The sequence below is a fragment of the Mesorhizobium sp. AR07 genome (genome assembly GCF_024746815.1).
Classification (GTDB): Bacteria; Pseudomonadota; Alphaproteobacteria; order Rhizobiales; family Rhizobiaceae; genus Mesorhizobium.
In genome coordinates, this window is sequence record NZ_CP080525.1 from 5131430 (window position 1) to 5359779 (window position 228350).

Annotated in this window: 200 protein-coding genes, 1 tRNA gene, 1 other RNA gene and 8 pseudogenes (2 of these 210 running past the window's edge); 95 read left to right on the forward strand and 115 right to left on the reverse strand. The window is 63.7% G+C overall.

What is annotated here, in order from left to right; genetic code table 11:
* From BPNPMPFG_RS25790 to BPNPMPFG_RS25800, 3 genes and pseudogenes are all read left to right on the forward strand, one after another.
* Window positions 1-662, forward strand: the final stretch of a protein-coding gene (locus BPNPMPFG_RS25790; protein WP_258591429.1) for a GMC oxidoreductase. Its footprint begins 781 nt before the window's first position; only the last 662 of its 1443 coding nucleotides appear in the window; the start codon falls outside the window, past its left edge; it ends in the stop codon at window positions 660-662.
* 14 nt (window positions 663-676) lie between these two features.
* Window positions 677-1125 (forward strand): annotated as a pseudogene (locus tag BPNPMPFG_RS42940) (hypothetical protein).
* Window positions 1126-1199: 74 nt separating this feature from the next.
* Window positions 1200-2279 carry a glycosyltransferase gene (locus BPNPMPFG_RS25800; RefSeq protein ID WP_258591431.1) on the forward strand — a complete coding sequence of 360 codons (1080 nt, stop codon included), beginning with the start codon at window positions 1200-1202 and terminating at the stop codon, window positions 2277-2279.
* 153 nt (window positions 2280-2432) lie between these two features.
* Here the strand turns inward: BPNPMPFG_RS25800 and BPNPMPFG_RS25805 are convergent, their stop codons facing one another.
* Together BPNPMPFG_RS25805 and BPNPMPFG_RS25810 are read right to left on the reverse strand one after the other, a co-directional pair.
* Window positions 2433-3455, reverse strand: a complete 1023-nt coding sequence (locus BPNPMPFG_RS25805) for a phosphoribosyltransferase family protein (protein WP_319945956.1) — start codon at window positions 3453-3455, stop codon at window positions 2433-2435.
* Between the two features lie 53 nt (window positions 3456-3508).
* Complete coding sequence (locus tag BPNPMPFG_RS25810) at window positions 3509-5005, reverse strand: lipopolysaccharide biosynthesis protein (protein ID WP_258591433.1); 1497 nt, start codon at window positions 5003-5005, stop codon at window positions 3509-3511.
* Window positions 5006-5167: 162 nt separating this feature from the next.
* Between BPNPMPFG_RS25810 and BPNPMPFG_RS25815 the strand changes: the two genes are divergently transcribed.
* The 6 genes and pseudogenes from BPNPMPFG_RS25815 to BPNPMPFG_RS25840 all read left to right on the forward strand — a co-directional run bounded on the left by BPNPMPFG_RS25815 (window position 5168) and on the right by BPNPMPFG_RS25840 (window position 12926).
* Window positions 5168-6340, forward strand: a complete 1173-nt coding sequence (locus BPNPMPFG_RS25815; RefSeq protein ID WP_258591434.1) for a glycosyltransferase family protein — start codon at window positions 5168-5170, stop codon at window positions 6338-6340.
* A gap of 40 nt (window positions 6341-6380) precedes the next feature.
* Window positions 6381-7376 carry a glycosyltransferase family 2 protein gene (locus BPNPMPFG_RS25820; RefSeq protein WP_258591435.1) on the forward strand — a complete coding sequence of 332 codons (996 nt, stop codon included), beginning with the start codon at window positions 6381-6383 and terminating at the stop codon, window positions 7374-7376.
* Complete coding sequence (locus tag BPNPMPFG_RS25825; RefSeq protein WP_319945957.1) at window positions 7373-8320, forward strand: glycosyltransferase family 2 protein; 948 nt, start codon at window positions 7373-7375, stop codon at window positions 8318-8320. Before BPNPMPFG_RS25820 ends, BPNPMPFG_RS25825 begins: the two co-directional genes overlap by 4 nt.
* Window positions 8310-9272, forward strand: coding sequence for a glycosyltransferase family 2 protein (locus tag BPNPMPFG_RS25830; RefSeq protein WP_258591436.1), 963 nt, complete (start codon window positions 8310-8312; stop codon window positions 9270-9272). Before BPNPMPFG_RS25825 ends, BPNPMPFG_RS25830 begins: the two co-directional genes overlap by 11 nt.
* A 74-nt stretch (window positions 9273-9346) precedes the next feature.
* Window positions 9347-10243 (forward strand): UTP--glucose-1-phosphate uridylyltransferase, encoded by an 897-nt coding sequence (locus BPNPMPFG_RS25835; protein WP_258591437.1) that lies wholly within the window; start codon window positions 9347-9349, stop codon window positions 10241-10243.
* Between the two features lie 294 nt (window positions 10244-10537).
* Window positions 10538-12926 (forward strand): annotated as a pseudogene (locus tag BPNPMPFG_RS25840) (polysaccharide biosynthesis tyrosine autokinase).
* Window positions 12927-13296: 370 nt separating this feature from the next.
* Here the strand turns inward: BPNPMPFG_RS25840 and BPNPMPFG_RS25845 are convergent.
* Window positions 13297-15204 carry a propionyl-CoA synthetase gene (locus tag BPNPMPFG_RS25845; RefSeq protein ID WP_258591438.1) on the reverse strand — a complete coding sequence of 636 codons (1908 nt, stop codon included), beginning with the start codon at window positions 15202-15204 and terminating at the stop codon, window positions 13297-13299.
* 162 nt (window positions 15205-15366) lie between these two features.
* On the opposite strand from BPNPMPFG_RS25845, the gene BPNPMPFG_RS25850 reads away from it, so the two are divergent.
* The gene (locus tag BPNPMPFG_RS25850; protein ID WP_258591439.1) at window positions 15367-16137 is read left to right on the forward strand and encodes a DUF2259 domain-containing protein; all 771 of its coding nucleotides are present in this window, start codon (window positions 15367-15369) and stop codon (window positions 16135-16137) included.
* 70 nt (window positions 16138-16207) lie between these two features.
* Entirely contained in the window at window positions 16208-16963 is a 756-nt protein-coding gene (locus BPNPMPFG_RS25855; RefSeq protein ID WP_258591440.1) for a DUF2259 domain-containing protein, read from the forward strand.
* Between the two features lie 353 nt (window positions 16964-17316).
* Here BPNPMPFG_RS25855 and dhaK read toward each other — a convergent pair whose 3' ends face one another.
* The 14 genes and pseudogenes from dhaK to BPNPMPFG_RS25925 form a co-directional block, all read right to left on the reverse strand.
* Window positions 17317-18303 (reverse strand): dihydroxyacetone kinase subunit DhaK, encoded by a 987-nt coding sequence (dhaK, locus tag BPNPMPFG_RS25860; protein WP_258591441.1) that lies wholly within the window; start codon window positions 18301-18303, stop codon window positions 17317-17319.
* A 99-nt stretch (window positions 18304-18402) separates the two neighbouring features.
* Window positions 18403-18825, reverse strand: a complete 423-nt coding sequence (locus tag BPNPMPFG_RS25865; protein ID WP_258591442.1) for a hypothetical protein — start codon at window positions 18823-18825, stop codon at window positions 18403-18405.
* Window positions 18822-20453 (reverse strand): phosphoenolpyruvate--protein phosphotransferase, encoded by a 1632-nt coding sequence (gene ptsP / locus BPNPMPFG_RS25870; RefSeq protein ID WP_258591443.1) that lies wholly within the window; start codon window positions 20451-20453, stop codon window positions 18822-18824. Before ptsP ends, BPNPMPFG_RS25865 begins: the two co-directional genes overlap by 4 nt.
* Window positions 20437-20739 (reverse strand): HPr family phosphocarrier protein, encoded by a 303-nt coding sequence (locus BPNPMPFG_RS25875; protein ID WP_258591444.1) that lies wholly within the window; start codon window positions 20737-20739, stop codon window positions 20437-20439. Before BPNPMPFG_RS25875 ends, ptsP begins: the two co-directional genes overlap by 17 nt.
* Before the next feature lie 21 nt (window positions 20740-20760).
* Window positions 20761-21150 (reverse strand): dihydroxyacetone kinase phosphoryl donor subunit DhaM, encoded by a 390-nt coding sequence (gene dhaM / locus BPNPMPFG_RS25880; RefSeq protein ID WP_258591445.1) that lies wholly within the window; start codon window positions 21148-21150, stop codon window positions 20761-20763.
* Window positions 21147-21749, reverse strand: a complete 603-nt coding sequence (gene dhaL, locus BPNPMPFG_RS25885) for a dihydroxyacetone kinase subunit DhaL (protein WP_258591446.1) — start codon at window positions 21747-21749, stop codon at window positions 21147-21149. Before dhaL ends, dhaM begins: the two co-directional genes overlap by 4 nt.
* 72 nt (window positions 21750-21821) lie before the next feature.
* Window positions 21822-23465 carry a dihydroxyacetone kinase subunit DhaK gene (locus tag BPNPMPFG_RS25890; RefSeq protein ID WP_258591447.1) on the reverse strand — a complete coding sequence of 548 codons (1644 nt, stop codon included), beginning with the start codon at window positions 23463-23465 and terminating at the stop codon, window positions 21822-21824.
* Window positions 23466-23539: 74 nt separating this feature from the next.
* Window positions 23540-24553, reverse strand: a complete 1014-nt coding sequence (locus BPNPMPFG_RS25895; RefSeq protein WP_258591448.1) for an ABC transporter ATP-binding protein — start codon at window positions 24551-24553, stop codon at window positions 23540-23542.
* A complete protein-coding gene (locus BPNPMPFG_RS25900; protein WP_258591449.1) occupies window positions 24546-25658 on the reverse strand; it encodes an ABC transporter ATP-binding protein in 1113 nt (370 codons plus the stop codon). Before BPNPMPFG_RS25900 ends, BPNPMPFG_RS25895 begins: the two co-directional genes overlap by 8 nt.
* 2 nt (window positions 25659-25660) lie before the next feature.
* On the reverse strand, window positions 25661-25867 hold the full coding sequence (locus BPNPMPFG_RS25905) for a hypothetical protein (protein ID WP_258591450.1): 207 nt from the start codon (window positions 25865-25867) through the stop codon (window positions 25661-25663).
* Window positions 25864-26814: a carbohydrate ABC transporter permease gene (locus BPNPMPFG_RS25910; protein WP_258591451.1), complete on the reverse strand. Its 951-nt coding sequence runs from the start codon at window positions 26812-26814 to the stop codon at window positions 25864-25866. Before BPNPMPFG_RS25910 ends, BPNPMPFG_RS25905 begins: the two co-directional genes overlap by 4 nt.
* A pseudogene (locus BPNPMPFG_RS25915) lies at window positions 26811-27757 on the reverse strand (carbohydrate ABC transporter permease). Before BPNPMPFG_RS25915 ends, BPNPMPFG_RS25910 begins: the two are co-directional and overlap by 4 nt.
* Window positions 27758-27864: 107 nt before the next feature.
* Window positions 27865-29193 carry an extracellular solute-binding protein gene (locus BPNPMPFG_RS25920; RefSeq protein ID WP_258591452.1) on the reverse strand — a complete coding sequence of 443 codons (1329 nt, stop codon included), beginning with the start codon at window positions 29191-29193 and terminating at the stop codon, window positions 27865-27867.
* 276 nt (window positions 29194-29469) lie between these two features.
* A pseudogene (locus BPNPMPFG_RS25925) lies at window positions 29470-30158 on the reverse strand (PIG-L deacetylase family protein).
* Between the two features lie 28 nt (window positions 30159-30186).
* On the opposite strand from BPNPMPFG_RS25925, the gene BPNPMPFG_RS25930 reads away from it, so the two are divergent.
* From BPNPMPFG_RS25930 to BPNPMPFG_RS25945, 4 genes are all read left to right on the forward strand, one after another.
* Window positions 30187-31077 carry a DMT family transporter gene (locus BPNPMPFG_RS25930; RefSeq protein ID WP_258591453.1) on the forward strand — a complete coding sequence of 297 codons (891 nt, stop codon included), beginning with the start codon at window positions 30187-30189 and terminating at the stop codon, window positions 31075-31077.
* 47 nt (window positions 31078-31124) lie between these two features.
* Window positions 31125-33635, forward strand: coding sequence for an ATP-dependent helicase HrpB (hrpB, locus tag BPNPMPFG_RS25935; RefSeq protein ID WP_258591454.1), 2511 nt, complete (start codon window positions 31125-31127; stop codon window positions 33633-33635).
* A 129-nt stretch (window positions 33636-33764) separates the two neighbouring features.
* Window positions 33765-35090, forward strand: coding sequence for an ActS/PrrB/RegB family redox-sensitive histidine kinase (locus BPNPMPFG_RS25940; RefSeq protein WP_258591455.1), 1326 nt, complete (start codon window positions 33765-33767; stop codon window positions 35088-35090).
* Between the two features lie 85 nt (window positions 35091-35175).
* The gene (locus BPNPMPFG_RS25945; RefSeq protein WP_258591456.1) at window positions 35176-35739 is read left to right on the forward strand and encodes an ActR/PrrA/RegA family redox response regulator transcription factor; all 564 of its coding nucleotides are present in this window, start codon (window positions 35176-35178) and stop codon (window positions 35737-35739) included.
* 264 nt (window positions 35740-36003) lie between these two features.
* Here the strand turns inward: BPNPMPFG_RS25945 and BPNPMPFG_RS25950 are convergent, their stop codons facing one another.
* Complete coding sequence (locus BPNPMPFG_RS25950) at window positions 36004-36948, reverse strand: IS110 family RNA-guided transposase (protein WP_258590634.1); 945 nt, start codon at window positions 36946-36948, stop codon at window positions 36004-36006.
* A 255-nt stretch (window positions 36949-37203) separates the two neighbouring features.
* Between BPNPMPFG_RS25950 and nhaA the strand changes: the two genes are divergently transcribed.
* Window positions 37204-38400 carry a Na+/H+ antiporter NhaA gene (gene nhaA, locus BPNPMPFG_RS25955; RefSeq protein ID WP_258591457.1) on the forward strand — a complete coding sequence of 399 codons (1197 nt, stop codon included), beginning with the start codon at window positions 37204-37206 and terminating at the stop codon, window positions 38398-38400.
* A 155-nt stretch (window positions 38401-38555) separates the two neighbouring features.
* Here the strand turns inward: nhaA and BPNPMPFG_RS25960 are convergent, their stop codons facing one another.
* Window positions 38556-39686: an IS481 family transposase gene (locus tag BPNPMPFG_RS25960; protein WP_413776807.1), complete on the reverse strand. Its 1131-nt coding sequence runs from the start codon at window positions 39684-39686 to the stop codon at window positions 38556-38558.
* Between the two features lie 280 nt (window positions 39687-39966).
* Window positions 39967-40467, reverse strand: coding sequence for an MmcB family DNA repair protein (locus BPNPMPFG_RS25965; RefSeq protein WP_258596931.1), 501 nt, complete (start codon window positions 40465-40467; stop codon window positions 39967-39969).
* A gap of 117 nt (window positions 40468-40584) precedes the next feature.
* On the opposite strand from BPNPMPFG_RS25965, the gene BPNPMPFG_RS25970 reads away from it, so the two are divergent.
* Complete coding sequence (locus tag BPNPMPFG_RS25970; RefSeq protein ID WP_258591459.1) at window positions 40585-41538, forward strand: IS1595 family transposase; 954 nt, start codon at window positions 40585-40587, stop codon at window positions 41536-41538.
* A gap of 76 nt (window positions 41539-41614) precedes the next feature.
* Here the strand turns inward: BPNPMPFG_RS25970 and BPNPMPFG_RS25975 are convergent, their stop codons facing one another.
* Complete coding sequence (locus BPNPMPFG_RS25975) at window positions 41615-42277, reverse strand: winged helix-turn-helix domain-containing protein (protein WP_258591460.1); 663 nt, start codon at window positions 42275-42277, stop codon at window positions 41615-41617.
* 286 nt (window positions 42278-42563) lie between these two features.
* On the opposite strand from BPNPMPFG_RS25975, the gene BPNPMPFG_RS25980 reads away from it, so the two are divergent.
* A complete protein-coding gene (locus BPNPMPFG_RS25980; protein WP_258591461.1) occupies window positions 42564-42737 on the forward strand; it encodes a hypothetical protein in 174 nt (57 codons plus the stop codon).
* Here the strand turns inward: BPNPMPFG_RS25980 and BPNPMPFG_RS25985 are convergent.
* Complete coding sequence (locus tag BPNPMPFG_RS25985; protein ID WP_258591462.1) at window positions 42734-43612, reverse strand: hypothetical protein; 879 nt, start codon at window positions 43610-43612, stop codon at window positions 42734-42736. The two genes, BPNPMPFG_RS25980 and BPNPMPFG_RS25985, sit on opposite strands and share 4 nt — an antisense overlap.
* Window positions 43613-43749: 137 nt before the next feature.
* Window positions 43750-44163, reverse strand: a pseudogene (gene cueR / locus BPNPMPFG_RS25990) (Cu(I)-responsive transcriptional regulator).
* Window positions 44164-44390: 227 nt separating this feature from the next.
* Here cueR and BPNPMPFG_RS25995 point away from each other — a divergent pair.
* On the forward strand, window positions 44391-45008 hold the full coding sequence (locus BPNPMPFG_RS25995) for a L,D-transpeptidase (RefSeq protein ID WP_258591463.1): 618 nt from the start codon (window positions 44391-44393) through the stop codon (window positions 45006-45008).
* Window positions 45009-45317: 309 nt separating this feature from the next.
* On the opposite strand, the gene BPNPMPFG_RS26000 is transcribed toward BPNPMPFG_RS25995, so the two are convergent.
* The 3 genes from BPNPMPFG_RS26000 to trpS form a co-directional block, all read right to left on the reverse strand.
* Entirely contained in the window at window positions 45318-45887 is a 570-nt protein-coding gene (locus BPNPMPFG_RS26000) for a NifU family protein (protein WP_258591464.1), read from the reverse strand.
* Between the two features lie 154 nt (window positions 45888-46041).
* The gene (locus BPNPMPFG_RS26005) at window positions 46042-46533 is read right to left on the reverse strand and encodes a universal stress protein (RefSeq protein WP_258591465.1); all 492 of its coding nucleotides are present in this window, start codon (window positions 46531-46533) and stop codon (window positions 46042-46044) included.
* A 112-nt stretch (window positions 46534-46645) separates the two neighbouring features.
* On the reverse strand, window positions 46646-47713 hold the full coding sequence (gene trpS / locus BPNPMPFG_RS26010) for a tryptophan--tRNA ligase (protein ID WP_258591466.1): 1068 nt from the start codon (window positions 47711-47713) through the stop codon (window positions 46646-46648).
* Window positions 47714-48202: 489 nt separating this feature from the next.
* Here trpS and BPNPMPFG_RS26015 point away from each other — a divergent pair, with 489 nt between their 5' ends.
* Complete coding sequence (locus BPNPMPFG_RS26015; RefSeq protein ID WP_258591467.1) at window positions 48203-48400, forward strand: hypothetical protein; 198 nt, start codon at window positions 48203-48205, stop codon at window positions 48398-48400.
* A gap of 62 nt (window positions 48401-48462) precedes the next feature.
* Here the strand turns inward: BPNPMPFG_RS26015 and murJ are convergent.
* From murJ to BPNPMPFG_RS26030, 3 genes and pseudogenes are all read right to left on the reverse strand, one after another.
* Window positions 48463-50062 (reverse strand): annotated as a pseudogene (gene murJ, locus BPNPMPFG_RS26020) (murein biosynthesis integral membrane protein MurJ).
* A 46-nt stretch (window positions 50063-50108) separates the two neighbouring features.
* A pseudogene (locus BPNPMPFG_RS26025) lies at window positions 50109-52911 on the reverse strand ([protein-PII] uridylyltransferase).
* A 32-nt stretch (window positions 52912-52943) separates the two neighbouring features.
* Entirely contained in the window at window positions 52944-53795 is an 852-nt protein-coding gene (locus BPNPMPFG_RS26030) for a glycosyltransferase family 25 protein (RefSeq protein WP_258591468.1), read from the reverse strand.
* 191 nt (window positions 53796-53986) lie between these two features.
* On the opposite strand from BPNPMPFG_RS26030, the gene BPNPMPFG_RS26035 reads away from it, so the two are divergent.
* The 4 genes from BPNPMPFG_RS26035 (at window position 53987) to BPNPMPFG_RS26050 (ending at window position 59028) form a co-directional block, all read left to right on the forward strand.
* Window positions 53987-56482 carry a heavy metal translocating P-type ATPase gene (locus BPNPMPFG_RS26035; protein ID WP_258591469.1) on the forward strand — a complete coding sequence of 832 codons (2496 nt, stop codon included), beginning with the start codon at window positions 53987-53989 and terminating at the stop codon, window positions 56480-56482.
* 43 nt (window positions 56483-56525) lie between these two features.
* The gene (gene copM, locus BPNPMPFG_RS26040) at window positions 56526-56918 is read left to right on the forward strand and encodes a CopM family metallochaperone (protein WP_258591470.1); all 393 of its coding nucleotides are present in this window, start codon (window positions 56526-56528) and stop codon (window positions 56916-56918) included.
* An 86-nt stretch (window positions 56919-57004) separates the two neighbouring features.
* Entirely contained in the window at window positions 57005-57850 is an 846-nt protein-coding gene (locus tag BPNPMPFG_RS26045) for an aldo/keto reductase (RefSeq protein WP_258591471.1), read from the forward strand.
* 464 nt (window positions 57851-58314) lie between these two features.
* Window positions 58315-59028, forward strand: a complete 714-nt coding sequence (locus tag BPNPMPFG_RS26050) for an MbcA/ParS/Xre antitoxin family protein (protein WP_258591472.1) — start codon at window positions 58315-58317, stop codon at window positions 59026-59028.
* A gap of 23 nt (window positions 59029-59051) precedes the next feature.
* On the opposite strand, the gene speB is transcribed toward BPNPMPFG_RS26050, so the two are convergent.
* Window positions 59052-60011: an agmatinase gene (speB, locus tag BPNPMPFG_RS26055; protein WP_258591473.1), complete on the reverse strand. Its 960-nt coding sequence runs from the start codon at window positions 60009-60011 to the stop codon at window positions 59052-59054.
* A 54-nt stretch (window positions 60012-60065) separates the two neighbouring features.
* Window positions 60066-61172, reverse strand: coding sequence for an extracellular solute-binding protein (locus BPNPMPFG_RS26060; protein WP_258591474.1), 1107 nt, complete (start codon window positions 61170-61172; stop codon window positions 60066-60068).
* A 117-nt stretch (window positions 61173-61289) separates the two neighbouring features.
* Here BPNPMPFG_RS26060 and BPNPMPFG_RS26065 point away from each other — a divergent pair, with 117 nt between their 5' ends.
* The gene (locus BPNPMPFG_RS26065; protein WP_258591475.1) at window positions 61290-62192 is read left to right on the forward strand and encodes a LysR substrate-binding domain-containing protein; all 903 of its coding nucleotides are present in this window, start codon (window positions 61290-61292) and stop codon (window positions 62190-62192) included.
* Window positions 62193-62474: 282 nt separating this feature from the next.
* Here the strand turns inward: BPNPMPFG_RS26065 and BPNPMPFG_RS26070 are convergent, their stop codons facing one another.
* Together BPNPMPFG_RS26070 and BPNPMPFG_RS26075 are read right to left on the reverse strand one after the other, a co-directional pair.
* Window positions 62475-63419 (reverse strand): IS110 family RNA-guided transposase, encoded by a 945-nt coding sequence (locus BPNPMPFG_RS26070; protein ID WP_258590634.1) that lies wholly within the window; start codon window positions 63417-63419, stop codon window positions 62475-62477.
* Between the two features lie 277 nt (window positions 63420-63696).
* Window positions 63697-65976 carry an NADP-dependent malic enzyme gene (locus BPNPMPFG_RS26075; protein ID WP_258591476.1) on the reverse strand — a complete coding sequence of 760 codons (2280 nt, stop codon included), beginning with the start codon at window positions 65974-65976 and terminating at the stop codon, window positions 63697-63699.
* A gap of 219 nt (window positions 65977-66195) precedes the next feature.
* On the opposite strand from BPNPMPFG_RS26075, the gene mutS reads away from it, so the two are divergent.
* Entirely contained in the window at window positions 66196-68919 is a 2724-nt protein-coding gene (mutS, locus tag BPNPMPFG_RS26080; RefSeq protein ID WP_413776887.1) for a DNA mismatch repair protein MutS, read from the forward strand.
* Window positions 68920-68978: 59 nt separating this feature from the next.
* On the opposite strand, the gene BPNPMPFG_RS26085 is transcribed toward mutS, so the two are convergent.
* Together BPNPMPFG_RS26085 and BPNPMPFG_RS26090 are read right to left on the reverse strand one after the other, a co-directional pair.
* Window positions 68979-70079, reverse strand: a complete 1101-nt coding sequence (locus tag BPNPMPFG_RS26085; RefSeq protein ID WP_258590521.1) for an ISAs1 family transposase — start codon at window positions 70077-70079, stop codon at window positions 68979-68981.
* A gap of 117 nt (window positions 70080-70196) precedes the next feature.
* Complete coding sequence (locus tag BPNPMPFG_RS26090) at window positions 70197-71189, reverse strand: adenosine kinase (protein WP_258591477.1); 993 nt, start codon at window positions 71187-71189, stop codon at window positions 70197-70199.
* 279 nt (window positions 71190-71468) lie between these two features.
* Here BPNPMPFG_RS26090 and BPNPMPFG_RS26095 point away from each other — a divergent pair, with 279 nt between their 5' ends.
* Both BPNPMPFG_RS26095 and BPNPMPFG_RS26100 read left to right on the forward strand, forming a co-directional pair.
* A complete protein-coding gene (locus BPNPMPFG_RS26095; RefSeq protein WP_258591478.1) occupies window positions 71469-72371 on the forward strand; it encodes a DMT family transporter in 903 nt (300 codons plus the stop codon).
* A gap of 380 nt (window positions 72372-72751) precedes the next feature.
* Window positions 72752-73462 carry a sulfate transporter family protein gene (locus BPNPMPFG_RS26100; RefSeq protein ID WP_258591479.1) on the forward strand — a complete coding sequence of 237 codons (711 nt, stop codon included), beginning with the start codon at window positions 72752-72754 and terminating at the stop codon, window positions 73460-73462.
* Window positions 73463-73469: 7 nt separating this feature from the next.
* Here BPNPMPFG_RS26100 and BPNPMPFG_RS26105 read toward each other — a convergent pair whose 3' ends face one another.
* The 6 genes from BPNPMPFG_RS26105 to BPNPMPFG_RS26130 form a co-directional block, all read right to left on the reverse strand.
* A complete protein-coding gene (locus tag BPNPMPFG_RS26105) occupies window positions 73470-74465 on the reverse strand; it encodes a proline racemase family protein (RefSeq protein WP_258591480.1) in 996 nt (331 codons plus the stop codon).
* 12 nt (window positions 74466-74477) lie between these two features.
* Entirely contained in the window at window positions 74478-75281 is an 804-nt protein-coding gene (locus BPNPMPFG_RS26110; protein ID WP_258591481.1) for an isocitrate lyase/PEP mutase family protein, read from the reverse strand.
* Between the two features lie 80 nt (window positions 75282-75361).
* Complete coding sequence (locus BPNPMPFG_RS26115; protein ID WP_258591482.1) at window positions 75362-76216, reverse strand: hypothetical protein; 855 nt, start codon at window positions 76214-76216, stop codon at window positions 75362-75364.
* Between the two features lie 70 nt (window positions 76217-76286).
* A complete protein-coding gene (locus BPNPMPFG_RS26120) occupies window positions 76287-76949 on the reverse strand; it encodes an HAD family hydrolase (protein ID WP_258591483.1) in 663 nt (220 codons plus the stop codon).
* Window positions 76949-77434 carry a dUTP diphosphatase gene (gene dut, locus BPNPMPFG_RS26125; protein ID WP_258591484.1) on the reverse strand — a complete coding sequence of 162 codons (486 nt, stop codon included), beginning with the start codon at window positions 77432-77434 and terminating at the stop codon, window positions 76949-76951. Before dut ends, BPNPMPFG_RS26120 begins: the two co-directional genes overlap by 1 nt.
* Window positions 77435-77869: 435 nt before the next feature.
* Entirely contained in the window at window positions 77870-78340 is a 471-nt protein-coding gene (locus BPNPMPFG_RS26130; protein WP_258591485.1) for an Lrp/AsnC family transcriptional regulator, read from the reverse strand.
* 114 nt (window positions 78341-78454) lie between these two features.
* Between BPNPMPFG_RS26130 and BPNPMPFG_RS26135 the strand changes: the two genes are divergently transcribed.
* The 3 genes from BPNPMPFG_RS26135 to BPNPMPFG_RS26145 all read left to right on the forward strand — a co-directional run bounded on the left by BPNPMPFG_RS26135 (window position 78455) and on the right by BPNPMPFG_RS26145 (window position 81226).
* Entirely contained in the window at window positions 78455-78709 is a 255-nt protein-coding gene (locus BPNPMPFG_RS26135) for a DUF6356 family protein (protein ID WP_258591486.1), read from the forward strand.
* 15 nt (window positions 78710-78724) lie between these two features.
* Window positions 78725-79522, forward strand: coding sequence for a class II glutamine amidotransferase (locus BPNPMPFG_RS26140; RefSeq protein WP_258591487.1), 798 nt, complete (start codon window positions 78725-78727; stop codon window positions 79520-79522).
* Window positions 79523-79852: 330 nt separating this feature from the next.
* Window positions 79853-81226 (forward strand): amidase, encoded by a 1374-nt coding sequence (locus BPNPMPFG_RS26145; RefSeq protein WP_258591488.1) that lies wholly within the window; start codon window positions 79853-79855, stop codon window positions 81224-81226.
* Here BPNPMPFG_RS26145 and BPNPMPFG_RS26150 read toward each other — a convergent pair.
* Window positions 81220-82293, reverse strand: a complete 1074-nt coding sequence (locus BPNPMPFG_RS26150; RefSeq protein ID WP_258591489.1) for an NAD(P)/FAD-dependent oxidoreductase — start codon at window positions 82291-82293, stop codon at window positions 81220-81222. The genes BPNPMPFG_RS26145 and BPNPMPFG_RS26150 overlap by 7 nt on opposite strands.
* A 140-nt stretch (window positions 82294-82433) precedes the next feature.
* Here BPNPMPFG_RS26150 and BPNPMPFG_RS26155 point away from each other — a divergent pair, with 140 nt between their 5' ends.
* Window positions 82434-84026 carry a peptide chain release factor 3 gene (locus BPNPMPFG_RS26155; RefSeq protein ID WP_258591490.1) on the forward strand — a complete coding sequence of 531 codons (1593 nt, stop codon included), beginning with the start codon at window positions 82434-82436 and terminating at the stop codon, window positions 84024-84026.
* Between the two features lie 263 nt (window positions 84027-84289).
* On the opposite strand, the gene BPNPMPFG_RS26160 is transcribed toward BPNPMPFG_RS26155, so the two are convergent.
* The 3 genes from BPNPMPFG_RS26160 to BPNPMPFG_RS26170 all read right to left on the reverse strand — a co-directional run bounded on the left by BPNPMPFG_RS26160 (window position 84290) and on the right by BPNPMPFG_RS26170 (window position 85741).
* Complete coding sequence (locus BPNPMPFG_RS26160; protein WP_258591491.1) at window positions 84290-84760, reverse strand: VOC family protein; 471 nt, start codon at window positions 84758-84760, stop codon at window positions 84290-84292.
* 38 nt (window positions 84761-84798) lie between these two features.
* Window positions 84799-85326: an SRPBCC family protein gene (locus tag BPNPMPFG_RS26165; protein ID WP_258591492.1), complete on the reverse strand. Its 528-nt coding sequence runs from the start codon at window positions 85324-85326 to the stop codon at window positions 84799-84801.
* Window positions 85327-85396: 70 nt separating this feature from the next.
* Window positions 85397-85741: an ArsR/SmtB family transcription factor gene (locus BPNPMPFG_RS26170; RefSeq protein WP_258591493.1), complete on the reverse strand. Its 345-nt coding sequence runs from the start codon at window positions 85739-85741 to the stop codon at window positions 85397-85399.
* 196 nt (window positions 85742-85937) lie between these two features.
* Between BPNPMPFG_RS26170 and ilvD the strand changes: the two genes are divergently transcribed.
* The 4 genes from ilvD (at window position 85938) to BPNPMPFG_RS26190 (ending at window position 91070) form a co-directional block, all read left to right on the forward strand.
* Window positions 85938-87782 carry a dihydroxy-acid dehydratase gene (gene ilvD / locus BPNPMPFG_RS26175; protein ID WP_258591494.1) on the forward strand — a complete coding sequence of 615 codons (1845 nt, stop codon included), beginning with the start codon at window positions 85938-85940 and terminating at the stop codon, window positions 87780-87782.
* 263 nt (window positions 87783-88045) lie between these two features.
* Complete coding sequence (locus BPNPMPFG_RS26180) at window positions 88046-89335, forward strand: amidohydrolase family protein (protein WP_258591495.1); 1290 nt, start codon at window positions 88046-88048, stop codon at window positions 89333-89335.
* A 19-nt stretch (window positions 89336-89354) separates the two neighbouring features.
* Window positions 89355-90005: a hypothetical protein gene (locus BPNPMPFG_RS26185; RefSeq protein ID WP_258591496.1), complete on the forward strand. Its 651-nt coding sequence runs from the start codon at window positions 89355-89357 to the stop codon at window positions 90003-90005.
* 141 nt (window positions 90006-90146) lie between these two features.
* Window positions 90147-91070, forward strand: a complete 924-nt coding sequence (locus tag BPNPMPFG_RS26190; protein ID WP_258591497.1) for a DMT family transporter — start codon at window positions 90147-90149, stop codon at window positions 91068-91070.
* Between the two features lie 17 nt (window positions 91071-91087).
* On the opposite strand, the pseudogene BPNPMPFG_RS26195 reads toward BPNPMPFG_RS26190, so the two are convergent.
* Window positions 91088-92004, reverse strand: a pseudogene (locus BPNPMPFG_RS26195) (phosphotransferase).
* Window positions 92005-92108: 104 nt separating this feature from the next.
* On the opposite strand from BPNPMPFG_RS26195, the gene BPNPMPFG_RS26200 reads away from it, so the two are divergent.
* A complete protein-coding gene (locus tag BPNPMPFG_RS26200) occupies window positions 92109-92741 on the forward strand; it encodes a class I SAM-dependent DNA methyltransferase (RefSeq protein WP_258591498.1) in 633 nt (210 codons plus the stop codon).
* A gap of 276 nt (window positions 92742-93017) precedes the next feature.
* Here the strand turns inward: BPNPMPFG_RS26200 and BPNPMPFG_RS26205 are convergent, their stop codons facing one another.
* Together BPNPMPFG_RS26205 and BPNPMPFG_RS26210 are read right to left on the reverse strand one after the other, a co-directional pair.
* A complete protein-coding gene (locus BPNPMPFG_RS26205) occupies window positions 93018-95471 on the reverse strand; it encodes a GcvT family protein (RefSeq protein ID WP_258591499.1) in 2454 nt (817 codons plus the stop codon).
* Window positions 95468-96355 carry a phosphotransferase family protein gene (locus BPNPMPFG_RS26210; RefSeq protein WP_258591500.1) on the reverse strand — a complete coding sequence of 296 codons (888 nt, stop codon included), beginning with the start codon at window positions 96353-96355 and terminating at the stop codon, window positions 95468-95470. The genes BPNPMPFG_RS26205 and BPNPMPFG_RS26210 overlap by 4 nt, the downstream gene beginning before the upstream one ends.
* A gap of 412 nt (window positions 96356-96767) precedes the next feature.
* Here BPNPMPFG_RS26210 and BPNPMPFG_RS26215 point away from each other — a divergent pair, with 412 nt between their 5' ends.
* Complete coding sequence (locus BPNPMPFG_RS26215; protein WP_258591501.1) at window positions 96768-97544, forward strand: DeoR/GlpR family DNA-binding transcription regulator; 777 nt, start codon at window positions 96768-96770, stop codon at window positions 97542-97544.
* A gap of 23 nt (window positions 97545-97567) precedes the next feature.
* Here the strand turns inward: BPNPMPFG_RS26215 and BPNPMPFG_RS26220 are convergent, their stop codons facing one another.
* The 4 genes from BPNPMPFG_RS26220 to BPNPMPFG_RS26235 form a co-directional block, all read right to left on the reverse strand.
* Window positions 97568-98467 carry an NAD(P)/FAD-dependent oxidoreductase gene (locus tag BPNPMPFG_RS26220; protein ID WP_258591502.1) on the reverse strand — a complete coding sequence of 300 codons (900 nt, stop codon included), beginning with the start codon at window positions 98465-98467 and terminating at the stop codon, window positions 97568-97570.
* Window positions 98457-98906 (reverse strand): RrF2 family transcriptional regulator, encoded by a 450-nt coding sequence (locus BPNPMPFG_RS26225; RefSeq protein ID WP_258591503.1) that lies wholly within the window; start codon window positions 98904-98906, stop codon window positions 98457-98459. Before BPNPMPFG_RS26225 ends, BPNPMPFG_RS26220 begins: the two co-directional genes overlap by 11 nt.
* Before the next feature lie 67 nt (window positions 98907-98973).
* Window positions 98974-100335 carry a sensor histidine kinase gene (locus tag BPNPMPFG_RS26230; RefSeq protein WP_258591504.1) on the reverse strand — a complete coding sequence of 454 codons (1362 nt, stop codon included), beginning with the start codon at window positions 100333-100335 and terminating at the stop codon, window positions 98974-98976.
* A 10-nt stretch (window positions 100336-100345) separates the two neighbouring features.
* Window positions 100346-101020 (reverse strand): response regulator transcription factor, encoded by a 675-nt coding sequence (locus tag BPNPMPFG_RS26235; protein ID WP_258591505.1) that lies wholly within the window; start codon window positions 101018-101020, stop codon window positions 100346-100348.
* A 296-nt stretch (window positions 101021-101316) separates the two neighbouring features.
* Here BPNPMPFG_RS26235 and BPNPMPFG_RS26240 point away from each other — a divergent pair, with 296 nt between their 5' ends.
* The 3 genes from BPNPMPFG_RS26240 to BPNPMPFG_RS26250 all read left to right on the forward strand — a co-directional run bounded on the left by BPNPMPFG_RS26240 (window position 101317) and on the right by BPNPMPFG_RS26250 (window position 103517).
* A complete protein-coding gene (locus BPNPMPFG_RS26240) occupies window positions 101317-101916 on the forward strand; it encodes a class I SAM-dependent methyltransferase (protein ID WP_258591506.1) in 600 nt (199 codons plus the stop codon).
* Window positions 101913-102530, forward strand: a complete 618-nt coding sequence (locus BPNPMPFG_RS26245) for a DedA family protein (RefSeq protein ID WP_258591507.1) — start codon at window positions 101913-101915, stop codon at window positions 102528-102530. The genes BPNPMPFG_RS26240 and BPNPMPFG_RS26245 overlap by 4 nt, the downstream gene beginning before the upstream one ends.
* An 81-nt stretch (window positions 102531-102611) precedes the next feature.
* Window positions 102612-103517, forward strand: coding sequence for a LysR family transcriptional regulator (locus BPNPMPFG_RS26250; protein ID WP_258591508.1), 906 nt, complete (start codon window positions 102612-102614; stop codon window positions 103515-103517).
* Window positions 103518-103651: 134 nt separating this feature from the next.
* Here the strand turns inward: BPNPMPFG_RS26250 and BPNPMPFG_RS26255 are convergent, their stop codons facing one another.
* Window positions 103652-104134, reverse strand: a complete 483-nt coding sequence (locus BPNPMPFG_RS26255) for a helix-turn-helix domain-containing protein (RefSeq protein ID WP_258591509.1) — start codon at window positions 104132-104134, stop codon at window positions 103652-103654.
* Window positions 104135-104210: 76 nt separating this feature from the next.
* Here BPNPMPFG_RS26255 and BPNPMPFG_RS26260 point away from each other — a divergent pair, with 76 nt between their 5' ends.
* The 7 genes from BPNPMPFG_RS26260 (at window position 104211) to BPNPMPFG_RS26290 (ending at window position 111498) form a co-directional block, all read left to right on the forward strand.
* On the forward strand, window positions 104211-105056 hold the full coding sequence (locus BPNPMPFG_RS26260; protein ID WP_258591510.1) for a class I SAM-dependent methyltransferase: 846 nt from the start codon (window positions 104211-104213) through the stop codon (window positions 105054-105056).
* 219 nt (window positions 105057-105275) lie between these two features.
* The gene (locus BPNPMPFG_RS26265) at window positions 105276-106430 is read left to right on the forward strand and encodes an ABC transporter substrate-binding protein (protein WP_258591511.1); all 1155 of its coding nucleotides are present in this window, start codon (window positions 105276-105278) and stop codon (window positions 106428-106430) included.
* A 211-nt stretch (window positions 106431-106641) separates the two neighbouring features.
* The gene (locus tag BPNPMPFG_RS26270) at window positions 106642-107640 is read left to right on the forward strand and encodes an ABC transporter ATP-binding protein (protein WP_258591512.1); all 999 of its coding nucleotides are present in this window, start codon (window positions 106642-106644) and stop codon (window positions 107638-107640) included.
* Between the two features lie 100 nt (window positions 107641-107740).
* On the forward strand, window positions 107741-108706 hold the full coding sequence (locus tag BPNPMPFG_RS26275; RefSeq protein ID WP_258591513.1) for an ABC transporter permease: 966 nt from the start codon (window positions 107741-107743) through the stop codon (window positions 108704-108706).
* Window positions 108696-109511, forward strand: a complete 816-nt coding sequence (locus BPNPMPFG_RS26280; RefSeq protein ID WP_258591514.1) for an ABC transporter permease — start codon at window positions 108696-108698, stop codon at window positions 109509-109511. The genes BPNPMPFG_RS26275 and BPNPMPFG_RS26280 overlap by 11 nt, the downstream gene beginning before the upstream one ends.
* A 29-nt stretch (window positions 109512-109540) precedes the next feature.
* Window positions 109541-110968 (forward strand): gamma-aminobutyraldehyde dehydrogenase, encoded by a 1428-nt coding sequence (locus BPNPMPFG_RS26285; RefSeq protein ID WP_258591515.1) that lies wholly within the window; start codon window positions 109541-109543, stop codon window positions 110966-110968.
* A 44-nt stretch (window positions 110969-111012) separates the two neighbouring features.
* Window positions 111013-111498, forward strand: coding sequence for an ester cyclase (locus BPNPMPFG_RS26290; RefSeq protein WP_258591516.1), 486 nt, complete (start codon window positions 111013-111015; stop codon window positions 111496-111498).
* 264 nt (window positions 111499-111762) lie between these two features.
* Here BPNPMPFG_RS26290 and BPNPMPFG_RS26295 read toward each other — a convergent pair whose 3' ends face one another.
* The 10 genes from BPNPMPFG_RS26295 to BPNPMPFG_RS26340 form a co-directional block, all read right to left on the reverse strand.
* Complete coding sequence (locus tag BPNPMPFG_RS26295; protein WP_258591517.1) at window positions 111763-112101, reverse strand: hypothetical protein; 339 nt, start codon at window positions 112099-112101, stop codon at window positions 111763-111765.
* A gap of 7 nt (window positions 112102-112108) precedes the next feature.
* Window positions 112109-112471: a nuclear transport factor 2 family protein gene (locus BPNPMPFG_RS26300; protein WP_258591518.1), complete on the reverse strand. Its 363-nt coding sequence runs from the start codon at window positions 112469-112471 to the stop codon at window positions 112109-112111.
* A gap of 85 nt (window positions 112472-112556) precedes the next feature.
* Window positions 112557-113036, reverse strand: coding sequence for a carboxymuconolactone decarboxylase family protein (locus BPNPMPFG_RS26305; RefSeq protein WP_258591519.1), 480 nt, complete (start codon window positions 113034-113036; stop codon window positions 112557-112559).
* Window positions 113037-113147: 111 nt separating this feature from the next.
* Window positions 113148-114701, reverse strand: a complete 1554-nt coding sequence (locus BPNPMPFG_RS26310; RefSeq protein WP_258591520.1) for an alpha/beta fold hydrolase — start codon at window positions 114699-114701, stop codon at window positions 113148-113150.
* Window positions 114702-114814: 113 nt separating this feature from the next.
* The gene (locus BPNPMPFG_RS26315) at window positions 114815-115162 is read right to left on the reverse strand and encodes a formate dehydrogenase subunit delta (protein WP_258591521.1); all 348 of its coding nucleotides are present in this window, start codon (window positions 115160-115162) and stop codon (window positions 114815-114817) included.
* Window positions 115152-115982 carry a formate dehydrogenase accessory sulfurtransferase FdhD gene (gene fdhD / locus BPNPMPFG_RS26320; protein WP_258591522.1) on the reverse strand — a complete coding sequence of 277 codons (831 nt, stop codon included), beginning with the start codon at window positions 115980-115982 and terminating at the stop codon, window positions 115152-115154. Before fdhD ends, BPNPMPFG_RS26315 begins: the two co-directional genes overlap by 11 nt.
* A 274-nt stretch (window positions 115983-116256) precedes the next feature.
* Complete coding sequence (gene fdhF, locus BPNPMPFG_RS26325; protein ID WP_258591523.1) at window positions 116257-119133, reverse strand: formate dehydrogenase subunit alpha; 2877 nt, start codon at window positions 119131-119133, stop codon at window positions 116257-116259.
* Between the two features lie 10 nt (window positions 119134-119143).
* Complete coding sequence (locus BPNPMPFG_RS26330) at window positions 119144-120700, reverse strand: formate dehydrogenase beta subunit (protein WP_258591524.1); 1557 nt, start codon at window positions 120698-120700, stop codon at window positions 119144-119146.
* Window positions 120697-121176, reverse strand: a complete 480-nt coding sequence (locus BPNPMPFG_RS26335; RefSeq protein ID WP_258591525.1) for a formate dehydrogenase subunit gamma — start codon at window positions 121174-121176, stop codon at window positions 120697-120699. Before BPNPMPFG_RS26335 ends, BPNPMPFG_RS26330 begins: the two co-directional genes overlap by 4 nt.
* Window positions 121177-121368: 192 nt before the next feature.
* Entirely contained in the window at window positions 121369-122268 is a 900-nt protein-coding gene (locus BPNPMPFG_RS26340) for a LysR family transcriptional regulator (protein WP_258596933.1), read from the reverse strand.
* A gap of 108 nt (window positions 122269-122376) precedes the next feature.
* Between BPNPMPFG_RS26340 and BPNPMPFG_RS26345 the strand changes: the two genes are divergently transcribed.
* A complete protein-coding gene (locus BPNPMPFG_RS26345; RefSeq protein WP_258591526.1) occupies window positions 122377-123561 on the forward strand; it encodes an Mrp/NBP35 family ATP-binding protein in 1185 nt (394 codons plus the stop codon).
* Between the two features lie 181 nt (window positions 123562-123742).
* Here BPNPMPFG_RS26345 and BPNPMPFG_RS26350 read toward each other — a convergent pair whose 3' ends face one another.
* The gene (locus BPNPMPFG_RS26350; protein ID WP_183445664.1) at window positions 123743-124195 is read right to left on the reverse strand and encodes an SRPBCC family protein; all 453 of its coding nucleotides are present in this window, start codon (window positions 124193-124195) and stop codon (window positions 123743-123745) included.
* 146 nt (window positions 124196-124341) lie between these two features.
* On the opposite strand from BPNPMPFG_RS26350, the gene BPNPMPFG_RS26355 reads away from it, so the two are divergent.
* The 4 genes from BPNPMPFG_RS26355 (at window position 124342) to BPNPMPFG_RS26370 (ending at window position 129062) form a co-directional block, all read left to right on the forward strand.
* Window positions 124342-126147 (forward strand): IlvD/Edd family dehydratase, encoded by a 1806-nt coding sequence (locus BPNPMPFG_RS26355; protein ID WP_258596935.1) that lies wholly within the window; start codon window positions 124342-124344, stop codon window positions 126145-126147.
* Between the two features lie 244 nt (window positions 126148-126391).
* Window positions 126392-127216: a chromate resistance protein ChrB domain-containing protein gene (locus BPNPMPFG_RS26360; protein ID WP_258591527.1), complete on the forward strand. Its 825-nt coding sequence runs from the start codon at window positions 126392-126394 to the stop codon at window positions 127214-127216.
* On the forward strand, window positions 127213-128598 hold the full coding sequence (gene chrA / locus BPNPMPFG_RS26365) for a chromate efflux transporter (protein ID WP_258591528.1): 1386 nt from the start codon (window positions 127213-127215) through the stop codon (window positions 128596-128598). The genes BPNPMPFG_RS26360 and chrA overlap by 4 nt, the downstream gene beginning before the upstream one ends.
* Before the next feature lie 65 nt (window positions 128599-128663).
* Window positions 128664-129062, forward strand: coding sequence for a hypothetical protein (locus BPNPMPFG_RS26370; RefSeq protein WP_258596937.1), 399 nt, complete (start codon window positions 128664-128666; stop codon window positions 129060-129062).
* On the opposite strand, the gene BPNPMPFG_RS26375 is transcribed toward BPNPMPFG_RS26370, so the two are convergent.
* The 3 genes from BPNPMPFG_RS26375 to pdxR all read right to left on the reverse strand — a co-directional run bounded on the left by BPNPMPFG_RS26375 (window position 129059) and on the right by pdxR (window position 133625).
* Entirely contained in the window at window positions 129059-130288 is a 1230-nt protein-coding gene (locus BPNPMPFG_RS26375; protein ID WP_258591529.1) for an aromatic ring-hydroxylating oxygenase subunit alpha, read from the reverse strand. The two genes, BPNPMPFG_RS26370 and BPNPMPFG_RS26375, sit on opposite strands and share 4 nt — an antisense overlap.
* Window positions 130289-130352: 64 nt before the next feature.
* Window positions 130353-131942, reverse strand: coding sequence for a trimethylamine methyltransferase family protein (locus tag BPNPMPFG_RS26380; RefSeq protein WP_258591530.1), 1590 nt, complete (start codon window positions 131940-131942; stop codon window positions 130353-130355).
* Window positions 131943-132131: 189 nt separating this feature from the next.
* Window positions 132132-133625 carry a MocR-like pyridoxine biosynthesis transcription factor PdxR gene (gene pdxR / locus BPNPMPFG_RS26385; protein ID WP_258591531.1) on the reverse strand — a complete coding sequence of 498 codons (1494 nt, stop codon included), beginning with the start codon at window positions 133623-133625 and terminating at the stop codon, window positions 132132-132134.
* Between the two features lie 349 nt (window positions 133626-133974).
* Between pdxR and pgi the strand changes: the two genes are divergently transcribed.
* The gene (gene pgi / locus BPNPMPFG_RS26390; protein WP_258591532.1) at window positions 133975-135618 is read left to right on the forward strand and encodes a glucose-6-phosphate isomerase; all 1644 of its coding nucleotides are present in this window, start codon (window positions 133975-133977) and stop codon (window positions 135616-135618) included.
* A 5-nt stretch (window positions 135619-135623) separates the two neighbouring features.
* Window positions 135624-136346 carry an HAD family hydrolase gene (locus BPNPMPFG_RS26395; RefSeq protein WP_258591533.1) on the forward strand — a complete coding sequence of 241 codons (723 nt, stop codon included), beginning with the start codon at window positions 135624-135626 and terminating at the stop codon, window positions 136344-136346.
* A gap of 81 nt (window positions 136347-136427) precedes the next feature.
* Here the strand turns inward: BPNPMPFG_RS26395 and BPNPMPFG_RS26400 are convergent, their stop codons facing one another.
* The gene (locus BPNPMPFG_RS26400) at window positions 136428-137147 is read right to left on the reverse strand and encodes a class I SAM-dependent methyltransferase (protein ID WP_258591534.1); all 720 of its coding nucleotides are present in this window, start codon (window positions 137145-137147) and stop codon (window positions 136428-136430) included.
* A complete protein-coding gene (locus BPNPMPFG_RS26405; protein ID WP_258591535.1) occupies window positions 137144-139138 on the reverse strand; it encodes a long-chain fatty acid--CoA ligase in 1995 nt (664 codons plus the stop codon). Before BPNPMPFG_RS26405 ends, BPNPMPFG_RS26400 begins: the two co-directional genes overlap by 4 nt.
* A 454-nt stretch (window positions 139139-139592) precedes the next feature.
* Between BPNPMPFG_RS26405 and BPNPMPFG_RS26410 the strand changes: the two genes are divergently transcribed.
* From BPNPMPFG_RS26410 to BPNPMPFG_RS26430, 5 genes are all read left to right on the forward strand, one after another.
* Window positions 139593-141185: an ABC transporter substrate-binding protein gene (locus BPNPMPFG_RS26410; RefSeq protein ID WP_258591536.1), complete on the forward strand. Its 1593-nt coding sequence runs from the start codon at window positions 139593-139595 to the stop codon at window positions 141183-141185.
* 51 nt (window positions 141186-141236) lie between these two features.
* Window positions 141237-142244 (forward strand): ABC transporter permease subunit, encoded by a 1008-nt coding sequence (locus BPNPMPFG_RS26415; RefSeq protein ID WP_258591537.1) that lies wholly within the window; start codon window positions 141237-141239, stop codon window positions 142242-142244.
* 70 nt (window positions 142245-142314) lie between these two features.
* On the forward strand, window positions 142315-143169 hold the full coding sequence (locus BPNPMPFG_RS26420; RefSeq protein ID WP_224618710.1) for an ABC transporter permease subunit: 855 nt from the start codon (window positions 142315-142317) through the stop codon (window positions 143167-143169).
* Window positions 143170-143171: 2 nt separating this feature from the next.
* Window positions 143172-144047 carry an ABC transporter ATP-binding protein gene (locus BPNPMPFG_RS26425; protein WP_258596939.1) on the forward strand — a complete coding sequence of 292 codons (876 nt, stop codon included), beginning with the start codon at window positions 143172-143174 and terminating at the stop codon, window positions 144045-144047.
* A complete protein-coding gene (locus tag BPNPMPFG_RS26430; RefSeq protein ID WP_258591538.1) occupies window positions 144044-144874 on the forward strand; it encodes a dipeptide ABC transporter ATP-binding protein in 831 nt (276 codons plus the stop codon). The genes BPNPMPFG_RS26425 and BPNPMPFG_RS26430 overlap by 4 nt, the downstream gene beginning before the upstream one ends.
* 19 nt (window positions 144875-144893) lie before the next feature.
* On the opposite strand, the gene BPNPMPFG_RS26435 is transcribed toward BPNPMPFG_RS26430, so the two are convergent.
* The 5 genes from BPNPMPFG_RS26435 to BPNPMPFG_RS26455 form a co-directional block, all read right to left on the reverse strand.
* A complete protein-coding gene (locus BPNPMPFG_RS26435; RefSeq protein WP_258596941.1) occupies window positions 144894-146105 on the reverse strand; it encodes a cysteine desulfurase-like protein in 1212 nt (403 codons plus the stop codon).
* 101 nt (window positions 146106-146206) lie between these two features.
* Window positions 146207-146881 carry an amino acid ABC transporter permease gene (locus BPNPMPFG_RS26440; RefSeq protein ID WP_258591539.1) on the reverse strand — a complete coding sequence of 225 codons (675 nt, stop codon included), beginning with the start codon at window positions 146879-146881 and terminating at the stop codon, window positions 146207-146209.
* Window positions 146882-147042: 161 nt separating this feature from the next.
* Complete coding sequence (locus tag BPNPMPFG_RS26445; protein ID WP_258591540.1) at window positions 147043-147840, reverse strand: ABC transporter substrate-binding protein; 798 nt, start codon at window positions 147838-147840, stop codon at window positions 147043-147045.
* Between the two features lie 90 nt (window positions 147841-147930).
* On the reverse strand, window positions 147931-149229 hold the full coding sequence (locus BPNPMPFG_RS26450; RefSeq protein ID WP_258591541.1) for a pyridoxal phosphate-dependent aminotransferase: 1299 nt from the start codon (window positions 149227-149229) through the stop codon (window positions 147931-147933).
* Window positions 149230-149315: 86 nt separating this feature from the next.
* Window positions 149316-150092, reverse strand: a complete 777-nt coding sequence (locus BPNPMPFG_RS26455; protein ID WP_258591542.1) for an HpcH/HpaI aldolase family protein — start codon at window positions 150090-150092, stop codon at window positions 149316-149318.
* Window positions 150093-150215: 123 nt separating this feature from the next.
* On the opposite strand from BPNPMPFG_RS26455, the gene BPNPMPFG_RS26460 reads away from it, so the two are divergent.
* Window positions 150216-151307: an LLM class flavin-dependent oxidoreductase gene (locus BPNPMPFG_RS26460; protein ID WP_258591543.1), complete on the forward strand. Its 1092-nt coding sequence runs from the start codon at window positions 150216-150218 to the stop codon at window positions 151305-151307.
* Window positions 151308-151329: 22 nt separating this feature from the next.
* Here BPNPMPFG_RS26460 and BPNPMPFG_RS26465 read toward each other — a convergent pair whose 3' ends face one another.
* The 13 genes from BPNPMPFG_RS26465 to BPNPMPFG_RS26525 form a co-directional block, all read right to left on the reverse strand.
* The gene (locus BPNPMPFG_RS26465) at window positions 151330-151725 is read right to left on the reverse strand and encodes a RidA family protein (protein ID WP_258591544.1); all 396 of its coding nucleotides are present in this window, start codon (window positions 151723-151725) and stop codon (window positions 151330-151332) included.
* 63 nt (window positions 151726-151788) lie between these two features.
* The gene (locus tag BPNPMPFG_RS26470) at window positions 151789-152937 is read right to left on the reverse strand and encodes an acyl-CoA dehydrogenase family protein (RefSeq protein ID WP_258591545.1); all 1149 of its coding nucleotides are present in this window, start codon (window positions 152935-152937) and stop codon (window positions 151789-151791) included.
* Between the two features lie 231 nt (window positions 152938-153168).
* Window positions 153169-153981, reverse strand: a complete 813-nt coding sequence (locus BPNPMPFG_RS26475) for an enoyl-CoA hydratase family protein (protein ID WP_258591546.1) — start codon at window positions 153979-153981, stop codon at window positions 153169-153171.
* The gene (locus tag BPNPMPFG_RS26480; RefSeq protein ID WP_258591547.1) at window positions 153978-154448 is read right to left on the reverse strand and encodes a MarR family winged helix-turn-helix transcriptional regulator; all 471 of its coding nucleotides are present in this window, start codon (window positions 154446-154448) and stop codon (window positions 153978-153980) included. Before BPNPMPFG_RS26480 ends, BPNPMPFG_RS26475 begins: the two co-directional genes overlap by 4 nt.
* Complete coding sequence (locus BPNPMPFG_RS26485; RefSeq protein ID WP_258591548.1) at window positions 154442-155200, reverse strand: SDR family NAD(P)-dependent oxidoreductase; 759 nt, start codon at window positions 155198-155200, stop codon at window positions 154442-154444. The genes BPNPMPFG_RS26480 and BPNPMPFG_RS26485 overlap by 7 nt, the downstream gene beginning before the upstream one ends.
* Before the next feature lie 199 nt (window positions 155201-155399).
* On the reverse strand, window positions 155400-157694 hold the full coding sequence (locus tag BPNPMPFG_RS26490; protein ID WP_258591549.1) for a bifunctional salicylyl-CoA 5-hydroxylase/oxidoreductase: 2295 nt from the start codon (window positions 157692-157694) through the stop codon (window positions 155400-155402).
* 140 nt (window positions 157695-157834) lie between these two features.
* Window positions 157835-158434, reverse strand: coding sequence for a VOC family protein (locus BPNPMPFG_RS26495; RefSeq protein ID WP_258591550.1), 600 nt, complete (start codon window positions 158432-158434; stop codon window positions 157835-157837).
* Between the two features lie 79 nt (window positions 158435-158513).
* Window positions 158514-159350 (reverse strand): ATP-binding cassette domain-containing protein, encoded by an 837-nt coding sequence (locus BPNPMPFG_RS26500; protein WP_258591551.1) that lies wholly within the window; start codon window positions 159348-159350, stop codon window positions 158514-158516.
* Entirely contained in the window at window positions 159343-160221 is an 879-nt protein-coding gene (locus tag BPNPMPFG_RS26505; RefSeq protein WP_258591552.1) for an ABC transporter ATP-binding protein, read from the reverse strand. Before BPNPMPFG_RS26505 ends, BPNPMPFG_RS26500 begins: the two co-directional genes overlap by 8 nt.
* Complete coding sequence (locus BPNPMPFG_RS26510) at window positions 160218-161066, reverse strand: ABC transporter permease (RefSeq protein WP_258591553.1); 849 nt, start codon at window positions 161064-161066, stop codon at window positions 160218-160220. Before BPNPMPFG_RS26510 ends, BPNPMPFG_RS26505 begins: the two co-directional genes overlap by 4 nt.
* Window positions 161059-162066 carry an ABC transporter permease gene (locus tag BPNPMPFG_RS26515; protein ID WP_258591554.1) on the reverse strand — a complete coding sequence of 336 codons (1008 nt, stop codon included), beginning with the start codon at window positions 162064-162066 and terminating at the stop codon, window positions 161059-161061. The genes BPNPMPFG_RS26510 and BPNPMPFG_RS26515 overlap by 8 nt, the downstream gene beginning before the upstream one ends.
* A 90-nt stretch (window positions 162067-162156) precedes the next feature.
* Complete coding sequence (locus tag BPNPMPFG_RS26520) at window positions 162157-163686, reverse strand: ABC transporter substrate-binding protein (protein ID WP_258591555.1); 1530 nt, start codon at window positions 163684-163686, stop codon at window positions 162157-162159.
* A gap of 110 nt (window positions 163687-163796) precedes the next feature.
* Entirely contained in the window at window positions 163797-165371 is a 1575-nt protein-coding gene (locus BPNPMPFG_RS26525) for a phytoene desaturase family protein (RefSeq protein ID WP_258591556.1), read from the reverse strand.
* 119 nt (window positions 165372-165490) lie between these two features.
* Between BPNPMPFG_RS26525 and BPNPMPFG_RS26530 the strand changes: the two genes are divergently transcribed.
* The 5 genes from BPNPMPFG_RS26530 to BPNPMPFG_RS26550 all read left to right on the forward strand — a co-directional run bounded on the left by BPNPMPFG_RS26530 (window position 165491) and on the right by BPNPMPFG_RS26550 (window position 172402).
* A complete protein-coding gene (locus BPNPMPFG_RS26530) occupies window positions 165491-166282 on the forward strand; it encodes a cyclase family protein (RefSeq protein ID WP_227349187.1) in 792 nt (263 codons plus the stop codon).
* Between the two features lie 306 nt (window positions 166283-166588).
* Window positions 166589-168160, forward strand: coding sequence for a phytoene desaturase family protein (locus tag BPNPMPFG_RS26535; RefSeq protein ID WP_258591557.1), 1572 nt, complete (start codon window positions 166589-166591; stop codon window positions 168158-168160).
* Window positions 168160-168642, forward strand: a complete 483-nt coding sequence (locus BPNPMPFG_RS26540; protein ID WP_095082552.1) for a MarR family winged helix-turn-helix transcriptional regulator — start codon at window positions 168160-168162, stop codon at window positions 168640-168642. The genes BPNPMPFG_RS26535 and BPNPMPFG_RS26540 overlap by 1 nt, the downstream gene beginning before the upstream one ends.
* Before the next feature lie 45 nt (window positions 168643-168687).
* A complete protein-coding gene (locus BPNPMPFG_RS26545) occupies window positions 168688-170841 on the forward strand; it encodes an indolepyruvate ferredoxin oxidoreductase subunit alpha (RefSeq protein ID WP_258591558.1) in 2154 nt (717 codons plus the stop codon).
* Window positions 170834-172402 carry an indolepyruvate oxidoreductase subunit beta family protein gene (locus BPNPMPFG_RS26550; RefSeq protein WP_258591559.1) on the forward strand — a complete coding sequence of 523 codons (1569 nt, stop codon included), beginning with the start codon at window positions 170834-170836 and terminating at the stop codon, window positions 172400-172402. The genes BPNPMPFG_RS26545 and BPNPMPFG_RS26550 overlap by 8 nt, the downstream gene beginning before the upstream one ends.
* Window positions 172403-172435: 33 nt before the next feature.
* On the opposite strand, the gene BPNPMPFG_RS26555 is transcribed toward BPNPMPFG_RS26550, so the two are convergent.
* From BPNPMPFG_RS26555 to BPNPMPFG_RS26595, 9 genes are all read right to left on the reverse strand, one after another.
* Window positions 172436-173674, reverse strand: a complete 1239-nt coding sequence (locus BPNPMPFG_RS26555) for a DUF1501 domain-containing protein (RefSeq protein ID WP_258591560.1) — start codon at window positions 173672-173674, stop codon at window positions 172436-172438.
* A gap of 19 nt (window positions 173675-173693) precedes the next feature.
* A complete protein-coding gene (locus BPNPMPFG_RS26560; RefSeq protein ID WP_258591561.1) occupies window positions 173694-175166 on the reverse strand; it encodes a DUF1800 domain-containing protein in 1473 nt (490 codons plus the stop codon).
* A gap of 119 nt (window positions 175167-175285) precedes the next feature.
* Window positions 175286-175570 (reverse strand): GCG_CRPN prefix-to-repeats domain-containing protein, encoded by a 285-nt coding sequence (locus BPNPMPFG_RS26565; RefSeq protein ID WP_258591562.1) that lies wholly within the window; start codon window positions 175568-175570, stop codon window positions 175286-175288.
* A 108-nt stretch (window positions 175571-175678) separates the two neighbouring features.
* A complete protein-coding gene (locus BPNPMPFG_RS26570) occupies window positions 175679-176131 on the reverse strand; it encodes a periplasmic heavy metal sensor (protein ID WP_258591563.1) in 453 nt (150 codons plus the stop codon).
* Window positions 176128-176580: a hypothetical protein gene (locus BPNPMPFG_RS26575; RefSeq protein WP_258591564.1), complete on the reverse strand. Its 453-nt coding sequence runs from the start codon at window positions 176578-176580 to the stop codon at window positions 176128-176130. Before BPNPMPFG_RS26575 ends, BPNPMPFG_RS26570 begins: the two co-directional genes overlap by 4 nt.
* 116 nt (window positions 176581-176696) lie before the next feature.
* The gene (locus tag BPNPMPFG_RS26580; RefSeq protein ID WP_258591565.1) at window positions 176697-177239 is read right to left on the reverse strand and encodes an RNA polymerase sigma factor; all 543 of its coding nucleotides are present in this window, start codon (window positions 177237-177239) and stop codon (window positions 176697-176699) included.
* A gap of 45 nt (window positions 177240-177284) precedes the next feature.
* Entirely contained in the window at window positions 177285-177713 is a 429-nt protein-coding gene (locus BPNPMPFG_RS26585) for an EF-hand domain-containing protein (RefSeq protein WP_258591566.1), read from the reverse strand.
* A 160-nt stretch (window positions 177714-177873) separates the two neighbouring features.
* Entirely contained in the window at window positions 177874-178062 is a 189-nt protein-coding gene (locus BPNPMPFG_RS26590; RefSeq protein ID WP_258591567.1) for a YodC family protein, read from the reverse strand.
* Window positions 178063-178420: 358 nt separating this feature from the next.
* Window positions 178421-178496, reverse strand: a tRNA-Thr gene (locus BPNPMPFG_RS26595).
* 332 nt (window positions 178497-178828) lie between these two features.
* On the opposite strand from BPNPMPFG_RS26595, the gene BPNPMPFG_RS26600 reads away from it, so the two are divergent.
* Entirely contained in the window at window positions 178829-179995 is a 1167-nt protein-coding gene (locus tag BPNPMPFG_RS26600) for a hypothetical protein (protein WP_258591568.1), read from the forward strand.
* Window positions 179996-180003: 8 nt separating this feature from the next.
* On the opposite strand, the gene BPNPMPFG_RS26605 is transcribed toward BPNPMPFG_RS26600, so the two are convergent.
* Window positions 180004-181605 (reverse strand): cisplatin damage response ATP-dependent DNA ligase, encoded by a 1602-nt coding sequence (locus BPNPMPFG_RS26605; protein WP_258591569.1) that lies wholly within the window; start codon window positions 181603-181605, stop codon window positions 180004-180006.
* A 232-nt stretch (window positions 181606-181837) separates the two neighbouring features.
* The gene (locus tag BPNPMPFG_RS26610; RefSeq protein WP_258591570.1) at window positions 181838-182845 is read right to left on the reverse strand and encodes a ligase-associated DNA damage response exonuclease; all 1008 of its coding nucleotides are present in this window, start codon (window positions 182843-182845) and stop codon (window positions 181838-181840) included.
* Between the two features lie 105 nt (window positions 182846-182950).
* Here BPNPMPFG_RS26610 and BPNPMPFG_RS26615 point away from each other — a divergent pair, with 105 nt between their 5' ends.
* Window positions 182951-183868, forward strand: coding sequence for a class I SAM-dependent DNA methyltransferase (locus BPNPMPFG_RS26615; protein WP_258591571.1), 918 nt, complete (start codon window positions 182951-182953; stop codon window positions 183866-183868).
* A gap of 99 nt (window positions 183869-183967) precedes the next feature.
* Entirely contained in the window at window positions 183968-184321 is a 354-nt protein-coding gene (locus BPNPMPFG_RS26620) for a hypothetical protein (protein ID WP_258591572.1), read from the forward strand.
* Between the two features lie 57 nt (window positions 184322-184378).
* On the opposite strand, the gene BPNPMPFG_RS26625 is transcribed toward BPNPMPFG_RS26620, so the two are convergent.
* From BPNPMPFG_RS26625 to BPNPMPFG_RS26670, 10 genes are all read right to left on the reverse strand, one after another.
* Window positions 184379-185320, reverse strand: coding sequence for a 2-hydroxyacid dehydrogenase (locus tag BPNPMPFG_RS26625; RefSeq protein ID WP_258591573.1), 942 nt, complete (start codon window positions 185318-185320; stop codon window positions 184379-184381).
* Window positions 185321-185358: 38 nt separating this feature from the next.
* On the reverse strand, window positions 185359-186987 hold the full coding sequence (locus BPNPMPFG_RS26630; protein WP_258591574.1) for an ABC transporter ATP-binding protein: 1629 nt from the start codon (window positions 186985-186987) through the stop codon (window positions 185359-185361).
* The gene (locus BPNPMPFG_RS26635; RefSeq protein ID WP_258591575.1) at window positions 186984-187484 is read right to left on the reverse strand and encodes a type II toxin-antitoxin system VapC family toxin; all 501 of its coding nucleotides are present in this window, start codon (window positions 187482-187484) and stop codon (window positions 186984-186986) included. The genes BPNPMPFG_RS26630 and BPNPMPFG_RS26635 overlap by 4 nt, the downstream gene beginning before the upstream one ends.
* Window positions 187484-187717 (reverse strand): hypothetical protein, encoded by a 234-nt coding sequence (locus tag BPNPMPFG_RS26640; protein WP_258591576.1) that lies wholly within the window; start codon window positions 187715-187717, stop codon window positions 187484-187486. The genes BPNPMPFG_RS26635 and BPNPMPFG_RS26640 overlap by 1 nt, the downstream gene beginning before the upstream one ends.
* A 157-nt stretch (window positions 187718-187874) precedes the next feature.
* Window positions 187875-189014: an ABC transporter permease gene (locus BPNPMPFG_RS26645; protein WP_258591577.1), complete on the reverse strand. Its 1140-nt coding sequence runs from the start codon at window positions 189012-189014 to the stop codon at window positions 187875-187877.
* Window positions 189014-190111 (reverse strand): microcin C ABC transporter permease YejB, encoded by a 1098-nt coding sequence (locus tag BPNPMPFG_RS26650; RefSeq protein WP_258591578.1) that lies wholly within the window; start codon window positions 190109-190111, stop codon window positions 189014-189016. The genes BPNPMPFG_RS26645 and BPNPMPFG_RS26650 overlap by 1 nt, the downstream gene beginning before the upstream one ends.
* Window positions 190111-190356, reverse strand: coding sequence for a hypothetical protein (locus BPNPMPFG_RS26655; RefSeq protein WP_258591579.1), 246 nt, complete (start codon window positions 190354-190356; stop codon window positions 190111-190113). Before BPNPMPFG_RS26655 ends, BPNPMPFG_RS26650 begins: the two co-directional genes overlap by 1 nt.
* The gene (locus BPNPMPFG_RS26660) at window positions 190343-192211 is read right to left on the reverse strand and encodes an extracellular solute-binding protein (RefSeq protein ID WP_258591580.1); all 1869 of its coding nucleotides are present in this window, start codon (window positions 192209-192211) and stop codon (window positions 190343-190345) included. Before BPNPMPFG_RS26660 ends, BPNPMPFG_RS26655 begins: the two co-directional genes overlap by 14 nt.
* Window positions 192211-194091 carry an extracellular solute-binding protein gene (locus tag BPNPMPFG_RS26665; RefSeq protein WP_258591581.1) on the reverse strand — a complete coding sequence of 627 codons (1881 nt, stop codon included), beginning with the start codon at window positions 194089-194091 and terminating at the stop codon, window positions 192211-192213. Before BPNPMPFG_RS26665 ends, BPNPMPFG_RS26660 begins: the two co-directional genes overlap by 1 nt.
* A gap of 172 nt (window positions 194092-194263) precedes the next feature.
* Window positions 194264-194980 (reverse strand): c-type cytochrome, encoded by a 717-nt coding sequence (locus BPNPMPFG_RS26670; protein ID WP_258591582.1) that lies wholly within the window; start codon window positions 194978-194980, stop codon window positions 194264-194266.
* A 192-nt stretch (window positions 194981-195172) separates the two neighbouring features.
* Here BPNPMPFG_RS26670 and BPNPMPFG_RS26675 point away from each other — a divergent pair, with 192 nt between their 5' ends.
* Together BPNPMPFG_RS26675 and BPNPMPFG_RS26680 are read left to right on the forward strand one after the other, a co-directional pair.
* On the forward strand, window positions 195173-195901 hold the full coding sequence (locus BPNPMPFG_RS26675; protein WP_258591583.1) for a 3-deoxy-manno-octulosonate cytidylyltransferase: 729 nt from the start codon (window positions 195173-195175) through the stop codon (window positions 195899-195901).
* A gap of 41 nt (window positions 195902-195942) precedes the next feature.
* The gene (locus tag BPNPMPFG_RS26680; RefSeq protein WP_258591584.1) at window positions 195943-196806 is read left to right on the forward strand and encodes a prephenate dehydratase; all 864 of its coding nucleotides are present in this window, start codon (window positions 195943-195945) and stop codon (window positions 196804-196806) included.
* Here the strand turns inward: BPNPMPFG_RS26680 and BPNPMPFG_RS26685 are convergent.
* The 3 genes from BPNPMPFG_RS26685 to BPNPMPFG_RS26695 are packed head-to-tail and all read right to left on the reverse strand — an operon-like array spanning window position 196803 to window position 198563.
* On the reverse strand, window positions 196803-197108 hold the full coding sequence (locus BPNPMPFG_RS26685) for a Dabb family protein (protein ID WP_258591585.1): 306 nt from the start codon (window positions 197106-197108) through the stop codon (window positions 196803-196805). The two genes, BPNPMPFG_RS26680 and BPNPMPFG_RS26685, sit on opposite strands and share 4 nt — an antisense overlap.
* A gap of 37 nt (window positions 197109-197145) precedes the next feature.
* Window positions 197146-198090, reverse strand: coding sequence for an NAD(+) diphosphatase (gene nudC, locus BPNPMPFG_RS26690; protein WP_258591586.1), 945 nt, complete (start codon window positions 198088-198090; stop codon window positions 197146-197148).
* Window positions 198091-198143: 53 nt separating this feature from the next.
* Entirely contained in the window at window positions 198144-198563 is a 420-nt protein-coding gene (locus BPNPMPFG_RS26695; protein ID WP_258591587.1) for an HIT family protein, read from the reverse strand.
* A gap of 154 nt (window positions 198564-198717) precedes the next feature.
* On the opposite strand from BPNPMPFG_RS26695, the gene ffs reads away from it, so the two are divergent.
* The 13 genes from ffs to BPNPMPFG_RS26760 all read left to right on the forward strand — a co-directional run bounded on the left by ffs (window position 198718) and on the right by BPNPMPFG_RS26760 (window position 210482).
* Window positions 198718-198814: signal recognition particle sRNA small type (gene ffs, locus BPNPMPFG_RS26700), an RNA gene on the forward strand.
* A 106-nt stretch (window positions 198815-198920) separates the two neighbouring features.
* Entirely contained in the window at window positions 198921-200723 is a 1803-nt protein-coding gene (locus tag BPNPMPFG_RS26705) for a DNA polymerase III subunit gamma/tau (protein ID WP_258591588.1), read from the forward strand.
* Window positions 200724-200898: 175 nt separating this feature from the next.
* Window positions 200899-201222 (forward strand): YbaB/EbfC family nucleoid-associated protein, encoded by a 324-nt coding sequence (locus BPNPMPFG_RS26710; RefSeq protein WP_258591589.1) that lies wholly within the window; start codon window positions 200899-200901, stop codon window positions 201220-201222.
* A 20-nt stretch (window positions 201223-201242) separates the two neighbouring features.
* The gene (locus tag BPNPMPFG_RS26715) at window positions 201243-201650 is read left to right on the forward strand and encodes a hypothetical protein (protein WP_258591590.1); all 408 of its coding nucleotides are present in this window, start codon (window positions 201243-201245) and stop codon (window positions 201648-201650) included.
* Between the two features lie 253 nt (window positions 201651-201903).
* Complete coding sequence (locus tag BPNPMPFG_RS26720; protein WP_258591591.1) at window positions 201904-202836, forward strand: cell wall hydrolase; 933 nt, start codon at window positions 201904-201906, stop codon at window positions 202834-202836.
* Between the two features lie 106 nt (window positions 202837-202942).
* Entirely contained in the window at window positions 202943-203548 is a 606-nt protein-coding gene (recR, locus tag BPNPMPFG_RS26725) for a recombination mediator RecR (protein WP_258591592.1), read from the forward strand.
* Window positions 203549-203728: 180 nt separating this feature from the next.
* Window positions 203729-205006, forward strand: a complete 1278-nt coding sequence (locus tag BPNPMPFG_RS26730) for a lytic murein transglycosylase (protein WP_258591593.1) — start codon at window positions 203729-203731, stop codon at window positions 205004-205006.
* 137 nt (window positions 205007-205143) lie between these two features.
* Window positions 205144-205272, forward strand: a complete 129-nt coding sequence (locus BPNPMPFG_RS26735) for a hypothetical protein (protein ID WP_258591594.1) — start codon at window positions 205144-205146, stop codon at window positions 205270-205272.
* Window positions 205269-206912 carry an ABC transporter substrate-binding protein gene (locus tag BPNPMPFG_RS26740; RefSeq protein ID WP_258591595.1) on the forward strand — a complete coding sequence of 548 codons (1644 nt, stop codon included), beginning with the start codon at window positions 205269-205271 and terminating at the stop codon, window positions 206910-206912. The genes BPNPMPFG_RS26735 and BPNPMPFG_RS26740 overlap by 4 nt, the downstream gene beginning before the upstream one ends.
* Window positions 206913-206930: 18 nt before the next feature.
* The gene (locus BPNPMPFG_RS26745) at window positions 206931-207992 is read left to right on the forward strand and encodes an ABC transporter permease (RefSeq protein WP_258591596.1); all 1062 of its coding nucleotides are present in this window, start codon (window positions 206931-206933) and stop codon (window positions 207990-207992) included.
* Window positions 207989-208909, forward strand: coding sequence for a nickel transporter permease (gene nikC, locus BPNPMPFG_RS26750; RefSeq protein WP_258591597.1), 921 nt, complete (start codon window positions 207989-207991; stop codon window positions 208907-208909). Before BPNPMPFG_RS26745 ends, nikC begins: the two co-directional genes overlap by 4 nt.
* Complete coding sequence (locus tag BPNPMPFG_RS26755) at window positions 208906-209739, forward strand: ABC transporter ATP-binding protein (protein WP_258591598.1); 834 nt, start codon at window positions 208906-208908, stop codon at window positions 209737-209739. The genes nikC and BPNPMPFG_RS26755 overlap by 4 nt, the downstream gene beginning before the upstream one ends.
* The gene (locus tag BPNPMPFG_RS26760; RefSeq protein WP_258591599.1) at window positions 209736-210482 is read left to right on the forward strand and encodes an ABC transporter ATP-binding protein; all 747 of its coding nucleotides are present in this window, start codon (window positions 209736-209738) and stop codon (window positions 210480-210482) included. Before BPNPMPFG_RS26755 ends, BPNPMPFG_RS26760 begins: the two co-directional genes overlap by 4 nt.
* A gap of 214 nt (window positions 210483-210696) precedes the next feature.
* Here BPNPMPFG_RS26760 and BPNPMPFG_RS26765 read toward each other — a convergent pair whose 3' ends face one another.
* From BPNPMPFG_RS26765 to BPNPMPFG_RS26775, 3 genes are read right to left on the reverse strand one after another with little or no spacing between them, the layout of a single operon-like run.
* Window positions 210697-213798 (reverse strand): efflux RND transporter permease subunit, encoded by a 3102-nt coding sequence (locus tag BPNPMPFG_RS26765; protein WP_319945959.1) that lies wholly within the window; start codon window positions 213796-213798, stop codon window positions 210697-210699.
* Window positions 213795-214868, reverse strand: a complete 1074-nt coding sequence (locus tag BPNPMPFG_RS26770) for an efflux RND transporter periplasmic adaptor subunit (protein WP_258591600.1) — start codon at window positions 214866-214868, stop codon at window positions 213795-213797. The genes BPNPMPFG_RS26765 and BPNPMPFG_RS26770 overlap by 4 nt, the downstream gene beginning before the upstream one ends.
* The gene (locus BPNPMPFG_RS26775) at window positions 214865-215911 is read right to left on the reverse strand and encodes an efflux RND transporter periplasmic adaptor subunit (protein WP_258591601.1); all 1047 of its coding nucleotides are present in this window, start codon (window positions 215909-215911) and stop codon (window positions 214865-214867) included. The genes BPNPMPFG_RS26770 and BPNPMPFG_RS26775 overlap by 4 nt, the downstream gene beginning before the upstream one ends.
* Before the next feature lie 362 nt (window positions 215912-216273).
* Here BPNPMPFG_RS26775 and BPNPMPFG_RS26780 point away from each other — a divergent pair, with 362 nt between their 5' ends.
* Together BPNPMPFG_RS26780 and BPNPMPFG_RS26785 are read left to right on the forward strand one after the other, a co-directional pair.
* On the forward strand, window positions 216274-217551 hold the full coding sequence (locus BPNPMPFG_RS26780; RefSeq protein WP_258591602.1) for a 4-aminobutyrate--2-oxoglutarate transaminase: 1278 nt from the start codon (window positions 216274-216276) through the stop codon (window positions 217549-217551).
* A gap of 107 nt (window positions 217552-217658) precedes the next feature.
* Window positions 217659-218762 (forward strand): ISAs1 family transposase, encoded by a 1104-nt coding sequence (locus BPNPMPFG_RS26785; RefSeq protein WP_258591603.1) that lies wholly within the window; start codon window positions 217659-217661, stop codon window positions 218760-218762.
* A 110-nt stretch (window positions 218763-218872) separates the two neighbouring features.
* On the opposite strand, the gene BPNPMPFG_RS26790 is transcribed toward BPNPMPFG_RS26785, so the two are convergent.
* Window positions 218873-220126 (reverse strand): NAD(P)/FAD-dependent oxidoreductase, encoded by a 1254-nt coding sequence (locus tag BPNPMPFG_RS26790; RefSeq protein ID WP_258591604.1) that lies wholly within the window; start codon window positions 220124-220126, stop codon window positions 218873-218875.
* Between the two features lie 462 nt (window positions 220127-220588).
* Between BPNPMPFG_RS26790 and BPNPMPFG_RS26795 the strand changes: the two genes are divergently transcribed.
* From BPNPMPFG_RS26795 to olsA, 9 genes are all read left to right on the forward strand, one after another.
* Complete coding sequence (locus tag BPNPMPFG_RS26795) at window positions 220589-221878, forward strand: imelysin family protein (protein ID WP_258596943.1); 1290 nt, start codon at window positions 220589-220591, stop codon at window positions 221876-221878.
* Between the two features lie 84 nt (window positions 221879-221962).
* Window positions 221963-222274: a (2Fe-2S)-binding protein gene (locus BPNPMPFG_RS26800; protein ID WP_111544703.1), complete on the forward strand. Its 312-nt coding sequence runs from the start codon at window positions 221963-221965 to the stop codon at window positions 222272-222274.
* Window positions 222240-222725, forward strand: coding sequence for a bacterioferritin (gene bfr, locus BPNPMPFG_RS26805; protein WP_111544702.1), 486 nt, complete (start codon window positions 222240-222242; stop codon window positions 222723-222725). Before BPNPMPFG_RS26800 ends, bfr begins: the two co-directional genes overlap by 35 nt.
* Window positions 222726-222737: 12 nt before the next feature.
* Window positions 222738-224339, forward strand: a complete 1602-nt coding sequence (locus BPNPMPFG_RS26810; RefSeq protein WP_258591605.1) for a di-heme oxidoreductase family protein — start codon at window positions 222738-222740, stop codon at window positions 224337-224339.
* Window positions 224339-225418, forward strand: coding sequence for an imelysin family protein (locus BPNPMPFG_RS26815; protein ID WP_258591606.1), 1080 nt, complete (start codon window positions 224339-224341; stop codon window positions 225416-225418). The genes BPNPMPFG_RS26810 and BPNPMPFG_RS26815 overlap by 1 nt, the downstream gene beginning before the upstream one ends.
* A gap of 2 nt (window positions 225419-225420) precedes the next feature.
* Window positions 225421-226527 carry a DUF1513 domain-containing protein gene (locus tag BPNPMPFG_RS26820; RefSeq protein WP_258591607.1) on the forward strand — a complete coding sequence of 369 codons (1107 nt, stop codon included), beginning with the start codon at window positions 225421-225423 and terminating at the stop codon, window positions 226525-226527.
* Between the two features lie 110 nt (window positions 226528-226637).
* Window positions 226638-227315 carry a tRNA (adenosine(37)-N6)-threonylcarbamoyltransferase complex dimerization subunit type 1 TsaB gene (gene tsaB, locus BPNPMPFG_RS26825; RefSeq protein ID WP_258591608.1) on the forward strand — a complete coding sequence of 226 codons (678 nt, stop codon included), beginning with the start codon at window positions 226638-226640 and terminating at the stop codon, window positions 227313-227315.
* Window positions 227315-227809, forward strand: a complete 495-nt coding sequence (gene rimI / locus BPNPMPFG_RS26830) for a ribosomal protein S18-alanine N-acetyltransferase (protein WP_023758130.1) — start codon at window positions 227315-227317, stop codon at window positions 227807-227809. Before tsaB ends, rimI begins: the two co-directional genes overlap by 1 nt.
* Window positions 227810-227829: 20 nt before the next feature.
* Window positions 227830-228350: the 5' portion of a lyso-ornithine lipid O-acyltransferase gene (gene olsA / locus BPNPMPFG_RS26835; protein WP_258591609.1), read on the forward strand. It continues 280 nt past the right edge of the window; the window shows 521 of its 801 coding nt (coding positions 1-521); the start codon lies at window positions 227830-227832; its stop codon lies beyond the right edge, outside the window.

A 228350-nucleotide genomic window follows, 5' to 3' on the forward strand; every position in this document is an offset into this window, starting at 1 on the left:
GCGCCAACGCCATCCAGAGCGCGGCCATCATGCTGCGATCCGGCCTTGGCGGTGAGTTCGTCGGGCGCGGCCTGCACGAATCCTACGGCTGGAATTTCGAGGTCTATCTCGACGGCGTCGACAATTTCGATGGCAGCACCATCACCACCGGCCTGAATTTCGGCCTCTATGACGGCCCGCACCGGGCGGAGCACGCGGCCGCATTGGTCTATTTCGAGAACCGCTGGCAGCACCGGATGCGTGCCGAAAAGGGGCGGCTGCGCCAGACGCTGCCGCTCGTCGTGGTCACCGAAGACCTGCTCGACCCCGAAAACTTCGTCACCCTCGACGAGGACGAGAACGCCTTCGTCAGCTTCGACGCACCGTCGGACTACGCGGTGAAGGGCATGGCTCGCGCGCTGGATAAATTGCCTGACCTTTTGGCTCCGCTGCCTGTCGAAAGGCTCTTCGATCGCGGCATCCGGCCCACCGAATCGCACGTTCAGGGCACGCTGAGGATGGGAACCGGCCCGGCCGATTCGGTAATCGACAGCGACATGATCCATCACCAGCTGAGAAACCTGGTTGTCGTTGGCACCAGCACCTATCCGAGCTGCTCCTGCGCCAACCCGAGCCTGACCGCCGCGGCCCTCTCCCTGAGGGCGGCGAACCGCATGGCGTGAGAGGAGGGCATCGGATGATCGAAATTTCCAGACGCTCGGCCCTTGCCATCGTAGCCGGTGGAGTGGTGTCGACGGGTGTCGCCTTTGCCGCCGTCCGTTCGTTTTCAGATGAGGACCTGGTGCGCGTCACACTCGAAAAATACCTCGGCAGGCTGAACATGCGCATCGAGCATCTGCAGCAGTTCGTGCTGGAATTCCGCAACCGCAACCCGTGGATATTTCCGAGTGAGAAGCTGAGCGATGCCATAACCTTGCTCGAGAAGACAAGGCTCGGCGAAGCGCGCCAACTGCTGCCGAGGCAAAAGCGGCGCGATCTCAGGCATTTCGACCGCTGGCTCGTCGCCGAGTTCCACATGCTGACCGATTACGCCTGGCGCAGTTCGCGCCAAGCGATCCGATCCGCTTCACCGGATGGCAGCCCTGCACCAATCCGTTCGCCAATCTCGAGCTGCGACAGGCGTGAGGCGAATTGCGAAGCAGGCCTCTTGGTCAGGCCGGTTTTGAAACAATGCGAGAATGAGACAAGGAGCCGGTCCCATGAAAGTCCTCTTTGCCAGTGGCAATGGCTACCCACCCGAGTTCGGCGGCGGCGTCCAGTCCAGCACCCATCACCTGGCTGAGCAGTTGATCGAGCATGGCCATGAGGCGTCGGTGCTGGCGGCTCTGTTCGGCGACGGCATGTTTGGCCTCAAGGCGCGCGCCAAGATGAAGCTGCTGCGGCAGCCGGCGGTCGTCGACTGCCATCCTGGCTATCCAGTGGTTCGCACCTGGTTCCCCTGGGAGGCGGCAGGCTTTGCCGTCGAGAAATTGCAGCCGGATGTGGCGGTGGTCCAGTGCCACAAGTCGGTTCCGATCGGCAAGGCGCTGCAAGCCGAGGGCGTGCCGCTGGTCGTCTACCTGCGCAATGTCGAGTTCCACGAACTGGACGGCGATCTGCGCGAGCTGCATTCAGCACTTTACATCGCCAATTCGGAGTTCACCGCGCGCACCTACAGAAAAGAATTCGGCATCGATGCGACGGTGATCCCGCCGACCATCAATCCGGCGCACTACAACACGCCGACGACGGGCCAGTTCGTCACGCTGATCAATCCCTATGAGGAAAAGGGTTTTGAGCTCGCGGTGCGCATCGCCGGCGCGTGCCCCGAAATCCCGTTCCTGTTCGTCGAAAGCTGGAAGCTGGAGGATGACCATCGGGCGCGGATCGAAGAGACGATTGCGCCCCTCGGCAATGTCACACTGGAAAACCGGACCAACGACATGAAGACGGTCTATGGCCGCACGAAGATCCTGCTTGCGCCCAGCAAATGGGAGGAGGCCTGGGGCCGGGTGGCGTCGGAGGCCCATTGCAGCGGCATCCCTGTTGTCGGCTCGCGGCGCGGCGGCCTGCCCGAAGCGGTAGGCCCTGGCGGCGTGGTGCTCGACTATGACGCTCCGCTTGCCGTCTGGGTGGCAACCGTCAGGCTTCTGTGGAACGACAACCAGGAATATGACCGGCTCTCGGGCCTTGCGCGCAGCTTCGCCGGGCGACCGGAACTCGATCCCGATCGCCAGTTCGTCACCTTCTTCTCGATATTGGACAGGGCTGTGCAGCAGCGCGCGCGCCAAGCGGCGTAGTCCAGGCTCGCGGCAAGCCGCGTAGCTCGGGCTAGAGCGGTTCACCGTTTCACGGAAACGGTGAACCGCTCTATCTCTTTGTTTTAACGCAATTCCGGACGGAAAACCGTTTCACACTTTTCCTGGAATTGCTCTAGCCGCGTAGCATGCGGATCAGGCCGGGCGTTTGACCCGGCTTTTCAGCGTCTCGTAACCGCGGGCGCCAAGCAGGGCGCGGGCAAGGGTCTTGGCGGCGCTCTTGCGGCCTGCCTGCGAGTTGATCTGCCGCAGCCTGGCCGGCAGGTTGCGGGCCGCCTGGCCGAGCGCCGGCAGCGACAGTGCATCGGGAAAGCTGACCATGTGCGTCTCGACGCACAGCACCGGCTTGCCGGACAGTTCGGTGATCCTAAGCGCCTGCTCGTGTTCGCTTTCGATGAACAGGATGGCATCGGATTTGCGATAGAAATCGGCCTTGAAACTGCCATGCGCGCCAAGCCGCTGCCGTTCCGCCTTGCTAGGCAGATCGAGCATGATCAGCTGGTCGTATTTGATCCCGTTCTTGTCGAGCCACGCCTCGGTCAGCGCGCGGTATTTCTCCAGCCGGCTGGTGACCAGCCAGCCGATCTTGTGGGTGGGGGCATGGAGAGGCCGCGCTTCGCTGAGGAATTTCTCATAGGCCGGGCCGTCGTCGTTTTCCGCTTCCGTCGGATCGAGACACAGCACGCCGTCGATGTCGACGCAGCATTGCGCCAGGAATTTGTGATGCATGAAGTTCCATTGGAACATGCGCGGATGCGGCACGACCTCGAAGACGAGGTCGGTTTCCTGATGCTGCGGCTGCAGGCCGAACACGGCGGCAAAGGTGAAGTCGGCCTCGATGCCCGCGGCAGCAATGCGGGCGCGTGCGTCACGCATGGCGTTGCCGCCGGCGACGCTGTCGTCGATCACCAGCACCTTGCGCATCTCGGATACCTTGCGGTCGAGTGCGGCGCGGCGCTTGGTGATGCCCGACGTGTAGATCCGCCCGGCCAGGAAACTGTCCAGATCGGTCATCGGAATGTTCGCCACCAGGCTCACCAGCGTCGCCGCGAGCACGCCGCTTCTGGGAACGCCGACCACCAGGTCGATATCGCGCGGCAGCCGGTGCAGGCCCCTGACGATGGCGTCGTTCATATCGGAGATCGATCGGTAGTGCATGGGTTCAGACCTGGTCCTGGAGTGAGTGTCCGTACCTGTCGAAAGCGCTCAAATTATTGCGCCTCGCGTGGTGCCGCGGCGGGCAGTCTTGCCGGCAGCATCTTCAAAGCTTCGCGCAGGGCTTCGCGGCCGGATGCGAATGCCAGCGCGATGGCGATGGTGATCAGGTAGGCGAGAACGGCGCCGCTGGCCAAGCCGATGACATGCTGCTGCGGTAAAAGCGGCTTGATGAACCAGATGGCGGCCAGCGCCAGATGGGCGCCAAGCACGAACGGCGTTGCCGCGCGCAGCACATGGTGGGCCTGCAGCGGACCGCTCCTGCCGACATAGAGCCACAGGAAAGGCGTTCTCAGATACTCGCTGATCGCATAGGCAATCGCCACGCCCAGCGCGCCATAGGGCAGGCCGAGCGCGAAGGCCAGCACCGACGTCACGGCTGTTATGATGCCCCAGCGCATGAAATCGCCGGAGCGGCCCTGGCTGACGAAAAGCCATCCCGCCGGATTGTTGAGCGGCTGCAGCAGCCCGGCAAAGCCGAGCGCCAGGAAGATGCCGGCGCTGGCGCGCCATTGCTCGCCAAGCACGAAGGGGATCAGCACGTCCGACATCGCGGTGGCGAAGGCGACGCCGGGAAGCGCCACCAGCAGGATCAGCGGCATGACGCGCAGATAGGCGCTGCGGTAGCGGTCCGGCTCGTCCTTGAGCCTGGAGAGCGCCGGAACCATCACCTTCGACAAGGGGTTGGTGATCTGGCTCAGCGGAAACAAAAGCAGCTTGTAGGCGCGATCATAGAGGCCGAGCTGCGCCTCGCCCCAGTATTTGCCGATCAGCACGTTGTCGAGGTTGCGGGCAAAGAAATTGGCGAAATTGAAGCCGGTGATGCCGGCGCCGAAATTGATCAATTCGCTGATTCCGGCGACCTTGCGCGGCAGGCCGGGACGCCAGCGCGAGCTTGCCCAATAGCAGAGCGTCGGCAGCACGGCGCCGGTCAGCGTGCCGGCAAAAAGCGCCCAATAGGAGCGGTCGATGAAGGTCCAGGCGATCGACACAGTGAGCCCCGCGACGGCGCTGGCGACGTCGATGATGGCCAGCCGGCCGAACTGCATGCGGCGCGTCAAAAGCGCCAGATGCTGCGCGCCGAGCCCATAAGCCATGATCTGCAGCCCGAACGCGGCCACCAGGCCGGCAACGCGCGGCTCGCCGTAGAAAGCGGCAACCAGAGGGGCGGCACCCGCAAGCACGCAGGCCAGAATCGCGCTGACGGCGACATTGATCCAGAAGAGGTAGTTCACCTCCTCATCCCGGATGCCGCTTTTCTGGATTGTCGCCTGGGTCAGGCCGAAATCCTGGAACAGCGCGATGAAGGCGAGCACCGGCGCGCACATCGCCACCACGCCGAAATCCTGCGGCGACAACAGCCGCGACAGCACGATGACGGAGATGATCTGTGTCGCGACCCGCACCGATTGCGCCATCGCCGTGACGACCGCGCCGCGCCCGACCGATTTGCGCAGGGAGCCTTCCGGCGGATCGAATGCATTGGCTTCCAAATTCAGGATTCCTGACTTTTGTGCCCGCCCCGCCACCAGGACAAACTACGGCAATAATTTTGCAGTGCAACAGAAAATGTAGATCGCCGCGCCAAAAATGTTGCGATGCAGCAAGAGCTGTACTAGGCTTTCCTTGGGTGGGCCAACAGCGGTCGAGTTTTCATGCTGCATGTCTTGTACCTTGTGCACGATGTTTCCGACCCGGCCGTGCGCCGGCGGATCATAATGCTCAGGGCAGGTGGGGCCCAGGTCACCTTGGCCGGCTTCCGGCGCACCACGAATCCGATTGCGGATATCGAGGGATTGCGGCCGATTGACCTTGGCGCGACGCGTGACGGCCGGTTCGGCCAGCGCCTGGCATCGGTCGCCAAGGCGGCGGTTTCGATCGGCTCGAAGCTTGGCGACATGCCAAGGCCCGATCTCATCATCGCGCGCAACCTGGAAATGCTGGCGCTTGCCCGCCGCGCCAGGTCGGCCTTCGGCGCCACGGTGCCGATTGTCTACGAATGCCTCGACATTCATCGCCTTGTGCTTCGCAACGATGTCCTGGGCAAGGCGATGCGCGCCACCGAACGCTTTCTGGCGAGCGACGTGAAGCTGCTGGTCACCAGTTCGCCCGCCTTCATCGCCAATTATTTCAAGCCGTTCGGCCAGGTCGCGGCGCCGATCGAGCTGGTCGAGAACAAGTATTTCGAGGCCTCGGCGATTTTGCCCAACAGCTCTGAAGCGATCGAGAGTCCGGCCGGCCCGCCATGGCGAATCGGCTGGTTCGGCGCGCTGCGCTGCCGCCGCTCGCTCGAACTGCTGGCCGATTTCTCTCGCCGCATGGAGGGACGCTTCGAAATCGTGCTGCGCGGCCGTCCGGCCCTGTCGGAATTCCCGGATTTCCATGGCTTCGTCGACTCCGAGCCGTATCTGTCGTTTTGCGGACCCTACCGCAATCCGGAAGACATGGCGGCAATCTACGGGGACGTCCATTTTTCCTGGGCGATCGATTTCTTCGAAGCGGGACAGAACTCCGAATGGCTGCTGCCCAACCGCCTCTATGAGGGGTGCCGCTTCGGCGCGGTGCCGATCTCGATGGGCAACACCGAAACCGGGCGGTTCCTCAACCAGCAGGATATCGGCGTCCTTTTGCCCGAGGCTTCGCCAGAGGCGCTCGAAGCCTCGCTTGGCAAGATGGACGGCCATCGCTTCGCCAGGCTGAAGGCGCGTGTTCTGGACCGCAACCCGAGGACATGGAGCTACGATCGCGGCGATTGCCGGGCGCTCGTCGAGCGGCTGCGCAGCTTGACGGCCATGCCCGGTTCGTTTGCGACCGAGGCGTTGGCATAGGATGGCCAGAGATGGACAGAGGCAAGATGGACAGAGGCTGATGACGCAGACCGAAAAACCATCATCCAGCCTGATCGTTATTCCGTGCCTGAACGAAGCCGCCCATATCGGTGCGCTGCTCGACCAATTGCGGCCCGCGGCCGCACGGCTTGGCGCCAGGATCATCGTCGCCGATGGCGGCAGCACCGATGGCACGCTGGCCATCGTCGAGGACATCGCAAGCAAAGACCAACGCGTTATCCTGCTTCACAACAAAAGGCGCATCCAGAGTGCGGCGATCAACCTCGCCGTTGGCACATTCGGAGAGGGCGCGGACTATCTCATCCGCATCGACGCGCATGGCGGCTATCCCGACGACTATTGTGACCGGCTGGTCGAGGAGGCATTGGCCACCGGGGCGGATTCGGTCGTCGTTTCGATGCTGACCAGCGGCAGCGGCACCGTACAGAAGGCCGCCGCGGCGGCGCAGAATTCCAAGCTCGGCACCGGCGGCTCCAAGCATCGACACCTTTCGGGGGGAGAATGGATCGATCACGGCCATCATGCGCTGATGCGGATATCGGCCTTCGGTTCTGTTGGCGGCTATGACGAGACATTCAGCCACAACGAGGATGCCGAGCTCGACTACAGGCTGAGAAAAGCCGGCTACAAGATCTGGATGAGCGGCAAGACGCAGATGGTCTACTATCCGCGCGCCTCGCTCAGCGGTCTTTATTTCCAGTATCTCGGCTACGGCCGTGGCCGCGCCAAGAATGTGCTGAAGCACCGCGTCATCCCGAAGGTCCGGCAGATGGTGCCGCTGCTGGTGTTTCCGGTCGTGCTGCTGGCTGCCTTCTCGTTCGTGCACTGGCTGGCGGCGGTGCCGTTGCTGCTCTGGGCATCGGTGTGCCTCGGCTATGGCCTGTGGACGGCCATTCGCCAGCGCAATGCGGACATCGCGCTTGCCGGCGTCTCGGCGATGGTCATGCATCTTGGCTGGTCGGTCGGCTTCTGGCTGCAGCTTCTCGGCCTCAGGTCACGACGCGGGGTGGCATGATGGCGGGCAAGAATCTCGGCATCGACATCGCCGTCTGCACGTTCCGGCGGCCGGAACTGGCCGACACGCTGCGCTCGCTCGACGCCATGGACAGGCCTGAAGGGTTCGACATCAGCATCATTGTCGCCGACAATGACGACACGCCGAGCGCCCGCGACCTCGTGGCGGTCCTGTCGCGGGAATTGACGCTGCCGATCCACTATCGCCATGCCCCGGCGCGCAACATCTCGATCGCCCGCAACGCCTGTCTCGACGCCAGCACGGCGGATTTCGTCGCCTTCATCGACGATGACGAGACGGCCACGTCGCGCTGGCTCGCCGAGCTGGTCGCGACGGCGCAAGCGAGCGGTGCCACCGCCGTGCTCGGCCCGGTTCGGGCGCGCTATCGCCCGGATGCGCCCGACTGGATGCGGCGCGGCGATTTTCATTCGACCTTGCCCGTCTGGGTGCGCGGCGAGATCCAGACCGGCTACACCTGCAATGTGCTGCTGAGGACCGGCGCCGACAGCCTGCGTGGCCGCCGCTTCAGCCTGGCGCGTGGCCAGACCGGCGGCGAGGATACCGAGTTCTTCGACCAGATGCACAGAGCCGGCGGCCGCATCGCCTTTTCGCCCGAGGCCTGGGTGGATGAAGTGGTGCCGCGCGCCAGGGCGGCATTCGACTGGCTCGGCCGCCGCCGCTTCCGCGTCGGCCAGACGCATGGGCATCTTCTGGGGCAAAACGCCGGCGGCATCGGCCTGGTCAAGCAGGTTGGCCTGGCGTCGGCAAAGGCCATCTATTGCTTCGCCGCGGCGCTCCCGGTCGTCGTCAGTCCGGTTCGCCGGAACCGCAGCGTGCTGCGCGGCATCATGCATGTCGGCGTTGTCAGCGGCCTCGTCGGCATCCGCGAGATCCGCCTCTACGGCCAGCCTTCGCCACAGGAAGGAGGCAAGCGTGCAGCCTGATGTCTCCCCCGATGTCTCATTTGTCATCGCCGCCTACAACGCCGAGGCAACGCTCGACCGGGCGATCGCCAGCGCCGTCGCGCAGAAGAACGTCAGCGTCGAAATCATCGTCGTCGACGACAAGTCGCGCGACGCGACGCTCGACGTGGCGCGGGCCTATCCGTCCGATATCGTCCGCGTCTTCGCCCTGGCCAGCAATCGCGGTCCAGGCGGCGCCAGGAATGCCGGGCTCGATGTCGCCCGTGGCAGATGGATCGCGGTTCTCGATTCCGACGACGCCGTCTTTCCAGACCGCATCGCGGCCATGATCGACCGCGCCGAAAAGGCAGGCGCCCAGATCGCCGTCGACAATCTGCAGGTCGTTCGCGAAGACGGTGTCGTCGAGGACGCGATGTTTCCGCGGCGCTATCTGGAGGACTTGGGCGAAATTTCGCTCGCCAGCTACATCGCCGGCAACGTCGTTTTCGAATCGCAATTCAATCTCGGCTATCTCAAGCCGATCTTCCAGCGCCGGTTCCTGGATGAAAACGGGCTTCGCTATGATGAAAAACTGAGCATCGGCGAGGATTACATCCTGCTCGCCAGTGCTTTGGCCAAGGGCGGCAAATGTGTGGTCGAGCCGACCACCGGCTATGCCTACCATATTCGCAGCGGCTCCATCTCCCGCGTGCTCGAGCTTCACCACGTCGAAGCGATGCGCAAGGCAGATGCCGTGTTCGCTCAAACCCATTCGATGGACGAGGCCGCGCAAGCCGCGTTTGCCCGGCGCGGCCGCAGCCTGCGCAAGGCCGCATCGTTCCTGTCCATGGTTCAGCACATCAAGGCGCGGTCCCCGCTCAAGGCGATCCGAACAGCGCTCAGCGACCCGGCGGCGGTCAGGCATATGAGCATGCCGATCGCCGTGCGGTTGCGAAGAATGGCGGCGCAGTTTGCCGTTGGGGTGGGGAGGTGAAGATGCAGGCGCATGGAGGGGTTTTTCGTGGCCTGTGAATGGACTGAAGTCGATCTCCTCAGAAGGAATTTGCGATGAAGAAAATCAGGAAGGCCGTGATACCGGTGGCGGGGCTTGGAACACGGTTCCTGCCGGCGACCAAGTCGATGCCGAAGGAAATGCTTCCCGTGGTCGACCGGCCTGTCGTGCAATATGCGGTGGACGAGGCGTTCGAGGCCGGCATCGAGCACATCGTGTTCGTGACCGGCCGCAACAAGGCGGTCATCGAGGACTATTTCGACTTGCACCCGGAATTGATCGGGACGCTGGAACAGACCGGCAAGACAACGCAGCTGCAGTCGCTGGAAAGCCTTTTGCCGGTGGCCGGTGCCACCAGCTTCATCCGCCAGCAATCGCCGCAAGGCCTCGGCCACGCCGTCTGGTGCGCGCGCGAAGTCATCGGCAACGAGCCCTTCGCCTTGCTGCTGCCGGACATGGTGTCGTTCGGCGGGCGCGGGTGTCTCGCAGAAACCGTCGACCTTTATGAGCGCACTGGCGGCAACGTCATCGCCGTCGAACGCTGCGATCCGAGCGAGACCAACAAATACGGCATCGTTGGCCGCGGCGCCGATGTCGGCAGCGGCTTCGAGGTGACGGCCATGGTCGAAAAGCCGGCGCCTGCCAACGCGCCGTCGAACTTCTACATCAACGGCCGCTACATCCTGCAGCCCGAGATCTTCGCACTGCTGGGCAATCAGCAGCGCGGCGCCGGCAACGAGATCCAGCTGACGGACGCCATGGTCCGTCTGTCGAAGGATCAACCGTTCTTCGCCCAGCCTTTCAAGGGCCGCATGTTCGACTGCGGCTCGAAGGAAGGCTTCATCCAGGCCAACATCGCCTTCGCGCTGGCGCGCGACGACATGAAGGGCCCGATCTTCGAGATGCTTCAGGAGTTCGTCCGGTCGCATGAACGCCAGGAAGAAGCCGCATAATGCCCATGTTTCGGGAGCATTTTCAGATGGCTGATGACGCGGGGCGATAGCTCCCGCGTTGTCTGGCACGAAGCTTGCGTTGTTTTGCGCAACGCCCCCGATCCTGGCGGCGCCTGCAAGCCAAGGCATGATCCCGAAAAGTGGGTACCGGTTTTCGGAAAAGATCATGCCCAAACACTGAGAAGCATGATCCCGAAAAGTGGGTACCGGTTTTCGGAAAAGATCATGCTCAAACACTGAGATAGACCCCCATCCGGAGCATCGGATAAAACAGGCTCTAGAATTGGACCGAAGATGAATTATGCCAACTTTCCTCTCGACAAGAGGATGCCATTGCCGAATTCGGACGCAGGAAACGGCGAAGACTTCATCGATATCGAGCGGCTGCTTGGCATGGCCGCACGGCAAGCCAAGGTGGTTGCTGTGTGCGCCATCATCGGTCTCTTTCTGGGCCTGCTCTATCTGCAGACCACGCCGCCGAAATATCAGTCGGTCTCAAGCGTGCTGATCGACGAAGGCTTGAACAAGATCGTCGATGACATTTCGGCGGCGTCAACAACCATGCAGACAGACTCCGCCATACTGAGCCAGATCGAAATCTTGACCTCGACGCGGCTTGCAGCCGTGGTCGTCGACAAGCTGAAGCTCGACCAGAACGATGCGTTCATGAATCCGCCCATGTCGGCTCTGGCGAAGGGCGTCGGCCTGGTCCGAGGCCTGATCCAGTACGTTCACCCCAGCCCCGCCCTGCCGGGCGTCGCTGACATCAGCAAGCTCGACCCGGCCACCCGCGATGCGCTTATCGCCACGTCTCGCAGGGACTACGCGATCCTCAAGCTGCAGAACGAGGTGCGGGCGGAGCGCGTCGGGCGAAGCTTCGTCATCGCGCTTGGCTATCAGGCGACGGATCCGGCCCTGGCAAACGCGATCACCAAAGCCTATGCCGATGCCTATCTCGCCGATCAGCTCGATGCCAGCTTCGACGCCACAGAGCGGGCAGCGGTGTGGTTGCAGGGCCGGTTGACCGAACTGCGCCAGAGTTCCCAGGCAGCCTCGCTCGCGGTCGAGAAATTCAGGGCCGAACACGGGCTGGCCGCCAACAGCGATGGCCAGCTGATGAGCGACAAGCAGCTCTCCGACCTGAACGCCCAGCTGATCGTGGCGCAGGCCGACACCGCACGCGCCAGTGCCCGCTACCAGCAGTACAAGGCGATTATCGACAGCGGCTCCGACAACGCTTTCAAGGATGCCGCCATATCGAGCGACCAGCCGAGCAGCTCGGTCATCGCGGCGCTCAAGACGCGCTACCTCACGGTCTCCAAGCGATTGCAGGACGTCGAGGCGAATTTCGGCGCCCAGCATCCGCAGGCGGTGGGCGCTTGCCAAGGAAAAGGCCGACGTATCGACGCAGATTTTCGGCGAACTGAAGCAGCTCACCGAAAGCTATCGCAACGAATATGAAGTGGCGCTGGCGCGCGAGACCGCGCTCAGAGCCAATGTTGCGGCCGCGCAAGGCAAGAGTTCCGTCGACAACCAGACGCAGGTCAAGCTGCGTGAGCTCGATCAGCAGGCGACGGCGCTGACCACGCTCTATCAGACATTCCTCGGCCGCTACGAGGAAGCCGCGCAGCAGCGATCCTTCCCTGTCGGCAAGATCCGCATCATCTCGGACGCCTCGATGCCGCTCACCGCGTCAAGCCCGCGCACGGTCATCGTGCTTGGACTTTCGCTGGTGCTTGGCATGCTGATGGGCGCCGGCTTCGGCGGCCTGAATGAATTCAACGAACGGTTCTTCAGGACCGGCGAGGAGGTCCGCGATCGTGTCGGCCTGAAATTCCTCGGCTACCTGCCGACGATCGGCGGCAAGCTCGGCAAGGAAGAAAAGCCGGGCGAGACCCAAATGGATGCCAAGACCGCCAAATCGCTGTCTTCAGCCGAAAAACGGGCGCGCATGCGGGTGAGCATCGATTCGCCGGCGTCGATGTTCTCCGAAACGTTGCGCAGCGCCAAGATCGCCTTCGACGTCGTGTTGGAAGGGCAGGGCAGCCGCGTCATCGGCATCATTTCCGTGCTTCCCGGCGAGGGCAAGTCGACGGTCGCGGCAAATCTCGCCGGATTGCTTGCCGCCAACGGCGCCAAGACGCTGCTGATTGACGGTGACCTGCGCAACCCCGGCCTCAGCCGTGGTCTTGGCATGGAGGCCGAGCAAGGCTTGATGGAAGCCGTGGTGAGTGGCCAGACCTGGCAGTCGGTCGGCAAGATAGACCGGCAGACGAAGCTGGCGATTGTCCCGGCGGTGTTGCGCGGTCACTTCTCGCACACCAGCGAACTTCTCTCCTCGGCCGGGATGCGGCGCTTCATCGAAAACGCCAAGGAGACGTTCGAATACATCGTCGTCGATCTGCCGCCGCTCGGCCCGGTGGTCGACGCCAAGGCCTTCGCGCCGCTGGTCGACGGTTTCGTGCTCGTCACCGAATGGGGGCGCACGCCGCGCGCCATGGTGCGGTCACTGCTCGACGCGGAGCCCTATGTCGCCAACAAGATCGTCGGCGCGGTGCTGAACAAGGTCGATCTGAAGAAGCTGGCCAAATACGGCTCGATCGGTGGCTCCGAGAAATTCTTCGACAAATACTCGACCTACTATCTGGAAAAGTCGGAAGTGCGGGCGAAGGCTCCGGTTTGATATCGGCCGTTGCCCAAGCCCGATCCGCCCATGAGCGGCGGCATCGATGCCGGGGCGCGGAGGGCGGGATAGCGCGGGCGGCGTGCCGGAATTGCCGGCCGCATACAGAAAATAGTGAGACGTTTGCCCGGCACGCACCCCACCCTAACCAACCGGGGCGAGCCACGGGTCTCGCCCGTCCTTCGGACCCCCACAAGGGGAGGGAACGCTGTCGCGTGCTTTTTGCTTCCTAGTTGACGCCGAAAAGCAGACAATTTGCCGAGGTCAGCGCTAAGGGAAGTCTCCCTCCCCCTTGTGGGGAGGGGTTAGGGGTGGGGTACTTCATAAAGCGAAAGCCGCGGACGGGCACGCGCCGATCTCGACGGTTTTCCTAGATCCCGATCCCGCGCTCCTTCAGGGCGGCGGTGATTTCGTCGAGGATCACCGGGTCGTCGATGGTGGCCGGCATCGTCCATTCTTCCTTGTCGGCGATCTTCTGCATGGTGCCGCGCAGGATCTTGCCGGAGCGCGTCTTGGGCAGGCGCTTGATCGTCACCACCGTCTTGAGGGCGGCGACCGGGCCGATCCGTTCGCGCACCAGGCCGACCACTTCGCTCTCGATGACACCGGCCTCGCGTGAAACGCCGGCATTCAGCACCACGAAGCCGAGCGGCACCTGGCCTTTCATCGCGTCAGTGATGCCGATGACGGCGCATTCGGCGACATCGGGGTGCGCCGAAAGCACCTCCTCCATGGCGCCTGTCGACAGCCGGTGGCCGGCGACATTGATGATGTCGTCGGTGCGGGCCATGACGTAGAGATAACCGTCCTCGTCGACCATGCCGGCATCCGCCGTCTTGTAGAAGCCGGGGAACTCATCGAGATAGGCTTGGCGGAACCGCTGGTCGGCGTTCCACAGCGTCGGCAGGCAGCCGGCCGGCAGCGGCAGCTTGACCACCACATTGCCCAGCGTACCGCGCGGCACCTCGTGGCCGGCATCGTCGAGCACGCGGATGTCGTAGCCGGGCATCGGCACGCCGGGCGAGCCGTATTTCACTGGCAACAGGCCGAGGCCGGCGGGATTGATCGTCATCGGCGAGCCGGTTTCGGTCTGCCACCAATGGTCGACCACCGGCACGTCGAGCTTCTGCTCCGCCCATTTGATGGTTTCCGGGTCGGCGCGCTCGCCGGCAAGGAACAGCGTGCGGAATTTCGACAAATCGTATTTCGGAATGAATTCGCCCTTCGGATCCTGTCCCTTGATCGCCCGAAATGCTGTCGGCGCGGTGAACAGCGCGACGACGCCGTGCTCCGAGATCACCCGCCAGTAGGTGCCGGCATCGGGCGTGCCGATCGGCTTGCCTTCGAACAGGATGCTGGTGCAGCCATGCAGCAGCGGTCCGTAGACGATGTAGGAATGACCGACCACCCAGCCGACATCCGACGCTGCCCAGAAAACTTCGCCCGGCTTGACGCCGAACTCGTTGTCCATCGTCCATTTCAGCGCGACCATGTGGCCGCCATTGTCGCGCACGATGCCCTTGGGCTGGCCGGTCGTGCCCGATGTGTAGATGATGTAGAGCGGGTCGGTGGCGAGCACCGGAACGCAGTCGACATTGGCGCCGGCCGCCCGCTCACGGGCGACGGCATCGGCATAGTCGATGTCGAAATGCTCCTTCATCTCGCAACGCAGCTGGTCGCGCTGCAGGATGAGGCAGCCGTCCGGCTTGTGGCGGGATATCTCGATCGCCTTGTCGAGCAGCGGCTTATAGGCGACGACGCGGCCAGGCTCCAGGCCGCAGGACGCGGAAATGATCAGCTTCGGCTTGGCGTCGTCGATGCGGGTGGCAAGCTCATGTGAGGCAAAGCCGCCGAAGACGACCGAATGCATGGCGCCGATGCGGGCGCAGGCCAGCATGGCGAAGGCGGCCTCCGCCACCATCGGCATGTAGATGATGACCCGGTCGCCTTTGCGAATACCGCGGTTCTTCAGCACCGAGGTCAGCGCGACCACCTCGCGCTTCAGCTCGGCATAGGTAAACTTCTTGATCGTTCCGGAGATGGCGCTGTCATGGATCAGCGCGATCTGGTCGGCGCGACCGCCGGCCACATGACGGTCGACGGCGTTGTAGCAGGTGTTGCAGGTGGCACCGGTAAACCAGCGGCCATAGACGCCGGCAGCGGCATCGAACACCTTGTCATAGGGCGAATACCAGTCGATGGCGCCGGCCGCGTCCGCCCAGAACTTTTCCGGGTCGCGTTTCCAGCCGTCATAGACCTCATGATAGCGTGAAGCCATCGGTAACCTCCCCAGGAATGTTTTTCTTCCCTCCAGATAGCGCGCTCTAACCTTGGCCGCAAATCCACGCCATAGTGCGGCCGACGTCGACCAGGCGCTTGGGGGCAAGCCGCTATGATAGTGCGATGCGGGATTGGAGCAGCGGTGCTCGCGGCTCTATCGTTGACGGTCGCGTCCGCGGCCTGGGCGGGCGATGGCGCGGCCGTCGAGCCGCTCGGCTTTTCCAGCGATGGCCGCACCTTTGCCTTCGAGCAATACGGCACCGAAAGCGTCTCCGGCATGGATTATTCGCGGACCGACGTGATCGCGGTCGCCACGAACGGATCCGTTGATGACGTGCCGCTCGTCGTCGATACGACCATGGTCGATGACAGCCTGCTGCAGGATCCCAATCAGGATCCGCTCTTGGTCGTCCGGCGGCAGGCGAGGCAGCAGGCAGCCCCCTTGCTTCAACAATTCGGCATCAATGGCAGCGGCACCCGTGTCGGCATCATCGCCGCCAGCCATTCGCGCGAAACCACGCTGGCCATCGCCGACGAGACGGACGGACGCCAGTCGCCGGTCGTCATGGCGTTGCAGCAGGCGGCGGTGGCGACGATGCCCCTGGAGCCCTCGGTGTTCGGAGCTGGAGCCCGTTTGGAGCTGCAAGAGCAGGCCGTGGCCTCGTCCGCCAGCACCTGTGCCGACTACGGCCATACAGCCAAGGTCTTCACGCTGACGCTCCTGCGCGAGGGCAAGCCGCCGCTCGTGCTTGGCCCGGTCCGTGCGGCCCAGACGGATGAGGGCTGTCCGCTCGGTTTCGGCCTGGCCGAGGCGCACGCCTTGCATTTGGCGGATGGCTCGATCGCACTTGCCGTGCTTGTGCAGCGCTTCGAATATGTCATGGAAGACCCGGACCGCCGTTTCACGGCGGTGACCGCGCTGGTGAAATGAGGGGGTGAAAAGAATGCCTCGTTTTAGGCAGGCCATCAGGCGATCTCTGCTCCCATCGATCCTGGGTGCGATGCTCGCGATCTCCGCTGGAACCGCCCAGACCGGCGATGCCGCGGCACGGCGCATCATCGGTTTTTCGCCCGACGGCAACATTTTCGCCTTCGAGCAATATGGCACGCTCGACGCCGGCGCCTCGGACTCCGGCTATTCGGAGATCGAGATCATCGACACCCGCACCGATCAGTTCGTCGGCGGCAAGCCGATCCTCGTCGTCGACGAGTCGGAAGAAGCCACGCTGACGCTGGAGCAGGCGAGGGCACAGGCCGCCGCGAAGGCGGCACCTGTTCTGGCCAAATATGCCATTGCATCGCCGGGCGAGCAGACGGCTTCCGACAAGTTCACCTTTCCCGGCGAGATGGTGGCCTACAACGATATTTCCCGCCTTGAACAGGTGTCGCAGAAATGGCTGTCGCCGCTCTATGACGAACTCGGCATCTCGACCGTCCAGCTCGACCAGATCCTGGCCGGCAGCACTGCCGACTGTTCGGCGAGTTTCGACGCCACGCAGCAAGGCGATATATCGGGCAAGGCGCTCGGCTTCCGGCTGACGCTGCAGGGGCAGGACGGCAAGCCGTTCAAGGTCCTGCATGAGGACAACACCGTGCCGGGCTCGAGGAACTGCCCGACCTCCTACAGCCTGTCGGAATCCTACAAATACACCCCGGCCGGCAAGCCCGCCGTGATTGTGGTGCTGGTGCAGCGCTTCAGCCAGGGATTTGAAGGCCGCGACCGCCGCTTCATCGCCGTGACCGGCCCGCCGCGCTGAGAGATCCAGGACCCCAAAGCCGTCTAACGGGCGGCATCCATCCGATGAGTACGGATTGCTCTAGATCGGCAAAGCCACGAGCACGAGGCCGATGCCGCCGAAGATCAAAATGGCTGTCGCCAGGGCTTTTTTGTGACGTTCGAAGCTCGTCGGAGCCCGCTCCCAATTGTAACGCATACGCTATCTCCCCAAGACCCGGGGAGTCATTACCGTACTCAGCGGAAGAAAAGCAACGGTCCGGCCGGGGCGGTTCGAGCGTTCCCGCGTCGCGAAGAAGACTATTTCTGGGGCAATTCCTGCTGGAAGCCGGCAAACAGCCGCGATCTCGATCCGCCGCGAGCCTGGCAGGAAGGCTACATGCCCCAGCGCAGTGCCGCCGTGCGGACAGGCGCATCCCACCAGCCGGCCATCTCTTCATCGAGCATGGTCAGCGTGATCGAGCAGCCGGCCATGTCGAGCGACGTGACATAGGATCCGACCAACGAACGGGTCACCGTCACGCCGTGTTTCTCGAAAATCTTCCGCGCGCTGTTGTACATCAGATAGAGTTCCATCAGCGGCGTGCCGCCGAAGCCGTTGATAAACAGCAGCGCCGAACCTTTCGCCCTGTCACCCAGATCGCCCAGGATCGCGGCACAGATTTCCTCGGCAATGGCGTCGGCGCTCTTCAACGTGTCGCGCCGGCGGCCGGGCTCGCCATGGATGCCGACGCCGAACTCCATCTCGCCATCGCCGATGTCGAAAGTCGGCTTGCCGGCAGCCGGCACGGTGCAACTGGTCAACGCCACGCCCATCGACCGCGTCGCACCGTTGACCCGTTCGCCCAGTGCCCTTAACGGCGCCAGCGCCAGGCCATGCTCGGCCGCCGCGCCGACGATCTTTTCCACCACCAGCGTGCCGGCGACGCCGCGCCGGCCCGTCGTGTAGGACGAATTCTCGACGGCGACATCGTCATTGGTAACGATTCTCATGACGCCTTCCGACATCTCGGCCGCCATGTCGAAGTTCATCACGTCGCCCTCGTAGTTCTTGACGATGAACAGGCAGCCGGCGCCGGTGTCGACGGCTTCAACCGCCGCCATCATCTGGTCCGGCGTCGGCGAGGTGAACACCTGGCCGGGGCAGGCGGCGTCCAGCATGCCGTGGCCGACAAAGCCGCCATGCAGCGGCTCGTGGCCGGAACCACCGCCGGAGATCAGCGCCACCTTGCCTGGCCGCAAGGTCTTGCGGCGGACGAATTTGTGCTCGTCGCCAAGCACCAGTATATCGGCATGGGCGGCAACGAAACCGTCGAGGCTCTCGGTCAGCACCGTGTCTACCGAGTTCAGAAATTTCTTCACGGCCGTCTCCTCCCGAAATAGGCCTGATACCAAAGCAATTCCAGGAAAAGTGTGTAGCGGTTTTCCGTCCGGAACTGCGTAGAAACAAAGCTCTGGCGATCAGCCACCCTTGCCGGTGATACTGGTGATCTTCTGGATGAAATCATTCACCGCCTTGTCGAGCGCGGCGTTCTGCTTGTCGTCGCCGAAATCGGGCACGATGAGCGAAACATGTCGCGTCTTGCGCATGCCCGCAGCGACAGACATTTTTCCCGGATGCGCCTGATGGTAGGCGGCGAGAAACTGATCGCGCTCAGCCGGGCTGAAATGGCAGACGGAAAAAATAGCCGGCAAATGTTTTGACGGAATCGGGATCGAATAGGCCGGGCTGGAGATCTGCGTGACGAAGCTGCGGTGCTTGCCGAGCGCGTCGGCAAGGCGCTGGCGCATGCCGGATGGCCGCTGGTCGATGACGTGCGACAGGATCGTCTTATAGGCGCGGATCGCCTCTTCGGAACCGGGTTCGGGTGTCTTGTCGATCATGCCGGCCCAGCCTGGATCGAAACGTCAGCGATGGCCGCCTTGGCCATGGCGAGCTGAGCCGGAGCGACGGACAGATCGCGCAGGCCGGCCTCGAGCAGCGATGGGATCGAGGCGGGATCGCCGCCGGCGTCGCCGCACAGGCTGACCGGGATATTTTCACGATGGCCAAACGCGGTCACGGCAGCGACCAGCCGCAGCACGGCCGGGTGACGGACCGAATTGAGATGGGCCACCGCGATGTTGTCGCGGGCGGCCGCCATGACATATTGGGTGAGATCGTTGGAGCCGATCGAGAAGAAGGCGACTTCTGCAAAGGCTTCCGGCATGATCGCCACCGACGGCACCTCGACCATGATGCCGAGCGGCGGCATTTTTAGCGGAATGCCGCGCGCGGCTAGCGCGGCCTGTTCCTCGGCGAACATCGCCACCGCCTGCCTGTATTCCTCCACAATGGCGATCATCGGGAACATCACTTTCAGGCTGCCGTGGGTGGCGGCGCGCAGCAGTGCCCGGATTTGTACACGAAACACGTCCGGCCGCGCCAGCGACAGCCTGATGCCGCGCAGGCCGAGGAACGGGTTGCTCTCCTCGACGGTGAAGCCCGGCACCGGCTTGTCGCCGCCGGCATCGACGGTGCGGATCGTCACCGGTTTTTCGCCGGCCCATTCCAGCACCTTGCGATAGGCGCGATACTGCGTTTCCTCATCCGGCAGGGTCTTGCCGAACAGGAATTCGGTGCGCATCAGCCCGACGCCGTCGCAGGTGGCGATGTCGATGCCGTCGACGTCGGACGGGTCGGCGATGTTGACCTGCACCCGCACCGCCGTGCCGGTCCTGGTCACCGCCGGCCGCGTCAGGAAAATCCGGGCCAGGTCGCGGCGCGCCGAGAACGATGACGACGATTGGCGAAAGGCGTCGATCTCGGCCTTCGACGGCGACAACACGATGCCGCCATGCTCGGCATCGAGCAGTGCCGTGCCGGCAAGATCGGCAGGCGAATTGCCAAGACCCACCACCCCAAGTCCCGCAACCCCAAGTCCCACAACCATGGGCACGCCGCGCGAGCGCGCCAGCATGGCGACGTGGCTCGCGGTGCTGCCGGCACGCAGTGCGATGCCGCCGCCCTTGCTCCAGTCGGTTTCGAGAAAGCGCGTCGGCGCGATGTCCTCGCCATAGAGAATGGCGCCAGTTGGTGTTTGAACCTCGCCATCCTCGGTCAGCGCGCGCAACACCTGGTCCCTGATATCGCGTATGTCGGCCGCACGTGCGCGGAAATAGTCTTGATCTGACGTTTCGTAGCCGGCGATTTCGGCATCGAGCGCCTGTCGCCATGCCGCATCGGCAGGAAGTCCAGAGGCAATTGCGGCAAAGCCCGGGTGGCTCAGCGCGTCGTCCTCCAGCATGGCGATCTGGAATTCGAGAATGTCGGCCGCATCGCCCTTGCTGGTTTCAATCAGAGTGGCAAGCCGGCTTGTCGCAATGCCGATAGCGGTCTCAAGTGCTTTTTTCTCTTCTGAAGCCGTTGCCTTGCTGACATACGCTGCAGTAATCCGCTCCAGGTCGAACACCGGCCCTTCGGCATAACCGGCCGAGGCCGAAATGCCTTGCAGCCTAAGCGGTGCGGGCATGGTCCACGCCTTCGTCGAAATCGCGCCGCACCAGTTCGACCAGCGCGTCGACGGCATCATTGGCGCCGGCGCCGCTGGCTCGGATGTGCAGCACCGTGCCTTTCGGCGCCTTGGTTGCCATCACCTTGACGATGCTCTTGGCGTCGAACCATGGCCCGTTGGCGGCAAGCGCTATTTCCACATCGGCGGCGAAGGTCTTGGCCAGCTTGGTGAATTTCACCGAAGGACGCGCATGCAGACCCACCTCGTGGGTGATCAGGACGGTCGCTTCGGCGGATGCGGACATGTCTTCAAAGTTCCCGTTCGTTCACGACGGCGACAATTCGTGCGCCGTCGCCACCACTTCCCTGAGCGAGGCGCCGCCGGACGCCTCGGTCGCCGCCATCACAGCACCCTCGACGATCGGCGCGTTGCAGACGATGATCTTCTGCGACCGCGGCTCGCCGATCATCTCCACCGCCATTTCCGAGTTGGTCTCGGCGCCGCCGAGATCGACCAGGATGGCGACGCCGGCTTCCGACCAGGCCCTGTCGATGGCGCCCATGATCGCCTCGACATTGGTGCCGAGCCCGCCATGGCCGTTTCCGCCGCACCATGCAAGCGGCACTTCGTCGCCCACCATCTGACGCACCATGTCGGCCGTGCCCTCGGCGACCAGCGGCGAATGCGAGACGATGACGATGCCGACATTGCTCATGCGCTTGCCCCGATCGTTTCCGCCACGGTCCGCACCAGCAGCGCGGTTGAACGCGCGCCGGCATCCATATGGCCGATCGAGCGGTCGCCAAGGAACGAGGCGCGGCCACGCAGCGCCTTCATCGGCACGGTGGCATCGGCGGCTGCGTCGGCGATGTCGGCGATTTCCGCCGCCGTCTTTCCCTGCAGCAGCGCATCATGCACCGGCTGCAGCACGTCGAGCATGGTTTTTTGGCCGACCTGCGACTTGCCGCGCGCCGCCACCGCTTCGGTGGCCTTGCCGAAGGCCGACGCCAGATTGGCGCGATCGGGCGCGGCGGAAATCTCCTTGCCGAGCGCCATGAACAAGGTCCCGAACAAAGGGCCGGAAGCACCGCCGACCGTCATCACCAGCTTGGTGCCGATCGCCTTCAGGGCGTCGGGCAATGACTTGGCCGAAAACGTCTCGGCCTCGCTGCGCACGGCCTCAAAACCGCGCTTCATGTTCAGCCCATGGTCGCCGTCGCCGATCGCCTGGTCGAGCGCCGTCAATTCCTCGGCGTGCGCGGCAATCATATCCGCGGCCGCCGAGATCAGTCTGGCAAGGTTCAACGCCGCCATGTCACCCAAATTCCCGGTTTCCACCCCGCCGGCAGTATCGAAAGAATGTTCATTCGACAACTGAAGCATGCGTCAGGCCGCTGCCAGCAGCGCGGCCGCGGCCGCGAAGACCTCGGCCACCGCATGAGCGCCAGGGTCGACCACGCCTTGCAGCTTGCTACCGACATAGGCGGATCGCCCGGCCTTCGCCTTCTCCATGGCGGACGTGGCCTCGGCACCGTGTCGAGCCGCTGTTGCCGCTTCCTCCAGGCCCTTGGCGTCGAGCGCTTCAAGCGCAGGTTCGAGGGCGTCGACCATGGTGCGGTCGCCGACCTTTGCGCCGCCGTAGAAGGTCATCCGTTCAAGCCCGGCAAGCAAAGCCTTGCTCAGCTTAGCGCCGCCGTCCAACGCCTGCGCCGCCGCGGTGAAGAAGATCGACAGCAGCACCCCGCTGGAGCCGCCCATGGACGCGCTCAGAATGTCGCCCAGCGCGCCGAGGGTCGCGGTCGGGTTGGCGAGCGGCAGCGTGTCAAGCCGCTCCAGCACACTGCGCGCGCCGGTCGCCACCGTCGAGCCGGTGTCGCCGTCTCCGGCCTTGGCGTCCAGCCCGTTCAAAGTGCCTTCAAGCGCGATCAGCCTTTCGCAGATCGTGACGACAAGGCGTCTGGTGCGAGCATCCTGGCTCGGCTTGCGCGCGGCGCTTTCGCCGGCTGGTCTCGCCAGCGGCACGACAGAAGGCGCTACAACAGGCTTTGCCGGCATCCAGGCGTGCGGGCCGACCGGCGCCAGCAAGGCTGTCTCGCGCGTAACGTCGAGCCGGATCAGCGACAGCGAAAAGCCGTTCATGTTGAGCGCCGTCATCAGCGGTCCGGGGCCGATCGTCAGCTTGACTGTCCTCGCGAGCGGCGAGGCCAGCACCGCATTGGCGACGAGCGACATTTCGAGCGGCGGCACCGAACCGAGATTGTTGATCAGCAAGGCATAGGCGGCCTTCGGGTCGAGCCGCACGGCAAGGCGCTCCGCCATGATCGCGACCAGCCTGTCGGCGCTTTGCACCGCAATCCGCTCGACGCCCGGCTCACCATGAATGCCAAGGCCGAGTTCGCCGTCATTTTCGCCAAACCTGTCTTCGTGCGGCTGGCCCGGGATCGAGCAGGACGACAGCGACATGCCGAGCGAAACGATATCCTTCGCTGCCGCTCGCGCGGCCGCCGCGATATCCGCCAGATCGCGGCCGGTTTCCGACAGATGCCCGGCTATCTTGTGCACGAACAGCGTGCCGGCAACACCGCGCGGCTGGGCAATGTCGGGCAGCGCGATATCGTCGGCGACGATCACCATCTCGACGCGAAATCCTTCGGCGCGGGCCTTCTCTGCCGCTAGGCCGAAATTGAGGCGGTCGCCGGTGTAGTTCTTGACGATCAGCAGGCAGCCGGCCGGGCCGGTGACGGCGCGAATGGCCGCCAGCACCGCTTCGACGCTTGGCGAGGCAAAGATCTCGCCCGAGACCGCCGCCGTCAGCATGCCCTTGCCGACGAAGCCGGCATGCGACGGCTCGTGCCCGGCGCCGCCGCCGGAGACGACGCTGACCTTCGTCTTGTCCCAGTCGGCGCGCAGGATGGCCTTGATCTCGGGATAGCCATCGAGGCGCGCGAGATCGCCAGCACCAATGGTCCGCAAGAGGCCGTCCAGTGCCTCGCTGACGATCGTTTCCCTGCGATTGAAAAAGTGCTTCATCGATTCGTCCCGTACTCGCAATCGTCAATCATAAGCCGGCGTTGAACCCTTGACTGGGAAACGCCGAAAACCGTTCACATCAGCCTTTGTCCGTCGGCGCCAAAATACAGCGGCGACCTGTAGCGGATCACCACTCTGTCGCCTTGCCCCAGATCCGTGTCGGGATCGGTCAGCGTCACCAGCTTTTTCGCCCCCACCGTCACATGCAAATGGTTCTGGTCGCCGAGATGCTCGACCCAGTCGACGACGCCGTCGGCGTGGCCATTGGTTGCCTTGTCGATCGACAGATGCTCGGTGCGCGCGCCGATCGTCTTGGTGCCGGCGGGCGCGCCGCCATCGGGCAGCAGCCCGGCTGGCAGAAGATTGATCGCCGGTTGGCCGAGTCTCGCCGCCACATGCAGGTTTGCCGGCTCGGAATAGATGGTGCGCGGTGAACCGATCTGCACCAGCACGCCGTCGGCGAGGATGCCGATGCGGTCAGCCATCGTCATCGCCTCGATCTGGTCATGCGTGACGTAGAGCATGGTGGCGCCGAGTTCGGACTGGATGCGCTTCAGTTCGAGCCGCAGATCCGCCCGCAGCTTGGCATCGAGCGACGACAGCGGCTCGTCCATCAGGTAGATCGACGGCTTGCGCACCAATGCGCGGCCGATGGCGACGCGCTGCATTTCGCCGCCGGAAAGCTTGGTCGAGCGGTTTGCGAGCTTGTGATGGATGCGCACCATCCTGGCCACCTCTTCGACCCGGCGGCGAATCTGGTCTTCCGGCATTTTCCGCGCCGGCGAGCGCAGCGGGAAGGCAAGGTTGTCGAACACCGACAGATGCGGATAGAGCGAATATTGCTGAAACACGAAGGCGGTGTCGCGCTCGGCCGGCGACAGCATCGTGGCATTGTGGCCGCCGATTTCGATCGTGCCGGCATCCGGCCGCTCCAGCCCGGCGATCAGCCGCAGCGTCGTCGTCTTGCCGGCGCCGGTCGGCCCGAGCAGCACGACGAACTCACCATCGGCGATATGCAGGTCGAGACCATTGACGGCGACATGGTCGCCAAAACTCTTGCTCACGTTCTTGATGTGCACGTCAGCCATGCTGCGCCCTCCGCTCCGAGGCCACATCGTGGATCGCGGTTCTCACCGCGCGGCCCGACCCCTTCTCGAACAGCGACAGCCGCGCGCTGCTCAGCGTCAGTCCGACATGGTCGCCAGTGGCGAGCCGGATTTCTGCCGGCACCCGCGCCTTGATGATGCCATCCGCCGTCTCCACCGCGACGATCTGCGTGGTGCCGAGATATTCGGTGCCGTAGATGGCGCCGCGCAGCTTGGAATTGTCGTCGAAGCGGATGTGTTCCGGACGGATGCCAAGCGCCATGTCGGCCGGTGCAATATCCTCGCGCACCTCCGGCACCGCCACCTTCGCGCCTTGCACGACGATCTCTTTCGCGCCCTTCGCCAGTCCGCCGCCGAAGCCCAGGAAATTCATCGGCGGCGAGCCGATGAAGTCTGCGACGAACATGGTCGCCGGGCGATCGTAGATTTCACGCGGCGTGCCGAACTGTTCGATGACGCCGTGGTTCATCACCGCGATCTTGTCGGCCATCGACATCGCCTCCATCTGGTCATGCGTGACATAGACTGTCGTGGCGTGGATGCGGTTGTGCAGTTCGCGCAATTCATGGACCATCAGATCGCGGAATTCGGTGTCGAGCGTGCCGAGCGGCTCGTCCATCAGGAAGCACTTTGGCCGCCGCACGATGGCGCGGCCGAGCGCCACCCGCTGGCGGTCGCCGCCGGCAAGGCCGGAGACGGATTTGTTGAGCAGATGGTCGATGCGCAGCAGCTTCGCCGTCTCTTCGACGCGGGTGCGGATTTCGGCCGAAGGCATGCCTTGCGCCAGCAGCGGGAAGCCGATGTTCTTGCGCACATTCATATGCGGATAAAGCGCGAACAGCTGGAACACGAAAGCGATGTCGCGCTCGCGGGCTCGCAGCATGGTGACATCCTCGCCGCCAAGCAGGATCTGGCCGCCGGTCGGCAGTTCGAGCCCGGCGATCATGCGCAAGGTGGTCGTCTTGCCGCAGCCCGACGGTCCGAGCATGACGAAGAACTCGCCATCCTCGACGACGAAGTTGGAATCCTGCACGGCGACGAAATCGCCGAAGGCCTTCCTCAGGTGCTGAACACGAATTTCGGCCATGGCTATTCCGGGAACTTCGAGACGATGATGAACATCACGGTGCCGGCGAGCATGGTGATGAAGGAGTAGGTGTAGAGCGACAGCGCGAAGGGCTGGAACAGCATCAGGAAGCCGATGGCGATCAGCGCCGTCGCGATGTTTTCCATCAGGCCGCGCCGGGCCCAGACCGGCCAGCGCGATTTGCGTTTGATAGGCTTGGTCATGCTCATTTACGCACCGCGCCGAAGGTGATGCCGCGCAGCAATTGCTTGCGGAGCAGGATGGTGAAGACCAGGATCGGCACCAGGAAGATCGTCGTTCCGGCCGCGACCGCCGGCCAATCCTGGCCGCCTTCGCCGATGATGGTCGGGATGAAGGGCGGTGCGGTCTGTGCCGTGCCGGAAGTGAGCAGCGAGGCGAACGCGTATTCGTTCCAGGCAAAGATCAGGCAGAAGATGGCGGTTGCGGCGATGCCTGTGGTCGCCTGCGGCAGCACGGTGCGCCAGAAGGCCTGCAGCCGCGTGTAGCCGTCGATCATGGCCGCTTCCTCATATTCGCGCGGGATTTCGTCGATAAAGCCCTTCAGCAGCCAGACAGCGAGCGAGACGTTGACCGCGGTGTAGAGCAGGATCATGCCGAGCGCGGTGTCGGAAAGGCCAAGCTCGCGGTACATCAGGTAGATCGGAATGGCGACGGCGATCGGCGGCATGAAGCGCGTCGACAGGATGAAGAACAGAAGGTCGTCGGCCAGCGGCACCTTGAAGCGCGAGAAGCCATAGGCCGACAGCGTGCCGAGGAACACCGCGCAGAAGGTCGAGCCAAAGGCGATGATCAGCGAATTGATGAACCGCGGCAGGAAGTTGGACGGTCCGGCGATGACCATGTTGCGCTTGCGCGCGGTCTCGTCGCAGACGCCCGTCGCCGGTCCCAGCGAGTTGATGTATTCCGGCGTCTGCCGCGTCCGTGTCGTGAACAGGTTGCAGTAGCCCTCGATGCTAGGCTGGAACAGGATCTTGGGCGGATAGGCGATCGAATCCGGCGGTGTCTTGAAGCTGGTGGCGAATATCCACAGCAGCGGCACGATCGAGATCAGCGCATAGGCAACGATGATCGTGCCCGCGATACGCTTCGAGGTGGCGGACGGTGCGACGACCGAATGGGCTGTGGTCAGGCTCATCTCTGCTTCACCTTGTTGAGCGCCTTGACGTAGATGTTGGCGAGGCCGAACACCGCGACGAACAGGATGATGGCGAAGGCCGAGGAATAGCCGGTGCGCCAGCTCTCGAAGGCTTGCCGTTTCAGCGTGATCGAGGCGACCTCCGTGGTCGAGCCCGGCCCGCCGCCGGTGAGCAGATTGACCATGTCGAACATCTTGAAGTTCTCGATGCCGCGAAACAGCACCGCCAGCATGATGAAGGGCAGCGCCATCGGCAGCGTGATCGACCAGAACTGCCGCCAGTTCGAGGCGCGGTCGACCTCGGCCGCCTCATAGATGTATTCGGGGATCGAGCGCAGGCCGGCGAGGCAGATCAGCATCACGTAAGGGGTCCACATCCAGGTGTCGACGATGACGATCGCCCACGGCGCGAGCTGTACGCTGCCCAGCATCTCGAAGGAGGAAGGCGGTACGCCCGTGAAAAAGGCGACGATGTAGTTGAAGAGGCCGGTCTGAGGTTGGTAGAGGAAGCGCAGAAATTGCCGACCACGGCGGGCGACAGCATCATCGGCACCAGAATGATGGTTGTCCAGAAGGCGTGGCCGCGGAACTTCCTGTCGATCAGCCAGGCCAGCGTGAAGCCGATCACCGTCTGCAGCAGGATGGTCCAGAAGACGAAATGCGCCGTCGTTTGCATGGCGATCCAGACGTCCTGGTCGCCGAGGATGCGCTGGTAGTTGGCAAAGCCGAGGTTCTTCACAACCTCGTTGGACCGGTTGGCGCGGTAGTTGGTGAACGACAGGTAGATCGCCCAGAACAGCGGGAAGATGTTGATGGCGAGCAGCAGAAGGATGGTCGGCGAGATGAACAGCCACGCCAGGCCCTTGTCGCTGATGCCGCGGACCTTGCGCGCCAACGGTTCCGGAGTCGCCCGGGCAACGCTGTCCGCGGTCCGATTGAGCATGGTCATTCCTGCTTCGGTCACGTGATCGTCTCGACGATGGAATTTACTTGAACTGTGTCCCGTGCCAAGGGCGGCACGGGACACTCGGCCGTGGCTCGGGAGGAGCCTTACATCTTGCCGTCGTCCTGGAAGGTCCCAGTCCAGTCTTTCACCAGGCTGTCGAGCGCTTCCTGGGCGGTGCCCTGGTCGGCCACGACGTAGTCATGGACGCGCTTCTGCATAGCCTGCAGCAGCGTGGCGTAGCTCGGCTCGGCCCAGAAGTCCTTCACCATCTGCATCGATGCGAGGAAGTCGGGAGCGAAGGGCGCGCTGTGCGGGAAGGACGGGGCTTCCACCACCGCCTTCAGCGCCGAGTAGCCACCGATCTCCCACCACTTCTGCTGAACAGCCGGCTGGGCGAACCACTTGATGTACTTCAGCGCGGCGTCCTTATGGTCCGAGTACGAGACCACCGAGATGCCCTGGCCGCCGAGTTGGGTGAAGTGACCCTGCGGGCCGGCAGGGTTGGGGAAGAACCCGATCTTGTCGCCACCGACGTTCGGGTCCTTGTACAAGCCAGGGAAGAACGCGAACCAGTTCATTTGCATGGCCACCTGACCTGACTTGAAGGCGTCAAGCCCCTCCGACATGTAGGCATCGGTCATGCCCGGCGCCGTGCAGCACTTGTAGAGATCCTTGTAGAATTCGAGGCCCTTCACAGCGCCCGCCGAATTGACAAACCCCTTCATGTCGTATGGCTTCTTCGGATTCTCGTATTGGAAGCCGTAGTCGTAGAGGACGTTCGTCACGCCCATTGTGATGCCTTCCGAGCCCCGCTCGGTGAAGATGTAGGCGCCGTAGACCTTCTTGCCGTCAATGTCGCGGCCTTGGAAAAACTTGGCGATGTCCTTGAGCTCGTCATAGGTCTTGGGCGGCGCCAGATCGCGTCCGTATTTAGCCTTGAATTCGGCTTGCAACTCGGGGCGCGAGAACCAGTCCTTGCGATAGGTCCAGCCGACCGCGTCGGCCATCGCCGGCAAAGCCCAGTAGTTCGGCGTGTTCTTCGGCCACTCCGAATAGCCCAGGACGGTCGCCGGCACGAAGTCGTCCATGCTGATCTTCTCCTTGTCGAAGAAGTCGTTCAGCTTGACATAGTGGCCGTTCTCCGCGGCGCCGCCGATCCACTGGCTGTCGCCGATGATCAGGTCGCACAGCTTGCCATGCGAGTTCAGCTCGTTGAGGAAACGGTCGGCATAGTTGGTCCACGGCACAAACTCGAATTTCATGCCGACGCCGGTCTGCTTGGTGAAGTCCTTGGACAGTTCGACAAGCGCGTTGGCCGGGTCCCATGCCGCCCAGCACAGCGTCAGGTCCTCGGCTTGCGCCACGCTGGAGAGAGCTGTCGACGCGAACATCGCCGAGGCCAGTCCCAACGTCAGTTTCAGAGTCGATTTCATGCCTTCCTCCCATTTGCGAAACGCGTCCGGATGACGGTTTCAAGAACCCTCAACCCCTCTCCTCAGGGGCCTAAACATGGCGGCGCGGCAGCGCGGCGGATGTTTAGTAATTTGTTTAGTGATGCAATTTTTACTAAACAAGGCAAGCGAATTCGTTGCTGCGCCGCAACATGCTCACGCCGATGTTTGAAAACGTTGGGAAAAGCGCGGATCGCCGGTCGGCTTGTCGAAGCCGTGCAGGCCGAGTCCGGCCGGACCTGAAGGTCGTCTCGGCTCTCAGTCGACCGTTCGGGTGCTGACCGTCACCGGCCGGATCGCCGGCGCCGGCGGCAGCAGGGCGCGGATGTCGGCGAAGGGGAACGTCGGCTCGAAGCGGAAAGCCTCGGCCAAGGAACCTTGCGCGCGTTGCACTGGCCTGAACGAAAGAGGTTCTGCGTCCGCGCGCCATCGACGAAGCGATCGGGATCCTGCGACTGATGCATGCGGATCGCCTTGGCCTTGATGTCGGCATGCGCGGACACATCGACATAATGCGTCGGCGAGAAACCGGTGCCGCCGAGCGTGTCGGCATGCAGCACCGGAACAGTGAACGAGGCCGCGATCCGCACGCCATCCGACAGTGCGCGATGGTCGCCGTGGTAGTCATTCGGTGCATGCGTGATCGCAAGGTCCGGCCCGATCTCGCCGATCAGCGCCTTCAGGGCCGCGATCAGCGCGGCGTCGGCCACCAGTGCGCCATCGGGGAAGTCGAGAAAGCGTGGCGCGGCGCCAAGCAGGGCTGCCGCCTGGATTGCCTCCTCGCGGCGCGCCCGGGCAAGCGAGCCGGGATCGCCCTTGCCGCCCTTGGCCCCATCCGTGGCGATTGCAAAAGTAAGCTCTGCGCCTTGCGCGGCATAGGCGGCCATCGTACCGAACATGAAGATCTCGATGTCGTCCGGATGCGCACCGAGCGCCAAGATTTTCAAAGCTACTCTCTCCCCGGAATGGAAAAACGTGACGAACGGAATCCTGCTCGCTTTGATCGCCTACGCAAGCTATTCGGGCAGCGATGCCGTTGTCAAAAGCCTCGGCGGTCAGTTCACGGTCTTCGAGATCGGGTTCTTCACGACGCTGTTTGCCGGCTGTTTTCTTTTCTTCACGCGGCCGGCCGACGAGCGCTGGCGTGATTTCTGGCGCACCAAAAGGCCCTGGGCGGTGCAGGCGCGTGCCTGGGCCGGCATCGCTTCCGGCGTGCTCAGCGTCTATGCGTTCACCACCATTCCGCTGGCGGAGGTCTATGCGCTGGTCTTTCTGGCGCCGCTCTGCGTCACCATCCTCTCCACGGTGATCCTCAAGGAGAAGGTTGGCCCCTGGCGATGGCTGGCGGTTGTCGCTGGCTTTGCCGGTGTCATGCTGGTGGTGCGGCCGGGGTTTCGCGAGTTGCATCTCGGCCATCTAGCCGCCTTCGCCATCGCCTTCCTCGCCGCCGCCAGCGTCATCCTGATGCGCTCGCTGGCGCAGCAGGAAAAGCGCACGACCATGTTGGGCGTGCTGGTCGGCTATGGCCTGCTTTTCAATGGCGTTGGGGCCGCCGCCACCTCATTCTCGCTGCCGGACGGCAAGCAACTGGTGTGGCTGGTGCTGGCCGGTGCCTTCACCGCTTGCGGGCAATTGCTGCAGCTTCTGGCGGTCAAGCACGCGCCCGCCAACCGGATCGCGCCGACGCATTATTCGCAGATCGTCTGGGCGGTCATCCTCGGCGCGCTGTTTTTTAGGGAATACCCGGATTGGCTGTCGCTTGTCGGCCTCGCTGTCGTCGGCGGTTCCGGCCTGCTGACCATGGTGCGCGAGGAAGCGCGGCTCGGCACCGTGCGCTGGAACCCGTTTTCCCGCACCCGGCTTTGAGCCCATGCCGGTTGCACGGCGACCGCGACCGCTGATATGCGGACGCGATGACGACAAAACCCTTGCCGGAGCTTCCCGTATCCGCCGTGCTGCCGGCGCTGAGTGAAGCGCTCGGCCGTGGCAACAGCGCCGTGCTGGTGGCGCCGCCCGGCGCCGGCAAGACGACCCTGGTGCCGCTGGCGCTGCTCGACGCGCCTTGGCTGGGTGCCGGCAAGATCGTCCTGCTCGAACCGCGCCGGCTCGCCGCCCGCGCCGCCGCCCGCCGCATGGCCGAATTGCTCGGCGAGGAGCCCGGCGCCACCGTCGGCTATGCCATGCGCATGGAGAACCGCACTTCGGCAAAGACCAGGATATTGGTCGTCACCGAAGGTGTGCTGGCGCGCATGATCCTCGACAATCCCGAACTGCCCGGCGTCTCCGCGGTGATCTTCGACGAATTCCACGAGCGTTCGCTCGACGGCGACTTCGGTCTGGCACTTGCACTCGATGTTCAGGGCGCGCTGCGGCCGGACCTGCGCGTACTGGTGATGTCGGCGACGCTCGACGGCGCGCGTGTCGCCAAACTGCTGTCGGGCGCGCCGGTGATCGAGAGCGAGGGCCGCGCCTTCCCCGTTGACATCCGCTATGACGAGCGGTCGGCCGGTATTGTCGTCGAGGACGCCATGGCCAAGGCGATCCGTTCCGCGCTTGCCGACGAAAGCGGCAGCGTGCTGGCCTTCCTACCCGGCCAGCGCGAGATCGAGCGCACCGCCGAGCGGCTGGCCGGCAAGGTCGGCGCCGACACCGACCTCGTGCCGCTTTACGGCATGCTTGACGGCAAGGCGCAGGACGCGGCGATCAAGCCGGCGCCGGCAGGCCGCCGCAAGGTGGTGCTGGCGACCTCGATCGCCGAGACCTCGATCACCATCGATGGCGTGCGCGTCGTCATCGATTCCGGCCTGTCGCGCTTGCCGCGCTACGAGCCGGCCAGCGGCCTGACGCGGCTGGAAACCGTGCGCGTCAGCAAGGCCTCGGCCGACCAGCGCGCCGGCCGTGCCGGGCGCACACAAGCTGGCGTTGCCATCCGGCTGTGGCGCGCCGAGCAGACGGCGGCACTCCCCGCCTTCACACCGCCGGAAATCCTCGAAGCCGATCTGTCCGGCCTGCTGCTCGACTGTGCCGCCTTCGGCGTCGCCGATCCGACAAGCCTCGCCTTTCTCGATCCGCCGCCAGCGCCTGCACTCAACGAGGCAAGGGCGCTGCTGCGCGCATTGGATGCCATCGACGAGGCAGGGCGCCTGACGGAGGCGGGCATGGCGATGCGCAAGCTCGCTCTGCCCGTGCGGCTGGCGCATATGGTCGCCGAGGCCGCCAGGAGCGGCCATGCCGACGCGGCGGCCATGCTGGCCGTGCTGCTGACCGAACGTGGTCTTGGCGGTGACGGCGCCGACCTGGAGCGAAGGCTGATGCGGTTTCGCTCCGAGCGGTCGCCGCGAGCGACGGCCGCGCGGCAGCTGGCTGAGCGATTGGCGAGGCAGGCTTCACCCCCACCCCGTCTCTCTCGCCTTGCTGCGCAAGGCGCGCTCGCCGACCCTCCCCACAAGGGGGAGGGTGTCAGCGCCGGCCCCTTCCTCGTCCACGCCTGGCCGGACCGCGTCGCCAAGGCGCGCGGCGAGCGCGGCCGCTTCGTGCTGGCCAACGGCTCGGGCGCCATGCTCGATGCGGCCGATCCGCTGGCGGGCGAACCCTGGCTGGTCGTCGCCGACCTGCAGGGCAAGGCGCAGAATGCGCGCATCACGGCGGCGGCGGCAATTGGCGAGGACGATGTCCGCGCAGCCCTTGCCGACAGGATCGAAACACGCAGGCAGGCGAGCTTCGACCGGGACAAGCGGGCCGTGCGCGTGCGCGAAGCCGTTCGCCTCGGCGCCATCACGCTGTCCGAACGCATGCTGCCGCCGCCAACCGGCACCGATGCCGATCGCGCCATCCTCGATGCGGTGCGCGAGCATGGGCTGTCGCTGCTGACCTGGAGCAAGGAGGCGCAAACGCTGCGCCAGCGGCTCTCCTGGCTGCATCGCGGTCTTGGCGCGCCGTGGCCCGATTTGGCGGATGCCGCACTTTTGGAGCGCCTCGACGACTGGCTGCTGCCGTTCCTGTCCGGCGCGGCATCCTTTGCCGCCATCGATCCGGGCGTTGTCCCGGCCGGCCTGGCGACGCTTGTTCCGCACGACTTGCAGCGCCGGATCGACGCGCTGGCGCCGACCCATTTCGACGCCCCGTCGGGCAGCCATGTGCCGATCCGTTATGACGGCGAATGGCCGGTGCTGGCGGTTCGTGTGCAGGAGCTGTTCGGCCTCGACCGCCATCCTTCGATCGCCAATGGCACGGTGCCGCTGACGCTCGAACTCCTGTCGCCGGCGCACCGGCCGATCCAGACGACGCGCGACCTGCCCGGCTTCTGGCGCGGCTCCTGGGCCGATGTGCGCGCCGACATGCGCGGCCGCTATCCCAAGCACGTCTGGCCGGAAAATCCGCTGCTCGCCGCCGCCACCGCCCGCGCCAAGCCGCACGGGACGTAGTTCTCGACGCAGCAGTTTTGACGAATCGCGTGCGTGACGGACTGCATGCCTTGGCGACAGGCGCAAACGCCCATCAATCCCTGTGCCGCGATACTAGCGCTTCCCGTCCCACGGCTGTAATTCTTGGCCATGATCAACGTTTTGCGTTCGCCCGATTTCCAGCAGAGCCAGCGACTGCGCCTCAACACGCTGATCCGGCTGCGCTGGCTTGCCATCGTCGGTCAGAGCCTGACGGTGCTCGTGGTCGCCTATGGCCTGAAATTCCCACTGCCGGTCAGCCTGTGCTTCGCGCTGATCGCCTGTTCGGCCTGGATGAACCTGTTCCTCGCTTTCCGGTTTCCGGCGGCCCACCGGCTCACCCCGCTCGCGGCCTTCGGCATCCTCATCTTCGACAGCCTGCAACTCGCCGGCCTGCTCTACATGACCGGCGGCCTCACCAACCCGTTCTCGCTGCTGATGACCGTGCCTGTCGTCATTTCGGCGACATCGCTGCCCTTGCGCCTGACCGCGGTCCTCGGCGGGCTGGTGATGACGGCGGCGACCCTGCTGGTCTTTGTCCATCTGCCATTGCCCTGGCATGAAGACGCGCCGCTGGCGATGCCTTTCATCTATGTCGCCGGCATTTGGATGGCGGTGCTCTCGTCGATCGCCTTCACCGCCATGTACGCCTTCCGGGTGGCCGCGGAAGCGCGGCTTCTGGCCAACGCACTTGCCGCCACCGAGCTGGTGCTGCAGCGCGAGCAGCACCTTTCGGCGCTCGACGGGCTGGCGGCGGCGGCGGCGCATGAGCTTGGCACACCGCTCGCCACCATCGCGCTTGTCGCCAAGGAGATGGAAAAGGCGCTCGGCAACGATCCGAAATACGGGGAAGACGTGAAGCTGCTTCGCTCGCAGAGCGAGCGCTGCCGTGAAATCCTCAAGCGCCTGACCAGCCTGTCGTCCGAGGGCGAGGCGCATCTCTCCCGGCTGCCGCTGACCTCGCTGGTCGAGGAGGTCACCGCCCCGCATCGCGACTTCGGCATCTCGATCAAGCTTCGGCCTGGCGAACGCATCGGGCCCGAGCCGGTCGGGCGCCGCAATCCGGGCGTCATCTACGGTCTCGGCAATCTGGTTGAGAACGCCGTCGATTTCGCCCGCAAGAGCGTCACCGTGCGCTGGAGCTGGGACGAGGCCACCATCACCTTCTCGATCATCGATGACGGGCCGGGGTTTCCCGCCGAGATCATCGACCGCATCGGCGAGCCCTATATGTCGACGCGCCAGGGCAATGAAGCCGGCGGCGGCCTGGGGCTCGGTCTGTTCATTGCCAAGACGCTGCTCGAACGTTCGGGCGCTACGCTCGATTTCCGCAATTCGAGCGGCCTGGGCGAGGGCGCCGTGGTACAGATATCATGGCCGCGCGGGGTGTTCCTCAATCCGGAAGTCACGTCGGCCAGCATGTTCGACACCGCCTGAGCGCCTTGAGGGGGCTCTAAAAATTGGACAATGAGGCTCAGGAACTATATCTGCGTAAAATTAAGGCAGCAGGAATTTTGAGACTATGACAGGCGACGAAAATATTGGCCCAATGGTTGAAGGCGAGGACACCTCGCTGCTCATCGTCGATGACGACAAGCCGTTCCTCACGCGTCTGGCCCGCGCCATGGAAACCAGGGGCTTCGTGGTCGAGACGGCCGAGAGCGTCGAGGAGGCGGTTGCCAAGGCGCGCGCCAATCCGCCCGCCTACGCCGTGGTCGACATGCGGCTCGGCGACGGCAACGGCCTCGACGTGGTCGCCGCGATCCGCGAGAAGCGCGACGATTCCCGCACCATCATCCTGACGGGCTACGGCAACATCGCCACCGCGGTGACGGCGGTGAAGCTCGGCGCCGTCGATTACCTCTCCAAGCCGGCCGACGCCGACGATGTCTTCGCCGCACTCACCCGCACCGCCGGCGAGCGCGCTGCACCCCCGGAAAACCCGATGTCGGCCGACCGTGTCCGCTGGGAGCATATCCAGCGCGTCTATGAAATGTGCGAGCGCAATGTCTCCGAGACGGCGCGCCGCCTCAACATGCATCGCCGCACCTTGCAGCGGATATTGGCCAAGCGCGCGCCGCGCTGAGATCGCTTGAGGCACGGGCAATCGCTTTCATATCAATGATGAAAGCTTCCAACGCGGGGACCACCAATTTGTCGATGACAGCGCCGCCCCTCATCGCCCTGCCGGGCACTTCTCCCCGTATAGGGACGGGGAGACGGAGGCCGTCCGCAACCTCGGCACCCTTCTTGCGACGCTGACAGTTGGCGAAACCGTCGATGACAGCGTCCCTCTCCCCGTCACTATACGGGGAGAGGATGCCGGCAGGCAGGTGAGCAACTGTGTTTGTCAGGGTCGGGCTGGGTTCCACGGTTCGTTGTTTCGGATCATGGCACTGAGGATGGTCAGTATCTTTCGCGCGACGGCGATGAGAGCGACTTTCGGCGCCTTGCCGTTTGCAATGAGGCGCTGATGGAAAGCCTTGAGCACAGGATTGGAGCGACTGGCGGTGAGTGCTGCCATGTAGACCACCCTGCGCACGTCATGACGGCCACCCCAGATGCTGCGCTTGCCTCGGAAAGTGCCGGTGTCGAAGTCGTAGGGCGCGAGGCCGGCAAGGGCTGCGATCTCTCGTCGCGAGGCCTCACCAATCTCGGGAGCCAGAGCAAGCACGGTGTGGCTGAACACTGGGCCGGCACCGCAGAAGGACTGGATCAGGCGATCCCTGGCCGCGAGCGCTGGCTGGCTGGCGACGAGTTCGGCCATCCGTTTGGCAAGCAGAGCGATATCGAGCTCGATGCGCCGCAGCCGCCGGGTGAACATGCGCTTGACCGTCGGCTCGCGTATCTGCTCGAGCTGGTTGGCGAGGCTGACCTTGTCGTCGCTGAGCTGCCTGCGGGCAACGACCAGATCGGCGAGTTGCTCGGCGATTGGGTCACAGCGCACCGGCCGGGTCGGCAGTTCGGCGGTGTAGCGCGCAATCAGCAGCGCATCGATGCGATCGTTCTTGGCCAGCCGGCCAAGGGCGCGGGCATAGTGGCGCAGCTTGTGCGGATTGACGTTCCTGGCCGGCAGGTTCGCCTTGCGCAGCGCCTTGGCCACACCGCGCTCATAGCCGCCGCTCGGCTCCATGCCGATGGCGCGCACATTGCGACCCGTCAGCCACTTGATCAGCTCGGCCCAGCCGTCCTTGTCGTTGTCGAAACGGGCTCGTTCTAGCGTCTGAAACACCGACACATCGAGCCACCACTTGGCGACGTCAATACCGACGTCCTGAACCGTCTCTTCAGCCATCTCCTCAATCCCTTCCTTGTGTGCGGGGGCTTGCCCCTTGCAACTGTTCGGGTTCACAAAGAAGGCGGTCGGGCCCCAGCTCACCTACGGTTTAGGCCACCTGAGGGGCGACGGGCTCTCGACCGCCGCCACGAACCGGAACATCCACCGGTTCGTGGCACCCTCCATTATGCATATTCCAAACACACAAGGGGCGGAGCCAGCGCTCGGAATTGGGTGATGGGGCGAATTCGAATCTGAGGCGACGGAGGCGACATGCAGGATTTGAAGCAGCGACCGGTCTCCATCTTCCGCGAATTTCTTGATAGCGAGGCGGCCGGCGGCATCATCCTGATGGCGGCGGCTGCTCTTGCCCTGATCGTCGCCAATTCGCCGCTCGCCGAAACCTATTTCTCCGTCCTGCACGCCTATCTCGGCCCGCTCAGCGTGTCGCACTGGGTCAATGACGGGCTGATGGCGGTGTTCTTCCTGCTCGTCGGCCTGGAGATCAAGCGCGAGATGCTGGACGGCCAGCTTTCGACCTGGCCGAGGCGCGCGCTGCCCGGCATCGCCGCCGCCGGCGGCATGCTGGTTCCAGCGCTCGTCTATGTCGCGATCAACCGCGATAATACGGCCGCGCTGTCAGGCTGGGCGATCCCGACCGCCACCGACATTGCTTTCGCGCTCGGCGTGCTGTCGCTGCTCGGCAGTCGTGTGCCGGCCTCGTTGAAGGTTTTCCTCACCGCGCTCGCCATCATCGACGATCTCGGCGCCGTGATCATCATCGCCATCTTCTACACCAGCGGCCTGTCGCTCGCCTATCTCGGCGCCGCCTTCGCCGTCATTGCCGTGCTCGTCGTGCTCAACCGCATGCGGGTGATGACGCTGGTGCCCTATCTGGTGCTCGGCGTCATCCTGTGGGTGCTGGTGCTGAAATCGGGCGTCCATGCGACGCTCGCCGGCGTGGCGCTGGCCTTGACCATCCCCCTCGAACGCTCCGCCGGGACCGGCCACGATCTCGACCATTCGCCGCTGCACCGGCTCGAACATGGCCTGCACGGAATAGTCCCCTTTGTCGTCATCCCGATCTTCGGCTTTGCCAATGCCGGCGTTTCGCTCGCCGGCCTGAGCTTTGGCGCGCTGATCGAACCGTTGACGCTGGGTGTCGCCGCCGGCCTCGTCGTCGGCAAGCTGGTCGGCGTGTTCGGCTCCTCGGCCCTTGCCATCCGGCTCGGCCTTGCCGACCTGCCGGCCAATGCGGGCTGGACGCACATGATCGGCATCTCGCTGCTGTGCGGCATAGGCTTCACAATGAGCCTGTTCATCGGCCTGCTCGCCTTCGCCAGCGATGTGGCGCTGCAGGACGCGGTCAAGGTCGGCATCCTCGCCGGCTCCTTCATCGCCGCCATCCTCGGCGCCGCGGTGCTGCTGATGGCGCCGGCGGCGGGCGGCGTGGAGGAGGGCGAGGAGTAGGACCGGTTGGCGTTGCCAGGTTCCTCCCTCCACTTCGTGCAGGGCAAACGCACAGGGATTCTTGCGAAGAAGGACCCCCACCCTAACCCTCCCCACTGTTTGGACCGGAGACATCGCGAACAGGTGTGCGAGGACATCGCGAACAGTTTTGCATGCTATCGAGCCATGGCATTGAGGTCGATGGTTTCTATTTTCTGGTGCCTGAACCAGGCGTCGAAGAGGCCGTCTGTTGCGGTCGGACGGAAGGCAACGGATTTTCCGGCGAAGGCTTTGCAGAGGCGCATTTTGCGGCCGAGAATAGAGACGAAGCCATGCTGCTGAACGCGGCGGATGAGATCGTCCTTGGCGTATTCGAACGGCTCGACAATTTCGCGATACTGGCGCTGCGAGGCCCGGTAGCGGTCGAGCGGCACGGCGCCGTCCAGCGCGTCGTGGGGACGCTGGGCGTTGTAGACATGGCCCCACTGGTCGAAGGCGTGCTGAGCCTTGGCGAGATCGGCGAAGGGTGGTCCCTGCAGCGCCTCGGCCTTGAGCGTTCGGTGGAAGCGCTCGTCCTTGCCGAGTGTCTGCGGGTGGCAAGGCCTGGAGTGGCTGACGGCGACGCTGGCCTCGATCAACCAGACGGTGAGCAGCGTGAAGTTGTTGCGGCCGCCATCGCCCCAGGGCGGGCCATTGTCGGTGGCGATGCGCCACGGCAGGCCATAGCGACGGAAGGCCTCGATCAGGCGCGTTTGCACGGTTTGGGTGGTCTGATCGGAGCAGGCCGACAGCACGACCGAGAAGCGCGAATGGTCGTCGAGCACGGTGAGCGGATGCAGCCGGCCGGTGCGCAGGGCGACATGGCCCTTGAAGTCCATCTGCCACAGATCGTTGGGGGCTTCGTGCTCGAAGCGGATGAAAGGCTGCGCCCCGCCGCCCTGCAATCCGAGCTCGATCCCGTTGCGGCGCAGGATGCCGGTCACCGTCGAGGGCGAAGGGGTGCCGATACCCTCGCGAGCGAGCACACGCGCGATCTTGCGCCCACCCCAGGCCGGATGCGCCGCACGCACCCAAAGGGCTGCCGCTTCGACCTCAGGGGCGCTGCGCCGTGGGCTCAAATGGGGCTGCCGCGAACGCTCCAAAAGCCCCGCATCGCCTTGCGCTCGATAGCGAGCGATCAGCTTGTGGGCCAACGTCCGGCCGATTCCGAAGCGCCGACACAACGCGCTCACATTCGCACCCGCCGCGCTCGCCAACCTGACGAATTCCAATTTCTGTTTCATCGCGCTGTTGTCCCCGAATGGCATCCCGAACCCCCTCGCGCAAAACGCGCAAAACTGTTCGCGATGTCTTCGCACACCTGTTCGCGATGTCTCCGGTCCAAACACCCACAAGGGGGAGGGAACGCTGCCGCGTGCTTTTACTTCTTCGTCGTCGTCAAAAAGGCAGGCAATTTGCCAAGGTTCAGCGCCAACGAAAGTCTCCCTCCCCCTTGTGGGGAGGGTTAGGGGTGGGGGTATATCGTAGAGCGAAAGCCTCGCTCCATCTGCGATAGCCCTGCCGGGCGAGGAATCCCAGGTCTGAAACCTACTCGCTCTCCCCCTCCAGCGCCGGCACCGACACGCCTGCAAGCTCAGCCGCCAGCAGCCGCGAAGCACCGGCCCGCGCGATCCGCAGCATCAGCGCCTTGCGCGTTGCCGCCGCCATGCGGTGCTCCGGCGCATCGCGCAGGATCTCGGCGCCGTAGCCGTCGGAGAGGATGAAGCCGCATTCCTGCGGAAAGATCTCCGACGGCACGCCGGGATGGGTGGCGAAGAAGAAGCGGTCGGAATGCAGCCGGTAGTCGGGCCATTTGCGGTCGACCCGGAAATCCTCGATCGAGGATTTGATCTCGATGATCCAGATATCACCCTGCCGGGTCAGCGCGACGAGGTCGGCGCGGCGGCCGGTGGCCAGCGACAGTTCGGGCAGCACATGCGCGCCCATCTCCATTAACAGCCGCTGCACGCCGCGCCGCACCAGCATGGCGCGTTCGGACTGGCGACCGTCGATGAGCGGGTTGATTGCGATAGGTGAGATGATCGGCATGGCGGCACGATGCCAGATTCTGTTCACGGTTTGAACCTGTTTTATGCAGGCGATTATCTGGTTGACAAACCCAAACCTGAGAGGTAGAAAGATTCCAACAACTTAGGAACGTTTGCCATGTCTGTCCTGTCCCGCCCCGAGTTCCACGACGAAGCCAAGGCTTTCGAACACGTCGAAGGCATTCTTTGGCCCCAGGGTCCGGTGTGCCCCAAGTGCGGTTCGATGGATAAGCACTACACATTGAAGGGCGTTCGCACCAAGCCTTCGAAGAAAAACCCTAATGGCGTCGAGCGCCACGGCCTGTACAAGTGCAGCGCTTGCCGTTCGCAGTTCACCGTCCGCATGGGTTCGATCTTCGAGGAAAGCCATTTGCCGCTGACCAAGTGGCTACAGGCTATCCACCTCATGTGCTCCTCAAAGAAGGGCATCAGCGCCCACCAGATGCACCGCATACTCGAATGCACCTATGAGGCCGCTTGGTTCCTGTGCCACCGCATTCGCCTTGCAATGGCGTCTGGCGAACTGTCTCCCATGGGCGGCAATGGCAAGACCGTCGAAGTAGACGAAACCTACATTGGCCGTCTGGCTGGCACCCCGGTTAAGACCGGAGGTGGCGCTCACAAGAACACTGTCGTTACGCTGGTGGAACGTGGTGGCCGCGCCCGCTCCTTCCATGTCGATACCGCCCGCATTGGAACCGTGATGCCGATCGTTCGCGCCAACATCGCCGAGGAAAGCGCGCTGATGACGGATGAGGCTGGCATGTATCGCCGCGTGGGCCAAGAATTCGCTTCCCACGATGTCGTCACGCATTCCAAGGACGAATATGTCCGCTACGAAGGCGGAAAGACCGTCCACACGAACACCGTCGAGGGCTTCTATTCGATCTTCAAGCGCGGCATGAAGGGCGTCTATCAGCATTGCGCAGAACACCATCTGCACCGCTATCTGGCAGAATTCGACTTCCGCTACAGCAACCGCATTGCGCTTGGTGTTGATGATGGCACGCGCGCTTTCATCGCCTTGAAGGGTGCCGCCGGTAAGCGCCTCACCTATCATAGACCTGCTTGACGAAAAGCGGACGCACTTCCGAAAGCCCGTTCAACTCGAATTGCCCTACTGGCGATATGCGAAGCGCAAGAAAAAGTCAGGGGTCTAGATCAAACGTCTCGATGTAACTGCGGGCCTCTTCGGGGGTCATATTCTTGATATCATCTTCGCTTGCCCCAAAACTGCGAAGCTTCTCGCGCATAGCATTCGTGATCATAAACGGGACCGAGGCCACAATGGTAGATGCCCCCACAGCAGGGGACGCCGCCTCAGAGTTCACTAGTTCCTCTGCGCCCTTAACAGGCTCGCGCGGTTCGCCGTTCCCCTTCTTAAAGCTACGGTTGGGATACCATTCCTTTAGGCCCCACGTTCCACGGTCCACCTTAACAAGGTCGCCAACATCATTGGCACGTCGCGTAAGGATCGAACCAATCGTGTTCACCGCATCTTTCGAGTTCATTGCAAGGCCCCCGCGCTTGAATGCAGCGGCAATGTCGGGATTGCGCAAGGGTTGCCGCTTGGCTGCGAGCAACTTCTTTGCGGCGTCCACAATCGACATTCCCAGGAACGCGCCGGGCGAATCAATATCCGCATTCTGACTTGCGCTTGGCGCTGGAGACGCCATTGAAGTGGCCGCCGATGACATGCCGCCCCTGATCGCTTCGATGGCGCTAATGGCTTGTTCTATTTGAGCCTTCTTGGCCCGGAGATCGTTGAGCACAACCTCGTACGGGTCAGTGGCCATTGATTCCACAGACATTTTTGTTGCTCCCGGAGCTTAGTGGTGCTATACGGGAAACCGTCGATACTGACTGCGAAGCAGCCGACAGGCGGTCTTCCAGTGGGACATCAGGGGTCGTGGACCCCCTCTCGCTAATCTGGCCGTCATCTTCTTTGCAACCTCCTCTGTCTTGGCCCCGACGGCTGGATTGAGGTCTAAGGGTGAACGGCACCACGAATGCCGTTCACCCTTATCGCATGAGTCGGCCACACATTCAAGCGGGCCGGTGTGTGAACACACACACACAATTCAAGCGGAAGGCGCGATGAAAGAATCCCAACTCGATAAATTCAGGCAAGCGGCGCGCGAACTGAAAACAGATCAGTCAGACGCCGCTTTCGAAGCCGTGGTGAACAAGATCGCCCATGCTCCGAAGCTGACCCAGGAACAGATAAAAGAGTTTCTGCGCCGCCAGCGCAACGAAAGCGGTAAGGATTAGACGCGGCTCCGGGGATACAGAAACTTCGGTTTCTCGCCCCACTTTTCAGCGAGCTTTCTCATATCCTCGCGCCATACCTCGCCGTGTGGATTAATTGCCTTGGACGTTACCGTTTCTATGGCATCCAAGGTTGCTTTCCTAACAGTGTCACCACCTCCTACGAGGAGATCGTGCGCCAAAGCTGCGTCGTTTAGTTTGCGATAGATCTTTTCTGCACCCCATGACGGCCATGGGAGCTTAGGCTCCTCATCCGCCCAAAGGCAGGCGGCTTGATACGCCTCTAGGGGATCGATCTTGTCCCATTTGGCAAAATCGGGCCAAACCGTCGCTATTGATTTCGGCCAGTTGGCTAGAGCCTCGGCCTTGTTGAATTGAATATCACGATATCCCTTGTTGTTCGCCGGATACCGAGCATGGATTTGCTCTGCATCGTCCGGGCCAAAGAACATCATTACCCATTCGGCTTCCTTCCAGAAATCTTCCGGTATCGGGACAAGCGCTCCATTGCTCCCAGTGAAGCGTCCCCATGAATGAAGCCGACCGGTTGCCAGATAATCGAGGATGTCTCTGGCGACTTCCGTTTCTGGGTCGCGGTAGGGGTTCTTCGTTATGGAAGGGTCTATGTGTAGGAATAAATCGCGGATAGGCCAGTTAGGCACGAGCCGCGATTCCGGGGCTTCAACCGCCTCAACCAAAACTGGGTTTCGATGTCGCTTATTGTCGAGGTAGAGCAACAAAAAACCGACCACAAGCGCCGGCACAATAATCCATGGCGAGGGGTTCAAAAGGAACGCGATCACAAGGCCGATCCATCCAAGCTCGTGCACATGCGCGATGAGTAAGATCGATGCGCCCGCCCCAATCGAACAGGTCAAGAACCCACCGCCAGAGACCGGCGACGAAAAACAGCGCCGCCACCAGTCTAGGCCAATGTGAAGTGGTCTTTCCCATGCGCGATTCATATCAGCGCGGCCTTGATTCGCCAATGGGTTTGTCAACCAGATAATCGCCTTTATGCAGGCGATTGTACTCGGAACAACACCGCCCCCGCCATGTCATCCAGTATTGGGCAGTCCGGCCTTTGGTTGCCGTGGCAGGCGTGGATCAGCGTCTGCAAGGTCGAGCGCATCGACTGCAGTTCGCGCACTTTCTCCTCGATCGCGCCGACATGGGCGACGGCGATTTCGCGCACGTCATGGCTGGCGCGGCTGTGATCCTGGTAGAACGCCATCAGCTGGCGGCAATCGTCGATGGAAAAGCCCAGGTTGCGCGCGCGGCGCAGAAAGGCCAGCCGGTGGATGTCGTCACCGGAATAGTCGGGTAGCCGTTGGCGATGCGCGCCGGCGCGATCAGGCCGATCTCTTCATAGTAGCGGATGGTCTTGGCGGGCAGGCCCGAACGGTTTGGCGGCGCCACCGACATTCATGATGATTTTCCTCGATTCCTCATGGGCTTGCGGCTTTGCCCATTGAATTTCCTTCACAATCTTGTGAGGCCTGTTGCCGAAATGTCATAGTGATACGCATACCAGCACGCCAACCCAGGTAGATAGGCATCGCGTGCTTGGCAAGCAAAGCAAATGCCAGCATGAATGACGGTGAGAAAGCGGCCGACTCGTGCCGCTGAAGTTGGGGCGAGGCACCGGATCATCTCATGCGCATGAAGTCGCTTGCAATCGCCGCCGCACTGGCGCTGTCCACTGCCATCGCTGGTTGCAGCAGCATCGGCATGCAGATGTTCTCCAACGACTATGGTTCGGTGACCGATGCCGGTTACCAGCTGCCGCGCATACCGATTGAAAAAGTGCCGATGAAGTACCATCGGCAAGAGGTGAACTACGACAGCGCGGAAAAGCCGGGCACCATCATCGTCGATACGCAAAACAAGTTCCTCTACTTCATCGAGGGCGACGGAAGGGCAATTCGCTATGGCATCGGCGTCGGCCGCGAGGGCTTCGAGTGGCACGGCACCGCCCATATTGCGCTGAAGCGCGAATGGCCGACCTGGACGCCGCCCTCGCAGATGATCCACCGCCAGCCGGAACTGGCCAAGTTTGCCGATGGCATGGAGCCGGGGTTGAAGAACCCGCTCGGTGCGCGCGCCATGTACCTGTTCAACAAGGGCGGTGATTCGGGCTATCGCCTGCACGGCAGCCCGGAATGGAATTCGATTGGCAAGGCGATGTCGTCAGGCTGTATCCGCCTGATGAATCAGGACATTATCGACCTCTATGACCGCGCCTCGGTCGGCGCCAAGGTCATTGTTCTTTAGACCATGATGCCGAGAAACCGGTACCGGTTTCCGGAAAGATCATGATCAGATAGAGGCACCCTTCGTACGCGGACCGTCTAGGCAACAACGGACGTCCCAAACAGAAAACCGGGCAATTTGGCCCGGTTTTTTGTTTGTGCGATTGAGTGAATCTGTCTTGCCGGCAAGGCGGCCAAAGCGGTTCATCGTTTCACGAAACGCAGAACCGCTCTATCTCTTTGTTTTGACGCAATTCCCTAGGGAAAGCGCTACGCGCTTTTCCCGGGAAAACCGTTTCACACTTTTCCTGGAATTGCTCAAACGGAACGATCAGGAGACCTGTTCGACCTGCTGCACCTCAGGCACGAAGTGGCGCAAAAGATTCTGGATGCCGTGCTTCAGTGTCGCCGTCGATGACGGGCAGCCGGCGCAGGCGCCCTTCATGTGCAGGAACACGGTGCCGTTCTCGAAGCCGCGGAAGGTGATGTCGCCGCCGTCCTGGGCGACCGCCGGGCGCACCCGCGTGTCGAGCAGTTCCTTGATGGTGATGACGAGTTCCTCGTCGGCCTTGTCGTAGAACTCACCGGTCTGGCTGGTCTCGGCGGCGGGACCGGCCTTGGCCATGACGGGCGCGCCGGACATGAAATGCTCCATGATGGCGCCCAGGATCGCCGGCTTCAGATGCTGCCAGTCGGGGCCATCCTTGGTCACGGTGATGAAATCATAGCCGAAGAACACGCCGGTGACGCCGGGAATTTCGAACAGCCGGCCGGCCAGCGGCGAGGCTTCCGCGGCGCTGTCGGCATCGCGGAAATCAGCGGTGCCTTCCACAAGCACTTCCTTGCCGGGCAAGAATTTCAGCGTTGCCGGGTTTGGCGTCGATTCGGTCTGGATGAACATGGCCGTCTCCGTGCCCATTTCGGGCAACTAGTTTGGAATAGTTCTAAATAGGCTCTATTGGCTGGACATTCAAGCGAAACGCATCGCCGGAACGGCCGGCTGGCGGAATGTTTTTGCGAGGGATTTGGCTCGGGCGCTGAATCCCGGGCGGGCCTCAGGCGAGGCTGTCGATCTCCTCGTCCGACAAATTCTGCGGCACCACGGTAACCGGGATCGGAAAGGCGGCACCCTTGCCGGCCACCGCGCCGACCAGCGGTCCTGGCCCTTCCTTGCCGGCGCCGGCGGCCAGCACCAGGATGGCGATGTCCTGGTCGTCCTCGATCAGCTTGTGGATCTCTTCCGTCGGCTTGCCCTCGCGCACCACCATCTCCGGCTCGATGCCGAGCTTCTGGCGCACCTTGTTGGCATAGCTGTCGAGCGCGGCGCGCGCCGTGGCGTTCGCTTCCTCGCGCATGATCTTCTCGACACCCAGCCAGTGCTGGAAATCGTCCGGCACGATGACATAGAGCAGCACCAGCGTGCCGCTGGTGCTCTGCGCCCGCTTCGAAGCATAGGCGACGGCGCGCTCGCATTCGGGCGTATCGTCGATGATCGTCAGGAACTTGCGGCGATGGCCGGCTTCGCGACTGAGGCGTTTGGAGACCATGTCTATCTACTCGGTGCTATTTCGGCCGCAATCTGCCACCGCCGCAGACCGGGAGCAAGCCACCGGTCCGTGCGGCAGTGTTGGTGCGGACAAACCCGGGGTGAACCCCGCGTCAGCCCTGCAGCAGCCCGATGATGTCGCGCACTGTCTTCATCGTCGCTTCGGCCAGCACGCCGGCGCGCTCGCCGCCATCCCCGAGCACGGCATCGACATAGGCGCGGTCGGCGGAAATGCGACGCGTTTCGCTGGCGATCGGCGCCAGCTTTTCCACCGCAAGGTCGGCCAGTGCCGGCTTGAACACCGAAAACTGCTGGCCGGCGAATTCCTTCAGCACATCCGCCTTCGACATCTCGGCGAGACCCGCATAGATGCCGACCAGGTTTTCCGCCTCGGGCCGGCTGGCCAATCCGTCCAGCTCGCTCGGCAATGCCTCCGGGTCGGTCTTGGCCTTGCGGATCTTCTTCGAGATGGCATCGGCATCGTCGGTCAGGTTGATGCGCGACAGGTCCGACGGGTCCGATTTCGACATCTTCTTTGAGCCGTCGCGCAGCGACATGATGCGCGCCGCCGGTCCGCCGATGACCGGCTCGGTCAGCGGGAAATAGCCGTTCACGGTCTCTTCGCCGATCTGCATCTCGACGCCGACGCCAAGGGCGGCGATGCGGTCCGAGAAGTCGTTGTTGAATTTTTGCGCGATGTCGCGGGTCAGCTCCAGGTGCTGCTTCTGGTCGTCGCCGACCGGCACGTGGGTGGCGCGGTAGACGAGGATGTCGGCGGCCATCAGGCTCGGATAGGCAAGTAGGCCAAGCGAAGCGTTCTCGCGGTCCTTGCCAGCCTTGTCCTTGAACTGCGTCATGCGGTTCATCCAGCCGATGCGCGCCACGCAATTGAAGATCCAGGCAAGCTCCGCATGCTGCATGACCCGCGACTGGTTGAAGACGATGTGCTTCTTCGGGTCGATGCCGGACGCGAGGAACGCCGCGGTGATCGACCGCGTCTGGTCGGCGAGGTCTTGGTGCACGAGCTGTGCCGTCAGCGAATGCAGGTCGACGACGCAATAGATGCAATCGGAGGTGTCCTGCAGGGCGACGAATTTCTTGATGGCGCCGAGATAGTTGCCGAGGTGCAGATTGCCGGTCGGCTGGACGCCGGAAAAGACGAGTGGCTTGAAGGCGGTCATGGTTGTTCCCTTGGCTTGTGGAGGGCCGTTTCGCGCGCGGCGAAAGTCTTTCGACGGCGCGCTTATGGACGAGTGCGGGGAGAGGATCAAGGGCTATCGGGCCTTGGAGCAGACTCCAAGGAACAGGGACAAGAAACCGGTAGTGTCTCAGTTGAAATTTGAAATATGCGAAAGCGCCTATATGCTTAGCGGAAAGCAGGGGCCGGAGACATGGCGCGAGTTTGGAAGATCGTACGCCAAGGGGCGCCCGAGCAATGGGAGGATTCCATCCCGGAGGAGTCACTGGCGGAAGGGCAATTGGTAATGCTTCTCGGACGGCTGGCTGCTAGCCATCTGCCACCCGTCGCCACGACCCCATTGCCACGAAATGCTCCACGATACACCACCTCGCTGACTGTCAAAAACGACCGCCTGGGCAACAAGTGTTTCACCGTCTACGCGAGCGGTAGCCGGGTGCATTACATAGCGACCATAGAGGAGACACCTTGAATGCCCACAGGTCCCAAAATCAAAAGCGCCCCCGCCGACGTGATCGGCATGCGGGAGGCACTGCAGCGCAGGAGTAGCCGCGAGACGCCGCTGGAGACGGCGGCACGGCTTCGGGTCGAACTCGAAATTGAACTGAGGGGGCAGGCGCGTAATCCCTTGCCGCCCTCCGTCTACGACGAATTATCTGGAGAAGACTAACGTTTGTCGAAGCAGCCGCTATCGTCGCAATGACGGGCTGGGATATCGCAATAAATTCCGGCTCACGGATCTGGTGATTGTTCCCTAGTCGGCGGCGATCCCTTGCGCCCAACGTTGCGCCGGATCATGCCGAAATCGGCGCCGCCGGTGGCGAAGGCGGTGATGAAGTAGAGCAACGCCCCGCCGGCGACGAGGGCCAGAAGCGTCGTCGCCTTGACCAGCAGCGGCGAGCCGTGCCCAAGCTTGACCGCGAACCAGTGCTCGGCAAAGTACAGCGCCGCCCCCATCACGATCGCCGACAGCACCAGCCGTGGAATGCGTTTCATCAGCGGCACGTCGCGGCCCCAATGGCCGCGCCGGATCAGCACGCCGAGCAGCATCAGCGCGTTGACCCAGCCGGCGACGGCGGAGGCGACGGCAATGCCGGGCGCGCCCATCTTCGGAAACAGCGTCAGCGCCGTGGTGACGTTCACCGCCACCGAGATGGCGGCGAACATCATCGGCGTGCGCGTGTCCTCGCGCGCGAAATAGCCCGGGGTGAACGCCTTGATCAGCACGAAGGCCGGCAGGCCGAGGCCGAAGATCGCCAGGATCGCCGCCACCGTCGGCGTCGAGCCGTTGGCGGCGAACGCGCCACGCTCATAGACCAGCCGCACGATCGGCTCCGACATCACCCAGAGTGCGGCTGCTGCCGGCAAAGTCAGGAACAGCGTGAACGTCGACCGAGCGGTTCTGCAGATTGGCCGCCTCGATCAAATTGCCCGACTTCAACGCCCGCGACAGTTCGGGCAACAGCACGATCGCGACCGCGACACCGACCACGCCGAGCGGCAGCTGGTAGATGCGGTCGGCATAGGCAAGCGAGGACACCGCGCTGTTCTGCGCCGAGGCGATCGCCGTGCCGATCAGCTGGTTGATCTGGGTGATGCCGCCGGTGATCGCCGCCGGCAGCGCCAGGATCAGCAGCCGCTTGACCGCGGGCGTCATTTTCGGACGGCGGAAGCCGATCGAGATGCCGGCATGGCGCACCGCCACCCAGACGATCGCCAGTTGCACCAGTCCGGCGGCAAGCACGCCCCAGGACAGCCCGTAGCCGACAGTCAGCGCGTCTGAGCCCTTGTACCAGGCATAGGCGAGCACGCCGATCAGAATGATGTTGAGGAACACCGGCGCCACCGCCGCCGCGAAATAGCGGCGCAGCGAATTCAGCATGCCCGCCATCATCGCCCCCAGCGACATGCAGATCAGGTAGGGGAACATGATTGTCGCCAGCGTCACCGTGGTGTCGAATTTGCCCGGCGTGCCGGCAAAACCCGGCGCCACCAGGTAGCGCACGATCAGCGGCATCGACAGTTCCATGACGATGGTCAGGGCGAGCAGCGCCGTGAACAAGACGCCGAACACCTCCTCCGAGAAGCGCTTGGCGCCGTCGGTGCCGTGGGTCTCGATCTCCTTGGCGAACAGCGGCACGAAGGCGGCGTTGAAGGCGCCCTCGGCGAACAGCCGGCGAAAGGTGTTGGGAAACTGGAAGGCGGCGTTGAAGGCGTCGGCGACCGGTCCGGTGCCGAGCGCCGCCGCCATCAGCATCTCGCGGCCGAAGCCGAGCGCGCGGCTCATCAGGGTGCCGGAAGCAACCGTTGCGAATTTCTTGACAAGGCTCATGCTTTTGGGAACTGCCTGCGGAATTGGGACAAAGTGATGGTGGCGGTCACTCGGCGGCTGCCCTGGCCTTGCCGCCGCGCTCGGGCGCGATGCCTTCAAGTGCCGCCATCAGCCGGTTGCGGATGGTAGCGATGCGGGCAGGGTTGTCGATCTTCTGGCCGGTGAGGTCGGTGACATAGAAGGTGTCGATGACCTTTTCGCCGAAGGTGGTGATGTGGGCCGATGCGATGTCGAGCGACAGGTCGGACAGCGTTCCGGTTATCTCCGACAGCAGTCCCGGCCGATCCAGGCCCTCGACCTCGATGACCGAGAAACGGTTCGACAGCGTGTTGCGGATTTCGGCGCGCGGCGGGATTTTGAACACCTTGGCGCCGCGCCGCGGCTTTGTCCGCTTCTCGATCATCTCCGGCAGCCAGCTCTTGCCCGACAGCACGTCCTCGATCAGCCGGCCGACGCGCTCTGCACGCCGGCGCTCGTCCTCGTCGCGGTCGAATTCCCTTGAAATCAGGATGGTGTCGAGCGCGCGGCCATCCGATGTGGTGAAGATCTGCGCGTCGACGATGTTGCCGCCGGCCCCGGCACAGGCGCCGGCAATGACCGAGAGCAGGCGCGGATGATCCTGCGCCAGCACGGTGATTTCGGTCACCGCCTCGAACTGGTGGGTCTTGACCATGGTGGCGAGCTTGTTGCCCGACGCGTCGGCCTCACGAATGAACTCGGCATGGCGCAGCTGATCGGCGAGATCGACGGTCAACAGGTAGTTCTCGTAATGCTGGCCGACATAGCGGTCGCGTTCCTTCTGCGGCCAGTCGGCGAGCGCCTCGGCCAGGCGCTCGCGCGCCGCGGCGGTGCGCTGCGCGCGCGACACTTCTGAAAACCCGCCGGTCAACAGCAGTTCGGTCTCGTAATAGAGCGTGCGCAGCAGCTGGCCCTTCCAGCCGTTCCAGACACCGGGTCCGACGCCCCTGATGTCGCAGACGGTCAGGATCAAAAGCAGCTTCAGCCGCTCGACCGACTGCACGATGGCGGCGAAGTCCTCGATGGTCTTGCGGTCGTTGAGATCGCGGGTCTGCGCCGTCATCGACATCACGAGATGGTTCTCGACCAGCCAGGCGACCGTTTCGGTGTCTGCCGGCGACAGCCCCATATGCGGGCAGATACGCCGTGCGATCCTGGCCCCGGCCTCGGAATGATCCTCCGGCCTGCCCTTGGCGATGTCGTGTAGCAGCACGGCGACATAGAGCGCCTCGCGGCTCTTCTTCAGCCCCGGCATCAGCGTGTGCGAGAGGGGATGGATCTTCTCGCCGTCGCCGCGCTCGATCTCGGCCAGCACGCCGATGCAGCGGATCAGGTGCTCGTCCACCGTGTAGTGGTGGTACATCGAGAACTGCATCATGGCGACGATCTTGCCGAAATCCGGGATCAGCTTGCCGAGCAGCCCGGCCTCGTTCATGCGCCGCAGGTTGAGTTCGGCGTTGCGGTCCGACGTCAGGATGTCGAGGAACAGCCGGTTGGCCTCCTCATCGCGCCGCAGCGACTTGTTGACCAGGCCGAGCGAACGGGTCAACAGCTTCAGCGCATCGGGATGGAACTCCAGCCCGTGCTTGTCGGCGAACCAGAACAGTCTCAAAAGATTGACCGGGTCGCGTTCGAACACCTGGTCGTCGGCGATGTTGATGCGGTGGTTGTCGACGATGAAATCGGAGGTGCCGGCGAGCTTGCGCTTGCGCCTGGAAAAGGTGAGGAAGATGCGGTTGAAGCCGGGCACATGCTTGGCCTGCTCTTCCTCCAGCGCCGCGCAGAAGATGCGGGTCAGGTCGCCGACATCCTTGGCGACGAGGAAGTAGTGCTTCATGAAGCGCTCGACCGCCGACAGGCCGGGGTGGCTGGTGTAGCCGAGCCGCTCGGCGATCTCGCGCTGGATGTCGAAATGCAGCCGCTCCTCGGCCTTGCCGGTGAGGAAATGCATGTGGCAGCGCACCGCCCATAGGAAATCCTCGGCCTTCTGGAACTCGCGGTACTCGCCCTCGGTAAAGACGCCCTTGTCGACCAGCTCACTCGCCGGTGCGCACCCGGTAGAAATACTTGCCGATCCAGAACAGCGTTTGCAGGTCGCGCAAGCCGCCCTTGCCGTCCTTGACGTTGGGCTCGACGAGATAGCGGCTTTCGCCGGCCTTGGCATGGCGGTCGTCGCGTTCGGCAAGCTTGGCCTGGACATATTCGGGGCCGGTCGTGCGCACCACCTCATGGTCGAAGCGCAGCATCAGCTCGTCATAGAGCTTGAGTTCGCCCCACAGGAAGCGCGCCTCGAGGATCGACGTCCGGATGGTGACGTCGGTGCGCGACAGGCGCAGGCATTCGTCGATGTTGCGAGTGGCGTGGCCGACCTTCAGCCCGAGATCCCACAGCATGTAGAGCATGTATTCGACTGTTTGTTCGCCCCACGGCGTCTGCTTGTAGGGCAGCAGGAACAACAGATCGATGTCGGACCCCGGCGCCAGCGTGCCGCGGCCATAGCCGCCGACGGCGACGACGGCCATGCGCTCCGCCGAGGACGGGTTCTTGACCCGGTAGACATGGGTGACGGCGAAATCATAAAGCGCCCGGATGAGTTCGTCCATGAGATGCGACAGCCGCGCCGCGCAGGCGCCGCCGCCGCCATCGTCCCGCAGCATGCGTTCGGCAATGGCACGCCCGTCCGCCAGCCGCCCCTTGAGAAGCTGCAGCACACCGCTGCGCGCGGCCTGTCCGGAGCCGTCCCCGGCCGTGGCCGCGGTCAGCGCGGTCATCTCGCGGCGCAAGGCTTCGCCGTCGATCAGTTCATCGAGCTTCAGGGAGATTCTTGCCATAGGGTCCGGTCGGCCTCGCCTTTCGGCGGCGTCTATAGCGCCTTTTCGCGATTGTGGGTATGGGCAGGACGGACACGTTCGCCGTGGCGATAGAACGCTATGAGCTTCGTTCTCTGCTTCAGGAGGCAGAGGTCGGCGATCCTTCCCAGCAACTTCCTGGTCTCAGCCCCGATTCTCATCGGCAGCGTCTTGGTCGTCAACGATCCGGACTGGACGCCGGCAAGCCACTGGTCCCGTCGTTCCTCAAGAAGCAGGCTCGGCAGTCCGGCGGTTCGCAGGAAGCGCTCCTGCGCGCAGAGCGCCGGAACCAGTTGATAGATGACCTTGCCGGGTGCAGGTGCGAATTTTGGATTGAAGATGACCTGATCGACGGGACCGCCGAGCTCCGCGGTGCCGTCGATGAGATCGCGCGCCGTCTGCCTCGACAGTATGTAGCCTGCAGCGCCGACGTGAGCTCCGTGCAGCCTGGACGTCGAAAAGCCATGGCCGGCCGGAGAGCGCCGCCATGCGAGCCGGGTCTTCTTGAAGAACGTCTCCAGCTTGACGATCTCGGCATCGGCCGGGATCCAACTGGCGTCGGCAAGCATCGGGCCGGCATTTTCCGAAAAGACGACGTCGTCTTCAAAAACCGCACCAAAGGCATCGTCGCCTTCGGCGATCCTTGCCCAGCAGGCTTTGTGGCTGAGGAAACAGGCGACCTCGGTGTTGGTCAGATGCAACTGCGTCAGCGGATTGAGCCGCATCGGTGTTTCCGCCAGGTCGGGCCGGCCCTGGGCATCGACCGCCGTGACCCGTTCGAAATCAATGCCGATACGGGCAAACTCCGCCGTCATATGGGCAAGCCGGTCCTGGGACCGGTCGAGGTTTATGAGCAGGCACTTCATTGATGGTATCGATGCGTTGGATTGTCGATCGGCCGGTCCATAGCACAAGACCCCATCGCGTAGTCGACTTTCTTCGACAGGGGTTCGGCGTGCGCGACGGCACAAGGAAAAAAGAAACTAAACCCTTGACCTTCCAGTTGCTGGAAGCACTACCTCAGCTTCGAAAAGAAGAAGCATCGAGGCATTTTTGAATGAAGCATTCAGACCATCATCATCACGCGCATGACGGCTGTTGCGCGGCGAAAGCCGGGGACGCAGCCGTGGTCCGGGATCCGGTCTGCGGCATGATCGTCGATCCGGCCGCCGGCAAGGCGACGGCCGAGCATGATGGCCATCGCTATCATTTCTGCAGCGAAGGCTGCCGCACGAAATTTGCCGCAGAGCCGGAAAAATTCCTGACCGCCATCGACCCGGTCTGCGGCATGACTGTCGATCGTGCGACAGCCAGGCACTTTTTTCGTCATGAAGGCCAGGGCTTCTACTTCTGCTCGGCCGGCTGCCAGGCGAAGTTCGAGGCGGAGCCGCAAAAATATCTCGACGGCAGGGCCGCACCCCGGCCGGCGCCTAAGGGCACGCAATACACCTGCCCGATGCATCCCGAAATCATTCGCGACAAGCCCGGCTCCTGCCCGAAATGCGGCATGGCGCTGGAGCCGATGGGCGTGCCATCAGGCGATGAGGGGCCAAATCCCGAGCTGGTCGATTTCACCAGGCGGTTCTCAGTCAGTGCCGCGCTGTCGGTGCCTTTGCTGATCGTCGCCATGGCGCCGATGCTCGGCCTGACTTTCGAGGCGTTTGTCTCCGAACGGACGAAGGTCTGGCTGGAGCTGGCATTGGCAAGCCCCGTCGTGCTGTGGGCGGCACTGCCTTTCTTCCATCGCGGCTGGGATTCGATTGTCAACCGCAGCCCCAACATGTGGACGCTGATTTCGCTCGGCGTCGGTGCGGCCTATCTCTACAGCCTCGTCGCCACGCTGTTTCCGGACATCTTTCCGCATCAGTTCCGCGGCCATGGCGGTGCGGTGCCGGTCTATTTCGAGGCTGCCGCTGTCATCGTCGCCCTGGTCTTCCTCGGCCAGGTGCTGGAGCTGCGCGCCCGCGAAAAGACCGGATCGGCAATCCGCGCTTTGCTTGATCTTGCGCCGAAGACCGCGCGGTTGATCGGTGCCGACGGTTCCGAAAGCGACGTGCCGCTCGACGCGGTCAAGGGCGGCGATCGCCTGCGCATCCGTCCCGGTGACGCCGTGCCGGTCGACGGCACCGTGCTGGACGGCCGCTCCTCTATCGACGAATCGATGATCACTGGCGAACCATTGCCGGTCGAAAAGGCCGAAGGCGATACCCTCACCGGCGGCACGCTCAACAAAAACGGTTCGCTGATCATGCGCGCCGAACGGGTCGGCGCCGAGACCATGCTGGCGCGCATCGTCGAGCTCGTCGCCAAGGCGCAGCGCTCGCGCGCCCCGATCCAGGGCCTGGCCGATCGCGTGTCGTTCTACTTCGTCCCGGCCGTGGTGCTGATCGCGATCGCGGCCTTTGTCGCCTGGGCGATCTTCGGCCCCGAACCCAGCCTGATCTTTGCCATCGTTTCGGCGGTGTCGGTGCTGATCATCGCTTGCCCCTGTGCGTTGGGCCTCGCCACGCCGATGTCGATCATGACCGCCACCGGGCGTGGGGCGCATGCCGGCGTGCTGATCAAGGAAGCCGCCGCGCTCGAACGCTTCGCCTCCGTCGACACGCTGATCGTCGACAAGACCGGTACCTTGACCGAAGGCCGGCCGAAACTGACCGATGTGGTTGCCGCCACGGGCTTTTCCGGGGACGAATTGCTGGCACTCGCCGCGAGCCTGGAGAAGGGTTCGGAGCATCCGCTGGCCGAGGCCATCGTCGACGGTGCCGGCACCCGCGGCGTGACCGTCACTGATGCCAGCGATTTCGAGGCGATCACCGGCAAGGGCGTTTCCGGCACCGTGTCGGGAAAGACGGTCGCGCTCGGCAATGCCGCCATGATGGCCGATCTGGGCATCGATATCGCACCCTTCTCGGCCAGCACCGAGACGCTGCAGACAGAAGGCAAGACGGCGATGTTCGTTGCTATCGGCAACAAGCTGGCCGGCATCGTCGCGGTCGCCGACCCGGTCAAGGCGACCACCGCCGAGGCGATCAGGGCGCTGCATGCCAGCGGCCTGAGGATCGTCATGGCGACCGGCGACAATGAGCGCACGGCGAGAGCCATCGCCAGGAGCCTCGGCATCGATGAGGTTCGCGCCGGCCTGTTGCCGGAACAGAAGGCGGCCCTCGTCGAGGAGCTGCGCGCCACGGGCAAAGGCGTTGCCATGGCTGGTGACGGCGTTAACGACGCGCCCGCCCTTGCCGCCGCCGATGTCGGCATCGCCATGGGCACCGGCGCCGATGTCGCGGTCGAAAGCGCCGGCATCACTTTGGTCAAGGGCGATCTCAACGGCATCGTGCGGGCGCGCAAATTGGCCCAGGCGACGATCCGCAACATCCGCCAGAACCTGTTCTTCGCTTTCCTCTACAACGTGCTCGGCGTGCCGGTCGCTGCCGGCGTGCTCTATCCGCTCACTGGTACGCTTCTGTCGCCGATGCTGGCGGCGGCTGCGATGAGCCTGTCCTCGGTGTCGGTGATCGCAAACGCATTGCGGCTGAGGGCGTTGAAACTCTGAGCAAAGCCCCCAAATACGAAACCCACTCAACAGGAGACCATGAATGACCCTGGCTAAAAAACTCATGCTTTTGCTGATGGCGGCCGGAATGCTGCTTGCCGTCTTCCTCGAAAGCGTTCCGGCGCAGAGCGAAGAGATGAAACACGACATGCGCGCCATGTCGGCGGATGCGACGAGCCCTTCGACCGAAGGCTACAAGGCGGCGATGGACAAGATGCATGCCGACATGATGGCTTCGCAATATACCGGCAATGCCGATGCCGATTTCGTCCGTGGCATGATCCCGCATCATCAGGGCGCCATCGACATGGCCAAGGTCGAACTTGCCAACGGCAAGGATCCGGAAATCCGCAAGCTGGCCGAAGCGGTCATCGCCGCGCAGGAAGCCGAGATCAAGCAGATGCAGGACTGGCTCGCCGCCCATCCGGTGAAGTAAGCCTTCTTGCGATGCGAGAATCCGGAGAGATCTCTCTGGATTTCTCGGCAAGGCTGTGATGCGATCCGGCCGAACTGGAGCCCGCCATGCCATCGACCGTCAGAACCACCACGCTGCCCTCCGGCGAAACCATTGCCGTTCTCGGTCAGGGCACGTGGAAGATGGGCGAGAATATCAGCCGCCGTGCCGATGAGGTCAAGGCTCTCAAGCTCGGCCTCGACCTTGGCATCATGCTGATCGACACCGCCGAAATGTATGCCAGCGGCGGCGCCGAGGAGGTGGTGGCCGAGGCTATTGCCGGGCGCCGCGACGAGACCTTCCTGGTTTCAAAAGTGCTGCCGTCCAACGCTTCGCGCGCCGGCGTGCAGCGCGCCTGCGAGAACAGCCTGAAGCGTCTCGCCACCGACCGCATCGATCTCTATCTGCTGCATTGGCCCGGCAGCGTGCCGCTGGCGGAAACGGTTGCTGCCTTCGAGGCCCTGAAAAAAGCCGGCAAGATCCGCCACTGGGGTGTCAGCAATTTCGACACCAACGAGATGGAAGAGCTGGTCGGCTTGCCCCAAGGCGGCAATGTCCAGACCAACCAGGTGCTCTACAATCTGGTCCGGCGTGGCCTCGAGTTCGATCTGGCGCCGTGGAGCCGGCGGCGCGGCATTCCGCTGATGGCCTATTCGCCGGTCGAGCAGGGCGCGCTGGCGCGCAATGCCAGGCTCGATGCCGTCGCGGCTCGCCACAATGCAACCGCTGCGCAGATCGCACTGGCCTGGGTGATGCATCAAGACGGCGTCATCGCCATTCCGAAGGCCAGCAGCCAGGAGCACGTCCGCCAGAATTTTGCCGCGCTCGACATCAAGCTTGCGCCGCAGGACATCGCCGATCTCGACCGCGCTTTTTCACCGCCGACGCGTAAACGCGGGCTGGAGATGATCTGAGCGATGAAGCTGCCAATCTCCCCCCTCGTGGGGGAGATGCCCGGCAGGGCAGAGGGGGGCGCGAAGGATCGCCACGGAGCGATGATTGTGTCCGCCCGCCTGCGCCGTGGCCCCAGAATTCATACCGTTCATTTCGAAGGTAAAACCTTGGGGATGCTGGCGGGACAGCGCCCCCCTCTGCCCTGCCGGGCATCTCCCCCACGAGGGGGGAGATCGGCAGATCGGCAGCTTGGCTGTCGGCGCTTCTCACCGTCGCGCGGCTGTCATACATCGCTCCTACACGCAATCGAGACGTCCCGTGACTGACATTTCGGGGCGCCCGAAGCCAGGGGTGTCAAAAAATGCAAGACAGCATGCTGTCGGGCCGCTGTATCCGTTGCCGCCGCGATTTCCGCTTTCCGCTATAGAAATTCAACAATCGGCCGCGGCTGTGGGAGGAGAGCGCGCGGCCAGAAGACGGATGCATGAACAGATTTCAGATCCAGATGACCGGCATGAAGCAGGACGACTTCGCGGAGATGGTCGCGGAGGAGGTTGAACGCGCGCTTGCCCACTATGACGAGGCCATCAACAGGCCCACCATGGTCTCGGTCGGCAAGATCGCCGGCAGCATAGCGTCCGCCGTTATCTTGCTGTCGCCGAAGCACCAGCGCGCCATCGACGCCATCCATGCCGACCTTCCCGGCCTTGCATCGAAGTTTGTGCGCGCGCTGGCGGCGGAAGCCGCGCGCCGCAGCGAAGCCGGCACAGGCGGCGCAACAGGGCTGCCCGCGGCATCGCTGGCGGATATCGATGGACCCGTTTCATCACCGCCGCGAGCCGACGACCTCGAATCGATGCTGATCGAGGACTGGGCGGGCCGCGTGGCCGGGTCGACCTATCTGGAGGAGAACCTGCGCATTGCCCGCTCGACCCTGCATCGCTGGCAGCGCCGCAATGAGGTCATTGCGCTGCGCAAGGGCGGCCGCAAGCATGTCTTCCCGCTGGCGCAATTCATCGACGGCAGGCCGGTCGCCGGCATCCGCGACGTGCTGTCCCTGATCGGCAATCCGAGGCTGGCATGGCTGTGGCTGACGCGCCCCGCGGCACAGCTCGACGGCCGCATTCCGATCGACCTGCTCCGGCAGGACCAAGTCGAGGACGTCGTCGAGGCCGCGCGGGCATTCGCGCCGGGCTGAAACCGGCGCGCGCTATGCCGGGGCTAGCGTTTCCGCTCGGCCAGCAGGCCAAGATAGTGCTGCAGAACCGCCGCTCCGGCGATCGACGTGACGTCGGCATGGTCATAGGCGGGGGCCACCTCGACGACATCGGCACCGACGATGTCGAGCGAACCCAACCGCCGCAAGATCATCAGCGCCTCGCGCGACGACAGGCCGCCGGCGACCGGCGTGCCGGTGCCAGGGGCAAAGGCCGGGTCGAGACAATCGATGTCGAAGGTCAGATAGGTCCTGGCATCGCCGACACGCGCCTTGATGCGCTCGACGACACCGGCCACGCCGAGCTCGGCGACATCCTCGCCATGCAGGATTTCGAGACCGCAGGTTTCCGGCGCGTGCGTCCTGATGCCGACCTGTATCGAGCGCTCCGGCCTGATCAGGCCTTCGGCAACCGCCCTGGCGACGAACGAGCCATGGTCGAGCCGCTTTTCCTCGTCGAGCCAGGTGTCCTGGTGCGCGTCGAACTGAACCAGCGCCAGCGGCCCATATTTCTTCGCATGCGCCCTGAGCAGCGGCCAGGTGACATAGTGGTCGCCGCCGATGGACAGCAGCGTGACGCCGGCATCGACGACCTCGCTCGCCTGCGCCTCGATCTGCCACGGCGTCTCGTCATGGCGACCGAAATCGAGGCCGCAATCGCCATAGTCGATGACGGCCAGCCGCTCGAACGGATCGGCGCGGAAAGGATATTGCGGATCGCCTTCGAGGATCGCCGAGGCGCGCCGCACGCCCTGCGGACCGAACCGGGCGCCTGGCCGGTTGGACACGGCCGCGTCGAACGGAATGCCCCACACGGCGACATCGACGCCCTCGAGATTGCGGGTCAGCCGGCGGCGCATGAAGGACAGCACGCCGCCATAGACCGGCTCATGCGAGCCGCCATAAAGGGTCTTGCCGAAAACGGCATCGTCGGTTTCGCGCGAACGCGGCAGGGATTTGAGCATGTCGATCACATCTTTTGCTGGAGAGAGGTGTTGAGTCCCGGGCTGGCCGGGGAATCAGTTCGTTCCGGTCATGAAGCTGGTCCACAGACGCGTGACCAGGCGCAGCGATTTCTGGTCGCGCGGCTGGGCGGCGAACAGGTGTTTCAAAGTCGCTTTCGAGAAATAGATGTTGGGATTGTCACGGACGACCTCGTCGACCATCGGCGTCGCCGCCTGGACGGCATTCGGATAGAGCGTGGCATTGGTGAACCGCGCGCTTGCCTGCGGCGACAGCAGAAAATTCATCAGGGCATGGGCATTTTCGGAATGCGGCGCATCGACCGGAATGGTCATGACGTCGAAGAAAATCTCCGTGCCTTCCCTGGGTACTGCATAGCGCACCTCTATGCCGTTCTTGGACTCTGCCGCCCTGGCATTGGCGCCGATCGCATCGCCGCTCCAGCCGAGCGCCAGGCAAAGGTCACCCGCAGCCAGTTCGCTCATGATCGAGCCCGACTTGAAGTGCCTGACATAGGGCTTGATGGATGCCAGCAGCGCGCCGGCCTTGTGCAGGTCACCTTCGTCGATCGAGAAAGGATCGAAGCCGAGATAGTTCAACGCCACCGACATGACGCCCTCCGGCGAATCAACCATGGCGATGCCGCAGTCCTGGAATTTGGCGGCGATCTCCGGCTTGAAGATCATGTCGAGACTGTCGACCGGAGCATCCTTCATGCGCTCCGCGATCTTGGCCGGATTGTACATGATGCCGGTGGTGCCATAGGCATAGGGAACCGCATAGGCGGCCCCCGGATCCTGCCGGGCAAGGAAGGCCATGATGTCCGGGTTAAGGTCACCGGCATTGGGAATTCTGGCCTTGTCGAGCTTTTGGATGGCGCCGGCCTTGGCGTATTGCCCGACAAGCGAGGCACCGGGCATGATGATGTCGTAGCCGGAGCCTCCGGTCAGCGCCTTGGTCGTCAGCATGTCGACGGAATCGAAGGTGTCGTAGACGATTTTGATGCCGGTCTGCTTCTCGAATTCGGCAATGGTGTCGGCCGGCACGTAATCGTACCAGAAATAGATGTTGACGGTCTTGTCCTCGGCGGCCGAGGCGCCGTCCGCGAGGGCGGAAACCGACAGGGCAAGCATCGATATTGCAAGGGCGGCGAGACGGCGCATGGCGGTTTCCCCAAGGATTGGATCGCTGGAGGATTGCCCGGCGCAGCATGGCCCGACAAACGGCATTTTATCCCCGATCGCTTGACAAAAACTCATCTCATGGCTTGTCTGAGGTCCATGAAGCTGCCTTCGTTGAATGCGATCCGGGCTTTCGAAGCGGCAGCGCGCCTGCGCAGCTTCAAGGATGCCGCCGACGAGCTGCGGCTGACGCCGTCGGCGGTGAGCCGGCACATCCGCACGCTGGAACAGGCGCTGGGCATCGAGCTGTTCGAGCGCGGCTTCCGGCAAGTGACGCTGACGCCGAAAGCCACCCACTATGCGCGCCGGCTGTCCGCCGCCTTCAGGTCAGTCGAAAATGCCACCGAGGAGATGGGCAGCCATGGCCGGCCGGACATCGCCAAGCGCGCCTCGCTGTCGATCAACGCCACCTTCATGAACCTGTGGCTGGCCGACCGCCTGCCGCGCTTTCGCGCCGAGAACCCCGACTTCGAACTCGACGTGTCGATCCACGACGACGAAAACCGGGGCGGCAACCCAAGCGCCGATCTGCGCGTGCTGTTCACCGCCGATGCCAATGCGGACTATGTGCCACTCGTCTCGCTGGTGATTTTTCCGGTATGCGCGCCGGCCCTTCTTGCCGAGCCGAACGCGCCAAGGACGCTAGCCGATCTCGCCAGGCTCCGGCTGCTGCACGAAAACACCACCGCCTGGTGGGAGGAATGGCTCGAGCAGGAAGGCCTGAAGGTCGACGCCAAATCCGGCCCGATCTTCCACGACCCGGCGCTGGCCGTGCGAGAGGCCGTCAATGGCGGCGGCGTGGCGCTGGTCGACAACATCATGGCGCAGGATCTGCTGGCCAGCGGACAGCTCGTGGCGCCGTTCCCGATTCGCCACACAATTCCGGAAAGCTACTGCCTGCAGCAGAAGCCGGGCAATCGGGGGTCGGCTGGAATCAAGCGGTTCCGGGAGTGGCTGTTGGCGGAGATCGCCGCGCACAAGCGGGTGATGGGGCTGGGTTGAGGGGCGTTTGCGGCGGACCGTCAAGCTAGGCTATGTAGTTGGGCAACAGCCTCCAGACCAGTAGCAGTTTCCAACTTGTGGTGGAGACCGCCGAAGTTGGCGCCGCCCCTCATCGCCCTGCCGGGCACGTCTCCCCGTATAGTGACGGGGAGAAGGGGCTGACCGCGGTGCCGGCATCTTTTCTGCGGCGCTGACAGCTGGCGAAACCATTGATGAGAGCGCCCCTCTCCCCGTCACTATACGGGGAGAGGATGCCGGCAGGCAGGTGAGCAACTGTGTTTGTCAGGGTCGGGCTGGGTTCCACGGTTCGTTGTTTCGGATCATGGCACTGAGGATGGTCAGTATCTTTCGCGCGACGGCGATGAGAGCGACTTTCGGCGCCTTGCCGTTTGCAATGAGGCGCTGATGGAAAGCCTTGAGCACAGGATTGGAGCGACTGGCGGTGAGTGCTGCCATGTAGACCACCCTGCGCACGTCATGACGGCCACCCCAGATGCTGCGCTTGCCTCGGAAAGTGCCGGTGTCGAAGTCGTAGGGCGCGAGGCCGGCAAGGGCTGCGATCTCTCGTCGCGAGGCCTCACCAATCTCGGGAGCCAGAGCAAGCACGGTGTGGCTGAACACTGGGCCGGCACCGCAGAAGGACTGGATCAGGCGATCCCTGGCCGCGAGCGCTGGCTGGCTGGCGACGAGTTCGGCCATCCGTTTGGCAAGCAGAGCGATATCGAGCTCGATGCGCCGCAGCCGCCGGGTGAACATGCGCTTGACCGTCGGCTCGCGTATCTGCTCGAGCTGGTTGGCGAGGCTGACCTTGTCGTCGCTGAGCTGCCTGCGGGCAACGACCAGATCGGCGAGTTGCTCGGCGATTGGGTCACAGCGCACCGGCCGGGTCGGCAGTTCGGCGGTGTAGCGCGCAATCAGCAGCGCATCGATGCGATCGTTCTTGGCCAGCCGGCCAAGGGCGCGGGCATAGTGGCGCAGCTTGTGCGGATTGACGTTCCTGGCCGGCAGGTTCGCCTTGCGCAGCGCCTTGGCCACACCGCGCTCATAGCCGCCGCTCGGCTCCATGCCGATGGCGCGCACATTGCGACCCGTCAGCCACTTGATCAGCTCGGCCCAGCCGTCCTTGTCGTTGTCGAAACGGGCTCGTTCTAGCGTCTGAAACACCGACACATCGAGCCACCACTTGGCGACGTCAATACCGACGTCCTGAACCGTCTCTTCAGCCATCTCCTCAATCCCTTCCTTGTGTGCGGGGGCTTGCCCCTTGCAACTGTTCGGGTTCACAAAGAAGGCGGTCGGGCCCCAGCTCACCTACGGTTTAGGCCACCTGAGGGGCGACGGGCTCTCGACCGCCGCCACGAACCGGAACATCCACCGGTTCGTGGCACCCTCCATTATGCATATTCCAAACACACAAGGGGCGGCGCCAGCGCTCGAAAACGAGCGCTGGCGAATTCGAAAAAAGATAAATCGCTGCCTTTTCGCCCGCTTAGCGAATCGCTCCTCAAGCCCCCGCCGTATACGCCGCGATCGCCGCCATGTTGACGATGTCTGAATCCTTGGCGTTCAGCGACACAATCTGAACCGGCTTGTTCAACCCGACCAGCAGCGGGCCGATCACCGTCGAGCCGCCGAGTTCCTGCAGCATCTTGGTCGAGATCGATGCCGAGTGGAACGCCGGCATGATCAGCACATTGGCGGGGCCGGTCAGCCGGATGAACGGATATTGCGCCATCGCCCTGGCGTTGAGGGCGACGTCGGCGGCCATTTCGCCGTCATACTCGAAATCGACGCGGCGCTTGTCGAGGATGCGCACGGCTTCCTGGACGCGTTCGGAACGCTCGCCCTGCGGATGGCCGAAGGTGGAATAGGCCAGCATGGCGAGCCTCGGCTCATAGCCCATGCGGCGGGCGAAGCCTGCCGCCTCCTCGGCGATGTCGGCGATCTGCTCGGCATTCGGCATGTCGTACACGGCGGTGTCGGCGACCAGCACGGTCCTGCCCCGCGCCAGCACGATCGAGACGCCGATGACACGGTGGCCGGGCTTGGCGTCGATGACGCGGCGGATGTCGTCGAGCGCGGTCGAGTAGTTGCGGGTGACACCGGTGACGATGCCGTCGGCATCGCCCAGCGCCACCATGCAGGCAGCAAAGTGGTTGCGGTCGTTGTTGATCAGCCGCTGGCAGTCGCGGAACAGGAAGCCTTTGCGCTGCATGCGCTCGTAGAGATAGTCGGTGTAGATGCCGTTGCGGCGCGACAGCCGCGCATTGATGATCTCGATGCCTTGCTTGTTGAGGTCGATGCCGGCGTGCTTGGCGTTCTCCTTGATGACGTCGTCGCGGCCAAGCAGGATGGCGGTGCCGAGCCGCTGGTTCACATAGGAGACGGCGGCACGCATGACCTGCTCCTCCTCGCCCTCGGCGAAGACGATGCGCTTGGGCTGGCGGCGCACGCGGTCGTAGATGCGCTGCAAGGTCGAGGCGATCGGATCGCGGCGGGCGGACAGTTCCTGCGCGTAGCGGTCGAGATCGAGGATCGGCTTGCGCGCGACGCCTGAGTCCATCGCCGCCTTGGCCACTGCAAGCGGGATAGCGGAGATCAGGCGCGGGTCGAACGGTACCGGGATGATGTAGTTGGGGCCGAATTTCGGCCGGTTGCCCTGATAGGCGGCGGCGACGTCGTCGGGCACGTCCTGGCGGGCCAGTGCAGCCAGTGCGCGGGCAGCGGCTATCTTCATGTCGTCGTTGATGGTGGTGGCGCGCACATCCAGCGCGCCACGAAAGATGTAGGGGAAGCCGAGCACGTTGTTGACCTGATTGGGGTAATCAGAACGGCCGGTTGCCATGATGGCGTCGGTGCGGATCTCGGCCACTTCCTCCGGCGTGATTTCCGGGTCGGGATTGGCCATGGCGAAGATGATCGGGTTCTTGGCCATCGACTGCACCATGGCGGTGGTCAGCGCGCCCTTGGCGGAAAGGCCGAGGAAAACGTCGGCGCCGTCGAGCGCCTCGGCGAGGCTGCGCGCTTCGGTCTTGACCGCATGACCCGACTTCCACTGGTTCATGCCTTCGGTGCGGCCCTGGAAGACGACGCCCTTGGTGTCGCATAGGATGATGTTTTCGGGGGCAAAGCCCATCGCCTTCATCAGCTCGATGCAGGCGATGCCGGCGGCACCGGCGCCGTTGCAGACCATCTTGGTGGTCTTCATGTCGCGGCCGGTGATCTCCAGCGCGTTGATCAGGCCGGCGGCCGAGATGATTGCGGTGCCGTGCTGGTCGTCATGGAAGACCGGGATGTCCATCAATTCGCGCAGCCGCTGCTCGATGATGAAGCATTCCGGTGCCTTGATGTCCTCGAGATTGATGCCGCCGAAGGAGGGCCCAAGGAAACGCACGCAGTTGATGAACTCGTCGGCGTCCTCGGTGTCGACCTCGAGGTCGATGGAATCGACATCGGCGAAACGCTTGAACAACACCGCCTTGCCTTCCATCACCGGTTTCGAGGCCAGCGCGCCGAGATTGCCGAGACCGAGAATGGCTGTGCCGTTGGAGATCACGGCGACCATGTTGCCGCGCGTCGTGTAGTCGAAGGCGCGGCTGGGGTCCTCGGCGATGGCCAGAACCGGAACCGCGACACCCGGCGAATAGGCGAGGCTCAAATCGCGCTGCGTCGCCATCGGCTTGGTGGCGACGACCTCCAGCTTGCCGGGGCGACCCATGGCATGGAATTCGAGCGCTTCCTGCGCGCTGACGGACGGACCGCTGTTCTCGGTTTTCCTGGCCATGATGTCTTGGTTTCCTCGCCGTGCAGCACATCCTTGAAGCGGGTGCTTTGTCTGGTCCCGAATTAAGACCACGCGCCGCCGCGTGTAAACCGCCAAGCGGCCGGGAATCGCGTTTCGTGTTGGCGATTGCGGGCAAGCGACCGTCCCGGTCGTCCCCCGTTTTTCGAGGCTCCGGCATTAAACCGCGCGATTACATCTGCTAGCGTGCCGCGCATGAACATGCACAGCCCGAACGAGCCTGATGCCCCCGAAGCGGTGACGCCGTCGCCGACAGCGGCCGCCGCCGTCACGCCGATGATGGAGCAGTTCATCGAGATCAAGGCGGCGAACCCGGATTCGCTGCTGTTCTACCGCATGGGCGATTTCTACGAGCTGTTCTTCGACGATGCCGAGAAGGCAAGCCGGGCGCTGGGCATCGTCCTGACCAAGCGCGGCAAGCACCAGGGGCTCGACATCCCGATGTGCGGCGTGCCGGTGCATGCGGCCGACGATTATCTGCAGAAGCTGATCGGCCAGGGTTTTCGCGTTGCCGTCTGCGAGCAGATCGAGGATCCGGCCGAGGCCAGGAAACGCGGCGGCAAATCGGTGGTGCGCCGCGACGTGGTGCGGCTGGTGACGCCGGGCACCATCACCGAGGACAAATTGCTGGCGCCGTCGGAATCGAGTTTTCTGATGGCGCTGGGGCGGGTGAAGGGCGGAGCCGACCACGCCTTCGCGTTGGCCTGGATCGACATCTCGACCGGTGCCTTCCGCGTCACTGACACCACCGCCGACCGGCTGCTGGCCGACATCTTCCGTGTCGATCCGCGCGAGCTGATCGTCGCCGAGCCGGTGTTTTACGATCCCGAACTGAAGCCGGTGTTTGACGTGCTTGGCCGCGTCGCCAACCCGCAGCCGCCCTCGCTGTTCGATTCGGCCTCGGCCACGGGGCGCATCGCCCGCTTCTTCGACGTGGCGACGCCGGACAGCTTTGGCGCGTTTTCGCGCGCCGAACTGTCGGCGATCTCGGGCGCCATCGCCTATGTCGAGAAGACACAGAAGGCCGAGCGCCCGCCGCTGTCGCGGCCGGAGCGCGAGGAGCAGGGCTCGACGCTGTTCATCGATCCGGCGACACGCGGCAATCTGGAACTGCTGCGCACGCTATCCGGCAGCCGCGAGGGCTCGCTGTTCAAGGCGATCGACCGCACGGTGACCAGCGGCGGCGCCAGGCTGCTCGCCGACCGGCTGATGGCGCCGCTGACCGACCCGGCCGCGATCGGCGCCAGGCTGGACTCGGTGTCGTTCTTCCGTTCGGAAACCCGGCTCTGCCAGGCGGTGCGGACGAGCCTGAAGAGCGTCGCCGACATGCCGCGCGCGCTGTCCCGGCTGGCGCTCAACCGCGGCGGCCCGCGCGACCTCGGCGCGCTGCGCGCCGGCTTCGAGGCGGCCGGCGCGATCGCCGAAATCTTCGCCGCGACCGCCCTGCCCCAAGAAATGATGGCAGCGCTGGGCGCCATCCAGGCGCTGCCCCAGCCGCTTGCCAGGCATCTGACGCAAGCGCTTGGCGACGAACTGCCGCTCCTCAAGCGCGATGGCGGCTTCGTTCGCGGCGGCTACCATGCCGAACTCGACGAGATGCGGGCGCTGCGCGACGAGTCGCGAAAAGTGATTGCCGGGCTGGAGCGTTCGCTGATCGACGAGACCGGCATCCGCTCGCTGAAAATCAGGCACAACAACGTGCTTGGCTATTACATCGAAGTGACCGCCAACCACCATGCTGTGATGACAGGCAGCGATGGCGCCAAGGCGCGCTTCATCCACCGCCAGACCATGGCCAACGCCATGCGCTTCACCACGACGGAACTCGCCGAACTCGAGACCAAGATCGCCAATGCCGCAGACCGGGCATTGAGCATCGAGCTTGCCGCCTTCGATGCGCTGACTGCGGAAGCGGTCGGCGAGGCGCAGGCGATACGCGCCGGTGCCGAGGCGCTTGCCGTGCTCGATGTGTCGGCGGCGCTGGCCTTGCTGTCGGAGAGCGAGGCCTGGTGCCGGCCGCTGGTGGATTCCAGCCTTGCCTTCGAGATTGCGAGCGGCCGGCATCCGGTGGTCGAGCAGGCTTTGCGGCGTTCGGGCGAAGGCCCGTTCGTCGCCAATGATTGCGACCTGTCGCCGGAGGGTGCTGCCCGGAACGGCGCGATCTGGCTTTTGACCGGCCCGAACATGGGCGGCAAGTCGACGTTCCTAAGGCAGAACGCGTTGATCGCCATCCTCGCCCAGACCGGTTCGTTCGTGCCGGCCGCATCGGCCCATATCGGCGTCGTCGACCGGCTGTTCTCGCGCGTCGGCGCCTCGGACGATCTGGCGCGCGGACGTTCGACCTTCATGGTCGAGATGGTCGAGACGGCGGCGATCCTCAACCAGGCCGGCGAACGGGCTCTGGTGATCCTCGACGAGATCGGCCGTGGCACCGCCACTTTCGATGGCCTGTCGATCGCCTGGGCGGCCGTCGAATATCTGCACGAGAAGAACCGCTGCCGGGCAATCTTCGCCACCCATTTCCACGAAATGACCTCGCTCGCCGGCAAGCTGGCGCGGCTCCACAACGTCACCATGCGGGTCAAGGAATGGGAGAACGACGTCGTCTTCCTGCACGAGGTCGGCAAGGGAGCCGCCGACCGCTCCTACGGCGTGCAGGTGGCGCGGCTGGCCGGCCTGCCGGAGGCGGTGGTCGACCGGGCCAAGGAAGTGCTGCACCAGCTCGAGGAGGGCGAAGTTTCCGGCAAGACCAACCGGCTGGTCGACGATTTGCCGCTGTTTTCCGTGGCGGTGAAGCGCGAAGCGCCCAAGCCGGCGAAAAGCGACGCGCTGGGCGAGGCGCTCGGTGCGATCAGCCCCGACGAGATGACGCCAAGGGAAGCGCTGGAAGCGCTGTATCGGTTGAAGGGTCTGGCGGAGAAGTAATTCTTTTGCAATCAGGGCGGCGGCGCCGCAACTGCCAATCTCCCCCCTTGAGGGCAGGGCTATCGCATATGAGTAAAGAGCTGGAAGAAGAAGTCTTTGTTCCATCTGGCTCTGCGCATTTTGCTTGCGATGGGTTTGTCGAGAGGATGGGCTTGCAAGATGTTTTGCGCGAGGCGTCTGATGACGGCGAGGTTTTGCGGGGCGTTGTCCTTGCGGGAGCGAGCGTCGTCCTCATGGAAGACGACGTCGAGGCTCCAATGCAACTGGTTCTCGATTGTCCAATGTGCTCTGAGCGTCTCGGCCAGTCTTTTGGGGGTAAGCACTTTGGAGAGCGCGACATAGCGCACGGAGGTACTGGATTTGCCGCCTGCCACGCTGCGAGAGGCCTCAATGCGTCCGATCGCCTTGAGGCCGGGAAAGCCCGGCAGGTCGAGCAGCCGCTTGAGCGGCAGGACCGAAGCCCTTCGCGTCTCGGTGCGGCCATGCGCGCTGTCGCTGGTCTCAAAGAACGCGATCTCGCCGGCTTGGGCGAAGCTTCGTTCGGCCGCGGCAAACAGCTTGGGACGATTGGGCTTCAGCCCCAGCGCATAATGCGCCTTCTTGCCGATCAGCGCCTTGGCGGTGTCGGGGCGGCAGTGCAGCGCATCGGCCGTCACTGTACAGCCCTTCAAATCCAAGCTCTTCAGAAGATCCAGCGTGGCTTTGACCTCGTCGCCCTCAGGCGCGCGGGCAGCGGCAATCGACAGCCTCGTCTCGGCGTCCCACACGCTCACCATCAAAGGTGGCATGAAAGCCCGCCCCTTCGCATAGCCGCGCCGCAACGCCTTGCCGTCGACGGCCACCACGCCGCGTGGCGGCGAAAGTCCGAGCGTTTGGCGCAGCGCCGCCATGAAGCTGGCAAAGCTGCGCGCAAGCTCATCGGCATCGAGAAGTCGAAACACCCGGCTGAACGTGTCGTGGCTCGGACAGCCATGCTCCAGCACCACGATCTCTTTCAGCTCTTCTTCCTGACCCTCGACGAAATCGGCAATATCCACGCAGCTTTTGGCGCCGCACAACGTCGCAGCCAAGGCCAAAAACAGAAGCTCCGCCAGATCATGACGCGCGTTGACGTCACGCGGGTCTTGTACTTCCCGCAAAATCGAAAGCAGCAATGGCATTGGGCCTCTCCTTCAAAGACAAAGCCCCTAAAGAATCAACCTTTCCACAGTCCGCAAGACCTACTTTTACTCAAATGCGATTCCCCTGCCCACGAGGGGGAGACCGGCAGCCTGTTCCTACAGCAACCCTGCCTGTTCAGCCTCGCGGCGCAGGTTCTGCCGAGGCCTGGGCCCGATCTGCTGGATCACCAATCCGGCCGCCAGTGAGCCAAGGTCGCCGCAGGTCTGCAGGTCGCGGCCTTGCGTGTAGCCATGCAGGAAACCGGCGGCATAGAGGTCGCCGGCGCCCGTCGTGTCGACCAGTTCCCTGATCGCCGTCGCCTTGATGACCACGGTCTCGCCGCCGCGCACGATGACCGATCCTTTTTCCGAGCGGGTCACGGCGGCGATCCGGCAATCCTTGCGGATCTGCGCCAGTGCCTCGTCGAACGACGATGTCTGGTAGAGCGACTTGATCTCGTGGCTGTTGGCAAAGACGATGTCGACGGTGCCCGAGCGCATCAGGTCGAGGAACTCGTCGCGGTAGCGGTCGACGCAGAACGAATCCGAGAGTGTCATCGACACTTCTCGGCCTGCCGCATGCGCCAGCTTCGCCGTCTGCCGGATCGCCTCCTTTGCGCGCGGCGGGTCCCACAGGTAACCCTCGAAATAGGTGACCTTGGCACCAGAAGCCTTGTCGGCCTCGACATCCTCCGGCCCAAGCTCGACGCAGGCGCCGAGATAAGTGTTCATCGAGCGCTCGCCGTCGGGGGTGACGAAAATCATCGAGCGCGCCGTCGGCGGCAGGCCTGACAGCGGCTTGGTGTCGAAGGCGACGCCCTGCGCATGGATGTCGTGGGCGTAGATCTCGCCCAACGCATCGTTCGAGACCTTGCCGAAGAAGGCGGCGCGCCCGCCGAAGCTGGCGACGCCGGCCGCCGTGTTGCCGGCGCTGCCGCCTGACGCCTCGATCGCCGGGCCCATGCGGCTGTAAAGCAGTTCGGCGCGCTGGGTATCGATGAGGTTCATCGCGCCCTTGATGATGCCGTTGGTCTCGAGAAAGTCCTCGTCGCACTGGGCGATGATGTCGACAATGGCATTGCCGATGCAAAGCACGTCATAATCCGGCATCAATGTCTCCGCCAAAAACCCGAGCCGGCTTCTTGCCATGCCCGGGCGGGTCTACAGCATGACTCCGAAAATTGGCAACCGATTTCCTGTCGTTGCCGGCGTGGCGGCGATGACCATCCCTTGTCGAGGAAGGCGCGGAGCCGCGGTTCCTGCAAATCAGGGTACTCCTATTGCCATCCGCAACGAGGCGCTATGACAATTCGACCGTGGCCGAAGCATTTCATCGCGGCGCCCCTTACAAGCCTGATCAGCCGATTGCGTTTCGAAGGCGCTCCAACCATGCCTGCCAAAAACGACATGACGACCGACCTGACGCTGCTCGCCGTGCTGGCGGTGCTTTGGGGCGCTTCCTATACCTTCATCAAGATCGGCGTCGAGACGATCCCGCCGGTCACGTTCATTGCCGCCCGCACCCTGATCGCGGGTGGCATCCTCTTCGCCATCATCCGCTGGCGCGGGCTCGCCATGCCGAGCGATGCGGCAAGCTGGCGCCGCTTCGCCTTCCAGGCATGCCTCAACAGCGTCGTGCCGTTCACCCTGATCGCCGCGGCCGAGCGTTCGGTCGATGCCGGCCTCGCCACTATCCTCAACGCGACCTCGCCGATCTTCACCTTCCTGTTGACCGCCCTCGTCACCCGCCACGAGCCGGTCACATTGCGCAAACTGATCGGCGTTGGCGCCGGCATTACCGGCATCTGTCTCATCATCGGCACCGAGGCGCTGGGTGGTCTCGGTCACGAACTCTGGGCGCAGTTGGCAATCGTCGCGGCGACGGTCTGCTATGCCGGTGCCGCGATTTTCGGCCGTGGCTTCAAGGGCCTCGATCCGATGCTTCCGGCCGCCGGTTCGATGCTGTGCGGCGCCGTCATCCTCGTGCCGCTCAGCCTTGTGTTCGACCAGCCATGGACGCTGGCGCCGTCGAGGGTGTCGATCCTGGCCTTGCTCGGTCTGTCGGTGTTTTCGACCGCGCTGGCCTTCGTCATCTATTTCCGCCTCATCCACACGCTGGGCTCGGTCGGCACCACCTCGCAAGCCTATCTGCGGGTGCCGATCGGCGTCGGCATCGGCGCCGTCTTCCTTGGTGAAAGCCTTGGTTCGACCGCATGGCTTGGCATGGCGTTTGTTGTCGCCGGCGTCGCGGCGATGACCATCCCGGTGCGAAAGCCGGCACTCGCCCGATAGACAGGGCAATCGCTTCGGACCGGTGACCGTTTCCAATTTATGGGGAGATCACCAATTGTGGAAGTTCGCGCCGCCCCTCATTGCCCTGCCGGGCATTTCTCCCCGTATAGTGACGGGGAGAAAGAAGCTGACCGCAACGCTGGCGCCCTTTCTTCAGCACTGACAATTGGCGAAACCGGCGATGACAGCGCCCCTCTCCCCGTCACTATACGGGGGGAGGATGCCGGCAGGCAGGTGAGGGGCAGCGCTAGCGCTTGGAAAGTTGGGGCGAGTTTCAAACCTGAAGCGATTGCTCTGGCCCAAGAGCAGTCCGCGCTTGTGGCAGGCGGGCGCGTCGCCTATCTCCGGGTCGATTTGATCGACGTGAGGTTGGAAGCATCGTGATCTCTGACGCCGCCCGCGCCGCCGCCGGCCAGTTGTTCTCGCCCGAGTTCCGTTCTGTGTTCATCAAGACGCTGGGCCTGACCTTGCTGGCGCTGGTGGCCTTGTGGTTTGGGCTGACCAGCCTTGTCGAGTGGCTGGCCCTGCCGTGGCTCCACACGCTGTTGCCTGGCATGCCGTCCTGGGCCGGCTGGCTGGGCGGCATCATTGCCGCCATCGCTCTGGCGTTCGGGATGGCGCTGCTCATCGCGCCGGTGACGGCGATCGTCGCCGGCCTGTTCCTCGACGATGTCGCCGACGTGGTCGAACGCACCGACTATCCCGGCGATCCGGCAGGACACGCCATGCCGGCGCTGCGGTCGCTGGTGCTGTCGATGCGATTCCTCGGCGTCGTCATCCTTGGCAACATCGTCGCCCTGCTGCTTCTCTTGGTGCCGGGCGTCAACATCGCCGCCTTCTTCATCGTCAACGGCTATCTGCTCGGCCGCGAGTTCTTCGAATTCGCCGCTATGCGCTTTCGCCCGGAAGAAGAGGCCAGGGCCTTGCGCAGGCACTATGCCGGCACGGTGTTCCTCGCCGGGCTGGTCATATCGGTCTTCCTCGCCGTGCCGTTGCTCAACCTGGTGACACCGCTGTTCGCCGCCGCCATGATGGTGCATCTGCATAAGGCGATATCGGCACGGGAAGCGGTACGCGTCTCGCGGAACTAAACTCTGTTCAGTGCAGCAGGAACCCGCGCCCTAGCTCATCATCGGCTTCGACGATGAATTCCGACCGCCCGGAATAGTAGGCGCGGCCGCCGACGCGGGCGATGATGGCCTCGTGTGGGCCAGCCTTCGCCGTCCTCACAACGGCGCCGGAAAAGCGCGAGCCGGCGATGCTCTCGAATGTGCGCGTCTGCCCGATGGCGATCTCGCCCTTGGCATGCATGGCGGCCAGCCGGGCGGTGACCCCGGAGCCGGTCGGCGAGCGGTCGACCTCGGCTTCGGCGAAGACACAGATGTTCTTCGTCGCGTTGCCGGCTCCATCGCCGCCATCGGTCAGGATGGTGCCGTAGAGAAAGGCAAGATCGGCATGGTCGGGATGTGACAGCGGAAAGTCAGCCTTGAGCCTGTTCGTCAGTGCCGTCGCCGCATCGACGAAATCGCGCACCCGGTCGCGGCCGAACTCAAGCCCGAACTGATGGCAGTCGGCGAGTGCGTAGAAGGCGCCGCCATAGGCGATGTCGAAGCCGATCGTGCCATGGCCCTCCAATTCGATCGTCTGGCCGCCGGCGAACAGGAATGCCGGTACGCTTTCGAACGACACCGCTCCGGCCTTGCCGTCACGCACCTCCACCGAGGCTACGACCAATCCGCACGGCGCCTCGATGTTGACGGTCGTCACCGGCTCGCGTTTCGCCACCAGCCCTTCATCGACGGCGTAGCGGCCGAGCGCGACGATGGCGTGGCCGCACATGGTCGAATAGCCCTCATTGTGCATGAACAGCACGGCGAGGTCGGCGCCGGGCAGGGCGGGTTCGACCAGCAAGGCGCCGTACATGTCGTAATGGCCGCGCGGCTCGAACATCAGGATCTTGCGCAAATGATCGAGATGGTCACGCACATAGGCGCGCTTTTCCAGGATGGTACCCTTCGGAATCCTGGGATAGCCGCCGGTGACGATCCTGAGCGGCTCGCCGCCCGTATGCATGTCGACGACGGTCAGCGTCATGCGACGGCCCCTTTAAGCTGAAGATTTGGCAAACAGCGCCTGCAATTTGCCGAACGGCATGGCGGCGCGGGTAAAGCCGAACGTGCCGTCCTGCTGGATTTCGCGCGCCGCCGTCTCCAGCATGCCATAGGCGAAATTGGTCAGCCACGGTCCGAGCGAGATGCGTTTGACGCCGGCCATGGCGAGATCGGCGACGGTGAAGCCAGGCCTCGCCATCACATTGACCGGCTTGCCGACCGCCGAGCAGATCGTGCGCACCATCTCGACGTCGCCGATGCCTGGCGCATAGAGCACGTCGGCGCCGGCCTTCTCGAACGCCTGCAGCCGCTTGATGGTGTCGTCGAGGTCGGACTTGCCCCACAGGAAATTCTCGGCCCGCGCCGTGAAGACGAAATCGCGCTTGAGCGCCCGCGCTGCCTCGACGGCCGCCGCGACGCGCTCGACAGCGTGCGCAAAATCATAGATCGGCTTGTCCGGATCGCCAGTGTGATCCTCGATCGAGCAGCCGGCAAGGCCGGCTGCTTCCGCGGCGAAAATGGTTTCGGCGGCCTGTTCGGCACTGTCGCCCTTGCCTTTCTCGAGATCGGCCGAGACCGGCAGGGTGGTCGCCGCCGTCATCTCGCGGCAATGATGGATCATCGCCTCGAAGGTCACCGCGCCGTCCGGCAGGCCGCGCGAAAAGGCAAAGCCGGCGCTGGTCGTCGCCAGCGCCTTGAAGCCGAACGATCCCAGCAGCTTCGTCGTGCCGACATCCCAGGGATTGGGCATGACGAAGGTCGAGGCATGCAGGTCGCGAAAGATCTTGCCCTTGTCCATGGTAGTTCCCCCATCCTGTGCGGTGTGCTGGAGCGGATTTTAGCCTGCCCGCCTTGCCCGGGCAAACGAATGCGATTGGTTCAGAAGCGTTTGGCGTTCTCTCCTGCCAACTTGTCCAGCGCGTCGGAATCCTTGGCGTAGCGCGACGCCTTCGTGTCCCAGCGATAGGCAACGGAAATCTCTTGCGACGAAGCCACGGGCGGCGTGTCGTCGCAGCTTTCACCGTTGGGCATCGTGGCATCGGTCACCGTCACCTTGATGGCGGCAAAGGGCTGGCCGTCGGCGATGGTCTGGAAAGACACGTCCTGCTTGCGGCTGTAGGCGCACAGGTTTTCATCGAACGTATAGATCATGTCGATCAGTTCGAATTTGTCGTCGCGGACCATGATCAGCGGCGTGATCACATAGTTCTGGCTCGAATTGAAATGCGAGCTCATGACTATGAGGACGTCATCGTTCTTGCCAACGGAAAGCTTGCCGGGCTCGCGAAAAGAGGTGCTGCGGTCGTTGGCGACATTGACCGCGTCGAGCAGTTTCGGCTTGCCGGTGATGTCGTAGAGCGCCAACACCGCGTAGCCTTCTGCGCTGTCAGGAGAGTCGCCGAGATCGAACAGCATGGTCAGCCGGTCCTTGCCGCCGGCCTTGATGGCAAGCACCGAGGCACTGGAAAAGCCTGTGGTCTCGGGTGGCGAACCGCCGCTGTCCGGCCCCTCGATGTGGCGCATCTCGATCGGCAATCCACCCCTGTAGAAGCCGTCCTTGTCCGCGGCGAGATCTGGGATCACCATCTTGGCCAGGTCGAGATAGGTGAAATCCTTGAGGCCTGGCAGCGCGCTGCCGAGGTCCGGGAAGCTGACGGCTTGCGCGCCGGCTGTAGTCCAGAGAAACGGCAGCAGGATCAAGGCGAGGAAGAAGCGAAGCAGGGTGGGTTTCATGCGTGGCCCCGAGTTGGCGGCGCCAAGCTAGCACGGACAATCGAGGCGTACAGGCGAGTTGAAGATTAGATCAGTGGATTGGCACCAGCCCGGCCAGTTCGCGCATGTCGTCGAACAGGATACCGCCGGCCTGGATCAGGCCGTCGCGGTCGGAATAGGGGTCGCCATGATAGGAAAACACCCGCATGCCGGCGGCGATGCCGGCTTGCGTGCCGGCAACGCTGTCCTCGATGACGATGCAGTCGGCGGGCGCGAAGCCCATTGTCTTCGCCGCATGCAGGAACAGGTCGGGGAACGGCTTGCCGCGCCCGACCATGGTCGAACTGAACATCGCATGTTCGAACAGCGGCAACAGCCCGGTCTGGCCAAGCGTGATGTGCATCTTCGACACCCGGGCCGAGGTGGCGACGCAATAGGCGATGCCGGCCGCACGCACGGCTTCGACAAACTCGCGGACATAGGGGATCGCCTCGACCCCGTGGGCGAACAGGTCCGGCAGGCCGGCATTCCAGCGGTCGACGAAATCGGCGCCGAGCCTGACGCTCGTCTTTTCTTCGATCTCTTTCTGCACCGACGCCATGCTGCGGCCGGAGAAATTCTTGCGGCAATATTCGAAGCTCGTCGGATATCCGGCAGCACTTAGCCATTCCGCAAGGCGTCGATTGGCGAGGTTCTCCGTATCGACCAGAATCCCGTCGCAGTCGAAGATAACGAGTTTTGGCAGTTCAGACATCAGGCGGTGCCGGTCGATCCGAACCCGCCCGAACCGCGCGCCGTGCCACCGGCCAGACTGCGTTCCTCCACGGCAGCCTGCGTCGCCGCCGCGAAAACGATCTGGGCGATGCGCATGCCGCGCGTCACGGCGAAATCCTCGTCGCCGAGATTGATCAGCAGCACCTTCACCTCGCCGCGATAGTCGCTGTCGACAGTGCCGGGCGTGTTGAGAACGGTCAGCCCGTGCTTGAAGGCGAGACCGGAGCGCGGCCGCACCTGGCCTTCCATGCCTCCGGGAATTTCCACGATCAGCCCGGTCGGCACCAAAGCGCGTTTTCCCGGTAGGATCAGCAGCGGTCGGTCATCCGGCACCGCGGCACGCAGATCCATGCCGGCCGCACCGGTGCTTTCATAGGCAGGGAGGGGAAGTCCTTCACCATGCGGCAACCTGACGAAGCCGACGGTCGGACCGATGACGGAGGGAGTTTGAAGGGCTGCGCGCATAAAATCGATCCTATCGGCGCGAACGGCGATTCGGTCAACTCGACCGCAATGCTATCAACGTCTTTCTTTCGGGCATCACTGTGACCGAGTTCCTTCGCGGAAGGTCGGCGGTCGTTGCCAGAAGGACCGCACGCCTTGGCGATTAGCGAAAAACGCCCATCACTTCGTCATCCACGGGCCGAGCAAGGAGCGTAGCGACGCAGCGCAGACCCGAGAATCCATGCCGCGACTCAGACGCTTCGCCACGGTACAAAATTCTGCTCCGCTGCACACTTCGCTAAGGTCGCGGCATGGATCCCAGGGTCTCCGCAGCCGCTTCGCGACTGCTACGCCCTAGGATGACGAAGTTGGGGAGGCTTCGGCCAATTGCGAACATCTAAGATCAGATCCTGTCTGCCAACAGGCCTCTAACCCGGCAGATCCCAGGCGCCGCGACTACCGCAGTTCCATCGGAACCACGGTCGTCTCCTTGATCTCCTCCATCACGAAGGAGGCGGAAACGTCCGACAGCGCCACCTTGGCGATAAGCCGCTGGTAGAGCCGGTCATAGGCCTTCACGTCGGCGACGCGGGCACGCAAGACATAGTCGAGGTCGCCCGACATGCGATAGACGCCGGTGATCTCGGGAAAACCGGTCACCGCCGCCCGGAATTTCTGCAGCCAGTCCGGGTCGTGGTTGGACGTTCGGATCAGGATGAACACCGAGAGGCCAAGCCCGAGCTTTTCGGCATCGACCAGCGCCACCCGGCCGGTGATGACGCCATCCTCCTCTAGCCGCTTCACCCGGCGCCAGCAGGCATTGCGCGACAAGGCCACCCGTTCCGACAGCTGGTCTACCGACAGTGTGCCGTCACGTTGCAATTCGGTCAGCAATTTTCGGTCGATTTCATCGATTTCCAGCGTCATGTGGGATGATTGTCCCATGAGATGGCCAAATACAAGGACATTTTGAGACCGATGAACCGGCGAAGCGTGTCAGGATACTCACATCAGAACGTCAAGCGCTGAAGGGGAACCAGCATGTCGTCACGGCTCGCAAGAATCTTCACCTCTCATCCGGCCAAGGTCGGCGAGACCTATTTCGGTCATATGGGTTTTGCCGCCTGGTTCTCGTCGCGGCTGCTTATGGCGGCTTGTGCCGCGCTCGTTCACGCTTTCTTGCCATTTCTGTTTGAGACTACCGCCAGCCGAATCGTTCGCGAGCTTTACGAGCGGACGCACAACAGAGGCTCGCACGTGACAAAGGAGCCGGTGGCTCTGATGGATCGTGCCTAGAGGACGACAGAAGCGATGTGCCGATGGGCGGCCTATCTCGGTGAAGCGGTCTTTCTCGAAGACATCCTCACGGCGCCCTGTCACTCGCTGATCGCCCAGAGCCATTGCGCCCAGGAAGCGAAATCGCCGACCAATGGCGACGGCTTCGGCCTTGCCTGGTATGGCGACCGTCAGGAGCCCGGCCTCTATCGCGATATCCTGCCGGCCTGGTCCGATCCCAATCTGAAGAGCCTGTGCCGGCAGATCAAATCCGGCCTGTTCCTCGCCCATGTGCGGGCCTCGACCGGCGGCGCCACCAGCCGCATGAACTGCCATCCCTTTGTCTCAGGGCGCTGGTCGTTCATGCACAACGGCCAGATCGGCGGCTTCGAAAAGATCCGCCGCGCGCTGGAGAATTCGCTGTCCGACGCCGTCTTCGACCAACGCGAAGGCACCACCGATTCCGAATTGTTTTTCCTGCTGATGATCGACGAAGGATTGGCCGACGATCCGCAAGGCGCCGTCTCGCGCGCCACCAGCCGCGTGCTCGAAGCCTCGCGCCGTGTTGGGCTGGAGCCGGCGCTGAAGCTTACCGCCGCTTTCTCGGACGGACAGGCGCTGCATGCGGTGCGCTATGCGACCGATGCCCACGCCCCGACGCTCTACACCTCCGTCTTGCGCAAGGGCGGCCGCTGCATCGTTTCCGAACCCTTCGACCGCGAGGGCGGCGACTGGCAGGCGATCCCGCCATCGAGCTTCGTCACCATGACCAGGGACGGCATCGCCATCAGTCCCTTTGCTCCGACCGCCGCGAAGCTGGCGCTGGTCGGGTAAATTCTTCGCCAATTGTTTGCGTCGCGGGACAGCGCCCCCTTCTGTCCTACCGGACATCTCCCCCACAGGTGGGGAGATTGGCCGTCATCGCGGCTTTCGCCAATCTCCAACGTTGCAGGATTGGACGAAGCACTGAAGCTGCCGATCTCCCTCCTTGTGGGGGAGATGTCCGGCAGGACAGAGGGGGGCGCCGTAGAGCGCCGAATTCAACAGTTCCAGCCTGCGCAATTACGATCAAGTGCTAGCGAGTTTCAAATGCTGAACTTGGCTTGAAGCCGCGCGGCAATCCTCCATGTCAATCGACACCCGCGGCCAGGCCGGAGCATCGTCATGGACGCCGTCTTTTCCTCAACCGTCGATCTCGCCGCCGCGATCGCCACGCGGACAATCTCCGCCGTGGAGGCACTTGATGCGCATCTGGCGCAGATCGACGAGCACAATAAGGCGGTCAACGCCGTCATCCCGCTCGACCGGGAGGGCGCCCGCGAGCGCGCCAAAAAGGCGGATGTAGCCCAGGCGCAAGGCGCCGCGCTCGGGCCGCTGCATGGCGTCCCGTTCACGCTGAAGGACATGCACGAGACATCTGGCATGAAGACCACGGTCGGCTTCCCGCCCTTCGCCGACTACATCGCCAGGCGCGACAGCCCGATCGTTATCAGGCTGAAGGCAGCCGGCGGCGTGCTGTTCGCCAAGACCAACGTCGCGACCATGCTGTCCGACTGGCAGTCGAACAATCCATTGTTCGGTCGCACCGGCAATCCGTGGGACCTCCAGCGCACCGCGGGCGGCTCCAGCGGCGGTGCGGCGGCGGCACTTAGCTCAGGGATGACGCCGTTCGATGTCGGCACCGACATGCAGGATTCGATTCGGCTGCCGGCCGCCTTCTGCGGTGTTTACGGGCTCAAACCGACGGAGCACCGCGTCTCGCTGGCTGGCGCCTTCCCCGATCCTGGCGCCGCCGCGCGCAGCGTGCGGCTGATGTCCTGCCTTGGCCCGCTGGCGCGCAGCGTGGAAGATTTGGCGTTGATCTATCAAATCATCGCCGGACCGGATGGAAACGACACCGATCTTGCGCCGGTACCGGTCGAGGGCATGCCAAAGCTCGACCTCAGGACATTGCGCATCGCCTTGGCGCCATCCTTTCCCGGGTTTCCGGTGGCCGGCGAGATCAGCGCCGCAGTCGAAGGTCTGGCAAGGCAGGTGCAATCGGCAGGGGTGATCGTTGAAGAAGCAAAACTGCCAAAACTCGATTTACACGACGATCTCGCGCAGGGCGGCGCCCTGATCGGCATGATGATGGAGGCCGCGCAACCGGAGCCGCCGCAGCAACCGACACCGGTGTCACGCTGGTTCGAAGCGCTTGCCCGCCGCGACAGATCCATTCTCGGCTGGGACCGGTTCTTCGAAGACTGGGATGCGCTGCTCTGCCCGGTCGCTATGACCACGGCCTTCCCGCATTGCGCGCCCGGCACGCCGATCCAGGTCGACGGCAAGGAACAAAGCTACTGGATGTTGCCGGCCTATGGCGCTGTCTTCAACTACAGCGGCCACCCCGCACTTTCGCTGCCATGCGGACGAGACAGCGAAGGCTTGCCGATCGGCCTGCAACTGGTCGGCAAACGCTGGTCGGAAGCGCGGCTGCTCGGCATCGCCAAGGCAATCGAACCAATGACAGGCGGCTTTCGCCGTCCGCCGGGTTATTGAGCGAAGCGCGACAGTCCATACGGTGCCAGCAGCGGGTCGCGCTCGCCGTCGAGGATTTCCCGAGCGGCGAACAGGCCGACGGCCGGCGCCAGCGTGATGCCCGAATGCATGACCGCGACATAGAGACCGTCCATGCCCTCGGCGCGGCCGATGATCGGAAAACCATCGATCGGAGTCGGACGATAGCCGACCGTGTGGAAATCGAGTTCCAGCCCGTTGGCGCCGCGCAACGCTGCCTTCATTACCGCGAACAATTCGCGCGCCGTGGCTTCAGGGTCATGGCCGGGATCGCCGCCGGCGAAATCCGAGCCGGAGATGATGCGGCCCTCGGCCGTCTGTCTCATATGCAGTTTCTCGGCGTGCACTAGCCCGTTGAGCAGCTTTTTGTAAGGCCGCGAGTGGACAATCAGACCAGGCGGCGTCTCGATCGGCAGCTTGATGCCGGCGGTGGCGGCGATGGCTGGGGCGCCAGTGCCGGCTGCGATCACCACCTCGTCGGCGACAATCGGCCGGCCGGAAATCTCCACGCCGGCGACCTTGCCGTTGGAAAGCACCAAAGCGGTGACGGCTCCGATCGTCATTCTCGCGCCACGCTGTTCGGCGTCGGTCAGCAGCGCTTTCGCGGTGGCCACAGGTTCGGCCACGCCTTCTTCAGCAACATAAACGGCAAAATCGGGAGGCTCGACGAGGTTGGGCTCGATTTGTGCCGCCCGGTCGCGGCCAACGCGTTCGATGCCATAGCCCCATGAAGCGTGTTCGGCCGCGTAGGCTTCGAGCCTGTCGGCTGGCAGGTCCCAGCACAGCCCGCCGCACCAGGCGAGCGGCAGTCCAGGCAGCTCGTTTGCGAGCCGTTTCCATTCCGCCATGGCGCGGGTGCGCAGCCGGAAATACGGCTCCGGATTGCCCCAGCTGGCATTGATCCAGGCAAACGAGTTCGGCGTCGCCACCCCGCCAACGGCGCTGTCGGCGATGACCGTCACCTGCGCGCCCACCTTGCTCAGATGCCAGGCGATGGAGGCGCCGATGATGCCGGCGCCGATGACGATCACTTCTTTGGCGGTGCTCATGCTGGACCTCTGCCGAACCGGGTCTTTTGATGCCATCGCAACGGACCTATCTCAAGTGCCAGCAGGCAATCCGGTCAAATCTGTTCGACAGGCCGGAAATGCACTGCTAGAAGCCCGCGCCACAGACAGGATTCCAAAAATTGGCTGAAGACATCGAACAAGCGGTATCCCGCCGCCGCACCTTCGCGATCATAGCGCACCCGGACGCTGGCAAGACCACGCTCACCGAAAAGCTGCTGCTGTTCGGTGGCGCCATCCAGCTTGCCGGTGAGGTCAAGGCCAAGAAGGACAAGATCCAGACCCGGTCCGACTGGATGAAGATCGAGCGCGAGCGCGGCATTTCGGTCGTCACCTCGGTGATGACCTTCGAATATGAGGACAATGTCTTCAACCTGCTCGACACGCCCGGCCACGAGGACTTCGCCGACGACACCTATCGCACGCTGTCAGCGGTCGACAGCGCCGTCATGGTCCTCGACGCCGCCAAGGGCATCGAGCCGCGCACGCTGAAACTGTTCGAGGTCTGCCGGCTGCGCGACATCCCGATCATCACCTTCGTCAACAAGATGGACCGCGAAAGCCGCGACCCGTTCGAGATTTTGGACGAGATCGAGCAGAAACTGGCGCTGGATACAGCGCCGATCACTTGGCCGATCGGCCGCGGCAAGAATTTTTCCGGCACCTATCATCTGGCGCTGAACGCGGTGCGCAGGGGCGACGACGAAAAGGAACGCACGCCGGTCAACGGCCCCGATTCCAACCGTGTCGCCGGGCTGCTGCCGGAGAACGAGCGCGAGGCCTTCATCGAGGAGCTGGAACTGGCGCGCGAAGCCTGCCGTCCGCTCGATATCGACGCTTTTCGCGAGGGCCATCTGACGCCGGTCTATTTCGGCTCGGCACTGCGCAATTATGGCGTGCGCGACCTGATCGAGGCGCTTGGTGCCTTTGGCCCGCCGCCGCGCGCACAGGAAGCCGACACCCGCAAGGTCGAGGCGACCGAGGACAAGATGACGTCCTTCGTCTTCAAGATTCAGGCCAATATGGACCCCAACCATCGCGACCGCATCGCCTTTGTCCGCGTCTGCTCCGGCAAGCTCGAGCGCGGCATGAAGGCCAAGCTGGTGCGCACCGGCAAGCCGATGAGCTTGTCGGCGCCGCAATTCTTCTTTGCCCGCACCCGCGTCACCGCCGACGAGGCCTTCGCCGGCGACGTCGTCGGCATTCCCAACCACGGCACGCTGCGCATCGGCGACACGCTGACCGAGGGCGAGGAAATCCTGTTCCGCGGCGTGCCGAATTTCGCGCCGGAAATCCTGCGCCGCGTCCGCTTGGGCGACGCGATGAAGGCCAAGAAGCTCAAGGAAGCGCTGCACCAGATGGCCGAGGAAGGCGTCGTGCAGCTGTTCTCGCCAGAGGACGGCTCGCCGGCCATCGTCGGCGTCGTCGGCGCGCTGCAGCTCGACGTGTTGAAGGAGCGGCTGAACTTCGAATACACGCTGCCGGTCGAGTTCGAGATGTCGCGCTTTTCGGTCTGCCGCTGGATATCGGCCGACGACAAGGCGGAGGTTCTGCGCTTCATCGAGGCGCATCGCGGCGACATTGCCCGCGACCTCGACAATGATCCGGTGTTCCTCGCCCAGCACGCCTTCTCGCTCAACTACGAAGCCGAGCGCTGGAAGGCGATCCGCTTCGCCACGATCAAGGACTATCAGGTCCGCGACAAGGCGGCTTGACCCTTCTTTTCCCCCGCAAGTGGAAAGCCGAGGCTTTCGCTCTACGATATACCCCCACCCCTAACCCTCCCCACAAGGGGGAGGGAGATTTTCGCTGGCGCTGACCTTGGCAAATAGCCTGCTTTCGACGCCAAAGAGGAAGTAAGGGCACGCGGCAGCGTTCCCTCCCCCTTGTGAGGAGGGTCAGGGTGGGGGTCCTTCTTCGCAAGAATCCATATGCGACTGCTCTGCCCGCAAGGAGGAGAAGGAAGATCGTGCGGTGCTCAGCCCCTGGCCGCTTCTTCGATCTTGGCGATGTCGATCTTGCTCATCTGCATCATCGCCGCCATGACACGGCCGGCCTTGGCCTGGTCCGGATCCTGAAGCAGTCTTGGCAGTTGCTCCGGCACGACCTGCCAGGAAACGCCGAACCTGTCCTTCAGCCAGCCGCAGGGTCCGGGCTCGCCGCCTTCTTCGATGAGCTTGTTCCAGAAATGATCCACCTCTTGCTGCGTCTTGCAGTCGATCGACAGCGAGATCGCCTCGGTGAACTTGTATTGCGGGCCACCATTGAGCGCCTGGAATTGTATGCCGTCGAGCTCGAACGAAGCCACCAGCACCTTGCCTTCAAGAGCGTGGCCCTTGGGCCAGCGTGTCACACTCAGCGCCTTCGAATTCTTGAAGATGGAAATGTAATGGTTCATGGCCTCTTCGGCCTGGCCATCGAACCACAGGAAGGTGGTGATCTTCTGCATGTCGTGCTCCTCGTTGTCTCTTGGGGGTGAAGGAAGGGTCAGGCGGCGCCCTTGGCGGCGTCCTGCAGGGAAGCAAGGTAGGCGTCGAGCTGGGCATAGCTTTCAGCCATGCCGCCAGTCATGCCAGTGCCGAGCGCGCCGTCGCGGGCCGCTTGCGAGGCGTAAAGCACCGTCTGCGTCAGCAGCGTCTTTCCGGTCTGTTCGGTGAAGACCACGGTCCCGACCGTCTCGCCGCCGGTCCAGTCCTCGTCGAACAATTCGGTGGCGACGATCCTGGCTGGGCGCACGATTTCGCGATAGGCGCCGCTCATGCCCATGCTGCGGCCATCGCGGTGCTGCCAGACATAGCGCGTGGCGCCGCCAACCCTGAGGTCGATTTCACAGACAGCCAGCCGCCAGCCATCGGGGCCGTGCAGCCAGCCCTTCAAAAGCTCCGGTATCGTCCAGCAGTCGAAGACCATCGGCCGCGGCGCATCGAAGAGGCGGGTGATCTGCACTTCGCGGTCACTGGGCGTGGTCACGGTCAATGTGGCGACGGTCGCGCCGGGCAAGGTTGTGGTGCTCACGATGATCCTCCTCATGTTTGCCCAAGGACGTGCGGCCGGCCGGCAATCCGACACAGGCCTGATTTTTCGGCTACTGGTCCGTACTGTCGGGAGCTTTCTCGGCCTGCATGGCGACGAGCAGCGCGTCGAGGCGCTGGAAGTTGCCTTCCCAAATGTTGCGGTAACGCTCCAGCCAGTCATTGGCCTCGGCCAGCGGTTTTGCTTCCAGCCGGCAGGGCCGTCGCTGCGCGTCGCGGCCACGGGAAATCAGTCCGGCGTTTTCCAGCACCTTGAGATGCTTGGAAATCGACGGCTGGCTCATCGCGAAGGGCTCGGCAAGCTCCATCACCGACGCTTCGCCCTGGATGAGCCGGGCAAGGATGGCGCGGCGCGTCGGATCGGCGAGTGCGGCAAAGGTGGCGTCCAGCTGGTCCATCGAATGTCCATAGCCAAAAGGGTATATACCTGATTGGCTATATACAGACGAACCGCCCTCGTCAACCGCCTTCCGGATTTGCTGGCGCATCGCAAAATTGTGGCCAGACCAGGCTTGCCCGTCTATAACGCCTGCGGTCCGAATTCAGCGCCGCCACGCTCCGCATCGAGCGCGGCCAGCCAGCCAAGGAAAATTCATGCCTGCCTATCGCTCCCGCACCACCACCCATGGCCGCAACATGGCCGGCGCCCGCGGTCTCTGGCGCGCCACCGGCATGAAGGATTCCGATTTCGGCAAGCCGATCATCGCGGTGGTCAACTCCTTCACCCAGTTCGTGCCGGGTCATGTGCATCTGAAGGATCTCGGCCAGCTGGTCGCGCGCGAGATCGAGAAGGCCGGCGGCGTTGCGAAAGAATTCAACACCATCGCCGTCGACGACGGCATCGCCATGGGCCATGACGGCATGCTCTATTCGTTGCCGTCGCGCGAGCTGATCGCCGACTCGGTCGAGTACATGGTCAACGCGCACTGCGCCGACGCCATGGTCTGCATTTCCAATTGCGACAAGATCACGCCCGGCATGCTGATGGCCAGCTTACGCCTCAACATCCCGACCGTCTTCGTTTCCGGTGGCCCGATGGAAGCCGGCAAGGTGGTGCTCGCCGGCAAGACGCAGGCGCTCGACCTGGTCGACGCCATGGTCGCGGCCGCCGACGACAAGATTTCCGACGAGGACGTCAAGGTCATCGAGCGCTCTGCCTGTCCGACCTGCGGTTCCTGCTCCGGCATGTTCACCGCCAATTCGATGAATTGTTTGACCGAAGCACTTGGCCTGTCGCTGCCCGGCAACGGCTCGACGCTGGCCACGCATGCCGACCGCAAGCGGCTGTTCGTCGAAGCCGGCCACCTGATCGTCGATCTCGCTCAGCGCTACTACGAGCAGGATGACGAGACGGCGCTGCCGCGCAACATTGCCTCGAAGGGCGCCTTCGAGAACGCCATGACGCTCGACATCGCCATGGGCGGCTCGACCAACACCGTGCTGCACATCCTGGCCGCCGCGCATGAGGGCGAGATCGACTTCGATCAGGATGACATCGACGCGCTATCGCGCAAGGTGCCGGTGCTGTGCAAGGTGGCTCCCGCCAAGTCCGATGTCCACATGGAAGACGTCCACCGCGCCGGCGGCATTTTTGCCATCCTCGGCCAGCTCGACAATGCCGGCTTGATCAATCGCGACCTGCCGACCGTGCACACGCGTACGCTGGGTGACGCGCTCGACCATTGGGATATTTCGCGCTCGACCAGTCAGAGCGTGCGCGATTTCTTCCTCGCCGCACCGGGTGGCGTGCCGACGCAGGTCGCCTTCAGCCAGGACCGCCGCTGGGACGAGCTCGACCTCGACCGCGAAAAGGGGGTCATCCGTTCAGCCCAGCATCCCTTCTCCAGGGATGGCGGCCTTGCCGTGCTGAAAGGCAATCTGGCACTCGACGGCTGCATCGTGAAGACCGCCGGCGTCGACGAATCGATCCTGAAGTTCACCGGCCCGGCCCGCGTGTTCGAAAGCCAGGACGCCAGCGTCAAGGCGATCTTGTCCAACGAGATCAAGGCCGGCGATGTCGTCGTCATCCGCTATGAGGGGCCGCGCGGCGGCCCCGGCATGCAGGAAATGCTCTACCCGACCAGCTATCTGAAGTCGAAGGGCCTCGGCAAGGCCTGCGCATTGGTCACCGACGGCCGCTTCTCCGGCGGCACGTCGGGCCTGTCGATCGGCCATGTCTCGCCGGAGGCCGCCGAAGGCGGTTTGATCGGGCTGGTGCAGGAGGGCGATACGGTCGAGATCGACATCCCGAACCGGACCATCCGCCTCGCGGTCAGCGATGCCGAACTTGCCGCGCGCCGGGCAGCCATGGAAGCAAAGGGGGTTGCTGCCTGGAAGCCCGAGGAAAAGCGCAAGCGCAAGGTGACGACTGCCCTGCGCGCCTATGCCGCGATGGCGACGAGTGCGGCCAAGGGCGCGGTCAGGTTCGTGCCGGAGTAGAGCTGAAATTCCATCTGTATGGCGCTGCCCCCTCATCGTCCTGCCGGACATTTCTCCCCGTATAGTGACGGGGAGAAAGGCGCCGTCATCAACGATTTCGCCAATTGTAGGCGTGGCAAAAAAGGCGGCGGGTCGCACATCTCCCTTCTCCCCGTCACTATACGGGGAGAAGGTGCCGGCAGGCGGATGAGGGGCAGCGCAAGCGCTTCAGGATTTTTCGCCGCCACGACAGAATGCTGATTCTTCAAGCGGGATGACGACATATGGATTTCGACCTTATCGTTCGCGGCGGCACGCTGCCTGATGGCAGGGTCGCCGACATCGGCATCATCGGCGAGACAATCGCCGCGATCGAGCCGAAGCTCGATGTCACCGCCGGCACGGCGATCGACGCCGGTGGCAATCTGGTCTCGCCGCCCTTCGTCGATCCGCATTTTCACATGGACGCGACGCTCTCCTACGGCATTCCGCGCATCAATGCGTCAGGCACGCTGCTCGAGGGCATTTCGCTGTGGGGCGAGTTGAAGCCGCTTTTGACGCATGAGGCGGTGCGCGACCGCGCACTTGCCTATTGCGACTGGGCGGTGTCGATGGGTCTGCTTGCCATCCGCACCCATGTCGATGTCTGTGACGACAGGCTGCTGGCGGTCGAAGCCCTGCTCGACGTCAAGAAAACCATTGCCCCTTATATCGACCTGCAATTGGTCGCCTTTCCGCAGGACGGGTTTTATCGCTCGCCGACGGCGCGTGAAAACACCATCCGCGCGCTCGACATGGGCGTCGACATCGTCGGCGGCATTCCGCATTTCGAGCGCACCATGGCCGACGGGACGCGCTCGGTCACCGAGCTCTGCGAGATCGCAGCCAGGCGCGGCCTGATGGTCGACCTGCATTGCGACGAGACCGACGACCCACTGTCGCGTCACATCGAGCAGCTTGCCTATGAGACGCAGCGCCTTGGCCTGCAAGGCAAGGTCGCTGGCTCGCATCTCACCTCGATGCATTCGATGGACAATTACTACGTTTCGAAGCTGCTGCCGCTGATCGCCGAGGCGGGCGTTTCGGCGATCCCCAACCCGCTGATCAACATCATGCTGCAGGGCCGCCATGACACTTTCCCGAAACGCCGGGGCATGACCCGGGTCAAGGAGATGCAGGCCCTCGGCATTCGCGTCGGCTGGGGCCAGGACTGCGTGCTCGATCCCTGGTACTCGCTAGGCACCGCCGACATGCTCGATGTCGCCTTCATGGGCCTGCACGTCGCCCAGATGTCGAGCCCGGCCGACATGGCGCGCTGCTTCGACATGGTCACCAACGTCAACGCGTCGATCATGGGGCTCGATCATCTCGGCCTGGCGGTCGGCAAGCGCGCCAGCCTGGTCATCCTCGATGCCGGCAATCCGATCGAGGCCTTGCGCCTGCGCGCCGAACGCCTGTGCGTCATCGCCAGGGGCAAGGTGGTGGCGGAGCGAATGAGGCAGGAAACGCGGCTGTCCATCGATGGCCGGCCCGCCTCCGTCAACCGTCGGCACGTTGCGCCGCAAGCCCAATGACTGCCTTCGAGGTATTGCCGTGAGCGACGAGAAGAATGTGAGGGAACCAAACCCGGCGCTCATGTCGGCGGTAACCACCGAGCACTTCGTGATGCAGGCGGCCATCGGCACGACAATCAGCGAAGCCGGCTCGCGCGCCACCATCTATGTCATGGCGCTTTCCAGCTCTCTGGTGGCGATGGGATTTGCCGCCAATTCGACGCTGGCCTTCCTGCCGTTCGTGGCGACGGTTCTGCCGGTCATTTTCCTGCTTGGAGTCCTTACCACGCTGAGAATGGTCGACATTGCCGTGGAGAACATGCAGGCTCATATCGCAATCGCCCGGATCCGTTCCTTCTATCGGACGCTTGGCCCGCAAGCAGAGGCCTATTTCGCTGCCGAACGCGGACGCTGGCCAGAGGGCAAATCAGAGCCTGCGCTGAGGATCGGTGCGCTTTCAGGTTATCTGACGACCGCAGCCATGATGATCGCTACCGTAAACGCCATGGTTGCCGGCGCCGGCATTATCCTGATGAGTCGATGGATGGGGATCGGAATTGTCGGCGCGCTGACAATTGGGATTACCGTTGCAATTGCCCTGTTCGCGCTGTTTTTCGTCTACCAGCAATGGCGCATTCGCGAGCTTGCGCCCTCGTACGATGGGTCACCACCGACCCGACAAGAGACATAGGCGATCGTCTGCAGTACTCGTTAGGTCCAGCGAATTTGCGGCTGTGGCCCCTGCCTTTGTGGTAAATCTCCTCGTCAACCGAATGATAGTCCTCTAACACGCCGTAACCGAGCCACCGTCCGGAAGGATTTGACACCGGCCATGGCGCAGCCTGCCATCCAGAATTCCACGATCAGGAATGTGCTTTTGGCCGGCATCCTGCTGATGCTGGCCGGCGACTTCCTGTTTGCGCTGAACGACGCCATGGGCAAGTGGCTGGTCGCCAGCTTTTCCGTCGGCCAGGTGGTGCTGATCCGCTCCATCGGCGCCTTCTTCGTGCTCGGCCCGATGATCGCCCATCAGGGGACAGTCAAGCTGTTTCGCATGGAACGCCTGGAGCTGCAGCTGCTGCGCGTGGTGATGACGACGCTCGACACGGCCTTCTTCTATGCCGCCGTGGTCTACCTGCCGCTTGCCGACGTGATGAGCTTCTACATGGCCGGGCCGATCTATGTCGCGGCACTCTCGCACCTCTTGCTTGGCGAAAAGGTTGGCTGGCGTCGCTGGATGGCGATCCTGCTCGGCTTCTGCGGCGTGCTGATCATGCTGAAACCCTCGTCGGCCTCGTTCTCGCTGTCGTCGAGCTTCGCGCTCGCCGGAAGCATTGCCTTCGCCTTCGCCATCATCCTCAACCGGCGCCTGCGCGGCACCAGCGACACCAATCTGGTGACGTGGCAGACCATCGGCACGATGGTGGTCGGAGGCGCGCTGACCATCGGCGCCTGGCAGACGCCGTCGGCGCTCGACTTCGGCGCCATGCTGCTGCTCGGCATCGTCTCCTGCGGCGCGCATCTGATGATCACCAGGGCGCTCAAGCTGGCGCCGGCCTCGACGCTGGCGCCGCTGCATTACACGCTGCTGTTGTGGGCGGTGGTGTTCGGGCTGGTGTTCTTCGGCGACGTTCCCGGCCCGCGCATCCTGATCGGCTCGGGCATCATCGTCCTCGCCGGCCTGTTCATCTTCCACCGCCAGAAAGTGGTCGACACCACGGTGCCGCCGGAAAACGTGCCGAAGGGCGTCAATTAGGGTCCAGCTTCTGGTCCCTAACCCCGGCGTATCGCGGCAAGGTGCCGTGAAAACTCATGCGTCTCCATCAGCGCCTTGCAGCGGGCAAACCGCCCGTCGGCATAGGCGCGGAAATCATCGACCGGGTTGTTGTTGGCGAGCTGGATCAGCCCCACAGCGTCCACAACAGATCGCACATCGCCTTGTGGATGACGATGCGGCCGCGCTCGGCCGGCCTGGCCTCGCCGCCGAAATAGGCACGCATCATCTCTTCGTCCTGCACGGTGTCGAACTTGCCTTCCACGCTGAGGTCGCCAAGGTCCCAGAGCGGGTCGTTCATGCCCGAATATTCCCAGTCGACGATCCACATCCTGTCGCCCGTATCGAGAAAGTTCTCGCACAGCGGATCGCAATGACAGGCGACGAGGGGCAAGGGATGGGCGGCAAGTGCCGACCGCACGCTCCCGGCCTCGCGCACCACGTCGTGATAGCCGGCGGGCAACGAGACATCCTTGGTCGACAGCACCTTGAGATAGTCGTCGATCATCGCAAAAAGTTCAAAGCGGAAGGGAAACACCGCGCCTGAAGCGTGCAGCTTGCGGAAAGCCTCGCCGGCGCGCGCAGGACTGCCCGGCCGTGTCGTGAATTTCTCCGGCGACATGGTCTCTGCGCCGGCGATGAAGCGCGTCACCATGACCCCGGTGGCGGGATCGACATGCAGCACCTCGGGACTGACTCCCGCCTTTGCCGCCTCGCGCGCCGCCACCGCCTCGTTGGCGCGGTTGATGTATTCCTCGGTGCCCCTGCCGGGGATGCGCAGGCAAAAATCGCCGGCCTTGAAGACCAGGTTGGTGAGGCCGCCGAGCCGCTCCAGTGGCCCGGTGTAGCCGGCCAGCATGGGGATGGCGGCCAACGGAATGTCGGCAAAAGTTGCACGCGCCTCGTCTGTCGCCATGGCTGCGTCCCCACGCTGTTATTTGTCGCGCCGACGGTTCCACAATTTTCGCGGTTTGGCTATCATCCGATCGTGGGTGGCGCGAGAGTGGGTGGCTAACAGCGATGGCGGACAGCAAACATCAAGGTGCGCTTGGCGCTGCCTACGCGGCGAAGCGGCCAGAGGACGTCGCCGCACTTTATGACCGTTGGTCGCAGACCTATGACGCCGACATGTCGGCCGCCGGTTACCGGCATCCGACGATCTGCCTTGCCCTGCTGGCCCGCCATTTGCCGCGCGGTGCCGCACCGCTGCTCGATGCGGGAGCCGGCACCGGGCTGATCGGCGAATGGCTTGACATAACCGGCTATCCCCAGGTCGAGGCGCTCGACATTTCACAAGGCATGCTCGCCCAGGCGGCCCGCAAGGGCGTCTATTCCGCGCTGCATTGTCTGGCGCTTGGCGGCAAGCTGCCTTTTGCCGACGGTGCCTATGCCGGCATCGTCTCGTCCGGCGTCTTCACCTCCGGCCATGTCGGCGTCGAGGGGCTGGACGAGCTGATCCGCATCTGCCGGCCGGGCGGCATCATCGTGCTGACGGTCAAAAACACGCTGTGGGAAGCCGGCTTTGCCGCGCGCATCGCCGAACTCGAAACGCAAGGCCTCGTCTCTCGCGTCGAGGAAACGCGTCCCTACGTCTCGATGCCCGGCGAGGCCGACACCGTGCCAAGTCGGGGGCTCGCCCTGCGCGTGAACTGAGCCGAGGCGCTGGGTGGCCGATTTCAGCGTCGCGCCGCCCCTCATCTGGCTGCCGCCATCTTCTCCCCGTGAACGGGGAGAAGGACGCTGGCATCACCGGTTTCGCCGATCGTCAACGTAGCAGAAAGAGTGCCGAGGCCGCGGTCAGCGGGCTTCTCCCCGTTTACGGGGAGAAAGTGCCGGCAGGCGGATGAGGGGCGGCGCCGGCTTCACCAGAAGACATCTTTGGGAGTGGTCATTTGCCGGTTTGGTGGTTCCGGTCTCGCCCTCAAAATTCTAGGCTCTAACCTTTTTCCCCGCGGGGTCGTACATCGGTTCGAGATGGATCTTGGCCGGAGTCCGCTCCATCGCCACGACCAGTTCATAGTCCCCCGAGGCGAGAAAATCGTCGCTCACCCCGTCGGCGTTGCGCACATAGCCGTAGCCGATGTTTTTGCCCACCGTGTAGCCATAGCCGCCGCTGGTCAGATAGCCGACCGGCTCGCCATTGTGCAGGATGGTCTCGCGGCCGAGCAGCACGATCTCCGGATCATCGACCGTGAAGCCGGCAAAACGTTTCTTCAAAGCCGCGCCGCCGACCTTTTCGAGCGCGCGCCGCCCGACGAAATCCGTGTTCTTGCGCAGCTTGACCGCCCAACCCAGGCCGGCTTCCTGCGGCGTGTCATTGGGCGTGATGTCGGAGCCCCAGGCGCGATAGCCTTTTTCCAGCCGCAGCGATTCCAAGGCCCGGTAGCCGACGGGGCGGATATCGTGCTTCTTGCCTGCCGCCATCAGCGCATCGAACACTTCGCCTGTGGCCGCGATCGGCACATGCAGTTCCCAGCCGAGCTCGCCGACATAGGTGACGCGCAACGCCCGAACCGTGTGGCCGGCGATGACAATTTCGCGCACATGGCCGAACGGGAATGTCGCGTTCGACACGTCCGCCTCCGTCACATCGGCCAGCACATCGCGGGCCTGGGGTCCCATCAGCGACAGCGTGCCGAAATCCTCGGTGACGTCGGCGAGCGTGGCATTGAGACCTTCGCCGATATGGTCGCCGATCCACGACAGGTCATGCGTGCGGAACCCGGTGCCGGTGACGATGTAGAACTTTTCCTCGGCCAGCCGCGCCACGGTCAGATCCGCCTCGATGCCGCCGCGCGTGTTGAGAAGCTGGGTGTAGGTCAGCCGGCCGGCCGGCTTGCCGACATCGTTGGCGCAGATCCAGTCCAGCGCCTTCAGCGCGTCAGGCCCGCTCAGCTCGTATTTGGCAAAGGACGACTGATCGAAGATGCCGACCTTCTCGCGCACATGCTTGTGTTCGTCGCCGACGGCCGCGAACCAGTTCTGGCGCCCCATCGAATAGATGTCCTGGGGCTCTGCACCTTCCGGCGCGAACCAGTTCGGCCGCTCCCAGCCGAGCTTCGAGCCGAAAACGGCGCGCTGCTGCTTCAGCCGTTCGTAAAGCGGCGAGACGATGCGCGGGCGTCCGCTGGCATACTCCTCATGCGGGAAGCCGATCGTGTAGTGCTTGCCGTAGGCCTCCAGCGTGCGGTCGCGGACCCATTGCCGGTCGCGGTGCAGGTTCGAGAAGCGCCTGATGTCGACCACCCACAGGTCAAGCGGCGCCTCGCCGTCGACCACCCATTGCGCCAGCACCCAGCCGGCGCCGCCGCCTGAGGCGATGCCGAAGGCGTTGAAGCCGGCCCCAACGAACATGTTGGCGCATTCGGGCGCCGCGCCAAGGATGAAATTGCCGTCCGGCGTAAAACTCTCCGGCCCGTTGATCATCTGCTTGACGCCGACTGTCTCCAGCGCCGGCACGCGCGCGATCGCTTGGCGCATGTGCTGCTCGAAATGGTCGTAGTCGTCGTCGAACAGCCGGAACTCCCAATCGTCAGGCACATCGCCCCCGGGGAGATCAGTCGTCCATGCTTGCGGGTTAGGCTCATACCCACCCATCACCAGCCCGCCGACCTCCTCCTTGAAGTAAGTCCGGCGATCCGGGTCGCGGATGGTCGGCGCGTCGGTCGCCAGTCCGTCGATCTTCTCGGTGATGATGTACTGGTGCTTGACCGGCTGCAGCGGCACGTTGATGCCGGCCATTGCCCCCAACTGCCGTGCCCATTGGCCGGCGCAGTTGACCACCTTGTCGCAGGCGATGTCGCCCCTGCTGGTCTTCACCACCGTGATGCGGCCATCCCTGAGCTCGAAGCCGGTGACGCGGACATTCTCGAACAGTCTGGCGCCATGCATGCGCGCACCCTTGGCCAGCGACTGCGTGATGTCGGAGGGGCTAGCCTGGCCATCGGTTGGCAGCCAGGAAGCGCCGACGAGATCGCCGGTTTCCAGGAGCGGCCACATGGCCTTGATCTCAGCCGGCGACAGCAATTGCATGTCCATGCCGAAGCTTTTCGCTGTCGTCGCCAACCTTTTGTATTCGGTCCAGCGGTCTGCATTGGTGGCAAGCCGCAGGCAGCCGGTCATCTTCCAGCCGGTGGCAAGACCGGTTTCGGCTTCCAGTCCCTTGTAGAGGTCGACGGAGTATTTGAGCACGCGGGTGATCGAGGCCGACGAGCGCAATTGCCCGACCAAACCCGCGGCATGCCAGGTCGAACCCGAGGTCAGCTTGCCCTGTTCGAGCAGCACCACGTCGGCCTTGTGGTCGCGCGCCAGATGATAGGCCGTCGAACAGCCGATGATGCCGCCGCCAATGACGACGATGGCGGCCTGGCTAGGCAATGTCATGATTTCTGTGTCCCGTATTTTGTCCGGTAGTTTTCCAGCGCCGCATCGAGCCGCGTCAGGTTTTCCTCGGTGTAGGCGACGTAATCGATGCCGGGCGCGTCGAGATAGAGTTCGGACACCATGCTCCACATCGCCTCGCGCAGCAGCGAGGCGCATTGCATGGCCGCATGCGAGCGGCGGATTGCCTCGTCCGGCTCCTTCATGAAATAGGCGGTCAGGAAGGCGAAGGATTCCGCGTCGCTCATGCCGGCATTCGAGGCGACGCCGGCCAGATCGAACATCGCCGTGTTGAAGCCGGCATATTCGAAGTCGATCAGCCACAGCCTGTTGCCGTCGTCGAGAATATTAGCCGGCAACAGATCGTTGTGGCCAAAGACGATCGGCAGCAATTTCTGCGCGCGCTCCAGTTCGTCGGCCAGCGTCAGCAGGCGCGGCAATTCGCCCCGCTTGCGGCTGCCGCCCTCCTCAAGCGTGCGCGCATAGTCGCGAATGACATGGAACACCCAGAACATGAAGCCGGCGCCGGAAACGTGATTGGGCATCTCCCGATGGAAGCCGCGCATCAGGGCGGCGATGCGGCCGAGGTTGGCGCGCACATCTTCCGCCTGATAGGTTTTGGCGCCAAGAAACTCCGTCACCAGGATGCCCGGTTCGGCATGGAGGACGGCGGGCGCGAAACCGGCGGCATGTGCCGCGCGTGCCGTCATCACTTCGCGCTCGCGAAAGACATGGTGGAACGGATAGTCCTTGCCGAAGCGCACGACATGCTTTCCGGCTGCGTCCTTGACCACATAGTTGGCGTTGCTCAGGCCGCCAGGCAGCGGTGCAATCTCGATGCCGCCGGTCCAGCAGGGCAGGGCGCGGATGCGATCTTCGGCGGTCACGGAATCATCCCTGGTTTGCTGGGCTTTGAAAAACGCGCCATGGGCGGCGCAACGGCAGCGGGAAGAAGTGCAAAAATCTCGTCGGTGCGGGATGCCAGGATCGGTATCCCGCACCGCACCGACGAGCCCCTTGGCCAGGTTTTTGAACCCCGGCGTCCGCCCCCGCGGATCTGAAAATTCCTTGCGCCAGACACGTTCAACAATGCCTAGTCAGTGAGTTGCGGCTCTGCCATCACCCTCCCGTGGCTGCTCCGAACCCTTTCATGGTTTGGATTTCACGCCACGGTTGCCCAGCTGTCAACAAAAATATGTGACTTTTTTTGGGTGTTTTGCCCGAAAGCATGAGCAATTCCTTTAAAACCTCTTGAATTACCTTAGAATCGGGCAAAAGGGCTAAGTCCGGGAAAACCAAATGACCCATTCGAAACGGCATGGCGAAATTCTGCGGCTGTTGCAGGAAGAGGGGACCGTCACCATCGCCAGTCTGGCCGACCGGCTGGGCGTTTCACTCGAGACCGTGCGCCGTGACGTCAAGCCGCTGACCAGCGACGGCTCCGCCCTTAAGATGCATGGCGCCATCGGCCTGCCGTCGATGATCGGCGAAGCGCCGTTCGAACGGCGCATGCGCGAGAATGCCGATGCCAAGCGCATCATTGCCCGCATGGTCGCCGCCACCATCCGCGACGGTGAATCGATCATGCTCGACACCGGCACGACGACGTCGTTCCTGGCCCGTGAGCTGCTCGGCCACCGACGGCTGACGGTCGTCACCAATTCATCGGACATCGCCCGCACGCTGGCCACCGTCAACGGCAACAAGGTCTACATGGCCGGCGGCGAATTGCGCAGCGATTCCGGCGCTGCCTTCGGGGCCTCGGCCATCGACTTCGTCAGCCGCTTCTCGGTCAGCCATGCCATCATCTCCACCGGCGCTGTCGATGCGGTGATGGGCGTCATGGACTACGATCTGGAAGAGGCTGAGTTCGCCCGCATGGTGCTGTCGCGCGGCCAGCGCTCGCTCGTCATCACCGATCACAGCAAGTTCGGCCGCCTGGGCCTGGTCCAGGTCTGCGGCTTCGACGGCTTTTCCGAACTCGCCACCGACCGGTCGCCATCAGCCGACATTACCGCCGCGCTTGCGCAAGCCGGCGCGCGGCTCAGCATCGCCGGCGGCCAAGCCGGATTCTAGAATCCGGATAGCTGAAAAAGAACCTAGCCGAACACCATCGACTGGTGGGCGCATACGCCCGCGAAGGTGCCGGCCGCTACGGCGAAGGCGATGTTGTGCATCGACCGTGCCGCGTCGCCGGCGGCATAGACGCCTGGAACGGTCGTCTGCTGTCTGTCATCGACGGTGATCACCGGACCGAGGAGGCCTTCAGTGAAGCCGCAACCGAGCTGCTCGGCCAGCGGGCTGGCCATTGTGTTGCGCGGCGCGGTGAACATCGCCCTGACGCCTGCCGTTCGGCCGCCATCGAGGTGGACGATCAATCCACTGGCGCCGTCCTCCCGCAGTTCGGTGACGGTGGCGGGTTCAAACCGCACTTTCTGCCTTTCCAGTGCGAGCGCCTGTTCGGCATCGGGTTCGAGCAGGCCGTTGCCGAACAGCGTGACATCGCCCCAGTCCGTGATCAACTGCGCCTGATGCAGGGACATCGGACCGGTCGCGAGCACGCCAAGCGGCCCGCCGGAGACCTCATAACCGTGGCAATAGGGGCAGTGCAGCACGCTCTTGCCCCAGAGCTCGGCAAGCCCGGGAACTTCCGGCAGGATGTCGCGCACGCCGGTGGCCAGCACCAGCCGTGCAGCGCCGAACGCCTCGCCACCATCGGTGGTGACTTCGAAACCGCTGCTGCCTGTGGCAACGGCATTGTCGGCGCGCCCATTGACAACCCTGGCTGTCGGGTAAGCCAGCAATTGCCGCCTTGCGTCGTCGAGGATGGCGCCGGGCGTGCGCCCGTCCTGTCCGAGGAAGCCATGCGAATGCTCGGCAAAACTGTTGCGCGGCTGGCCGGCGTCGATCACCAGCACCTTGCGTCCCGCCCGCGCCACCTGGATGGCGGCGGACAGGCCGGCAAAGCTGCCGCCGACGACGGCGAGATCATACTGCATGGCGGGAGACTCCAATGAGGTCAAAACGACGGCGGAAATCGGCGGTCAGGTCGGCCAGCGTGATGTGGCTGAGCTTCTCCGCCAGCAGCTTTTCGGCCGCGACGCGAAAATCGTCGAGCACGGCGATGACCGCTTGCTCGACAAGACAGCCGGGGCTTTCCGGCTCGGTGCTGAACGGCAGCAGCGTTTCGCCAAGCGCAACGCTGATCTCGGCCAGCGAAATGGTGTCGGGGGCTCGCCCAAGCAGCCAGCCACCGCCATGCCCGCGTGACGAGGTGACGATGCCGGCATCGCGCAATCCGGCGATGGTGCGGCGGACAACCACCGGATTGGTGTGGATGAAGGTGGCAAGCTGCTCGGAGGTCAGCGCCTGTTCGGGCTTCTCGGCCATGTGGACGAGAATGTGCAGGGTCGAGGACAGGCGGCTGTTTCGCTTCATGTAACTTAATTAGTTACGATTGGCGCGAATGTCAAACACGCGGCATGCGCGTCCCTTGCCTCCACGCCTATGCAGGCGAAGCGCGAAAAGTCATGCGGAAGCAGGCGCCGCTCGGCTTGCCGTCGAGGATCTCGATCCGCCCGCCATGCAATTGCATGATTTCCTGCACCAGGTTGAGGCCGAGCCCGGCGCCGTGATCTTGCGGGCGCAACCGGTAGAAGGGCTCGAAGACGCGCTCGCGCTCAGGCGGCGGCACGCCGCCACCTTCGTCCCGCACCTCGATGACGGCTGCGGCGGCGACGCTGATGGTAATCTTGCCAGTGCGGCCGCCATGCTCGATGGCGTTCTGGACGAGGTTGGTTACGGCGCGTTCGATCGCGGTGCGGTCGCCGGTGGCGAAAACTGTTTCTCTTTCCGGTTCGAACGACATCTCGTATCCGGCCGAGAACGCCATCGGCGCGAGGTCGACAATGACGCCACGCGCGATCGCCACAAGGTCGACCTTTTCAAAAGCCACGGCCTGCCGGTCGAGGCGCTGCAGGTCGAGCAGCTGGTCGGTCAAGGTCGAAAGCCTGGCCGCATCCTGCAGCAGCCGTGCCCGTTCCGGTGTCGCCGGCAGCGAGGCGAGGCGCGTGTTGAGGATGGCGACCGGCGTTCGCAGCTCATGGGCGGCGTCGGTCAGGAAACGCTTGTGGCGCTCGTAGCCCTTGTCGAGACGCGCAAGCGCGGCATTCACCGCCTTCACCAGCGGCGTCACCTCCATCGGCACGTCCTTCAGCGGCAGTTGCACGCCGCGCTGGTCGATGTTGATGCGCTCGGCCTCGGCGGCCGCATGGCCAAGGCCCGATAGCGCACCACGCACCACCCAGGGCGTCGCGAACAGCGTCGCCAGCGCCATCAGGCCGGCGAGCGGCAATATCCCCCACAGGAAGAGCTGCGGCGCCTGCCCGAGCAGGCGCATGAGCGAAAGCCCGCCCTTGGTCCCGGTGAAGATTTGGACGTTGCCGGCCGCCGTATCGGACCAGCGTATCTTTCCCCCGGGCGGCGCGGCTTGCCCGAGGGCCTTGTCGATCCGGGCATCGCTGATGTTGTCCAGCAATCGAACAAACGGCTGGAAAATGGCCGGCACCGTTCCCTCCTGAAGCCGCTGCCCTTGCTTGTCACGAATGATGAACCAGAGGTCCGGAACGTTCGAGCGTAGCGTCGTCATATCCGGCGTCTCGTTGAGGACAAGCTTGCCGCTTGCATCGCGTGCGACCGCATCCGCCAGCACGTCCAGTGTGCCATCCTCGTAGTCGTGAGGGATGAGACCGGTGGCCAGCATGGCACCGAAAATGCCGACGATAATCAGCGTCAGCATCGCGCATTGCAGCAACGCGATGCGCAGCACCAGGCTCCATTTCAGCGAACGCGGGCGCCTCATACTCATCGCTTGATGCTCATGTCGTCTCGCGCAGCAGATAGCCGACGCCGCGAATGCCGTTGATCGTTACGCCGCCGTCTGCGTCGGCGAGTTTGCGGCGCAGGCGCGAGACATGGGTGTCGAGCGCGTTGGACTGGATCTCGTCGTCGAGGCCGAACACCGCTTCCATCAGCGCCTCGCGCTGCACCATGCGGCCGGTCCGCCGCATCAGCGCCTCCAGTACCAGAAGTTCACGGCGCGGCAGGCCGAGCGGCTCGCCACGGATCGACACCTCGCGATGCCCGACATCGAGCACCAGATGGCCGGCGCGGATGAATTGCGACCGCATCGACACCGGGCGCCTGAGCAGCGCACGCAAGCGGGCCAGCAGTTCCTCGAAGGCGAACGGCTTGGCCAGATAGTCATCCGCTCCCATGTCCAGCCCCTCGACCTTGTCCGACATATCCCCCTTCGCCGTCAGCATCAGCACCGGCGTGGTGTTCTTCGCCGCACGCAGCCTGGGCACCATCGACAGCCCATCGCCATCCGGTAACTGCCGGTCGAGCAGGATGGCGTCGTAGCTGTCGGCGGCAACGAAGCCCTCGGCCTCGAGCAAAGAGCCGGCATGGTCGACGACCATGTCATGCCGCTTCAGCGCGGCACGCAGGGCGGCAACCATTTCAGGCTCGTCTTCGACCAGCAAGATGCGCATCCATCATCCCTTGAGGAGATCAGTTGCTTCGGGCGCTACAGCGCCAACATTGCGCAAACATGGCAAATCCTGGCGGCGGGCGTCGACATCCCCTTTCTTTGCATCTGCCACCTTGCGCAATGTCTATGCAATCCAGTCGCGGCAAACAGCGCCAGTCGAGTGTTGGCGATTCGCCCGCAGCCGACACCAAGGCGTCGGACCCGGATATGAAACCGATTTCGGGTCCGACTCTGAAACAAAAGCTGCAAGTGGCTGCAATCCCGTTGGAGTGCTGCGGCCCAGGATCGAGGTTGGTAATGCCTGCAAGTGATGCCTTGTCTTTTCTCGTGGCGTGGACCGTGGCGCCGTTCAGGGTTGGCTCCGTCACGCCGTCCAGCACCAGCCTGGCGGCGCTGATGACGCGCGACATTGGCCCCGACACCGGCCCGGTGCTGGAACTTGGCCCTGGAACCGGTCCGTTCACCCGGGCGCTGCTGGGCCGTGGGGTGAATGAAGAGGATCTGACGCTGATCGAATCCGATCCGGATTTCGCCGCGCTGCTCAAGCGGCGCTTTCCCGCGGCCCGGGTTTTCGAAATGGATGCCGTCGGTATGCGCCATTTGTCCCTGTTCCAGGGGCCGGTGGTCGGCGCCGCCGTCAGCGGACTGCCCTTCCGCCTGATTTCGCCACGCAACACGCTCGCCATTCTCGACGGCGTTTTCGCAAATCTTCGCCCCGGGGGCGCGCTCTATCAGTTCACGCTCGGCCGGCGCTGCCCGTTCGACCAGTCGCTGCTCGACCGGCTCGATCTCGAGGTCACGCGGGTCGGCCATACCTTTCGCAACTTCCCGCCGGCGACGGTCTATCGCATCGCCAGGGTCAAGACGCTCAGCACCTATGACTGGCGTTTCGCATGACGGGGCCGTTGACGGCCATCCTCGGTTTCGGCCTGTTCGGCGTCTTCTGCCTCGCCGTCACCGAAAAGATCCTGCCGGTTCCACCGTCGCATGTGCTGCTGCTGTTCCTCGGCATGACGGCAGCGCCCGACGATGCGACGCTTGGCGTGCTGCTGCTGGTGACCACGCTCGGCTCCACGACGGGCTGCCTGTTCTGGTACGCGACGGGCCACAGGATCGGGCCGGACCGTGCCGACGCGCTCGTCGCGCGCTTCGGCAAATATGTCTTCTTGCGCCACGCGACCTATCGCCGGCTCGGTCAGGCCTATCGCCGCAATCATCTTTGGGCATCATTGCTAGCGCAGTTCATCCCGACGGTGCGCAACTACCTGCCGATCGCGGCCGGCGCGCTCTGTCTTCCCGTCTTGCCCTTCGCGATCGCCACGCTGCTTGGCGCGATGTTGTGGAACGCGGGCTTTCTCATCACCGGCTATCTGATGCGCGGCGGTGGTCAGGATTCGATCACGATAGGCTTCCGCATCATTGTCATCGTCGTCGCTCTGGAGACGATGTTCCTGCTTGCTCTGCGCTATGGCCCCGCCTGCCGGCGGCGCATCAGGCTGGTGCTCGGCTGAGCCCGCGGCACCAGTCTCCAGCCACGGGATAAGCTCCGGCGTCGGCTTTCCTTCCCTTGCGCGCCGGTGTTTAGTCCGGCCATGGCCTTCACCATCCGCCAGCTGCAATTCTTCATCGCCGTTGCCGAGCAAGGCACGGTGTCGGGTGCCGCGCAAAACCTGTCCATCTCGCAATCCTCGGTCACCGAAGCGATCAAGGAGCTCGAAAGCGACCTCGGCGTCGAACTGTTCGAGCGCCATCCGCGCGGCCTGAACATCACCCACAAGGGCCATCAGTTCCTGCGCCACGCGACAAAAATCCTTGCCGACGTTTCCGACGCACGCCGCTCTTTCTCAGGTGAACAGGCGGCAGTGGGCGGCCGGCTGCTGCTTGGCGTCACCTCGCTGGTTGCCGGTTACGTCCTGTCGGATCTGCTCGCCCGCTACCGCCGCGCCCATCCGGGCGTCGAGGTCTCGGCCATCGAGGACAATGGCGACTACCTCGAACATCTCTTGATCGGCGGCAAGCTCGACATCGCCGTCATGGTCACCTCGAACCTGCGCGACCGCACCGCGCTGCAATCGGAAATCCTCGAAGTCTCGGCCTACCGGCTGTGGCTGCCGCTTGGCCATCCGCTCGCCGGCGCCGATATCATCGGCATTGGCGACATCGCCGGCGAGCCGCTGATCATGCTCACCGTCGACGAGATTGAGGAGAACACCGGCAAGCTGCTGGCCGCCATCGGCGCCAAACCGCATGTCGCCTTCCGCACGCGTTCCGTCGAAGCTGTGCGCAGTCTCGTCGCCACCGGCGCCGGCGTGGCGCTGCTGCCCGATCTTGTCTACCGGCCCTGGTCGCTGGAAGGCGACCGCATCGAATCGCGCGATATTTCGGGCTCCTTGCCGGTGGTGCAAGTCGGCATGGTCTGGCGGCGCGGCTCCGGCCTGCCGCAGGCGGCGCGCGATTTCATCGGCCTCGCCCAGTCGCAACGCACGGTCCGCCGCTAGAGCAATTCCAGGAAAAGTGTGAAACGGTTTTCCCGAGAAAAGCGCGTAGCGCTTTCCCTGGGGAATTGCGTCAAAACAAAGAGTTAGAGCGGTTCGCCGTTTCCATGAAACGGTGAACTGCTCCAGAGTGTGGCCTACTCCAGGCTGACGTCGCCAGTCTCGCGCTTGCGCCTTGTGATGGAAACCGCCTCCGCCTTGAACGGCCCGATGGGAGCAACCTCGAAGCGGCCGGCGCCGGCAAGCCTGACGGCGCGGCGGAACGTCGGACACTCCATCGGCCGGGCTGCCGGACATCGGGCGGCGTGACGCAAAGCCTCTCGGATCGCGGTCAAGCGCTGGATGGTTTGGTCCAGTTCGTTCGCCTTGGCATCCAGGCGCCCTCGATCCATTTTCGGCAGGCCGTCGGGCGTCAGCATCGCGGAAATCTCGTCCAGTGCGAATCCACCGGCGCGTCCAAGCGCGATCAAGGCGAGCCGTTCCAGGACGGCCGGGTCGAACAAGCGGCGCTGGCCGCGACGGCCGATCGAGGCGATGAGGCCCTTCTCCTCGTAGTAGCGAAGTGTCGAGGCGGGCACGCCGGTGCGGCGCGACACTTCGGCAATGTCCATATCTTTCATGCTTGACCTCAAGTCGGCTTGAACTCGTAGAGTGCTGGCGACGATCGGTGAGAGCAACAGAAAAGTGAGGTCCGTTATGCCGCAATCCGCGCAGCCAAACACACGGCAAGCCGCGCTCTGGAACGACGCCAGCGGAAAGGCCTGGGTCGAGATGCAGCCGATCCTCGACGAGATACTGGCGCCGTTCGAGCGGCTGGTCGTCGATGCCGGCTATCCCGGGGAAGGGGGCAATGTCCTGGACATCGGCTGCGGCGCCGGCGCCACAACTCTGGCGATGGCGCGCCGCGTGGGCAAGGACGGACGTTGCGTTGGGCTTGACATCTCGCAGCCGCTTGTCGCCCTGGCGACGGAGCGCAGGAGGGGGGAAGAGGTAGCAAACGCAAGTTTTGAAGTTGGCGATGCCCAGACATATGCGTTCGAATCCGGATACTTCGACGCTGTTGTCTCGCGCTTTGGTGTCATGTTCTTCGATGATCCCGTGGCCGCGTTCACCAACATAAGACAGGCCGCAAGGCGCGGTGGCAAACTCGCCTTTGCTGCCTGGCGCAGTCCGGTCGAGAATGATTTCATGACGACCGCTGCGCGAGCGGCGGCGCCTTTCCTGCCGCCCGCACCCGCGCCAGACCCCGATGCGCCGGGGCAGTTTGCCTTTGCCGATGGCGCCAAGGTGAAGCGGATCCTTGAAGCGAGCGGCTGGGCGTCAATCGAAGTCGAACAGGCGGACGTCCTGTGCCAGATCGCCCAAGGCGATCTGATGACGTATGTCACCCGGCTAGGGCCGGTCGGCGCCGCGCTGCGCGAGGTTGACCGGGCAACGGCCGAAAAAATCACTACGGTGTTGCCTGCTGCCTTCGCGCCTTTCGTGGAGGACGGCGAGGCTCGCTTCAATGCCGCCTGCTGGCTGGTGACGGCGCTTGCTTGAAGGGCGCGTCTAGCTATCGGAAAAACCGATATCGCCTTTCTGATAAATGAATTTGCGAAACCGGAATTTTCAAAGCACCTTTCGTTTCAGGGGACCAAAGCCGCCATTGAGAGCGATATCAAGTCCAGCCGGCGAACTGACAGTTTTTCAGTCCGCGCCTGACCGCCAGCGAAGACCGAAACCGGCTTCGCGGTCAGGCGCCAAAATGGGAGATCGATGATGAATTCATTTCTGAAGTCATGCACTGCTTTGACGGTCGCGCTGACCTTTTCCGGTCAGGCCGTCGCCCAGGTCAAGGAACTTGGCAAGGGCGAAGGCCAGGTCAACATCGTTGCCTGGCCGGGCTACATCGAGCGCGGCGAAACCGACAAGGGCTATGACTGGGTGACCTCCTTCGAGAAGGAGACTGGCTGCAAGGTCAACGTCAAGACCGCCAACACCTCCGACGAGATGGTCTCGCTGATGAACGAGGGTGGCTTCGACCTCGTCACCGCATCAGGCGATGCGTCGCTGCGCCTCGTAGCCGGCAAGCGCGTGCAGCCGATCAACACCGATCTCATCCCGGGCTGGAAGACGGTCGACGCCCGCCTCAAGGATGCACCGTGGTTCACCGTCGGCGGTGTCCATTATGGCGTGCCCTACCAGTGGGGGCCGAACATCCTGATGTACAACACCGAGGTGTTCAAGGAGGCTCCCAAGAGCTGGAATGTCGTCTTCGAGGAAATGAAGCTGCCGGACGGCAAGTCCAACAAGGGCCGCGTCCAGGCCTATGACGGACCGATCCACATCGCGGACGCCGCCAACTACCTGATGTTCCACAAGCCGGAACTCGGCATCAAGGATCCCTACGAACTGAACGAGGACCAGTACAAGGCGGCACTCGGGCTGTTGCGCGTCCAGCGCACCCTGGTCGGCCGCTATTGGCACGATGCCGCCATCCAGGTCGACGATTTCCAGAACGAAGGCGTCGTCGCTTCCGGTTCGTGGCCGTTCCAGGTCAACACGCTGGTCGCTGCCAAGAAGCCGATCGCTTCCACCATTCCGCAGGAGGGTGCGACCGGTTGGGCCGACACCACGATGATGGAAGCCGACTCGGCCAACCCCAACTGCGCCTATATGTGGATGGAACATTCGTTGTCGCCAAAAGTGCAAGGCGATGTCTCGGCCTGGTTCGGTTCGCTGCCGGTCGTGCCCGCCGCCTGCAAGGGCAACGAGTTGTTGACCGACGAAGGCTGCAAGACCAACGGCTACGACAATTTCGACAAGATCAAGTTCTGGAAGACGCCGGTGTCGAAATGCACCACCCAGAACGATCAGTGCGTGCCCTATTACCGCTGGGTGTCGGACTATATCGGCGTCATCGGCGGACGGTGAGCACCCTTACCCTCCCCCTTGTGGGGAGGGTCGACGCGCAGCGTCGGGGTGGGGGCTGCGCGGCGGTCGGCGCCAGATCACCCCCACCCGCGGCTTCGCCGCGACCTCCCCCATCGAGGGGGAGGTGAAGTGGCGCGCGAATTCGCCATCCCAGCCATGATTTTCAGGCAGGGTGATCGACAGAACCAAACCGGCAACAGACTGACAACCCATGACCTCTGCCGTCTCCTTCAGACAAGTCTCGCGCCATTTCGGCAGCGTTCGCGCCGTCGACGCGGTCGACCTCGACATCGTGCCGGGTGAGTTCTTCGCCATGCTCGGGCCATCCGGTTCCGGCAAGACCACCTGCCTGCGCCTCATCGCCGGCTTTGAGCAGCCGACATCGGGCTCGATCTCGATCTTCGGCGAACGCGCCGAGGGCGTGCCGCCCTATCGCCGCAACGTCAACACCGTCTTCCAGGACTATGCGCTGTTCCCGCATCTGAGCGTACTCGACAATGTTGCCTATGGCCTCATGGTCAAGGGCATCGGCAAGGCTGAACGGCACAAGGCGGCGGAAGAGACACTGTCGCTGGTGCGGCTGCCCGGCTATGGCGCCCGCCGGCCAGGCCAGCTTTCCGGCGGCCAGCGCCAGCGCGTCGCGCTCGCCCGCGCGCTGGTCAACCAACCCAAGGTGCTGCTGCTCGACGAGCCGCTCGGCGCACTCGACCTCAAACTGCGCGAGAACATGCAGGAAGAGCTGAAGTCGCTGCAGAAGGCGCTCGGCATCACCTTCGTCTTCGTCACCCACGATCAGGGCGAGGCGCTGTCGATGGCCGATCGCGTCGCCGTCTTCAACGACGGCAAGATCATGCAGATCGGCACGCCGGAGGATATCTATCAGCGGCCGAAGACGCGCTTTGTCGCCGATTTCGTCGGCTCGTCCAACGTGCTGCCGCCGGACTTCGTCCAGCGCTATTGTGGCCAGCATCGCTGGGGCAGCCTGCGGCCCGAATCCATTCGCCTCAGTCGCACGGCAAGTGGCGAAGGCGTCTCCGCCCGCCTCGTCTCGACCAACTATCTCGGCGCCACGACCAGACTGGCGCTCGATGCCAACGGGTTGAAGCTGCACGCCATTGTGCCGGCCGGCACCGCCCTGCCGGTGGCAGGCGAGGCGGTCATGCTCACCTTCAACCGCGAGCATCTGCATCTGATGGATGAGCCGGCATGATGGGGCTGGAGGCAGTTGTGGCCAATGGGCCAGGCGAGACGTTCTATGGCGCGAAGGATCGCGGCCTTTCACATAATTTCCGCCAGGACAGGGCGGCGCCATGACAGTCGCCGCGCTCAACTCCAATCCCGCACCTGCCATCCTGCCGGGCAGCGGCGGCGTGCGCGGTGCGCTGTCGGATCTTTTCTGGCGCAAGCCCAAGGTCCTGCTGCTGCTCATGCTGCTGCCGCCGGTGCTGTGGCTCGGCATCGTCTATATCGGCTCGCTGTTCGCACTGCTGGCGCAGAGCTTTTTTTCCATCGACGAGTATTCCGGCCTGATCAACCGTGAGTTCACGCTGAAGACCTATGGCGACCTGTTCCAGGCCACCAATCTCGACATCATCCTGCGCACGGTGACGATGGCGGCTCTCGTCACGCTGGCCTCGGCCATCGTCGCTTTCCCGATCGCCTACTACGCGGCGCGCTATGCCCGCGGGCGCTGGAAGGCGCTGTTCTATCTCGGCATCATGCTGCCACTGTGGTCGAGCTACCTGGTCAAGATCTACGCCTGGAAGCTGATCCTCGCCAAGGAAGGCATCCTGACCTGGCTGTTCGGCAAGCTGCATCTGCAATGGCTGATCGACGCCTGGCTGTCGCTGCCGGTCGTCGGCGGCAACTCGCTGTCGGTGTCGTTCACCGGCACCTTCATCGTATTCGTCTATGTCTGGCTGCCGTTCATGATCCTGCCTGTGCAGGCCGCCCTTGAGCGCGTGCCGGGCAATCTGGTCGAGGCCTCGTCCGATTTGGGGGCTTCGCCCGGCCAGACCTTCCGCAACGTGCTGTTCCCGCTGGCGTTGCCCGGCATCGTCGCCGGCTCGATCTTCACCTTCTCGCTGACGCTGGGCGACTACATCATCCCGCAGATCATCGGCACCTCGCGGCTGTTCATCGGCCAGGCCGTCTATTCGCAGCAAGGCACGGCCGGCAACATCCCGCTCGCCGCAGCCTTCACCGTGGTGCCGATCGTCATCATGAGCTTCTACCTCTGGGGCGCCAAGCGCATGGGGGCCTTCGATGCGCTCTGACGGTTCCCAGTCGGCTCCACTCGGCTTGAAGATCGCTGCCTCTTGCGGCCTGCTGTTCCTGCATCTGCCGATCCTGTTGATCTTCGTCTATGCCTTCACGACCGAGGAAAAAAGCTTCGTCTGGCCGCCGCCGGGGCTGACCACGCAATGGTTCGCCGTCACCTGGAACCGGCCGGATGTCTGGCAGGCGCTGTCGTTGTCGGTCAGGGTTGCCGCCATCTCGACGGCGATCGCGCTGATCCTCGGCACGCTCTGTTCGGCGGCCGTTTCGCGGACAAAATTCTTCGGCCGCGAAACCATCTCGCTGCTGGTCATCCTGCCGATCGCGCTGCCCGGCATCATCACCGGCATCGCGCTGCGCTCCGCCTTCTCGCTGGCCGACATCCCGTTCTCGTTCTGGACGATCGTGCTCGGCCACGCCACCTTCTGCGTCGTCGTCGTCTACAACAACGCCGTCGCCCGTTTCCGCCGCACCTCGGGTTCGATGATCGAGGCCTCGATGGACCTCGGCGCCGATGGTTTCCAGACGTTCAGGCATGTCGTGCTGCCCAATATCGCCACAGCGCTGCTCGCCGGCGGCATGCTGGCCTTCGCGCTGTCCTTCGACGAGGTCATCGTCACCACCTTTACCGCCGGCCAGCAGCAGACGCTGCCGATCTGGATGCTGGAAGAGCTGATCCGTCCGCGCCAGCGCCCGGTCACCAATGTCGTGGCCATGGTCGTCATGCTGGTGACGCTGCTGCCCATCCTTGCCGCCTATTACCTGACCCGCGACGGCGACCAGATCGCCGGTTCGGGCAAATAAGTCAAAGAATTCATAAGGGAGAGACTTCCATGGACACCCAGATGCTGATCGGCTCGAAATTCGAGAAGGGTACCGAAACCGAGGAGCCGATCCTCAATCCGAAGACCGGGGCGACCATCCTCAACCTGCCCGAAGCCAACCCGGCGCAGATCGAGGCGGCAGTGCTGGCAGCCGAGAAGGCGTTCGTCTTGTGGTCACGCACCACGCCGGCGCAGCGCTCGGGCTACCTGCTGAAGATCGCCGACCGCATCGAGGCCGACTCGAAGGAGTTCGCCACGCTCGAGGCGCTCAACTGCGGCAAGCCGATCAATGCCGTGCTCAACGACGAAATCCCGGCGATCGTCGACTGCTACCGGTTCTTTGCCGGGGCCGTCCGCTCGATGCCGGGCGTCGTTGCAGGCGAATACATTCCCGGCCACACTTCGATGGTGCGCCGCGATGCCATCGGCATCGTCGCCTCGATCGCGCCGTGGAACTATCCGCTGATGATGATGGCCTGGAAGCTGGCGCCAGCAATCGCCGGCGGCAACACCGTGGTCTTCAAGCCGTCCGAGCAGACACCGCTGACGGCGCTGAAGCTGGCGAAGATCCTTGCCGAAATCCTGCCGGAAGGCGTGGTCAATGTCGTGCTCGGCCGCGGCGACAGCGTCGGCAACACGCTGATCAATCATCCCAAGGTCAACATGATCTCGATCACCGGCGATGTCGCCACCGGCAAGAAGGTGCTGCAGGCCGCCGCCAAGTCGGTCAAGCGCACGCATCTCGAGCTCGGCGGCAAGGCGCCGGTCATCGTCTTCGACGACGCCGATCTCGGCGCGGTGGTCAACGGCCTGCGCGCTTTCGGCTACTACAATGCCGGCCAGGATTGCACCGCCGCCTGCCGCATCTACGCCGGCAAGAAGATCTACGACAAGCTCGTCGCCGATCTGTCCTCGGCCGTCTCGACCATCAAGTACAATCGCCCCGACGACACTGAAAACGAGATCGGGCCGCTGATTTCGCGCCGCCAGCGCGACCGCGTCTCGAGCTTCGTCGAGCGCGCCTCGGAACTGAAGCACATCGAGATCACCACCGGCGGCAAGCCGGGCGAGGGCTCGGGTTTCTATTACCAGCCGACCGTCGTCGCCGGTGCGCTGCAGGAAGACGAGATCGTGCGCCGCGAAGTGTTCGGGCCGGTCGTCTCGATCACCCGTTTCACGGAAGTCGACGAGGCGGTCAACTGGGCCAATGACAGCGACTATGGCCTGGCATCCTCGGTCTGGACCAAGGACGTGTCGCGCGCCATGGCGACAGCCGCGCGGCTGCAATATGGCTGCACCTGGATCAACACCCACTTCATGCTGACCAACGAGATGCCGCATGGCGGGCTGAAGCAGTCCGGCTACGGCAAGGACATGTCGCTCTATGCGCTGGAAGACTACACCGCCGTGCGCCATGTGATGGTTGCTCACGGCTAGCGCGCGGAAGGAAGGCAAGCATTTCAACCAGGGAGGAAAGAACCATGCATCGCCGCCAGTTTCTGACAACCGCAGCCATCGCCGCTACGCTTTTAGTCACGGCGCCATCCTTTGCCGCTGATACCTCGCAATCGGTGGTCGAAGCCTATCTCGCCGCCTGGAACGCCCATGACTCGGCCAAGGCCGCTGGCTATTTTGCCGACGATGTCACCTACTACGACGCTTCGGTCGGCAAACCGGTCAAGGGCAAGGAAGCCGCCAAGACCGGCGTCATCGACAATTTCCTGAAAGCAGTCCCCGACGCGGTGTGGGCGATGAAGGGCGCGCCCGTCGCAGAGGGCGACCGCGTCTCGTTCGAATGGGAGTTTTCCGGCACCAATACCGGCGCCTGGGCCGACGGCACCGCCGCCACCGGCAAGAAGTTCTCCTTCACCGGCGCCTCGATGATCTCGGTCAAGGACGGCAAGATCGCCACTCAGAGCGACTATTACGACGCGCTCGGCTTCTACAAGCAGCTTGGCCTGATGTAGCAGCGCCGTCTGCTTCCCTTCTCCCCGTTGCCGGCAGGGCTATTGCATATGGATTCTTGCGAAGAAGGACCCCCACCCTAACCCTCCCCACAAGGGGGAGGGAACGCTGCCGCGTGCCCTTTACTTCCTCTTTGGCGTCGAAGGGCAGGCAGTTTGTCGAGATCAGCGCCGACGGAAGTCTCCCTCCCCCTTGTGGGGAGGGGTCAGGGGTGGGGGTATTCGTAGGGCGCAAGCCTGACATTCTGATATGCGATTGCCCTGCCGTTACCGGGGAGAAGGGCGTCGGCCACTACTCCACAATGCGATAGATGGTCCACAGGCTGGTGCCTGACACGACATAGGGCTCGATCTCCTTGCCCCATTTGGCGTGCGCGTCGATCTTCCGATCTTGGCGAAGAACGCCTCCAACTGGGCCAGGCTTTCGACCTGGTGATGGGTTTCGACCGTCGCCTCCCGCGCGCCGATCGAGCCGGTCATGATCTGGAACCCGAGTTCGGCGATGCCGGCTTGCGAGCCGATCTCGCGTTCCCATTTTTTCAACAGGTCCAGCATGGTCTGCTTGTGCCCAAACCTGGCGTCGATCTGCCATCTGGCGCTGAACATGGCCGCCTCACTCGTCCCAGGCCTGCACGACGGTCTGCCGCGCAATCCGCCCGTTCTTCAGCTCAAGCATCGCCGCGGCGAACACTTTCGTGCCGTCCGGATAGGCGCAGGCCTGGGTGAAGGCCAGGCTGTCGCCGTCGGCGATGGTGGTATCGACCTTGTGGGTCATCGCACGGCTGCAGATGTCGTCCCAGAAGGTGGCGATCGCCGCGCGCCCGCGGACTTCGCGCGGCTTGCTCGGTGGGTTGTTGCGGTCGATCACTCGCACCAGCGCGTCGTCGGCATAGAAGCTCGACAGCATCTTTCCGTCACGGCTTTCGATTGCCTTCTTGATCGCCGCGCCGTCCACGGCCTGTGTCTTGGTCAGCATTTTATCCTCCATGTGCCCGTCTTCGTGATCGGGCGGTTGATGTTCAGAAGCGCTGCCCGGCCTCATTGCCAGGCAGGGACTTTTCTCACTGCGACTTCGCTTTGACAGCAGCGAACACCTGATCGGTCTGCTTCTTGAAGGTCGCGAGGTCGACCTGGCTGCCATTGAGCATCGTCGACCAGTGGCGCACGATCGCCGCCATCGTCACGGCTTCCTTGATCTCCTCATCGCTGGCGCCATTGAGCTTGGCTGCCTGCGTGTGGAAATAGATGCAGTACTGGCAAGGAATCTGCGACGCCACGGCGAGGCCCATCAGTTCCTTGGTCTTGCCGTCGAGTGCTGTCTTCGGATTGAGCTGGACGCTCTTGATTTCGGCCCAGGCACCGGCGACCGCGACATCCGGCAGCGTCTTGAACATGTCCGGCACCGAGCCGAGCGTCGCCTGGATGTCCTTGTAGGCGGCCGTCGCCGACGCATCTTCAGCCTTCGCCGGGGCCATGGTGAACAGCGCACCAACGCCTACTGCTATCACCAGCGATTTGAGTGTCTGGTTTGACTTCAGCATCTCCTCCTCCATTCGCAGCGCCTTTCCCGGCGACACTCGCCTTGGCCTGCATGGGGAGAATTGATAGCGCCCGCATGCCCCGGGCCGCTTCGCCCGAAAGCGCCATGGCTCCTATGGCCCGTCTGGGCCAGTGTGACGCACTGAGAACGCTGCTGCCGCCGCTCGCGATGGCAGGTCCAGCTTGAGCAATATGTTGGCGACGTGGCGCTTGACCGTGTGCTCGCTCAGCCTCAATTCGGCGGCGATCGCGGCATTGCTCTTGCCGTCGGCAATCAGGCCCACCACTTCGCTTTCCCTCGCCGTCAGCATAGCCGGCTCGGTCGTTCGCGTCCTGGCGCGGCAGTCGGGCTCCAGATGCTGTTCGGACATCGCCTGGACCAGCGCCAGCGGCTCGTCCAGATCGTCCAGCGTGATGCGCCCTGCATCGACGAAATGAAGCCCCGAACCGGTTGCGAGATCCGCGACCAGCCGCGACGCGAGGATGTCGCCGCGACCGGCATGCGTGGCGAGCTGCATGGTCACGCGCGCCGTCAGCCCCACCGGTGGCCCGCGCAATTCGATCTCGCCGACATGCGCGCCCTGTGCACTGGCGACCCCGATACTTTGCGCCGCCTCGCGCAGCGCCGCCGCGCAGCGTATGGCACGTGCCGGTCCGTCGAAGCGTGAAATCATCAATTCGCCATGCGTGCCTGCCGAGCGGCCACCATGGCGCCCGACCAACAGACGCCAGGTTTCCTGGAAGCGCTGGCTGCGTTCGCTCCACATGCGGTCGCCCATCCGCGCCGTATCGTAGATGCGCGTCACCAGGAGTGCCGACAGCACGCGGTCCACCTCGGCCACGGCACGCTCGCCGGTCAGGAACTCTTCGATCAGGTCAGCCACCCGGTCGACATCGCCGGTCCAGATCGGGTGGTCACGCCCGGGAATCTCGACCAGCCGCGCATTCGGGATCTTTTTGGCGAGGAAGCGGCTGGCGCCAGGATCGACCCGCGCATCGTTGCGGCGATGGATCAGCAGCGTCGGCGCGCCGATTGCCGCAAGCACGCCGCGCACGTCGATTTCCGCGTTCATCCGCGCCAGCGTTGCCGCTGCCGTCGGACTCGCCGACAGCCGCTCGAAACGCGCCCACCAGGTTGAAAAACGGGCGTCGTCCACCCGGCTCGGCGCGAAATGGGGCAGGGTCGCGCCGGTGCCCCATGCGGTCTCCGCCGTCGCGATGAAGGCGTCGAGACGTTCCGGCGTCATCACCCATTTGTGGAAATGTGCGTAGCCGCCATAGAGCGCCAGCGCCCGTGTCCGCTCCGGATAGGTGGCGGCGAACAGCATCGCCATTGGCGCGCCTTCGGAGGCGCCAAGCAGTGCCGCACGGCCGCTGCCTGCCGCGTCCATCACCGCGCGGACATCGTCCATGCGGGTTTCGAGGCTGGGCAAATGGTGCGCGTCGACGCGATCGGAAAGACCCGTGCCGCGCTTGTCGAACAGGATCAGCCGCGAGAACGCCGAAAGCCGCTTCAACAGCCGGCTGTAGCCTTCGTCTTCCCAGTGCAGGTCGAGATTGGAAATGAAGCCCGGCACGAAGACGAGATCGAACGATCCCTGCCCGACCACCTGATAGGCAATCCGCACCTCGCCACTAAGGGCATAACGGGTCTCGATCGGCCTCATGCGTTTGTTCCGCCCGGCCTGACGATTTCTGATCGTCAACCATAGCAGAGGTAGTCCGTTTACGGCAGATCAAACTTTAGCAACATGGAATGTAAGACGAGGTGGCGCGAGCGCTACTTTTGCGATGCGGCGATCTCGGCCGTGGACTCGCCTGCGGCCGTGCCCTTGCCTCCGGGCACACCGCGCTCGACTTCGGCGCTGAAGCCAGGACTTTCAGGTGCGTTCGGTCGCCTGATCTTCGCGGAAGCAGCCACCACAAGCTCGTTGAACTCCGTGCTGCCACCGTCCAGCATCTCGAAGAACTGCCGGCGCATCCGTGGCTCCCAGAACTTGTTGATGTGCTCGGCGACGCCGGCAATGCCCTCTTCGCGCGGCTTGGAGTGAAAGAAGGCGGCGATCTGGTTGGCCATGCGGATCAGCTTCTCGCTGGTGCTCATGATGTGCTCTTCGTCATGCGACATGCTGGGCAACTCCGGAGATCACCCGGTCGGGGTGAGAGAAAATATCGAAATCGTCGCCGCGCACCAGCGCCACCAGCGTCATGCCGGCCTCTTGCGCGGTGCGGATGGCAAGGGCGGTCGGCGCCGAAACGGCGATGATGAAGGCCGAACCGATCGCGGCGGTCTTCTGCACCATCTCGACAGACACCCGCGATGTGACGACGACAGCACCCGATGCGCCGTCGATGCCGGCCTTGGCCAGCGCGCCGGCCAGCTTGTCGAGCGCATTGTGGCGGCCGACATCCTCGCGCGCCATGACGATGCCCTTGCCCGGCACATAGAAGCCGGCGGCGTGCACGGCTCCGGTTTCGGTGTGCAGCGGCTGCACCTTGGACAACAGCTTGACCGAGCGAACGATGTCGTCGGCCTCAAGCGTAAGCTTTGACGCACCAACGGCATCGACCGAGCGCATTGCTTCCTCGATCGATTCGATGCCGCACAGGCCGCAGCCGACCGGGCCGGCCAGCCGTCTGCGCCGCGCCTCGAAGCGCGTGTTGGCGCTGTCCTTTAACCGGATCTGGATGTCGATGCCGGCGCCATGATCCTCGACCTCGATGGCTTCGATCTCGTCAGGCTTGGCAATGATGCCTTCGGTCAGCGAGAAGCCGAGCGCGAAATCCTCGAAATCGGCCGGGCTCGCCATCATAACCGCATGGGTGGTGCCGGCGAAGGAGAACGCCACCGGCGTCTCTTCCGGCACCATGCGGTTGGCCGCCGCGGTGCCGCTGGCGCGGCGCGCCAGCCGCGAGATCTGGGAGATAGGAGGGCGTTCGCGGGTCACGAGGCGCCACGCCCTGGCCTGCCGGCCATTTCACTTAGGAAGCGTCGGAGGTTTCTTGCTTCAATTGCCGGTTGCTCTCCCAAGTCATCCTCCACTCCGTCGCTGCTTCGCAGCGCCACCTCTCCCCCCTCCGGAGGGAGAGGAAGGGAGCCTAGAGTTCGCGCGCTTTCCTCTCCCCCGTCGATCGGGGGAGAGGTGTCGAGCGAAGCTCGACGGAGTGGGGGTCGATCAACCGTCGAGATTGAAGCTCTTATTGTCGAATGCCTCGGCACAGCTACTCCGCCGCTTCCAGCGTGCCGATGCGCCGGCTCTGCCTGGCCTGCTCATCATAGTCGCGCTGCCATTCCGACGGGCCGTTGGAGGCGCCGACCTGCACCGCCGTCACCTTGTATTCCGGGCAGTTGGTTGCCCAGTCGGAGAAATCGGTGGTGATGACGTTGGCCTGCGTGTCGGGATGGTGGAAGGTCGTATAGACTACGCCCGGCGACACCTTGTCGGTGATCAGCGCGCGCAATGTCGTCTCGCCGGAACGGCTGGTCAGGCGGACCCAGTCGCCGTCGCGCAGGCCACGGTTCTCGGCGTCGTGCGGATGGATCTCCAGGCGGTCCTCGCTGTGCCAAATGACATTGTCGGTACGCCGCGTCTGCGCGCCGACATTGTACTGCGACAGGATGCGGCCGGTGGTCAGCAGCAGCGGGAAGCGCGGACCGGTCCGCTCGTCGGTGGCGACATATTCGGTGCGGATGAATTTGCCCTTGCCGCGTACGAAGCCGCCAATGTGCATGATCGGCGTGCCTTCCGGCGCCTTCTCGTTGCAGGGCCACTGCACCGAGCCCATCTTCTCCAGATAGTCGTAGGAGACGCCGGCGAAGCTCGGCGTCGTCTGGGCGATCTCGTCCATGATTTCCGACGGATGCTGGTAGTTCCAGGCCAGTCCCATCGCCTTGGCGAGGTTCTGCGTCACTTCCCAGTCGGCCAGGCCGTTCTTCGGCGCCATCACCTTGCGCACGCGGTTGATGCGGCGCTCGGCATTGGTGAAGGTGCCGTCCTTCTCGAGGAAGGTCGAGCCCGGCAGAAAGACATGCGCGTAGTTGGCGGTCTCGTTGAGGAACAGGTCGTGCACGACGACGCATTCCATCGCCGCAAGGCCGCCGGCGACATGCTTGGTGTCGGGGTCGGACTGCAGGATGTCCTCGCCCTGCACGTAGAGGCCCTTGAACGAGCCGTCGACGGCAGCGTCCAGCATGTTGGGAATGCGCAAGCCCGGCTCGTCGTCGAGCTTGACGCCCCACAGGGTCTCATAGATGTCGCGCACCGCGTCGCCCGAAACGTGGCGATAGCCGGGCAATTCGTGCGGGAACGAACCCATGTCGCAGGAGCCCTGCACATTGTTCTGGCCGCGCAGCGGGTTCACGCCGACGCCTGGGCGGCCGACATTGCCGGTCGCCATGGCAAGGTTGGCGATGGCGATGACCGTGGTCGAGCCCTGGCTGTGCTCGGTCACGCCGAGCCCGTAATAGATCGCGCCGTTGCCGCCGCGCGCGAACAGGCGCGCAGCACCGCGGATCTCTTCCGGATCGACATTGGCCAGCTTGCCGACGACTTCCGGGCTGTTTTCCGGCAGCGCCACGAACGACGCCCAATCCTGGAACTCGTCCCAGTCGCAGCGCTCGCGGATGAAGGCTTCGTCGAACAGGCCTTCGGTGACGATGACATGCGCCAGCGAGGTGACGACGGCAACGTTGGTGCCGGGCTTCAGCGGCAGATGATGCTGCGCCTCGATATGCGCCGAGCGCACGATGTCGGTGCGGCGCGGGTCGAGAACGATCAGCTTGGCGCCCTTGCGCAGCCGCTTCTTCAGCCGCGAGGCGAACACAGGATGACCGTCGGTCGGGTTGGCGCCGATGATCATCACCACGTCGGTCTGTTCGACCGAATCGAAATCCTGCGTGCCGGCCGAGGTGCCGAAGGTCTGGCCGAGGCCATAGCCGGTCGGCGAGTGGCAGACGCGGGCGCAGGTGTCGACATTGTTGTTGCGGAAGCCCTGGCGGATCAGCTTCTGCACCAGATAGGTTTCCTCATTCGTGCAGCGCGACGAGGTGATGCCGCCGATCGAAGTGCGACCATACTGGTACTGGATGCGGCGGAATTCCTTGGCGGTGTGGGTCAGCGCCTCTTCCCACGACACTTCGCGCCAGGGATCGGTGATCTTCTCGCGGATCATCGGGTTGAGGATGCGGTCCTTGTGGGTCGAGTAGCCATAGGCGAAGCGGCCCTTGACGCAGGAATGGCCGCGATTGGCCTTGCCGTCCTTGTAGGGCACCATGCGCACCAGCTCGTCGCCGCGCATCTCGGCCTTGAACGAGCAGCCGACGCCGCAATAGGCGCAAGTGGTGACCACCGAATGCTCGGGCTGGCCGATCTGGATGACCGATTTTTCCGACAGCGTCGCCGTCGGGCAGGCCTGCACGCAGGCGCCGCAGGAGACGCATTCCGAATCGATGAACAGCTGATGCATGCCGGGCGACACGCGGCTGCCGAAACCACGGCCCTCGATGGTCAGCGCGAAAGTGCCTTGCACCTCTTCGCAGGCGCGCACGCAGCGCGAGCAGACGATGCATTTCGACGGGTCATAGGTGAAGTACGGGTTGGATTCGTCCTTCGCCATCCATTTGAAATTTTCCGCGCCGTCGTTCTTCTTGAAGACGTGATTGTCGCCCTCGTAGCCGTAGCGCACATCGCGCAGGCCGACGACGCCGGCCTGCGTCTGCAATTCGCAGTCGCCATTGGCCGCGCAGGTCAGGCAGTCGAGCGGATGGTCGGAAATATAGAGCTCCATCACGCCGCGGCGGATATCCTTCAGCCGACCGGTCTGGGTGTGCACGACCATGCCCGGCGCCACCGGCGTCGTGCAGGAGGAGGGCGTGCCGTTGCGGCCGTCGATCTCGACCAGGCAGAGCCGGCATGAGCCGAAGGCGTCCACCATGTCGGTGGCGCACAGCTTCGGGATCTTTATGCCGGCCTCCATCGAGGCGCGCATGATCGAGGTGCCTTCCGGCACGGTGACGGTGAAGCCATCGACGGTCAGCGTCACCTGCTTCTGCGAGGTCGAGGCCGGCGTGCCGAAGTCGATTTCCTGAACGAGACCCATGGGGAGGCTCCTATTCTGCTGCTTCGGCGACCGGCGCCGGCTTGAAATCTTCGCGGAAATGGTTGAGCGCGCTCATTACCGGGTAGGGCGTGAAGCCACCGAGTGCACAAAGCGAACCGAATTTCATCGTGTTGCAGAGGTCGGTGACCAGCGCGATCTGCTTTTCCGGCTCGATGCCGGCAGCGATCTTGTCGATGGTCTCGACGCCGCGCGTCGAACCAATGCGGCAGGGTGTGCACTTGCCGCAGCTCTCGATGGCGCAGAATTCCATGGCGAAGCGCGCCTGCTTCAGCATGTCGGCGGTGTCGTCGAACACGGTGATGCCGGCATGGCCGATCAACCCGTCCTTGGCGGCGAAGGCTTCGTAATCGAACGGCGTGTCGAACAGCGCGCGCGGGAAATAGGCGCCGAGCGGCCCGCCGACCTGCACGGCCTTGACCGGACGCCCCGTTGCCGTGCCGCCGCCGATCTCGTCGACGATCTGGCCCAGCGTCATGCCGAACGCAGCCTCGAACAGGCCGCCAAACTTGACGTTGCCGGCGATCTGGATCGGTATCGTGCCGCGCGAGCGGCCCATGCCGAAATCCTTGTAGAAGGCGGCACCCTTGTCCATGATCACAGGCACCGAGGCCAGCGAGATGACATTGTTGATCACTGTCGGCTTGCCGAACAACCCTTGAATCGCCGGCAGCGGCGGCTTGGCGCGCACCACGCCGCGCTTGCCTTCCAGGCTGTTCAGCAGCGAGGTTTCCTCGCCGCAGACATACGCCCCGGCGCCGACGCGGATCTCCATGTCGAAGGCATTGGGCGAGCCCAGCACGTTGACGCCGAGCACGCCGGCCTTGCGGGCGACCTCGACGGCCTTGTTCATCATCGCCACCGCATGCGGATATTCCGAGCGGATATAGACGAAACCCTTGGTCGCGCCGGTCGCGACACCGGCGATCACCATGCCTTCGATCAGCACGAAGGGATCGCCCTCCATGATCATGCGGTCGGCGAAGGTGGCGCTGTCGCCCTCGTCGGCGTTGCAGACGATGTACTTCTTGTCGGCGGTCGTATCGAGCACCGTCTTCCACTTGATTCCGGTCGGGAAGCCGGCGCCGCCGCGGCCGCGCAGCCCGGACTCGGTAACCTGCTTGACGATGTCGGCCGGCGCCATGGCCACCGCGTTCTGCAGGCCCTTGAGTCCGCCGAGCGATTTGTAGGCGTCGAGCGAGAGCGGGTCGTTGATGCCGCAGCGGGCGAAGGTCAGTCGCGTCTGCTTAGCCAGGAACGGGATATTGTCGGGTGCGCCAAGCCAGCGCTTGTGATGGCCGCCGGTGAGGAAGCCGCTGTCGAACAGACTTTTGACGTCGGAAGGCTTGACCGGCCCGTAAGCGACGCGGCCCTTGGCGGTTGCCACCTCGACCATCGGTTCCAGGAAATAGGCGCCGCGCGAGCCGTTGCGCACGATCTTGGCTTCGATGCCGCGCTCGGCGAGTTCCGCGCGAACAGCCTTGGCGACCTTTTCCGCGCCCAGCGCCAGCGCGCCGGAATCGCCTGGAATGTAGATGCGGGGGATCATGAGCGCACCTCGGCAACGATCTCTTCGAGCTTTTCGTCGTCAAGTCGCCCGATCACCTCGCCGTCCAGCATCGCCGACGGCGCGCAGGCGCAAAGCCCCAGGCAATAGACCGGCTCCAGCGTCACCGCCCCGTCGCGGGTCGTCTCGTGAAAACCGATGCCCAGCAATTGCTTGAGCTTGGCGGCGACAGCATCAGAGCCCATCGACTGGCAGGCCTCGGCCTGGCAGACCTTGAGCACATGCCGGCCGGCCGGATGGCTGCGGTAGTCATGGTAGAAGGTGACGACGCCGTGCACCTCGGCCTTGGAGATGTTCAGTGCCTCGGCGATGACCGGCAGCGCATCCTGGGGCACATGGCCAAACTCTTCCTGGATGCCGTGGAGGATCGGCAGCAGCGGGCCTTCGAGGCCCTTCAGCTCCTGGATGATCGCCGCCGTGCGCGACGCGATCTCGGTACTTGCAGGCTGCATCGTCATGCAGCGCCCTCCCTATCGTAGCGATCCATTCATATCGTCCAAAACCGCAAAGCGGTTTTGGAGCAACGACATGCCTTTGCCGCTTTATCGCTAAGTGCTTAAGAAATCAGAGAAAACCTCCGAAATCAATAAAGCGGTTTCGTTGCTCGATAGAAAATTTCTATCAAGCCCGTTTGACTTGCATTGTCTAGCCTAACGGTTGGCGTGGAAATCGTCTGCCAGCGCCATCGCCTCGTCCAGCAGCGCCGAGACCAGCGGTGTATGCGGTTCGCGCGGCCCGGCCACCAGGCCGACCGTGTGGCTGGCGTCCGGTTCGACGATCGGAATGGCCCGGATCGGCTCGGAAAAGCCGAATGTTTCCGCCAGGTTGAGCGGCATGATCGACGACCATTTGCCGGTGCGGATGTGGGAAAACAGCACGATCATCGAATTGGATTCGAGCGTCGGCCGCACCTGCACCCCGGCCTCGGCCAGATGCTGGTCGATGATGCGGCGGTTCTGCATGTCTGGCGTCAGCAGGCACAACGGCAGGCTGCTGAGCTCGGCCCATGTCACTTTGTCGCGGTCGGAAAAGGGATTTCCGACCGCGGTGATCAGCTGATAGCGCTCGTCATAGAGCGGTACGCTGGTCACCCGGCCCAGCGGCTCGTTGTCGAGATAGGTGATGCCGGCATCGATGTCGAAATTGCCGAGCAGCGACAGCACCTCGATCGAGGTCCGCGACAGCACCGAGAAGGTGACGCCCGGATGCTTTTCGCGGAACGGCGTCGTCAGCCGCGGCAGCATGGCCAGCGCTGTCGGGATGGCGGCGATGCGGATGCGGCCCGAAAGTCCGTGGCGCGCCGCGCGCATCTCCTCGCGCATAGTCCTGGTATCGCCAACGATGCGGCGCGCCCAGACCAACACTTGCTTGCCTTCGGGCGTTAGCCCCTGGAAGCGCGAGCCGCGCAGCACCAGCATCACACCGAGCTGACCCTCCAGCTGCTTGATGCCGGCCGACAGCGTCGGCTGGGTGACCCCGCACACTTCCGCCGCCCGGCCAAAATGCTCTTCCCTGGCGAGCGCGATGAAGAATTCCAGCTTGTCGATCATGATTATGAGGCTGCCATAGCCGCAGGCGCCTGTCAGCATCAAAGCGATCGCTTGGTTCTGCCCGGAAACTGCATTATCTGAAGCGCCGAACGCCTAAGGAAAAAAATCATGTCCGCCGTCCAGCAGAATGTTACCAAGGAAATCGTCACCGAGCGCCTGAAGACGGTCAATGGACCTGACTTCACCGGCAACATCGTCGACCTCGGTATGGTTTCCGAGATTTTCATCGCCGATGGAAAGGTCTTCTTCTCGATCACCGTTCCCGCCGCCCGCGCCCAGGAGATGGAACCGCTCAGGGCCGCCGCCGAGCGCGTCGTCAAGGCTATTCCCGGCGTGGCCGGCGCCGTCGTCGCGCTGACCGCCGAGAAAAAGGGCGGCGGCATGGAGGCGCCGGTTCCAGCGCGTCCCGCACCCAGGCCAGCGCCGCCGGCTGCGCACGCTGCCGCGCCGCGTGCCGCTCCCGCTTCGCACAGCCAGGGCAAGCGCGGCGTGCCAGGCATCGAGGCGATCATCGCCGTCGCCTCCGGCAAGGGCGGCGTCGGCAAGTCGACCACTGCCGTCAACATCGCTCTTGGCCTCGCCGCCAATGGTTTGCGCGTCGGCGTGCTCGACGCCGACATCTATGGCCCCTCCATGCCGCGGCTGCTCAACATCCACGGCCGGCCGCAGACCGTCGATGGCAAGATCCTGAAACCGATGGAAAATTATGGGCTTAAAGTGATGTCGATGGGTTTCCTCGTCGATGAGGAGACGCCGATGATCTGGCGTGGGCCGATGGTGATGTCGGCGCTGACGCAGATGCTGCGCGAGGTCGAATGGGGCCGGCTCGACGTGCTCGTCGTCGACATGCCGCCCGGCACCGGCGACGCGCAGCTGACCATGGCCCAGCAGGTGCCGCTGGCCGGCGCCGTCATCGTCTCGACCCCACAGGATCTGGCCCTGATCGATGCTCGCAAGGGCCTCAACATGTTCAAGAAGGTCGACGTGCCGCTGCTCGGCATCGTCGAGAACATGAGCTATTTCATCGCCCCGGACACGGGCAAGCGCTACGACATTTTCGGCCATGGCGGCGCCCGCCGCGAAGCCGAGCGTCTCGGCGTCACCTTCCTCGGCGAGGTGCCGCTCGAAATGGGTATCCGCGAAAGCTCGGATGCCGGCACGCCGGTCGTTGTCTCGAAGCCAGACGGCGCCGAAGCAAAGATCTACCGGGATATCGCCGGAAAAGTCTGGGACCGGATCAATGAAGAGCGTGGTGCGGCGGAAGCGGCGGTGCCGAGCATCGTGTTCGAGTGATTTTTGATAGGTAGGCGCTGCCCATCACCCTCACCTCTCCCCGTGAAGACCGGGGAGAGGTGGTCGCCAGCGTTGGAGCGCTTCCCTTCTCCCCGTCACTATAAGGGGAGAAGGTGCCGGCAGGCGGATGAGGGGCAGCGCTAGCCTGAATAAACCAAGCATCATTCATGCGACGCGCAACCTAAGCCGCACCGACCTTCTCTCCAAAACTCGAAAAAAACTGTCCGGCCAGTTTCTTCGAGGTCGATTCGATCAGCCGGCTGCCGAGCTGGGCGATCTTGCCGCCGACATCGGCCTTGGCCGCGTATTTCAGCACCGTGGCATCAGGACCGTCTTCGGTCAGCGTCACGTCGGCGCCGCCCTTGGCGAAGCCGGCGATGCCGCCCTTGCCTTCACCCTGGATGGTGTAGGAATGCGGCGGCTTGAGATTTTTCAGCGTCACCTCGCCGTTGAACGTTGCCTTGATCGGCCCGATCTTCACCACAACCGTCGCCGCCATTTCGGTCGGCGACTTCATCTCCAGGCTCTGGCAGCCGGGAATGGTCGCCTTCAAGACCTCGGGATCGTTCAGTGCCTCCCACACTTTTTGCAGGGGTGCGGCAATGCGCTCCTCGCCTTCGATCACCAAAGCCATGAAAACCTCCCAAACAAGATTGCCTGAAGGCCTAGCGCAGGGGCGCCGCCAAGTCTATCGCACCAAAGTCCGGTTGCGACCGCGCGCCCTCTTGCCTGCTCCCGCGCGTTGCCATATCGATTTGTCTTACAAATACGGAGACCATGATGGCAGGCGCCCCCACCAGAAAGAGAAAATTCCGCTCGCAGGAGTGGTTCGACAATCCCGACAATCCGGGCATGACGGCGCTTTATCTCGAGCGCTACCTGAACTACGGCCTGACGCGGGCCGAACTGATGTCCGGCAAGCCGCTCATCGGCATCGCCCAGACCGGCTCGGATCTGTCACCCTGCAACCGCCATCACATCGAACTCGCCAAGCGCGTGCGCGAAGGCATTGTCTCGATGGGCGGCATCCCGTTCGAATTCCCCTGCCATCCGATCCAGGAAACCGGCAAGCGCCCAACCGCGGCACTTGACCGCAACCTTGCCTATCTCAGCCTGGTCGAAGTGCTCTACGGCTATCCGCTCGATGGCGTGGTGCTGACCATCGGCTGCGACAAGACAACGCCGGCCCTGCTGATGGCGGCGGCCACCGTCAACATCCCGGCGATCGCGCTGTCGGTCGGCCCGATGCTCAACGGCTGGCACAAGGGCAAGCGCACGGGGTCCGGCACCATTGTCTGGGAATCGCGCCAGCGCCTGTCGGCCGGCGAGATCGGCTATGACGAGTTCATGGACATCGTCGCGTCCTCGGCGCCGTCCACCGGCTATTGCAACACCATGGGCACCGCCACGACGATGAATTCGCTGGCCGAGGCGCTCGGCATGCAGCTGCCGGGCTCGGCCGCCATCCCCGCGCCCTATCGCGAGCGCGGCCAGATCGCCTACGAGACCGGAAAACGCATCGTCGACATGGTGCATGAGGATTTGAAGCCGTCCGACATCATGACGCGCAAGGCCTTCGAAAACGCCATCGTCGTCAATTCGGCGATTGGCGGCTCGACCAACGCGCCGATCCATCTCAACGCGATTGCCCGTCATCTCGGCGTACCACTCGACAATGACGACTGGCAGACGATCGGCCACAAGATCCCGCTCATCGTCAACTTGCAGCCGTCGGGCGAATATCTCGGCGAGGACTATCACCGTGCCGGCGGCGTGCCGGCCGTGGTTGCCGAGCTGATGAAGGCCGGATTGCTGCCTTTCCCCGAAGCCGTGACCGTCAACGGCAAGTCGATCGGCGACAACTGCAAGGGGGTCGCCAACGAGAACACAGACGTCATCCGCACCGTCGCCGAACCGCTCAAGGCCAATGCCGGCTTCATCAACCTCCGGGGCAATCTGTTCGATTCGGCGATCATGAAGACCAGCGGCATCTCGCCGGAATTCCGCGAGCGTTATCTGTCCAATCCGAAAGACCCGGAAGCCTTCGAAGGCAATGCCATGGTCTTCGACGGACCAGAGGATTATCACGCCCGCATCGACGATCCGGCGCAGGGCATCGATGAACATACCATCCTGTTCATGCGCGGGGCCGGACCGATCGGCTACCCAGGCGGCGCCGAAGTCGTCAACATGCAGCCGCCGGCCTACCTCATCAAGAAGGGCATCCACGCGCTCGCCTGCATCGGTGACGGCCGCCAGTCCGGCACATCGGGCTCGCCATCGATCCTCAACGCCTCGCCGGAAGCCGCGATTGGCGGCGGACTGGCGCTGCTCAAGACCGGCGACCGTGTCCGCATCGATCTGAGGAAGGGCACTGCCGACATCCTCGTCACCGACGACGAGATCACTCGCCGCCGCGCCGAACTGCAGAACAATGGCGGCTATCACTATCCCAAGCATCAGACGCCCTGGCAGGAAATCCAGCGCGGCATGGTCGCGCAGTTTTCAGAGGGAATGGTGCTGAAGCCGGCGGTGAAATACCTGGATGTGGCCCACACCAGCGGTGTCCCCAGGGACAATCACTGATTACTCCCGGAGCAATCACGGATTGCTCCGGGGGCAATCATTGATTGCTCCGGGGACAATCCGCGAGCGCCTGTACGCGGATGCTTACATAGACGGCGACTTGATCCGGATCAGGTCGCCGTTCACGATCCTTGACAAGCCCACGCGATGTATCCACCATCATGACAAGGGGTGCATCGCGACGACCCCGTGAGGCGTCAGCCCAACGTTCGCGTCCAAGCTTCTCTTCCAGGAGGTGGACGCCATGCCGTCAACAACCGCTATCACCGTATCGCAGCTGTCCCGCCTGATCGGGCTGCCAGGCGCGCCGGCAATCATCGATGTTCGCATCGATGAGGATTTCGACGCCGATCCCCGCCTGTTGCCGGCCTCGATCCGGCGCGATTTCAAAACCGTTTCGGCGTGGGCCACCGAGTTCGCCGGCAAGCCGGTGGCGGTCGTCTGCCAGAAAGGGCGGAAACTCTCGCAAGGTGTGGTCGCATGGCTGCGCCATGAGGGGATTTCCGCCGAAACCCTCGAAGGAGGTTTCGAAGCCTGGCGCGATGCCGGGGGGATTCTGGTTCGCACCGACAATTTGCCGCCGCGCGATGAAAAAGGTCGCACGGTGTGGGTGACGCGGGCCCGTCCGAAGGTCGACCGCATCGCTTGCCCCTGGCTGATCCGGCGTTTCGTCGATCCTTACGCGATCTTCCTGTTTGTCGAGGCGGCCGAAGTGCCTGACGTGGCTGACCGCTTTCGGGCTGTGCCTTTCGACATCGACAATGTGTTCTGGAGCCATCGCGGCGAACGCTGCACCTTCGACACGATGATCGAGGAGTTCGGGCTGGAATCCGAGGCACTCGATCGCCTTGCCTTGATCGTGCGCGCGGCCGACACCGCAAGCCTCGATCTTGTTCCCCAGGCTGCCGGCTTCCTGGCTGCTTCGCTTGGTCTGTCGCGTATGTTTCGCGACGATCTGGAACAACTGGAGGCAGGCATGCTGCTCTACGATGCGTTCTTTCGTTGGTGTCGCGACGCCACTGAAGAAACGCACAACTGGCCCGGTGCAGGCGCGAGTAAACCATCATGAGCGCGCTTGTGTCGCGAGATACCGCTGTCCAGGCGCCGGCTGCGCCGACCTTCACCGAAGCCATGAAGGTCTGGGCAAGGATCGGACTGCTCAGCTTCGGCGGGCCGGCCGGGCAGATCGCATTGATGCACAAGGAGCTGGTCGAGGAGCGGCGCTGGATCGGCGAGCAGCGTTTCCTGCATGCGCTGAACTACTGCATGCTGCTGCCTGGCCCGGAAGCCCAGCAACTCGCCATCTATATCGGCTGGCTGCTGCACAGGACGATCGGTGGCCTTGTCGCCGGCATCCTGTTCGTCGTGCCGGGCGCGCTCGTGATGCTCGTCCTGAGTGGCCTCTACGTGCTCTATGGCGACGTGCCGCTCGTCGAGGCGCTGTTTTTCGGGGTGAAGGCGGCGGTGCTTGCCATAGTCATCGAGGCGGTGATCCGGATCGGACGGCGTGCCCTGAAGAACCGGGTCATGGTGTCGATCGCGATCTCCGCCTTCGTCGCCATCTATGCGTTGAATGTACCGTTCCCGCTCATCATCCTGCTCGCGGGCCTGACAGGATGGCTGGGAAACCGCATTGCTCCGGCGCTGTTTTCAGGCTCGGCACACGGCAAGGACGATATTGCCGATATCAAGGGAGCGGTCGACCTGATGTTCGAGCGCGGCGAGTTGGCCCATCTCAGGCCGACGAAATGGCATGCGCCGCGCACCGTCGCGATCTGGCTGCCGATCTGGCTCGGGCCTGTTCTTGTGATCTGGTGGTTCACAGGCTCCGCAAGCGTGTGGACCGAGATAGGCCGGTTCTTCAGCCTCATGGCGGTCGTCACCTTCGGTGGCGCCTATGCGGTGCTTGCCTATGTCGCCCAGGCAGCCGTCCAGTCATTCGGCTGGCTCGCTCCTGGTGAAATGGTCGACGGTCTCGGGCTTGCCGAAACGACGCCAGGTCCGCTCATTCTGGTGTTGCAGTTCGTTGGCTTCATCGCCGCGTTCCGCCACTCCGGGTCGCTGGACCCGTTGCTTGCCGGATCGCTGGGGGCGTTGCTGACCTTGTGGGTCACGTTCACGCCCTGCTTCTTCTGGATATTCCTCGGCGCTCCCTATATCGAGGCTCTGCGCGGCAACAAGGCATTGTCGGCAGCGCTTGGCGCGATCACCGCCGCCGTTGTCGGGGTGATCATGAATCTGGCCCTCTGGTTTGCCTTGCACGTCATCTTCCGCGAGGTGCACGCGACGGGCCTCGGCATGAACGTGCCGGTGTTTTCGTCGATCGACTGGCGCGCGGCGCTGCTTTCCTGTGCCACCATGATCGCCATCCTGAAGCTGAAAATCGGCATGCTGCCGACGCTTGCCGGATCTGCTCTGGCCGGTGTCTTGCTGCTGGCGGCAAGTGGTTAGATGTCCGCCTTCCTTTGTATTCCGCTTGCGAACCACCTAAGTGGTTGGAAACGGATTGGACCATGATGGCGGCACGGCGCTCTTCCCTCGGCTTCCTCGGAATGTTCGGCCGCTCGGGCGACTTGAGACAGCTCGATGCGGCATTGCGTGGCGCCGACCTTCATCCCGCCCTCGTGCCGGAGGGGGTAAAACTCACCATCGTCAATCTGATGAAGGGTCGCTGGCCCGGCGAACCGCCCGGCCACGCCTACGCGGACGTGGCGCGGCTGTTCAGCTACTGCATTGCCGGACCGGAAGCTTTCGAGCGATCCAATGGCCTTCAGAACCGGCTGGATGCGGAACGCCGGATCGAAGCCGCCCTTGAAGCCGGAGACAGCTTCGATGCACAAATCGTGCTGATGACGCTGCACGCCAAGCTGATCAGTGCCGAGGTCGTCGAGCGCTACGGGCTGAGCGCCGGCTAAGGCCGACCGATCTCCTCGAGATACCAGCCGATATAGCGCAGTTCGTTGTATTCCATCGGCGCGATCGGACCCGGCACGAAATAGTGCGAGCGCACGCCGCGCGCGGTGTGCTCGATGATCTTCTTGTCTTCGTCGGTGGTGACCTTCCACAGCCAGGTCAGCTTTTCGAGGTCGTAGTCCTGGCCTTCGACCGCGTCGCCGCGCACCAGCCAGATCAGCTCCATCTCGCAGGTTCCCGCCGTCTTCGGAATGAAGCGGTAGATCATGCCGTGATCGGGATAGCAGACGAGAAAACTCGTGCCGCCGAGATGGATGGAGGTGACGCCGCCATCATAATCGGTGAAGCGGCCCATCAGGGGTGCCACCGGCGAGCCGTCCTTGCTGCCGCTCGAAACGCCGTCATAGAGCGCGTAGCGGAAGGTATGGATGGCTTCCTGCCCGGCGGCCGAATTCTGCCAGCGGTCACCGCTGCCGATCTCGATGCCGAGCGCGCAGGTGCGCTGCTCCATCGCGGCATTGAGCTGCTCGATCATCTCGGCCGGCTTTTCCAACGCGTGCGTCTGCGAGTATTCCGGATGCGCCGGCCCGCAGTGATAGCACTCGACATAGTTCTCGACGGCAAGCTTCCAGTTGGCGTCGACCGGATAGGTCTCGCGGTAGGCTACCTTGGCGTCACCCCAGCCATATTGGCCGCAGCTTGTGCGCAGCGACTGTTCGATCGGGTCGAAATCCAGCGGCGTCTCGGCGAAGGAAATGAAGACCAGCCCAGCGGCGACGCGGACATGAAGCTTCTTCAGCCCGTGCGCCGTGCGGTCGAAATCCTTCGGCATCAGACGTGCGGCACGCAAGGATCCGTCATTGGAATAGGTCCAGGCGTGGTAGGGACAGACGAAGACCTTCGCATTGCCCCTTTCCTTGGTGCAGACCTCGGCGCCCCGGTGGCGGCAGACGTTGAGCATGGCATGGATGGTGCCGTCCATGCCGCGCGTCAGGATGACCGCCTCGTCACCGAGCTTGAACAGCTCGAAATCGCCAGGGTTCGGAATGACGCTGGCATGTGCCAGGCAATGCCAGTGGCGGCGAAAGACGCGCTCCATGTCCCGCTCGAAGATCGCCTGCTCGTGATAGAAGGCGCGCGCCAGGCCATGACCCGCCCGGTGCGCCGCCACCAGGTGGTCGATCGCGTCAGCGGCATTGGAGGCTTGCTGGATAGGGTGCACACTCATTTGTCGTTCTGCCCGATGGTTGGTCCTGGGTGGTGGCTGTATGGCTGCACGAACTCGTCTCCGGCTAACCGCCCATGCGCGTGCGCGGCAGGTGGATCAGGTCGCCGAAGCGGGCACGCAGTCTGTCGTCGACCTGTTTTGGCACGTGGCGCGGAAATCGTTCGGCAAGAATGCGTTTCTTCTCGGCGATCGCGCGCAGCACTATATCAGGCCGGCCTTTTTCAATCCATTCCTTCGGCGAAGAACGATCGCCGAGCGCGGGATAGAAATGCTCGGTCTGCGTCAGCTTGAGCGTTTGTTCGTTGTCGAGGTAGTGCCCCGGGCCCTTGAGGCAGACTTCGGCGATACTGTCGATCGACAGGGCTTCGTCAGTCACTTCGATGCCACGCGCACAGCGCAGGCAATGACCGAGCATGTCATTGTCGATGACCAGGCTTTCCAGGCAAAAGCCGAGCAGCGAGGCATGCATGCCGGCCGATTCGTAGACCAGGTTGAGGCCGGAGAGGCCGGCCATCACATTGGTGATGCCCTTTTCGTAGCCGGATTGAATGTCGGGCAGTTTTGAATCCGTCATGCCGGCGGCGGAGCCCCCAGGCAAATCGTAGAATTGCGCCATCTGGGCGCAGGCCGCCGTTGCCACCGACTGTTCGGCCGAACCGCCGGCCATGGTGTTGGTGCGCAGGTCCGACATGAATGGCCAGGCGCCGAAGATCGCCGGATGGCCCGGCTTGAGCGCGTTGACATAGACGAGGCCGGCCAGCACTTCGGCCACCGCTTGCACGACCGCGCCGGCCATGGCTGCGGGTGCGGTGGTGCCGGACTGGCCGGTCGAGAGCAGTAGGATCGGGATGCCGCCTTCAACGCAGGCTTCGAGCACGCCGCAGGCATCCTCGGCGAACTTCATCGGCGGCACGACGAACGAGTTGGAGTTGGAAACGAATGGCCGGGCGCGGAAATTCTCCTCGCCGCCGGCAATAGCATAGAGCATTTCGAGCGCCGGCTTCACATTCTCACGCACGGTGAAGGACGTTCCGACATGCTTCGATGTCCCCATCACGCAGGCGTAAAGCGTGTTGAAATCCATCTCGAGCGGGTCGGCGATGTCGCGCGCCACCATCGGCCGCTGGAAGAAATGGATGTTGTCCAGCCCATCGACGATGCGGGCGGCATCATAAATGTCCACCAGCTTGGATTCGCGGTACTCGCGCTTCTCCATATCCACCAGGTGAACGGCGATACCCGCCGTGCCGTAGTGCACACGCTTGCCCTGGACCACCATGTCGTGCCTGGCGTCCTGGCCGTGAAGTGTGAAATGCCGTGCCGCCCGCTTGATGGTATCGAGCACCAGCGCACGCGGAAAGCGGACACGGCCATCGTCGCCATGGATCGCACCCGCCTTGGTCAGCACCTTTATGCAGGAAGGGATGGCATTGGCGAAGCCGACTGTCTCCAGAAGCGTCAGCACGCCCTCGTGGATACGCTCGCAGTCATCTCCGCGCAGCGGCGCGTAGCTGCCGCCCTCGATGGCCTGGTGTTGTGGTCCGGTGTCCCCCATCAGAGGAGCTGATCGCATGGCATGTCCTGTTTCGCAAAGACTGGAGCGCTGTGGACGACGGTCCGCCGGCATGTCCTGCTGTTCGACAGCCACTGGCATGGAAGCACTCCACCTTTATCGGCAGGAGCTCGTGGCGGTTGGTCCACCCTCGGCCTGCTTCTTCCCCTGACGCCGACTATGCCGCCGGCCCTGATCCATCCTATGAGCCAGCTGGACCAGTCACATGTGCCAGAACTAAAATGACCGGAGCTGCTACGAGCGGCTCCGGTCATGAGATCGGTACGTTGGTCAGGCGGCGGCTGGCCTGCGGCCGGCCGCGGTGGCCAGTTCGCGGATGCCTGGTTCGATGTGCTGCAGCGCGATCGACGAGATGCCCAGCCGCATGAAACGCGAAGGCTTTTCAGTGCGATCGAAGAAACGGTCGCCGGGCTCGATGATGACGCTGCGCGAGGCGGCGGCCTCGGCCAGTCCGCGCGCATCGGTGCCGCGCGGCCCTTCGAGCCACAGCGACGTGCCGCCGGCAGAATCGGTCGAACGCCATTCCGGCAGGAAAGCGGAAATCGCATGGACCAGGCGCTTCCGCCGCTCGTCGAAGGCGCTCGACAGCCGCCGCACCAGCGCCTCGTGATGGCCGAGCGACAGGAACAACGCGACGGCGCGCTGGTTGTTGGCCGGCGGATGGCGCAGCATGAAGCGGCGCAGTGCCCTGAGTTCCGAGATCAGTCCAGCCGAAGCGACGATGTAGCCGAGCCGCAGGCCCGGAGCCAGCGTCTTCGACATCGAGCCGACATAGACGACGCGGCCGGAACGATCGAGGCTCTTCAGCGCCTGCTGCGGCGCCTCGTCGAGAAGCTGGCTGTCATAACCGTCCTCGATGATGATCTGGTTGTGCCGGTTGGCCCGTGCCAGCAAATCCTGGCGCCGTTCCGCCGACAGCGGCACCATGGTCGGGCAATGATGGCTGGGCGTGACGAAGACGAAACCGGAATCATTGGGAATAGAAGCGGTTACGATGCCCGACTGGTCGACCGGCACCGGCTGGATTTCGGCGCCCGCGAGGCGGAAGATCGAGCGTGCGTCGGGGTAACCGGGGTCCTCCATCGCCACCTTGGAGCCCTTGGCCATCAGCAGCGTCGCCAGCATATAGAGCGCGTTCTGGGCGCCCAGCGTGACGATGATCTCGTCGGGATTGGCGAAGATGCCGCGCCTGGGCAGCAGCCGCGCCTGGATCTGCTCGATCAGCAGCGGATCGTCGCGATCGACCATGTCTGACGCCCAGTTGCGGATTTCGAGCACGGCAAGCGCCATGCGGTTGCACTCGCGCCACTCGGCGGTCGGGAACAGCGCCGGGTCGAACTGGCCGTAGACGAAGGGGTAGGACGACTTGATCCAGTTCTCGTGCTTGGCCGGCGGCGGCATGTCGCTGGCGGCGATCTTGCGGCGTGCCTTCCAGTCGATCTCGTTGGCCTGGTCGGGCGCCTTCTGATGCGGCTTGGCTGGCGTCGCCAGCACATCGGGATTGACGAAATGGCCGCGCCGCTCGCGTGCCACCAGGAAACCCTGGTCGACGAGCTGCTGGAACGCCAGCACGACGGTTCCGCGCGCCACGCCGAGTTTTTCGGCCAGGATTCGGCACGAGGGAAGCGGCATCGAGGCGGCGATCTGGCGGTCGAGGATGGCTGCCACGATGGCTTGGCGGATCTGCGCCTGCAGGGTCTGGCCGGATTCAGCTGAAATCCGGAACAGGCCGGACCATATCGCCGTGTCGTTTCGCTGTGGCATGGAAGATGTTCCTTGATGGCCAGCTTTTTTCGCTTGGCTGGACCAGTCGAATGTAACGGTGGCACAAGGGGTTGCGCCAATCAATTTTTCTGATCGTTGGGATTTATGCCAGTGATCCTTCGGCCGAAACCAGGCGTTGCGGCATCCCCGGCGTGACGCATCTGCGTCATCGCTGCGTGATGGGTCCGTTATTCATCGTGACGCAGCTGCGTCGTCGCCGCGTGACGATTTGCGTCATCGCTGCGTATTGAACCGGATGAAATTCGGCTCAATAGTTTTGGCGCGACGACACGCGCCGGAAACATCCGGTCTGATATGGTGCGTCGAAAACGTCAGGAGTCCCCCGCCAGTGGATCAGTCAGCTTTTCAAAAACAGCTTGCCGCCTTGCGCGATCATCGCACTGCTGCCCCAGCCAGCATGCGTCAGGCCTTCGCCGCCGATCCGCAGCGGTTCGAAAAATTCTCCGCCACCGACGGCGACCTGTTGCTCGACTGGTCGAAATGCGCCGTCGATGCGCTCACCATGGATTTGCTGGAGAGGCTGGCCAAGGCCGCCGATCTCGAAGGCCGCCGTGCGGCGATGTTCGCCGGCAAGAAGATCAACCTCACCGAGGACCGTGCGGTACTGCACACGGCGCTGCGCAACCTGACCGGCAAGGGCGTCACCGTCGACGGCCAGGACGTCAAGGCGGACGTCATTGCCGTGCTCGACGCGATGGGCGCCTTTGCCGATGCCGTGCGCTCCGGCAAGGCGGCCGGCGCCACCGGCAAGAAGATCACCGACATCGTCAACATCGGCATCGGCGGTTCCGATCTCGGCCCGGCCATGGCGACGCTGGCGCTGGCGCCCTATCACGACGGGCCGCGCGCGCATTATGTCTCCAACATCGACGGCGCCCATATCCACGACACGCTGAAGGGCCTGTCGGCCGAGACCACGCTTTTCATCGTCGCTTCCAAGACCTTCACCACCGTCGAGACGATGACCAATGCCGAAACGGCGCGCAAATGGGTGCAGAAAGCACTCGGCAAGGAAGCGGTCGGCAAGCATTTTGCCGCCGTCTCGACGGCGCTCGAACTGGTGGCGAAGTTCGGCATCGAATCGGATCGCGTCTTCGGCTTCTGGGACTGGGTCGGCGGCCGCTATTCGGTCTGGGGTGCGATCGGCCTGCCGGTGATGATCGCGGTCGGCCCCCGGAATTTCCGCGCCTTCCTCGATGGCGCGCACGAGATGGACGAGCATTTCCGCACCACGCCCTTACAGAACAACCTGCCGGCGCTTTTGGGATTGGTCGGCTGGTGGCACCGTGTGATCTGCGGATACCCGGCGCGTGCCGTCATTCCTTACGATCAGCGCCTGTCCAGGCTGCCGGCCTATCTGCAGCAGCTCGATATGGAATCGAACGGCAAGAGTGTCACTCTCGAGGGCACGGCGGTGACGACGCCGACCGGACCACTGGTCTGGGGCGAGCCCGGCACCAATGGCCAGCACGCCTTTTTCCAGCTGCTGCACCAGGGCACCGATTTCATCCCGGTCGAGTTCCTTGCCGCGGCCGTCGGTCACGAGCCGGAGCTCAAGCATCAGCATGATCTGCTGCTCGCCAACTGCCTGGCGCAGTCGGAAGCACTGATGAAGGGCCGCACGCTGGAGGAGGCGCGCGCCCAGATGCTGGCCAAGGGCATGAAGCCGGCCGAGGTCGACAAGATCGCGCCGCACCGCGTCTTCTCCGGCAACCGGCCCTCGGTGACCATCCTCTACCGCAAGCTCGACCCGCGCACCTTCGGCCGGCTGATCGCGCTCTACGAGCACCGCGTCTTCGTCGAGGGCACGCTGTTCAACATAAACTCCTTCGACCAGTGGGGCGTCGAACTCGGCAAGGAACTGGCCACCGGCCTTTTGCCTGTCGTGGAGGGCAAGGAAAGTGCCGCCAAGCGGGATGCCTCGACCGCGGGCCTGGTGGGATACATCCAGCATTTGCGTGGATCGGAGTGAGCGGTTTGGCAGACATCAAGGGAATATTGTTCGACAAGGATGGAACGCTTGTCGACTTCAACGCGACCTGGCTCGGCGTTGCCGACTTCATGGCCATGGATGCGTCCGAGGGCGATCGCTGGAAAGCCGACAGGCTGCTGGCCGCTGCCGGCTTCGATTCCGCCACCAAACGATTCAAGCCCGACTCCATCTTTGCCTCCGGCACCAATCTCGACGTCGTCGAATTGTGGTTCCCGCGGCTGTCCAACGAGGACCAGATGCTTGCCGTCGCCCGCTTCAACGAGATCACCTCTGTGCAGGGCTCGAAGATGGCGGTGGCGCTGCCGGGCATCGTCGAGACCTTGTCTGCGCTGCACAGGAAATCCTACCGGCTTGGCGTCGCCACCAACGATTCGACCAGCGGCGCGGAAAAAACGCTGGTGACGCTTGGCGTCGCGCAGCTGTTCGACGCGGCCTATGGCTACGACGCGGTCGCCAATCCGAAGCCGGCGCCCGACACCATCTTGGCCTTCAGCGATCTCACCGGCCTGCCGCCGTCGGCGATCGCCATGGTCGGCGACAACCGCCATGATCTCGAAATGGCGCGGGCCGGCGGCTGCGGGCTGGCGGTCGGCGTGCTCTCCGGCACCGGCACCCGCGAATCGCTGGCCGGGATCGCCGACGTCATCCTGGAGTCCGTCGCCGATCTGCCCGATTTTCTGTCGGCGCGGGTCAAGGAAACGATCTGAGCTGGCTGACCAGAGTATGGTCCCGAAAAGTGGATGCCGGTTTTCGGAAAAGATCATGCTCGAACAAACAGCGACGCCTCATCAGCCTTCGAGGCGAAAGACACCGCTTGGCGCCAGCGCGCTGTCTTTCGTCTGGCCGAAATCCGGCACCTTGTATTCGGCCACTAGGTGCAGCCGCTGGCGTGGCAGATAGGCGCGGCCGGGGTCGCCCACCAGCACCTCGATACCGGCGCCAAGGCAGCGCTCGAGGAAAGGCATGACGCGGTCGGCGACATCCTGTCCATAGAAGACATCGCCGGCAAGCACGAGGTCGACCGCGGGTGGCGAACCCCTGGTGATGTCGTATCCGATCACCGTGATGGCGACTTCGTTCGCCGCTGCATTGAGAGCGAGAGCGGCAACGCCGTTGCGATCGATCTCCGTGGCGATGACCTCGCGCGCGCCAGCCTTGGACGCGGCAATGCCGACAAGGCCGGAGCCGGCGCCGAGGTCGAGCACACGGCGACCCGCCACGGTTTGCGGACAGTCGAGTATATGGCGCGCCAGCACCGCGCCACCGGCCCAGGCATAGGCCCAGTAGGGCGGCTGCGGCTCAGGCTCATCGTCATCCGTGTCGTCGTCCGCGTCGAAGCCTTGCCCCGGATCGGTAAGCCGCCTCAGGCCGCTCGCCGGATGGGGCGTATAAAGCCGGATCTCGGGAAGCGAAGGCACCGGGGCGATGCGCATGTTCGCCCTGATGAATTCTGTCGGGTCAGGACGGCAAGGTGCATCCATGGCGCCGTCGCCGTCGGCTGTCGTCATTCGCGCAGCGCTCGCCGCAGGATCTTGCCGACCGGCGTCTTCGGCAGCTCGGTCCTGAATTCGATGTATTTAGGCCGCTTGTAGCCGGTCAGGTTCTCGCGGCAATAGGCGATGAGCGCCTCGGCGGTCAGCGCCGGATCCTTCTTGACGACGAACAGCTTCGGCACTTCGCCCGAATGCTCGTCCGGCACGCCGATCGCCGCCACTTCGAGCACGCCCGGATGCATCGCCACGACTTCCTCGAGTTCGTTGGGATAGACGTTGAAGCCCGAGACCAGGATCATGTCCTTCTTGCGGTCGACGATCTTGGTGTAGCCGCGCTCGTCCATGAAGCCCATGTCGCCGGATTTGAAGTAACCGTCCTTGGTCATCACCTTGGCGGTCTCGTCCGGCCGGTTCCAGTAGCCCGCCATCACCTGCGGCCCCCTGATGCAGATTTCGCCGACCTCGCCGAGCGGCAGATTGTTGCCGTCGTCGTCGCGGATGGCGATCTCGGTCGAGGGCAGCGGCAGGCCGATCGTGCCGGTGAAGTCGCCGGCGCTGAATTTGTTGGCGGTGGCCACCGGCGAGGTTTCCGACAGCCCGTAGCCTTCGGTCACCGGACAGCCGGTCAGCGCCTTCCAGCGTTCGGCGACGCCCTTCTGCACCGCCATGCCGCCGCCCAGCGTCAGCACCAGCGGCTTGAAGTCGAGCTTGCGGAAATCCTCATTGTTGAGCAGCGCGTTGAACAGCGTGTTGAGGCCCGGAAAGATATGGACCGGATATTTTGCGAGTTCCTTGACGAAGCCGGGAATGTCGCGCGGGTTGGGAATGAGCACGTTGCGCGCACCTTGTTGCATGCCCATCAGTGCGTTCACCGTCAGCGCGAAGATATGATAGAGCGGCAAGGCGCAGATGAAGTTTGGGTGCGCCGGTTTCGGCTTGATCGTATAGGCGTCTTCCATCCACTGCGCATTCTGCACGACATTGGCCAGCACGTTGCTGTGCAGCAGCGTTGCACCCTTCGAGACGCCCGTGGTGCCGCCCGTATATTGCAGGAAGGCAACATCGTTGGCTGCCACTTTGGCTGGCTTGAAGCTCAGGCCGGCGCCAGCCTTCAAGGCCGCGTTGAACTTGACATGGCCGGGCAGCGACCATGCCGGCACCATCTTCTTCACCCGGCGCACGACGAAATTGACGATTGTACCTTTTAGCCCGCCAAGCATGTCGCCCATCGCCGCGACCACGACATGCTTGACTGCCGTCCTGGCGATCACGGCCTGCAAGGTGTTGGCGAAGTTCTCCAGGATGACGATGGCTTGTGCGCCGGAATCCTTGAGCTGGTGCTCCAGTTCGCGCGGCGTGTAGAGCGGATTGATGTTGACCACGGCATAGCCGGCACGAAGCACGGCCATCATCGCCACCGGATACTGCAGCACGTTGGGCATCATCAGCGCAACGCGCGCGCCCTTTTGCAGTCCCTTCGATTGCAGATAGGCGCCGAAGGCCGCCGACAGCCGCTCGACGTCGGCATAGCTGATGGACTTGTCCATGCAGGTGAAGGCGGGCTGGGCGGAAAATTGCTTGCAGGCAGCGACCAGGAAATCGCCGATCGAGCTGTAGGGCAAGGCACCGATTTCAGCCGGCACGTTCTTCGGATAGCTCTTCAGCCAGGGCTTTTCCGGCAGGCCGGCGGCAAGTGCTGTCAGCGCTTTCGGCAATCGCTTGGCCGGGTCCGGCTTCGCTGCCGGTGGGGCCTTGGCCGCTGCAGCCCTCGCCGCCGGCTTCGCGGCGGTGGGCTTTGGTGCGGACGCCGTCTTTCCGACAGCAAGCTTGGCCGGGGCCTTGGCAGCCGGTTTTGTGCTTGCCTTCACGGCTGCGGTGGCTGTCTTCGGCTTGGTCGCGGCGGCTTTGGCAGCCGGCGCTTTCGGCTCGGCCGTGCCGGCGGCTGCTTTGGGAGCCGCCCTGGCTCCGGCTTTCACCGGCGCATTCGTCTTTGATGCTTTTGCCACCCGTTCCTCCCTCGACAATTCTTGTTCGTCCGCGCCGCGCCCGCCTCCAGATGACAGAGACGTCCTCCGCTACAGCCGATATGTGATCTATGTATGGCCTCTATCGGCGGCGGTGCAAGTCTTGCCCTTGCGGCAAGGCGGCGAAAGATTTGCCGTCGAAAATCTTTCCCGCCGCCGACACCGCGGACAGGTGTCCTACCGCATCCTCGGCGGGGCGACGGCCGGCGTGTCAGAGCTGTCGCCAGATCGGCGATCAATAAAAAAATGCGGTCGTTAACAATCCCGTGAATGGAAAGAACTGCTAATTTTTTCTGCCATTTAGCAAAATATCGGATTTTTTTCCTGCTTCCCGAGGGGTAAGCAAACGGGGTGTTCCAAAGCCGGAAAAACGGTGCTTATATGCGCGCTTCGCGAGCCTGATAGAGGGGCTTGGAAGAACATCAGGGAGTGCTCAATGAAGAAGAAACTGACTTTTGCAGCCGCGTTGCTGGCTGCAAGCGTCCTGGGCGGCGTGGCCAATGCGAAAACTCTGGTCTACTGCGCGGAAGCTTCGCCGGAGGGTTTTGATCCGGCGCCGTATACCGCCGGCCAGACGTTCGACGCGTCCTCGCGTACCGTCTTCAACCGCCTTGTCGAATTCGATCACGGCAAGACAACGATCTCGCCGGGCCTGGCTGAAAGCTGGACGATTTCCGACGATGGCAAAGAGTATGTCTTCAAGCTGCGCAAGGGCGTCAAGTTCGCCGCCACCGACTATTTCACCCCGACGCGCGACTTCAACGCCGACGACGTGGTGTTCTCGTTCCAGCGTCAGGTCGACAAGAGCGGCCCCTGGTTCCAGTACATTCCGGGCATTGCCTACCAGTATTACAATGACCAGTTCGGCGACAACATCACCAAGGTCGAGAAGGTCGATGACCTGACGGTGAAGTTCACGCTCAAGGAGCCGGCAATCACCTTCATTCCGACGCTCGGCATGGACTTCGCCTCGGTCGTCTCCAAGGAATATGCCGACAAGCTGCAGGCCGACAAGACGCCTGAACTCTTCAACCAGAAGCCGATCGGCACCGGCCCGTTCATCTTCGTCGACTATCAGACCGACGCCGCCATCCGCTACAAGGCCAACCCGGACTATTGGGGCGGCAAGCAGAAGATCGACGATCTGGTCTTCGCCATCACCACCGATCCGGCGGTTCGTGCACAGAAGCTGAAGGCCGGCGAGTGCAACATCATGTCGTACCCGGCACCGGCCGACATTGCCGGCCTGCAGGCTGAAGCGAGCCTGAAGGTCGAGGAACAGGAAGGCCTCAATGTCGGCGCGCTGATGTACAACACACAGCAGAAGCCGTTCGACGACGTGCGCGTCCGCAAGGCGCTCAACATGGCCATCAACAAGAAGGCCATCATCGATGCCGTCTTCCAGGGTGCCGGCCAGGTGGCGGTCAACCCGATCCCGCCGACGATGTGGTCGTACAACAAGGAAGTGAAGGACGATCCGTACGATCCCGATGCGTCCAAGAAGCTGCTCGCGGAGGCTGGCGTCAAGGACCTCAAGATGAACGTCTGGGCCATGCCGGTATCGCGTCCGTACATGCCGAACGCGCGCCGCACCGCCGAGCTGATCCAGGCTGACTTCGCCAAGGTCGGTGTCACCGTCAACATCGTCAGCTACGATTGGGGCGAATACCTCAAGCGCGCTTCCGCGGTCGATCACGATGGCGCCGTCATCGTCGGCTGGACCGGCGACAATGGCGATCCGGACAACTTCCTCGGCGTGCTGTTGAGCTGCGCTTCCGTCGGTTCGAACAACCGTGCGGAATGGTGCAACAAGGACTTCGATGCGCTGATCAACAAGGCCAAGACCGTTTCGGATCAGGCCGAGCGCACCAAGCTCTATGAACAGGCACAGGTCATCTTCAAGGAACAGGCACCCTGGGCGACGCTCGCTCACTCCAAGGTGTTCATGCCGATGCAGAAGACCGTCTCCGGCTTTGCGATGGATCCGCTCGGGATCCATCGCTTCGACGGCGTCGATATCGCCGAATAAGGTTCGCGAAACGGGGGCGTCACCGCATGGTGACGCCCCCACTCGCCCGCCATGCTGCGTTATATCCTCGGCAAGCTCGCCCTCATCATCCCGACCTTCATCGGGATAACCATCCTCGCGTTTGGCTTCGTGCGCATCCTGCCCGGTGATCCCGTGCTGGTGCTTGCGGGCGAACGCGGCCTGTCGCCCGAACGTCACACGGCGCTAATGCACCAGTTCGGCTTCGACCTGCCGATCTGGCAACAGTACCTGACCTATCTGACCAACATCCTCAGCGGCGATTTCGGCACCTCGTTCTCCACCAAGACGCCGGTGCTCAAGGATTTCCTGGTGCGGTTCCCGGCAACGGTCGAACTCGCCATCTTCGCCATGATCTTTGCCGTCATCCTGGGCGTCGCCGCCGGCATCTTCGCCGCCATCCGCCGCGGCTCCTGGTTCGACCAGCTGACCATGGGCACGGCACTGGCAGGCTATTCCATGCCGATCTTCTGGTGGGGGCTGCTGCTGATCATCGTGTTTTCCGGCACGCTGCACTGGACGCCGGTCTCGGGCCGCATCGATCTTCTTTATTTCTTCAAGCCGGTGACCGGCTTCATGACCATCGATTCCCTGATTTCAGGCCAGAAGGGCGCGTTCCGCTCGGCGTTGTCGCACCTTATCTTGCCCACCATCGTGCTCGGCACCATACCGCTCGCCGTCATCGCCAGGCAGACGCGCTCCGCCATGCTCGAGGTGCTCGGCGAAGACTATGTGCGCACCGCGCGCGCCAAGGGCCTGACGCCGTTCCGGGTGGTCGGCCAGCATGCTTTCCGCAATGCGCTGATCCCGGTCGTCACCACCATCGGCCTGCAGGTCGGCACGCTGCTGACCGGCGCCATCCTGACCGAGAGCATCTTTTCCTGGCCCGGCATCGGCAAATGGATGATCGACGCCATTTCCAAGCGTGACTATTTCACCGTGCAGGGCGGGTTGCTTTTGATCGCATTGATCGTCATGTCGGTGAACCTCATCGTCGACGTGCTCTACGCCGTCATCAACCCACGCATCCGGGCCAACTGAGATGAGCAACGAAGGCCCAGCCACTATCGAAGCCGCCACCGTCGTCAAGCAGCAGGATGCCCGGCTGCAGATGTTCGGCGAGTTCTGGCATTACTTCTCCGTCAACAAGGGCGCGGTGATCGGGCTCTTCGTCTTTGCGCTGCTGATCCTGATCGCCATCTTCGCGCCGCTGCTGGCGCCGCATTCTCCGGACGACCAGTTCCGCGACTTCTTCCTGACGCCGCCGGCCTGGCAGGAGGGCGGCAACGCGCAGTTCCTGCTCGGCACCGACGCCGTCGGCCGCGATATGCTTTCGCGTCTGATCTACGGCTCGCGCTTCTCGCTCGCCATCGGCTTCGTCGTCGTCACCTCCGCGCTGATCTCCGGTGTCATCCTCGGCCTGCTCGCCGGCTACTGCCGCGGCTGGGTCGACACGCTGATCATGCGCATCATGGACATCATCCTGGCCTTCCCGTCGCTGCTCCTGGCGCTGGTGTTGGTCGCGGTGCTTGGCCCTGGCCTGGTCAATGCGATGATCGCCATCGCCTTCGTGCTGCAGCCGCATTTCGCCCGGCTCACCCGCGCCGCCGTCATGGCGGAGAAGACCCGCGAATATGTCGTCTCGGCCAAGGTCGCAGGCGCCAGCCATCTCAGGCTGATGCTGGTCACCATCCTGCCCAACTGCATCGCGCCGCTGATCGTGCAGGCGACGCTGTCCTTCTCCAACGCCATTCTCGAGGCGGCGGCGCTTGGCTTCCTCGGCATGGGCGCGCAGCCGCCGACGCCCGAATGGGGCACCATGCTGGCCGAGGCGCGCGAGTTCATCCTGCGCGCCTGGTGGGTGGTGACCTTCCCGGGGCTCGCCATCCTGATCACCGTCTTCGCCATCAACCTGATCGGCGACGGCCTGCGCGACGCGCTCGACCCCAAGCTGAAGAGGTCGTGAGCATGCCTCTGCTCGAGATCAAGAACCTCACCGTTTCCTTCGACACCGCGGCCGGACCGTTCATGGCCGTGCAAGGCATCGACCTGTCGATCGAGCCGCGCGAGGTGCTGGCGATCGTCGGCGAGTCCGGCTCCGGCAAGTCGGTGTCGATGCTGGCGGTGATGGGGCTGTTGCCCAACACGGCGACGGTCAAGGCCGATCGCATGGCCTTCGACGGCGTCGATCTTCTGAAGCTCACCCCGTCCGAACGGCGCAAGATCGTCGGCAAGGACATCTCGATGATCTTCCAGGAGCCGGTCGCCAGCCTCAACCCGTGCTTCACCGTCGGCTTCCAGATCCAGGAGGTCTTGCGCTTCCATATGGGCATGGATCGCGCCCAGCAGCGAGCGCGGGCCATCGAACTGATGAAGCTGGTCGGGATCGCCGATCCGGAGGAGCGGCTCAACTCCTATCCGCACCAGATGTCCGGCGGCCAGTGCCAGCGCGTCATGATCGCCATCGCCATTGCCTGCAATCCGAAACTGCTGATCGCCGACGAGCCGACGACGGCCCTCGACGTCACCATCCAGAAGCAGATCCTCGATTTGCTGGTTTCGCTGCAGGCCAAATACGGCATGGGCCTGATCATGATCACCCACAATATGGGCGTGGTGGCCGAGACCGCCGACCGCGTCATCGTCCAGTACAAGGGCCGCAAGATGGAAGAGGCCGACGTGCTGTCGCTGTTCGAATCGCCAAAGAGCAATTACACGCGCGCGCTTTTGTCGGCGCTGCCGGAGAATGCCGTCGGCGACCGGCTGCCGACCGTTTCCGACATGATGTTCGAGCCGGCCCCCTCTGCTGTGGGAACCGGGTCCGCCGCGGGGGCCGCCTCATGAGCATCACGGTTCTCGAAGGCAAGAACATCGTTCGCGACTATCATATCGGCGGCGGCCTGTTCACCGGCCCGCGCACGGTCCATGCGGTGAAGGGTGTCTCCTTCAAGGTGGACAAGGGCAAGACACTGGCCATCGTCGGCGAAAGTGGCTGCGGCAAGTCAACGCTTGCCCGCATCATCACCTTGATCGATCCGGCGACATCGGGTGACCTGGTCATCGACGGCAACAAGGTCGACATCGCCAAAACCGGCCTGTCGAAGGAAATGCGCCGCAAGGTGCAGATCGTGTTCCAGAACCCCTATGGGTCGCTCAACCCGCGCCAGAAGATCGGCGACGTGCTGGGTGAGCCGCTGCTGATCAACACCGACAAGCCGGCCGCCGAACGGCGCGATCTGGCCATGAAGATGTTGAAGAAGGTCGGTCTCGGCCCCGAGCACTACAACCGCTATCCGCACATGTTCTCCGGCGGCCAGCGCCAGCGCATCGCCATTGCCCGCGCCCTGATGCTCAATCCAAGCCTGCTGGTGCTGGACGAGCCGGTCTCCGCGCTCGATCTGTCGGTGCAGGCGCAGGTGCTCAACCTGCTCTCCGACCTGCAGGACGAGTTCCAGCTGACCTATGTCTTCATCAGCCACGACCTGTCAGTCGTGCGCTACATCGCCGACGACGTGATGGTGATGTATTTCGGCGAAGCGGTCGAATACGGTTCGCGCGACGAGGTTTTTGCCGACCCCAAGCACAGCTACACCAGGACGCTGTTCGCCGCGACGCCGCGCTCCGACGTCGCCTCGATCAAGGCGAGGCTGGCAAAGAAGAAAGCCGCCTGACGCCGCAGAGCCAACTCGCTTAGGACAGCTTGGCGATGATCGCGCGCAGCGCCTCGCCGAAGCGCCTGATCTCCTCGACCGTGTTGTAGTGGACCAGCGAGGCGCGGATGGCGCCGCTGTCCATCGAGAGGTTGAGGCGCTTCATCAGCCGCGGCGCGTACATGTGGCCGTCGCGGATGCCGATCTGCATCTCGGCCATCTCCTCGACGATCCTTTGCGGTGACAGTTTTCCGATGTTGAAACAGAAGGTCGGCACGCGCTCCGTGATGCGGGCTTCGTCGGCAACGCCGTAGATCGTCGCGCCGCAATCCTTGAGCACGCCAAGCATCTCGCGCGCCAGCACCAGCTCATAGTCGCGGATGGCGCCCATGCCGGCGACGATGTTGTCGCGCCGCGAGCGGTTGTTGGACGGCGCAAGATTGCGGCCGATCAGTTCGAGATAGTGCACGGCCGCATCCATGCCCGAGACGTTCTCGTAGATGAAGGTGCCCGCCTCGACCTTGTAGGGCGGCTCGTCGGGGATGAAGTCCTCGCGGAACGTCGGCAGCCGCTTCAACGTGTCGAAGCGTCCCCACAGGAAACCCATATGCGGCGAAAAATTCTTGTAGCCGGAGCAGACGAGATAGTCGCAATCCCAGGCCTGCACATCGATCAGCCCGTGCGGCCCGTAATGCACGCAGTCGAGGAACACTTCCCCGCCGGCAGCGTGGGCGATCCTGGCGACGGAAGCGACGTCGACGATCGAGCCGATCGAATGCGCGGTGACCGTGCAAGCGACGAGGCGGGTGCGGTCGGAAACCAGCGGGCGCAAATCGTCGACATGCAGGTTACCGTCCTCGCGCATGCGCCACCATTTGAACTTGGCGCCGGCCGCTTCCAGCGCCAGCCAGGTGGCGATGTTGGCGTCGTGGTCCATATCGGTGATGACGATCTCGTCACGCTCCTGAAGCATCTGGCCGATGCCGAGGCTGACCAGCCGGATGAATGAGGTGGCGTTCATGCCGAAGCAGATTTCGGCCGGGCTATAGGCGTTGATCAGCAGCGCCACGCTTTCGCGCGCATCGGCGACCGACTGGTCGACGGTGACGCTGCGGCCATAGCGGCCGCCACGCTGCACATTGTGCGAAACCAGATGGTTGGTCACCGCGTCGAGCACGCTCTGAGGAATCTGCGCACCGGCGGCGTTGTCCATGAAGATGAAGTCGCCGGCCCGCTGCAGGGCCGGAAACATGGCGCGGATGGTCTCGACGGGGAAGCCGCCGGCGGCGTTGGCTTGGGGATTGCTCAAGGGTCGTCTCCTGCGAAGTGCTTGGCGGGGGTCGGTTGGCGTGGTCAGCGCGTCTTTTCGGTCTTGAAGCGTTGTTCAAGCATGCTGACGAGCCGGACCATCGGCCAGAGGAAGATGAGATAGACGAGGGCTGCGCCGATCAGCGGCGAGGGGTTGGCGTAAAGCGACTGCGCGTTGGTCGCTTCCTTCAAGAGTTCCGGCAGTGCCACGGTGGAGGCGAGCGACGTGTCCTTGAACATCGAGACGCAGTTGCTGGTCATCGGCGGGATGACCACGCGGACCGCCTGCGGCAGCACCACCTTGCGCAAGGTCAGCAGGAACGGCAGGCCAAGCGCCTGCGCCGCCTCGAACTGGCCGCGCGGAATGCTCTCGATGCCGGAGCGGAACACCTCGGCCGAATAGGCCGACATGATGATGGCGAACGCCGTCACAGCCGAGGCCCAGGACGACAGCCGTATGCCTAGGAACGGCAGCGCATAGTAGATCAGGATCAGCACGACCAGCACCGGCAGGGCGCGGAAGATATCGGTGTAGCCGACCGCGAGCCACCGCAGCGGCTTGGCCGCATAGAGCCGCACCAGGCTGATCACCAGGCCGACGGGAATGCCGATGCCGATGCTGAGCAGTCCGAGCAGCAGCGTGTTCAGGAAGCCGCGCAAAAGCGCCGGCAGGCTGGACATGATGACATCGGCGTTGAAGAAGGTGTCCAGCAGCGACATGGGAGTGTTCCCGAACCGTTTTGCGTCCCGTGACGCCAGAGCAAGACCCGAACACCGAAATCGGTTGCGCCGTACAAATACGGCTCCGGGGAAAGATCATGAATGAAAACGCGACGTGCCGGCCTTTCGAGCCGGCACGCCTCTGTTTTGTCAGTCGCCGCTCAGGCCTTCGGCAGCGGCATTTCCTTGACGGTCGAGGAATCGGCGGGGGCGTCGCTGCCGAACCACTTCTTGTGGATCGCGGCCAGCGTGCCGTCCTTCTTCATCGCGGTCAGCGCGTCGTTCAGCTTGCCGAGCAGCGGATGGTCCTTGGTCATCATCAGACCGTATTGTTCGCCGGTCTTGATGCGCTCCTTGACCGTCAGATCCTTCATCTTGGTGAAGGCATACTGCATGCCCGGAATGTCGCTGACCGCCGCATCGACGCGTCCGGCGCTGAGGTCGAGCAGCAGGTTCTGCTGCGTGTCATAGCCCTTCACGTCGCTGAAGCCGTCGGCTTCCTGATGCGCCTTTACCCAGGTTTCGCCGGTCGAGCCGGACAGAACGCCGACGATCTTGCCCTTGAGGTCGGCTTCGGCCTTGATCGGGCTGTCGGTCTTGGTGGCGATGCCCATGTCGGAATCATAATAGGGCTGCGTGAACGACTGCGACTTCAGCCGCTCCGGCGTGATGGTGATCGAGGAGATGGCGACGTCGATGCGCTTCGACGTGGTGGCGGCGAACAACGCCTGGAAGCCGAGATCGGCGATATCCGTGGTCATGCCGACACGCTTTGCCGCTTCGTTGACGATGTCGACTTCGAAGCCCTCGAATGTGCCGCTCTCGTTCTTGTACTCGAAGGGCGGATTGGTCGGATAGGCGCCGACATTGAGCACGTCGGCGGCATAGGCGGTGGCGGGACCAGCGGCGATGCCGATGGCAGCGGCGACGATAATGAGATTGCGACGGTTAAGGTTCATTGGTGTTCCCTCTGGGGTGTTCCCCTCTGGTTGTTGATCGGGCGGGATTGGCCCCGCACGGTTTCTTGCCGCCCCGCTTTTGGCGGGGCGTCAATTCATGGCAGCGACCATGCGGTCGAGCGCGGTCGCTATTTGGTCGCGTTCACGGCACACGCACATCCGCAGGAAGGCCGTTGCCGAACTTCCAAACAGATGGCCGGGTGCCAGCCCGACGCGCGCCGTCTCCAGTATCCTGGCGCAGGCGCGACGCGCATCGCTCTCGCCTTCCATGGCAAAGAAGGCATACATGCCGCCGCGCGGTTTCGCGGGCAGGATGATGCCCGGAATCTGCGCCAGCCTGAAATAGGCAAGGTCGAGGCCGGTCCTGATCCGCTGCCTGATCTCCTCGACCAGCGGCTCGCCCTGGCGGATCGCCGCGACGGCGCCGGCCTGGATGGGAGCTGATGTGCCGCTGTTGACATATTGCGTCATGGCGCCGAGCTGGTCGGCCACCCCCGATGGATGCGTCAGCCAGCCGATGCGCCAGCCGGTCATCGCCCAGGCCTTGGAGAAGCTGTTGACCGACAGGACACGGTCGCCATCCTCGGCGATCTGCAGGATGGAGGGAGCAACGTCGCCGTCGAAATAGAGCCGGCCATAGACCTCGTCGGAGATGATCCAGATGCCGGTGCGCCGGCTGAAATCGAGCAGCGCCTGCATCTCCTCGGCTGATGCGGTCCAGCCTGTCGGATTGGACGGCGTCGACAGGAAGATCGCCCGCGTGCGGGCGTCGCAGGTGGCAAACAGCCGGTCGAGGTCGAGATGCCAGTCACCCCTGAAGTCGAGCGAAAACGGCCGCGGCTCACCGCCGATCAGGTGGATGGCATTGTGGATGTTGGGCCATTGCGGCGCGACGTAGACGACATTGGTGCCGGTATCGACCAGCAGTTCCAGCGCCAGATACAACGCCTGCATGCCGCCCGGCGTCACGGTGGTGCGCGCGATCGGGATCGGCCGGCCATGGATGCGCGTCTGGTACTCCGACAGCGCCTCATTCAGGGGCCCATGGCCGCGCATGTCGGGGACATAAAAGGTCAGGCCCTCATCGAAGGCCGCCTTGGCGGCGTCGCGGATGAAGGCGGGCGTCACCATGTCGCCTTCGCCGTACCAGAGCGCGATGACGTCGCCCAGTTCGCGCGCCCGCACCGCGAGGTTGGCGATGTTCTCGGTGTGCAGATCACGAATTTGCGCGCGCACGCCATCGAAAGCATAGCGCGCGCTGGACGATGACTGGGGCAGCATGAACGACAAGGACTGAAACCCCTCCCACCCGGAGCACCACGATGGATGGCCGGCAGGCCCGTCCGGCACGGCAATCGCCATCGATTTCGGAATGCTTATCCAAAGCACGGCGGTTTTCAAGGCGAAAGTTTTAAGCTTAAAAAGTTTGGCCGGCATGTTGCCCGGCCGATACGCCCCTTTTGAGCCCTTATGAGTTAGCTGCGGCCGTCTCGCGCCAGTTCGGCGCGGGCGGCGGAGGTGCCGGCGGCAGCGGCCGCGCCAAGAAACATCGTGTCGCTGGCCAGGATGAAGAAGCTGGCGCCGATGGCTGCCCATTGCGCCGTGTCCTGAGGCTTTGCGCAGAAGATGCCTGACGTCCTGCGGTGAGCAACCGTCACGCCGATGATCCTGCGGATCGCCGCGGTGAGCTTGTCGGCGCCTTTCGGGCCGATCGCATCGATCGACACCGAAAGATCGCCAGGGCCGACGAAGATCACGTCGACGCCGTCGACGGCCGCGATCGCTTCGATGTTGGCCAGCCCTTCCGATGTCTCGACCTGGACCGCGACGACGATCCTGTCATTGGCGCCGGCCAGATATTCCGGGATGCGATAGCCATAGCCGGCGGCCCGACCGGGCCCGACGCCACGCTCGCCCCTTGGTGGATAGCGCGAGGCCTTGACGGCTATCGCCGCCTGGGTGGCGGTCGAGACGCGTGGGATCAGCACGCCTTGCGCGCCGCTGTCCAGCGCCGCCTGTATCGCTTCCGGCGCGTGTCCGGGGACGCGCACCATCGCCGGCACGCGATGGACGTCGGCGGCGCGCACCATGGTCTCGATCGTGTCCCGCGAGATCTGCGCATGCTCCCAGTCGATGCAGAGAAAATCGAGGCCGGACTGCGCCATCACTTCGACCGCGACGGGATGGGGAATGGCGGCAAAGGAACCGACGAGGTTCGTCTTGCCGATGCATTTCTGGCGGAACTCGCTCATGCCCATCCCCTTTCTCGCTCCGCCCAAATCCATATCCGCAAATGACCGTCGGGCGAAGCTATTTCAGGCTTGAAATATTTTGCCGCCACCGTAGCGTGCGATCTTCCGCCGCGAGTTCGAGACATGATGAAAACGCATCCCTTGCACGGCCCGAACAAATTGAAACTCGGCGTCTTTTCGACCAATGCCGATGGCGGGCTTGCAATCACCGATGTGCCGGAGCGCTGGGCGGCAAGCTGGCAGGACAATCTGACGGCTGCCCAGATCGCCGACCGCGCGGGCCTGGAGTTCATGCTGCCTATCGCGCGCTGGCGCGGCTTCGGCGGCCGCAACAAGGTGCGCGAATGGTCGTTCGAGACCTTCACCTGGGCGGCGGCCCTCAGCACGGCCACCGAGCAGATCGGCTTGTTCATGACCGTGCATGTGCCTCTGGTGCATCCGCTCTACGCCGCCAAGGCGCTGGCAACGGTCGACCACATCAGCCAGGGCCGCGCGGGGCTCAACATCGTCTGCGGCTGGAATCCGAAGGAATTCGGCATGTTCGGCACGCCGCTGGTCGAAAAGGGTTACGACCAGGCAGCCGAATGGATCGAGATCCTCGAAAGGCTTTATGCTTCGGCCGAGCCTCTCGATTATGAAGGCACCTACTATCGCCTCAAGGAAGCGGTGAGCCGGCCGGCCAGTCTGCAGGTTCCGCGCCCGGTGACGATGAACGCCGCTTTCGGCGGACCGGGTCGCGATTTCGCCGCCGCCAGATGTGACTATCTGTTCACGACTTTTTCGGAAATGAACGATGCAGGCAAGCATGTCGCCGACATACGCGAGCGGGCTGACAAGGTGGGTCGCGATGTCGGCGTCTACACCGTGGCGCATGTCGTCTGCCGCCCGACGATGGAAGAGGCGCAGGCCTATTACACGCGCTATGCCGTCGCGATGGCCGACCACGACGCGGTCGATGCCCATATGGCCGGCAAGAAGGAATTCTCGCAATCGCACGACCCGCATGCCTATGACCGCTACCGGCAGCGTTTCGCCGGCGGCGCCGGCACCTATCCCCTGATCGGCACGCCGGAAACGATCGCCGCCGACATGGCCGCCATTGCCGGGCACGGCTATCAGGGCATCGCGCTGTCCTTCGTCAACTACACGCAGGAGCTGCCCTATTTCTGCGACCACGTGCTGCCCATTCTGAGGCAGGCGGGCCTTCGCGGATAATTTAGTCCGGAATAACCAGGGGTTACTCCGGAATGACGGCGGTGGCCTGGATCTCGACCTTGGCGCGGTCCTCGACCAGCGCCACCACCTGCATGGCGGCCATCGCCGGAAAATGCCGGCCGATCACCTCGCGATAGGCCTCGCCGATGCCCCTGAGGTTGGCGAGATATTCGGTCTTGTCGGTAAAATACCAGGTCATCGAGGTGATGTGCTGTGGTCCAGCACCGGCCGCGGAGAGCACGGCCACGACGTTCTCAAGCGTCTGCCGCACCTGGCCGACGAAATCGTCGGTCTCGAATTGGCACTGCCCGTTCCAGCCGATCTGCCCGCCGACGAAGATGAGCTGGCCGCGTGCCGCGACGCCGTTGGCATAGCCGACAGGTTTTGCCCAGCCTTCCGGCTGCAAGATCGTATGCATTCAAAACCTCCCGGTATTCCAAAAAACAATTCTCAAAATCGAACGACCATCAATTTCTTGCCGTCAAGTCGCGCCCATCACCTGTCGCGCAATCACCACTTTCTGCACGTCCGAGGCACCCTCGTAGATGCGCAGCGCGCGGATCTCGCGATACAGGCTTTCGACGATATGGCCTTTGCGAACGCCGTCGCCGCCATGCAGCTGCACCGCCTTGTCGATCACCTCTTGCGCCTTGTCGGTGGCGAACAGCTTGGCCATCGCCGCCTCGCGGGTGACCCGCGCCGCGCCCATGTCCTTGGTCCAGGCGGCGCGGTAGACCAGAAGGGCCGCCGCATCGATGTCGAGCGCCATGTCGGCGATATGCCCCTGCACCATCTGCAGCTCGGCCATCGGCGCGCCGAACAGTTTGCGCTCGGCCACCCGTTTGATGCTTTCATCCAGCGCGCGGCGGGCAAAGCCAAGCGCCGCCGCACCGACAGTCGAGCGGAACACGTCGAGCACCGACATGGCGATGCGGAAGCCGTCGCCGGGCTTGCCGATCAGCGCCGAGGCAGGCAGGCGGACCTGGTCGAACGACAGCCGCGCCAGCGGATGCGGCGCGATCACTTCGAGGCGTTCGGCGATGCCAAGGCCGTTGGCGTCGCCCGGCACGAGAAAGGCGGAAAGCCCCTTGGCACCCGGCGCCTCGCCGGTACGGGCAAAGACGACATAGAGATCGGCTATGCCGCCATTGGAGATCCAGGTCTTTTCACCCGACAGAACATAATTCTCGCCATCGCGGGTCGCGGTCATCTCGGTGTTGGCGACGTCCGATCCGGAGCGCGGCTCCGACAGGGCGAAGGCGGATATTGCCTTGCCGGCGCGTGTCCTTGCCAGCCATTGCTGCTGCTCGAGCGTGCCGAACAGGCTGAGCGCGCCGGTGCCGAGACCTTGCATGGCGAAAGCGAAATCCGCCAGCCCGTCATGGCGAGCGAGCGTCTCGCGCGTGATGCACAGGGTGCGCACGTCGAGGGGGCCGGGATTGTCGGTATCGAGGGCCGTCGGCTTCAGCCAGTCGTCGCGGCCGAGCATCGCCACCAGTTCGCGGCAGGCGGCATCGATGTCATGATGATCGACCGGCAGGTTTTTCGCGCACCACGCCTCCAGCCGTTCGGCCAGTTCGCGATGGCGGTCCTCGAAGAACGGCCAGTTGAGGAAGGAACGATCAGGCATTTCTGCCTCCGCAGTGCTTCGGGCCTTGCGCTCTAAGGCGCCCCCCTCTGTCCTGCCGGACATCTCCCCCTCCAGGGGGGAGATTGGCAGCTCTGCCAGCAGCGCCGTTCCTGCATTGCTGACGATTGGCGAAAGCGGCAGCGACAGCCGATCTCCCCCCTGGAGGGGGAGATGGCCGGCAGGCCAGAGGGGGGCGCTGTCCCGCCAGCATTTCTATTGAAACGTTCATCCTCAATTGCCCTCGAACACCGGCTTTTCCTTGGCCACGAACGCCTTGTAGGCGCGCTCGAAATCGCGTGTCTGCATGCAGATCGCTTGCGCCTGCGCTTCGGCTTCGATCGCCTGGTCGAGGCCCATCGACCATTCCTGGTTGAGCTGCGTCTTGGTGATGCCGTGGGCGAAGGTCGGGCCGGAGACGATGCGCGCCGCCATGTCGAGCGCGTCGGCCTCCAGAGAAGTGGCATCGACCAACCGGTTGTAGAACCCCCAGCGCTCGCCTTCCGCCGCCGTCATCGTCCGGCCGGTGTAGAGCAATTCGGCGGCGCGGCCCTGGCCGATGATGCGCGGCAGGATCGCGCAGGCGCCCATGTCGCAGCCGGCAAGGCCGACGCGCGTGAACAGGAATGCCGTCTTGGCTTCCGGCGTGGCGATGCGGATATCGGAGCTCATCGCGATGATGGCGCCAGCGCCGACCGCGACGCCATCAACGGCCGCGATGATCGGCTTGCCGCAATTCAGCATCGCCTTGACGAAATCGCCTGTCATGCGGGTGAAGGCGAGAAGCTGCTTCATGTCCATCTTGACCAGCGGCCCGATGATGTCGTGGACATCGCCGCCAGAGCAGAAATTGCCGCCATTGGACAGGAACACAACGGCGTCGACGTCGTCGGCATAGACGAGGTCGCGGAACGCGTCGCGCAACTCGGCATAGCTATCGAAGGTCAGCGGGTTCTTGCGTTCGGGCCGGTCGAGCCGGACTTTCGCGATCCTGCCCTCGACCTGCCAGAGGAAATGCTTCGGTTTGCGGCCGGCCATCCCAGTCATTCGCGTCCCTCCCAGTTGCTGCGGAACGAGGTCAGCATGCCGGTCAGCCGGCGCGCGTCGTCCTCGCTGACCTTGCCCAGCAATTCACCGATCCAGCCTTCATGTGCCGCGGCGATGATGCCGAAGGCCTTTGAGCCTTCTTCGGTCAGCCGCACCATCGAGGTGCGTCGGTCGCCGTTGCGGCGCGCACGTGCCACCAGCCCTTCCGACACAAGCCGGTCGACGATGCCTGTGACATTGCCGTTGGAAACCAGCAGGAAGCGCGACAGGTCGCTCATCAGCATGCCTTCCGGCGCGCGATAGAGTGCCGCCATCACATCGAAGCGCGGCAGCGTCGTGTTGAAGTCCTTCTTCAGACGTTCGCGCAGCTCGGCCTCGATCGTGCGCGACGCCCGCAGCAGCCTTATCCACAGGCGCAGGCGGTCCTTGCCGGGTCCCGACGGCGCGGGCAGGGGGCCAGCTACCATGTTTCGCCTCCCGAGATGGAAATCGCCTGCCCGGTGATCGACTGGGCAGCATCGCCGCACAGCCAAATCACTGCGGCGGCAACCTCTTGCGGTTGAATGAAGCGGCCTTGCGGATTTGTCGAGGCAAGGCTCGTCCGAGCCTGCTCGGCCGAGCGGCCGGTCTTTTCGACGATGCGCTGGATGGACTCCTCCAACATGTCGGTTTCGACGAAACCCGGGCACACCGCGTTGACGGTGACGCCGGATTTCGCCGTCTCGGCCGCCAGCGCCCGCATCAGGCCGACGACGCCATGCTTGGCGGCGACGTAAGGCGCGACATAGGCATAGCCCTTCAGCCCGGCCGTCGAAGCAATGAAGACGATCCGGCCCGTCCTTCGCGCTGCCATGCCCGCCAGCGCCGGCTTCACCGTCAGGAACGCGCCGGTCAAATTGACATCGAGCGTCCGCTGCCAGTCGGCAAGGGTGGTCTTGTGCGCCGGCGTGCTGCCGGCCATGCCGGCATTGGCGACGACAATGTCGAACGGCCCGCGCGCGGCTTCGGCCGTCTCGTAAAGCGACGCCATGGCCGTTTCATTGGTGACATCGGCGGCAATGCCTAGGATGCGGTCGTTTTCGCCAGCCACCTTGGCGAGTTCCGCTTGGCGGCGGCCGCAAATGGTGACGTCGATGCCAGCACCCGCCAGCGCCAGCGCGATGGCCCGGCCGACACCGGAGCCACCACCTGTGACCAGCGCATGCTTGCCGGCGATCATGCGCGTATCCTCGAAACTTGGCGCCGAGTACCCCCACCCCTAACCCTCCCCACAAGGGGGAGGGGGAAGGCCACGGCAGCGCCTGTCCATTGCAAATTCACGCGGTTCCGGCTGAGCCGAATGCAACGTAGTCCCCCTCCCCCTTGTGGAGAGGGGTTAGGGGTGGGGGTACAGCGCTGACGTGGAAAACGAAAAGCACTCATACTTTCAGCCCCGCCGCGGCGTCGCGCTCGGCCAGCCTGTAGAGTTGGTCGCGTCCGGGCAGATAGGGATCCGGCCATTTGACGCCGCGGTCGCCGAGCGTCACGGCGGCATGCAGCGTCCAATAGGGATCGGCGAGGTGCGGCCGTGCCAGCGCCACCAGATCGGCGCGGCCGGCCATCAGGATCGAATTGACATGGTCCGGCTCGTAGATGTTGCCGACCGCCATCGTCGCCATGCCGACCTCGTTGCGGATGCGGTCGGAAAACGGCGTCTGGAACATGCGGCCATAGACCGGCTTTGCCAAAGCCGAGGTCTGGCCGGCCGAGACGTCGCAAATGTCGACGCCGGCCTCATGCAGCAGCCGCGCGATCTCGACCGCGTCGGCCGGTGTCACGCCCTCGATGCCGACCCAGTCATTGGCGGAAATGCGCATCGAGATCGGCTTTTGCGCCGGCCAGGCGGCACGCACCGCGTGGAAGATTTCGAGGGGATAGCGCATGCGGTTTTCCAACGAGCCGCCATAGGCGTCCGTGCGCCGGTTGGTGACCGGCGTGATGAAGGACGACAGGAGGTAGCCATGCGCGGCGTGGATCTCGAGCATGTCGAAGCCGCAGCGATCGGCCATGTCGGCCGAGGCCACGAATTCGTCACGCACTTTGTCCATGTCGGCGCGGTCCATCGCCTTCGGAACCTGGTTTTGCGGCGACCACGCCACGGCCGATGCCGCCATGACAGGCCAGTTGCCCGAGGTCAGCGGCACGTCGGTGCCTTCCCAGCCGAGCCGGGTCGAGCCCTTGGCGCCGGAATGGCCGATCTGGGCGCAGATCTTCGCTTCAGTCTCGGCGTGGACGAAATCGACCAGCCGCTTCCATGCCACCTCGTGTTCAGGGGCATAGAACCCGGGACAGCCCGGCGTAATACGGCCTTCGGGGCTGACGCAGGTCATCTCGATATAAATGAGACCGGCGCCGCCCTTGGCCCGCTCGGCGTAATGGGTGAAATGCCAGTCGGTCGGGCAGCCGTCGACGGCCTTGTACTGCGCCATCGGCGAGACGACGATGCGGTTTTGCAGCCTCAGGTCGCGCAGCTTGAACGGCGCGAACATCGGCGCGCGGCGCAGGCTGTTGCCGCCGGCGCCCGCCTGCCGCTGGAACCATTCTTCCGCGCCACCCAGCCATTCGGCATCGCGCAGCCGCAGATTCTCGTGGCTGATGCGCTGCGAGCGGGTCAAAAGCGAATAGTTGAACTGCACCGGATCGAGGCCAAGATAGCGCTCGACCTCCTCGAACCATTCGAGCGAATTGCGCGCCGCCGACTGCAGCTTCAGCACCTCGGTACGGCGGGCATCCTCATATTTGCGGAACGCGGCGTCGAGATCCGGCTCGGACTCGACATATTCGGCCAGCGCCACCGCACTTTCCAGCGCCAGCTTGGTGCCCGAGCCGATCGAGAAATGCGCCGATGCGGCCGCATCGCCCATCAGCGCCAGATTCTTGTAGGACCAGCGCTCGCACAAAACGCGCGGGAAATTGATCCAGGCCGAACCACGGATGTGGTTGGCATTGGTCATCAAGGCGTGGCCGCCAAGATGCTTGGCAAAGATGCGCTCGCAGACGGCGATCGATTCCTGCTGCGACATCGCGCCGAAGCCGAAGGCAGCCCAAGTCTGTTCGCTGCACTCGACGATGAAGGTCGCGGTGTCGCTGTCGAACTGGTAGGCGTGCGCCCACACCCAGCCATGCTCGGTCTTCTCGAAGATGAAGGTGAAGGCGTCGTCGAATTTCTGGTTGGTGCCCAGCCAGACGAACTTGCATTTGCGGGTGTCGATGTCGGGCTTGAACACGTCGACGAAAGCGTTGCGCGCCCTGGAATTCAACCCATCGGCGGCGACAACCAGATCATACGTTTCCATGTAAGGCTTGGGATCGGCGATGTCGGTCTCGAATCTCAGATTGACGCCGAGTTCGCGCGCGCGCCGCTGCAGCAGGACCAGCAGTCGCTTGCGGCCGATGCCGCAGAAGCCGTGGCCGGTCGAAACCGTGCGCACGCCATCGTGGATGACGGCGATGTCGTCCCAGTAAGCAAAATGCTTCTTGATCCAGACCGCGCTGACGGGATCGTTCCTGGACAGGTTTTCGAGCGTCTCGGCCGACAGCACGACGCCCCAGCCGAACGTGTCGTCGGCGCGGTTGCGCTCGAACACGGTCACCTCGTGCGCGGCGTCCCTGAGCTTCATGGAAATGGCAAAGTAGAGACCGGCTGGTCCGCCGCCGAGAACCGCAACCTTCATCTGTGCGATCTCCTCTTCGCTTGCTGGTTTCAGTATCGCGCCGCAGGTAAATTATTTCAAGCTTAAAGTTTCACGTTGAAACGATTGTCCTCGTGTCCTGTCGGCGCGCTTGCGTATCGCCTCGCAAGCGCGCCTTCAGATTATTTTTCCGGGTTCTTCGGGCTCCAATGCACGGTATCGGCGCCCTTCTCGTAAGCCATTCCCTTGGGGTAGCTGATCGCTTCCAGTTGAAGGCCCCACGGCGCCTGGAAGTAGAGGATGGTCTGGCCGGCGGCCGGACCCTCGGAAAGCGGTATTGGCCCCATGCGCGTCTTGATGCCTTTGGCGTCGAGATATGACTTGGCAGCGGCGACATCGTCGACATAGAAGGCGATGTGGAAGCCGCCTATGTCACTGTTGCGCGGCGTCAGGTCCTTCTGGTCGGGCGCTGTGTATTTGAACAGCTCGATGTTCGAACCATAGCCGCAGCGGACCATGGTGATCTGCTCGATCACCGCCTTGGGGTCGACGCCCAGCACATCCTGCATGAAGGTGCCCTTGTCGTCGGCGAACGGACCGAACGACATCGCCTTCTTGCAGCCGACCACTTCGGTGAAGAAATCGACCGCCTGTTTCATGTCGGGAACCGTGATGCCGGTGTGGTCGTGGCCGCGCATGCCCGGGATCGAGCTGGCGGTGGCCAAGCCGGCGCTACCCAGCATTGCCACCGCGAACGTTGTGTTGCGAAGTATCGTCTTCATGTCAGTCCTCCTCCATTGGCGGGATTTGTTCGTTTGCCGGTCGCACGTCCGAGGCCCGCTTTTCGGCGTGCGTATGCATTCATGTCGGCGCCTTGGCAGCGGAAGGGATGTCCAGCCAGCCGGCATCGATTTCGGGCAGCGGAATGGCTGCGATCAGGTCGCGCGTGTAGCTTTGCTGCGGGTGTTCGAACAGGGCGTCGGTGGCGCTCGCTTCGACGATCACACCTTCGCGCATGACGATCACTTGCCGGCACAGCCGCCGAATGACAGACAGATCGTGGCTGATGAAGGCGACGGTCAGGCCCATCTCGGCCGCAAGCTTTTCCAGTAAGGTCAGGATCTGCGCCTGCGTCGACACGTCGAGGCCGGAGACGATCTCGTCGGCCAATACGAATTTCGGTGACAGCGCCAGCGCGCGCGCAATGCCGACGCGCTGGCGCTGGCCGCCCGACAGTTCGTGCCGGTAGCGGCTGGCAAAGCTCTGCGGCAGGCCGACGCGCTGCAGCGCATCGGCGACACGCGCCTTGAGATTGTCGCCAAGGCCATTCTGCTTGAGCGGTGCTGCGATGATGCTGGCGATGGTGCGGCGCGGATTGAGTGACGACATCGGATCCTGGAAGATCATCTGCATGTCGCGGCGCAGGGGCCTGAGCTCGGCTTCCGGCAGATGGGTGATGTCGCGGCCGTCAAAGCTGATGCTGCCGGCACTGGGCTCCAGCAAGCGCACCAGGGCACGGCCGAGCGTCGACTTGCCGGATCCGGATTCGCCGACGATACCGGTCACCGATCCCCTGGGCAGGTCGAAATCAAGGCCTTTCAGGATTTCGGCCAGCGGCGCGCGACCGATCAGCGGCTTGCGCGTCATGTCGGGCAATGCGACCTTTAGCCCGTGTACGGAAAACAGCGGCTCAGCCATGCGGCTGCCTCCAAGCCTGGTCGGCTGCCGCGATCTCCGCGGCAAGCCCGGCCAGCACCGCCTCGTCGACCGGTTTTAGCGATGCGAACGGATCGGTGTAGCGAGGTGTCGCGGCCATCAGCGCCCGCGTATACGGGTGCTGTGGCGCGGCGAAGAGGGTTGCCGTCTCGGCCTCTTCCACCACCTTGCCGGCATAGAGCACCGAGACCTTCTGGCTGATCTTGGCGACGACGCCGAGATCGTGGGTGACGAACAGGATCGCGGTGCCGTGCTCGCGCTGCAATTGCACGATCAGCCGCAGGATCTGCTTCTGCACGGTGACGTCGAGCGCTGTCGTCGGTTCGTCGGCGACGATCAGCCGTGGCTCCGCGGCGAAGGCGGCGGCGATCAGCACGCGCTGGCGCATGCCTCCGGAAAGCTCGTGCGGATAGCTTTTCAGCACACGGTCAGGGTCGCGGATCTGCACCTGGTCCAGCAACTGGCGAATGCGCGTATCGGCCCTTTCTCCACTCCAGCCGAGGATGCTCACCAGCCGGTCGGTCATCTGCGAACCGATGCGGCGCGACGGGTTGAGCGCGGTCAGCGGATCCTGCGGGATCAGCGCCGTGCGCGCGCCGATCAGCGTGCGCCTTGCCTTGGGCTGCAGTGCGCCGAGGTCTTCGCCTTCAAGCCGAATCTCGCCTTCGACAAGGCGCACGCTCGACGGCAGCACGCCGAGCACCGCCTTGCCGATCATCGTCTTGCCGGCGCCGCTCTCGCCGACCAGCGCGCGCACTTCGCCGGGTTGAACGGCAAGCGACACCGAGCGCAACACGCGCTGGCCGTTCGGCAGCACGGCGCTCAGATCCCTGATGTCGAGACAGGCGCTCATCGCAGCACCGGATCGAAACGCGTCTTCAGCGCCTCGCCGAACTGGCTGAACGACAGCACCGTCAGGATCAGGGTGATCAGCGGGAACACCAGCACCCACCATGCCTGATGGATCGACAGCCGGCCCTCGGCGATGATGCCGCCCCAGGTCGGATCGTCGGTCGAGATCGACAAATTGACGAAGGACAGGATCGCCTCGACGATGACGGCGATGCCCATTTCCAGCGACAGCAACGCGACGATCGACGGCACCACATTGGGCAGCACTTCGCGCAGCATGATGCCGATGCGGCCATAGCCGGCGATGCGGGCATTCTCGACATAGTCCATGCGCGACTGGCCCATCGTCTCGGCGCGGATTACACGGCAGAAGCGCGTCCAGTCGATGATCGCGATGGCGAGAATGACGGAGCTCAGGCCGGTGCCGAGCACGGCGACCAGCAGGATGGCGAACAGCACCGGCGGAAACGCCATCCAGACATCGACGATGCGCGAGATGATGCGATCGGCCCAACCGCCGAAATAGCCTGATATCAGCCCAAGCGTCGAGCCGACCAGGCACGCGGCGGTTGCCGCGGCGAAGGCGACAATGAAGGCGATGCGGGCGCCGAAGATCAGCCTGGACAGGAGATCGCGGCCGAGGCTGTCTGTGCCGAGCCAGTAGCCGGGCTCGGCACCGGTCATCCAGAAAGGCGGCAGCCGCTCCAGCATCAAATCCTGCGCCAGCGGATCCTGCGGCGCGACCAGCGGCGCGAAGATCGCGGCCAGCAGCGCCAGCAGGAGCCAGCCGCCGGCCAGCCACAGGCGTGGCGACACACCACGCCTTGGAGCACGCCCCTCATCCATGGCGAAGCCTCGGATTGAGCAGCGCGTACATCATGTCGACGGTGAGGTTGATCAGCACGAACAGCAGCGCGAAGACCAGCACGATGCCCTGGATCAATGGCAGGTCGCGGTTGATGACGGCATCGATCGCCATATTGCCGAGGCCTTCATAGGAAAACAGCCGCTCGACGATGACCGTGCCGCCGATCAGGAAGGTGAACTGCACACCGATAAGGGTCAGCGTCGGCAGGGCGGCGTTCTTCAGCGCCTCACGCAGGATCACCTGCGTTTCCGAAAAACCCTTGACCCGCGCCAGCACGACATAGTCGAGGTCGAGCACTTCCTTGAGCGATTGTTTCAACAGCTGCGAGATGATCGCCGCCAGCGGCAGCGCCAGCGCAACCGCCGGCATCAGCATGTGCTTCAATAGATCTAAGGTGAGGTCGAAGCGCAGCCGCAATAGGCTCTCGAACAGATAGAACTGGGTGACGAAGGGCAGGTCCAACTGCGGCGAGACCCGGCCGGAAATGTCGAAGATCGGTACCAGCACGCCGAACAGGAGGATCAGCACCAGGCCCCATAGGAAATCGGGAATGGAAAGGGCCGCACCGCTGGCGATGTCGATGCCGGCCTCGACCGCCGTGCCGCGTTCGCGCGCGCCAAGGATCGCCGTCGTGCCGCCGACCGCCACCGCCATGACGAGGGCAACGATCGCAAGCTCCAGCGTCGCCGGCAGCCGGTTGAAGACAAGGCCAAGCACGTCTTGCCGCAGCGAGATCGAGGTGCCGAAATCGCCCCTGGCAACGCCGGACAGCCAGATGAAGAACTGCTGCACGATGGTCTTGTCGAGACCGTAGAGCGCGCGCAATCGGGCGATGTCGGCATCCGTCGCGCCGGGCGGCAGCATCATCGCGATCGGATCGCCCGGCGCGACGCGGATCACGACAAAGACGACGACGGCCACGCCGAACAGCGTGACCAGCATGGTCAGAAGACGAATCAGGAATCTTTGCAGGAGCATGTAAATCTTTGCAGGAGCCCGTTGGCTCGTATGCCGGATAGAAATGCGCGCCGTCGCTATGGACGGCGCGCCGCATTCCTTCGCGCCTTCTCAGGCCGGCGTCATCAGTGCCGGCAGCAGCGCGCCGGAAATGTGCTGCACGACGTTGACGCCCTTGGCATGCACGATCGGCTGCGCGTACTGCATCAGCGGCAGCACATAGGCCTGTTCGGCGATGTATTTGTCGACCTCTTTCCAACCGGCAATGCGCTTGGCCTCGTCCTTCTCGCCCCACAGCGGTCCGATCTTCGCGTCGAGGTCGTCGGTCTTCCAGGACGAGTGCGGCGACGGCCCGAACATGGCGAAGCCGGTCGAGGTGGTCGGATCGCCGATGGCATTGCCCCAGTTGTAGAAAGCCGCCGGCGCCAGCTTGTGCGCGGCGCGCAGCTCATAGTGCTTGGCGATCTCATAGACCTCGATCGTCGCCTCGATGCCAACCTTGCGCCACATGCCGACAATCGCCTGCACCATCTCATAGTCCTTGGGCTTGAAGCCCTTGGTCGTCTGGATTGTGATTTTGGCCGGCTTCTCGGGCGAGTAGCCGGAGGCAGCCAGCAATTGCTTGGCCTTCTCCGGATTGTGCTCGACCTTGATCGACGCATCATAGGCGGCGTATTCGGGCGTTTCCAGCGTATCGATGGGCTGGCCGTAGCCGCGCAGCAGGCGCTCCACCAAGAGCTTCTTGTCGACGGCCATTACCGCTGCCTGGCGGACGTTCTTGTCCAGCATGGCGTCCTTGTTGTTGAAGAAGATCATGCCGATGTCGGAGACGTTCTTGCAGGTGCCGGCAAGCCCATCCTTGGCGATCAGCCGGTCATACTCCTCGTACGGAATTTCGAGCGTCACCTGCGACGAGCCGGATTCGATTTCGGCGACGCGGCTCGCCGCATCAGTGACGAACTTGATCGTCACATTCTCGAAGGCCGGCTTGCCGCCCCAGTAGTTCGGGTTGGCCTTCAGCCGCAGGAAGGCGTTGCGCTCGAACTTTTCGACCATGTAGGGCCCGGTGCCGATCGGCGCCTTCTCGAAACCCTCGGCGCCGACCTTCTCGTAGTAGGCCTTCGGCATGATGTAGCCGGTCAGGAACGACATCCATTTGAAATACACCGGGTCGAACTGCACGACATCGCCGGTGATTTTGTTGCCGTCGATCTTGAAATTGTTGACGTTCTTCCAGACGAACTGGATCGGGTTGCCGGTCTTTTCGTCACCCGCCCGCTGCAGCGACCAGACCACATCTTCCGGAGTGAAGGGCGAGCCATCGTGCCAGGTCACGCCTTCGCGCACCGTCATCATGATTTTCGTGCGGTCTTCGTTCCAGCCCCACTCGGTGAGCAGGCCGGGCGCGAAGGTCAGGTCAGGCTTTTGCGGGATGAACTGGTCGAACACCGACTGGTAGAGACCCTGGATCGTCGGGTTGACCGCCGAAGGCCCGGTGGTCGGATCCCAGGACGGCAGGTTGACATTGTAGGCGATCGTCAGTTCGCCGGCTGCGGCCCTGGCGATCCGCGGCAGGCCGATGGCGGCCACCCCGAGTGCGGCCGCACTGTATCCGAGCAATTCGCGTCTGTTGATTGTCATGGTCGTTCCCCTTGTTGGTTATTGTCTTTGCGCGGCACTATCAGTTCATTGGTTCAGGCTCCTTGGGCAGCAGCGCCTTGCCCTCCTTCACCCGGAAGATTCCTAGGCTCCTACCTCCCGCCAAGCTGTTGCGCGAGCATGTAGCCCGAGGCCGCACCGGTGCCGGCGCCAGGCCATGTCGCGGCGCCGGTGAGATGCAGCTTGCCGATCGGCGTGTTCCAGCCGGCAAAACCGCGCACTGGACGAAACAGGAAATTCTGCGCCAGATGGTGGCTGCCGCAGACCTGGTCGCCGCCGACGAGATTGGGGTTCTCGCGCTCGAGGTCGATGGGCGAGAACACCGCCCGGCCAAGGATCTTGTTTCTCAATCCCGGCGCGTAGGTCTCGATGATGTCGAGGACACGGCTGGCATAGACCTCCTTGACCTGGTCCCAATGCGCTGGCGCGATCTTGCCGGCGGCATCGCCGATGATCTCCGCTGGCAGCATGCGCACCTGGATCCACAGCACATGTTTACCCGCAGGCGCGCGCGATGGATCGACTGCGGTCGGCTGGCCGACGACCAGCACGGGCTCGTCGGGCAGCATGCCCGCCATCGCCTGCTGATAGGTGCGCGACATGGCGTCGAGCGACGGCGACAGATGCACATAGGCGAATTGCCGAAGTTCCGGGCTGGCGCGCCAGTCCGGCAGATCGTCCAGCGCCAGATGGATCATCATCGTGCCCGGTGCATGGCGGAATTTTTGCATCGCCGTGTCGAAGCCGGAATCGCCCGACCCGTTGGGCAGCAACCTGCCGGCCAGCGCCTTGGGCGCGACGCCGGCGATGACAGCCTTGGTGGCGGTATGCGTCTCACCGGAGGCGAGCCGCACGCCGGTCGCCTTGCCGGCGGAAACCGTGATCTCGGCCACCTCGGCGCCGGTGACGATCTTGCCGCCGGCTGATGTCACCATGCCCGACAGGGCGCGAATGATGGTATCGGCGCCGCCCTTGCCCAGCACCATGCCAAAATTCTGGTTGGCCATTGATTCCAGATAGGGGAACACAGCGCCGCCGGCGATGTCCGGCGCGAAGTCGAGATGCATGCCCCAGGTGGCGAGCGTTGCGCGCACATGCGCGGACTCGAAATTTTCCTCCAGCCAGGCGCGGGGCGAGGACAGCAGCAGCCGGCCGGTATCGAGCGCGCCGGCAATTCCCTTCTTGCGCCATAGGTTCCAGGCGGTGCCGGCAAGCGCGCGGGCACTCATCGGCGATCCCAGCAAACGGAACAGATGTTCGGCCTCGGCCGGGAAGGCGGCAACCAGCCTGCGCCACGTCGCGGCATCGGCGGCTGAGAAGGCTGCCATGCGCGACGCGGTTTTTTCCAGGTCGTTGCTGACGCCGAACCAGCGTCCGTCGGGGAAGGCGCTGGCGAAACAGTCGGCGACCGGCGCGAACTCCAGCCCTTGGCGGTTCAATTCATTTGCATATTTCCGGTGGAAGGCCGATCCGGCAAACAGGCTCAGATTCATCGCGCCGAAATCGTGACGGAAGCCGGAAAGGGTGAATTCGCGGGTCTGGACGGCGCCACCGATTGTTGCGCTGCGTTCGAAAACCCCGATTTTCCAGCCTTTCAGCGCCAAATGCGCGGCGCATGCCAGACTGTTGTGGCCTGCCCCGACAAAGATGGCGTCGAACTCGCTCACGCCCCGTTCCCATTTCCTTTATGCTTAAAGATAATTGCAGATGCATATGTTTTCGTCTAGTAGGATATTAAGGGCCGAGACGAGCCTTGATCATCATCACCAAAGAGGGAACAGAGACCATGGACACGCAAAAACTCCTCGGCGAAGTCGCCGGCCAGCTCCTTTCAGGCGCCATCAAGGTGGTCGATCTGTCGGCACCGCTTGGACCTGACACGCCGCTGATCAAGCTGCCGCCGGAACTCGCCGTCGACACGCCGAAGGTCGAAATCCACAACATCTCCCGCTATGACAAGAACGGCCCGTGGTGGGCGTGGAACTGGCTGAAGCTCGGCGAACATTCGGGCACGCATTTCGACGCGCCGCAGCACTGGATCTCCGGCAAGGATTATCCGGACGGCGCCACCGACACCATTCCGGCACAAAACTTCGTTGGCCCGGTCAATGTCATCGACTGCTCGAAGGAAGCCGCCGCCGACCACGACTTCCTGCTCACCGTCGACCACATCAAGGCGTGGGAAGCCAAGCATGGCGCGATCAATGCCGGCGAATGGGTGGTGATGCGCACCGACTGGTACAAGCGCAACGGCTCCGAAGCCGAGTTCCTCAACGCCAACGAGACCGGCCCGCACACGCCCGGCCCGACGGCTGAAGCCATCCAGTTCCTGATCAGCAAGGACATCAAGGGCTGGGGCAGCGAGACCATCGGCACCGATGCTGGCAAGGCCGGCGGCATGGAGCCGCCATTCCCCGCGCATACGCTGATGCACAAGGCCAACCGCTACGGGCTCGCCAGCCTGTGCAACCTCGACCAGTTGCCGCCGAAGGGCGCCATCCTGATCGCCGCACCGCTGAAGATCGAGCACGGCACCGGCAGCCCGATCCGCGCGCTGGCGCTTGTGTCGAAGCAATAGGGCGAGGTTGGGTCTTCGGGAGAAGATCATGCACGCAGGCGACACTGGAGTGATGGTACGGCAACCGTGCAGTGGTGGCGCTCTACGGCGCCCCCCTCTGTCCTGCCGGACATCTCCCCCACTTGGGGGGAGATTGCCAGCTTTGGCGCCTCGTTTATTCCTGCAACGTCGGCGATTGGCGAAAGCCGGCGTGACAATCAATCTCCCCCCTTGTGGGGGAGATGTCCGGCAGGACAGAGGGGGGCGCGAAAGAACGCTATCCTTCGCGATTGAGGTCTCTTTCCTGCAGTCCGGGAGCAACTGCCGATGAACGCGCCGGATCACATCATCGTCGGCAGCGGCATCAACGCGCTGGTCTGTGCGGCGATGCTCGGCGGCAAGGGCGCTGATGTGCTCGTGCTCGAGCGCAACGACCGCATTGGTGGCTGCATGCGCACCGAGGAGATCACCGCGCCCGGCTTCATCCATGACGTGATGGCGACGACCTTCGTGCTGTTCATCACCTCGCCGGCCTTTGCGGCACTTGGCGCCGACCTCGCCCGGCACGGGCTGGAGTTCTGCCACACCGGCACGCCGACCGGCGTGCTGCGGCCGGACGGCAGCCATGCCGTGCTCAGCACCGACCGCGCCGCCAACGTAGCGGCGCTCAACGCTATCGCGGCAGGCGATGGCGACCGGCATGGGGATGATGTCGGCGGTATCGAACGCAATGCCGGCCTGCTGTTCGGCCTGCTTGGCGGCAGTCTGTGGTCCTATCCGACAGCGAAGCTCTTGGCTGGTGACGCCTGGCGGCGTGGCCCGCGCGGCCTTGCCGCCTTTCTCGGCGAAGCGCTGGTGCCGGCGCGCGGCTGGCTGGAAAGCACCTACCAGTCCGAGACCGTCCGCGCGCTGTGGGCGCCCTGGGTGCTGCATGCCGGGCTCGGGCCCGAGGATGCGTTTTCCGGCCAGATCGCCAAGGTCATCGCCTTCGCGCTGGAAGCGGCGGGCGCGCCGATCGTAAAGGGTGGAGCGAAGAACCTTCTGTCAGCCTTCGAGGCGCTTATCACCGAGCGCGGCGGGGTTGTCTCCACCGAAGCGGACGTTGCCTCCATCATCCTGACTGGGGGCCGCGCCACCGGCGTGCGGCTGGCCTCGGGTGAAACGGTCAATGCGAAGAAGAGCGTCATTTGCTCGGTGACGCCGACCCAGCTTTATGGCCGGCTGCTCGGCAGCGAGGCTCCGAAGGACGACGTCGAGGCGGGACGAAAATACCGCTACGGCAAAGGCAACTTCCAGATCCATTATGCCCTCGACAAGCCGCCGGCATGGCGGGGCGAAGGCCTGGACAAGGTGGCACTCCTGCACCTGACGCCGGGGCTGGATGGCGTGTCGAAGGCCTGCAACGAGGCGGCGCGCGGCATGCTGCCGGAGGTGCCGACCATCTGCGTCGGCCAGCCGCACGCGCTCGATCCGTCGCGCTGCCCGCCGGGCAAGGCGATCCTGTGGCTGCAACTGCCCGAGGCGCCCCGGCATATCAGGGGCGACGCCGCCGGCAAGCTGCAGGCACCGGGCGACGGGCAATGGACCGAAGCGCTGCGCGAGGCCTATGCCGATCGCGCGGAAGAGATTCTCGCCAGCCATATCGATGGCTTCAAGGACAGCGTCATCGCGCGCCGCGCCTATTCGCCGGCCGATCTCGAAGCGATGAACATCAATCTGGTCGGCGGCGATCCTTACGGTGGCTCTTCGACCATCGACCAATCATTCCTGTGGCGGCCGTTCAAGACCAGCCGCAACCATCAGACCGGGATCAAAAACCTCTACCATATCGGCGCCTCGACCCATCCGGGCGCGGGTCTGGGCGGTGGCTCCGGCTTCCTCCTGGCGGGGAGGCTGTGATGGAGCAGAAGGTTGCCGAAAAGCGCCAGCGCATTTCGACCTTGGGGCAAATCGGCCTGCAGCAATTCGCGCCCTATCTGATGAACCGCATCATGGGCCGCTACAACGCCACCTTGCGCGACGATTTTCGCAAGCAGGGCCTGACCATCCCGCAGGTCCGCACGCTGGCGGTGCTGTCGGTCACGGACGGCATCACCGTCAACGACCTCTCGGTCTATACTGTGATCGAGCAGTCGACCTTGAGCCGGACGCTCGACACTCTGGAGGGCCAGGGCCTCGTGCGGCGCGAGCAAGGGGTCACCGACAGCCGCATCCGTCATGTCTTCCTGACCGACGACGGCCGCGCCGAGTTCACCCGCGCCTGGCCGGCCATGCATGACGCGTTCGAGGCGATGTTCAACGACATCGACGACGCCGAATATTCCGCGCTCATCGCTACGCTTTTGAAGATGCTCAAGAACATTCGCAAGCACGACATCTAGACCTACGCGCCGCCAGCTCCGGGCGGCAACGGAAGGGAGAAAGAAATGGCCGAACGGTCTTTTGCCAAGGAAGTCGAGAAACTACGGCTCGGCGCCGGCGAGGAATTTGCCGGCGAAGGCATTCTCGCCATCACCAAGGCGCTGCTGCAATGCGGCGTCGGCTATGTCGGTGGCTACCAGGGCGCGCCGATCAGCCATCTGATGGATGTGCTGGCCGATGCGCAGGACATTCTGGGCGAACTCGGCGTGCATTTCGAGGCCAGTGCTTCGGAAGCCACTGCCACCGCCATGCTCGCTGCCTCGGTGCACTACCCGATCCGTGGTGCCGCGACCTTCAAGTCGACCGTCGGCACCAATGTCGCCTCCGATGCGCTCGCCAACCTGGCGTCGGGCGGCGTCACCGGCGGCGCGCTGATCATTGTCGGCGAGGATTACGGCGAGGGCTCCTCGATCATGCAGGAGCGCAGTCACGCCTTCGCCATGAAGAGCCAGGTCTGGCTGCTCGACCCGCGCCCCAATTTGCCGTCGATCGTCAAGGCGGTGGAGGACGGTTTCGAGCTGTCCGAGATTTCCAACACGCCGGTCATGCTGCAGGTGCGCATCCGCTGCTGCCACGTCCATGGCCATTTCATCGCCAAGGACAACAAGCGGCCGCCGATGACGGTGGCCGATGCGCTCGACGCACCGCGCCGCGACACCGGCCGCATCGTGCTGCCGCCCGCCTCCTTCCTGCACGAGAAGGAGAAGGTGCAGAAGCGCTGGCCGGCAGCGGTGGAGTTCATCCGCAAGAACAAGATCAACGAATTCTTCGGATCGGACCACGGCTCGGTCGGCATCGTCATGCAGGGCGGCATGTACAATTCGGTCATCCGCGCGCTGCAGCGTCTCGGCCTTGCCGACACCTACGGCGACACCGATGTGCCGCTCTATGTGCTCAACGCCGTCTATCCCTTGATCGATGACGAGTTCCTGTCCTTCTGCGAGGGCAAGCAGTCCGTGCTGGTCGTCGAGGAGGGCCAACCCAACTACATCGAACAGGCCTTTGCGGCGATGCTGCACAAGGCCGGGCGCGGCGCCAGGCTGGTCGGCAAGGAGCATCTGCCGATGGCTGGTGAATACACCGGCCAGGTCATGCTCGACGGCATCGGCGCTTTCCTGCGCGCCGAAGCGCCGCATCTTTTGCCGGGCGAGGTGCGGGCGCCCAACAAGGTCGGCGACGGGGTCGACACAGCAGACCTGATCAACGTCGTGCCGGGCCGTCCGCCGGGCTTCTGTATAGGTTGTCCCGAGCGGCCGATCTTTGCCGCCACCAAGCTGGTCGAGCAGGAACTCGGCAAGCACCACATCGCGTCCGACATCGGCTGCCACCTGTTCTCGATCATGCCGCCTTTCGAGCTCGGCGCCACCACCATGGGCTACGGCCTGGGGCCAGCCTCGGCCTCGGCGTTCAATTCGCCCGATGCCAAGCGCCGCTCGATCTCCTTCGTCGGCGATGGCGGCTTCTGGCACAACGGCCTGACCTCCTCGATCGGCAATGCGGTGTTCAACAAGAATGACGGCGTCATCGTCATCGTCGACAATTTCTACTCGGCCGCCACCGGCGGGCAGGATATTCTCTCGTCGCGCGCCGGCAACAAGACCAAGTCGACCAAGCATCCGATCACCGAGGCGGTGAAAGGCATGGGCGTCAAATGGCTGCGCCATGTCGACCGCACCTATGATGTGACCAAGATGCAGGACACGCTGCGCGAGGCGCTGACCACCGATGAAAAGGGGCCCAAGGTCATCGTCGCCTCGTCCGAATGCATGCTGAACCGGCAGCGCCGCGAAAAGCCGCTGGTCGACAAGGCGATCAAGGGCGGCGAACGCGTCGTCAAGCCGAAGTTCGGCGTCGACGAGGACATCTGCACCGGCGACCACGCCTGCATGCGGCTGTCCGGCTGCCCATCGCTGTCGGTCAAGTCGCTCGACGATCCGCTGCGCGACGACCCGGTGGCGCATATCGACCAGAGCTGCGTCGGCTGCGGTAATTGTGGCGAGGTCGCCGATGCGGCGGTGCTCTGCCCGTCCTTCTACCGCGCCGACGTCGTGCACAATCCGAGCCGCTGGGACCGCTTCCTTGAAGCGGCGCGCCGCGCCACCATCAGTCTGTTGCAGCGCCGCCGCGAAAGCCGGCGCCTGACCTTCGCCGATGCTTGACGCTGTCCCGCCATTTCGTGCCGAGGGCGATGAGCGCGTCATCAAGCTCGCCGTGCTTGCCGTCGGCGGGCAGGGCGGCGGCGTGCTGGCCGACTGGATCACCGACGTCGCAGAGCGCAATGGCTACGTCGCGCAATCGACCTCGGTCGCCGGCGTCGCCCAGCGCACCGGCGCCACCATCTACTATGTCGAGATGGCCCGCGACACCGGCCGGCTGCCGGTCTTCGCGCTGTCGCCCTCGCAAGGCGATGTCGATATCCTGATCGCCGCCGAACTGATGGAAGCGGGTCGCGCTATCATCCGCGGCTTCGTCACGCCCGAACGCACCACGCTGATCACCTCCTCTCACCGCATCGCCGCCGTCTCGGAAAAGATCGAACCGGGCGACGGCCGCGCGTCCTCCTCGAAAGTGCACGCAACAGCGGAGGCAGCATCGAAGCGTTTCGTCGCCTTCGACATGGAGAAGATCGCCGCCGACAACGGCTCGATGATCTCGGCCAGCCTGCTTGGCGCGCTGGCCGGGTCCGACGCGCTGCCCTTTACCCGCGAGAGCTACGAACAGGCGATCGGTGCCGGTGGCCGGGGCGTGAAGGCCAGCCTCGCCGCCTTCGGCGCGGCGTTCGATCGTGCGCGTGGCACGGCGGCATCGGCGCCAAAAGCGGCAGAGCCAAGAATTGTCGAATCTGCCTTGGGCACTGGGCAGGTAAGTGGTCCGCAAAACCTGCTGCAAGGCTGGCAGGCCTTGGCCGCTCGTATCGATGCGATGCCCGTGGCAGTGCGCGACATGGCGCTGAGGGGCCTGAGAAAGGTCGTCGACTATCAGGATATCGCCTACGGGCGCGACTATCTCGACCGGCTGGACAAGGCCGTTGCGCTGGACGGTCCGGATCGCGGATATGGCCTGTCCATCGCTGCCGCAAAGCATCTCGCCAACGCCCTGTGCTACGACGACATGATCCGCGTCGCTGATCTCAAGACGCGTTCGACGCGCGACAAACGCGTGCGCCGCGAGGTCGGCGTCAAGGACGGGTCGATCCTGCAGGTGACCGAATATTTCCATCCGCGCATCGAGGAGTTCTGCGGGACGCTGCCGGCGGGGCTGGGCAGTTACATCGAGGGCCGGCCGAAGCTCGCCGCCTTTCTCGACCGCCGCATCAACCATGGCCGCCGCATCCGCACCGACAGTTTTGCCGGCTTTGCCGCGCTCTGGTTCATCGGCGGCCTGCGCCGCTGGCGCCGCCGCCTGCTGCGCCACAAGGTCGAGATGGCACACCTTGATCGCTGGTATGCGCTGGCGCTTGGTTATGTGCCGGTCGACTATGCGCTGGCCGTCGAGATTCTCAACTGCCGCCGGCTGATCAAGGGCTACAGCGACACCCATATCCGGGCGCAATCGAAATTCGACCGCGTGCTGTCGGCGCTCGACCTGGTCAAGGGCCGCACGGACGCCGCCGACTGGATCCGCCGCCTGCGCGAGATGGCGCTGAAGGACGAGAAGGGCGACATGCTGGACGGCGCGCTGAAGACCGTGGCGACGCTCAACGACAACGCCGCCCGCTGACGGACGTCATGACGCTCATTCGCCATTCAACCGTCACACGACAAGGTTCCGCATCGGCTTGATCGCGGCGGAATCCGGAAACACCTTGTCGCCGAGGATAGCTGTCGAAAGGCCGAACTGATCGGCGAGCAGCCCTTTCAGCACCGCCCTGACATCGCTGGTCGGCGCCAGGTCGCGTTGTTCGTAAAGCTGAGCCGGCTTCAATCCGGGCCAGTCGGCGATGACGCGACCACCCTTGATCGCGCCGCCGGCCAGCAGCACCACGGTACCGGTGCCGTGATCGGTGCCGACGGTGCCGTTGATCTGGGCCGTGCGTCCAAACTCGGTGATGACGACGATCGCCGTGTCCTTCCAGCGCTCGCCCAAGCCCTTCTCGAATTCCTCGAAGGCGCCGTCGAGACCGCCGAGCAAGGTGGCGAGCCGGCCGGTCGCACCGCCTTCATTGACATGCGTGTCCCAGCCATCGAAGGCAAGGGCGGCAACGCGCGGCCCGTCATCGGCCGCAATCAGCCTGGCGGCACCTTGTGCGGCTTGCCGCATCCCCGCCGCACTGTCGAGGCCACCCTTCGGTTTCATCGCCTTGGCGCCCATCCGGTCGTCGAGCGCCATCTTGTCGGCGTCAAGGCCCTTTTGCAGGGCCACCGCGAGAACCGGGTCGCGATGCCGGTAGAGATCGAGAACGCGTGCCGCGAGCCCATCGCCGGGTGCCGGCAGCGATTGCGGCGCCCAGCCAAGCACCGGTGCTGCCCCACGTATCACCAGCGGCGTCGACGGCCCGACGGCCAGCCCGCCAAGCGTTGCCACGCGGTCGCCCGCCGGCAGGCTTTCCAACGCCCGATTGAGCCAGCCTGTGGCGACGTGGCCGGGGCCGGCAAAGCCGCTCTCCAGCACATCCTGGCCATCGAAATGCGAGCGCTCGCGGTAGCCGGTCGCCGCCGCATGCACGACCGCCGCCTGGTTGCTCCTGAACAGCCGCGCAAACACCGGCATCGCCGGATTGAGCGCGAAGAAGCCGTCGAGCGGAAGCGCCGCATGCGGGCCGGCCAGCGACAAGGCGATGTCGCCATGCAGGCCGGCATAGTCGGGATCGCCGACCGGACCGACCGCCGACAGGCCGTCAAGCGCGCCGCGCAGCACGATGACGATCAGACGCGGATCGCGATTGTCGGCGGCACGGGCAAAGCGGGGCATGTAGGCCCAGGCAAACAGTGCGCCGCCGGTCATCAACACGGCGCGGCGGGAAGGATTGGGAACTTCGCACAGCAAGCTCATGACGTCGTCTCCACGGAAACTATCTGCGCTGGAATTCGGGAGCCATCAGCAGCAGCGCCAGCCCTTGCTGCTTGGATTCGGCCCGGGCGATCGCCTGCCGCGTCTCCGGTGAGGCGGCAGGGCCGATCAGCGCATCGAGCATGTCGTTGGGATTGCCGATGTCCTTGATCTGCCGTGCTGCCTGCCAGGCGATGTCGAGGCGGATCTTCATGCCTTCGGCCGATGCCCAGCCATCGGCACCGTCGGAAAAGCCGTTCGGCCCCGGCGGTTGCCACAGCGGCTCGCCCAGCGCGCCGAGCCAGCCGAGCGACTGATTGGGTTCGTTCTGAGGGCCCGGCCCCGCCGCCCTGCGGATGGCGGCAATGTAGTCGAAAGGCGAACGCATCTTCGTCAACGGCGTCGACCACGCCTCCGGCATGTCGACGAGAGCGCCCGCCAGCGCCCGCAGATTGCCGTCGGTCTTGGTGAAGACCTTGGCGAGGCGAGTGATCGCGGCCGGCGGGGGCGTGTCTGATATGAAATGGCGCGCCAGTTTGGTGGCGATGTGTTGCGCCGTCGCCGGATGGCGGGCGATATCGTTGAGTGCTGCCTCGGCCTGTCCCATGCCGCCGGCGGGATAGGTCTTGCCCAGCAGCACCGCGTCGCCGGGTTCATGCGCATTGGCGTTGAAGACGAAATTGCCGGGCTCGCCCAGACGCCCTTCGCGGCCGGCCATCATCCAGCCGGTGAGGATGCGCGCGAAGCTGGTGACATCGGCCTGGGTATAGCCGCTGCCGACGCCGAGCGTGTGCAATTCCAGGATTTCACGGGCGAGGTTTTCATTGAGCCCGCGCTTGCGGTTCTTGCCCGCACGCGAGTCCGGGCCGACCGACTGCTGGTTATCGAGATAGAACAGCATCGCCGGATGATGTTCCACCGCCAGCAGCATGTCGGCGAAGCGACCGAGTACGAAAGGGCGGATGGCTTCTCGCTCGAAGGCGCCGGCGCTGGCCCGAACGATGGTGTCCTTCGCCACCGAAACACAGAAATGGTTCGACCAGAAACAGACAAGGCGTTCGACGAAGCCGGCCTTCGCCCGAAGGGCCTTGTCGAAGCGCGCCTGGGCTTCCGACCGAAACAACGTCGCTTCGACCGGCGACACGGCGGCTTTGCCGGGAGGCGCGGGCGCCGGCATGGGTTGGGCGGGCATCGCTTGGGCGCTCGCCGTCGCTGGCTGCGCTGCCGCGGCGGCCATGCGCTCACGCTCGAGCTTGCGCTGGAAATTTGCCGCCATGCTGGCCTGGATGGCGGGCGTGCTGCCCAGCAAGCCGGCATAGGCCGGATCGTCGAGCGAGATCATGGCGATGTCGGCTTGCCGCAGTTCCGCCTTGAGATAACCGCGCGGGTCGCCAGCCAGCATCTCGCGGTCGCCGGGTCTCGCGCCAAGCCCGAAGCGGTTGAACGCGACCAGGGTCGGGTCTGGCGGCACGGGCACTTTAGTAGGGACAGCCATGTCAGCTCTCCATTGTTTGAGCCTCACGCATTTGACGCATGAGACCCGTTCGAGCCGCTTCGCGCATGTTCAACGGAGGTCGGGGAGGCCGGCACCGAGTGTCCGGCCCCCGCGCATTCTTACCAGCGATTCCAGCGGTGCCAGACATGGTGCCGATGCCAGCCATAGGCCGGGCCATGCCAATAGTAGTAACGAGGGTAGACCACCACACGGTTAGGGACGCAGCGTCCCCAGGGATTGGGATGCCATCCCGGTCCACAGCCCCAGGCGACATGCTCGACCAGCGCCGGCGCGGCCGCTCGATCAAGCGGCGCCATTGGCATCGCCGCGGATGCCGCAGCCGTCGCAACCGTTCCGGTCACGGCAAGAGCGGCGGTGAGCGCGTATTTTGTCAGATGAATCATGGCCATACTCCGAAAGTTTCCGAGGTTGAAAACCCGTTCGCACCGGACGGTCCGGCAGGTCCTGCCCTTCTCCTGTTAAACGGCGTCGTTGTCGGTTTCCGTCGGTCGTCACGGCGATTTTTTTGGCACCGCAGACGGTTGCGGCCCGGTGCGCCTTGCGAGCCCTTCCGCCAGCACGCGGCGCCCCTCGGCGGAGCTTGCCGCCGCGAACTCGACGATGCGCTGCTCCAGCCGCGCGCGCACGGTGACATCGGCATTGCGGGCCCGTTCCAGCGCCGCCGACAGCGCCGCCGTGTCGAGAACCGGCTGTTGCAGCAAGTCCGCTGCTTCACGTCTGGCTTGCTGGCCGTCGAGAATGACCTGACGGGAGTCACGGCGAACATCGCGCAACGCCTTGCGGAATACCGTGCGATCCTGCTCGGGAAGCCGGCCACCGGCCGCCTCCAGCGAGTAGCCCTGGCTCTTTCCGCTTCTCAGCCAGACCGCCCCGCCGGCAAGCGCCCCTGCCAGGAAGACGTTGAGCACCACCGACGCTACGACAAGGTTGCGGCTCATGGTCATAGGTCTTCCCCGATCGTGTCGCCGTCGGAGCCGGCATCGCCGAACGACGTCGCATTGGCATCCAGCACATAATGGTCAGGCTGGACCTCGGGCGTGACAATGGTCACCAAGGCCAATCCGGCGACGGCGCCGGCCAGGCCAATGCCGGCAAGCCCCAGCCCGAGCCACCAGAACCGCCGACGCCGGCGCTGGACGAGGCGCTGGCCGGCGGACTGCAGGATGGCGCCATGCAGGGCTTTGCCGGGGGCCTCGACGCGATAGCTGTTCAGCAGTCCGTCAAGTGTCCCGGCATGCCGCAAAATGGCCTGGCCAGCCTCGCTTGACGCAAAGGTCGCGCCGGTCGTCCGTTCGGCCTCAGGCCATCGCCGCAAGTCGCCGCCATAGGCTGCCGCCACGGCCGCAAAGCGCTTGGCATCCATTGCCGGTTCGTCCTTGGACCCTTCAGCCATGTGTCTTCCCCTTGCCCGTCGAAGCGTGCCCATGCGCCGGCGAAACGGCAGCAACCGGCCACCAGGCGGCGTCGGCAAGGCGCCGTGACTGCCGCGCGGTCATGCTTTCCCGGTTCTCACTCATCGGCGCCATCCCTGGTCAGGATCGCCTGCAGCGACCGCCGGCCGCGCGAAAGCAGGCTCTCCAGGGCGTCGACACTGATCTCCAAGATCGCTGCCGCCTCGATGTTGGACATCTCCTGATAGTAGACCAGAATGATCGCTTCGCGCTGGCGCGGCGCGATGCCTTGCAGCGCCTGTTCGACCCGAAGCGCGTCCTCTTGCGGATGGGCGTCGGGAAGTGCCGCGGGATCGACCATTTCCGGCAGGTCGTCGGTCACCCATTCGCGTCTGCGGCGCAGCCGGTCGTAACAGAGGTTCAGCGTCACCCGGTGGACCCAGCTGTCGAAGCGCGCATTGCCGCGCCGCCAGCTCGAGGCATGGCGCCAGATCCGCACGAAGGTTTCCTGCGCGACATCCTCGGCCTCCGCCGCATCGCCGAGCATGCGCACGGCAAGCGCCAGGATGCGCGGCAGTTTGCGCGCGACGAGCGCTTTCACGGCTGCCGGATCGCCGGCACCGACACCGCGAACCAGCTCCTCGTCCGGATCGGCGCTCATCAGCCGGCGCACTCCCGATGTTCATCGCGCGTCATTGCCTCTTGGTCATTGCTCCTGCTTGGGAGCGGTTTTGTGGCCCGGCAGTTCGTCGGCGCTCAGAACGCCGTCTCCATTCCTGTCCAGCTTGGCAAAGCGCTTGGCGAAGAAGGCATCGAGTTCGGCGCGGTCGATGAAGCCGTCATGGTTGGAATCGATGCGCGCGAAGGATTTGGCGGGGTCGCCCTTGACGTTGCGTTTGGCCTGAAAGGCTACCCATTCCAGCAGGCTGATCTTGCCGTCGCCGTCCGTGTCGGCAGCCATGATCGCCTTCTCGCGCCGCTTCTGGAATTTGGCCAGCGTGATGTCGGATTTTGCCGCCGGGGCAGCAGGTGCGGCTGTTGGCGGCGTGGAGGCAGGGGGTTGCGTCGTTGTCTGAGCGAGAGCTGCAATGGTCTGCAAACTCAAGGCAACGGCAAGTATCGAACGGCGGATCATGCTCTGCGTCTCCGGTTGGCGCGCTACCGACGGCCTGTGCCGCCATCACGCTTCAACCGTTAAACGCCGCGACGAAAGAAATCCGTCGGTCGCGCCGGCACATGTGATCTCGGTCCGCACCGGACGTGCCGCCACTCTCAACGAAACCGTGTCGGGCGAGCTATTCCGATTGGTCGGCCGCTACCAACTGGTCCGGCTTGAACGCCGCATGTTGCGGAGTCCAGTTCTCCCCCTCGCGGTTGAACCAATGGCACAGATACATGCCGGAAGCCGCGCCATCGCTCACCGTCATCCTGGGCCCTCCGGATTTCAGCTTGACGACGTCTCCGGTCTTGAAATTATTTGACATTTTCGACCTCCCGTTCTGAGGCTCCGAGTTTCACACCAAACCAGGGTTCCGACAATGGCAGATATGCTTCGCTGGCATCCGGACGATGGGCAATGTCGCGGCGCGCGAATATCCGCGGACACGCAATCGGCCTTAACCTTTTCGTAAATGTTTGGCCGCTACTTAGACACCAATGGCCTCGTGGCGGAGCGGCTACGCTGGAGACGGCAAATCTCTGAAGCCTCGGTTCGATCCCGAGGCGAGGCCTCCACTTCACCTACCTGTCGACAAAGTATCCAGCCGAGACAATCGACCTCGAAGCGAGGGGCCGGAAGCACTGGCTTCCAGCGACGGCGCATCGATTGTTCCCAGGAAAAAATGGTGCCGCTTAGGTGACTCGAACACCTGACCCCCGCATTACGAATGCGGTGCTCTACCAACTGAGCTAAAGCGGCCCAGGAGGCCAAGGCCTCCAAGATGCGGGGGTGATAGACTCAACCGGCCGCGAATTCAAGATGCGACTTGGCAATTCATGCAAGGTGTCATGCCGCCGTCGAAAACCGGCCGCCGCGTTGTTCGCGAACCGGTCGCGGCGCGGCGCCCCGGCATGGTTAGCGCCGCCTTGCGCGTGAAAACGGATGAAACATGCTGATTTCGTTGCCGGAACAGCGTCGCAATGGACTTTGCACACCCCAACAAGGCAGAATGCGCCGCTCGCCCGTTGATTGATTGGCCGCCTGCGGCTAACGATCATGGCAAGGTTGGGAAAACGTGCAGAGGGACCCACTTGGACGCGATCGAAAAAGCGATCCGGAACGCCTTCGAGAAAGGCAATGCCGAGGACCGCGCGTTCCGCGAAAGGGTCTATCGATCGGCTTTTGCCGCGCTCGACCGCGCGCTCCAGGCCAATCCTGACGTGACCGTTGAAGTCGCCATCAAGCGCCGCAAGGCGATACAGGCGAAAATCACCGAAATCGAATCCGAGTTCCTGCCGGCAGTGCCTGATATCGGCCCGCAGGGCGATGCACCGGCGGTCGAGCTTGGGGTGGGCGCGTCCCCCACGGTCGAGTCGGGTCAACAGCCGTCATCACCCGCCGTCGTCGTCGACGGGCCAGTGCAATCCGCCTCCGATGCGCCGCGCTCGGCCTCCGACGCGCCGCGCTCGCGTGTGCTGCCAGTCGTTCCCGACATCATGCCGGACGCCAGTCTTCCCGATGCGCCGGCCATCGACATGTCGGCTCCCGCCACGGCCGGCGCCGCGACGGAAGTGGCGCCCGACCGCGATGAACGGCGCATAAGGGGGCGTCGCCTGCCGCTGACCGCCATCTTCCTGACCGTGACGCTGCTTGCAGCGGTCGGCATAGGCCTGTTTTTCGCCGTGCAAACCGGCGTGTTCAAGACGCAGGCGCAGCTCGACACCGCCCCGCCCGAAGCGCCGCCGACCGTCAACGGCGACGATTTCACGCCGGCCAATGGCGACACCGGACCGGCAAAGCCCGGTGCCGCGGACCAGTCGCGCAACTGGATCAACGTGTTTTCGCCGACCGACGCGTCGCATGTCAGCGCCCCGTCGGATGCCAAGGCCGAGGTGATGAAGGACGATACCGGGTCGTTCCTGCGCATCCGTTCCGGCGCCTCCGGTTCGGCGATCAGCTTCGATGTCGGGCAAGGCGTGCTGGAGAAGCTCGCCGGCAAACATGCGATGTTCGACATCATTGCCCGCTCCGAAGAAGGCAAGGAGACGCAGATTTCCGTCGACTGCAATTTCGGCGAACTGGGGGACTGCGGCCGCAAGCGCTACGCGGTCGGCCAGCAGCGCAACGAATATCTGTTCGATGTGCAGTTTCCCAACAAGCACCCGGGCTCGGCCGGCACGATCGCCGTCAACTCCGACTTCGACAAGCAGGGCAAGGCCGCGGACATCTACGAGATTCGCGTCTCGGTCGAGCCGTAAGAATTGCGCTAGCGATCGAGCAGCGCCTGCAGCGTCTCGATGCGGTCGGCTTCGTTGGCCGGCTTGTCCCAGCGCAACCGTGAAATGCGAGGAAAGCGCATGGCGACGCCGGATTTGTGCCGGGTCGAGCGGTTGAGCCCTTCGAAGGCGACTTCCAGCACCAGGCCGTTGTCGCGGTCGGCGCGCACCGAGCGCACCGGTCCGAAGCGTTCGACCGTGTTGTCGCGGACATATTTGTCGATCTGCTTCAACTCCTCGTCGGTGAAGCCGAAATAGGCCTTGCCGACCGGCACCAGCTCCTCCTCGCCCTGCGGGCCGGACCAGACGCCGAATGTGTAGTCGGAGTAGAAGCTGGAGCGCTTGCCATGGCCGCGCTGCGCATACATCAGCACCGCGTCCACCGTGTGGGGATCGCGTTTCCATTTGAACCACGGGCCTTTCGGCCGGCCGGCGACATAGGGCGAGTCCCAGCGCTTCAGCATCACGCCCTCGATGATCGGATGCGGTGGCGCCCGGCGCAGTTCCTCCAGCGCCCGCCAATCCGCGAAGTCGACGAAGGGTGAAAGGTCGAAGCGGCTCGGGTCGAGCGTTGCGACAAAGGTTTCCAGGCGGCCGCGCCGGGCGCGAAACGGCAGCGCGCGCAGGTCCTCGTCGCCGATCTGCAGCACATCGTAGCAGCGCATAAAGGCCGGATACTGCTGCTGCATCTTCGGCGTCACCGTCTTGCGGTTCAGCCTTTGCTGCAAATCCGAGAAGGTGCCCGTCGCCTGCCGGGGATCGCCAACCAACAGCTCACCGTCCAGCGTTGCGGAAAAATGCATGGCGTCGGCGAGGTCGGGAAAGGCGCCGGAGACATCGTCGCCGGTGCGCGAATAGAGCCGGCGGATGCCGCCTTCGGCGACAGCCTGGACACGGATGCCGTCCCATTTCCATTCGGCCGCATAGTCCGCCGGGTCGAGCTTTTCGAGGTCGCCGTCGCCGACCGGGTTCGACAGCATCACCGGCCTGAACAGCGCCATCGCCGTGCTTTGTGGTTTTTCGGCCTTGCCTTCCAGCCATGCGAACAGCGCCGTGTAAGGCGGCGACAACCCGTGCCAAAGCTCTTCGATCTCGGCGACGTCGACCGTGCCGAAATCCGCCAGCGCCTGTTTGGCCAGCCGCGCCGACACGCCGATGCGCAGGCCACCGGTGACCAGCTTGATGATGGCAAAGCGCGCCGAGATGCCGGCGCTGTCGAGCAGATTCGCCAGCACCTTCGGTCCGTCGGAGCGGCTTGCCGCTTGTAATTTGGCCACGACCTCGCCAAGCGTCGGCTCGCGGTTCGGGATATTTCCGGGCGTTTGCGGCCAGACCAGCGACACCGTTTCGGCAAGATCGCCGACATAGTCGTAGGAATAGCCGAACAGCACCGGGTCCATGCGCTCGGTGACCAGGGTGCGCAGCATCGCCGGCTTGATCGCGGCTATGTTGAGATCGCCCGTGATGGCAGCCAGCGCCAGGCCACGGTCGGGATCCTCCACGGTGCGGAAATAGTCGGTCAGCAAGGTCAGCTTGCCGTTGCGCGACGGCGTCAGCACCAGGCGGTCGAGAAGCTCGGCGAAGCGGTTCATGAGGGTATGAGCCGTGCTGATGGCAGAGGTTTGCGTTCTGGCGCGCCCCCCTCTGTCCTGCCGGACATCTCCCCCTCAAGGGGGGAGATTGGCAGTTTCGCCGCCGGCTCCTTCTTTGCAACGCTGAAGATTTGCGAAAGCAAAAATGACATCCGATCTCCCTCCTTGAGGGGGAGATGTCCGGCAGGACAGAGGGGGGCGCCGTAGAGCGCTAGATCGGCCACAGGCGCCATCAATCGCCCTCATCCTCATAGCCCACCAGATGCAGTGGCCGGGCAGTGATGCCTTCGAGTTCGCACCAGCGCACCAGCGCTTCCTCGCGGCCATGCGTCACCCAAATTTCCTCGGCTCCGGTCTGCTTGACGGTGGCGGTCAGTTCGTCCCAGTCGGCGTGGTCCGAGATGATCAGCGGCAGTTCGACGCCGCCTTGCTTGGCGCGCTGGCGGATGCGCATCCAGCCTGAGGCGAAGCACGAGATCGGATCGGGAAAGCGTCGTGCCCAGCGGTCGGCGAAAGCCGACGGCGGACCGACAACGATCGCGCCCGCGAAATCTTGCCTGCCGCCCTCCACCGTTGCCGGTTCGAGGGTCCCGAGGTCGATGCCCTGGCTTTGATAATACTCACTGAGTTTTGTCAGCGCGCCATGGATGTAGATCGGCCTCTCGTAACCGGCGTCGCGCAACAGCCGCATCACCCGCTGCGCCTTGCCAAGCGCATAGGCGCCGACCAGATGCGAGCGTTCGGGAAACTGCGCCGCCGATTTCAGCAGGCGGGCGATCTCTCCGGTGTCGGGTGGGTGGCGGAATACCGGCAGGCCGAAGGTCGCCTCGGTGATGAACACGTCGCAGGCCACCGGCTCGAACGGCCGACAGGTCGCGTCCCTCTGCCGCTTGTAGTCGCCGGAAGCGACGATGCGCGTGCCCTGGTGCTCGACGGCGATCTGCGCCGAGCCCAGCACATGGCCGGCCGGATGGAAGCTGACGTTCACACCGTTGAGGGCAATCGTCTCGCCGAGCGTTGCCGCTTGCGTCGTGTCGGCAAAATGTTCGCCATAGCGCAGGCCCATGATGTCGAGCGTCTGCTGCGTTGCCAGCACCGAGCGGTGGCCGGAACGCGCATGGTCGGAATGGCCGTGCGTGATCAGCGCCCGGTTCACCGGCCGCACCGGGTCGATGAAGAAGTCGCCCGGCGGGCAATAAAGGCCCTCGGGCCGGGGATGAAGCAGGTCGCTGGCGCGCATGATCCCAAGATAGGATATAATTCCGCCGCGGGAAGCCTGTTGTAAGTCACTGCTGACTCCCGCATACAGCAGCGCCGGCTCCAGCCGCCGGCAGGACCCATCGCCATGAAACCGCTCCAGGCCTCGTCCGGCGACTTGAACGTCGATCGCCGCGCCGATTATGCCGAGATGCTTCATGCGGATGGCGACCATGCGGCGGCGGCGGAATTGCTGCTCGGCGCGCTGGAACTGACGCCGCAATGGGCGATGGGCTGGTTCCGCCTCGGCGAAATGCAGCAGGCGGCGGGTGCGCCGGACCTCGCCGCGCAGGCATGGACGATGTCGCTGCAACTCGATCCGACGGATCGCCAAGGTGCCGCACTGAACCTGCAACTGATGGGCAAGGCGCCGGAGTCCGGCACGCTGCCCAGTACCTTCGTCGAGACCCTGTTCGATCACTATGCCGACAGCTTCGATGAATCACTGGTCGATGGATTGGGTTACCGGCTGCCTGAGCTGCTCGCCCAGGCCATTCGAACGGCAAGGCCGGACCGCTTCCCGCTGGCGCTCGATCTCGGCTGCGGAACCGGGTTGATGGGGCAAAGGCTGCGGCCGATCGTCGATCGGCTGGAGGGATATGACATTTCGGCCAGGATGCTGAAGCAGGCGCGGGCCAAAGGCATCTACGATGTCCTCGGCAAGGCCGATCTGCGCGATTTTTCCTACACCGGCCCGAAAGCCGGCCTGGTGACGGTGGCCGATGTCTTCATCTACATCGGCGCGCTCGACGGCGTGGTGAAGACGGTCGCCGGCTTGCTTGCCGGCGATGGCCTGTTTGCCTTTTCCGTCGAGAGCTTGGCCGGCGATGGTGATTTTGTGTTGCAGCCATCGCGCCGCTATGCGCATTCGCAACACTATGTGCGTGAAAACCTGTCTGCCCACGGGTTTTCGATCCTGTCGCTGGAAACAACCGTGATCCGGCAGGACCGCCGGGAGCCCGTCAACGGGTTGGTCGTTGTGGCAGGCAAGCTGCCGGCGGTTTGAGGCGGCAATTTATCCGTGCTGCGAAAAAGTCTGATTTGCATGCGCGACTGATATTTGCGATCTGGTCGCATCAGGTGGATATCGCGAGGAGCATAGTCGATGCGCTGGAACATGATTGTCTTGGCATCTTGCCTGGTGGCCGCCGGCTGCGCGGGCAGTTCTCTGGCCGAGAGGCAGGACGCCGACATCCAGTCCTCCCTGCAGTATGACACCGTGCCCTGCAACCAGTTGCTGGCGCGGCGCAATGGACTGGCGCAGCAATACCATTTGTCGGCGCAGGCCAAGCCGAAATTCTCCAATCCGGCGATGGGCTTCGGTCCGTTCATTCCCGACATGCGCTCCAAGGCCGAGCGCGACACCGACAAGGCGACCGGCGAGATGGATGCCATGAACCGGTCGATTGATCGCCGTGCCTGCGGCCAGCCGCGGAAGAAGCTTTCACTCGGGGGCTGACCGGTTTTCGCACCACGATGCCGAACGCGAGGAAGCTCGTGCCCCCTCTGAGATCTGCTAATACCCCGCTTTGCGATCGACCAGATTCTGCAACGGCTCGCCGCGTTCAAAAGCGTCCATCTGGCGCAGCATGATCGGCGCCAGGTGGACAGGGTCGGAGGTCGCCGCCGCGTGCGGCGTCACGAACACTTTCGGATGCCCCCAAAGCGGGCTGGTCTTCGGCAGCGGTTCGACTTCGAACACGTCAAGGCTTGCCTCCTTCAAGGTGCCGTCGTCTAGCGCGCGCACGATGTCGGCGTCCTTCTGCAGGCGGCCGCGTCCGGCATTGATCAACACCGAGCCGCCGAGACCGTTGCGTTTCCTCAGTTCCTTCAGAACGCCGTAATTGATGATGCCATTTGTGTCTGGCGTCAGCGGCAAAAGCACGACCAGAATATCGGTCGCCTTGAGGAACGGGATCAGTCCGGCCTCGCCGGAATAGGTTGCAACGCCCTTCATCGGCCGCTCGCTGCGTGACCAGCCATTGACGGCAAAGCCGAGCGACAACAGCACCGAGGCCGCGGCGCGGCCGAGATTGCCGAGCCCCATGATGCCGACCGAAATGTCGGTGGCCGGCCGTTGCTGCGGCTCGTGCCAGATCTTCTTCGGCTGCTGCGACCGGTAGAGCAGGCCGTGGCGGTGATGGTCGAGCACCCGCCAGACGACATATTCGGTCATGTACTGGGTGAGGTTGTCAGCGACCACCTTGACGATAGGCACGTCGGGCAGGCCTGGATCGGCGAAGATATGGTCGACGCCGGCGCCGATCGAGAAGATGGCGCGCAGATTGGGCAGCGACGCCAGAATGTTCGGCTTCTGCTTCCACACCACCGCATAGGTGATCGAAGGGTCGCTGGCGCCGTCCGGCTCGAGCACCACCTCGCGCTCGGCCGACAGCAGGTCGCGCCAGCGCTGTGGATGAAAGCCGGTGACGGCAAGCAGGATGCGGCCTTTTTCCATGAATGGAGTTTCCCTGTTATGCGTGCCCGTTGTCCAGGCTATTCGCTGACGATGCCGACCGGCGCCGTCTCTATCTTGAAGGCGGCCGAGATCAGCGCCCGAGTATAGTCGGTTTGCGGATTTTCAAAAATCTGCTCGGAAGACCCGGCTTCGACGATCCTGCCATTGCGCATGACGATGACGTCGTTGGCCAGCGCTCGGATGACCTTGAGGTCGTGGCTGATGAACAGATAGGCAAGGTCGTGCTTGGCCTGCAGGCTGCGCAGCAGGTCGACGACCTGCGCCTGCACGCTCATGTCGAGCGCCGATGTCGGCTCGTCGAGCATGACGAAGCGCGGGTTGAGCACCATGGCGCGCGCTATGGCGACACGCTGGCGCTGGCCGCCGGAGAACTCGTGGGGGTAGCGGTTGCGGGTCGCCGGATCGAGCCCGACTTCCTTCAGCACGGCGGCCACTTTGTCGTCGCGCTGGTCGGGCGACAGTTTCGGCTCGTGGATCTTCAGCCCTTCCTCGATGATCTCGGCGATCGACATGCGCGGGCTGAGCGAGCCGAACGGATCCTGGAAGACGATCTGCAATTCCCGCCTGAGCGGCCGCATGGCGTTGAACGACAGCTGGTTGATGTCGCGCCCGTTGAACTGGATGGTCCCGGTCGACGAGATCATCCGCGCCAGCGCCAGGCCGAGCGTCGTCTTGCCCGAGCCGGATTCGCCGACCACGCCGAGCGTCTGCCCGGCGCGTACGGTGATATCGATGCCGTCGACCGCCTTCACATTGTCGACGGTACGGCGGAAGAAGCCCTGCTTGATCGGAAACCAGACCTTGATGTCCTTGCCGGTCATCACCGGCTTGGCCGCGGCATTGGCCGCCGGCGGCTTGCCCTTAGGCTCGGCGGCCAGCAGATGCCTTGTATAGGCGTGCTGCGGATTGGCGAAGATCTCCTTGGTCAGCCCGGTCTCGACGATCTTGCCCTTGGTCATCACGCAGACCCGGTCGGCGATCTTGCGCACGATGCCGAGATCGTGGGTGATGAACAGCATCGACATGCCCTTGCGGCTCTTCAAGCCGGCCAGCAGTTCGAGGATCTGCGCCTGCACGGTGACGTCGAGCGCCGTCGTCGGCTCGTCGGCGATCAGCAGTTCCGGTTCATTGGCCAGCGCCATGGCGATCATGACGCGCTGGCGCTGACCACCGGACAGCTGGTGCGGATAGGCGTCGAGCCGCTTCTGCGGATCGCGGATGCCGACCTCGTTGAGCAGCGCCAGCGTGCGCGCCTTGGCCGGACGGTCGGCCATGCCCTGGTGCAGCTTCAGGATCTCGACGATCTGCTGCTCGATCGTGTGCAGCGGATTGAGCGAGGTCATCGGCTCCTGGAAGATCATGGTGATCTTGTTGCCGCGCACTTGCCGCAACTGCTTCTCGCTCATGGCAAGCAGGTCGGCGCCCTGGAACAGGATCTTGCCCGATGGGTGGCTGGCGCTCGGATAGGGCAGCAGCTTCAGCACCGACAGCGCCGAGACGGATTTGCCGGAGCCGGATTCGCCGACCAGCGCCACCGTCTCACCCTTGGCGATATCGAACGAGATGTGGTCGACCGCCATGGACTGGCCGCCGCCCTGATTGAAGGCGACGCTGAGGTCGCGAACGGAGAGCAAAGAAGCAGTCATGCATCAATTTCCGCTATGACTTTATCAAGGGCGGAAATCTCCGGTCGTATGATCGAAATTTGCGCTGTCAATTGGGGAGGGACAAGTCGATTTGGTGTGACGGAATAGGCATCCTTCAATCTGGTGTCGGCGGTCAGAAATTGTGTGCACCCGAAATGCATCGCCGTCGAAAGATGAATAGCATCCGGCAGCCTGAGAGAAATGAATTGCGAGCGAAGCTGTGCTGCGTGCCAGAGAACCTCGCGAGTTACCGTCCCAATCGAGACAAAGGCGTTACCAACCGAGATATTGTCATAGAGTTCAACAAGCGGCTCATTGCTCTTTTTCAGAGGATCAACCATCAACTCTGCCAGCACGAGTTCGCTGGTCGCGAGGAAAGGCTGCTTTCTGCCCTCGTTCAGTGAAATCAGCTGAAGCAGTTTTTTTGCCAGAGCATCGTTATTTTCGAAAGCGTAGATGAAAATGTTCGTATCGACGTAAAGCCGGAAGGCGGCCATCAATCCTCCCACTCATCACGGAGGGCACGAACACGCGCAACAGCCTCTTCGAGACTTGTTCCCGCCGCGTTGGCCTGTGCATTCCGCATAAGTTCAAGCAATTGTTTGTGGCCGAGAGGCCGTTTGGCTTCCTCTTCTACCGTCACCTTAACCGAGGCACTCAAAGCTATACCCTCCCGCAGTTCATCCGGGAGTTTGGATGCAGGGTAATGCTCAAGGATGACCTTATTCACAACTCTGTCCTTTCGTGGGTACGATATGAGGACCTGCCGCTGGTGATCCGCCACTGACCATGGCCATCAGTCGTTTCGACAATTGATGCATACGCTCATTTTCGTTCGAACTGCCACACTGAGAATATATCATGCTGAATGCCGGTCCGCATCGTTGTCATCGGAACGTCTTGCGCGGATCGAAGGCATCGCGCGTCGCCTCGCCGACGAAGACCAGCAGCGACAGCATCAACGAGATGACGATGAAGCCGGAAATGCCGAGCCACGGCGCATTGAGGTTGCGCTGCGCCTGCTTGAGCAGTTCGCCGAGCGAGGCGGAGCCGGGCGGCAGGCCAAAGCCGAGATAGTCGAGCGAGGTCAGCGTCGAGATCGAGCCGCTGAGCAGGAAGGGCAGGAAGGTCAATGTCGCCACCATGGCGTTGGGCAACAGGTGCCGGAACATGATGGTGCGGTTGGGCACGCCAAGCGCCCGCGCCGCATTGACATATTCGAAGTTGCGGGCGCGCAGGAACTCGGCCCGCACCACGCCGACCAGCGCCACCCAGGAGAACAAAAGCATCAGGCCGAGCAGGATGAAGAAGCCCGGCGGCAGGATGGCAGCGACGATGAGCAGGAGATAGAGCACCGGGATTGCCGACCAGATTTCGATGAAACGCTGGAACAGGAGATCGGTCCAGCCGCCGAAATAGCCTTGCACCGCGCCGGCCGCGACGCCGATCAGGGCCGAGCCGGCGGTCAGGATCAGGCCGAAGAGCACCGAGATCCGAAAGCCATAGATGACGCGCGCCAGCACGTCGCGCGCCTGGTCGTCGGTGCCGAGCCAGTTCCAATTGCCGACGATGCAGGCCGGGTCGGCTGCCCCTTGCGGATACTGGTTGCAGCGCATCTTGGCGTCATACCGCCATGACGGCTTGGCTGGTGCTGCTTCCGGAATGGCGTTGTTGACGGTCTGGTAGGAGTAGCGCACCGGGGGCCAGATCATCCAGCCATTGGCGTTGATCTCGTCCTGGATGACTGGGTCGCGATAGTCGGTGACGGCATAGAAGCCGCCGAACTTTTCCTCGGGGTAGGCGACCATCACCGGAAACAGGATCTCGCCCTTGTAGGAGGCGATGATCGGCTTGTCGTTGGCGATGAATTCGGCAAACAGCGACAGCACGAACAGGACGAGGAAGATCCACAGCGACCAGAAGCCGCGCCGGTTGGCTTTGAAGTTCTGCAGGCGGCGCTTGTTGAGCGGCGACAGCCACGGCCGCGCGATCCGCTCCGGTACCGCCTCCGTGGTCGCGGCCGACATCAGATGTCTCTCCGCTCGAAATCGATGCGCGGATCGACCCAGGTGTAGAGCAGGTCGGAAAGCAATCCGACGAACAGCCCGAGCAGCGAGAAGATGTAGAGGTTGGCGAACACCACGGGATAGTCGCGCTCGACCACCGACCTGAAGCCGAGCAGGCCGAGACCGTCGAGAGAGAAGATGTTCTCGATCAGTAGCGAACCGGTGAAAAAGGCCGAGATGAAGGCGCCCGGAAAACCGGCGATGACGATCAACATGGCGTTGCGGAAGACATGGCCGTAGAGCACCTGTCGTTCCGACAGGCCCTTGGCGCGCGCCGTCACCACATACTGCTTGCGGATCTCTTCCAGGAAGGAGTTCTTGGTCAACAGCGTCGTCGTGGCGAAGGCCGATAGCACCAACGCCGTCAGCGGCAAGGTCATGTGCCAGAAATAGTCGAGGATCTTGCCCGACCAGGACAGCTGGTCCCAATTGTCGGAGGTGAGGCCGCGCAACGGAAACCAGTCCCAGAACGAGCCGCCGGCAAACAGCACCATCAGCATGATGCCGAACAGGAAGCCGGGAATGGCATAGCCGACAATGACCACGCCGCTGGTCCAGACGTCGAAGGGGGTGCCGTCCTTGACCGCCTTGCGGATGCCGAGCGGGATCGAGATCAGGTAGGACAGCAGCGTGATCCACAGCCCGATCGAGATCGACACCGGCATTTTTTCCAGGATCAGGTTGAGCACCGAAATGTCGCGGAAGTAGCTGTCGCCGAAATCGAACCTGATATAGTTCCACAGCATCATGCCGAAGCGCTCGAGCGGCGGCTTGTCGAAGCCGAACTGCTTCTCCAGCTTCTTGATGAATTCCGGATCGAGACCCTGCGCGCCGCGATATTTCGAGCTGACATCGCCGGCGACGTCGAAGTTTGCGCTGCCGCCCGCATCGCCACCACCACCGCCGAGGCGATCGCTGCCGCCCTGGTTGGTCAGCCTGGCGATGATCTGTTCGACCGGGCCGCCGGGGGCGAACTGGATGACGGCGAAGGATATCGCCATGATGCCGAACAGGGTCGGGATCATCAAAAGGATGCGGCGCAGGATATAGGCGCCCATCAGAGGTTGTCTTCCTCGATATTGTCGACGCCGGCGCCGCCCCTCATTGTCCTGCCGGACATTTCTCCCCGTATAGTGACGGGGAGAAAGGGGCCGGCCGCAGCCTCGGCGCCTTCATTGAAACGCTTGCGATTGGCGAAACCATCGATGAAAGCACCCCTCTCCCCGTCACTATACGGGGAGAGGATGCCGGCAGGCAGGTGAGGGGCGGCGCCAACGTCCGCAAGAAGTTCAGCCTTTGCCAATTTTTGCCGCCTTGCCCTTGTCGAACCACCACAACGTCTCGGCCGGAAAGCCGAAATCGGGCTTTTGCTCGACAAAACCGAACATGTCCCAATAGGCGACGCGATGATTCGCCAGATAGTATGTTGGAATCCAGTCTAGCCGCGCGCGCAAGACCCGATCGAGCGCTCTGAGCGCGGTGACGAGTTCGGTCCGGCTTTGCGCCTTGCCGGCTGCCACGATCAGCGCGTCAATGGCCTTGCTTTCCGTGCCCGGATAGTTGCGCTGCCCCGGCGTTTTCGCCATCCGGGAATCGTAGAGTATCTCCAGGCCGTCGGCAGTGGGCGTCGCGCCGATCGACCAATGGAGCAAGTTGAGATCGAAGTCGAAATTGCTCTGCCGCTGTTCGTACTGCGTCGAATCGACCTGGCGGATCGAAGCGTCGATCCCGATCGCCTTCATGTTCTCGGACCATGGGGTGAAAATGCGAACGATGCCATCGTCCTCGGCCAGCATTTCCACCCGCAGTCGCTCGCCCTTGTCGTTGACGACGAAATTGCCGGCTCGCTTCCAGCCGGCTTCGGTGAGCAGCCTTGAAGCCTCGCCCAGCAGCTTGCGGTCATGACCCGAACCGTCGGAGACAGGCTGGGTCACCGGTTCGCCAAACACCTCCGGCGGCAACTCGGCGCGAAACGGCTCCAGCAGGGCCAATTCCCCCGGCGAGGGCAAGCCTTCGGCCTTGTAGTCCGAGCGTTCGAAATTCGATTGCGAGCGCTCGTAGGAGCCGAAAAACAGAACCCGCTTCATCCATTCGAAATCGAAGCATCTGGCGATCGCCCGTCGCACGCGCTCATCGCGGAATTGCGGACGACGCTGGTTCAGCGCGACGGCCTGCATGTCTGGCGTTTTCTCGCCGGGAAATTCCCGTTTGACGACCTTGCCGTCCTTCAGCGCCGGAAAGTCGTAACCGGTCGCCCATACCCGTGCGGTAAATTCCTCGCGAAAATGCGTGTCGCCTTTCTTGAAGGCTTCAAACGCCGCCTGCCGGTCGAGGTAAAAGTCGATGCGGATGCGGTCGAAATTGTAAAGGCCGCGATTCACGGCGAGATCGCGGCCCCAATAGTCGGCGACGCGATCATACTCGACAGTCTGTCCGGCTGCCACGCGCCCTACTTTGTACGGTCCCGAACCGAGCGGAGGTGTCATGGTCGAGGCATCGAAAACATTGGCCGTGTAGAAGGCCTTGGACACGATCGGCATTGCCACGATCGCAAGGATGTTCTGCGCGGACTGTTCGCCGTTGAAGGTGAGATTGAGGGTGACGGGATCGGCCGCGACCGCTTTCGTCATGTACCGCAGCGCCTTGGACAGGTTCGGATGGCCCTGGTCCTTGTAGAGCTTCAAGGCGAAGGCAACGTCTTCAGCGGTCAGCGGCGAGCCATCGTTGAACCGCGCTTGCGGTCGCAGGCTGAAGCGAAAGCCATTACGGTCTTGCGATAGGGTAACGGACTCGGCAAGCAGGCCATAGACCGCGTCCGGCTCATCGAGCGCGCTTGCCATTAGCGAATCGAAACAGAGTTCGGTGCGCGGTGGCGAATCTCCTTTCAACACCAGGGAATTCAATGTGTTGAAAGTCAGGAAGCTTTGATTGAGGGTGGCGTTCGGCGGTGCGAAATTCATCTGGCCGCCCTTGGGGGCGTCCGGATTGACATAGTCGAAATGCGTGAAGTCCGGTTTGTATTTTAGGTCGCCGAAGGCCGACAGGCCGTGCAGTTTGGTGCCGGTCGGGATGGTTGCGAAGGCCCGGCCCGGCAGCAAGGCGGCGGCAGCGGCCGCTGTGCCGAGCGCGAGGAAGTCGCGGCGGGGCAGGGCCGTCATCAATTGCCGCCCTTGTATTTGGCTGCCAGTGCCTTCTCCTTGTCGAGGTCAATCCACCAGGAATCGAGATCGGCACCGACATAGGCGGGTTGCTTGTCTGGAAAGCCGAACTTGTCCCAATAGGCCAGCCAGACCGCCGACCGGTGATATTGCGGCACGACGTAGAAGTTCCACAGCAGAATGCGGTCGAGTGCATGGGTGGCGGCGACAAGGTCGTCGCGATCGGTGGCGAAGATGATGCGGTCGACCAGCGCGTCAACGATCGGGTCCTTGATGCCCATCAGATTGCGCGAACCAGGCGCGTCAGCGGCTTTCGAACTCCAGAAATCGCGCTGCTCGTTGCCGGGCGAATCCGATTGGCCGAATAGACCCGTGACGACATCGAAATCGAAATTGTTGACGCGGTTGATGTACTGCGTCTGGTCGATGATGCGCAACGTCGCATCAACGCCGATCTTGCGCAGGTTGGCGATATAGGGGCTGGCGATCACCTGATCGGTATCGTTCCAGCCCAGAATTTCGAACTTGAACAGCGCGCCGGTCTTGGCATTGACCATCTTGCCGCCCTTGATCACCCAGCCTGCCTGGGCGAAGAGATCAACCGCCTGTTTCAGGTACTTTCGTTCCGCTTGCGGCGAATCGTAGACCGGCAGCTTGAATTCCTGGGTGAAGAGTTCGGGCGGCAGCTTGTCGCGATATTTTTCCAGGATTTCCAGCTCCTTGCCTTGCGGCAATCCGCTCGACGCCAGTTCGGTGCCCTGGAAATAGCTCGATGTGCGGGTGTTGAAGCCGAAGAACAGCGTGCGATTCATGCTCTCGAAATCGAACGGGATGGTCAGCGCCTCACGCACCAGTCGATCCTGGAACAGCGGCCGTCGCTGATTGAGGACGAAACCCTGCATCGCCTGTGGCGCCTGGGTCTGGAAATCCTTCTTGACGACATCGCCGGCCTGGATTGCAGGAAAATTGTAAGCGGTTGCCCATTTGCGCGAGCTGTATTCGCGGTTGATGTCTTCCAGCCCGCCCTTGGTGAAGGCCAGCCAGGCGGCGTTGTCGTCGAGTATGTAGGTGTAGCGTCGCGTGTCGAAATTCTCGCGGCCGATCTTCACCGGCAGCTTGGCCGCCCAGTAGTCGGGCACGCGCTGCCAGATGATTTCCGAGCCCGGCTTGAAACTGGCGATCTTGTAGGCGGCCGAACCGAGCGGAATTTCCAGCGTCGGCTTGGTGACGTCGCGCTTCTTGCCGTTGGCATCGGTGCCCTCCCACCAGTGTTTCGGCAGCACGGCAAGGTCACCGATGATCTTCGGCAGTTCGCGGTTGCCCTTCTGGTTGAAATGGAACTCGACCTCGCGGTCGGAAATCGCCACGGCGTCGGTGACGTTCTCGAAATAGCGGCTGTATTGCGGGCTGTTGGCCTTCAGCACCTGGAACGACCAGATCACATCGTCGGTGGTAATCGGCTGGCCGTCGTGCCATTTAGCGCGCGGATCGAGCCGATAGGTCGCCGAGGAATAGTCGGCCGGATATTTGTAGGCATCGGCGATCAGTGGGTGACTGATGCTGCCACCTTCGTCGGTCGACTGCTCCATCAGCGTGTCGTACAGCAGGCCGCCGCCGAACCCGACCAGACCGGCGGCCGGCGACCCCTGGACGATATAGGGATTGAAGCTGTCATAGGTGCCGAGCAGCACCGAATTCAGCATGCCGCCCTTGGGCGCGTTCGGGTTGACGTAGTCGTAGTGCTGGAAATTGTCGCCGTACTTGGATTCGCCGATCAGCGATGAGGTGGTGCGCCATTCGTCGGCCTGGGTCGCTTGCAATCCCGCCGCCAGAAGGGCTGCCGCCAGCAACGACTTGAGAAGCGTTCGGCCAACCGTCATGCACTATCCTCTTCGCACTGCGTGTCCCGGATCAGTCCAGGAAGGCAATCCTAGATGATTTGCCGCTCGTGAAAACCGCAATGCGACGGCTTTGTCGCCGCATATGCGATTTTCCTAACAAAAAAGCCGGGCTGAACCCGGCTTTTTCAAGATCGTTGAGGTTACAATTTGTTTATTGAGCAGGCGCCGGCGCCGGTGCGGCCGGAGCAGGAGCGGCGGGGGCTGGCGCAGCCGGAGCCGCAGGTGCGGCAGGCTTGGCCGGTGCGGCACCGTCAGCAGGCTTCGCCGGGGCGGCTGCTTCGGCAGGCTTCGCAGGCGCGGTCGCGTCGGCGGCGGCACCTGGCGCCGGCAGCGGCTTGGGATTGTCGGACAGCGTGCGCAGATAGGCGATGACGTTGGCGCGGTCCTCGTCCTTGGGCAGGCCGGCGAAGCCCATGGCCGTGCCTTTCACGAATTTCTTCGGCGAGGTGATGAAGTGGTTGATGTTGTCGTAGGTCCACTTCTCGGTGCCGCCCTTGGAGAATTCCTTCATGCCGGCCGAGTAGGCGAAGCCTTCATGCTCGGCGACCGGACGCTCGATCAGGTCCCAGAGATCCGGGCCAACCTTGTTGGGGCCGCCCTTTTCGCCGGAATGGCAGGCCTGGCATTTCTTGAACACGGCAGCGCCCGCTTCGACATTGGCGGTCGCCAAGAGGTCGGCGATCGGCTTGGCTGCGGCGGCCGGAGCGGCCGCGCCGCCTTCGGCCGGCTCGGTGGCTTCGATGGCGAAGCCGGGCTTTTCCGGCGCCGGCGAGGCAAACAGCGCATCGGACACCAGGCCGACCGAGAACACCACGAAAACGGTTCCGAGCAATCCGGCGAGCAGCTTGTTGACTTCGTTGGAATCCATACGCCCCTTGCTCCCTTTTCCGGCGGACCGAACCGTCCACTCCGTCCGTCGGTATCGTGACCCAGCCTGCGAAGGCGGTCAAATCGGGCGGAAACTAGGTCTTTTGCTGCGGCGTTGCAACACCTATAAGGGCGCTTCCAGTGAGACCTTTTGCCACTTTCCCTTCCCCTTTTGAGACGCCTTGCAACGAGCATGTCCACGCTGATCCTGATCCCGGCCCGCATGGCCTCGACCCGCCTGCCGGGCAAGCCGCTGGCCGACATCGCCGGCGCGCCGATGATCGTCCATGTCGCTCGCCGCGCGACCGAGGCCGGCCTTGGCCGAGTGGTGGTGGCGACCGACACGCAAAGCGTGGCGGAAGCGGTACGCGCGCATGGTTTCGAGGCCGTGATGACCCGCATGGATCATGAATCCGGCTCCGATCGCATCCACGAGGCGCTGGTCGCGCTCGATCCCGGGCGCAAGGTCGAAACGATCGTCAATGTGCAGGGCGATCTGCCGACGATCGATCCGCAAATCATCGTCGCATCGCTCAGGCCTTTCGAGAATGCCGCGGTGGATATCGCCACGCTCGGCGTCGAGATCGTCCGCGATGAGGAAAAGACCAATCCGAACGTCGTCAAGATCGTCGGCTCGCCGCTGTCCGGCACCCGGCTGCGGGCGCTCTATTTCACCCGCGCCACCGCACCGTGGGGCGAGGGCGCGCTCTATCACCACATAGGCCTCTATGCCTATCGTCGCGCGGCACTCGAGCGCTTCGTCGCGCTGAAGCCGTCGCCGCTCGAACGGCGCGAACGGTTGGAACAGTTGCGGGCGCTGGAAGCCGGCATGCGCATCGACGCCGAGATCGTGCACTCGCTGCCGCTTGGCGTCGACACGCCGGAAGATCTCGAACGCGCCAGAACCATCCTTTCAAACTGAGAAATTCCTTCCAACAGAGACATTTGAATCGAGACTTGGGCATGCCTGAAAAGACCAACAGAATATCCTTCCAGGGCGAGCCGGGCGCCAATTCCGACACCGCCAGCCGCAACGTCTATCCCTCGATGGAGCCGTTGCCGTGTCCGACCTTCGAGGACGCGTTCAACGCCGTCGAGACGGGCAAGGCCGATCTCGCCATGATCCCGATCGAGAACACCATCGCCGGGCGCGTCGCCGACATCCATCATCTGTTGCCGGAATCGAAGCTGCACATCGTAGGCGAATATTTCCTGCCGATCCATTTCCAGCTGATGGTTCTGCCCGGCGTCAAACGCGACGAGATCAAGACCGTGCACAGCCACATCCACGCGCTTGGCCAGTGCCGCAAATACATCCGCAAGAACGGCTGGAAGGCGGTGGTCGCTGGCGATACTGCGGGCGCCGCCAAGCTGGTCTCCGAGATCAAGGATCGCACGATGGCCGCGCTGGCGCCGGCGCTGGCCGCGACGCTCTATGGGCTCGACATCATCGAGGAGAATGTCGAGGACACCGATTCCAACGTCACCCGCTTTGTCGTTCTGACCAAGAACAAGCAGTGGGCAGAACGTCCGTCAGCCGACACCAAGATGATGACGACCTTCATCTTCCGCGTCCGCAACGTGCCGGCAGCGCTCTACAAGGCCATGGGCGGCTTCGCCACCAACGGCATCAACATGACCAAGCTGGAAAGCTACCAGTTGGGGGCTTTCACGGCGACGCTGTTTTACGCCGACATCGAGGGCCATCCCGACGATCCGCTGGTCAAGCTGGCGCTGGACGAACTTCGCTTTTTCTCCCGCGAGGTGCGGATTCTGGGTGTTTATCCAGCCAGCGAATCACGCGAGCAGTGGAAAGTGGCGGACTAAACCACCGAGCCCAGCGGCACATAGTCGATTTCAAGGAAGGTCTCGACTTCCGGGACCCAGCGGTCGCGCACGAAAGCGACATGGTCGGGATGGTCGTTGTACCTCGTATAGGCGGCCTGGTCGGCGAACTCCATCGAGAAGCCGAAATGATAATCGTTCTTGGGGCTGATCTGCCGCAATTGCTCGAAATGCGTGACGCCCCTGATCGCGGTGAGGATTTTCTTGGCGTCGACCAGGAACCTCTTTTCCTCCAGCGAATGAGGCGGATGCTTCAGCGTGAAGACGACGGTGTGACGGATCATTTTCTGCTCCTGCAATGTCTTTCAATGTTCGCGGCCATCATTCGCCGTCGACCCAGGCGCGAATGAGGTGGTGTGCGATGGCGCCTTTCGGTGGCGTGATCAAATTGTCGGGATGCTCCCGCGACAGCATCAGACGCACCTCGTCGCGGCCAAACCAGCGGCAGTCTTCGAGCTCGTTGAGGTCGGCCTGGATGTCGTCGTTGAGCGGCTCGCCGAAGCAGCCGATCATCAGCGAATAGGGAAACGGCCAGGGCTGGCTGGCATGGTAGACGACGCGGCCGAGCCTGATGCCGGCCTCCTCCAGCGTTTCGCGGCGTACCGCCGCCTCGATCGTCTCGCCCGGCTCGATGAAACCGGCAAGCGCCGAATACATGCCCGGCGCGAAATGCCGGCCGCGCCCCAGCAGGCATTTCTCCGGCGTCGCGGTCAGCATGATCGCCACCGGGTCGGTGCGCGGAAAATGCTCGGTGCCGCAATTCGGGCAGTGGCGCTTGTAGCCGCCGGCCCGCATCTGTGATTCGCTGCCGCATTTGCTGCAAAAACGATGGCTTGCATGCCAGGCGAGCAGGGCAGCGCCCTGCGCCATGGCGCCGGCGGCCGCCTCGTCGATCAGCCCTTGCATATAGACCGAGCGGTAGTCGATCGCCTTGACGGTCTCGGGCAGATGTTCGGCGTCGAGGCCGGCTGGCATTGCCAGCACGGGTCCCTGTTCGGAAAAGCCGAGCAGGACGCCGTCGGCAAGGGAAAGCTTGAAAGGCTGGCTTTCGGCGACACCGAACCAGGGGTCGAGGCCGCCGCCACCGCCGAGCTTCAGATAGAGCCGGCCGTCACTCATCAAAAGCAGCCTCGTCGTCGGATCGGCGAGCGCCTTGTCCACCGAGTCATCGGCGCGGTTCTCGGACTGTCGGTCGATGGTGTTGCCGGCAAAGCCGACGAACTGGCTCGGCTCGCGCAGCGGCGCGTCAAACAGGCGGAAGCTCATGCGGACTCTGATGCTTTGGGATGAACATGTTTGGGATGAACACAGGGGAAGGCTTATAGCGCCGCCCTTATCGTTTCGGCAAACTGGCGCAGGTCGGAACGCTGATAGGGCTCGCGCAGGCCATGTCCCCACACCGGGCCGGGCCAGCCGGGATCGCCTTCCGAACGCGCGATAACGTGGACATGCAGCTGGCGCACCATGTTGCCGAGCGCACCGGTGTTGATCTTGGTGCAGCCGGTCGCCTTCTTCAGCGCCTGCGCCACCATATTGGTCTCGAAGGTCAGCATCGCCTGGTCAAGCGGCGTCATGTCGTGGATTTCCTCCGCGCCCGGCCGCTGCGGCACCAACAGCAGCCATGGCCAGCGACGGTCGTTCATCACCCGCAATTCGCACAGCCCAAGCCACATCAATTGCTCGCTGTCCGCCTCCAGCCGGGCGTCCAGCGTGAATCCGGCCTTCAGGCCCGGCAGCATCGGCGTTTCCCTTGCTTTTCCTGGTTTCCTCAAACGCATGAACGCTAGAGCGGCGGCAACAGGGCTGCAAGCGAATCATTCATCCCCAGCGGTTCGTGATGGCGATTCGCCTGCGCACTTGCATTTCATCGCCGAATTGCCGATATGGACAGCGGGAGGTTGGTGGTGGACGATCCACTCGCCAACCGGGTCAGGTCCGGAAGGAAGCAGCCCTAACGAGCCCGGAACGGGTCATTGTTCCAGCCTCCCACCTCATTGGGCCCTTCTCGCGACATTGACGACGCATTGCAGCGCGGGCGAGACTATGCGCAGGAATAGGCCGCCTTCGGGCGCGGTCATTTGGAGCTTCAAGGGCGAATGAGCGAAGCCGGAAATTCGGGAACGGACAAGGCCGCCGCCTATCGCGTGCTGGCGCGCAAATACCGTCCTTCGAACTTTTCAGAGCTGGTCGGCCAGGAGCCGATGGTGCGCACGCTCACCAACGCCTTTGCCACCGGCCGCATTGCCCAGGCCTGGATGCTGACCGGCGTACGCGGCGTCGGCAAGACCACGACGGCGCGCATACTGGCGCGGGCCCTGAACTATAAAACCCCTGATATCGACCAGCCTTCGGTCGACCTTGCCGTGCTCGGCGAGCATTGCCAGGCGATCATGGAAGGCCGCCATGTCGACGTCATCGAGATGGATGCCGCCTCGCACACCGGCATCGACGACATCAGGGACATCATCGAGCGCGTGCGCTACGCGCCGGTCTCGGCCCGTTACAAGGTCTACATCATCGACGAAGTGCACATGCTGTCCACGCAGGCCTTCAACGGCCTGCTGAAGACGCTGGAAGAGCCGCCGCCGCACGTCAAGTTCATCTTCGCCACCACCGAAATCCGCAAGGTTCCGATCACCGTTTTGTCGCGCTGCCAGCGCTTTGATCTCAGGCGCATCGATGCCAGCGCGCTGGTCGCGCATCTCTCCTCGATATCGGCCAAGGAAGGCATTTCGGTCGACGACGACGCGCTAGCGATGATCGCGCGCGCGGCCGAAGGCTCGGCCCGCGATTCGCTCTCCATCCTCGACCAGGCGATCGCCCACGGCGCGGGCTCCGTCAGTGCCGACGCGGTGCGGGCGATGCTGGGGCTCGCCGACCGCGCCCGCATCGTCGACCTGTTCGAACATGTGATGAAGGGCGATGTCGCGGCCGCACTTGGCGAATTCCGCGCGCAGTACGACACCGGCGCCGATCCGGCCGCGGTGCTGACCGATCTTGCCGAGTTCAACCACCTCGTCACCCGGCTGCGTTTCGTGCCGACGGCTGTCGACGACGCGGCGCTGTCGCAGGACGAGCGCCAACGCGGCGCCGATTTCGCCGGGACGCTGTCGGTCAGGGTGCTGTCGCGGACATGGCAGATGCTGCTCAAGGGCATTCCCGAGGTGCAGTCCTCCAACCGGCCGGTCAGTGCCGCCGAGATGGTGCTGATCCGGCTGGCGCACGCCGCCGACCTGCCGACGCTGGACGAGGCGTTGAGATCGCTGGAGGGCGCGGCACCCGTTCAAAATGGCGCGCCGCGCCCGAATGGCGCGCCCGCGGGTTCCGGCAATGGCGGCGGCGCCAGCGCGGTGGCGCAGGCCCGGATGCCGTCCGGACCGGGTGGCGCGCAGACCATGCGGCTGGTCGAGGCCGCACCCGCTCCCGTCGCCTTCGTCGCGCCCCCGCAACCGGTGCTGGAGACGCAGCAGGTACCGCTGAAATCGCTGGCCGACATCATTGCCCTTGCCGACGCGCAGCGTGACATCGCCTTCAAGGTCTTGGTCAAGAGCTGCATCCGCCTCGTGCGTATCGAGCCCGGCCGCATCGACGTCGGCCTGACCAGCGACGCGCCCAAGATGCTGCTCAACGACCTGACCACGAAGCTGCGCGCCTGGACCGGCCGCAGCTGGCTGGTGTCGCTGTCGAAGGAAGAGGGCGGCCAGACACTCGCCGAAATGGAATCGACCAAGCGCGAGAATGCCTTCCTCGATGCCAAGAGCGACCCGACCGTGGCCGCCATTCTGGCGCGCTTTCCCGGCGCCAAGATCATCGACGTTCGCATTCCCGACGCGCCGGAAGCCGATACGACCGAGGCCGAAGTGCCGGTCGAGCCGCCGGCGGACGACGACGAGACCTAAGAGACTGTTTCGAAATTCGCTCTGGTGAGTCATATGGTGGTGGTTTCGAGAACCGTAGCGCAGCGGACATTCGGTCCGTGAGCAACGGAAGCGCAGAAAACGCCATCAGATGGCCGCCAGAGTAGAGTTTCCAAACAGTCTCTAACAACGGCACGAATCCGCAAAGGACCCGACCATGAAAGATCTTCTCGGCCTGATGGGCAAGGCGAAGGAAATGCAGGCCAAGTTCCAGGCCATGCAGGACGAGATCGCCACGCTGGAAGCGTCCGGCCAGGCCGGCGGCGGCCTGGTCAACGTGACGCTGACCGGAAAATTCGAGATGAAGTCTCTGAAGATCGATCCGTCCCTGTTCAAGGAGGACGATGTCGAGATCCTGGAAGACCTGGTGCTCGCCGCCCATAACGACGCCAAGGCCAAGGTCGAGCAGATCATGCAGGAAAAGACCAAGGCGTTGACCGCCGGCCTGCCGATCCCGCCAGGAATGAAACTGCCCTTCTAGCGTTCGGTGGCGCTACGCCCATGATCGAAGAGCCCTCCGAAAGACTGATCGAGCAGCGTGTCCGCAACAGGATCTACGAGCTCCTGGAAATCCTCGCCGATTGCGACGCCGGTGTCGATCTTGTCGGCATCAGGGGCTACTTCGACCTGTTCGAGGATTTCGTGCATCGCCCGTCGATCGAGGCCGGCACGTCGGCGCTGTCGAAGGACGAACGCGTGATCGTGCTGGAGATCGCCGAATTCCTGGAGGCGGCCAGCGAGACAAATCCGGACTTCACCAAGGCCGAATTCATCGAAAGCGACTGGCCGGCAAAGATCGCGCCAACGGCCAGGGAGGCACTGGCGCTGTTCCTCAGGCGCGGCCTGTTTTCGGAGAAGGTCGAAGAGGGTGAACCTGGCCAGTCGGCTGTACTCGCGGCCGGGCGGTAAAGCAATTCCAGGAAAAGTGTGAAACGCTTTTCCGTCCGCAATTGCGTTAAAACGTCCGGAATTGCGTTAAAGCAAGAGATAGAGCGGTTCGGTGTTTCCAGGAAACGAGGAGCTGCTTTAGCCAGGATAAAGCCACGCAACTGTGCCAGTTTGGCAACAGTGCCTTGTTAATAACCTTTTGGCCATCATTTTGCCTGAAAGTGTCTCATTCTTGCCGCAGCCTGGGGGCGGGCACTGGAATGAGGGTTACCTGTTGATTGCCATGCGATGGAAGACGCCGCTGTTGCTCGGCGCCGTCATTTCACCCCTGTTTTTGGCTGCCTGCAGCCAGACCACCTCGCACGGCATGTCCGTCGCCAGCCTGACTGACGCCATCACGCCGAGTTTCCTGAGCTCCCGGTCCTACAGCCACACGCCGAAGGACAAGGAATGCCTGGAACGGGCGATGTTCTTCGAGTCCAACCGGTCGAGCCGTGACGGCATGATCGCGGTCGGCACTGTGGTCATGAACCGGTTGCGCTCCGGCAACCACGGCAGCACCATCTGCGAGGTCGTGGGCGAGCCCGGACAGTTCGCGCCCGGCGTCATGACCCGGTCGATGAATTCGCGGGCAATGCCCGATGTCGAGGAAGCCGCCGACGCGGTGCTCAAGGGCGAGCGCAAGGCCAAGCTCAAGAACACGATGTATTTCCATACCGCTGGCTTGCGTTTCCCCTACAAGAACATGCACTACACCATGGTTGCCGGCGGCAATGCCTTCTACGAGAAGCGTGGCCGCAACGGGCAGCCGCTGCCGGATGAACCGCAGGTCGCCATTGCGTCAGTGGCGCCCGAAATGGTGAAACCAGCCGCGCCAGTGACGCTGGTCGCTTCCGCCGGGCAGCCGCGTCCGGCCAAGCCGGCAACCGTTCGGTCCGCGCCTGCCCAGCAGATCTATGTGACCGCCGCGGTGGCGCCGACCGCGAAATCCGCGCGCGCCTCTGCAAAGCCGATAATGGTCGCGATGCAGGAACCGATGGAAGAACCGGATGCCGCCCGTTTTGGTGGAACTCTGGCCAAGCCGGTCATTTCCTCGGTTCAGAACGCGCCACAAGAGGCGGCAATGGGGTTCCAGCCGACGCCTGAGAACACCGACGCCATTGGCGCGATGATCGCCAGCCAGAGCCGGCCGCTCGAAGCCGACTGATCTGCATTCCCGACTGATCCGCACTCGATGGTCCGCCAAGGCAATATGGCGGGTCATGCGGACGTGGGATGTTCCAAAGCGCTCTGAAAAATCCTAGATCAGAGCGATGTCCAAGCGAATCGCCGGTCCCGAGATCGAACGCCTGATCCAGCTCCTGGCCAAGGTGCCTGGCCTGGGTCCCCGTTCGGCTAGGCGCGCCGCACTCCATCTGATCAAGAAGAAGGAGCAGCTGTTGTCGCCGCTCGCCGCCGCCATGGCCGAGGCGGCCGACAAGGTGCGCATCTGCTCGACCTGCGGCAATGTCGATACGGCGGATCCGTGCATGATCTGCACCGATCCGCGCCGTGACGCCGGCACCATCATCATCGTCGAGGACGTCTCCGACCTGTGGGCGCTGGAGCGGGCGGCGGCGATGAATGTGCGCTATCACGTGCTCGGCGGCACGTTGTCGCCGCTCGATGGCGTCGGCCCCGACCAGCTCAATATCCGCTCGCTGATCGACCGTGTCGCCGGTGGTGAGGTCAAGGAGATCATCCTCGCCGTCAATGCCACGGTCGAGGGCCAGACCACCGCGCATTACCTCACCGACCAGCTGTCCGGCCTCGACCTCAAGGTGACACGGCTGGCGCATGGCGTGCCGGTCGGCGGCGAGCTCGACTATCTCGACGAAGGCACGCTGGCCGCCGCACTGCGCTCGCGGACGGCGTTTTGACGCAATTGGCGGAGAGGGATGCTTCCTGAGATGACTGCATTCTTTCGCGCCCCCCTCTGTCCTACCGGACATCTCCCCCTCAAGGGGGGAGATTGGCAGCTTCGACCTCCCTGCCGACCTAGTGCATTTGAAAATTAGCGAAAGCAGGAGTGAAGGCCAATCTCCCCCCTTGAGGGGGAGATGTCCGGTAGGACAGAGGGGGGCGCGAGCGAACGCAAACCTTTCGGACTGAGCATCATTGTTTTCGTGGCAGCACTCGTCGCCCTCCTCCTCACCACCCCCGCCTCAGCCGCCAAGATCGACGATCAATTCCGCGCCTGGCTGCAGACAGATCTGTGGCCAGAGGCCCAGACAAAAGGCATTTCCAAAAAGACCTTCGATGCCGCCTTTGACGGCATCAAGCCCAATCTGAAGCTGCCCGATCTGGTGAAGCCTGGCGAGAAGGCGACGACGCCGCAGAAGCAGCATCAGGCCGAGTTCGGCTCGCCCGGCGCCTATTTCGCCGAGAAGACCATCGGCGCCGTCACAGCGGGCGGCCGGGCGCGCGAAGCCACCAATGCCCGCACGCTGGCGGCCATCGAGAAGCGCTATGGCGTGCCGGGCGAGGTTCTGCTGGCGATCTGGGGTCGCGAGACGGGTTTTGGCGCGGCGAAAATGCCGTACGACGCCTTCGAGGTGCTGGGCACCAAGGCATTCATGTCGACCAAGAAGGATTTCTTCCGCACCGAGCTCTTGGCGGCACTCGAGATCGTCGAACGCGGGCTGGCCCCGGTCGGCGCGATGAAATCATCCTGGGCCGGCGCGCTCGGCCAGCCGCAATTCATGCCGACCTCGTTCCTGAAGCATGCCGTCGATTTCGACGGCGACGGCCGTGCCGACATCTGGAACTCGACGCCGGACGTGCTGGCCTCGATCGCCAACTATCTCGTCCACTATGGCTGGGTGAGGGGGCGTGGCTGGGGGTTTGAGGTGACCGTGCCGGAGACGGTCTCCTGTTCGCTGGAAGGTCCGGACCAGGGCAAGACAATTTCGCAATGGGCTGACATGGGCATCAAGCGTGTCGGGGGAAAAGCATTTCCGGCGAGCGAGCTGAAGGCCGAGGGCTTTCTGCTGATGCCGGCCGGGCGCAGCGGGCCTGCCTTCATCGCCACCCCCAATTTCTACGTGCTGAAGGAATACAACACCAGCGACCTCTACGCGCTGTTCATTGGCCATGGCGCTGATCGCATCGCCCATGGCGACAGCAATTTTACGGCCAGCTGGGGTGCGGTCGGCGGGCTCTACCGGTCCGACATCGCCGCCTTGCAGCGGGCGCTGGAAGCCAAGGGCTATGATGTCGGCAGTGCCGACGGCCTGCCCGGCTTCAAGACCCGTCGCTCGATCGGCAAGTGGCAGACAAAGAATGGTCAGGCCGCCACCTGCTTTCCCGACGCCGGGCTGGTCGCTGCCCTCAAGTAGCTCCGAAATTAGCAGATTTTTCCCAATTGGCGGCCTCAATTGGCTGGCGGATGCATCGACTCGCCACAGTTTATTCTGGTCCAATGTGCTGTCTTGCAAATGCTCGTTTGCCGGCTTGGAAGCCGCCGGATATGGTGTTGACCAACTGGACAAAAACCACGACGGTAAGTGGGCAGAGGGCCATTGCCGGTCCCGAAAAAGAACGCCGCAATCCTGAGCCGGGAACTCAGGTCAACAAACAACAAAACAGGGAACAATCATCATGATGATGGAAAAGTTTGCTCTACGCTCCCGCCTCCTGCTCGCGGGTGCGGCCATGTCGGCGCTGCTTCTGGCCGGCGCCCCAGCCGGCGCGGTCACGCCCGCCGACACGCTGGTCGAAGGTTTCGCGATCGACGACATCATCTCCATGGATCCGGGCGAGGCGTTCGAGCTGTCGACCGCGGAGGTTACCGGCAACACCTACGATCTGCTTGTCCGTCTCGACCTCGGCGACACCTCCAAGGTCAAAGGCGACCTCGCCGAGAGCTGGACCGTCTCCGACGATGGCCTGACCTACACCTTCAAGCTCAAGCCCGGCCTGAAATTCGCCTCGGGCAATCCGATCACCGCGGCAGACGTCGCCTATTCCTTCGAGCGCGCCATCAAGCTGGACAAGAGCCCGGCCTTCATCATTGGCCAATTCGGCATCAGCGGCGACAATGTCACCGCCAAGGCCAAGGCCGTCGACGACACCACCTTCCAGTTCACCGTCGACAAGGCCTACGCGCCGAGCTTCGTGCTGAACTGTCTGTCGGCAACGGTGGCCTCGGTCGTCGACGCCAAGCTGGTCAAGGAACATGTCGTTGCGGCAGCACCCACCGCTGACTACAAATGGGACAACGACTTCGGCAATGCCTGGCTGAAGACCGGCTATGCCGGCTCCGGCGTCTACAAGCTGCGCGAATGGCGCGCCAACGAGGCCGTGGTTTTGGAGCGCAACGACAATTACCATGGTGAGAAGGCCAAGCTCGCCCGCGTCATCTACCGCAACATGAAGGAAAGCTCAGGTCAGCGCCTGGCGCTCGAAGCCGGCGACATCGACGTTGCCCGCAATCTCGAGCCGAACGACCTCGACGCCATCGCCAAGAAGGCCGATCTGACCACCACCAGCGCGCCGAAGGGCACGGTCTATTACATCAGCCTCAACCAGAAGAACCCGAACCTCGCCAAGCCCGAGGTACGCCAGGCGTTCAAATATCTGGTCGACTATGACGCATTGAGCTCGACGATCCTCAAGGGCATCGGCGAAATCCATCAGTCCTTCCTGCCCAAGGGCGACCTCGGCGCCGTGGATGACAACCCGTTCAAGCTCGACGTCGCCAAGGCCAAGGAATTGCTGGCCAAGGCCGGCCTGCCCGACGGCTTCAGCGTGACCATGGACGTACGCACGGGCCAGCCGACCACTGGCATGGCGGAATCGATCCAGCAGACGCTGGGCCAGGCCGGCATCAAGCTCGAGATCATCCCCGGCGACGGCAAGCAGACGCTGACCAAATACCGCGCCCGCAACCACGACATCTATATCGGCCAGTGGGGCCAGGACTATTTCGATCCGAACTCCAACGCCCAGACCTTTGCCTCGAACCCGGACAATTCGGACGCGGGCAAGTCCAAGACGCTCGCCTGGCGCAACGCCTGGGACATCCCGGACCTGACAAAGCAGACGGAAGCAGCCCTGCTGGAGAAGGACGCAGGCAAACGTGCCGATATGTACAAGGACCTGCAGCAGAAGATCCTCGACACAAGCCCCTTCGTCGTTATCCACCAGCAGCTGGAAGTGGCCGGCCTGCGCAAGAACCTCAAGGGCTTCGCGCTCGGCCCGAGCTTCGACAGCAACTTCGTCGGCCCGGTCTCGAAAGAGTAAAGCCCACGGACGCGCCGCATGAGCGCTGTTGAAAACGAAAGCGGGCGCGGCAGCGCCCGCGCCGTCGCCTTTGCATCATCGCTCGGCCGGTTCCTGGTCATCGCGGTCACGACCTATCTTGGTCTGCTCGCGGTCACCTTCTTCATCGGCCGTGTCATCCCGATCGACCCGGTCCTGGCGGTGCTCGGCGACCGGGCGCCGGCCAATGTCGTCGAGCGCACGCGCCGCGAGATGGGCCTCGACCTGCCGCTGGTCGAGCAGTTCTACATCTATGTGAAAAGTGCGCTGCATGGCGATTTCGGCACCTCGGTGCTGACCACCAATCCTGTCATGACCGACATTCGCCGCGCGCTTCCCGCAACGACGGAACTGGCGACGCTGGGAACACTGATCGGTGCGCTGCTCGGCGTGCCGCTCGGCGTACTGGCGGCGGTCAGGCGCGGCAGCATCATCGATCAGATCGTGCGTATCATTGGCCTGATCGGCTATTCCGTGCCGATCTTCTGGCTCGGACTGCTGGCCCTGGTGCTGTTCTACGCCAAGCTGCAATGGGTCGCCTTCCCGGCGCGGCTCGACGTCGTCTACGAATACACCTTCACGCCGATCACAGGTTTCTACCTTCTCGACTCCGCCATGCAGGGGCAGTGGGACGTCTTTTACGACGCCTTCCGGCACATCATCCTGCCGGCCTCGCTGCTTGGCTATTTCTCGCTCGCCTATATCAGCCGCATGACGCGCTCGTTCATGCTCAACGAGCTGGCGCAGGAATACATCGTCGCGGCGCGCGCCAAGGGCCTGTCGGAAACCCGCATCATCTGGGGCCACGCGCTACGCAACGCGGCGGTGCCGATGGTGACGGTGATCGCGCTGTCCTATGCCGGGCTGCTCGAAGGTTCGGTGCTGACCGAGACCGTGTTCTCGTGGCCGGGCATCGGCCTCTACATCACCAACTCGCTGCAGAACGCCGACATGAACGCGGTGCTCGGCGGCACCATCGTCATCGGCTCGGTGTTCATCGCCATCAACCTTCTCTCCGACCTGCTCTACCGCGTGCTCGATCCGAGGACAAAGACAGGATGAGCGTCGAGACCATCCAGAGCCGTCGCGACTGGCTGCTCAGCGAGCGGCCGGCGTCGCGCATGCAGGCGAGACTCGGCCGCGCCTATGTCGCGTGGCGGCGCTTTTCCGCCAACCGGCTGGCGTTTCTCGGCCTGCTGATCATCATTGCCTTGCTGGTCATTGCCGCCCTTGCCGGCGTGTTGGCGCCCTATTCCCCGACATTCGGCGACCTCAAGGGCTCGCGCCTGCTGGCGCCGAGCGCCGAGCATTGGTTCGGCACCGACGACCTTGGCCGCGATATCCTGTCGCGCATTCTCTACGGCTCGCGCTGGACGCTCTATGTGGTCATCCTGGTCGCCATCATCGCCGCACCGATCGGCCTTTTGGTCGGCACCGTCGCCGGCTATGCCGGCGGCTGGACAGATGCCATCCTGATGCGCATCACCGACATCTTCCTCGCTTTCCCCAAGCTGATCCTGGCGCTGGCGTTTGTCGCAGCCCTTGGCCCCGGTATCGAGAACGCGGTGCTCGCCATCGCCATCACCTCATGGCCGCCTTACGCCCGCATCGCGCGCGCTGAAACACTGACCGTGCGCAATTCCGATTATATCAAGGCGGTGCAACTGATGGGCGCCTCGCCCTTCCGCATCGTGCTGCGCCATATCATGCCGCTCTGCATCTCCTCGCTGATCGTCCGGGTGACGCTCGATATGGCAGGCATCATCCTGACCGCCGCCGGCCTCGGTTTCCTTGGCCTCGGCGCGCAGCCGCCGCTGCCGGAATGGGGCACGATGATCGCTTCCGGCCGTCGCTTCGTGCTCGATCAGTGGTGGGTGGCCGGTGCGCCCGGCTTCGCCATCCTCATCGTCAGCCTCGGCTTCAACTTGCTCGGCGACGGCCTGCGCGACGCGCTCGATCCCCGGAGTGGTGACCAATGAGCACGCTTCTCGATGTCGACGATCTGCGCGTCACCTTCCCGACCCGCACCGGGCTGATCGAGGCGGTGCGGGGCGTCTCCTTTTCGCTCGGCCGCGAACGGCTCGGCATTGTCGGCGAGTCCGGCTCGGGCAAATCGCAGACCGGCCGCGCCATCATGGGCCTGACGCCGCCGCAGGCCAGGATATCGGCCAACAAGCTGACCTTCGACGGCATCGACCTGCTGTCGGTGTCGCCACGCGAACGCCGGGCGCTGCGCGGCAAACGCATCGCCATGATCCTTCAGGATCCGAAATATTCGCTCGACCCTGTGATGAGCATCGGCCGCCAGATCGCCGAGACGCTGCGCACCCACGAAAAGGTCGGCAAGGCCGAGGCGCGCGACCGCGCGATGGCGATGCTGGAGGCGGTGCAGATCCGCGACCCGGCTCGTGTCTTCGACCTGCATCCGCATGAGGTTTCCGGCGGCATGGGCCAGCGCGCCATGATCGCCATGATGCTGATCGCCGGGCCGGAAATGATGATCGCCGACGAGCCGACCTCAGCGCTCGACGTCACCGTGCAGCTCGATGTGCTCGGTATTCTCGACCGGCTGGTCAGCGAGCGTGGCATGGGGCTGATCTTCATCTCGCACGACCTTCGCCTGGTCTCGTCCTTCTGCGACCGCGTCATCGTCATGTATGCCGGCAAGGTGGTCGAACAGCTCAAGGCGTCCGAACTCGGCCGCGCCCAGCATCCCTATACGCGCGGCCTGCTCAATTGCATGCCCAAGATCGGCGCCGACCGTCACCCGCTGCCGGTGCTCGACCGCAAGCCGGAGTGGGCGGCATGACAGCAGCGATTGCCGTCGACAGGCTGGAAGTGATCTTCGATCGCTTTCGCGCGCTGAAGGGCGTCAGTCTCGACGTGCAGCCGGGCGAATCCTTCGGATTGGTCGGCGAATCCGGCTCCGGCAAATCGACGCTGCTACGGGCCATCGCCGGTCTCGCCCCGGTCGCCTCTGGCAGCATCACCGTCAATGGCAAGAAGCTCGGCGCGCGCCGCGACAAGGCCTTTTACCGCGAAGTGCAGATGGTTTTTCAGGATCCGTACGGCTCGCTGCATCCGCGCCAGACGGTAGACCGCCTGCTGCAGGAACCGCTCGCCATCCATGGTTTTGCCGATGGCGAAAAACGCATCCAGCGGGCGCTCGACGAGGTTGGCCTCGGCAACGGCTTTCGCTTCCGCTACTCGCATCAACTGTCGGGCGGCCAGCGCCAGCGCGTGGCAATCGCACGCGCGCTCATCCTCGAACCGTCGATCCTGCTGCTCGACGAGCCGACCTCGGCGCTCGACGCCTCGGTGCAGGCGGAAGTGCTCAACCTTCTGGAAGAGGTCCGCCGGCGCCGCAAGCTGACCTTCCTGATGGTCAGCCACGACCTCGCCATCATCACTCATATGTGCGAGCGGCTGATGGTGATGCAGAGCGGCGAGGCGGTGGAGAATCTGGCGGCAAGCGACCTTGTCGAGCGCCGCGTGACGAAGGACTATACGCGCAATCTGCTGAGAGCGAGCGACGGGTTTGTAAGGGCGTAGCTGAATTTTCTACGTCGAGTTCTGTCGCGCCCCCCTCTGGCCTGCCGGCCATCTCCCCCTCAAGGGGGGAGATTACTCGCGCAACCGCTTTTGCCAATTACAAACGGCGGAAGGTTGGCGAGGCAACTGAAACTGCCAATCTCCCCCCTTGAGGGGGAGATGCCCGGCAGGGCAGAGGGGGCGTGAAGGAACGCAACGCTACTCGCAATTGCCCTCAGGCGGCCCCACCTTCCGGCACTGTTTCTCCGTGCACGCCTTCGCTTTCCTGCCCCTCCTTCGGCTCCTTGATCCTGAACCACGCCACATAAAGCGCCGGCAGGAACAGCAGCGTGATCGCCGTGCCGGCGATGATGCCGCCCATCATGGCGTATGCCATCGGCGCCCAGAACACCTCGCGCGCGATCGGGATCAGCGCCAGGCTGGCGGCTGCGGCCGTCAGCGCGATCGGCCGCATGCGATGTTCTGTGGCTTCGATCACCGCCGCCCAGCGGTCCTTGCCTTCGGCGACGAGGTCCTCGATCTGCACGATCAGGATGACCGAGTTGCGGATCAGGATACCGATCAGCGCCAGCACGCCCAAAATGGCGACGAAACCGAGCGGCGCACCGCTCGGCAGCAGTGCCGCGACCACGCCGATCAGTCCGAGTGGTGCTACGGCCACGACCAGGAACAGGCGCTGGAAGCTCTGCAGCTGGATCATCAGGATCGTCGCCATGATGAACAGCATCAGCGGCACCACGGCGGCGATCGGCCCCTGGCTGTTGGCGCTTTCCTCTACCGAGCCGGCCGTGGCGATGGCGTAGCCGACCGGCAGCTTGGCGATGAAGGCATCGACGGACGGTTTCAGCTCCTTGACCACGGTAGCGGGAAGCGCGTCGCCGACCAACCCGGCGCGCACGATGATCGTCGGCACGCGGCTGCGCCGCCAGACCGTCGGCTGCTCCAGCTCGTAGTGGAAGTTGGCGACGGCGGCGAGCGGGATGGATTCCCCGTTGCCGGTCGGCAATTGCATGTTGCGCAGCGTCTCGATCGAGCCGCGCTCAGCCTCACGCGAGCGCACCACGACATTGATGAGATAGGTGGCGTCGCGGACCTGGGTGATGGTGACGCCGCCGACCACGCTGTTGAGCGCATTGGAAATGTCAGAGGAGGTGACGCCGAGCTGGCGCGCCTTGTCCTGCAGCACGTCGACTTTCAGCACCCGCGACGGTTCGTTCCAGTCGAAGGTCGGCGCGCCGAGCTTCGGATTGGCCGAGATGACGCCGGCCAGCTGTTGCGACAGTGCGCGCACCATCTGGGTGTCGGGGCCGCTGACGCGATACTGCACCGGCCGGCCGACGGGGGGCCCGAGCTCGAGCGTCTTGACGAAGGCATCGGTGCCGACGAAATCCTCGCGCAGCATCTTCTCGATGGCCGTCTTGACCCTGTCGCGGGCCTCGACGTTCTTGGTGACGATGATGGTCTGGCCGAAATAGGGATTGGCCGGCTGCACGTCATAGGCCAGCACGAAGCGCACCGCGCCCTGACCGATATAGGAACTCCAGTGGTCGATATCAGGATTTCCGGCAAGGGCTGCCTTCTCGAAGCGCTCCATCTGGTCGCGCGTCTCGGCGATCGAAGAGTTCTGCGGCAGGTTCCAGTCGACGATCAGTTCCGGCCGGTCGGAGGACGGGAAGAACTGCTGCTGGACAAAGCCCATGCCGACGATCGAGGCGGCGAACAACAGCACCGTCGCGATGATGGTCAGCCAATGGCGGCGCACCGACCCGATGAGCACGCTGCGGAACAGCGAGGTGAAGCGGCCGGGTTTGTCATGATGCTTCTGTTTCATCGTCGCCGGCAGGATGGTGATGCCGAGCAGCGGCGCAAACAGCACCGCCACGATCCATGACACCAGCAGCGACACGGCGATGACGACGAACAGCGTGTAGGTGTATTCGCCGGCGGCGCTGTTGTTGAGGCCGATCGGAATGAAGCCGGTCACCGTCACCAGCGTTCCGGTCAGCATCGGGAACGCGGTCGAGGTGTAGACATAGGTCGCCGCCTTGCGCAGTGTGTCGCCTGCCTCAAGTCGTGCCACCATCATCTCGACGGCGATCATGGCGTCGTCGACCAATAGGCCAAGCGCGATGATCAGCGCGCCCAGCGAAATCCGCTGCAGCGAGATGCCGAGATAGTCCATGAACAGGAAGGTGATGGCCAGCACCAGCGGGATCGACAGCGCCACCACGAAACCGGCGCGCATGCCGAGGCTGATGAAGGAGACGGCAAGCACGATGGCGACCGCCTCGAACAAGGCGCGGGTGAAGCCCGAAACCGCTTGCTCGACGATCACCGGCTGGTCGGCGACCAGATGCACGCCGACGCCGATCGGCAGGTCGGCGACGATCTTGTCCATCTCGACCTTCAGCGCCTTGCCGAAATCGAGCAGATTGGCGTTGGGCTTCATGCCGATGGCGAGCCCGATCGCATCCTCGCCGTTGAAACGGAACAATGCCGTCGGCGGATCGACATAGCCGCGCGTGATCGTCGCCACATCGCTCAGCCGGAAGAAGCGGTCGTTGACGCGCAGATTGATGGCGCGCAGGCTTTCCTCCGAAGTGAACTGGCCCGAGACACGCACGCTGACGCGTTCGGGGCCGGTCTCGATGACGCCCGAGGGTGCAATGGCATTCTGCGCCTGCAGGCTGGCCACGATCGCTTGCTGGTTCAGGCCAAGCGCCGCGATTTGGCGGGTCGAGAATTCGAGATAGATCGCCTCGTCCTGGGCGCCGATCAGGTCGACCTTGCCGGCATTGGGCACCGCCAGGATTCTGGTGCGCGCCTCCTCGACATAATCACGCAGCTGGCGCGACGTCAGCCCGTCCGATGTGAAGGCGTAGACATTGCCATAGACGTCGCCAAAACAGTCGTTGAAGAACGGCCCTTGCACGCCAGCGGGAAACTGCGAGCGGAAGTCGTTGATCATGTTGCGGATGCGCACCCATGTCGGGGCCACGTCGCGCGCCTTGGTCGACGGCTTCAGGTTGACGAAGACGACGGTCTTGCCAGCCGTGGTGACGGATTTGCTGTAGTCGAGGCTGTCGAGCTCCTCCAGTTTCTTCTCGATGCGATCGGTCACTTGCCGGACCGTTTCATTGACCGAGGCGCCCGGCCAGTTGGCCTGGATCAGCATGGTCTTGATGGTGAAGGCGGGGTCTTCCTCGCGGCCGAGATTGAGATAGGCCGAGACGCCGGCGACGACGAACACCAGCATGAAATACCAGACCAGCGAACGGTGGCTGAGCGCCCAGTCGGAGAGGTTGAAGCCTTTCACTTGGCGGCTCCTTGGGGGATATTGACCGTCTCGCCCGGTGTCAGGCTGTGGACGCCGGCGGTGACGACGCGCATGCCAGCATCGAGCCCCTCGGCGACGGTGAAGGAACCGGCGCGTTTGGCGCCGACGCGGATGTCGTGCAAGGCGACCTTCGATTGTGCGTCGACGGTCCAGACTTGCTGGTTGCCGTCCTTTTCGAGCAGCGCCGACAGCGGCAGTTCGATCGTCGGGTCGATCGCCGTCACCCGCGTCGCCGTCACCGTCGAGCCGAGCCGGAACGCCGTCGGCGCGTTGAGCAGCGTCAGGCGCACGCGGCGTGTGCGGGTCGAACTGTCGGACTGCGGCGCGATCTCGCGCAGCTTGGCCTCGGTGCGGATCGACGGCAGTGACTGCAGGATGACGTCGAAGCCGGTTCCGACCGCCAGGTCGCCGGTCAACTGGTCGGGAATGTCGACGACGGCTTCGCGCACGTCCGAACGCGCCACCGTCACCACGGTCTGGCCGGCCGACACGGTCTGCCCGACTTCGGCGCCGGTGGCGGTGACGACGCCGTCGAAATCCGAAAACAGCCGGGCATAGCCGAGCTGTTCCTGCGATTTGGCAAGCGCGGCCTTGGCGCGCTCGACATTGGCTTGTGCTGCCTGGCGTGCCTGCTGCGCGGCGTCATAGGTCGCCTGCGAGGTCTTCTTGTCGGCCAGCAGCGCGCGCTGGCGCTCCTCGCTGGCGGCGGCATTGGTGAACTCCGCCTGCGCGTTGGAGAGGCCGGCCTTGGCCGCTTGCACGGCCAGTTCCAGCGCCGTGGGATCGAGCGTGGCGATCGTCGTGCCCTTGGTGACGAGGTCGCCGACATTGACGTCGCGGCTGACGACGCGGCCGAGCAGGCGGAAGGCGAGGTCGGCGCTGAATTCCGGTTCGACGACGCCTGCGAAGCCAAGTGTCTGGCTGGTGCGTGGCTCGACCACCACCGAAAGCACCGGCCGGACGATCTCGGGCGCCTTTTCCGGCTCGGCCGAACAGGCGCCGACAAGGACCAGCGCCGACAGGGCGATCACGCATGCTGGCCGGTTCATTGCGTTGCCCCTCCGGCGATCTCTACCGTCTGGCCGGGGCTGAGCAACTGGCCACCGGCGGTGATGACGTGCTGGCCGGCCGCCAGCCCCTTGTCGACGACGAACACGCCGGAATCATAGGCAAGGATATCCACTGGCGCGATCGTGACCGCCTTGGAGGCCGGGTCGACGAGCCAGACCGCCGGCTTGCCGTCGCTGGAGGTGAGCGCCTGCCAGGGCAGGATCACGGCTTGCACCGGCCTGGCGCTGACCGTGCCGGTGACGGCCGCACCCAGCGGCATGGCGGCGGGCGTATCGGGAATGGCGACCTTGACCCGCACCGAGGCCGAGGCGGCATCGACCACCGGCGAGATCTCGCGCACCTTGCCGGTCGCCTTGACTGCGGGGTCAGACACCAGGGTGATCGCCACTGGCGGCGCCGGCGAACTGCCGGCGACCAGCGTTTCATGAACATTGAAGACCGCGTCGCGGTCGCCGTCCTCGGCAATGGTGAAAACGGTCTGTGCGGCTTGCACCACCTGGCCGGCTTCGACCGCGCGCGCGGTGACGACGCCTGGCGCGCCGGCCCGCAATTCGGTGAAGGTAAGGCTCTCGCGGGCATTGTCCAACGCGCTCTGCGCCTGCTGGACGCTGCCTTGCGCCACGCTCTGCGCCTGCGCGGCCTGATCATAGTCGCGCCGCGTGGTGAAGCCTTGCGCGAGCAGCGTCTTCTGGCGCTCGAAGGCGGCCGAGGCTTGCGTCAGTTGCGCCTGTGCTGCGTCAAGATCGGCCTGCGCCGAGCGCAGATCCGATTCCTGTTCCTGGGGATCGATGCGGGCCAGAAGCATGCCCTTGTCGACATGCTGGCCGATTTCCACAAGCCGCTCGGCGACACGGCCGCCGACCCGGAAGGCGAGATTGTTCAGCGTGCGCGCGGCGATGACCCCGGTCAGCGACGTTGTCGGTGCGTAGCTGGAGATTTCGACCTCGGCGGTGCGCACCATGATCGGCAGCTTGTGTTCGGCCGCTTGCTTCTGGCAACCGGCGACAAGCAGGCTTGCCATCGCGCAGGCAAGGATCGAGGCGTTTCGAAACGGCGAAAGACTTGGTCGAAACGGCAAAAGGCTGGGTCGAAACGGAAAAAGACTGGGGGGCGATGGTTGCAAGGCGGACGATGTCGCGTTCCTGCTCATGGCTTCCCCTGCCTGCGTGGAACGCTCCCCATCGCGGAGCATCGCAGACAGTTCGAAGATAATCGATCCCGAGGAAAAGGAAACCTCTCTCGTACATGTATCGGTCGACTGGTTAAGGTCGCATCGGGCACAGGCCCAATCGCCTGCCGGTGGTGCCGACTTGAGGAAAACATGAAATAAGGTCAGAAGACATTGATCAAACGAGAACGGGCGCTGGCCCGATGAGGGATATCATGAAGAATTCAGCCATTTCCGAACGCAAGAACCAGTCGATCTCGCGCGGCGTCGGCATGACCACGCAGATCTACGCCGACCGGGCTGAAAACTCAGAGATCTGGGATGTCGAAGGCCGCCGCTATATCGACTTCTCGTCAGGCATCGCCGTCGTCAACACCGGTCATCGCCATCCCAGGGTGATCGAGGCGGTCAAGGCGCAGCTCGACCGCTTCACCCACACCTGCCATCAGGTGGTGCCCTATGAGAGCTATGTGCGGCTGGCCGAACGGCTGAACGCCATGCTGCCCGGCAAGTTCGAGAAGAAGACGATCTTCGTCACCACCGGCGCCGAGGCGGTCGAGAACGCCATCAAGATCGCCCGCAACGCCACCGGCCGTCAGGCGGTCATCGCCTTTGCCGGCGGCTTTCACGGCCGCACCTTCATGGGCATGGCGCTGACCGGCAAGGTCGTGCCCTACAAAGTCGGCTTCGGCGCCATGCCCGGCGACGTCTACCACGCGCCGTTCCCGGTGCCGCTGCACGGCGTGTCCACAGCCGATTCGCTGGCCGCACTCGACCGGCTGTTCAAGGCCGATGTCGATCCGGCCCGCGTCGCCGCCATCATCATCGAGCCGGTTCAGGGCGAGGGTGGCTTCTACGACGCGCCGCGCGAGTTCCTGATCGCGCTGCGCAAGCTCTGCGACCAGCACGGCATGCTTTTGATTGCCGACGAAGTGCAGACCGGCTTTGCCCGCACCGGCAAGATGTTCGCCATGGATCACCATGAGGTGGCGGCCGACATCACCACCATGGCCAAGAGCCTGGCCGGCGGCTTTCCGCTGGCCGCGGTCACCGGCCGCGCCGAAATCATGGATGCGCCCGGTCCCGGCGGCCTCGGCGGCACCTATGGCGGCAGCCCGATCGGCGTCGCCGCCGCCCATGCGGTTCTCGACGTGATCGACGACGAGAAGCTCTGCGACCGCGCCAATACGCTGGGTGCAAGGCTGAAGCAGCGGCTCCAGTCGATCCGTGACGACGTGCCCGAGATCGTCGATATCAGAGGCCTCGGCTTCATGAACGCGGTCGAGTTCAACGACGTCAAGAAGGGCCTGCCGTCGGCCGAGATCGCCAATGCGATCAGGCTGAAGGCGCTCGACAAGGGGCTGATCCTGCTGACCTGCGGCGTCTATGGCAACGTCATCCGCTTCCTGGCGCCGATCACCATCCAGGACAGCGTCATGAACGAGGCGCTCGACATTCTGGAAAGCTCGATCCGCGAAGTCTGCGCCGCCTGAGCCTACCTCCCCCTTGTGGGGAGGGGAATCGCATATGAGTAGAATTGGTCTCTTGTGCGATCTGTGGAAATCGATTCTGACGGACCTTCTGACAACAGGAGGTCGCGATGGTGTTTCTGGATGTATTCGGCGAGGTTCCGGACCCGCGAGACTTCACGGCGCAGCACCCCTTGCCGGAGGTTTTGTTCGTGGCGTTTGCCGCGGTACTTTGCGGGGCGACGCATTGCACGGAAATGGCGTTGTTTGCCAAGAGCCGGCTCGATTTGTTGCAGCAGTTCATCGCGCTCGATCGTGGCGCGCCCAGCCACGACACCTTCAGCCGCGTGCTGGCGGCAGTCGATCCTGTCGCCCTCAACGATGCCTTCATGCGCTTCATGGCCGCTTTCGGCGAGCGGGCACGCATCGATGTGCCGAAAGGTCAGGTCGCCATCGACGGCAAGAGCCTCAGGCGCGCCTACGCCAAGGGCTGCTCCCATATGCCACCGCTGGTGGTCACGGTCTTTGGCTGCGACACCTTCATGAGCTTGGCCCAGACCGTGGCGCGGGAGGGCGGCGAGGTGCAGGCCGCGATCGCGGCGCTCGAGCTGTTGTCGCTCAAGGGGTTGACCGTCACCGCCGACGCCTTGCACTGCCATCGCCGCATGACCAAGACCGTGCGCGACGGCGGCGGCCACTACGTGATCGCCATCAAAGGCAACCAGTCGAAACTGGTCAACGAAGCCAGCGCCGTACTCGACAAGGCGGCGGCGAGCAAAGCGACCAGGTTCCATCAGACCCAAGAGGATGCGCATGGTCGTCACGAGGTACGGCGTGCCTTCGTCGTTCCCTTCGCCCAGACACCAGGCAAGAATGCACTCGTCGACCTTTGCGCCGTCGGCCGTGTCGAAAGCTGGCGCACCGTCGAGGGCAAGACCACACACAAGGTTCGCTGCTATGCGCTGTCGCGCAAAATGCCGGCACAGGAACTGCTCGCCACAGTACGTCGCCACTGGAGCATCGAGAATGACCTGCACTGGCAACTCGACGTCCTGCTCGGCGAAGATCAGATCAGAGGGCGCAAGAACAACACAGCCGCCAACCACGCTATACTTCGACGCCTCACGCTCAATGTTCTCAGAGCCGATCCCGAAAACATTCCTCTCAGCCACAAACGACTCAAAGCTCGATGGGCCGATCAAGACCTGCTCAGCCTCTTCACTCATATGCGATAGCCCTACCCTTGTGGGGAGGTCGGACCGAAGGTCCGGGTGGGGGGCCTGGCGCCGACCCCCACCCGCTGCTTCGCAGCGACCCTCCCCACAAGGGGGAGGGTAAGCGCCTGCTAACCCGCGGCGCGGGCAGGCTCGGCTTGCTGGAAAGCGGCCAGCGCCGCTTTCAGGCCCTCGGGGCCAGCCGCGATCGTCTGCGGCGTCGGCGAGAAGCCGGCCCCGAGCATCTTGCGGCCAAGCATGTGGTCGCCGGGGCGGTTGACCGATTCGATACCCAGCAGCCGGTCGCCGGCATAGTGGTAGATCGAAAACTTGTTGTCGGGTAGGTCGCCCAGCACGACATGGCTGTCGCCGCCTGATGTCAGGCCGACCATCTGCAGCTTCATGTCGCCGATGTCGGACCAGAACCACGGCACCGCCGAATAGGCGTCGGCGTGGCCGGTGATCGTACGTGCGGCAAGCCGCGCCTGGTCGGTGGCGTTCTGCACCGATTCTAGCCGCACGTCGCCGCCGGTGAACCAGTGCCGGTAAGAGGCAGCGTCGCCGATGGCGAGAATATCAGGCACCGAACTGCGCATCTGGTGATCGACGCGGATGCCGTTGGCGACGGTGAGACCGGCTTCTTGAGCCAGTTCGACATTCGGCACGGCGCCGATGCCGACGATGACCACGCGCGCCGGCAACTTTTCGCCTGACGAGGTGATCGCGGCCACCACATGGCCGTTTTCGCCTTCCAGCCTAGCAATGCTGGTGCCGGTGAGGATGCGCACGCCAGTCGCTTCCAGCCTTTGCCGGACATGGCTCGCCACGACAGGTGCCACGGCGCGGCCGAGCAGCCGGTCGACCGCTTCGACCACAGTCACCGTACGGCCGGCCGCCCGCAGCGTGGCGGCGATCTCCAGCCCGATGAAGCCGCCGCCGAGGATGACGATTTCGTCGCTTTGCGCGCTCAGTGCGCGGATCAGCCGTGCATCGGCCAGCGAGCGCAGCGACAGAACGCCGGACAGATCAGAGCCTGGCAGCGGGAGGACGCGCGGCCGCGACCCGGTCGCCAGGATCAGATGATCGAAGGCAAGCGCGCCGCCGCCTGATATCTCCAGGCTGCGACGGCCGGCATCGATACGCTCGATCCGAATGCCCGGCCGATAGTCGATGGCGCTGCCGGTGTAAAAGGCCTCGCCGCGCAGCGGCTGCGGTTTGGCCTCGGCATCCTTGATGAAGGTCTTCGACAGGGGCGGCTTGTGGTAAGGCAGCTCGTTCTCGTCACTGATGAGGATCACCGGCCCGTCATAGCCGTCCTCGCGCAGACTGGCGGCCGCTTGCACGCCCGCATGACCCGCACCGACAATGACCACGCCGTTCTTCATCGCATTCCAATCCCGTTTCGAGTCTAGGATGTCTCGCCAAGTGGCGATTGTCTGGCGCCGCCGCAAGAAAGCTTTTGCGGGTCGCACCCGGAATGGCGGCTGTCAATCGGACAGTTCAGCGGCAAGACCGGTGCAGGCTGGTGCATAAAGTTGACATTCGTAGTTTAGAATAGTTCTAAACTGTTGTTTCAATTGATTTTTCTTGCCAATCTCCATTGACATCCGGCGATGTCGAAGCTTTATGGAGGCTCGCGCATTGGCGCATCCCTTTGATGTCTGGGCCTTGAACCCTTTCGATTGGAGGCATTTCGGTGTCTGTCTTCCGCAAACCACGCCGTGTCGTGGCTGTTTTTTTGCCCGATGGCATGTGCCTGGCTGACTTGGCGCAGGTCGCCTGTTGCCGCGCCTTTGGCGCCCCTGTTTCAGTGAATTCCTGAGGAGATGACAGTCATGAGAGCGATGATGACAGCACGGTATGGCGGCAGGCTTGCGGCGGTCGGCGCCACGGCCCTGCTGACGGCGGCGGTGTTCGTGCTGCCTGCCAAGGCGCAAACCGATGCCAAGGCGGTCATCAAGACCTACGCCGATATCGGGCTCGCCAAATATGGGGATACGCTGACCACGGCGCAGGCCCTCGACAAGGCGGTCGATGCCCTGCTCGCTACGCCCTCGGCGGAAACGCTCAATGCCGCGCGCGACGCCTGGAAGGCGGCGCGTGTTTTCTATCCGCAAACCGAAGTCTATCGGTTCGGCAACAAGATCGTCGACGACTGGGAAGGCGAGGTGAATTCCTGGCCGTTGGACGAAGGCCTGATCGACTATGTCGCCAAGAGCTACGGCACCGAATCGGATGCGAATGCGCTCTATACGGCCAATGTGATCGCCAACAAGGAGATCGAGATCAACGGCAAGAAGGTCGATGCCACCAACCTGACGCCGGAATTTCTCTCCGGCACGCTGCAGCAAGCCGGCGGTATCGAGGCCAATGTCGCCACCGGCTATCACGCCATCGAGTTCCTGCTCTGGGGCCAGGACCTGCACGGCACCGGTCCGGGCGCTGGCGAGCGCCCCTACACCGACTACGACCTCAAGAACTGTACCGGCGGCAATTGCGACCGCCGTGCCCAGTATCTGAAGTCGGCGAGCGACCTTCTGGTCTCCGACCTGCAGAAGATGGTCAACGACTGGAAGGACGACGGCGCTGCCCGCAAGAACCTCGTCGATGGCGAACCGAACACCGCCATCTCGATCATCTTCACCGGCATGGGCTCGCTGTCCTATGGCGAACTGGCCGGTGAGCGTATGAAGCTCGGCCTGCTGCTGCATGATCCGGAAGAGGAGCAGGACTGCTTCTCCGACAACACCTACAACTCGCATCTCTATGACGCCATCGGCATCCGCTCTGCCTATCACGCCAACTACACCAGGCTTGACGGCACCGTCGTTTCGGGGCCTTCGGTGGCCGATATGGTGAAGGCCGCCGATCCGGCGATCGACAAGGAACTGTCGGACAAGCTCGATGTCAGTGTCGCCAAGATGGAGGCGATCAAGGCGCGGGCGCTGGCCGGCGAGGCCTATGACCAGCAGATCGCCGAGGGCGACACGCAAGGCAATGCCGCCGTGCAGGCGGCGATCGACGCACTGATCGACCAGACCAAGTCGATCGAACGCGCCGTAGACACGCTGAAGCTCAATGCCATCGCCTTCGAGGGTTCCGACAGTCTCGACGCGCCGGACAAGGTGTTCAAGTAAGGGTCGAAAGCCTGGAGCCTGGGGCTCCAGCAAGACATCAAGCCACACGGCGCGGGAGGCGCCGTCAGCCATCCGAGCAAATGAATGCTGATCTGCCATTGCAACATCATCACCGAGAGGGAAATCGAGCAGACGATCATCGGGCTGCTGGACCAGGATCCCTGGCAGCTGATCGTGCCGGCCAAGGTCTATCATGCCATGCAGAAGCGCGGTCGCTGTTGCGGGTGCTTCCCAAATGTGGTCGAAACGATCATTCGGGTCACCGAAAATTACCACGCCCGTTCGGAGGCGAGCGGCGTGGATATCGTTTCACACCTGGATCGCGTCAGAGGCCTGCGCGTCCAATACGGGAGCAGAACCCATGAAAGGCGAAAAGCAGATCATCGAGCGGCTTAACGAGGCTCTTTTTCTGGAGCTTGGCGCCGTCAATCAGTATTGGGTGCATTTCCGCCTGCTGGAGGATTGGGGATACGCCAAGCTGGCAAAGAAGGAGCGGGCGGAATCGATCGAGGAGATGCACCATGCCGACCGGCTCGTGGCCCGCATCATCTTCCTTGAAGGCCATCCCAACCTGCAATCCGTGGCGCCGCTGCGCATCGGCCAGAACGTCAAGGAAGTGCTCGAATCCGACCTTGCCGGCGAATATGACGCGCGTACCGCCTACAAGCGCTCGCGTGAGATCTGCGAGGAAGCGGGCGATTACGTGACGATGAAGCTGTTCGAGGAATTGCTGGCTGACGAGGAAGGTCACATCGACTTCCTCGAGACGCAGCTCGACCTGCTTGCTTCGATCGGCGAGGAAAAATACGGCCAGCTCAACGCCGCATCGGCGGACGAGGCGGACTAAGGACATGCGGGAATGCGGCGCCTGCTAGACTTCTTGCGCCGCTTGCGGCGAGCCAACGGCTCGCCGCCCCTCCAGAAAACGCCAGTCGGATTGGCGCAGAGGTGCTTTGTCATCCTCGCGGTGGCGCTCTCCTCTTCCGCGATGGCCGGAGACCTTCAGCCCGGCGCTTTCGCCACCACGCGTTCCGACCTCAACCCGAAGGATCAGGCGCGCGTCACCGCCATCACCAGGCCGACGTCGGATTTCTCCAGGCCCGAGCCGTTCGAACTGATGCAAGGTGGTGCCGGCACGTCCAGGAAGGACGTCAGCCGCGATTCCTTCTTGCAATCCTCGGCCAACATCACATTCGAGGAGGAGGGCACCTTCAAGCTCGGCAACGCCCTTTTTCGCAAGAACTGGGTGTCGTCGCCCTCCTCGACACAGGCTTCGGACGGGCTTGGGCCGCTGTTCAACGAACGCGCCTGCCAGAACTGCCATCTGAAGGACGGCCGCGGCCGTCCGCCGCAAGGTGACGCCGGCACCACCTCGATGTTCCTGCGGCTGGCCCGCGACGCCAGCACCGCGGAAGAGAAAGCAGCACTTGCCGACCACCGGGTGCTCAACTTCCCCGACCCGGTCTACGGCACGCAATTGCAGGAACTGGCCGTGCCCGGCCTGCGCGGCGAAGGCAGGATGCATGTCGACTATCAGGAACGACAGATGACGCTGGCGGACGGCGCCGTGATTTCGCTACGCAAGCCGAGCTACTCGGTCGTCGATCCTGCCTATGGCCCGCTTGATCCGCGCACCACGCTGTCGCCGCGCCTGACGCCACCGATGATCGGCCTTGGCTTGATCGAAGAGATCGCGCCGGCGGATATCCTTGGCCATGCCGATCCGGACGACAGCAACGGCGACGGCATTTCCGGCAGGCCCAACATCGTGCGCGACGGCCAGAGCGGAGAGCTGACGCTTGGCCGTTTCGGCTGGAAGGCGCAGACCGCGTCGATCCGCCAGCAGGCAGCGGATGCCTTTGCCGGCGACATCGGCATCTCGACGCCGGAAGAGCCGAAACATTGGGGCGATTGCACTGCGGCGCAGACAAAATGCCTGGCCATGCCGAATGGCGTGCAGCAGCGCCTCGGTCCGGTCGAGGCGCCGCCGCCGGTGATGGATCTGGTCACCTTCTATTCGCGCAACCTGGCCGTGCCGGCGCGCCGCGACCTCGACCGGCTAGATGTGCTTGCCGGCAAGAAAATCTTCTATGAGATCGGCTGCATCGCCTGTCACACGCCGAAATTCGTCACCCGTCGCGACACGCCCAACAAGGCGCAGGCCTTCCAGCTGATCTGGCCGTACTCCGACTTCCTGCTGCACGACATGGGGCCTGACCTGGCTGATGGCCAGGCCGTGGGCGAGGCGACGGGCAATGAATGGCGCACCCCGCCACTGTGGGGCATCGGCCTCACCGAAACCGTCAACGGCAATTCTTTTTTCCTGCATGATGGGCGGGCGCGCACCCTGACCGAGGCGATCCTGTGGCATGGCGGCGAGGCGCGGAAAGCGCGCGACCGCTTTGCCGCCGCCAGCGCCGCCGACCGCGATGCACTGCTCAAATTCCTGGAGTCACTGTGATGCTGAAGCGTTCCGTACTGGTTCTTGTTCTGCCGCTGGCTTTGCTGTGCGCCGTCCCGGCGTCGGCGGCGGTGAAGGCCTCCGAAATCATCCAGCGGGCGATCGACGGCTTTGTCCGCCCGGCCTATGCCAGCCTGCACGACCATGCGGAAATCTTGACGAAAGCGATGCACAGGCTGTGCGAAGCGCCCTCGCAGGGGGAGCTCGATGCCGCGCGTGCCGAATTTTCGGCGACGGTCTATGCCTGGTCGTCGGCCGAAATCATCGGGTTCGGGCCGATCAAGGAGAACAACCGCCTGGAGCGCATGCTGTTCTGGCCGGATCGCAAGAGCATCGGGCTGAAACAGGTGCAGGCGGCTCTGTCGGACAAGGATCCGACCGCCACCGATCCGGCACAGCTGGCCGGCAAGAGCGTTGCCATGCAAGGGCTGGGCGCACTGGAATTCGTTCTGTACGGCGATGGCGCCGAGGCGCTGAGCGGCAAAGCCGAGCCCTATCGCTGCGCCTACGGCGCGGCGGTTGCCGGCAACATCGAAACGATGGCTGGCGATGTCAGCGCCGCGTGGAACAAACCGGACGGCTTCGCCGCGCTTTGGGCCAATCCGGGGCCGCAAAACGCGCTTTACCGCGACGGCAACGAAGCCGTGACTGAACTGGTCGGCGTCTTCATCAACGAACTGGAGATGGTACGCGATGTCCGCCTGAAGGGCTTTTTCGGCGGCAAGCCGGGAGCCGACAAGCCAAGACAGGCAATCTACTGGCGTTCGCAAAACACCACCAATTCGCTGGCCGGCAATCTGTCGGGGATAGACGCGCTGTTCCAGGCCTCGAGGCTCGGCGATGCCCTGCCGCCCGATGCGCGCTGGATGGCGCAATCGATCCATATCCAGCTGGTCAATGGCGTCGCCACCGCCAAGGCGGTCAGCGGTCCGATCGACAAGGCGCTTGTCGATCCGGCACTGCGTGAAAAGCTCGATCACCTCGCGCTCATTACCTCCAGCCTGTCGACCCTGATCGGCACCAGGCTGACTGCCGAATTCGGCCTGACCGCCGGCTTTTCGTCGCTGGATGGGGACTGAACTTGAAGATGCCGCTCATCGATCGTCGCGATTTCCTCAGGGCCGCCGGCGTTGGCTATGCTGCCGCCATAGTGCCATCGGCCTGGGCGAGCACGCTTGCGGCCGACGCCGTCTTCGCCACCGCCTTCGTCAAGCGCGACGGCAGCTATGGCGCCGCCGTCCTGTCCGAGGCCGGCAAGCTCCTGCATGCGATCGACCTGCCCGACCGTGGCCATGACGTCACCTACGATCCGGTGTCGAAGCGTTCGGTGGTCTTCGCCCGCCAGCCCGGCACCTTCGCCGTGGTCTTCGATCATTCAGGCCGTGACGCACCGCTGACCATCGCCAGCATCGGCGGCCGGCATTTCTTCGGCCACGGCGTGTTTTCCCCCGACGGGGCGCTGCTCTACGCCACCGAGAACGACTTCGACAATGCCGCCGGCGTGGTCGGCATCTATGACGCGCGGGCGAAATTCAGCCGCGTCGGTGAATTCCCGACCCATGGCATGGGTCCGCACGAGCTTCTGCTGCTTGGCGACGGCAGGACGATCGCGGTCGCCAATGGCGGCATCGAGACCCATCCGGACTACGGCCGCGCCGAGCTCAACATCGCCACCATGAAGCCGTCCTACGTGCTGATCGATCGCGTCACCGGCGACCTCATCGAGAGGCACGAATTGCCGGCATCGCTGCACCAGCTGTCGATCCGTCACATGGATACCGATCGGTCCGGCACGGTCTGGTTCGGCTGCCAGTACCGCGGGCCGGGCACCGATCGTCCGCTGCTGGTCGGCCGCGCCGCGCGCGGCAAGGATTTGCAACTGCTCGACATGCCGCAGGACGTGCTGTCCGGCTTTCGCAACTACATCGGTTCGGTCGCGGCCAATCCGCTTGTCGGCACCGTCGCCGTCTCTTCACCGGAAGGCAATTCGCTTGTCGTGATCGATGCGGTGAGCGGCCAGGTCGTCTCGAACAGCGCGCTGGTCGCGGTTTGCGGCGTGGCGCCCGACGGAGCCGGCTTCATGGCGACGACGGGCGCCGGCGAGATCATCGACGGCAGCGGTGCGACACGCTCCGAACCGGACTATGTCTGGGACAACCACATGCTGCGCATCGAACAGGCCGCATAGGTACTTTTCCCGCCGGGCCGAAGCGAAGCCGCTTAACAAATTATACACTATCCCCTTGCGGTGGCGGGCCGTGGCGGGCACAGGGAATTGTTTCTCGAACCGGTCGTTTCATGAAATTGCTTGCCATCGACTGTGCCGCCAACCTCTGCGCCGCCTGCGTCTATGACGAAGCGACGAAGCAGGAGCTCGGCCGCTCGGTGCTCGATCTCGGCAAGGGCCATGCCGAGCGGCTGATGGCCGTCATCGCCGAAGCGCTGACGGCAAGCGCAACCGACTATGCAGGTCTGGGCGCCATCGCGGTCTCCGTCGGTCCCGGCTCCTTCACTGGCCTGCGTGTCGGCGTCTCGACGGCGCGCGGTCTGGCGCTGGCACTGAAGGTTCCGGCGATCGGGGTGACGACGCTCGAGGCGCTGGCGGCTGAAGCAGCAGCGGCATTTCCCGGCCGCGCCGTGCTGGCGGCGCTCGATGCCGGGCGCGAGGAAATCCATGCCGCACTTTATGATGAAATGTCGGTTTTGGCTTACGGTCCGGCTGTGACCACACTGGCTGCTGCCGTGACCATGGCGACGGAAAGCGCTTCGGTGCTCGCCGGCACCGCGGCGGCGCAAATCGCCGCATCGGCCGGGCGCGCCTTCGATATCGGTCCCGAGACGGCCACCGCAGACATTGCCACTTACGCCCGGCTGGCGGCAGCCAAGGGTGAGGGTGAAAGGCCGAAACCGCTCTATCTGCGCGGCGCCGATGCCAAGCCGCAGGCTGGTTTCATGCTATCAAGGCAACAAAACTAATGCGCATACCTTTTCTCCAACCACGCCGCCGGGACTATGCGCTCGAGCCGCTGAAGATCGCCGACAGCCCGGCGGTCTCGCTGCTGCACCGCGAGGACTTCGTCCGCCCCTGGACCGATGGCGAATTCGCCGCTTTGCTCGAACAGGACACCGTGTTCGGCTATGCCGCACGCGAAACCGGGCAGGGCGCCAAGCCGCCGGTCGGCTTCGTTCTGGCCCGGCTGGCGGCCGGCGAGGGCGAGATTCTGACCGTTGCGGTGGCGCGATCGCATCGCCGGCAAGGGTTGGGCTGGCAGTTGATGGATGCAGTGCTGCGCGAACTGCATGCGCAGCGTGCCGAAGCACTGTTCCTCGAGGTCGACGAGACCAATGTTGCGGCGATCGCGCTTTACCGGCGGCTGGGCTTCCGTGAGGTCGGCAAACGTCCGAATTACTATAAGTCGCCCGAACACGGACCGACCGGGGCGCTTGTCATGCGCCGCGATCTTCGCTAGCCAGAGGCCGGGGTAGGGCGATGATCAAGAAAATCAGGATTTTCCTGGCGCTGGGCCTCGTCGTCGCCGGCTCATTGATCCTTGTGCCGTTGCAGATCCTGTCGATGAAAACCGGCTGGTGGCCGGAAACAATCATCCTCAAGATCTGGCACAGGCTGATCATCCGTGCGCTGGGCATGCGCATCCATGTCAAGGGTACGCTCTCGACCAAGCGTCCGTTGCTGGTTGCGTCCAACCACATCTCCTGGACCGACATCATGGTGCTCGGCTCCATGGTCGATGTGAAGTTCATCGCCAGAGCCGATATGGAAGGCTGGCCGCTGATCGGCATGCTGTCGAAACTGCAGCGCACCGTGTTCATCGAGCGCGAGCGCAAGCGTTCGTCGGGCGACCAGGCCAGCGAGATCGCCAGCCGCATGGCCAAGGGCGACGCCATGGTGCTGTTCGCCGAGGGCTCGACCGGCGACGGCAACATGATCCTGCCCTTCAAGAGCACGCTGTTCGGCGCCGCTTCGATGGCGATTTCGGAAGGTGCGGCGGA

Coding starts and splice junctions, on each gene's coding strand:
- BPNPMPFG_RS25800 (WP_258591431.1), top strand. CDS start 1,200: ATGAAAGTCCTCTTTGCCAGTGGCAATGGCTACCCACCCGAGTTCGGC.
- BPNPMPFG_RS25805 (WP_319945956.1), bottom strand. CDS start 3,455: ATGCACTACCGATCGATCTCCGATATGAACGACGCCATCGTCAGGGGC.
- BPNPMPFG_RS25815 (WP_258591434.1), top strand. CDS start 5,168: ATGCTGCATGTCTTGTACCTTGTGCACGATGTTTCCGACCCGGCCGTG.
- BPNPMPFG_RS25820 (WP_258591435.1), top strand. CDS start 6,381: ATGACGCAGACCGAAAAACCATCATCCAGCCTGATCGTTATTCCGTGC.
- BPNPMPFG_RS25825 (WP_319945957.1), top strand. CDS start 7,373: ATGATGGCGGGCAAGAATCTCGGCATCGACATCGCCGTCTGCACGTTC.
- BPNPMPFG_RS25835 (WP_258591437.1), top strand. CDS start 9,347: ATGAAGAAAATCAGGAAGGCCGTGATACCGGTGGCGGGGCTTGGAACA.
- BPNPMPFG_RS25845 (WP_258591438.1), bottom strand. CDS start 15,204: ATGGCTTCACGCTATCATGAGGTCTATGACGGCTGGAAACGCGACCCG.
- BPNPMPFG_RS25855 (WP_258591440.1), top strand. CDS start 16,208: ATGCTCGCGATCTCCGCTGGAACCGCCCAGACCGGCGATGCCGCGGCA.
- BPNPMPFG_RS25865 (WP_258591442.1), bottom strand. CDS start 18,825: ATGATCGACAAGACACCCGAACCCGGTTCCGAAGAGGCGATCCGCGCC.
- ptsP (WP_258591443.1), bottom strand. CDS start 20,453: ATGCCCGCACCGCTTAGGCTGCAAGGCATTTCGGCCTCGGCCGGTTAT.
- BPNPMPFG_RS25875 (WP_258591444.1), bottom strand. CDS start 20,739: ATGTCCGCATCCGCCGAAGCGACCGTCCTGATCACCCACGAGGTGGGT.
- dhaM (WP_258591445.1), bottom strand. CDS start 21,150: ATGAGCAATGTCGGCATCGTCATCGTCTCGCATTCGCCGCTGGTCGCC.
- dhaL (WP_258591446.1), bottom strand. CDS start 21,749: ATGGCGGCGTTGAACCTTGCCAGACTGATCTCGGCGGCCGCGGATATG.
- BPNPMPFG_RS25890 (WP_258591447.1), bottom strand. CDS start 23,465: ATGAAGCACTTTTTCAATCGCAGGGAAACGATCGTCAGCGAGGCACTG.
- BPNPMPFG_RS25895 (WP_258591448.1), bottom strand. CDS start 24,553: ATGGCTGACGTGCACATCAAGAACGTGAGCAAGAGTTTTGGCGACCAT.
- BPNPMPFG_RS25900 (WP_258591449.1), bottom strand. CDS start 25,658: ATGGCCGAAATTCGTGTTCAGCACCTGAGGAAGGCCTTCGGCGATTTC.
- BPNPMPFG_RS25905 (WP_258591450.1), bottom strand. CDS start 25,867: ATGAGCATGACCAAGCCTATCAAACGCAAATCGCGCTGGCCGGTCTGG.
- BPNPMPFG_RS25910 (WP_258591451.1), bottom strand. CDS start 26,814: ATGAGCCTGACCACAGCCCATTCGGTCGTCGCACCGTCCGCCACCTCG.
- BPNPMPFG_RS25920 (WP_258591452.1), bottom strand. CDS start 29,193: ATGAAATCGACTCTGAAACTGACGTTGGGACTGGCCTCGGCGATGTTC.
- hrpB (WP_258591454.1), top strand. CDS start 31,125: ATGACGACAAAACCCTTGCCGGAGCTTCCCGTATCCGCCGTGCTGCCG.
- BPNPMPFG_RS25940 (WP_258591455.1), top strand. CDS start 33,765: ATGATCAACGTTTTGCGTTCGCCCGATTTCCAGCAGAGCCAGCGACTG.
- BPNPMPFG_RS25945 (WP_258591456.1), top strand. CDS start 35,176: ATGACAGGCGACGAAAATATTGGCCCAATGGTTGAAGGCGAGGACACC.
- BPNPMPFG_RS25950 (WP_258590634.1), bottom strand. CDS start 36,948: ATGGCTGAAGAGACGGTTCAGGACGTCGGTATTGACGTCGCCAAGTGG.
- nhaA (WP_258591457.1), top strand. CDS start 37,204: ATGCAGGATTTGAAGCAGCGACCGGTCTCCATCTTCCGCGAATTTCTT.
- BPNPMPFG_RS25960 (WP_413776807.1), bottom strand. CDS start 39,686: ATGCCATTCGGGGACAACAGCGCGATGAAACAGAAATTGGAATTCGTC.
- BPNPMPFG_RS25965 (WP_258596931.1), bottom strand. CDS start 40,467: ATGCCGATCATCTCACCTATCGCAATCAACCCGCTCATCGACGGTCGC.
- BPNPMPFG_RS25970 (WP_258591459.1), top strand. CDS start 40,585: ATGTCTGTCCTGTCCCGCCCCGAGTTCCACGACGAAGCCAAGGCTTTC.
- BPNPMPFG_RS25975 (WP_258591460.1), bottom strand. CDS start 42,277: ATGTCTGTGGAATCAATGGCCACTGACCCGTACGAGGTTGTGCTCAAC.
- BPNPMPFG_RS25980 (WP_258591461.1), top strand. CDS start 42,564: ATGAAAGAATCCCAACTCGATAAATTCAGGCAAGCGGCGCGCGAACTG.
- BPNPMPFG_RS25995 (WP_258591463.1), top strand. CDS start 44,391: ATGCGCATGAAGTCGCTTGCAATCGCCGCCGCACTGGCGCTGTCCACT.
- BPNPMPFG_RS26000 (WP_258591464.1), bottom strand. CDS start 45,887: ATGTTCATCCAGACCGAATCGACGCCAAACCCGGCAACGCTGAAATTC.
- BPNPMPFG_RS26005 (WP_258591465.1), bottom strand. CDS start 46,533: ATGGTCTCCAAACGCCTCAGTCGCGAAGCCGGCCATCGCCGCAAGTTC.
- trpS (WP_258591466.1), bottom strand. CDS start 47,713: ATGACCGCCTTCAAGCCACTCGTCTTTTCCGGCGTCCAGCCGACCGGC.
- BPNPMPFG_RS26015 (WP_258591467.1), top strand. CDS start 48,203: ATGCCCACAGGTCCCAAAATCAAAAGCGCCCCCGCCGACGTGATCGGC.
- BPNPMPFG_RS26030 (WP_258591468.1), bottom strand. CDS start 53,795: ATGAAGTGCCTGCTCATAAACCTCGACCGGTCCCAGGACCGGCTTGCC.
- BPNPMPFG_RS26035 (WP_258591469.1), top strand. CDS start 53,987: ATGAAGCATTCAGACCATCATCATCACGCGCATGACGGCTGTTGCGCG.
- copM (WP_258591470.1), top strand. CDS start 56,526: ATGACCCTGGCTAAAAAACTCATGCTTTTGCTGATGGCGGCCGGAATG.
- BPNPMPFG_RS26045 (WP_258591471.1), top strand. CDS start 57,005: ATGCCATCGACCGTCAGAACCACCACGCTGCCCTCCGGCGAAACCATT.
- BPNPMPFG_RS26050 (WP_258591472.1), top strand. CDS start 58,315: ATGAACAGATTTCAGATCCAGATGACCGGCATGAAGCAGGACGACTTC.
- speB (WP_258591473.1), bottom strand. CDS start 60,011: ATGCTCAAATCCCTGCCGCGTTCGCGCGAAACCGACGATGCCGTTTTC.
- BPNPMPFG_RS26060 (WP_258591474.1), bottom strand. CDS start 61,172: ATGCGCCGTCTCGCCGCCCTTGCAATATCGATGCTTGCCCTGTCGGTT.
- BPNPMPFG_RS26065 (WP_258591475.1), top strand. CDS start 61,290: ATGAAGCTGCCTTCGTTGAATGCGATCCGGGCTTTCGAAGCGGCAGCG.
- BPNPMPFG_RS26070 (WP_258590634.1), bottom strand. CDS start 63,419: ATGGCTGAAGAGACGGTTCAGGACGTCGGTATTGACGTCGCCAAGTGG.
- BPNPMPFG_RS26075 (WP_258591476.1), bottom strand. CDS start 65,976: ATGGCCAGGAAAACCGAGAACAGCGGTCCGTCCGTCAGCGCGCAGGAA.
- mutS (WP_413776887.1), top strand. CDS start 66,196: ATGCACAGCCCGAACGAGCCTGATGCCCCCGAAGCGGTGACGCCGTCG.
- BPNPMPFG_RS26085 (WP_258590521.1), bottom strand. CDS start 70,079: ATGCCATTGCTGCTTTCGATTTTGCGGGAAGTACAAGACCCGCGTGAC.
- BPNPMPFG_RS26090 (WP_258591477.1), bottom strand. CDS start 71,189: ATGCCGGATTATGACGTGCTTTGCATCGGCAATGCCATTGTCGACATC.
- BPNPMPFG_RS26095 (WP_258591478.1), top strand. CDS start 71,469: ATGCCTGCCAAAAACGACATGACGACCGACCTGACGCTGCTCGCCGTG.
- BPNPMPFG_RS26105 (WP_258591480.1), bottom strand. CDS start 74,465: ATGACGCTGACCGTCGTCGACATGCATACGGGCGGCGAGCCGCTCAGG.
- BPNPMPFG_RS26110 (WP_258591481.1), bottom strand. CDS start 75,281: ATGGACAAGGGCAAGATCTTTCGCGACCTGCATGCCTCGACCTTCGTC.
- BPNPMPFG_RS26115 (WP_258591482.1), bottom strand. CDS start 76,216: ATGAAACCCACCCTGCTTCGCTTCTTCCTCGCCTTGATCCTGCTGCCG.
- BPNPMPFG_RS26120 (WP_258591483.1), bottom strand. CDS start 76,949: ATGTCTGAACTGCCAAAACTCGTTATCTTCGACTGCGACGGGATTCTG.
- dut (WP_258591484.1), bottom strand. CDS start 77,434: ATGCGCGCAGCCCTTCAAACTCCCTCCGTCATCGGTCCGACCGTCGGC.
- BPNPMPFG_RS26130 (WP_258591485.1), bottom strand. CDS start 78,340: ATGACGCTGGAAATCGATGAAATCGACCGAAAATTGCTGACCGAATTG.
- BPNPMPFG_RS26135 (WP_258591486.1), top strand. CDS start 78,455: ATGTCGTCACGGCTCGCAAGAATCTTCACCTCTCATCCGGCCAAGGTC.
- BPNPMPFG_RS26140 (WP_258591487.1), top strand. CDS start 78,725: ATGTGCCGATGGGCGGCCTATCTCGGTGAAGCGGTCTTTCTCGAAGAC.
- BPNPMPFG_RS26145 (WP_258591488.1), top strand. CDS start 79,853: ATGGACGCCGTCTTTTCCTCAACCGTCGATCTCGCCGCCGCGATCGCC.
- BPNPMPFG_RS26150 (WP_258591489.1), bottom strand. CDS start 82,293: ATGAGCACCGCCAAAGAAGTGATCGTCATCGGCGCCGGCATCATCGGC.
- BPNPMPFG_RS26160 (WP_258591491.1), bottom strand. CDS start 84,760: ATGCAGAAGATCACCACCTTCCTGTGGTTCGATGGCCAGGCCGAAGAG.
- BPNPMPFG_RS26170 (WP_258591493.1), bottom strand. CDS start 85,741: ATGGACCAGCTGGACGCCACCTTTGCCGCACTCGCCGATCCGACGCGC.
- ilvD (WP_258591494.1), top strand. CDS start 85,938: ATGCCTGCCTATCGCTCCCGCACCACCACCCATGGCCGCAACATGGCC.
- BPNPMPFG_RS26180 (WP_258591495.1), top strand. CDS start 88,046: ATGGATTTCGACCTTATCGTTCGCGGCGGCACGCTGCCTGATGGCAGG.
- BPNPMPFG_RS26190 (WP_258591497.1), top strand. CDS start 90,147: ATGGCGCAGCCTGCCATCCAGAATTCCACGATCAGGAATGTGCTTTTG.
- BPNPMPFG_RS26200 (WP_258591498.1), top strand. CDS start 92,109: ATGGCGGACAGCAAACATCAAGGTGCGCTTGGCGCTGCCTACGCGGCG.
- BPNPMPFG_RS26205 (WP_258591499.1), bottom strand. CDS start 95,471: ATGACATTGCCTAGCCAGGCCGCCATCGTCGTCATTGGCGGCGGCATC.
- BPNPMPFG_RS26215 (WP_258591501.1), top strand. CDS start 96,768: ATGACCCATTCGAAACGGCATGGCGAAATTCTGCGGCTGTTGCAGGAA.
- BPNPMPFG_RS26220 (WP_258591502.1), bottom strand. CDS start 98,467: ATGCAGTATGATCTCGCCGTCGTCGGCGGCAGCTTTGCCGGCCTGTCC.
- BPNPMPFG_RS26225 (WP_258591503.1), bottom strand. CDS start 98,906: ATGAAGCGAAACAGCCGCCTGTCCTCGACCCTGCACATTCTCGTCCAC.
- BPNPMPFG_RS26230 (WP_258591504.1), bottom strand. CDS start 100,335: ATGAGTATGAGGCGCCCGCGTTCGCTGAAATGGAGCCTGGTGCTGCGC.
- BPNPMPFG_RS26235 (WP_258591505.1), bottom strand. CDS start 101,020: ATGCGCATCTTGCTGGTCGAAGACGAGCCTGAAATGGTTGCCGCCCTG.
- BPNPMPFG_RS26240 (WP_258591506.1), top strand. CDS start 101,317: ATGCCTGCAAGTGATGCCTTGTCTTTTCTCGTGGCGTGGACCGTGGCG.
- BPNPMPFG_RS26245 (WP_258591507.1), top strand. CDS start 101,913: ATGACGGGGCCGTTGACGGCCATCCTCGGTTTCGGCCTGTTCGGCGTC.
- BPNPMPFG_RS26250 (WP_258591508.1), top strand. CDS start 102,612: ATGGCCTTCACCATCCGCCAGCTGCAATTCTTCATCGCCGTTGCCGAG.
- BPNPMPFG_RS26255 (WP_258591509.1), bottom strand. CDS start 104,134: ATGAAAGATATGGACATTGCCGAAGTGTCGCGCCGCACCGGCGTGCCC.
- BPNPMPFG_RS26260 (WP_258591510.1), top strand. CDS start 104,211: ATGCCGCAATCCGCGCAGCCAAACACACGGCAAGCCGCGCTCTGGAAC.
- BPNPMPFG_RS26265 (WP_258591511.1), top strand. CDS start 105,276: ATGAATTCATTTCTGAAGTCATGCACTGCTTTGACGGTCGCGCTGACC.
- BPNPMPFG_RS26270 (WP_258591512.1), top strand. CDS start 106,642: ATGACCTCTGCCGTCTCCTTCAGACAAGTCTCGCGCCATTTCGGCAGC.
- BPNPMPFG_RS26275 (WP_258591513.1), top strand. CDS start 107,741: ATGACAGTCGCCGCGCTCAACTCCAATCCCGCACCTGCCATCCTGCCG.
- BPNPMPFG_RS26280 (WP_258591514.1), top strand. CDS start 108,696: ATGCGCTCTGACGGTTCCCAGTCGGCTCCACTCGGCTTGAAGATCGCT.
- BPNPMPFG_RS26285 (WP_258591515.1), top strand. CDS start 109,541: ATGGACACCCAGATGCTGATCGGCTCGAAATTCGAGAAGGGTACCGAA.
- BPNPMPFG_RS26290 (WP_258591516.1), top strand. CDS start 111,013: ATGCATCGCCGCCAGTTTCTGACAACCGCAGCCATCGCCGCTACGCTT.
- BPNPMPFG_RS26295 (WP_258591517.1), bottom strand. CDS start 112,101: ATGTTCAGCGCCAGATGGCAGATCGACGCCAGGTTTGGGCACAAGCAG.
- BPNPMPFG_RS26300 (WP_258591518.1), bottom strand. CDS start 112,471: ATGCTGACCAAGACACAGGCCGTGGACGGCGCGGCGATCAAGAAGGCA.
- BPNPMPFG_RS26305 (WP_258591519.1), bottom strand. CDS start 113,036: ATGCTGAAGTCAAACCAGACACTCAAATCGCTGGTGATAGCAGTAGGC.
- BPNPMPFG_RS26310 (WP_258591520.1), bottom strand. CDS start 114,701: ATGAGGCCGATCGAGACCCGTTATGCCCTTAGTGGCGAGGTGCGGATT.
- BPNPMPFG_RS26315 (WP_258591521.1), bottom strand. CDS start 115,162: ATGTCGCATGACGAAGAGCACATCATGAGCACCAGCGAGAAGCTGATC.
- fdhF (WP_258591523.1), bottom strand. CDS start 119,133: ATGGGTCTCGTTCAGGAAATCGACTTCGGCACGCCGGCCTCGACCTCG.
- BPNPMPFG_RS26330 (WP_258591524.1), bottom strand. CDS start 120,700: ATGATCCCCCGCATCTACATTCCAGGCGATTCCGGCGCGCTGGCGCTG.
- BPNPMPFG_RS26335 (WP_258591525.1), bottom strand. CDS start 121,176: ATGACGATGCAGCCTGCAAGTACCGAGATCGCGTCGCGCACGGCGGCG.
- BPNPMPFG_RS26340 (WP_258596933.1), bottom strand. CDS start 122,268: ATGATCGACAAGCTGGAATTCTTCATCGCGCTCGCCAGGGAAGAGCAT.
- BPNPMPFG_RS26345 (WP_258591526.1), top strand. CDS start 122,377: ATGTCCGCCGTCCAGCAGAATGTTACCAAGGAAATCGTCACCGAGCGC.
- BPNPMPFG_RS26350 (WP_183445664.1), bottom strand. CDS start 124,195: ATGGCTTTGGTGATCGAAGGCGAGGAGCGCATTGCCGCACCCCTGCAA.
- BPNPMPFG_RS26355 (WP_258596935.1), top strand. CDS start 124,342: ATGGCAGGCGCCCCCACCAGAAAGAGAAAATTCCGCTCGCAGGAGTGG.
- BPNPMPFG_RS26360 (WP_258591527.1), top strand. CDS start 126,392: ATGCCGTCAACAACCGCTATCACCGTATCGCAGCTGTCCCGCCTGATC.
- chrA (WP_258591528.1), top strand. CDS start 127,213: ATGAGCGCGCTTGTGTCGCGAGATACCGCTGTCCAGGCGCCGGCTGCG.
- BPNPMPFG_RS26370 (WP_258596937.1), top strand. CDS start 128,664: ATGGCGGCACGGCGCTCTTCCCTCGGCTTCCTCGGAATGTTCGGCCGC.
- BPNPMPFG_RS26375 (WP_258591529.1), bottom strand. CDS start 130,288: ATGAGTGTGCACCCTATCCAGCAAGCCTCCAATGCCGCTGACGCGATC.
- BPNPMPFG_RS26380 (WP_258591530.1), bottom strand. CDS start 131,942: ATGCCAGTGGCTGTCGAACAGCAGGACATGCCGGCGGACCGTCGTCCA.
- pdxR (WP_258591531.1), bottom strand. CDS start 133,625: ATGCCACAGCGAAACGACACGGCGATATGGTCCGGCCTGTTCCGGATT.
- BPNPMPFG_RS26400 (WP_258591534.1), bottom strand. CDS start 137,147: ATGACGACAGCCGACGGCGACGGCGCCATGGATGCACCTTGCCGTCCT.
- BPNPMPFG_RS26410 (WP_258591536.1), top strand. CDS start 139,593: ATGAAGAAGAAACTGACTTTTGCAGCCGCGTTGCTGGCTGCAAGCGTC.
- BPNPMPFG_RS26415 (WP_258591537.1), top strand. CDS start 141,237: ATGCTGCGTTATATCCTCGGCAAGCTCGCCCTCATCATCCCGACCTTC.
- BPNPMPFG_RS26420 (WP_224618710.1), top strand. CDS start 142,315: ATGTTCGGCGAGTTCTGGCATTACTTCTCCGTCAACAAGGGCGCGGTG.
- BPNPMPFG_RS26425 (WP_258596939.1), top strand. CDS start 143,172: ATGCCTCTGCTCGAGATCAAGAACCTCACCGTTTCCTTCGACACCGCG.
- BPNPMPFG_RS26430 (WP_258591538.1), top strand. CDS start 144,044: ATGAGCATCACGGTTCTCGAAGGCAAGAACATCGTTCGCGACTATCAT.
- BPNPMPFG_RS26435 (WP_258596941.1), bottom strand. CDS start 146,105: ATGTTTCCGGCCCTGCAGCGGGCCGGCGACTTCATCTTCATGGACAAC.
- BPNPMPFG_RS26440 (WP_258591539.1), bottom strand. CDS start 146,881: ATGTCGCTGCTGGACACCTTCTTCAACGCCGATGTCATCATGTCCAGC.
- BPNPMPFG_RS26445 (WP_258591540.1), bottom strand. CDS start 147,840: ATGAACCTTAACCGTCGCAATCTCATTATCGTCGCCGCTGCCATCGGC.
- BPNPMPFG_RS26455 (WP_258591542.1), bottom strand. CDS start 150,092: ATGAGCGAGTTCCGCCAGAAATGCATCGGCAAGACGAACCTCGTCGGT.
- BPNPMPFG_RS26460 (WP_258591543.1), top strand. CDS start 150,216: ATGATGAAAACGCATCCCTTGCACGGCCCGAACAAATTGAAACTCGGC.
- BPNPMPFG_RS26465 (WP_258591544.1), bottom strand. CDS start 151,725: ATGCATACGATCTTGCAGCCGGAAGGCTGGGCAAAACCTGTCGGCTAT.
- BPNPMPFG_RS26470 (WP_258591545.1), bottom strand. CDS start 152,937: ATGCCTGATCGTTCCTTCCTCAACTGGCCGTTCTTCGAGGACCGCCAT.
- BPNPMPFG_RS26475 (WP_258591546.1), bottom strand. CDS start 153,981: ATGACTGGGATGGCCGGCCGCAAACCGAAGCATTTCCTCTGGCAGGTC.
- BPNPMPFG_RS26480 (WP_258591547.1), bottom strand. CDS start 154,448: ATGGTAGCTGGCCCCCTGCCCGCGCCGTCGGGACCCGGCAAGGACCGC.
- BPNPMPFG_RS26485 (WP_258591548.1), bottom strand. CDS start 155,200: ATGATCGCCGGCAAGCATGCGCTGGTCACAGGTGGTGGCTCCGGTGTC.
- BPNPMPFG_RS26490 (WP_258591549.1), bottom strand. CDS start 157,694: ATGAAGGTTGCGGTTCTCGGCGGCGGACCAGCCGGTCTCTACTTTGCC.
- BPNPMPFG_RS26495 (WP_258591550.1), bottom strand. CDS start 158,434: ATGAAGACGATACTTCGCAACACAACGTTCGCGGTGGCAATGCTGGGT.
- BPNPMPFG_RS26500 (WP_258591551.1), bottom strand. CDS start 159,350: ATGGCTGAGCCGCTGTTTTCCGTACACGGGCTAAAGGTCGCATTGCCC.
- BPNPMPFG_RS26505 (WP_258591552.1), bottom strand. CDS start 160,221: ATGAGCGCCTGTCTCGACATCAGGGATCTGAGCGCCGTGCTGCCGAAC.
- BPNPMPFG_RS26510 (WP_258591553.1), bottom strand. CDS start 161,066: ATGGATGAGGGGCGTGCTCCAAGGCGTGGTGTGTCGCCACGCCTGTGG.
- BPNPMPFG_RS26515 (WP_258591554.1), bottom strand. CDS start 162,066: ATGCTCCTGCAAAGATTCCTGATTCGTCTTCTGACCATGCTGGTCACG.
- BPNPMPFG_RS26520 (WP_258591555.1), bottom strand. CDS start 163,686: ATGACAATCAACAGACGCGAATTGCTCGGATACAGTGCGGCCGCACTC.
- BPNPMPFG_RS26530 (WP_227349187.1), top strand. CDS start 165,491: ATGGACACGCAAAAACTCCTCGGCGAAGTCGCCGGCCAGCTCCTTTCA.
- BPNPMPFG_RS26535 (WP_258591557.1), top strand. CDS start 166,589: ATGAACGCGCCGGATCACATCATCGTCGGCAGCGGCATCAACGCGCTG.
- BPNPMPFG_RS26540 (WP_095082552.1), top strand. CDS start 168,160: ATGGAGCAGAAGGTTGCCGAAAAGCGCCAGCGCATTTCGACCTTGGGG.
- BPNPMPFG_RS26545 (WP_258591558.1), top strand. CDS start 168,688: ATGGCCGAACGGTCTTTTGCCAAGGAAGTCGAGAAACTACGGCTCGGC.
- BPNPMPFG_RS26550 (WP_258591559.1), top strand. CDS start 170,834: ATGCTTGACGCTGTCCCGCCATTTCGTGCCGAGGGCGATGAGCGCGTC.
- BPNPMPFG_RS26555 (WP_258591560.1), bottom strand. CDS start 173,674: ATGAGCTTGCTGTGCGAAGTTCCCAATCCTTCCCGCCGCGCCGTGTTG.
- BPNPMPFG_RS26560 (WP_258591561.1), bottom strand. CDS start 175,166: ATGGCTGTCCCTACTAAAGTGCCCGTGCCGCCAGACCCGACCCTGGTC.
- BPNPMPFG_RS26565 (WP_258591562.1), bottom strand. CDS start 175,570: ATGATTCATCTGACAAAATACGCGCTCACCGCCGCTCTTGCCGTGACC.
- BPNPMPFG_RS26570 (WP_258591563.1), bottom strand. CDS start 176,131: ATGACCATGAGCCGCAACCTTGTCGTAGCGTCGGTGGTGCTCAACGTC.
- BPNPMPFG_RS26575 (WP_258591564.1), bottom strand. CDS start 176,580: ATGGCTGAAGGGTCCAAGGACGAACCGGCAATGGATGCCAAGCGCTTT.
- BPNPMPFG_RS26580 (WP_258591565.1), bottom strand. CDS start 177,239: ATGAGCGCCGATCCGGACGAGGAGCTGGTTCGCGGTGTCGGTGCCGGC.
- BPNPMPFG_RS26585 (WP_258591566.1), bottom strand. CDS start 177,713: ATGATCCGCCGTTCGATACTTGCCGTTGCCTTGAGTTTGCAGACCATT.
- BPNPMPFG_RS26590 (WP_258591567.1), bottom strand. CDS start 178,062: ATGTCAAATAATTTCAAGACCGGAGACGTCGTCAAGCTGAAATCCGGA.
- BPNPMPFG_RS26605 (WP_258591569.1), bottom strand. CDS start 181,605: ATGAACCGCTTCGCCGAGCTTCTCGACCGCCTGGTGCTGACGCCGTCG.
- BPNPMPFG_RS26610 (WP_258591570.1), bottom strand. CDS start 182,845: ATGCGCGCCAGCGACCTGCTTCATCCCCGGCCCGAGGGCCTTTATTGC.
- BPNPMPFG_RS26615 (WP_258591571.1), top strand. CDS start 182,951: ATGAAACCGCTCCAGGCCTCGTCCGGCGACTTGAACGTCGATCGCCGC.
- BPNPMPFG_RS26620 (WP_258591572.1), top strand. CDS start 183,968: ATGCGCTGGAACATGATTGTCTTGGCATCTTGCCTGGTGGCCGCCGGC.
- BPNPMPFG_RS26625 (WP_258591573.1), bottom strand. CDS start 185,320: ATGGAAAAAGGCCGCATCCTGCTTGCCGTCACCGGCTTTCATCCACAG.
- BPNPMPFG_RS26630 (WP_258591574.1), bottom strand. CDS start 186,987: ATGACTGCTTCTTTGCTCTCCGTTCGCGACCTCAGCGTCGCCTTCAAT.
- BPNPMPFG_RS26635 (WP_258591575.1), bottom strand. CDS start 187,484: ATGGCCGCCTTCCGGCTTTACGTCGATACGAACATTTTCATCTACGCT.
- BPNPMPFG_RS26645 (WP_258591577.1), bottom strand. CDS start 189,014: ATGTCGGCCGCGACCACGGAGGCGGTACCGGAGCGGATCGCGCGGCCG.
- BPNPMPFG_RS26650 (WP_258591578.1), bottom strand. CDS start 190,111: ATGGGCGCCTATATCCTGCGCCGCATCCTTTTGATGATCCCGACCCTG.
- BPNPMPFG_RS26660 (WP_258591580.1), bottom strand. CDS start 192,211: ATGACGGCCCTGCCCCGCCGCGACTTCCTCGCGCTCGGCACAGCGGCC.
- BPNPMPFG_RS26665 (WP_258591581.1), bottom strand. CDS start 194,091: ATGACGGTTGGCCGAACGCTTCTCAAGTCGTTGCTGGCGGCAGCCCTT.
- BPNPMPFG_RS26670 (WP_258591582.1), bottom strand. CDS start 194,980: ATGGATTCCAACGAAGTCAACAAGCTGCTCGCCGGATTGCTCGGAACC.
- BPNPMPFG_RS26675 (WP_258591583.1), top strand. CDS start 195,173: ATGTCCACGCTGATCCTGATCCCGGCCCGCATGGCCTCGACCCGCCTG.
- BPNPMPFG_RS26680 (WP_258591584.1), top strand. CDS start 195,943: ATGCCTGAAAAGACCAACAGAATATCCTTCCAGGGCGAGCCGGGCGCC.
- BPNPMPFG_RS26685 (WP_258591585.1), bottom strand. CDS start 197,108: ATGATCCGTCACACCGTCGTCTTCACGCTGAAGCATCCGCCTCATTCG.
- nudC (WP_258591586.1), bottom strand. CDS start 198,090: ATGAGCTTCCGCCTGTTTGACGCGCCGCTGCGCGAGCCGAGCCAGTTC.
- BPNPMPFG_RS26695 (WP_258591587.1), bottom strand. CDS start 198,563: ATGCTGCCGGGCCTGAAGGCCGGATTCACGCTGGACGCCCGGCTGGAG.
- BPNPMPFG_RS26705 (WP_258591588.1), top strand. CDS start 198,921: ATGAGCGAAGCCGGAAATTCGGGAACGGACAAGGCCGCCGCCTATCGC.
- BPNPMPFG_RS26710 (WP_258591589.1), top strand. CDS start 200,899: ATGAAAGATCTTCTCGGCCTGATGGGCAAGGCGAAGGAAATGCAGGCC.
- BPNPMPFG_RS26715 (WP_258591590.1), top strand. CDS start 201,243: ATGATCGAAGAGCCCTCCGAAAGACTGATCGAGCAGCGTGTCCGCAAC.
- recR (WP_258591592.1), top strand. CDS start 202,943: ATGTCCAAGCGAATCGCCGGTCCCGAGATCGAACGCCTGATCCAGCTC.
- BPNPMPFG_RS26730 (WP_258591593.1), top strand. CDS start 203,729: ATGTCCGGTAGGACAGAGGGGGGCGCGAGCGAACGCAAACCTTTCGGA.
- BPNPMPFG_RS26740 (WP_258591595.1), top strand. CDS start 205,269: ATGATGATGGAAAAGTTTGCTCTACGCTCCCGCCTCCTGCTCGCGGGT.
- BPNPMPFG_RS26745 (WP_258591596.1), top strand. CDS start 206,931: ATGAGCGCTGTTGAAAACGAAAGCGGGCGCGGCAGCGCCCGCGCCGTC.
- nikC (WP_258591597.1), top strand. CDS start 207,989: ATGAGCGTCGAGACCATCCAGAGCCGTCGCGACTGGCTGCTCAGCGAG.
- BPNPMPFG_RS26755 (WP_258591598.1), top strand. CDS start 208,906: ATGAGCACGCTTCTCGATGTCGACGATCTGCGCGTCACCTTCCCGACC.
- BPNPMPFG_RS26760 (WP_258591599.1), top strand. CDS start 209,736: ATGACAGCAGCGATTGCCGTCGACAGGCTGGAAGTGATCTTCGATCGC.
- BPNPMPFG_RS26770 (WP_258591600.1), bottom strand. CDS start 214,868: ATGAACCGGCCAGCATGCGTGATCGCCCTGTCGGCGCTGGTCCTTGTC.
- BPNPMPFG_RS26775 (WP_258591601.1), bottom strand. CDS start 215,911: ATGGCAAGCCTGCTTGTCGCCGGTTGCCAGAAGCAAGCGGCCGAACAC.
- BPNPMPFG_RS26780 (WP_258591602.1), top strand. CDS start 216,274: ATGAAGAATTCAGCCATTTCCGAACGCAAGAACCAGTCGATCTCGCGC.
- BPNPMPFG_RS26785 (WP_258591603.1), top strand. CDS start 217,659: ATGGTGTTTCTGGATGTATTCGGCGAGGTTCCGGACCCGCGAGACTTC.
- BPNPMPFG_RS26790 (WP_258591604.1), bottom strand. CDS start 220,126: ATGAAGAACGGCGTGGTCATTGTCGGTGCGGGTCATGCGGGCGTGCAA.
- BPNPMPFG_RS26795 (WP_258596943.1), top strand. CDS start 220,589: ATGACAGCACGGTATGGCGGCAGGCTTGCGGCGGTCGGCGCCACGGCC.
- BPNPMPFG_RS26800 (WP_111544703.1), top strand. CDS start 221,963: ATGCTGATCTGCCATTGCAACATCATCACCGAGAGGGAAATCGAGCAG.
- bfr (WP_111544702.1), top strand. CDS start 222,240: ATGAAAGGCGAAAAGCAGATCATCGAGCGGCTTAACGAGGCTCTTTTT.
- BPNPMPFG_RS26810 (WP_258591605.1), top strand. CDS start 222,738: ATGCGGCGCCTGCTAGACTTCTTGCGCCGCTTGCGGCGAGCCAACGGC.
- BPNPMPFG_RS26815 (WP_258591606.1), top strand. CDS start 224,339: ATGCTGAAGCGTTCCGTACTGGTTCTTGTTCTGCCGCTGGCTTTGCTG.
- tsaB (WP_258591608.1), top strand. CDS start 226,638: ATGAAATTGCTTGCCATCGACTGTGCCGCCAACCTCTGCGCCGCCTGC.
- rimI (WP_023758130.1), top strand. CDS start 227,315: ATGCGCATACCTTTTCTCCAACCACGCCGCCGGGACTATGCGCTCGAG.